Raw genomic sequence first — 230,686 nt, 5'->3', positions numbered from 1 at the left:
TCCTGGGTGAAGCCGCTCAGCCGCATGACGGGGCCGTTGTAGTCGACAAGGCCGTCCCTGGCGAAGGGGTTCTCACGCAGACGGGACCTGAGGGCCTCGTAGGAGTACAGGCCGCGGTGTTCGTCGGTGAGGAAGTCCAGCGTACCGCCGAACAGGAAACCGAGGTGGGGAGCCTGCCCCTGCTGGGTGTCGTTGACGATGTTGAGGATCTGCTCGTAGTTGGCGGTCCGGGAGCCCTTGTGCGAGAGCTTGTAGAGGTTGACCAGCTCGTCCAGGCAGACCAGCAGGCCCTTGTACCCGGCCATGGTGACGAACACGGCCATGAGCTTGAGGTAGTCGAAGACCGTGCGGTCCTCGATGATCTCCCGGACGCCCAGGAGCGTACGCGCCTCGGTCTTGACCGCGTACTCGGCCTGCAGCCAGCGCAGGGCGGCCTCACGGACCTCCTCATCACCCTGTTCGTGTGCGCTCCAGTAGGCCTCGACGACCTTGGCGAACGTGGGCCCGCCGGAGTGCGCCCCCAGGGCCTGGAGACGCTCGCGCAGTACGGTGAGGACCGGTCGGCCCGCTGACTCCGCCTCGGCCTTGACCGTCGTGACGAACTTCTCCACCACGGTGGCCAGGGCCTTCTCGGGCTTTCCCTTGACCGCCATGCTCGTGATGAGCGCGGAGTAGAGCCTGCGGGCCCGGTGCTGGGTGCCCTGGAGCCGCCGATCGGGGGTCAGGTCGGCCTTCACGGTGACCAGTTTCTTCTCCTGGGCCATCTGGCAGACCAGGTGCAGGAAGAAGGTCTTGCCCGAGCCGTAGTCGCCGATGACGAACCGTGTGGTGCCCTCGCCCGCGCGGATCTGGCCGATGCTGTAGGCGAGTGCCTCGATCTCCTCCGCCCGGCCCACCTGGATGAGACGCGATCCCTTCAGGGGTACGACTCCGGAGCGCAGGGCGTCCATGAGCGGGTCCCTCTCCTTGGAGAAGATCCTCGGGGAGGGTGGGGAGGACGGGGTCTGGGTCACGCGGTCATCTCCTCTGCTCGTTCGGTGTGCACCACGATGGTGTCGCCCTGCTCATCGAGTACGTCTGCCTTGGCCAGGCTCTTGGCCGCCCTGTTGAGGTTGTGGACGGCTTCGATCTTGCTCACTCCGTACCAGGCGGCCAGGCGGGAGAAGTCGGCGCCGTCCCACTCCGGGCGGGTACGCGTATCGGCCAGCAGCCGGGCGTAGGTGTCGGGAAGGCTCCTGACATTGCGGAGTGGTGCCTCCCTGTGCCGGGTGGACCGTTGAGGATCCCGTGTGGCGCCGAAGGCGCCGGGGTCGGAGGGAGCGGGAGCGATCCCCCGGTAGCTCAACCGCAGTCGGAGGACGGCTTCGAGGCCCAGCCCCTGGTGAACCGCGAGCAGGAACTCCACCTGGTCCGGAGAGGGGGGACCACCGGCGTCCAGCACGTCCAGGAGGAAGTCTCCGGCCCGCTCGCGCCGGCGCAGGCTCAGGCCCACGAGAGCCTGGACCAGAGCGGCCGGTTCCCGGCCCTGCTCCCTCTCCATGGCGTGTACTCCCAGAATCCGCTGTCCGTAAAGATCGAGTCCGGCCAGTTCCTCGGTGCCGCGCATAATCGCGAGGCGGTGATCAGCGGTGACCTCACCGGAGTGGCGCGCGGTCTCCAGCGCCAGACGCGCCCAGGCCAGGGCGTGTGCGTTCGAGGGTTGGGATTCCTGCCTGCGCTGAGGAGCCCTCGGTGTCTCTGCGCTGGAGGGGACGGGCTGCTGTCGTCGGGCGGGCTCTGCGGCCAGACCACGTACCCGGTCGAGGAGTGCGTCGGGCGGAGCGACACCGGCGAGGTCCTTGACCCCCCGCAGTGGCACCTCCACCTTTTCCAGGCCCGGGCATCCGGGCTGGTAGGGCAGAACCAGCTCAGGCAAGCTGTCGGGAACCACGAGGTCCATGCGCCGAGGCAGGGATGTCCTGGCCAGGCGTGCTCGGGCATGTTCCCGGAACGCTTCCGGATTCTGCGGCCGCAGGTGGTGCGCGATCCACTCCAGGGCCCACTCGGCGGGAAGCGGCGCCTTGTCCCTGACCATGGTGCCCAGACCGCGAAGGAACTCGAACGATGGTTTCCCGACGCCGTCGCGGTACCGGGGAGGAGGTCCGGAGACCGGCTTCGCCTTCCCCATAGCCCCTCGGGCCAGACTGAGGAGACCACGTACGTATCCGGTGAACTCCGAGGAATCGCCGAAGGTGACGAGAAGCCGTTCCAACTCCTCCAGTAGGAGGTCCGTGATGTGGGCACGACCGTTTTCGGCGTTCCTGACCAGCTCGACGATGCGACGCTCGATGCCCTGCACGAACAGCCGGGGAAAGGCGAGGGGGATCGACTCCTTCTGACTCCGGTCCTGGAGCCAGAGGAGATAGCGCCCCCGCTGCTCGGGCGTGAGGTCCGGATAACCGGTGACAGGGCCGGATATCTTGCACTGGGGCGTGGTGACCGAGTGCTGAACCTCAAGACTGAGGTCAATGGCCGAAGCATCCTGGAAGTCAGACCCGACGTTCCGAGGAACGGTTCCGTATCCGACGTAGAGCATACCTCCGTGAACGACGGCGGCTCCTACGGCGGTCTGGGTCCCCGGAGCCCTCCAGGTGGACCAGCGGCGCACCGGGGGCTCGTTGGTCGTGGGAACGCTCGTGGCGGTGGAGGCCTCGGAGACAGGAGCGCGCTTCTGGATGGTGGGTACGCGCTCGGGAACCGGGAGGGGTGTGCGCTTCGAAGCCGTCGGTGAGGCGACCGTCTTCGTCGCGGGGGTTTTCGCGTTCCCACCGTCCTTCTGTGTGACGGTGGCACGTGAGCGAGCGGCGGCGCAGTCGGCTGCTGCGGCCTGCGTGAGCTGTTGAAGCGCTTTCAGCGCGGGAAGATGCCCACAGACGTCCTTGGCACCTGCGGTAGGCACAATAAACTCAGGGAAATCCGGATTGGAAGGCTTGTATCTCCACCGCAGTTCCGGCAGGCTTTCCGGCATCCGCATTCCTGAGGGGAAGTGGTTATAGAAGTGTTCCCTGAAAGCAGCATGGAACTTCTCGGAAAAACGCAATCCCAACTCAGGACGAATGCGAGAGTCGTGCACTGCCCAAGCCAGTGCCCAATTGACCGTTATGGGGCGATTTCCAGTGAACCGCCCAAGCCCCAGGAAGAGCGTATCCAGAAGGCGAGGAAGGGACTCACTCACAGAGGGAGGAGCCAGTTTATCCTTCTTATCCATGGCCGACCATTCGAGGACAGACTGAAATACGAGTGCCTTGGCATGGAACCTGCGTACGTAGACGTAGTCCTTGACCAACCTGCGAACCTCAACGAGAATCTCTCGTAGATCTTCCTCATTGCCGCTCCCCTTGCGGAGATCAACCAGAAATCTGCGTTCCATACCTCGCATAAAAAGGAACAGGGAGTTCTCCTGAACCGAGGAAGACCTCCGACTACCAGCCAGCCAATCTAGGAAGTCCGCGCGGCCGTCCGGTGAGAGGTCCGCATAGTTCTTGATCTCTTCCGACGTGCTGACCTTTTTCCCACCAGCCTCCCCCACCGTCAGCAAGGGATTGATTGCCTCTCCCCACCCCGCTCTTTCTCCCGGATTACCGTAGTAGAACATGCCGCCGGAAAGGGAGCGCCCGTGCACACGGATGACCTCAACCCTGCTGACCCAGCGTGGTGCTTGCGTCTTGGCTGTACGTGCGGGAGCAGGAGGTTCTGACCTGTTTTCTGCGGGCGTGACAGGCGAAGGAGGCTGTGTCGGCTGCGGCTTCCTCTCAGCCGGAGGCAGGAATGAGAGATCCAGTTCCTCCAGGACCTCGGAGTCGATGGTGAGAAGGTCGTCCTCCGCCTCAACGAGCTCTGTGTCGCACTGCTCGACGGCGAACTCGTTGATCGCGGCCAATGCGGCGTCAAGCATCAGTCCCCGGACACGGGCCCTGTCCTTGGCCTCGCTACGGGGCCACGTTCGACGCTTGACGAGTTCGGCCAGCAGCGCGGCCACCGCTGGCTCCAGCACAGAGGACTCCTCCGCGTCGCCCTGGTCGTCCTCCTCGGGTTGAGTCAGGGCGGAGGCGGGGATTGCGGTGTGCTCCTCGGACTCGTCACCGTCCCAGAAGGCGGCGAGCAATCTGTCAGCCGCCTGGCTGTCAGCCTGGACCTTGGCCAACCGTTCCCGGTCCAGGAAGTCATCACCAGGCGCGGGCGCGGCAGAGGTCGGGGGAACCGGATCCGCAGGAGGGGAGGGAGGACGTGTGGGCACCGTTTTCGTAGCAGGGGGAAGAAACGTGGGCACTGGGGCCACCGCTGGTTCTGTCTTCTCAGGCGGTGGGACCGAAACAGATCCGTAGTGCACCGGAGCCCAGTCAGGGTTGACCGGGTGGTACGTCTTCTGACCCGCCCCCGCTTCTCCACCGATCTTCCACGGCTCCGACTTACCGGCGGAGAGGTGGTCGACCAAGGACAGGAACCGTACGGCCCGCTCGGCGAAGAACTTCAGGAAACCGTAACGGTTCGCCAGTCTGTGAACCTCCGCGCGGATGACTCGGAGTTCCTCGATCTGGCCCGTCGTTCCGTCCGCCAGCCGGAGCGCCCTCCGTTCCAGACCGGACAGGTAGATGAGGACAAAGGTGGGTTCGACGTCCCGATCGCTCCTGCCGTTGGCCAACCAGTGCAGGTACGCGGCTCGGGCTCCCCAGTTGAGCCGACGGTAGGCAACAGGTTTGTCCAACGGAAGCTTCATCCCGGCCGTGGACTTCTGGAGCGTACCGATGTGGAGATCGCGATCGATCAGGGACACCTCGGTGTCGCCGGACGTCTTGCTGTCTCCGACATAGATCAGTCCGCCCCGGATCCGTACCCCCTGGACCTCGACGAGGGCCATGGGAGGGCACCACAGAATCCCGCTGGCCCCTCCCTCGCGGATCGGTGATCGAGTGTCCCAGCTTGAGGACGTGACCCTGGACGAGGAAGAACGCACCCGACCCCCAACACACTTGTACACATGGAATGACGTGCAGACGCCCCTGAGGGGCCCGAGCAGTCTGCTTCTGCCTCTGGAGGTCTCGGAGGAAGGAACTCACGAAGTACCAGCAGGTCTGACCGTTATCTCTTCACCGTGAACACGAGAAGGCGCTCCACGAGGGGACGAAGAGCACTTACGGAAAGTTTACATAGGCGCGTCGATCACCCTGGCCGGAGGGGTTTCAGGAGGGTATCGTCTCCGCGTGCTCCGCATCCACGGTCAGCACGATCCCGAGTTCCGCATTGATCCGGTCGACCAGGCTCTCCCACTCCCCCACTGACATCACCGCGACGGGGCGCCCCCCGACCTCGACGCTTCGCCCACCCGAGAACACGACCCTGAGTGATCGCTGCTCCACGTCGTAGGAGTACTTCGCTCCGACTGCCGCGAACGTCTCGTGCCTCCTCCGCGCGATCCTCTGTCTTCTACGTCTTCTGCGCTCCTGCCTGAACCGGGATGGCACGCCTGCCTTCACCTGGGCGTACGTGCGCTCCCTGTGGCTGGTTCGGTAGTCCACGACGGTGAGCAGATCGGGGCTCACCACGAGAAGGAATCCGGCTTTGGCAAGGCGCACCCACCCGTCCTCGTTGGACGACCACCGACGCTCGTTCACCAGATCCTCGGCAAGAGTACGGATCTGTGCCTCGGCCTGGGCCCCGCCTGTGCCGTGTGCCGCCAGGAACCTGTCGAGGGCCCTGTGTGACACATCGATGGTAGAGGCGTCATAGGAGTCGAGTGGGCACGGAGCGGGATTGACCGGGCAGGAATAGTTGTACGTCCTCTCCACCCCCTCTCCTCGGGAGGGCCTAGCGAAGCCAGGGCAACCGTCCTGACGGCACCATCCGTCGGCGTGGTTCGTGGTGTTGGTGCACCGGGACCCGTCTTCGCCGTAGCGGGCGCAGGCAGGGCGCGGTCGGGCGCCCATGTGCAGGGGGCTTGGCATGTTCACTCCTGGCTCCGGTCGACCTCACCAAGGCCGCGCACACCGCTCTCACTCAACGATGACGTGGCCACCACCTCTCTGGTCACCACCAGAGACATTTCACTTAGGTAATGTTATCATCCAAACCTGCATATCGTGAACTATACCAACCACCTCACCACATCTCCTAAAGGTCATCTTGACTTGAAATAGCCACTCCATTATGGTCCGTGTGACCCTAAAAGGACGAGGCAGGGAATGTATGAGCACGCTCCACGTCCCCCCGACTCGACAAGCCCCTGAGGCTCCGACCGGGGCCACACGCCATCTCTGCGCGGGCGTCTACGTCAACGAGACGTTCCGCGACCTCGTCATCGGCAAGGTGTGCACGGCCCCCTACCGCAGAGCCGCGCCCTCCTACGGCTTCGACCTGGTGCCCGTCATGCGCCATGCCTGGTGGGCGGCCCATCTGGCCGCGCTCCCCCGGCTGACGATCATCGCGGCGTTCGTCCTGCCACTCCTGCTGGGCCACACCGTGGCGTCCGCTCTCGTAGGCTGCGGCATCACGCTCCTGTGGTTACTCCACCGCGCCATCGTCCTGTCCTCCGAGATCGCCCGTTCCGACGACCTCGGGATCAGGAGGAAGGCGAAACAGACGAGGCAGCTTCTCCCCTGGCGTGACTGGAGACGGAGGGAAGAGACCCGGAGGCTCAAACGCATCGGCGTGTTCGCACTGGTCATCACCCTTCTTCTCGCGGCTATGGTCAACGTCTCGCCCGGGCAGGCTCTCATCGCGGCGTATCTGGGCAGCACGGTCGTGGCCACGTCGCTGATCGTGGGAATCGTGCGCCAGCTGAGGATCAACGGAATCCGTACAGCGCCACAGCTACGGCCGGAGCAGCTGTCCCGTCGGGAGTCGGTGGTGGCGGAACAGCAGGAACATCCCTGTGTGGTCTACCGACGGACGGCGCACAAGGGCAACGACGACGAGGAGGCCACCACATTCACACTCTTCGGTGAGGAGTCTCCCTTCATCGGCGCGGGAGAGCTCATCCACCAGTGGAACCCACCCATGAGCATCCAGCTTCTCCGGCCCGGCAGCGATGACCAGCCGCTACACCACCGGGAGCACCACCACCCGACCTTCAAACCCCATGAGCTGGTGGACCACCTCCGGAAGGCCGTCAAGCAACTCCAGACGGATGAGGAGGACGTCCGGCTCCCCGTGGATGTGCGGGATCGCGTGTACATCGCGGAAACGGACGCGTCGATCGACCGAACCCTTCTGAGAGGACCGGTCGGCGACACCGAGATACGCCGGATCGTCAACGGCCAGGACTCCACCCGGCACCACTTCCTCGAGGTGAGCGTTCCCGACGCGGGTTCGGAGTTGGTGGCCACCGTTCTCCTCCAGGTCGACCTGCGGGGTCGCACCCTGATCCTGTCGTTCGCCGCCTGCGCCCTCACGCGCAACCCGGACGGGTTTCGGCAGGTGGAGGAGTTCGGCCAGCACGGCAAGCGCGCCGTCGTGTGGTCGGCGCTCGGAGAGCTGGCCTCTCTCGTCCACGGAACCACGACGATCTGGCGGGTTGTCCGCTACCCCTACCACCTCGTCAAAGCCCTCCTGCTTCCGAAGGACCTCACACTCACCCCGATCCGCAATGTTCGGATCGGGACACACGTCAGCGTCCGCCAGGAGCAGACCCAGGAGTGGAGCAAGGTCCAGCTCGACAAGACCCGCATCCTCGGCCACATGAAGAACGTCGAGCGGCGCCTGCTCACGGCCACGAGCGATTTCCTCCGCTCACGAGATGTCGACGTCTCCGACTTCGACAAGCGCGCCCACACGATCATCAACAGCGGCATCGTCAACCTGGGCGGCAACAACGAGGTCAACAACTCCTCCGTTGGCGACCGGGCCCAGACACACAACACCGGCACTCAGCAGCCTCCCGGCGGAGCCTCACAGAACGGAAGTCCGACATGACTCATGGCAGCCTCCCGTCCACGAACAACGGCATCATCAACATGGGCGGCAACAACCAGACGAGTGGCAACGCGGTCGGGTACGGAGCCTCGGTCGTCAACCACACACCCGCTCCCCAGCGTTCTCCCCGTGGGAAGGCATCCACCGACGAGGGGCCCTCCTGGGATGTCGGTGTGGTCACCATCCTGACCGGGGAGATGAGGGCGGTCATCGACCAGCTTGGACTGGACCAGGCGCGCAAAACAGACGGTCTGCGCTACCACACGAGAGAGGTGGAGGCTGAGGGCGGCCCCTTCAACGTCGTGGCCGCTCGTACCCTCCACCCCGGCCAGCGGTCGGTGATGTCGGCGCTGGAACACATGCGTCGCCATTTCGACCCCGGAGTGTTGGTTCTGGTCGGCATCGGCGGAAGCATCCATCCCCGCTGCGGACGGATCGGCGACGTCGTCGTGTCCACCCGGGTGGTCTACTACGAGTCACGCAAACTCGAGGAAGGCGGGCACGTCCAGTACAGGACCGAGGAGCGGGAGGCGCCGGCCCGCGGACAACGCGCCCTTGACGCCTACTTCATCGACCACGGTGAGCCGGCGATGATCCGGGGACAGGCGGACGGACACCGCAAGCGCACCTTCGAGGTCCACACGGGCCCGATCGCCTCGGGGGAGGCGGTGATCGCCGACCACGGCAGCGAGGTGCGGCACCACTTGAAGGCCGTCAACGACAAGATCCTGGCTGTGGACATGGAGGCGGGTGGTCTCAGCCAGTTCTGGCAGGAGAACTCGGCGGGCTCAGGACACAACCCCGACTGGGTGGTGGTGCGGGGCGTCTCAGACAACGCCGACCGGACCAAGGGGGACGAGGGGCACGGCCTCGCCGCCCACAACGCGGCATTCGTCGTCAGGCAGCTCCTGCCCTATCTGTGCTGACCGGCTCGGGTTCGCTGCCGCACCGGACCGGCGGGGCGGCGGTCCTTCTCCCACTCCGGTGTACTTTCCCCGCTTTCCCGCCCTCCCCTCGGGGCCGCCCACCGCGGGCCGGACCGACCGGATCGCCGCCCTGGGCCGGGGTGCGGTAGCGTCGGGCGCAAAGCCAGCGGGCGGGAGAGCGGGGAGTATGACCGGGGCGCACGGCGGACGTCTCCTGGACGGGCGCTACCAACTCGGCGCGGCGCCGCTCGCGCGCGGCGGAATGGGCCAGGTCTGGGTCGGGCACGACACCCGCCTGGACCGGGAGGTCGCGGTCAAGTTCCTCCGCTTCCCCGACGGCGTGGAGGACACCGACATGGTGCGGCGCTTCCACCGGGAGGCGCGCATCACCGCCGGGCTCCAGCACCCCGGGGTCCCCGCGGTGTTCGACACCGGCACCGAGGACGACCTCCCCTACCTGGTGATGCAGCGCGTCCACGGCATCGGTGTGCACGACCTGGTCGCCGAACAGGAACAGCTCTCGGTGGGATGGGCCTCGTGCGTCGCGGCGCAGGTGTGCTCGGTACTCAGCGTCGCCCACCGGGCCCGACTGGTGCACCGCGACCTGAAGCCGGGCAACCTGATCCTGGAACCCGACGGCGGTGTCAAGGTCCTGGACTTCGGGCTGGCCGTCGCGCTGGGACGGCCCGACATGTCGCAGATCACCCGGACCGGCCACACCCCCGGCACCCCCGCGTACATGGCGCCCGAACAGCTGCTGAGCGGAGAGAGCACGGCGCACAGCGACCTGTACGCGCTCGGATGCGTGCTGCACGAGATGCTCACCGGGCGTCGGGTGTTCTCCGCCTCCACCTCCTTCGGTCTGGCCTCCAAGCAGGTCAACGAGGCTCCCCTGGGTGTGCGGGCGCTGCGCCCGGACGTCCCCCCGGAGGTGTCCGAGGTGGTCGCCGCGCTGTTGGAGAAGAGGCCCGAGGACCGTCCGCGTGACGCCAACGAGGTGTACGGGCGCCTGATCGGCTTCGTCGCCGACCTCGAACCGCTGCCCGGGACGCTGCACCCGCCGTCGCTGCCCAGCCCGCACCGGATGTACGGCACCGCGCTGGGTCGGGTCTTCGGATAGCCGACACACCTCCCCGGCGCCTTGAATCTGGATAACGAGTGGGCAACCCGGGCGCCGTGTGCCCTACCTCCGCGGCGGGATGGGCTTAGGTTGGGAGAAGCACGTACTGGTCCCGGCAGCCTCCCGCTCCGGCTCCCCCCGCACCCGAGGACGCACTTCTCCCATGTCCCGTGGAGTCGCCACGCCCCGGGCCTGTGACAGGCCCTCCTCCTCGCGTGCGCCCAGGTCCCCGACGAGCCGTCCGCCGCCCCGAACCATCACAGCTTCCCCTCAGGCTCCCCCGACGCTAGGACACCAGCCGTGCCCCGACTCGCCCTTCACCGCGACTTCCTCCACGAGTTCGCCAAGCTCGAAAAGCCCGTACAGAACCGGGTGAGCGAGGTGTTCGCCAAGTTCGAACAAGCCACCCACACGGGTCTGCACCTGGAGAAGGTCTCCCAGGCGCGCGACGACCGCTTCCGCACCATCCGCATCGACCAGTTCTGGCGCGGAGTGGTGCTGGCCCCCGCCAGCGGCGACACCTACACCCTGCTGCGGGTGCTGCCCCACGACGACGCCTACGACTGGGCCAAGCGGCGCAGGGCGTCGGTGAACACCGCCACCGGCGGAATCGAGATCCGCGACGTGGCAGCCATCGACGCGAGCCTGCCCCACATGAAACGCATGGCCCGGAGCGCGCCGACACGGCTCTTCGAGCACGTCAAGGACGCCGACATGGAGAGGCTGGGCGTGGACGAGCAGACCCTGACGTTCGCGCGCACGCTCACGGCCTCCTTCCAGCTGGAGGCGGCCCGCGGGCTACTACCCCCTGTGCAGTGGGACGTGCTGTACGGGCTGGCCGCCGGGATGAGCCCGGAGGAGGTCTGGGACGAACTGGGTTCTGCGATCACCGGGGAGATCGACCCCGACGACCTGGACGCGGCGGTCCAGCGCAGTTCCGACCGGGTGCTGCTGGTCGAGGGCCCCGAGGAGCTGATGGCAGCCCTGGAACACCCGTTCGACCTGTGGCGGATCTACCTGCACCCGGTCCAGCGTGCGGTGGTGGAGGCCTCCCACCGGGGTCCGGCCCGGGTCAGCGGCGGCCCGGGGACAGGCAAGACCGTCGTTGCCGTCCACCGCGCCCACCGGCTGGCGCGGGCGGGCGGCCGTGTCCTGCTGACCACCTTCACCTCCACCCTGGCCGAGGCCCTGGAATCCAGCGTGCGCCTGCTCGCCGAGGCCGACGGCGCGGGCGACGCCGAGGAGGTGCTGGGGCGGATCCGGGTGGAGCACGTGGACCGCTTCGCCCACCGCGTGTTCCGGGAGGCGCACGGCCAGCCCGGCCTGCTCGACGCCCAGCGTGAGCGCCAGTTGTGGGAGCAGATGGCCGGTGATCTGGGTCTGGACCTGTCCCCGGCCTTCCTGTCCGAGGAGTGGCGCCAGGTTGTGCTGGCCCGACGGGTGACCACGGCCGAGGAGTACCTGGCGGCCAAGCGCACCGGGCGGGGCCGGGGGCTCAGCTCCACGCACAAGGCGCGGGTGTGGCAGGCGGTCACGGCGTTCGTCGAACTGCTGGCCGAACGCGGCCTGTGGACCCACGAGACCGTCGCGGCTGAGGCCGCCCGGCTGCTCGGCGAGCGCGGAGAACGTCCCTTCGACCACGTGGTGGTGGACGAGGCGCAGGACCTGCACCCGGGCCAGTGGCGGCTGCTGCGCGCGGCGGCGGCCGAGGGCCCCGACGACATGTTCATCGCCGGGGACACCCACCAGCGCATCTACGGTCCCCGGGTGAGCCTGGCGGAGGTGGGTGTCAACATCCGCGGCCGGTCGTCGAAGCTACGGCTCAACTACCGCACCACCGCGCAGATCCTGGGCTGGAGCCTGGGCCTGATGCGCGGGCAGACCGTGGATGACATGGAGGACGGCCTGGACTCGGTGGCCGGGTGCCGCTCGGAGATGCGTGGGGACGAACCCGTGCTGTCGGGGTTCACCACCTGGGAGAAGGAACTGCACCACCTGGCGGAGACCGTGCGGGGTTGGACCGAGGCGGGGGTGCTGCCCGCGGAGATCGGTGTGGCCGCGCGCTCCAACCGGGCTGTGGAGCAGGCGGTGTCGGCGTTGGAGGCTGCCGGACTACCCGCCCGCGCCCTGACCAAAGGTTCCGTCGACGGTGACGCAGTGTCGGTGGGCACGATGCACCGGATGAAGGGTCTGGAGTTCCGCTGTCTGTCCGTGGTGGGCGCCGGTGGTCAGCAGTTGCCCGCACCCCGCAGCGTCACCCCCGAGGACGAGGACCCCGGAGCGCACGCCCGCGATCTGCTGCGGGAGCGCAGCTTGCTGTTCGTGGCGTGCACGCGGGCTCGCGAGCAGCTGAACGTGAGCTGGCACCAGGCGCCCAGCCCGTTCATCGAGGCCCTCCTGGCCTCCTGACAAGACGCGTTCCCCGCTCACGCTCCCCGACGTACGCGACGAGAAAGACAGACCATGGCGAAACTCTCCATGCTGCTCGACCAGATCGACAACGGGACGATCCTGCTGCCGGAGTTCCAGCGCGGCTACGTATGGAACCGCGACCAGGTACGCGACCTCATGCGGTCGGTCTACCTGGGCCATCCGGTGGGCAGCCTGCTGATGTGGGAGACCACCAAGGCCGAGGAGGCTGTGCAGGGTGTGGCGGCCGGTGCGGGTGCGCGCTTGCTGCTGCTGGACGGCCAGCAGCGGATGACCACGCTGTACGGGGTGGTCCGGGGTGGGGCTCCGGCGTTCTTCCAGGGCAACCCCCAGGCGTTCACGGGCCTGCACTTCAACGTGGAGACCGAGGCGTTCGAGTTCTACCGGCCGAACAAGATGCAGGGCGACCCCTTGTGGGTGAACGTCAGCGAACTGTTCCGGCAGGGACCGGTCCCCTACCTGACCCGGTTCGCCGACGACCCGCAGAAGGCCGACCGGTACCTGAACCGGCTCAACACGTTGCGCCAGGTCGTGGACAGGGAGTTCCACTACGAGAGCATCACCGGACAGCAGTGGACCGTGGACGGCGTGGTGGAGGTCTTCAACCGGGTGAACTCGGGCGGCACCAAGCTCTCCAAGGGCGACCTGGCGCTGGCCCGGCGTTGTGCGGTGCAGCCGGGGATCCGCGCGACCATGCGCGAGAACATCGCCGCGTGGGAGGAGAGCGGTTTCTCCTTCACCATGGACTGGCTGCTGCGCAACGCGACGGCGGTCGCCACCGGCCGGGCCCTGTTCAGCGCCCTGGAGCACGTGGGGCCCGACGAGTTCAGCGCGGCCCTGAAGAGTTCGGTCGACCACGTGGGGACCTTCCTGGACGCGGTGTCGGGGCGGCTCGGACTCGACCACAACCAGGTACTGATGGGCCGGTACGCGGTTCCGGTGGTCTCGCGCCTGCTGGAACTCAACGGCGGCCGGTTCAGCGACGCGGCGCACCGCGACAGGGTGCTGTACTGGTACGTACACAGCTCTCTGTGGGGTCGTTACGCGGGTTCGACAGAGGCCTACCTCCAGACCGACTACGACACGGCGGCCGAGTCGGGTGTGGACGGGCTGATCAGGACGCTGGAGCGCATCCGCGGCGGAAGCCTGGAGGTGCGCCCGGAGGACTTCGAGGTGGCGACGCGGGGGTCGCGGTTCTACCCGCTGCTGTACATGCTCACCCGGGTACACGGGGCCCGCGACTTCGGCAGCGGGCTGGAGTTGAAGGCGGAGATGCTGGGCAAGCTGTCCTCGCTCCAGGTGCACCACGTCTTCCCCAGGAGCGTGCTGAAGGCGGCGGGCTACGACAACCGCCAGGTGAACGCGATCGCCAACTTCTGCTTCCTCACCCAGGACACCAACCTGCAGATCTCCGACCGCAGTCCGCTGGAGTACTTCCCCGAGGTGGAGGAGCGCCACCCCGGGGCGCTGGCCTCGCAGTGGATCCCGATGGACCCGGAGCTGTGGAAGGTGGAGAACTACCCCGACTTCCTGACGGCGCGGCGGGAACTGCTGGCCGGGGCGGCGCAGGACTTCCTGACCGGGCTGGTGTCCGGGGAGGCCGCGTGGGCGGGGACCTCCGAGGAACCGCTGCGGCCGGTGCGGGTGGTCAGCTCCGGGCCCGACGACGCGCGATCGGTGCAGATCCAGGAGATGGTGGACGCGCTGCGGCGCCTGGGGTTCGCCGAGCCGCAGCTGGACACGGAGATCAACGACCCGGAGCGGGGCACGGTGATCGCTGAGGCGGAGGCGTTCTGGCCGGACGGGCTCCAGCACGGGATGGGCAAGCCGGTGGTGCTGGAGTTGGACCCGGACCAGGCCGACCTGCGCAGGCTCCAGGAACTGGGCTACGAGGTGTTCACCTCGGTGGATTCGCTGCTGGGCTTCGTGGACCGGCTTGGACGGGACACGGCGGAGGAGGTCAGCCAGGAGACCAAAGGGGAGGAGGCGCCCGTCTCCGGGCCCCAGACCGCGGACTTCGGTCAGGCGATGCGGTCGGTCTACACGCGTGCCAGGGACGAGGTCGACTACAACGCCACCTTTTTCCTGGGAATGCTCTCGGAACTGGGACCGCTGGGCACCGCGCGCAAACTGCTCCACGCCCCGGCGGTTTCGGACGGATTCGTCAAACTGTTGGAACGGGACCGCCTGGACCTGACGGTGGAGGCGCTGGTGCTGCGTCCGGAGTTCTCCCCGCTGTTCACCGAGGAGGAGCTGAGCCGGGCCCGCAGCCGCCTGGAGCAGTTCGGCTACGAGCTCCCGGGCGCCGTCTGAACCGTGCGGGGCGCCGGACGTACGGGCGAGGCGGTGCCGGGCCCGCCCGGCACCGCCCCCTGGCGGGTCACAGGGCCCGCAGCACCACCAGGTTGCAGGTGATGTTCTCCTTGACGTGGTAGACGCTCTGCGGGGTGGTCTCCTCCAGGCGCGCGGCCCCGGCCTCCCGCAGTGCCTCGACCCTGGCCTCGTACCCGGAGGGCTCCCAGATCCGGTCCAGGACGGTGACCACGACCGGTGCGCCCGGGCAGGCCACCCGCACCAGCTCGTCGAGCGCTTCGGGACCCACATGTCCCTCGGTCAGGGTGCCGACGCAGACCACCGCGTCGTAGGAGGCGTCCTCGATGGGCAGGCGCCGGGTCAGGTCGGCCTTGGCGAGGTCGCGGTAGATGCCTTTGGCACGTGCGTGCTCCAGCATCGCCGAGGACAGGTCGACCCCGTCGATGGCCTCCAGGCCGTGTCCGGCCAGCGCGGCGCCGACCAGTCCGGTCCCGCAGCCGGCGTCGAGCACCTCGGCCCGTGGCCGACCGGACAACAGGCGGCTCAGGCGCTCGGCGGCGTGCGAGGGGGCCGCGTACCCCATGCCCTGGGTGGTGTCGTGCTCGTAGGTCGTGGCCCACTCGTCGTAGGCGCTCTCGCACTCGGCGGGGCTCTTCAGGGCGTACACACGGTCCAACAGACTTCGATGTTCGCTCATACTCGGCCTTTCCTCGTGATCGCTGTCCGGCCGTCGGTGCTCCTGCGGTTTCCGATGGAAGGGGCAGAAAGCCTCAGGGCAGACCGTACAAGGCGGGGTGACGGGGTGACCGTGTTCGGGTGCCGCTTCCCCGACGTCGACCGAGCCGTTCGGGGCTGAGCGGGCCCTTCCCTGCCGTCGGCCGCCCCGGGACGTGGAGGCGGTCCGGCCCAAGGGGTGCGGTGTCCCCCTCAGCACGGCTCCGAACCCGGTCCGGCACGGGGACGTCTGAGAGGGTGACCGCCGAAGGGCGCCGGCGACGGGGAGGGGCGCTTGGACGGGAAGAGGCCGAGGAGGCTCCGGCCGTGTGGGTGCGAGCCATGGACACCCCAGGTGGCGTTGTGCGCGCACCGGCGGGGGGAGAAGCAAGTGCGTGGGCACCTTCCGCCCCGAGGAGGACGGGGCCGCGCGGACCGACGTCCACGCCCACCTGTCCGAGCCCCGCGAGGAGGGGCGCGTCGGGCGGGCGCGCTTCGCTCCCGGTGGGGGCACCTGGTTGACGGCCACCGGCCACGGCCGCGCCTACGTGGACGCGGGGCGGGGGGGTGACGTGGTGGGGCGCGGTCAGTCGTAGTGGCAGCGGGGTCGGGGGACGGCCCCCCGCGGGAACCTGGGGGTACGCGGGCAGGGAACACGGTCGCGGCGCGCTCCCCGGCGCGGGGCGGTATCCCGCTCCTCGGTGGAGGCGGTGACGGACGCGGCGTGCGGGGCGGAGGCACGGGGCGCCAAGAGGACGTGGGAACCGCTCAGGGCCACGGTGAGGGCGAGCGCGAGGAGTCCGGAGCTGGAGCGTGAGAACGGGCTGCGATGCTCTGGCATGGCTACCAGCCTGGCACGCCTCACCCTGTGTTGTGTATCGATCACGAAAAGAAGGATGTCCGGTTCGGGCCAGAGGCGGCGCGCATGAACCCGCTTTCGCCGGGGTATCCGGTTCCGCTCGTGGCGGCCCGCCACCCGGGTGACCGGCTCCGGGCGGCGGGTCGTGATCAGCGGGGTGAGTCCTCCGGGGCGGGCTCGGCGGGGGCGTCCTCGGGGGCGCGACGGGCCCAGTAGGTGGCGATGAGCGCACCGGAGACGTTGTGCCAGACGGAGAACAGGGCGCCGGGCAGGGCGGCGAGCGGCGCGAAGTGCGCGGTCGCCAGGGCGGCGGCGAGGCCGGAGTTCTGCATGCCCACCTCGATGCTGGCCGCGCGCCGGGCGGCCTCGGGCAGTTTGACGGCCACACCGACCAGGTAGCCGAGCCCCAGGCCCAGGCAGTTGTGCAGCACCACGGCCAGGGCCACGAGGAGGCCGGTGGAGAGCACGGCGTCGGCGTTGGCGCCGACCACGCCGGCGACCACGACGACGATGCCGGTGACGGAGACCAGCGGCATCGCGGGCAGGATCCGCTCCACGAACCGGTTGGCGGCCATGCGCAGCAGCAGGCCCGCGGCGACCGGGAACAGGACGACCTGGAGGATCGAGACGAACAGGTCCCCGGCGGGCACGGGCAGGGTCGAACCGGCCAGGGCCAGGACCAGCAGCGGGGTCGCCAGAGGGGCGAGCAGGGTGGAGACCGAGGTCATCGCCACCGACAGGGCCACGTCGCCGCGGGCGAGGTAGACGATGACGTTGGAGGCGGTACCGCCGGGGGACGCGCCCACCAGGACCATGCCGACGACCAGCAGCGGCGGCAGGCCGAGCGCCTGGGCGATCGCCCAGCCCATGAGCGGCATGACCGTGTACTGGGCCAGGACGCCGAGTATGACGGCCCTGGGGTGTTTGGCGACGACGGTGAAGTCCACCGGGCGCATCGTCAGCCCCATGCCGAACATGATCACACCCAGGAGCAGGGAGATGTGCGGGGCGACGAGGGAGGCCTGTTCGGGTGCGAGGAGGCCCACGAGCCCTCCGGCGAGGACCAGCGGGGCGAACCACCTGCCGACGAAGTCGGCGATGTTCTTGATGAGGGTCATGGCTGCTACTTCCCGTGTGTGCCCCGGGGCGGCGGGGCACCGGTCCCCGGGCGGTCGCCGCCGCGAGGGGGTCGACACCGCGCGGTCATGGTAGCCCCCGGGCTCCTCGTGTGTCGTGTCCGGGGCGCTGCGGGCCGGGCGGCCCGGGCACGGAGGCCGTGCCGATCGGCGGTGGCGGTGGCGGTGGCGGGTTCAATGTGCCTTTCCGGCGAAGGTGACGCTCGGGTAGCGAAACTCCCCGGTCCTGTCCTCGAAGGAGAGCGTGTAGAGGTACCACCTCCCCGAGTCGGGCGCGGGGCAGGACTCCGACCAGTTGAAGGACTGGCGGGCGGGCACCTCGAAGACCTCCTCGTGGGTGACCGGGGCTCCCGGGACTCCGACCTCGTGCGGCGGGAGCACGTGGCGGCAGGTGGCGGAGGGGACCAGTTCGAGGTCCGCGTCCGTCGGGTTGCGCACGTTGACCCCCCAGGTGACGTGGTCCTCTCCCTCCACGTGCTCCGTGCGGATACTGAGCAGCTGGACGGCGACGCCGTTGTCGAACTCGAACTTGCGGTTCGCCGGAACGAGGGGGGAGACACGAAGCAGGGTGAGCACCAGGAGGAGGGCGACGACGAACGCGATGAGGATCGGGGCCCTCCTCCTGAACCTCCCTGCGGTTTCGGAGGGCATCAGGTGCTCGGGCGGGGTCGGGCGGAGCTCGTCCGGGGGGTCATGGTGATCCACCGTAGACGCCGCCGGTGACAGCGGGGTGCTCGAGTCCCGGCCCGGAAAACGGCGCGGCGCCGTGGCGATCCCCACAGGGCCGCGTTGGGGAGGGCCCGTGACGATCCGCGCGCGTGGGGAAGGTGCCACCTATGGCGAACACCTCCTCCGGCAGTGGGACGAACGCGAGACCCAGGGAGTGGCGGTTCGTGTGGCGTCACCGGCACGCCCTCGTCCTGGCCCTGGTCGTGGCGGTGATGGTCGGCACATGGGTGGCGCTGAGCGCTGCGCGACCGCTGCTGTGGGTCGCGGCCGCGGTGGCGGTGGCCGCCCTGGCGTGGTGGTTCCGGGTGCGGGTGCGCCTGGCCCGGGAGGGGCGGGCGCTCGCGCTGGTCGACCTGTCCGAGGTCGACCGCATGTCCGGCACGGAGTTCGAGGAGCACGTCGCCCGGTTGATGCGGGTGCACGGCTACACGGCGGTGACCGTGGTCGGCGGGGCCGAGGACGGAGGGGTGGACGTGCTGGGCCGGGCGCCGGACGGGCAGCCTGTGGCGGTGCAGTGCAAGAGGTGGAACCACCCCGTGCCCCCGAACGAGGTCCGTGCCCTCATCGGTGTCCTGAGCACCAGCCACCAGGGCTACCAGGGGGTGTTCGTGGCCTCCAACGGCTTCACCGTGGCCGCGGCCCGCGAGGGCGAGGGCCACATGGTCCTGGTGGACAGGGACGGGCTGACGCGGTGGATGGGCGGCACCGACGTGCCGGAGCCGCCGGGGTCGTGACCACGGCGGCTTCCGGGGCGCCCGTGCTGCTCAGGAGGCGAGTTGGCGGATGCGCTGGTCCAGCTCCTCCTGGTAGAAGGCGATGAAACCGTCGGGGTCCGGGCCGGCGTTCTGCATGACCAGGCGGTCGAAGCCCGCGTCCACGTATCCCCGGGCGGCCTCGACGTAGCGCTGCGGGTCCGGGCCGCAGGCGAAGTGGCCCAGGACGTCCTCCTCCCGGACCGTGGTGGTGGCGGCCTCGAAGTTGACCGGGTTGGGCAGCTCGCTCATGACCTTCCAGCCGGTCAGCGCCCATCGGGAGGTCTCCAGGGCGGCCCGGGCGGCGGTGTGCTCGTCCTCGGCCCAGGCCATGGGCACCTCGGCGTAGCCCGGGCCGTCGCCTCCGGCGTCGCGGAAGTCCTGCACGATCTGCGGTTTGGGCTCGGTGGCGAACAGCCCGCCGCCGAGTTCGGCGGCGAGCCGGGCCGACTCGGCGCCGCTGGCGGCGACGGCGATCAGCGGCGCCTCCTCGGGCAGGTCGAACACCCTGGCGTCCTCCAGGCGCAGGTAGTCGCCCTCGTAGGACTGGTAGCCGCCGTTCCACAGGCGTCGGATGATCTCCAGTGCCTCGCGCAGCATGTCGTGGCGTACGTGGACCGAGTCGGGGAACTCCTGGCCCACGACGTGCTCGTTGAGCCGCTCCCCCGAGCCGACCCCGAGGACGAAGCGCCCTCCCGAGACCAGGGCCAGGGTCGCCGCGGCCTGGGCGATGATCGCCGGGTGGTAGCGCACGGTGGGGCAGGTCACCCCGGTCACCAGCCCGATGTGCTCGGTTCTGGCCGCGATGGCGCCGAGCACGGTCCAGGTGAAGGGCGAGTGGCCCTGGTTGTCCAGCCAGGGGTGGAAGTGGTCGCTGATCTCCACGAAGTCGAATCCGGCGCGCTCGGCCAGTACCGACTGGCGAATGAGCTCCTCGGGACCGAAGGCCTCGGTCGCCAGCTTGTATCCGATCTGCATCCGCGCTCTCCCGCTCGGTGGTTCGGTCCCGCTCCCGTGGGCTCCGCGTACCACGGACCGCCCGCATCAGACCCTCCATAACTACCTTGTGTGACGATAGGATCGTTACCGCACACGCCGGGTGATCACTCCAAAGGTCCTCGACGCCGTTCCACTCGGCTGGCCGGCGCCCGTCCGGAGCCCGGGCCTGCTCCCTCTGGGAGATCACGCTGTCCGGCGCCTCCAGTTCGTCGGGGACGCGGTGCAGGCCGGTGACGGCGGTTCCCGCGGCATCGTCCCCTTCCCCGGTGACCAGGGGCCGGGGAACGGCCGCAGGTCCCCCCGGCGCTATCCGCACATCGACTCGACATGGCACTGCTGCACCCCTGCGGCACGAGGCTGCCCGGCGGGACCGTGGTGGCCATGGGCGGCGGGCAGGGCGCCGGGATGGCCGACCTGAGGGTGCCCCGGGCCGTCGGGCCACCCGCGAGAGTGGTGTGCCCGGCGTTGAATTCGGCCTTTACGGAGAAGGCCGTGTCCCTTCACGCCATCACCGTCAACAGAACGTAGCGTTGTGGTCACTTTGTCTACGGGAGGACGCCGTGTCCCAACCTTCGCAGCAGCAGACCCCGCCCGGCCGCACCGACGCCATGGACCCGAGGCCCGACCACGGCGAGGAGTCCTACCGGGGGTCGGGGCGGCTCACCGGCAAGGCGACCGTCATCACCGGCGCCGACAGCGGCATCGGGCGAGCGGTGGCCATCGCGTTCGCCCGCGAGGGCGCCGACGTGCTCATCGGCTACCTGGACGAGCACGATGACGCGCAGGAGACCGCGGGACTGGTGCGCGAGGCCGGCCGGAAGGCCGTCCTGTTTCCCGGAGACGTGTCGGACCCGTCCCACTGCCGGGCCCTCGTCGCGAAGGCGGTGGAGGAGTTCGACCGGGTGGACGTGCTGGTCAACAACGCCGCCTTCCAGATGACCCACGAGTCGCTCGAGGAGATCCCCGACGAGGAGTGGGACCACACCCTGGCGACCAACCTCAGCGCGTTCTTCCACCTCGCCAAGGCCGCCGTGCCGCACATGCGGCCCGGATCGTCGATCATCGGGACGACGTCGGTCAACTCCGACACCCCGCCTCCCACCCTGCTGCCCTACAACGTCACCAAGGCCGGCATCGCCAACATGGCCGCCACGCTGGCCCAGATGCTGGCCCCCGAGGGCATCCGGGCCAACTCCGTGGCACCGGGGCCGATCTGGACCCCGTTGATCCCCTCGACCATGCCGCCCGAACAGGTGGAGAGCTTCGGCTCCGAGGTACCGCTGGCCCGTGCCGGGGAGCCGGCCGAACTGGCCCCGGTGTACGTGATGCTGGCCTCGGACGAGGCCAGCTATGTCTCCGGTGCCCGCATCGCGGTCACCGGCGGAAAGCCGATCCTGTGACGGGGACGACCACGGGCTGGCACCCGCTGCGGGTGAGCGCCCCGGCCCGGCAGCTGGTGTTCGGTGGCCACGCCATCGCCCGCCACCTGGGCAAGGAGGGGCTGCCCGACTGGGCCGTCGGGGAGACCTGGGAGGTCAGCGACGTCAGTGGCAGGGGCAGCACGGTACTCGACGGTCCCCTGGCCGGCCTGTCCATGCGCGAACTCGTCGCGGAGTACCCGGAGGAGTTGATGGGCCGGGGCTGGTCCGGGGAGTTCTTCCCGGTACTGACCAAGTTCATCGACGCCTCCGGAACGCTGCCGGTGCACCTGCACGCCGACGACGACGCCGCCCAACGCCTGGAGGGCCAGGCCAACGGCAAGACCGAAGCCTGGCACATCCTCGACGCGCCTCCCGGGGCCACCGCTCTGTGCGGGGTCAGGAACGGGGTGACGAGGGAGGAGCTCCACCAGGCACTGCTCGACCAGGATTTCGACGCCGTGCTGCGCCGACTGCCGGTGCGGCCCGGGGAGACGATCTACGTCCCGGGCGGCACACTGCACAGCTTCGGCCCCGAGACCCTGGTCTATGAGATCGAGCAGACCTCCGACGTCCAACAGCACGCGATGCGCTGGAACATGGATGACGGCTCACCGGTACCGGACGAGCAGTGGCACGCGAACCTGGAGGCACTGCTGGCCGAGGTCCGTCCGGAGTCCAGGCCGGACTTCCACACCGGGTTGAGGATCAGGGCCGGCGACGGCGTGGAGCGGGTGTTCTGCTGCGCCGGACCGTACTTCGCACTCGAACGCTGGCACGCCGGCACCGCCGAACCCCTGCGTCACTCGTTCGCCACCGCGCAGATCCTCACCAATGTCGGGGCTCCCGTCGAGGTGCGCTTCGGGAACCGGAGCGAGGAACTGGGCCGGGCCCAGACCCTGCTGCTGCCGGCCGCGATGGGTGGGGTGGAGATCCCGGGCCCGGCCGACGTGCTGTTGGGCTACCTGCCCGACCTGGCCCGCGACGTGGTCGCCCCTCTGGCCGACGCCGGCTACCCTCCCGAGGTCATCGCCACCCTCGGTGAGGGGCTGTGAGCCGACGGACGGGCCCGTCCTGGACCGTCCCGAACGTCCTGACCGCTGGGAACGCCATGACCGGTCATGAGGTGACGCGGGACTCCGGCCTACGGTCGCCGGTGGCCGAACCGCTGGACCCCGGTGTGCGCCACCACCGCGCGGCGGGTGTTATGTCGAAGGCGCCGAGCGCCAACAGGCACTCGACACACGTCCGTTCCGGATGCGGCTGGTAGTTCGAGATCCCCGGTGCGGGTCGGACGCGTAGGGCGGCGGCCACCGTCTCCGTACCACGTGCGTTCTCCGGGTAGCAGACCGTGTCCGAGGGCACGACCGCCCCCACCAGCACGCGGACCGGGCACGTCGCCCGCACCCCCTCCGCCCGGGCGCGGCCCTCGTGGCCGTCGAAGGGCCGTCAGAGTGGGGCGAGGCGGGCCTTGAGCAGACAGAACTCGTTGCCTTCGGGGTCGGCGAGGACGTGCCAGGACTCCTCCCCGGTCTGACCGATGTCGACGGGTTCGGCCCCGGCGGCCAGAAGGCGTTCGAACTCGGCTTCCTGATCGCGGTCGGTGGCGTTGACGTCGATGTGCAGCCGGAGTTTCCCGTTCCCCGGCTCGTCGTCGCGGCTGAGGATGATCGTCGGCTGCGGGCCGCCGAACCCCTCGCGCGGCCCTATCTCGATGTCTTCCTGATCGCGGTCGAGCACGATGAAGTCCAGGACCTCGCACCAGAACCGCGCCAGCACCTCGGGGTCCTGGCAACCGAGCACGAGCTCACTGATACGGCATGCCATTGGCGAGACCTACTCTCAGTGTGGGAACTGCCGGGGTGGCCGCGCACGGATCTCATGGGCTCCCCGCAGCGAGAACACCCTCCTGACCATACCGGGCGAGGCGAGCGGGGGCGGGGTGTTTTCAGGCCCTCGCCCGGCCAGGCCGCCAGGCGAGGGCCGTAGGTCGTGCGGCAGGGAAGCTGGCTGCCGTCGCCGCCTGGTGGTGGAAAGCCGTGACCGGTCCATCCCCCGGTCCGGAGAAGGCGGGCAGGAGGTGGCCGCCAGGTGCGAGTACCCACCAGTACCGCGTCCCGGAAAACGGGTTGCGGGTGCGGAGCGGGCCGTGGAAGCCTGCCGGGGCGCTGCCGCTGAGCGGGGCGCGTCCGGCGGAATCCACGTGGAGAGCGGTCTTGGGCTACATCGACGTCAACCAGGTCAGCCACACCCTGCCCGACGGCCGGGTCCTGCTGGACGCGGTGTCGTTCCGGGTGGGCGAGGGCTCCATGACCGCGCTGGTGGGGGCCAACGGCTCGGGCAAGAGCACCCTGCTGCGGATCGTGCGCGGCGAGCAGCGCCCCCAGAGCGGCGCGGTCACCCTGGACGGTGAGCTGGGCGTGATGCCGCAGTTCATCGGGCACGTGCGCGATGAGACCACCGTGCACGAGCTGCTGGTGTCGGCCTCACCCGCGGCGGTACGCGAGGCGCACGCCGACCTGGAGGCGGCCGAGACCGCGATGATGGTCGACGACGGTGAGAAGACGCAGATGCGCTACGCCGAGGCGGTCGCCCGCTACGGCGACGCGGGGGGATACGACGCCGAGGTGGTCTGGGACCAGTGCTGTGTGGCGGCGCTGGGCTCGCCCTACGAGCGCTGCCGGTGGCGCCAGGTGAACACCCTGTCCGGCGGCGAGCAGAAGCGCCTGGTCATCGAGGCGCTGCTGCGGGGGCCGGCGCCGGTGCTGCTGCTGGACGAGCCGGACAACTACCTGGACGTGCCGGGCAAGCTCTGGCTGGAGGAGGCGCTGCGGGCCACCCCGAAGACGGTCCTGTTCGTCTCCCACGACCGTGAGCTGCTCAGCCGGGTCCCGGACCGGATCGTCACGGTCGAGCTGGGCGCGGCGGGTAACACGGCGTGGGTGCACGGCGGTGCGTTCGGCACCTACCACGAAGCCCGCCGGGAGCGGTTCGCGCGGCTGGATGAACTGCGGCGGCGCTGGGACGACGAGCACGCCAAGCTCAGGGCCCTGGTGGTCACCTACAAGCAGAAAGCCGCCTACAACTCGGACATGGCCTCGCGCTACCAGTCGGCCCGGACCCGGCTTCGGCGGTTCGAGGAGGCGGGCCCGCCGGAGGGGCTGCCCCGGGAGCAGAACCTGAGGATGCGGCTGCGGGGCGGTCGGACGGGCAAGCGCGCCGCGGTGTGCGGGGGCCTGGAGCTGACCGGGCTGATGCGCCCGTTCGACCTGGAGGTCTGGTACGGCGAGCGGGTGGCGGTGCTGGGCTCCAACGGTTCGGGCAAGTCGCACTTCCTGCGGCTGCTGGCCGGGGGCGGCAGCGACCCGGAGTCGTCGGTGCTGCCGTCGGAGGAACGGGTGAAGGTGCCCCCGGTGGAGCACACGGGCACGGCCCGGCTGGGCGCTCGGGTGCTCCCCGGCTGGTTCGCGCAGACCCACGAGCACCCCGAGTTCGCGGGGCGCACACTGTTGGGCATCCTGCACCACGGCGAGGGCACTCGCAGGGGCGTGCCCCGCGACGAGGCGGGGCGGGCGCTGGACCGCTACGAGCTGGCGCAGGCCGCGGAGCAGACCTTCGACACGCTCTCGGGCGGGCAGCAGGCACGGTTCCAGATCCTGCTGCTGGAGCTGTCGGGGGCGACGATGCTGCTGCTGGACGAGCCGACGGACAACCTGGACGTGGTGTCGGCGGAGGCGCTGGAGTCGGCGCTGGAGGTCTACGAGGGCACGATCTTGGCGGTGACGCACGACCGCTGGTTCGCGCGCGGGTTCGACCGGTTCGTGGTCTTCGGCACTGGTGGCGGCGTGTACGAGGCGCCGGAGCCGGTGTGGGACGAGGGGCGGGTGCGCCGGGCGAGGTAGAGCCTTCTTCCAGGACCAAACAGGAGGAGCGATATCCTGGCAAAGCTCACATAAGCCTCGGAAAGCTATTGATGCGACATCCCCCATTGCTCGCTCGTTTCCTGACCCTGACCGGCCTCCTGACCGTCCTCCTGGCAGCCCCCGCCACGTCCCACGCCTCACCGGACTACGGCACCTCCTCCGCCGGGGCCGGGGCGTTCTACGCCCAGATGCTGGAGGAGCACGACGGCGTCTTCGTGGAGGAGGAGCTCGCCGGTGTCCTGGACCGGCAGGCGACCGCAGACGAACTGCGCGTTCTGCTCGACGAGTACCACGTCACCGTCGACGTGGTGGTCATGGCGGGCCGGAGCGAGCACCTGGCCGCGCGGGACCTGGCCCCAGCCGTCCACGAACACAGCGGCCGCCCCCTCCTGGTACTGCCCGTGGACAGCCTCTACATCGGCCACGCCGACCTGCGGACCGCGGGGATCCCGGTGAGCGCCGTGGAGTACGCGGGCCTCACCGGCGGCTGGCACGAGCAACCCGGCGACAAGCTCGAACGCGTGCTGCGAACCTCTGACAGGTCCGACGTGGAGGAGCTGGCGGAGCAGGCCCGGAGCGAGTTCCATTCACGGACGGACGTGGAGGTCTCCGAGGCCGACCGGGTAGCGGCCGAGTCGTCCAACGCCGTCCTGACCTGGCGCGAGTACGGGTGGGTGACGTTCGCGGGCGGGGCCACGGGCGCCGTCCTGTTCTACGCCGCGGTCGTCACGGCCCTGCGCTGGTACCGGTTCCGACCGCGGGCCGGAGGGAGGCGGTGAGCTCCGTACGCGTGCGGCGCGCCCTTCTGGCCGCGGCCCTCTCCCTTGGCGTGTGCACACCGTCCTCCCCCGCGTGGGCGGCCGACTCCGTCCCGGAGATCACCGACCTGACCCGGGTGGAGCGGATCGCCGGAGAGCTGGAGGACGGTTCCCTGTACATCCACCACGACCTGCGCGACCGGTGGACGGACGGCAGCCGGGAGGATCTGGAGGAGCGCCTGGCCTCCGAACCGCTGGCGGACCTGTCGGTCCGCGTCGTGGTCTACCCGTCGGTACCCGACGACGAGACCGGAGGCCGGCCCACACTGTTCCTGCACGCCCTGCACGAGGTGTCCGGACACGACGGGGTGTACGTGGCGGTCACCGGCGACCGCCGAGTGGCCCTCGCTGCCTTCGACAGCCCCGTCCGACTCCCCGATGTGGACACGGACGACCTCAGCAACGCCCACAGCTCACGCACTGAGCAGGTCCTGGACCTGGTGGCGCGGGCTCCGCGCGGTTCGACGGCCTCCAGCGGGCTCGTCCCGGACGCCCCTCCCAGCGACCGCGACGCGGTCCGGCGCCCGCGCGGTGACGCTGAACGGTTCTGGTCCGCGGCGCTGTTCCCCGGCGCCCTCATCGGCCTGGTCCTCGTGGCCGTACGAGTGAGGTACGGCAGGTTCCCGACGCGGCCTCCCCGGTGGTGGCCGTTTCCGGGACCGGGAGCCCAGCCCAGCTCCGCCGAGTCCTCCTCCCGACAGGAAAGGACGCCCGTCCGGGCGCGGCGCTGGTGGCTGCGCCCCACGCTGCGCCGCGAACTGCGCGTGCTCCGGCGCCGGATCGAGCGGACCCCGCCGGAGCACCCCGGGATGGGCGGTGCCAGGCAGGCCTACGACGCGGCGGGCCTGATCGCCCGGTCCGCCGGACTGCCCGTCACCGCACTGGTCTGCGCGATCGTCCTGGTTCGCTACGGCGAGCAGTTCCTGGACGCTCCGGATGCGTCTCCGGTCATTCCCTGCGAGGCCAACCCGCTGCACGGGACCGCGACCGTAAAACGCAGGGCGCACCTGGCCCTCCGGGAAGACGCGTGGATGCTGTGCGCGCGTTGCGCGGAGGCGGTCGGAAGCAGCGACCGGTATCCCGGTGTCCTGATCGTGGCCGGATCGGACGGGAGCCGCGACCTGTACCGCCACATCGGTGACTTCTGGGCGCGTACCGCCTACCTGCCCCGGGACGCCTTTCGCCGGGTCCGCGACGAGATCGGAGTATGAGTGTGTTGAGGATCCTCGTGGCGCTGGCGGCCGTGCTCGCCCTGGGAGCACCCGCCACGGTGGCGGCCGACGAGACACCCCGGCAGCGGTCTGCGCGGTCCGCCGCTCCCGCCGACGGCCTGGCCAGCGACCCTCTGTTCGCCCTCGCTTCGGTGCCTTCAGAGCACACCGACGACACCTGGCGCTACGACGAGGCCGCCTCGGTCCGCGGGCGCGCCGCGCTGAACGATCCCCTCTACGTCGGCCCCACCCACCGGTCGGACATGGGCACGGTGGCCGAGGACACGCTGCGGAGGCGCCTGGAGGGATCGGAGGTTCCGGTCTACGTGGTGCTGGTCGCCCAGCGGACCAAACTGGAGGACTACCCGGCCAAGCTGGCGAACTACGCGGACTCGCGCGGGTACTTCTTCGCCGTCGGCCGGGACGGGGAGACGATCCACGGAACCCGGTACGGCATGGACGACACCGTGGTCGACGGAATGGACACGGCGCAACTGGCCGCGGCGGCGGTCAACACCGACCCCGAACTGGCGGAGGCATCCCTGGCCGAGCGGCTGCACCGGGTCGTGGACCTGGTGGAGGAGGGCGAGGCCCTGGACGCCTACCGGGACCTTCGGGGCGGCACCGGCCCGCCCTGGAACCTCCTGGCCGTGGTCGGCGGCGCCGTGGGCACGGTCGCGGCGCTCTGGTTCGGGGTGCGCTGGTGGTCGCGCCGCCCGATCCACGTGGTGCCGCTGTCGGAGACGGTGGCCGACACCGTCGGGCGGACCCGGCGGGAGGAGTACCGCGCCCGGCTCGGCGAACGCCTCACCGGGTGCGGGCGCCGGGTGTCCTCACGCCGGGACTCCACGGAGGAGGTCCGTGCCGCGCTGGAGGCCTACACCGCGGCGGCCAAGGTGCTCGACTCCGCCGCCGACAAGTCCGACCTGGTGGGCGTACACGTGCTGCTGGACATGTGCGAGGCGGCTCTGGATAACCGGACCAGCCCGGCGCACTGCTTCTTCGACCCCCGCCACGACGGAGGCAAGACACTGGTCCGGTGGCGCTCCCCCGCCTCGTTCAGCTCGGTCCGGGTCCTGGCCTGCCGCGAGTGCCGCAAGGCAGTCCGGCAGCACCGCGCCCCCTCCGCGGTCATGGACTCCACCGGGGAGCGCCCGCTGCCCTACTACGCCGTGCCGCCGGAGCACAGCGTGTGGTCGGCGACCGGGTACGGCACCGTGGCCTCGGACCTGCCCGCGCGGATCATGCGCGGCGAGCACCGGCGGTAGGGGAAGCCCCGGCGGACGCCTGACGATGTGACCGGGCGGCAACACATCCGGTGGACGTATGTAATACGGACATAGTTGCCTGCGGACCACACCAGCACCGACGATGTCGGAGAAACAGTGCGGTCCGCGACGGCGCGACGGCCCGTACCCCAGCTCCGGCATGTCGCACAGACGAACCGAAGGGCCCGCATGAAGCCTTCCAAGCACACCGGAGAAGCCGCGCCCGGCGCTTCGGAATCCCCGCCGCCCCGGCCCGAGGACGAGCGCCCGCCCGCGCGGCTGATGGTCCTCTACGGCCTCCAGCACATCCTCGCGATGTACGCGGGCGTGATCACCCCGCCCCTGATCGTCGGGGGCGCGGTCGGCCTCTCCGCGACGGAGATGGGCGTGCTCATCAGTGCGGCCCTGCTGGTCAGCGGCCTGGCGACGCTGGTGCAGACCCTGGGCGTGTGGCGGTTCGGCGCCCGCCTGCCCCTGGTCATCGGCACCTCGTTCGTCCCCGTCACCGCCATGGTGGGCATCGCGGGCGACGGCGGCCTGCCCGCGGTGTTCGGCGCCTCCCTCGCCGCGGGCCTGTTCGGCCTGCTGATCGCGCCGTTCTTCGCCTCGCTCATCCGCTTCTTCCCCCCGGTGGTGACCGGGAGCGTGATCACGGTGATCGGCCTCAGCCTCGTTCCGGTGGCGGTGGGCTGGATCACCGAGAACAACGAGTCCGGCGTTCCCACGCCAGCCGGGCTCGGGCTGGCCGCGGCCACCCTCGCCGTGATCCTGGTGCTGTCCAAGGTGCTGCCGGGGGTATGGAACAGGATGTCGATCCTGCTGGGCCTGGTGATAGGCACCCTGCTGGCCGCGGCGTTGGGCCGGGTGGACTTCTCCTCCGTCTCGGAGGGGGCCGTGTTCTCCCTGGGGCAGCCGCTGCGCTTTGGCCCTCCGGAGTTCCAGGTCGCGGCCGTCATCACGATGTGCCTGGTCATGCTGGTCATCCTCACCGAGGGGGTGGCGGACACACTCGCGGCGGGCGAGGTGGTGGGCACCCCTGTGGACGGCAGGAGGCTGGGCGACGCCCTGCGCGCCGACGCGCTCAGCTCGGTCGTGGGACCGCTGCTGAACTCCTTCCCCGGCAGTACCTTCAGCCAGAACGTCGGCCTGATCGCCCTCAACAAGGTCCGGAGCCGCTACGTGGTGGCGGTCGGCGGCCTGATCCTGGTCGCCATGGGCCTGTTCCCCGTCCTGGGCCGCCTGGTGGCGATGATCCCCTCGCCGGTCCTGGGCGGCGCCGGGCTGGTGCTGTTCGGATCGGTGGCGGCCGCGGGTGTCCGCAGCCTGTCCCGGGTGGAGTACGAGGGCAACCACAACCTCGTCGTGGTGGCCGTGTCGTTGGCCTTCGGGCTGGTCCCCGTGGCCGCCCCGGCCTTCTACGACGGTTTCCCGTCCTGGGCGGCTATGATCCTGCACTCGGGGATCGTGGCGGCGGCGGTGTCGGCCCTGCTTCTGAACGCGTTCTTCAACCTGTTGGGGTCACCGAAGGATCCCGCTTCCGAGACCTCGGGTGAGGAACCGGGAGAAACCCCGGGCGGGGAACCGCCCAGCGGGGAACCGTCGGCCGGGGAACAGAGGAACCGCGTTCCGGAGTAAGCGCCCGGAAGGGCGCGGAAGGTCTCCGACCTCTTCGGTCGGGGACCTTCCGGCTATTCGACGGGCAGTTCGATGTCGACCAGGGACGAGCACTCCTCCAGGCAGCCGCCCACCCTGAGCGTGCCGCCGGGGGTGGCGCCGGGGAAGGAGAACGCCGCGTGGGCGGCCGAGTCGGCGTCGAGCTCGTAGCGCCCCACCGCCTCCTGCGCCCGCTCGCTGACGTCTCCGCGCTCGTAGGAGGCCTGGGGGATGTCGATGCTGGCGTTGTCGGCGGTGGTGAACTCGACCGTCACCACCAGGGACTTGTCGGTGGCGGACTGGTAGTAGGTCAGCAGGGTGGCGCGCACCCCCTCGGACTCGTCCTCCGCCCCCTCGGCGGCGAGCAGGCTGGGGCCGGGGTCGCGGCCGTCCACGAGCAGGCCGGTGAGCAGGGCCCCCCGTGAGGTGAAGCCGGTGTAGGAGACACAGGGCGGATCGCCCGCGGGGCACAGTTCGTAGCCGTCCCCGATGTGCCTCACCTCGGCGTCCGGGGCGCCGCCGCCCCCGTCCGCCCTGGCCTGGGCGACCGCGGTCTGGTGTGTGAGGTAGTCGTGCGCGGTGGAGTCCTCTGCGGCCTGCGCCAGCCCCTCGCGCATCCGTTCGGGCTCCCCGGCGCGGGCGAGGGCCGCCACGTACGCGGCCACGGTCTCCTCGGGTGCGCTCTCCCTACCCGTTTCCCGGCCGGCGGGCTGCTGCGTGGAGGATGCGCCGGAGGGCTTCGGCTCCGGGGCGCCGGGCTCCTCGGGGGCGGGGCCGGGCCCGCCGGAGCCTGGTGCCCGGGGCCGCGGCCCAGGCCGGTCGGTGGGTGCGGGCGCCCGTTCGGTCTGCTCCGCGCCACTGGTCAGGGTCGCCTCCCGCTCCGGTCCGCATCCGGTGGCGACGAGGAGGGCCAGGGTCGCGGTGGCGGCCAGCCGGGTCGGCGTCATGCCCGTTTTCTCCCCTCATGAGAAACCGTGACCAGGCGAGCCTACGGTCCCGGGCCGTCAACACGGGGGCTGCGCAACGTAAGGAGTTCTTGGTGCGGCCCGGGGCAGGCTCCGGGCGTGCCCTCCTCGCGCTCGCGTCCTCAAGGGGCGGAAGCGACCAAGCGGTACCGGCGGGCCTCCTCCGCGCACTGGAGCGGCCCGGCCAGGCCCGGGGCGTTCCAGCGCGCGGCCGTGTTACGCCCGGGGGCGCAGCACGACCGGGAAGTCCCTGAGGCTGGTGACCGAGAGCGCGGCCTGAACCTGGAGCTCCCCGTCCGGGACGGCCAGCTTCAGGTCGGGGAAGCGCTCGAAGAGCATCGGCAGGATGACGCGGGCCTCCAGGCGCGAGAGCGGGGCCCCGGGGCAGATGTGCGGGCCGTACCCGAAGGAGATGTGGCGCCCCCTGGTCCGCGACGGGTCGAAGACGGCCGGGTGCGGGTCCTCCCCGAACTCCTCACGGTCCCGGGTCGCCGCGCCGTAGTGCGTCATCAGGGCCTCGCCCTTGCGGATGGTCTCACCGCCGACCTCGACGTCCTCGGTGGCGAAGCGGAACATCATGACGTTGTTCGGGGGGTCGTAGCGCAGCGTCTCCTCGATCACCGCCTCCCACGTGGTCTCGCCGCTCCTGAGCAGGTCGAACTGGTCCGGGTGGGCGAGCAGGGCGCGTACCACGTTGTTGAGCAGGTTGACGGTGGTCTCGTGCCCGGCCGCCACCACGGTCAGCAGGGTGATGGTGACCTCGGCGTCGCTGAGGGAGTCGCCGTCCTCTCCCGCCCTGAGCAGGTCGGTGGTGAAGTCGTCGTGCTCGTCGATGCCGGCGCGCTTGCGGGCGACCATCTCGGAGAAGAACTGGAACAGGGAGGAGTAGATCCGGAGGTGCTCGCCCTCCTCCGTGGTTCCGGAGAAGAGCTTGGCGTACATCTCGCCGAGCTGGGCGTACTCGGACTCGGCCACCCCGTACAGCTCTCCGATCACCTCTATGGGCACCTTGAAGGTGAACTCCGACTTCAGGTCCAGCGGCTCCTCGGAGCGCGGCTCCAGGGCGTCGAGCGCCCTGGCGGTGATCTCCTCGATGCGCGGGCGCAAGCGCTCCACCCGGCGCGCCGAGAACGGGCTGGCGATGAGCCGGCGCATCCGCCGGTGGGCGGCCCCGTCCAGGGCCAGCATGTTGGTGTCGTCGGTGGGGATCGTGCCCATCAGCGGCCAGCCCTCGGGGACCCGTCCGCTCTGGTAGTCGTCCCAGTGGTCGACGCTCTTGACGAGTCGGGGGTCGTTGAGGGTGGCGCGGCTGGCCTCGTGGTGGGTGGTGGCCCAGGCTCGGACGCCGCCGGGGAGTTCCACCCGGGTGAGGGGACCGGCCTGGTAGAGGCGTTCGCGGTCGGCCTGCACATCGTCGGGGACGGCGTGGACGAGTGGGACTCCGTCGGCGGTGTGCTGCATGGGGCAGGACATCAGTGTGCTCCTTGCGGGGGCGTGGGGGCGAAGGTGACCGGTAGCGACACGACTCCCCTGACCCAGGGAGAGGGCCGCCACTGGACCTGTTCGGCGGGGATGGCCAGTTCGACGTCGGGGAGACGGTCCAGCAGTACCTCGACGGCCGTGGCGGCCATGGTCTCGGCGATCCCCCGAGCGGCGTGGGGGCAGCCGTGCTCGCCGTGGGAGAAGGACAGGTGGGCGTGGTTGCCCCGGACGGCTTCGGCGTGCTCCCCGGTGCGCAGGCGGGGGTCCTTGTTGGCCGCGGCGAAGCCCAACAGGACGAGGTCGCCCTCGCGGATGAGCCTGCCGTCGAGCTCCACGTCGTGGGCGGCGAAGCGTCCGGCGTTCATCTGGGAGGGGGAGTCCTCCCACAGGACCTCGGCCAGGGCCTCCCCCACGCTGCTGCGCGCTCCCGCCATGGAGGCGGAGAAGCGGTCGTCGGTGAGCATCAGGCGCAGCGCGTTGCCGATCCACTCCGAGGTGGTCTGGTGGGCCCCGCCCAGGATCGCGATCAGTTCGGCGACCAGGTCGTCGTCGCCATAGCCCGCGGGGTGGGCGATCATGCGCGAGACCACGTCCGGCCCGGGCTCGGCCCGGCGCGCGGCGACGAGCCCGGTGAACTCCGCGACGATCTCGGCGTGGGCTCTGACGGAGTCGGGCCCCGCGTCGAACAGGGTGCCCATGAGGGTGGTGACCGCCTCACCCCGGTCGTCGTCCAGGCCGTACATCCAGCACAGCAGCAGGGAGGGGAGCCGCTGGGCGTACTGGGTGCGCAGATCGGTGCTGGTGGAGGCGCAGAAGCCGTCGACGAGGCGGTCGGCGATCCGGGTGGTGACCGTGCGCAGCTCGTGGGGATCGGTTCCGTCGAGGGCGTCGTTGACCGCGGCCGTGCGGCGCCGGTGCTCCTCGCCCTCGGCGGACAGCAGGTTGGGCAGGGGCACCAGGACCGGTAACAGCGGCCAGTCCTCGGGCACCCGGTCCCAGGCGTTCCAGCGGCGCGGGCTGCGCGCGAACACGTCGGGGCTGCTCAGGACGTGGTGGAGTTCGCGGTAGCCGATGACCAGCCAGGCGGGAACGCCGCCCTCCATGAGCACGGGCACCACCGACCCGTGCTCGGCGCGCATCCGCTGGTAGAAGCCCTGGGGGTCGGTGTTGAAGCGGTCGTCGTACAGCCGGACGGGTTCACCCATCGCGGGCCTTCCGTTGGCGGGGGTGGCGGGGGATCAGGGGGTACCGTGCGCCCGCGGCCGTCCCGGCCTCGGGGACGGCCGCGGGCGCGGTCTGCCTAGGGGCGCAGTAGTACGGGGAGCTCCTGGAGGCTGTTGACGATGATCGAGTGGTGGTTCCTCAACTCCTCGTCGGGCACGGCCAGCCGCAGGTCCGGGTAGCGCTCGAAGAGCATCGGCAGGGCGATCCGGCCCTCCATGCGGGCCAGGGTGGCGCCGGGGCACACGTGCGGCCCGTACCCGAAGGAGATGTGGCGGCCCCGCGCACGGGTCAGGTCGAAGGTGTCGGGGTGGGGGTCCTCGCCGTGTTCGGCGCGGTCACGGCTGACAGCCCCGTAGGAGACCATGAGTGCCTCGCCCTTGCGGATGGTCTCACCGCCGGCCTCGACGTCCTCGGTCGCGAAGCGGAAGACCATGTTGGAGGTGGGTGGGTCATAGCGCAGGGTCTCCTCCACGACCGCCTCCCAGCTCACCCGGCCCTCCTTGACCAGGGCGAACTGGTCGGGGTGGGCGAGCAGGGCGCGCACGGCGTTGCACAGCAGGTTGACGGTGGTCTCGTGCCCGGCGGCCACGGTGACCTGGAGGGTGCCGCGCACCTCCAGGTCGGTCAGGGCGTCGCCGTTCTCCCCCGCCTGGAGGAGCTCGGTGGTCAGGTCGTCGCCGGGCTCGGCGCGCCTGGCGGCGATCATGTCGTCGTAGTAGCGCTCCAGGGCGGCGTAGACCTCCATGAACTCCTCGGGTCCGGTGACCGAGGAGAAGAACTTGACGTACATGTCGCGCAGGTAGCCGAACTCGCCGCGGTCCACCCCGTACAGTTCGCCGATCACGTTCATCGGCAGCTGGAAGGCGAACTCCGACTTCAGGTCCAGGGGCTGGTCGGCCTTGGGCTCCATGGCTTCGAGCAGTTCGTCGGTGAGCTCGTGGACGCGGGGGCGCAGGCGCTCGACGCTGCGCGCGGAGAAGGCCCTGGCGGTGAGCAGGCGCAGGCGCCGGTGCTCGGCTCCGTCGGTGCCCAGGAGGTTGGTGGGTGTGCGCGGGATCGTACTCAGCACAGGCCAGCTCTCGGGGACGCGACCGCTCTGGAAGTCGTCCCAGTGCGCGACGTCCTTGACCAGGCGGGGGTCGGTGAGCAGCTCGCGGGCGGCCTCGTGGTGGGTGACCGCCCACGCGGTCACGCCGTCCGGCAGTTCCACCCGGGTGAGCGGTCCGGCCGCGTGCAGGACCTCGCGTTCGGTGCGCAGGTCGGTGACGTAGGGGTCCAGGACCACTGTTCCGTCGGAGCCGTGCTGAACGGGGCAGGACATCAGATCTCTCCCAGGGGTGGTACGGGGGTGAAGGTGACAGGCAGGGAGGCCACGCCCCGCACCCAGGGGGAGGGGCGCCAGCGCAGTTCCTCGGGGGCGACCGCCAGTTCGAGGTCGGGCAGCCGGTCCATCAGGACTTCGACTCCGGTCACCGCGATGATCTCGGCGATCTCCTGGGCCGGATAGGGGCAGCAGTGCTCTCCGTGGGAGAAGGACAGGTGGGCGTGGTTGCCCCGGTCGCCCGGTGCACCGGCTCCCGGATGCACGCCCGGGTCGGTGTTGGCCCCCGCGAGCCCGAGCAGCACCAGGTCGCCCTCGCGGATGAGCTGTCCGCCCAACTCCACGTCGTGTACGGCGTAGCGGCCCGCGTGGACCTGGGTGGGGGTGTCCGCCCACAGGACCTCGTTGAGGGCCTCCTGGGCACTGCGGCGGGCGCCCGCGATGGAGGCGGCGAAGCGGTCGTCGGTGAGCATCAGGCGCAGCGCGTTGCCCAGCCACTCGCCGGTGGGCTGGTTGCCGCCGCCGAGGAGGATGATCAGTTCGGGGACGGCCTCCTCGTCGGTGTAGCCCGCCGGGTGGGCGAGCAGCCGGGAGACCACGTCGGGCCCGGGGTCGGCGCGCCGCCGGCCGACGATCCCGGCCATGGCGGCCATGAGGGCGCGCTGGGCGTCCATGGCCTCAGGGCCGCCGTCGATCATGGTGGACATGAGGGAGGCGGTGTGGTCTCCGCGCTCGTCGTCCAGGCCGTAGAGCCAGCTCAGCACCAGGGCGGGCAGGCGTGCGGTGTAGGCCTGGCGCAGGTCCGCGCGGGTGGAGGCGCAGAACTCGTCGACGAGGCGGTCGGCCATGCGTGTGGTGACCGTGCGCAGCTCGTGGGGGTCGGCTCCGGCCAGGGCGTCGCTGACCGCGCCCGCGCGCCTTCGGTGCTCCTCCCCCTCTGAGTGCAGGATCGAGGGCCGCCGCATCACCATGGGCAGCAGCGGCCAGTCCTCGGGCACCCGGTCCCAGGCGTTCCAGCGGCGCGAGGAGCGGGCGAACACGTCGGGGCTGCTCAGGACGTGGTGGAGTTCGCGGTAGCCGATGACCAGCCAGGCGGGAACGTCTCCCTCCATGAGCACGGGCACCACCGACCCGTGCTCGGCGCGCATCCGCTGGTAGAGGCCCCCGGGATCGGTACGGAAGTCGGAGCCGTGGAGGCGGACGGGGCAGGTGCCGGGGTCGCTCACCGGGAACCCCCCGTGACGAGGGAGCGGACATGCCGTACCAGGGCGATGAGGACCTGTTTGGCCGAGGAGCGCACACGCGCGTCGCAGCGCACCAGGGGGACGCCGGGGTCCAGGTCGAGGGCGGCGCGCACCTGCTCCAGGGTGTGGTCGGTGTCGCCGAAGTCGTTGTGGGCGACGATGAAGGGGGTGCCCTGGGCCTCCAGCCGGTCGATGGCGTACCAGGAGTCCGCCAGGCGGCGGGTGTCGACCAGGACGACCGCGCCCAGGGAACCGGAGAACAGGCGGTCCCACAGGAACCAGAACCGCTCCTGGCCGGGGGCCCCGAAGACGTAGAGGACCGAGGTGGCGTCCAGGGTGATGCGGCCGAAGTCGAAGGCGACGGTGGTTGAGCGCTTGGCCTCCACGCCGTCGGTGTCGTCGACCCCGTCCCCGGCGCGGGTCATGGTCTCCTCGGTGCTGAGCGGACGGATCTCGCTGACCGAGCGGACCAGGGTGGTCTTTCCGACCCCGAAGCCGCCGACGACGGCGATCTTGAGTGCCTGTTCGGCGGTGGCGGGGAGCGGGGGGCGGGCACTGCCGGGAGCGGGCCGCGCGGAGCCGGGGGGATACCCGGCTCCGGACGTGGGCTCGGGTGGTTCGGAGCCGGAGGGGGATTCCGGCGCGACGGGCTCAGAGGTCGTGGAGTGCAACGAGCACCTTCTCCAACACGTCCGGGGAGGCGAGGGGGCGGGCCGGCGAGGGTGCCGGTCTGGGGTGGCGCGCGGTGATACGGCCGGTGTCGAGCAGATCGGTGAGCAGGATGCGCACGATCGCCACGGGCAGGCTCAGGTGGGCGGAGACCTCCACCACCGCCATCGGGCTGCGGCACAGCCGCAGGATCCGGGCGTGCTCGGACTGCATGCCGGGGGCGGGCTCGCTCTCGGCCACGATGAGTGTCACCGCGTCCAGGGACTCGTCGGCCCCGCTGCTGCGGCCCGAGGTGATGACGTAGAGGCGGTCGGGCCCCTCCCGCCGGTGGGAGCGGGTCATGCCGTACCGGTGGCAGCGCGGACCGGGGTGGACAGGTGCTCGCCCATCTGCTCGACCAGCTCGTTCATGTTGTGCCCGACCAGGCCCGGTTCGGCCTCCTCGGAGGTGATGACGGCCAGGTGGGCGCCGTGTCCGGCCTCGACGATGAACAGCAGACCGCCGTAGAACTCGGTCATGGCCTGGCGGACCCCGCCCGCCCCGCTGCCGAACTCCACCGAAGCGCTGTGCGCCAGGCTCTGCACACCGGCGGCGATCGCGGCGAGGTGGTCGGCGCTGTCCGCGCGCAGGCCGGCGCTGTGGCACAGCTTGAGCCCGTCGCGGGAGAGCACGATGGCGTGGCGGGTACCGGGCGTGCGTTCCAGCAGGCCTTCGAGCAGCCAGGTCAACTTGTCCAGGTCCATTATGCGTCCTTGTCCGGTCGGTCCTGGCCGCGCACCGCGGAGCGGAAGGTACCGAACCCCCTCGCCGAGGTGGCGGGACCGCTCTTGGGGGGAGCGGTCCCGTTTCGCTCGGCAGCCGCGAGGGTCTGGCCGCGGCGGCGCTGGGGAAGCCCGTTGGTGTCCGTGGTGGCGGCGTCCGCGGCGGTGGAGGGGGCCGCGGCGGGAAGAGGGATGGTGTCGGCGTCGGGGTCTGCGGCGGACGGCGAGGCGGGCGCGGACGCCTTCGCCGCGAAGTCGGGTACCGGGGGCGCGGGGAGGGGTTTGACGAGTTTCCGGGGCAGGAGCAGGACCACCGCGGTGCCTCCACGCGAGGAGGAGCGAAAGGACACCGACAGGTCGTAGCGGTGGGCGATCTGCCCGACGACCGACAGGCCGAGGCGGGTTCCGGAGATGGTGGCCAGGTCCAGTCCGTTCCCGACGGTGCGGCGTGCGCGGCGCAGGGCCTCCTCGCCCATGACCAGGCCGCCGTCCTCGATCATGACCGCGATCCCGGCTTGGACCTCCTCCACGTGGACGTGGACCTCGGCCGTGGGAGGGGAGAACTTGGCGGCGTTGTCCAGGAGCTCGGCCAGGGCGTGGATGACGCCCTCGGCGGCGAATCCGGCGATCGCCTGGGTGGACACGTTGTGGACGCGGACGCGCTGGTAGGCGCCGATCCGGGCCATGGCGCCGCGCACGACGCTCTCCAGGGCGATGGCGCGGCCCCAGCGGCGGCCGGAGCGGGCGCCGGTGAGGACGGCGATGCTGTCGGCGATGCGTCCTGCCTGGGCGGTGCTGTGGTCCAGGTGCATGAGGTCGCCCAGGACGTCGGCGCCCGCCTCGCCGTCGCCGTGGTGCTCCTGCATCCGGCGCAGGTCGGCGAGCATCGTGGTGGTCAGGGCCTGGACGCGCCCGGCGGCGGTGGCGCAGGCGACCATGGCGGCGGAGCGCCGGCGTTCGGCGGCGGCGATCTCGGTGGCCACGGTCCGAAGGAGGGCGCGTCCGCCGCGGTCCTCGGGCGCGGGCAGGCGGCGCAGGGCGGTGTCGGCGGAGTCACCCGCGCGCAGGCGTTCGGCCAGGCGGGGCAGGTGGTCGTCGGCCAGGGCTGCGGTGTCGGCGCGCAGGGTGTCGAGCTGGGTGCGCAGTTCGCGCGTTCGGCGGTCGCGGCGGTTGAGCAGCAGCGCGAGAGCCGCCAGCAGGAGAAGGGGGATCGCGGAGGCGGCCAGGAGGGGCAGGGCGCGTGCGCCGGGTACGGCCCACGGAGTCACGGCCCACAGGGGCAGTGCCCCGAGCGGCAGGAGGAGCCAGCGCGGGGCGGCCGGCCACGACGGCACGGCTCCGCGCAGGTGGGGGATGTTCCAAGCAGTCATCGGGCTCCACGTTCAGCCGCGTTGTCACTTCTGGTCGAGCACGGGAGGGGGCGCGCCGGGAAGTTGTTTCCGCGCACACCGGGGCACCGGAAGTGAAGAGGGAAATTGCCTCGACCCGCACTTTTCAGCACACAGCGAGTCAACATACCAGTAGACGCCACAAGCGGCCATGTCAGGATAATGATCTCTTTATCGCGCATGCGGAGCGGAGGTGGCGGGTCCTACGCATGTGGGATTCCGGAGAGTGGTGTCCGGTTTCCATCACGTACCGGGAATTTCCGGTGGGCCATTGCCCGTGAAGCCGCCTTCCCCAGCCGTGAACTGCGAAGACGGTGCGCAAGGGGGCTCGGTGGAAGACCTGGGCCACGCGGACGCGGTGCGGCGGGATTCCTGGGGGGACGTACGCACAGCGACCGGGAGGAGACCGCCCGCCGCCGCGGCGGGGAGCGGTTTCGAGGCGCCTCGCACCGGCGCGGCCGGACACTCCGCCTTCCCGCCTTCGGGCGGTGATAACGGCGACGGTGCGGCGGATGTGACGGGGTGGTATTCGGCTCCGCCCGGGAACCGCCGCCCCGCTTACCTGGGAAGAAGAACCGCGGCGAGCCGGATGAGGAAATAGGGGGATGTTTTCTTCCCTCTGCGACCGGAATAGGGACACACCCAAAAAGGCGCCATACTGTGCCCTAGGTCACATGTGTCAGACTCGGCGCACCGGACGATGTTTCGGGGGACGGGGTGGTCCCCGGGGCACCCGAGGTGGTTCGACCTCAGGTGAGCGGGGAATCTTGACGTGGACCGACGCGTTATACACCCCGCGAGACTGCACAAGCGCCTGGAGGCACCCACACGATGGCCGAGCGAGCACTTCGCGGCACCCGGCTCGGAGCGACGAGCTATGAGAACGACCGCAACACCGACCTGGCTCCGCGGCAGGAGGTCACCTACGACTGCACCCGGGGCCACCGCTTCTCGGTCACCTTCGCGACCGAGGCTGAGATCCCCATCGAATGGGAGTGCCGTTTCTGCGGCGACCGCGCTCTTCGCCGGGACGGCAACGGCGAGGAGCCGAAGAACGCCAAGCCGGTACGCACCCATTGGGACATGCTGCTGGAGCGCCGGAGCATGGAGGACCTCGAGGAGGTCCTCGCCGAGCGGCTGGCTCTGCTGCGCGCACGCCGCCGCGAGGAGGCGGCGAAGGTGGAGGAGATCGCCAAGCAGCGGCAGAGCGCCTGACGACGGGGCGCCCGGCCACCCGGCGACGAACGGGGGCGGTGGACACTGGTCCGCCGCCCCCGTTCCGCTGTCCGGGTGTGCCGGGCTACTCCTGGCCGAGCTGGTCGAAGGGATCGCGGGTGGCGCCCACCAGCTCCTTCACCGACTCGATCACCCGGGTGGGGCGGTAGGGGAACTCCTCGGCGGTCTCGCGCCCGGAGATGCCCGAGAGCACCAGGACGGTTTGCAGACCCGCCTCCAGCCCGCTGAGCACGTCGGTGTCCATGCGGTCGCCGACCATCAGCGTGTTCTCCGAGTGCGCGCCGATCCGGCGCAGCGCCGAACGCATCATCAGCGGATTGGGCTTGCCCACGAAATAGGGGCGCCGGCCCGTGGCCTTCTCGATCAGCGCGGCGACCGCGCCCGTGGCGGGCAGCGGCCCCTCGGCGCTGGGGCCGGTCTCGTCCGGGTTCGTGGCGATGAACCGGGCACCGGCGCGAACCAGGCGGATCGCGCGGGTGATGGCCTCGAAACTGTAGGTACGGGTCTCGCCGAGCACCACGTAGTCAGGATCGCGCTCGGTCATCACGTAGCCGACGTTGTGCAGGGCCGTGGTCAGGCCGGACTCGCCGACGACGTAGGCCGAGCCGCCCGGACGCTGTGTCTGGAGGAACTGGGCGGTGGCCAGAGCCGAAGTCCATATGGACTCCTCGGGGATGTCCAGTCCCGTGTTGAGCAAACGCGCACGCAGATCACGCGGGGTGTAGATGGAGTTGTTGGTCAGCACCATGAACGGGATCCCGTTCTCGCGTAGCTCCGCGATGAGCGCGTCAGCGCCGGGAATGAGGTGCTCCTCGCGTACGAGCACGCCGTCCATGTCGAAAAGATAGTTCCACTGGTTGCTCACGTGCCCCATTGTGCCGTCACAGGCGACGGGCACGCCATCGCTACGTCCCGGTAGATGAGACACCTCACACGGCCCCGGCCCCGGAACGGCCCCGGTCTCCCGGGGTCAGATCGGCGGCCAGGGCACCGCGGGCCAGTCCGGCGCCGGGTAGGGGTGAATGCCGTGCTCGACGAGCAGCTCCACCCGGCTGCGCACCGCGTAGGCCTCCGGGGCCGACAGGTGCAGGGCCAGCTCCCGGGACAGAACGCTCGCGGGTTCCTTGAGCTGGACGCGCACCGATGACAGCGCCTCCAGGGCGTCCTCGGTCAGCGGCTGCCCCTGCCACTGCCACAGCACGGTGCGCAGCTTGTAGTCCTCGGCGAAGGAGACACCGTGGTCACAGCCGTACAGGTGACCGCCGGAGGTGGGCAGCAGGTGACCGATCTTGCGGTCGGAGTTGTTGATGACCGTGTCGAAGACCGCCATGCGGCGCAGGTCGACGTTGTCGGCCTGCCGTGACAGGGCGACCAGGTCGACGGTGGTGTCGCCGTGCACCCACAGCTGCACCATCCCCTCGCCGAACGGGCCGTCGCGGTGGACCGTGGGCGGGACCACCGCCCAGCCCAGGGCCTCGGAGACGGCGTAGGCGCTGACCTCGCGCCCGGCCAGGGTCCCGTCGGGAAAGTCCCACAGCGGGCGCTCCCCCGCCACCGGCTTGTACACGCAGGCGGCGGAGCGGACGCCGTCGGAGACGGTGCAGTACAGGGTGGCGTTGGAGGCGGTGGTCAGCCGCCCCTCCACGGTGAGCTCGCCGGTGCGGAGCAGGTCGAGCCCAACGGCCGGGCTGAGGCCGTCGAAGGCGTCGGCGGTGTCCTTCATCGTGGGCCCCCGGATCTGCGTGCCTGGCGGCCCGCCTGTGGTGTCGTCATCCCCGGCCTCAGACGAGGCGGTCCGGACGGTAGCCGTTCTGGCGCGGGCAGACGTGGCCGTTGGGGTCGAGCGGACGTCCGCACAACGGGCAGTCGGGCCGTCCGGCGGCGACCACCTTCAGGGCACGTCCGGCGAAGGCACGGGCGCCGCCGGGGGTGAGGTAGACACGCAGGACGTCGCGGTGGGCGGGTGCCTCCTCGGCGAAGACCTCCAGCTCCTCCTCGTCGTCCTCGACCATCTCCTCAGCGGCGGTCTCGTCGATCTCCTGGGCCTCGATGATGACGCGGGCCGCCTCGGCGTCCCAGGCCAGGGCGAGCGTACCGACCCGGAAGTCCTGGTCGATGGGCTGCTCCAGCGGGTCTTCGTCCTCGGGTTCGACGATGTCGTCCGGCGGGGAGCCGAAGCGCCGGTGCACCTCTTCCAGTAGTTCCTCGATGCGGGTGGCGAGCGCTTCGACCTGCGCCTTCTCCAACACCACGCTGGTGATGCGCCCCTCGCCCACGGCTTGGAGGAAGAAGGTGCGGTCTCCCGGCTGGCCCACGGTTCCGACGACGAACCGCTCCGGCGGATTGAACTGAAAGACGGGCATGCAAAGAACCTTACGGGATACGTGTACTCCGGCGCCAAACCCCTCGGAGGCGCTGCTGAGCCGAGGCACGGAGGGCAGTGCCCCCTCCCAGGGGGCACCGGCGCCAACGTTCGTCGAGGTCGCTGGGTGGTTTTCGCGAACCGCACCGCTCCGGCGGCTCCCATGTCCTCAGCGGGTGTCAGCCTCGTCCTGCTGAGAGCCCGCGCCACCGCCGACGACCGCGTCTCCACCGGCCTCGGCCGGGGTGGGCAGGCTCGCGGGCAGGCTCTCACCGGTGTCGTTGAGCTTGTTGAGGAAGGGACGGGTGCGCGTGTAGGTGATGGAGGTGACCGAACAGGGGTCCACACGCAGGCGCTGGAAGAGGTCCAGGTGGATACCTAGGGCATCGGCGACGATCGACTTGATGATGTCGCCGTGGCTGCACACCACGTACACGGGTGGCGGCGGCGAGGCGGCGCCGGCGGCCGGACCGGAGTCGGGCGGGGCCAGGAGCAGGCGGCTGTTCCAGTCGCGGACGGCCTCGACCGCACGGGCCGAAGCGGTGGCCAGGGCCTCGCCCCCGGGAAAGCGGACGGCACTGGGATGGTCCTGCACGACCCGCCACAGGGGTTCGTCGGACAGTTCGGCGATGCCGCGGCCGGTCCAGGAGCCGTAGTCGCACTCGATGAAGCGCTCGTCGGTGGTGACGGGGACGCCGAGCTGCTTCGCGACGGCCCCGGCGGTCTCCTGGCAGCGTTCGAGCGGACTGGAGACCAGGGCCGCCGGGCTCAGTCCGTCCAGGCGGGCGGCCAGGTCGGCGGCTTGGTCCCGGCCGGTGCCGTTGAGGTGAACGCCCTCGGCGCGCCCGGCCAGGCGGGGGCCGGTGACGTCGGTCATTCCGTGCCGCACGAGGATGAGGGTGACCGCCTCGGGAGCGGGCGGGGTGTCCTGGGATGCTTCGGATGTCGCCATGGGCACCAGGGTAGGCCCGCTCCCGGCGCCGGGAGCGGCAGGGCGGGCGCCCGGACAGGCGTGGGCGCCGCCGGAAGCCGGGGGCAGGGGCGGGGCCTACGCCCGACCGGCCCCCTGCTGGTGGCGGTTCCCGGCCGGGCGCCCCGGCCCGATCAGTCGACCCCGGCGCCGCCCACCGGGGAGAGCACACCGGAGAGGACCAGGACGAGGACGAGGACGCCCAGGACGATCCGGTAGGCGACGAACGGCATGAAACTGTGCGTGGAGATGAACCGCATCAACCAGGCGATCACCGCGTAGCCGACCACGAACGCCACCAGGGTGCCGACGATGGTGGCCCCCCAGCCCGCGTACTCGTTACCGCCGATGTCGAGCATCTTGTACAGGCCGGAGGCGAACACGGCGGGCATCGCGATGAGGAACGCGAACTCGGCGGCGGCCGGGCGGGTGAAGCCCAGCAGCCGGCCACCGGTGATGGTCGCGCCGGAACGGGACACGCCGGGCACCAGCGCCAGGGTCTGGAAGAGGCCGAAGGTCAGGCCGCGCCCGAGGGTGAGGTCCTCCAGCCCGTTCTGGCGGCGCGCGAGGTGGTCGACGGCGCCCAGGATGACTCCGAAGACGATCAGGGTGAGCGCGATCAGCCGCAGGTCGCGAAAGACGCCGTCGATCCGCTCCTCCAGCAGCAGGCCCAGGACCCCGATGGGGATGGTCGCGAGGATGATGTACCAGCCCATACGGGCGTTGATGTCACCGCGCAGGCCGCGGTCGGCCAGGGAGCGGCACCACACGGAGACGACCGCCCAGATGCGCCGGCGGAAGTAGAGCACCACCGCCAGCTCGGTGCCGATCTGACTGACGGCGGTGAAGGCCGCTCCGGGATCGGGCCAGTCGAAGAAGGCGGCGAACACGCGCAGGTGGGCGCTGGAGGACACGGGCAGGAACTCGGTGAGCCCTTGGATGAGGCCGAGAACGATCGCCTCGAAGATGGACACTCGGTTTTCAGGCTTTCGTGACTGTCCGATGCCCGGGAGAGCACCGGAGCACTGCTGGGATGGGGATGCTGACCAGTACACGGATGCGGGCCACCAGGTCCGGGCCACCGCCCCCGGGCCGCGATCACGGAGAACACCCTGGTCGGGACTGCGCCGAGGATACGCAGCGAGAGTGTACTCAGGGACGACTTCGGGTGAACACGGTACTCTCCGCCGCATGGAACAGCGACAGGTGGGCAGATCAGGGCTCTGGGTCTCTCGTACCGCTCTCGGCACGATGACCTGGGGAAAGGACACCTCCGAGGAGGAGGCCGAGCAACAGCTCACCGCGTTCGTCGACGCGGGCGGCACGCTCGTGGACACCGCGGACATCTACACGGGCGGACAGAGCGAGCGGGTCCTGGGGCGGCTGCTGCGCTCCTCGGTGCGCCGCGAGGACGTGGTGGTGGCCACCAAGACCGGCCACACACCCGAGGGGTACCGGCCGGTGGACGCCTCCCGACGGCACCTGCTGGCCTCCCTGGACGCCTCGCTGCGGCGCTTGCAGACCGACTACGTGGACCTGTGGCAGCTGCACGTGTTCGACCCGGCCACCCCGGCGGAGGAGTCGCTGGCCGCGATGGAGGCGGCCGTGGCGGCGGGCAAGGCCCGCTACGTGGGCACCGGCGACCTGGAGGCGTGGCAGTTCGCGGCCCTGGCCACCTGGCAGCGCGCGCGGCCCGGGCGCGTGCCGCTGGTGAGCGTGGGCACCGAGTACTCGCTGCTCAACCGCGGCGCCGACCACGGGTTGCGCCCCGCCGCGACGGCGGTCGAGGCGCACGTGATCGCGTGGTCGCCGCTGGGCCGCGGAGTGCTCAGCGCCAAGTACCGCAACGGGACACCGCCTGACTCCCGGGCGGCGTTCCCGCACATGGCGCCGTATGTGGAGCCCTACCTGGACGACCGCAGCCGCCGGGTGGTGGAGTCGGTGTGCACTGCGGCCGAAGGGCTGGGCGTGCCGCCGCTGGCGGTGGCGTTGAGCTGGGCACGCGACCAGAAGGGCGTGGCCGCGGCGGTGGTCGGACCGCGCACCCTTCCCCAGTTGGAGGAGATCCTGGGGGTGGAGAGCGTGGAGCTGCCGCCCAAGATCCGCGACGCCCTCGACGACGCCACGGCACGCCCCGAGCGCTGACGCGTGCCCGCCCGGGACGATCTTGCTCCCAGTGGCGCTGTGGAGCGCCGACATCGCTGCCAAGGGCAAGATCACCAGCGAAGGAACCGCACACGTCACACCAGCGACGTTTCCAGCCAGCGCGCCGAGGAGTGCTCCTCGGATGCTGGTGATTCGGAAAACAGAGCCTAGACGCGGGCGGGCGGGATCGGGAAGTTCTTGTCGAACACGTTGTGCGGGTCGTACTCGGCCTTGAGGGCGCGCAGCCTGCCGAGAGCGGGCTCGGGGAAGGCCTGGGCGAGGACCTCGGGACCGGTGCGGGTGTCGAAGCTCAGGTACATACCCTCCAGGTGCTCCTCCAGGGCCGCCCAGTGGGCGTCCAACCCGGCGGCGCGCCGGGTCGCCGTCATCGCCGCCAGTGAGAAGTTCTGCGTCCGGTGGGCGTAGGCGGTGGCGTCGGCCGCGACATCGTTGACCGCGCCGCCCGCCTGACGCAGCTGCATGAACATCACATCGCCGGAGGCGAGCATCTCCCCCAGCCCCTTGGCGACCTGCGGGGTGATGTGGCGCAGCAGGCCCGAGCGCGACTCGGGCAGTCCACGGCCCTGGTGCGGCCCGTCCGCACCGACCAGGATCGCGGCGTAGGGGGCGATCTGAGCCCTCTGGTCCAGAACCGGTCCCGCTTCGAGGAAGGGCTCCAGAGCACGGACGGCGGGATCGGGGTCCTCACCGGCGTAGACCACCATCGCCTGGGCGACGGGGCCGTCGCCGCCGCGCGCCGGACCCATGGTGAGGAAGGCGGTGACCTCGCGCGGGGCGGCCTCGGCGATCTCACCCCAGGCCTGGAGGAAGGCGGCCGTGTCGGTGGCGTCGTAGGCGAACTGGCCCAGGACGACGTCCCGCACGGGCGCGGCCGTGGCCTCGACCGCGGTGAGCACACCGAAGTTGGCGCCCGCGCCGCGCATCGCCCAGAACAGGTCGGGGTGGTGCTCGGCGTCGGTGCGCAGGATTCGGCCCTCGGCGGTGACCACCTCGGCCGCGGTGACGTTGTCGACGGTCAGGCCGTGGGCGCGGGCCAGGTAGCCCAGGCCGCCCGTGGTGGCCAGCCCCCCGACACCGACACCGCCGTGGTCACCCGAACTGATCGCCATGCCGTACGGGGCGAGGGTGTGGGCGACGTCGCCCCAGCGGGCGCCGGCGCCGAGCCGGACCAGGCCGGTGTCGGCGTCCAGGACCTCGACCCCGTCCATCCTGGCCAGGTCGACGATGACGCCGCCGTCGCCGGTGGAACGGCCGCTGATGCCGTGGCCGCCGCTGCGCACGTGCAGGTCGGCCTCCTGTGCGCGGGCGTAGGCGAGGGCCTCGGCGACCTGCTCGGCGGAGCCGGGCCGCAGGACCAGGCCCGGGGAGCCCTGCTTCAGGTAGCCGTGTCGAACCTTGGCGTAGGCGCGGTCCCCGGGTTCGACGGCGTGGTCGCGCAGGCCCTCGGGGACGGAGCCGTAGTCGATGCCGGGGCGGCGCGCGGCCAGGGAGGCGGCGGCCCGGGCCGGACCGGTGGCGGTGCCCGCGTCGGCCCGCTCGCGCGCGACGGCCTCCCTCAGGGCGGGGACGACCTCGGCGCCGAAGGTCTGGATGGTGCGCGGGTCGTCGGTGGCCACGAGGAAGGTGGAGTAGCCGTGTTCGAGGACCAGGGGCAGTAGGTCGTCGACCCACTGCTCGGGCGGTCCTTGCAGGAAGTCCTTGCCGGTGGGCAGGAAGGCGCTCTGGGCGAGGTTGAGCATCCTGCGGACCTGTCGGGGGTCGCGTCCGGCGGCCAGGGCGGCCTCGTCGATGGTGCGGTTGGACCCGGCCATGTCCTCGGGCTGGAGGTAGCCGAGGCTGGGCAGCCAGCCGTCGGCCTTGGTTCCGACCAGGCGGAGCATGCGGGGCTTGTAGGCGCCCAGGCTGATACCGATGTCGTGGGCGGGCTCGGGGCCGCGTTTCATGCCGCGCACGGTGTGGTGGACGCCGTCGACGCGGACGCCGCCGCGGGTGTCGGTGTCCCAGACGGCGCGGATGACGTCGATGCCCTCGCTGAGCGCGTCGACGGCCTGGCCCGGAGTGAGGCGCTCCACGCCCATGGCCGCGATGCCGTCCCAGAAGGCCCCGGCGCCCAGGGCGAGTTCGAGGCGGCCGCGGGAGAGAAGGTCCAGGGTGGCCGCTGAGCGGGCGAGCATCGCGGGCGGGCGCAGGGGGAGGTTGAGCACGTTGGCCGACACCCGCAGGCTGGTGGTGCGCGCGGCGACCCAGCTGAGCAGGGTCCAGGTATCGAGGAAGCCGGGGTTGTAGGGGTGGTCCTGGTAGGTGGCCAGATCCAGTCCCGCGGCCTCGGTGAGTTCGGCGAGCGTGACGGCCCGGTCGGGGTTTTGCGCCGTGGGGGTGATGAATGTGCCGAACTGCAACGGATGTCCGTAGTCGGGCATGTGTGCTCTCCTCGAGGGCGCGGAAAATAGTTTGTTGAGCAAACGGTATTGCCAACAACTTATCTTGGAGACCACCTATTCCTGGTAGTCTCGGACCATGGCATCCACCACCCCCGAGCCCGCACGGCCCCCGGGCACCAGCCCGGGACCGGACACGAACCTGGGGTGGTCGCTGGCCGTGGTCCTGCGCCACTGGCACGAGCGGGTGGAGTCGGTACTGGCCGGCGTCCCGCACGGCAGCCGGGGCTACCACGTACTCACCGCCGTCTCACACGGCGAACCCCCCACGCAGGCGGCGCTGGCCGAACGGCTGCTCATCGACCGCAGCGTGATGACCTACCTGCTCGACGACCTGGAGGAGGCCGACCTGGTACGGCGCCGGGTCGACCCCGGCGACCGGCGGGTACGGAGGGTGTGCGCCACCGAGCACGGCCGGGAGGTCCTGAGCGGGGTCCGCGAACAGGTCGAGCACGCGGAGGAGCAGGTACTGGCGGGGCTGGACGCGCCCGCACGGGAGCTGTTCCGGGACACCGTCCAGCGCACGGCCGCGGCCATTCAGCGGTCCTCCCCCGACACCGACCCGTGCGCGGCCGTGCGACAGGTGGTCGGCGACGGCTCCGAGCCCCCGGCGGGCGCGGAGGACCAGCGGAGGCGGCGGGCGGGCCGCGGAACCAGGAGCTGAACGTCGCCGCGAGTCGGTAGGCTCCCAGAGTCCGTGAACCGCATGACGAGGGGAACCGCCCGAGGTGTCCGAGGCTGTCGAACAGGTCTGTGCCGTCCTTGACCGGATGAGCGCCCCGCGCGCCCTGGCGCCCCGGCTGCTGGCCGCGTTGGGCGCTGATGCCGCCGCACGGCTGGACGCGAACCCGTGGCTGCTGCTGCACCTGCCGCAGGTGACCGTGGAGCAGGCCGACTTCTGTGCCCGCAAACACCTGGGCGAGGGGGCCCGGCCCGACGATCCCCGGCGGCTGGCGGCGTTCACCACGCACGTGCTGCGGATGTCCGCGGCCCGGGGGCACACCGTCGTGGAGGAGAAGCGGCTGGCCACGGTGGTCGGCAAACTGGGGATCGCCGACCCCGCAGCCGCGCTGGAGGCGGCCGCGGCCGAGGAGAGCGCGGTGGTGCTGGAGAGCACCGACGAGGGCGACGACGACTTCGACTTCGAAGAGGGCGGAGTACCGGAACTGCCCGACCCGGACCGCTTCTACGCGCTGCCCGACGTGGGACGCGCCGAACAGCGGTTGGGCGACCAGCTCGTGCGGCTGATCGGGGGCAACGACCCGATCATGGACCTGGCGACCGCCGCCGAAACGGTGGACGAGGCCACCGGGAGCGGCGGGTTCACGGTCTCGGAGCAGACACGCGAGGCCCTGGTGACGGTGGCCCTGCGCCCGGTGACGGTGCTGCGGCACGGCCCGGGCGACGCCGCGGAGGTGGCGCGCGCGCTGGTGTGCATGGACGCGATCGCCACCGAAAGCCAGGTGGGGATCGCGGTGGCGGCGCCGACCGCGCAGGCCGCGGCCGAGGTCAACGCCGACCTGGCGAGGATCCGCGGCAGCAACGGGGGTTCCGGGGAAGCCGAGGGCGGCGAGGAGAACGAGAAGGAGGGGCCCGAGAGCGACCGGGGTCCCGGGAACGCGCGGGAAGCCGTGAATCCCCCCGTACGCGCGGTGTCGCTGGCCGCGCTTTTGGCCGGTGCTCCGGTGGAGGCCGGGCTGGTGGTGCTGTGCGAGGCGATGGCGGTGGGTGCCGGACGCGCCGCCGAGCTGGCGTCGGTGTGCGCGGACGGCGCCCACCTGGTGCTGTTGGCCGATCCGGGCCAGGCACCGTCGGCGACGCCGGGCCAGGTGGTACTGGACGTGGCCGCGTCGCGGACGGCGCACGTGGCCGGACTGGCCGCCCCGGACGATCCGGGGCCGATCGCGGAGCTGGCGGCGGCCGTGGCCGGGGGCGGGGTCCCCGAGGTGGAGGCGCCCGGGCGCGAGGTGGTCCGGGTACCCGCGGCGTCGGCCGAGGAGGCGGCGCACCGGGTGGTGCAGCTGGTGACGGACTCGATTCCGCGCGCGCTGGGGATCGGTGTCGAGCACGTGCAGGTGGTGACAGCGCGCGAGGACGGGCCGACGGGCGCGCGGGCGCTCAACGCCGCGTGCAAGGAGCGGTTGAACCCGGGCCCGGGCACGCACGGCGGGTTCGACGTGGGCGACCGGGTACTGATCACCGCGGACGGACCGGGCCACGGGCCGGGCGACACGGGCTACCTGCGCGAGGTGGCCGGGGGCGCCGTGGTGGAACTGGCCGGCGGCGTGCGGGTGAGGGTCGCGGACCCGTCGGCGCTGCGCCTGGGCTGGGCGGTGACGGTGGCCGCCGCGCACGGGGGCCGGTGGCCCGCCGTGGTCGCGGTGTTCCCGCCGGAGGCGCCGGTGTCGCGCCCGCAGGTGTACACGGCGCTGACCCGGGCGACGCGGCACGTGTCACTGGTGGACGCCACGGGCGGAGGACTGGAGACGGGTGTGCGGGAGAACGCGGCGAAGGAGCGGACGACCCGCCTGGTGCGCATTCTCCGAGAGGGATAGGATGGCGTCCGTGACGAATCGGGAGCCGGCGCCGCGCCAGGTGGCCACCGGGAACATGGTCCCGATCCCCGCCGGGAGCATCCTTCTGCGGGACGAGGGCGCGAGGACGAACTGGCGGGTCGGGGTCGGTGCCTTCCGGATGGCGTCCCACCCCGTGACCCGCGAGCTGTACCGCGCCGTGCGGGGTGATGTGCCGGAGGGTTCGGCCGGGCCGCGTACCCCGGTGACCGAGGTCTCCTGGTTGGACGCCGTCCGGTTCTGCAATCTGCTCTCGCGCGCGGAGGGGCTCCGGGCCTGTTACTCGACGGGCGAGGACCCCGACGCGTTGGACGTGGCCTGCGATTGGGCGGCCGACGGCTACCGCCTCCCCTCGGAGGCGGAGTGGGAGTACGCGTGCAGGGCCGGAACCTCCGGCGTCCGCTACGCCGAGCTGGACGAGATCGCCTGGTACCGCGCCAACTCCGGCGGGGCGGTCCGCGACGTCGCGACCAGGGCGCCGAACTCCTGGGGACTCCACGACATGATCGGCAACGTGTGGGAGTGGTGCTGGGACGTCTACGATCCCAAGGTCTACGGGCCCTACCGCGTGTTCCGCGGCGGGGGATGGCAGGACCACCCCCGGGGCTGCCGGGCCTCGTGCCGCCGCAAGAGCCACCCGACCCTGCACGTGGACGACCTCGGCTTCCGCCTGGCCCGGTCTCTGTGAAGCGGGGGCACGTTCCGGTGGGACTTCACGAACACGAGTGGACTGACAGATTCTTCACCTTGACGATGTAGATCACTGACACCCCTCGTGGGGAACAGGTGTCAGCGGCCGTACTGGCGGCACTCGCCGGTGAACACAGTGGCCAGTTCGGCGCGTAGCACGGCCCGGGCCCGATCGGCGGCGCCGGGCGCGCCCCGGTGGACCTGGGTGGCCAGGCCCTCTGCCATGGCGGCGATGCGGGCGGCGGCCGTGTCGGCGTCCACGTCCGGTTCCACCTCACCGCACTCCACACCGTTGCCCACCGCCCGGGCGATCTCCGCGTGCAGGGCGGCGGCGGTGCGCGCGTCCACCTCCGCCAGGGCCGGGTTGTCCAGGGCCCGTCCGGCGAAGACACGCGTGACGCGAAACTCCGCGCTTCGGGCCCCGTCCAGGGGCAGGTGCTCGGCCAGGGCGGCCAGCAGCACCTCGGCGATGGACCTCTCGTGGCGGGTCCCCTCGCTGGCGATGTCGGCGACGCGGGCGGCGACGGAGGCGCTGACCCGTTCGAAGGCGTGCAGCAGCATGTCGTCCTTGGAGGGGAAGTAGTGCTGCACGAGGCCCACGGAGATCCCGGCACGGGAGGCCGTGCGGGCCACGGTCACGGCGTCCAGCCCCCTCTCAGCGATCAGCTCGCACACCGCGTCGGTGATCTGCGTACGCCTTTGGGCATGGTCTGCGGTTCTTGGCACCGGATAACCATATCAGCGTATGATAATAGCCATATGGGTATATGATTATCGGAAGGATCCGTCATGCACCAGGCCCTCGCCGCCCTGCTCGCCCTCACCCCCGTGGCCCCCGCCGAACCCCCTGGCCTGGACTCCTACGCCCTGGAACGGATGGAGGCCACCGGCACCCCGGGGATGGCCTACGCCGTACTCGGCCCGGAGGGCACCGAGCACCAGGGGTTCCTCGGCGTGGACGGCGACGGCTCACCGGTCGACGCGCACACCCCGTTCCTGTGGGGGTCGGTGGCCAAGCCCGTGACCGCCACCGCCGCACTGGTCCTGGCAGAGGACGGGCGTCTGGACCTGGACGCACCGGTCGAGCGGTACCTGCCCGCCTTCGGGGAGTTCGGTGCCGACCCCGCGGTGCGCGACCTGCTCACCCAGACCTCGGGCATCACCTCCGACACCGCGTTCCCCACCAGCGACCTCTACGGCGAGGGTGCGGCGGACCTCGATACGCGGGTGGCACGGGTCGCGGCCTCGGAACCGGGTACCCCGGGCACGCACGAGTACAGCAGCGCCAACTACCTGGTGCTGGGCGCTGTCATGGAGGAGGTGACCGGGGACTTCGGCATCCACCTGCGCGAGGCCGTCCTGGACCCGCTGGGGATGGACGGCGCCTTCGTCGGCGCCCAGGAGGCCCGGGAGGCGGGGCTGGCCCCCGGGCACCGCACGCTGTGGGGAGTCCCGGTGGCGAACGCGGACGGCGTGGACGACGCCGGTGTGTCCTACGGCTACCTGGGCGGGGACCTCGCCGCCCTGTCCGCGTTCGCCGGAGCCCAGCTCGACGGGGACCCGCCCGTACTGGACGCCGGCGCCCTGGCCCGGGCCCGTACCGGGACGGTTCCGGTCCCCGGTTCGGCACAGGAGTACGGACTGGGCTGGCGCGAGACCGCCCCGGCCGGCCTCGGCGAACCCATGGTCTTCCACGGCGGCGCGACCCCGGGACACGCGGCGATGGTGGTGCTGCTGCCCAGCCGCGAGCGCGCGGTGGTGGTCCTACAGAACGCCTACGACGTACTGCGCGACGGGCAGATTCAGGCGGTCGCCCTCGGACTGGCCCGCCTCGTCGCGGGCGGCGGCTCCCCCGGCTCCCCCGGCGCCGACCCGCTGCACCTGGTCGCGGTGTGGGGGCCGACCACCGTCGCGGCGGCGCTCGGGGCGGGCGTCGTCGCGGCCGCGCGAACCCGGCGTCCCCGCCCCTGGGTGACCGCCCTCTGGACGGTGCCCGGACTCGTCTCGGCTGGCGCGGCGGTGTGGCTGGTGGCGGGCTTCGGGCTGCGGCCGGCGCTGACGTGGCTGCCCGACGTGGCGGTGGCGGTACTGGCGGCGGGTCTGCTCGGCACCGCCGTCACCGCCCTGCGGCTCCGGGCCCATCACCGTTCCGGTGTCCGGCCGCGTACCTGAGCCCAACATCAGATCTGGTCGAGGAACCCGCCGTCGACCACCAGATTCTGCCCGGTGACGAACGCGGCCGCCGGTCCGGCGAGGAAGGCCACCGCCCGGGCGACCTCCTCGGGACGGCCGAGGCGGCCGTAGGGGATGCGCTCTCGGATGGACTCGTAGAACCGCGGGTCGTTCTCACGACGGCGCGCCCATCCCCCGCCGGGGAACTCGATCGGTCCGGGCGAGACGGTGTTGACCCGCACACCCTCGCCCGCCCAGGCACGGGCCAGCGAGGACGCGTGGTGGTTGAGCGCGGCCTTGACCGCGCCGTAGGCACGCGGACCGGCGGGCGCGGTGGCGTGCAGCGCCGAGGTGCTGGAGATCAGTACCACCGAGCCGCCGCGTTCGGAGCCCAGCAGGTACGGGCTGGCGGCCTCGGTCAGGCGCACGAACGGCATCACGTCGGTCGCGAAGCCGCGCTCCCACTGGTCCGGTGTGGGCGCGCTTCCGCCGGAGACGTTGGAGACCAGCACGTCCAGGCCGCCGAGGTCCTCGGCCGCGTCGTCCACGAAGGAGGGCAGCGCGTCGTGGTCGGTGACGTCCAGGGCGCGCGAGAACACCCTCGTGCCGGACGCCTCCAGTTCCCGGGCGGCCTCGGCCAGCGGCTCTGGTGTGCGTGCGCAGATCGCCAGGTCGGCGCCCTCCCCGGCGAACACCTGAGCGATGGCAAGGCCGATCCCCCTGCTGGCTCCGGTTACCGCGACCCGTGCTCCCGCCAGTCCCAGATCCATACCGTCTTCCGCCCTTCGACGCGCTCCATCGGCTCTCACAGCCGCCTGCCAGGGTCACACGGTCCGCAGCGGACACACGGGTGCACACGCCGTACCGGCCTCGCGTGACAACAGACGGGCGGGGCGCCCCCGAGGGGCGGCCCCGCCCGCGTCAACCTACCGCACACGCCTCCGGTGGGTTCAGGCTCCGGTGGAGTGGAAACCGCCGTCGACGTGGACGGTCTCGCCGGTGGTGGCCGGGAACCAGTCGGACAGCAGGGCCGTGACCGCCTTGGCGGCGGGCTCGGGGTCGGTGACGTCCCAGCCCAGCGGGGCGCGCTCGGGCCAGTGCTTGGCCAGGTCGGCGAACCCGGGGATGCTTCGGGCGGCCATCGTGCTCAGCGGCCCGGCGGAGACCAGGTTGACCCTGATGTCCTGCTCGCCGACGTAACGCGCCAGGTAGCGGGCGGTGGAGGTGAGCGCGGACTTGGCCACGCCCATCCAGTCGTAGATGGGGTAGGAGACGCTGTTGTCGAAGTCCAGGGCCACGACCGAACCGCCGTTCTTCATCAGCGGCGTCAGAGAGGTGGTCAGCGACTTCAGGGAGAAGGTGGACGTGTGCATGGCGGTGGCCACGTCCGACCACTCGGTGTTGAGGAAGTTGCCGCCCAGGGCCTCCTGCGGCGTGAAACCGATGGAGTGCACGATGCCGTCCAAGCCGTCGACGTGCTCACCGACGCGCTCGGCCAGGCTGGCGAGCTGCTCGTCGTCGGTGACGTCCAGCTCCAGGACCGGGGGCGTCTCGGGCAGGCGCTTGGCGATGCGCTCCACCAGGCTCAGGCGGCCGTAGCCGGTGAGGACGACCGTGGCCCCCTGCTCCTGGGCCAGTCGGGCCACGTGGAAGGCGATGGAGGCGTCGGTGAGCACCCCGGTGATGAGGATGCGCTTACCTTCGAGGATTCCCATGGTTCGGGTTGTCCGTCCTGTCTTTGGTCAGTTCCGGAGGGGCTGTCCTCCGGGAAGTGGAAGAGGGTGCGGGGCGCGTGTCAGTGGCCCATGCCCAGGCCGCCGTCGACGGGGATGACGGCGCCGGTGATGTAGGAGCCGCCGGGCCCGGTGAGGAAGGCCACCGTTCTGGCGACGTCCTCGGTGGCGCCGAGACGGCCCAGGGGGACGTTCTTCTTGATCTCGGCCTGGCGCTCCTCGGGCAGCGCCGCGGTCATCTCGGTCTCGACGAAACCGGGGGACACGACGTTGACGGTGATGTTGCGCGAACCGAGCTCGCGGGCCAGGGAGCGGCCGAAACCGACGAGACCGGCCTTGGAGGCGGCGTAGTTGGCCTGCCCGCCGGAGCCGAGAAGGCCGACCACGGAGGAGATGAGGACCACGCGGCCCGAGCGCTTGCGCATCATGCCGCGCACGGCGCGCTTGGTGACGCGGAAGGAGCCGGTGAGGTTGGTGTCCAGGACGGAGGAGAAGTCGTCCTCGCTCATCAGGGCGAGGAGCTGGTCCTTGGTGATCCCGGCGTTGGCGACGAGCACCTCGACGGGACCCTGTGCCTCCTCGACCTCCTTGAAGGCGGCGTCGACCTGGGCGGAGTCGGTGATGTCGCAGCGGACGCCCAGCAGACCCTCCGGGGGTTCGCCGGAACGGTAGGTCACCGCGACGTCGTCTCCGCCCTCGGCCAGCTCACGGGCGATGGCCAGGCCGATTCCGCGGTTGCCGCCGGTGACCAGTACCGAGCGCGACATAAGGGCTCCTCTTCTCCTGCGGCTGCTGTGAACAGCCACGACGTGACGTTCCAAGGGGGTGGGATCGCCTTGCAGCGTATCGAGCTACCCGGCGGTAAACGCAACCGAGGTGAGGAACGGTCCTCCTCCCCGGTCCATGGGCCCTTCCGGACGTCCGGAAGGGCTCCCCGAGCCCGCGGGGCCGAGGTGAAGTGTGTCACCCGAAGCACGGGGCGGGGCGTCCGTGCGGCACGGCGCACCGCCGTCCACGGGTTCGACGAGCGTTCCCGGGCGTCCGCGCGCGGCGCGGAGCCCGTACTCAGGCCCAGCCCGCGTCGTGGGCCAGGATGGCGGCCTGCACCCGGTTGGACATGTTCAGCTTGGACAGGATCCGGCTGACGTGCGCCTTGACCGTGGCCTCGCGCATGCCCAGGTCGCGCCCGGCCTCGGCGTTGGACATGCCCCGGGCCACCGCTATGAGCACGGAGCGCTCCCGCTCGCTGAGCACCGACAGGCGGCTCTCGGCCTCGGTGCGGCCCGCGGCCGAGTCGGCGGGCGCCGGGGAGGAGAAGCGTTCGAGCATGCGCTTGGTGACGCTGGGGGCGAGCATGGCGTTTCCCTCATCGACGGTGCGTACCGCGCCGATGAGGTCGCGCGGCGGGGTGTCCTTGAGCAGGAAGCCCACCGCCCCGGCGCGCAGCGCGCTGTGCACGTACTCGTCCAGGTCGAAGGTGGTCAGCAGGACCACGCGGGGCGGCTCGGGCAGGCCGGTGAGCAGGGAGGCGGCGGTGATCCCGTCGGTGCCCGGCATACGGATGTCGAGCAGCACCACGTCCGGTAGGAGTTCCCGGGCCAGACGCACGGCCTCGTCACCGTCACCGCCCTCCCCCACCACCTCGATGTCGGGGGCGGAGTCCAGGATCATCCGCAGGCCGGATCTGACCAGGATTTCGTCATCGACCAGGAGCGTGCGGATCACCGTCGTGGACCTCTTCCGTGCCGGGTGGGTTGTCGGTTCGCAAGATAGCGCGCAACCGCCATCCGCCGTCGTGGCACACCCCGGCGCTGAGGCTGCCGCCCGCCAGCACGACGCGTTCGTGCAGGCCGGTCAGCCCGAATCCGCTGCGGGGCATGGGGGTGGCCGGAGCCAGTGCGGGCGCGTTGGCCACCTCCAACTCCAACTGGTGGGCACCGTAGTGCAGGCGCAGGGTGACGGCGGCGCCGGGTGCGTGCTTGGCGGCGTTGGTCAGCCCCTCCTGGACGATCCGGTAGGCGGTGCGCTGGACGCCCGCCGGGAGCGGACGCACCATTCCGGTGTCCTCCCGGTGGATCGGCATCCCGGCCGCGCTCCACTCCCCCACCAACCGTTCCAGGTCGGCCAGGACCGGCTGCGGCGCGGTCGGCGCCGCGGTGGTCTCGTCGCGCAGGACACCGAGGACGCCGCGCAGTTCGGAGAGGGCCTCCCGGCCGGTGGTGCGGATGAGTCCGGCGGCCTCGATGGTACGCGGGTCCTCGGAGGAGACCTCCAGCCCGCCCGCGTGCAGCACCATGAGGCTGACCCGGTGCGCGACCACGTCGTGCATCTCCCGGGCGATGCGGGTGCGTTCGGCGGTGATGGCCTGCTCGGCCATCATGTGCTGTTCGCGTTCGAGGCGTTCGGCACGCTCGTGGAGCCGGTCGATGAGCTGGCGGCGTGTGCCCACCCACAGGCCGACGGTCATGGGCACGACCAGCAGCATCCCGATCAGGAACACCTGCCCGAAGAGGGTGGCCTCCTGGTAGGCGAGGGTCACGGCCAGGGCGTACAGGGCGAACCAGCCCACCAGCAGGCGCCGGTTGGAGTGGTACACCGCGTACGAGTACAGGGCGATCGCCGCTGGGACGAAGTTGGCGAAGATCAGCAGCATCACGAACCCGGTAACGAGAAGCCACTGCGGGGCGGTTCGCCGCAGGAGCACCGTCACCCCGGCCCACAGGACCGGGATCACGTAGAAGGCGAACCCGACGACCAAGGCGGCCAGGACACTGAAGGAGGAAAGGGCGGCGGGGATACTGGCGATGAGACCGCCGTACAGGCCGATCCCGCCGCCGGCTCCGGCGCCGAACTGGATGAGCCCGCTGAAGGGGAGGGGCAGCACGGCGTAGAGCCAGTCGGCGATACCCAGGCGGCGCTGCCACCACCACCCGCGGTTCTTGTTCCACAGGGCACCGAAGGCTCTGCCTCGCTCGTTGACCCAGCTCGTCATGGTGGGGAGTCTACGGTGGCCTCTCCAACGGCCTCGGGGGACGCGCACGGGGGCCCACCCCCGTGGTCCGATCGTCGATTCGCCGCGTCAAAGCAGGTCACGGCCTTCTTGCTCCCTGCCTATCACGCAGGGTGAGAATCCAAGTCCCGACGAAAGTCGGTGCGCCGACCCGACTAAGGCGTCGCGAACCCGCCTGGCCCCGTCCCTTTGGCCCCCTCCAGGATCGGTCCCACGGTGGACGCCTCGACGGAGTGCGCGGGTCTAGCGTGGTGACATGCCGTGGCGGAGAGTCCGTCCGGCCTTCACACCATCCCCGTTTTCCTGGAGCTGTCTGCCGTGACCGAGTCCACAGTGAAGCCCGACCCTCCGGCCACCGAGCCGCCGGTGGTGGTCGCCAGGGGCCTCACCAAGACCTACGACACCGGTGACAACCAGGTCCACGCCCTGGCCGGGGTGGACGTGGAGTTCCACCGGGGCGCCTTCACCGCGATCATGGGCCCCTCCGGGTCCGGCAAGTCCACCCTGATGCACTGCCTGGCCGGGCTGGACATGGCCACCTCCGGCACCGTGCACCTGGGCCGTACCGAGATCACCGGGCTGCGCGACGCCGAGCTGACCCTGCTGCGCCGCGACCGGATCGGGTTCATCTTCCAGTCGTTCAACCTGCTGCCGATGCTGACCGCGGAGCAGAACATCCTGCTGCCCTCGCAGATCGCCCGGCGCGGGGTCGACAAGCAGCGGTTCGACCACATCGTCGACGTGGTGGGGCTGCGCGACCGCCTGAACCACCTGCCCGCCAAGCTCTCCGGCGGCCAGCAGCAGCGTGTGGCCGTGGCCCGCGCCCTGCTCAACGCTCCCGAGGTCGTCTACGCCGACGAGCCCACCGGCAACCTGGACTCGCGTTCGGGCTCCGAGGTGCTGCGGTTCCTGCGTGAGTCGGCCCGCGACCTGCACCAGACCATCGTCATGGTCACCCACGACCCCGTCGCCGCCTCCTACGCCGACCGCGTGGTCTTCCTGCGCGACGGCCGCCTGGTGGACGAGGTCACCGACCCCACCGCCGAGCTGGTCTCCGCGCGGCTGCTGAAGCTGGAAGAGGCCTGAGGGACATGCTGCGCACCACACTCGCCGGACTGCGGCTGCACAAGTCCCGGTACGTCACCACCGTGCTGGCGATCCTGTTGGGGGTCATGTTCGTCTCGGGGACCATGGTCTTCGCCGACACCCTGAACGCCAACTACGAGGAGTCCGTGATGGGCTCCGCGACCAGCGTCGACGCCATCGCCGCCCCAACCACCGAGGAGGTGGAGAACCCCGAGGACTACCAGGAGCCGGTCCCCTTCACCCAGGAGCAGCTCGACGAGGTCCGGGCGCTGCCCGAGGTCGCCGAGGCGGGCGGACTCCTGGGGGGCCAGGCCGTGCTCCTGGACGCCGACGGGCGCGCGATCGGAGCCGTGCCGCCCGCCGCGGTCGCGTTGGACGGGGTCAGCCGTTTCTCCGCCGACGAGGGCGAACTCCCCGAAAACGGGGACGAGATCGCCCTGGCCACCTCCACCGCCGAACAGACCGGTTTCGCGGTCGGCGACACGGTGACCGCGCTCGACTCCGAGGAGAACAAGCGCGAGTTCACCGTCACCGGTCTGGTCGACTTCGGCGTGGAACCTGTCTACAGCAGGGCGGGCGCCCTCGTCTTCGACCCGGACACCATCGGGGAGATGACCGGCGTCACGGACTACGACGAGATCGACGCGCTCGCGGCCGAGGGGTACACCCCCGAGGAGGTGGCCGACGCCGTGGCCGTGGCACTCGGCTCCGGAGCCGAGGCCCAGACCGGCGAGGAGTACGGCCTGGAGCTGGCCGAGAACGTGGGCGGCCAGACCGAGATGATACGCACCGCGTTGCTGCTGTTCGCGTTCATCGCGATGTTCGTGGCCGGGATCGTCATCTACAACACCTTCGCCATCCTCATCGCCCAGCGCCAGCGTGAACTGGCCCTGCTGCGGTGCGTGGGCGCCAAGCGCGGCCAGGTCTTCCGGTCGATGCTGGCCGAGTCGCTGGTCGTGGGCCTGGTCGGCTCCGCCCTGGGCGTGCTGGCCGGTGTGGGCGTCGGCATGGCCGGTGCGGCCTTCGGCGGACCGCTCCTGGGTACCGAGACCTCCTTGCCTCTGGTGATCACGCCGACGGCGGTCCTGGTCGGCCTGGCGGTCGGCACCGTGGTGACCGTGTTCTCCGCCCTGATCCCGGCCACGCGCGCCACCCGGGTGGCGCCGCTGGCGGCGCTGCGCACCAGCGCCACCGCCACCGGACTGGAGAAGGGCACGGGCCGGGTCCGCGTCGTCTTCGGACTGTTGACCTTCGCGGCCTCGGCCGGTCTGGTCGCCCTGGCCCTGAGCATGGAAGACCCCGGCATGGTCGTGATGAGCATGGTCCTCGCGACCGGCGCCGCCCTGATCGCGTTCGTGGGCGTGGTCGTGCTGGGCCCGCTGTTGGTGCGCGGCATCGTGCGCCTGGTCGGCGTCCCCCTGCGGAAGGTGGGTGTGCCGAGCATGCTGGCGGTGGACAACTCCACCCGCAGCCCGCGCCGTGCCGCCACCGCGATGATCGCCCTGACCGTGGGCGCCACGCTCATCACCGGGTACTCGGTCATCAGCGCCTCCACCGAGGCCACCATGACCAGCATGCTCGAAGAGCGGTTCCCGGTGGACTACCAGATCTCCCCGCAGTTCGCCATGGACGAGACGGGGAGCGAAAGCGAGGAGACCGAGGGTACCGAAGGCACCGACGGTGCCGAGGGCGCTGAGGGAACCCAGGGCCCGGCCGACGGTGCCGAGGAACCCGCCGAGCCCGGAGAGGGCGCCGAGGGCGCCGAGGGCGCTGAGGGCGCGTCCACCGGAGAGGGTCCCGTCGAGGAGGGCACCACCGGGGACACCGGTGGCGAGTCCACCGAGCAGGAAAGCGGAGCCGACGAGGCACCGGACGCGTTCACCGTCCCCACCATCCCTGACGAGGTCCAGGCGGCGTTGGAGAGCCAGGACGCCCTGGGTCAGGTCTTCGGCCAAAGCAGCGCCTACATCGAGCAGGAAGAAGGCTGGTTTTCCAGCGTCGACACCTACCCGGGCGCCGAGATCGGCGTCGACATCACCAGTGACCTCGTCGCGGGCGAGCTGACCGGCTTCGAACCGGGCGAGGTCGCGATACCGCAGGACGACGCCGACGAAGCCGGGGTCGGGCTCGGTGACACGTACACCATCCCGTCGGAGAACGGGGAGGACCTGTCCCTGGAGGTCGTCGCGGTGGTGGCGGACCTGCAGGTGCTCTCCAGCGTGACCATCGCCGAGGAGGACTTCAACCGGGCCTTCCCCGAGGTGGACGAGGCCGAGATGCTCTTCGTCCCCGCGGCGGAGGGCGCCGACCCCGCCGAGGTGCGCGACGCGGTCCACACGGCGCTGGAGGACTACCCGACCCTGCAGATCGGGTCGGCCGCCGAGATGAAGAACCAGTTCACCCAGGTCCTGGACATCGCCTTCTACACCATCGCGGCCATGCTGGGCCTGGCGATCATCATCGCGGTGTTCGGCATCTCCAACACGATGGCCCTGTCGGTACTGGAGCGCACCCGCGAGTCCGCACTGCTGCGGGCGATGGGTCTGGCCCGAGGGCAGCTGCGCCGGATGCTGAGCGTGGAGGCCGTGCTGCTGTGCCTGATCGGCGCCGGTATCGGTATCGCTCTGGGAGTGGTGTTCGGCTGGGCCGCCGGTGCCGCGGCCCTGCCGGACATGGTCTTCTCCTTCCCGGGCACCCAGATCGCGGTGTTCATCGCGATCGCGATCCTGGCCGGGCTGCTGGCGTCGGTGCTGCCCGCGCGTAAGGCGGCGTCCACCTCGATCACCGGGGCGCTGGCCAGCGAGTAGACCGTGCCCTCTTTGGGGCTCCGGACAGAACGCATGGGCCCTCCTCCGCCTCCGGGCGGGGGAGGGCCCGCGTCGTGCCGTTGGACCGGGGAAAGGCACTGTGGAAGGGCACCTCCCCGAAAACGGCCCCGGTGGCCCGGAGGGTCCGCGGCGGCCGAACCGCCGGTCACCCCGCCCGGGCCACCGGGAGGGGATCAGGTGTCCGGTGTGCCGGGCTCCCAGCCACCGGGATCCGAGACACGGGTGTCCTGTTTCTCCCCCATTCATCACGTAGGGTGAGAATTCCGACCCCGACGAAAGTCGGTGGTCGGGTCCGACGAAGGAGTCCCGAACCCGGCCGTCACCGTCCCTTTGGCTGACTCCAGGATCGGTCCCGCGGTGGACGCCCGGACGCGTGGCGCGGTCTTAGCGTGGTGGAGTACCGAGTCGGAGCCTCCGCCCGGCCCGTAGCACCATCCCTTTCCCGACTCCTGGAGCTGTCTGTCGTGACCGAGTCCACTGTGAAGCCCGTTCCTCCGGTCACCGAGCCGCCGGTGGTGGTCGCCAGGGGCCTCACCAAGACCTATGACACCGGTGACAACCAGGTCCACGCCCTGGCCGGGGTGGACGTGGAGTTCCACCGGGGCGCCTTCACCGCGATCATGGGCCCCTCCGGGTCCGGCAAGTCCACCCTGATGCACTGCCTGGCCGGGCTGGACATGGCCACCTCCGGCACCGTGCACCTGGGCCGTACCGAGATCACCGGGCTGCGCGACGCCGAGCTGACCCTGCTGCGCCGCGACCGGATCGGGTTCATCTTCCAGTCGTTCAACCTGCTGCCGATGCTGACCGCGGAGCAGAACATCCTGCTGCCCTCGCAGATCGCCCGGCGCGGGGTCGACAAGCAGCGGTTCGACCACATCGTCGACGTGGTGGGGCTGCGCGACCGCCTGAACCACCTGCCCGCCAAGCTCTCCGGCGGCCAGCAGCAGCGTGTGGCCGTGGCCCGCGCCCTGCTCAACGCTCCCGAGGTCGTCTACGCCGACGAGCCCACCGGCAACCTGGACTCGCGTTCGGGCTCCGAGGTACTGGCCTTCCTGCGTGAGTCGGCCCGCGACCTGAACCAGACCATCGTCATGGTCACCCACGACCCCGTCGCCGCCTCCTACGCCGACCGCGTGGTCTTCCTGCGCGACGGGCGCCTGGTGGACGAGGTCACCGAACCCACCGCCGAGCTGGTCTCCGCGCGACTGCTGAAGCTGGAAGAGGCCTAGAGGACATGCTGCGCACCACACTCGCCGGGCTACGTCTGCACAAGTCCCGGTACGTCACCACCGTGCTGGCGATCCTGCTCGGGGTCATGTTCGTCTCGGGCACCATGGTCTTCGCCGACACCCTGAACGCCAACTACGAGGAGTCCGTGATGGGCTCCGCGACCAACGTCGACACCATCGCCGTCCCGGCGGAGGAGGAGCCGGCGGGCAACCCCGAGGAGGTCCAGGAGCCGGAGCCGCTGACCGACGAGCAGCTCGACGACGTCCGGGCGCTCCCGGAGGTCGACGAGGCCGGCGGCCTGCTCCAGGGCAGTGCCGTGCTCCTGGACAAGGAGGGCCGCGCGTCCGGTTTCACACCGCCCGCGGCCCTCTCGCTGGGCGAGGTCAGCCGCTTCTCCGCCGACGAGGGCACTCTGCCCGAGAGCGGAGACGAGATCGCCCTGGCCACCTCCACCGCCGACCAGACCGACTACGCGGTCGGCGACACGGTGACCGTGCTCGACCCCGAGGGGGACAAGCGCGACTTCACCGTCACCGGTCTGGTCGAGTTCGGCGTGGACCCGAGCTACAGCTACGGGGGCGCCGTCGTCTTCGCCGACGACACGGCCCGTGAGATGACCGGCGTGGAGGACTACGTCGAGATCGACGTACTCGCCGCCGAGGGCCACACCGACGAGCAGGTCTCCGAGGCCGTCGCCGCCCTGCTGGGTACCGGAACCGACGTACAGACCGGTGAGGACTTCGGCCTGGCCATGGCCGAGGAGGCCGGTGGCGACACCGAGATGATGCGGATGGCGCTGCTGCTGTTCGCCTTCATCGCGATGTTCGTGGCCGGGATCGTCATCTACAACACCTTCGCCATCCTCATCGCCCAGCGCCAGCGGGAGATGGCCCTGCTGCGCTGCGTGGGGGCCAAGCGCTCCCAGGTCTTCTCCTCGGTTCTGGCCGAGTCGGTGGCCGTGGGCCTGATCGCGTCCGCCCTGGGCGTCCTGGCGGGTGTGGGCATCGGCATGGCCGGTGCGGCCTTCGGCGGCCCCCTCCTGGGCACCGGTTCCTCCGTACCCGTGGTGATCACGCCGCTCGCGGTGGGTGTGGGCATGGTCGTCGGCACCGTGGTGACCGTGTTCTCGGCACTGATCCCGGCCACGCGCGCCACCCGGGTGTCGCCGCTGGCGGCGCTGCGCACCAGCGCGTCCGCCGGTGGCCTGGAGAAGGGCACGGGCTGGTTCCGCGCCGCCTTCGGTCTGCTGGCCTTCCTGGTCTCGGCCGCCCTGGTGGCCCTGACCTACTTCTCCGAACCGGACCAGACGGGCCTGGTCATCGTGACCGCCGCCGCGCTGATCGCGTTCGTGGGCGTGGTCGTGCTGGGCCCGCTGCTGGTGCGGGGCATCGTGCGCGTGGTCGGTGTGCCGCTGCGCAAGATGGGCGTACCGAGCATGCTGGCGGTGGACAACTCCACCCGCAGCCCGCGCCGCGCGGCCACCGCGATGATCGCGTTGACCGTGGGAGCCACTCTCATCACCGGTTACTCGGTGGTCAGCGCGTCCCTGGAGACGACCATGACCGGGATGCTGGAGGAGCAGTTCCCGGTGGACTACCAGATCTCGCCGCAGTTCTCCATGGAGGAGACCGGCGCCGAGGACGAGGACACCGCCGCTGAGGGCTCCGAGGAGGCTCCGGAGGGGGAGGAGACCCCCGCGGAGGGCCAGACCGGCGAAGGGCAGGCCGGTGAAGAGCAGGCCGGTGAAGAGCAGGCCGGCGAGGGCGCCGAGGGCGGTTCGGCCGAGTCCGCGCCGGAGACCGAGGACTCCACGGACACGGCCCCGGTCCCCGCGCTCCCCACGGTCCCGGACGAGGTGTGGGACACGCTGGAGGCCCAGGAGGTCCTGGGGAGCGTCTTCGGCCAGCGCGGCGCCTTCGTGGAGGTCGCGGACGACGGTTCCATGTTCTCCGTCCGCTCCTACGCCGGCGCCGACATCGGCGTCGACCTCACCAGTGACACCGTCGAGGGCGACCTGGACGACTTCGGCCCCGGCACGGCCGTGGTGGAGGACGGCCGCGTCGACGGAGTCGGCGTGGGCGACACCCTCACCGTCCCGTCCGAGGACGGACAGGACCTCTCCCTGGAGGTCGTCGCGGTGGTGGAGCAGATGCAGGTGCTGTCGGGAGTGACCATCTCCGAGGAGGACTTCGACGCCGCGTTCCCCGAGCGCGACGGGCAGGAGATGCTCCTCGTCGGCGCGGCCGAGGGAGCCGACGCCGCCGAGGTGCGCGACGCCGTCTACTCCGCGGTGGAGGAGTACCCGACCATGCAGGTCATGTCGGCCGCCGAGATGAAGAACCAGTTCACGGAGATGTTGAACATCGCCTTCTACACCATCGCGGCGATGCTGGGACTGGCGATCATCATCGCGGTGTTCGGTATCTCCAACACCATGGCCCTGTCGGTGCTGGAGCGCACCCGCGAGTCGGCCCTGCTGCGGGCGCTCGGGCTGGCCAGGGGCCAGCTGCGCCGGATGCTGAGCGTGGAGGCCGTACTGCTGTGCCTGATCGGCGCCGGTATCGGCATCGTGCTGGGCGTGGTGTTCGGCTGGGCCGCCGCCAACGCGACCCTGCCGGACATGGTGTTCACGGCTCCCGCCGGGCAGATCGCGGTGTTCATCGCCGTGGCCGTCCTGGCCGGGCTCCTGGCCTCGGTGCTGCCCGGTCGGCGGGCAGCCGGGACCTCGATCACCGGAGCGCTGGCCAGCGAGTAGGCACTCCGGCCTCCGTGGCACGGAACGGAACACGCGGACCCTCTTCGCCCACGGGCGGAGAGGGTCCGCGTCGTACTGTGTGGGTCGGGGGTGCACAGTGGGTGGTTCTGCTTCGGTACCGGTCCCGGCGGGCGGGGTGGCGTGGGGAACGCCCACGGCCCGATGGGCGCTCACGGCCACGGTCCTCGGCTCGGGGATGGCCTTCCTGGACTCGACGGTGGTGACGGTGGCGCTGCCCGCCGTCCGGGGCGACCTGGGCACCGGGCTCTCGGGTTTGCAGTGGATCGTCAACGGCTACATGGTGACGCTGTCCGCGCTGATCCTGCTCAGCGGTTCGCTGTCGGACCGGTTCGGCCGGGTGCGCCTGTTCATGGCCGGAGTGGCGGTGTTCGCGCTGGCTTCGGCGCTGTGCACGTTCGCGCCGACCCTGGAGTGGCTGGTGGCGGGACGTGTGGTGCAGGGCGTGGGCGGAGCGCTGCTGACCCCGGGGAGCCTGGCGATCCTCCAGGCCGGGTTTCGCGAGCAGGACCGGGCGCGGGCGATCGGGGCGTGGTCGGGACTGACGGGCGTGGCCGCGGCGGTGGGGCCCTTCGTGGGCGGCTGGCTCGTGCAGCTCGGCGACTGGCGACTGATCTTCCTCATCAACCTGCCCATCGCGGCGGTGGTGCTGTTGATCGCCTGGTTCCGGGTGCCCGAGTCGCGCGACGTCGAGGCCCCCCGGTACCTGGACTATCCGGGGGCACTGCTGGGCGTGGTCGCGCTGGGCGGAACCACCTACGCACTGATCCAGTGGGGCGCGGTGGGCACCGCCCCGACCGTGTGGACCGCGGCGGCGCTGGGTGTGCTGGCTCTGGCGGGGTTCCTGCTGGCGGAGGCGCGAAGCCGGAACCCGATGCTGCCGCTGGGGATCTTCTCCTCGACCGCCTTCAGCGCGACCAACGCCGCGACGGTGCTGATCTACGGCTCTCTGGGGCCACTGCTGTTCCTGCTGGTGATCCACCTGCAAGAGGTGGGCGGATACCCACCCGTGGCTGCGGGTGCGGCCTCACTGCCGATCACGCTCATGATGCTGGCGCTCTCGGCGAGGTCGGGCAAGCTCGCCGCCCGCATCGGCCCCAGGACACAGCTGCTCGTGGGTCCGCTGCTGCTGGCCGCGGGGTTCGTACTGCTGTCGCGCCTGGAGCCGGAGGCTCCCTACCTGACGGGGGTGCTGCCGGGCGTGCTGCTGGTGGCGCTGGGGCTGGCGGCGACGGTGGCGCCGCTGACGGCGACCGTGCTGGCGTCGGCGCCCGAGCGGCACGCGGGGCTGGCCTCGGGGGTGAACAACACCTTCGCACGCGGTGCCCAGCTGATCGGGGTGGCCGCGGTCCCGGTGCTCGCCGGAATCAGCGGGATCGGCGGCGAGGGCGCGGGGGCGGACGGGGACCCGGCGGCGCTCGCACAGGGCTTCGGTCCGGCGATGCTGATACTGGCGGGGCTGTGCGTTCTGGCCGCGCTGTGCGCCCTGGCGCTGCCGCGCGGACGGATGCCGGCGGCGGCCGAGGCGGAGGAGCCGCCCGTCGCGGAGCCGACCTCGCGGTTCTGCGGGGTCTCTGGGACACCGCTGCGCTCGTGCCCGGGCTCCAGTGCCGGAACGGCGCAGGACGGGGACGGTACGCAGGGCTGACCGGCGCGCCCGTGGCGAGGACCGGTGCCGGGACGAGCGGTCCCGGCGGCTCCGGGAGGTCCGCGGCGGCCGGGCCGCCGGTCACCCGGCCGGAGCCGCCGGGGCAGGGATCAGGTGTCCGAAGTGCCGGGGTCCGGGGCACGGGTGTCCTTCGGAGCCCCGGTGTCCGGGGTGCCGGTGTCCCTCGGGTCCTCGGCGTCCGGAACGTAGGCGGACGTGTCGGTGGTCCGGTCGCGCTCGTCGTCCCGGTCGCCGTGGGGAGTGTCCGCCGGGTGCTCGTACGGCCTGTCGGGGTGTTCGCTCCTGACGGCCGCCCCCTCGCCGGTGTCGGGCGCGCTCCCGTCGTCGACCTCGTGGACGGCCTCCTGCTCCGCGCTTCGGGTCTCCCCTCCCCAGTTCTCGCGCGGATAGAGGTCGCTGCGCTCGGAGCGCACCGCCTCGTCGATGCCCCGGGGCCCCGAGCTGTCGGTCCCCGGCATCTCGGGATCCTCGAAGTCGTACTCCTGGATGCCGTAGTCCGGTTCGATCCGTCGTTCCCTCGCGACGGCCTTGCTCAGCTCGGGGTCGTCACCCATGTCGGTGTCCACGTCATAGGGCTCCTCAGTGTCACCCGAGCCGGTTCTCGCGTCATAGGGCTCTTCAGTCACTGTCTCCCCCCCTTCCCTCGTTAGTCCGATGCCCCCAAACCGTCCCGCGTATGTCAGTTTTCCGGGCCGGAAAGCACGGGTTCACGGAAAAAGGGGTCCGGTCCCGGGCGGGGCGGCTGGCGGCTAACGGCGGGCGCGCTCGGCTCGACGCAGGCGCAGGGGGCGCAGGGCGGCCTCCAGGGCGACGGCCCCGTCGAGCTTGCTCTGGCCGATGACGCGGTCCTCGAAGTGGATGGGGATCTCCATCATCTTCTGGCCGCGCCGGTAGGCCCGGTAGTGCATCTCCACCTGGAAGGTGTAGCCGGTGCTCTCGATGCTGGACAGGTCCAAGGTGCGCAAGGCCGAGGCCCGCCAGACCTTGAAACCCGCGGTGACGTCGCGCACGGGCATGGACAGCACGGCCTTGACGTAGGCGTTGGCCCAGCCGCTGAGGATGCGGCGGCTCAGCCCCCACTGCTCGGACAGGCTGCCGCCGGGCACGTACCTGCTGCCGATCACCACGCCCGCGTTGGTGGAGTGCAGGGTGCCGAGCAGCTGGGGAAGGTAGCCCACGGGGTGGCTGAGGTCGGCGTCCATCTGCGCCACGTAGTCGGCGCCCTCCTCCAGGGCTCGGGTCATGCCCGCGACGTAGGCGCGGCCCAAGCCGTCCTTGCTGGTGCGGTGGATGACCCCGACGCGTCCGGCGTACTCGACGGCGAGCTTGTCGGCGACCTCTCCGGTGCCGTCCGGGGAGTTGTCGTCCACGACCACGACCCGGAGGTGGGGCAGGTCCAGAGCCATGAGCTGTCTCACCAGCGCGGGCAGGTTGCCTGCCTCGTCGTAGGTGGGCACGACCACCGTGAGCCGGGAGCCCGCCCAGGGCTGGGGGAGCACCACGGGTTCTGGGGTGACGCGTACCGGCTCGGACGGCGAGTGCTGAGGCGTCGGCTGGGAGGGCATGCGCGGCGGCTCCTGGGACGGGGCGGACGGAACGGGTCGGGCGGCTCGCTCGGGCGCGCCCCCGGGGTACGTGGCGGACGCCGGCCCCGGGGCGGGCGTGAACGGTAGGGTACGCGGTCCTCGCCCCCGTTTGGGGGGAGACCTCCCCCAGCGGCCCTCACTGCCCCCGCTCACCGACGACCACGGCGACGTGGACGAGGGCTCCCGTCTCCTCCAGGGTCATGAGTACCTCGGGATCGGCGCTGCTGTCGGTGACCAGGTGGGCGATCTCCTCGGGGGCGACGGTGGGCACCATGGTGTCGGCGCCGATCTTGGTGTGGTCGGCCAGGACGATGGTCTCCTCGGCGCAGGCGGCCAGGGCCCGGTCCACGCTGGCCACGGCCGGGTTGGGGGTGCTCAGGCCCCGGTCGGCGCTGACCCCGTTGCCGGAGAGGAAGGCCCGGTTGACGCGCAGTCCGGCCAGGCTCTGTTCCGCGGCGACCCCGACCAGTGCCCTGACGGGCCCGTGCAGGGTCCCGCCGGTCACGACCACCTCGACGCCGACGGCACCTGTCAGGACGTCGGCGACGCCCAGGGAGTTGGTGACCACGGTCAGGTCGGTGTGCGTCAGGAGCTCGCGGGCGAAGGCCTCGGCGGTGCTGCCGGGGCCGATGGTGACGGCGTCGCCGGAACGGACCAGGCGGGCCGCGGCCGAGGCGATGGCGGCCTTCTCCGCGGCGCACTGGCCGCTCTTTCCGGAGTAGCTCTGTTCGTGGCCGATCCGCCCCGGGAGGGCGACCCCTCCCCGGCGGCGGTCGACGAGCCCCTCGGCCTCCAGCGCGCGCACGTCGCGGCGGATGGTGACCTCCGAGGCGCGGACCTTCGAGGCGATGTCGCGCAGGGACATGGTGCCGTTGGCGCGCACGAGTTCGAGAATGCGCTCCCGACGCTCGGCGGCGAACGCCGGACGGCTCTCCTCGGACATGCGACCCACTTCCGTGCTCTGTTCCCGGCACGGGCGGCGGTCCCGCGCGGTTCCTAGATTACGGACCCGTCCCCGGACATCGCCCGCTCGGGCCCGGAACCGTCCGCGGCGGTTCCCGGTCTCTCCATGAGGAGGGTGACGATGACGACCGCCGTGAGCGCCACCAGGCCGATGAGTGCTCCCGCTCCGAACAGCACCACGACAGACATCTGAGCCTCCCAGGGGACGGGCTGACCTGCCAATCACCAAATTCCCGGTTTGGGTTGGCCTCACACCACCGAACGCGGGGAAGATCGCGTCACAATGGGGATATGAAGCTCGATCCGGCACCCCTGTCCACCGAGGTCTGGTGGGCGCACACCTCCGCAGCCGACGACCGCCTGCTACGCCTCATGGACGAGGAGGACCTCGCCCGCAACGCCCGCTTCCGCCACCAGGCCGACCGCGACCGGCACCTGCTGGGCCGGGCCATGGCCCGGCTACTGCTGGCCGAGCGCGCCGACTGCCCGCCCGAGAAGGTGACCTTTGCCTTGCGCTGCCGTTCCTGTGAGGAGAAGGAGCGCACGGGCGCCAGCGACGGCGCGGGCTCCGACCAGGGGCCCCACGGCAAGCCCCATCCCACCGGTCCCGCCGAGGGATGGGAGATCTCCGTCAGCCACTCGGGCGCATGGGTCGTGCTCGCCCTGGCCCCCGACGTACCCGTGGGAGTGGACGTCGAGCGCGTCTCCGCTACTCGCGACCTGGAGGGCCTGGTGGGCTACACCCTGGGCGGCTCGGAGAGCCGGGCCTGGGAGCGCCTCTCCCCCGCCGACCGGGTCGGCGGGTTCTTCCGTTACTGGGCTCGCAAGGAGGCCCTGCTCAAGGCGACCGGCCTGGGGCTGTCCGGCGGCCTGCGCCGGGTCCTGGTGAGCCCGGCGGACGCCGCCCCCGAGCTGCTGGGCTGGTCCGGTGACGGCGGCCCGGAGGCAGCGACGCTGCTGGACCTGGAACGGGGTGAGGAGTACCGGTCGGCGCTGGCCGTCCTGACCGACCGCCCGGTGGAACTCGCGGTGCACCCCCACGAGGAGACCGTCAGGACGCTGCGTTCCCGGCCAGGTGGCGGCTGATGACCATGCGCTGCACCTGGTTGGTGCCCTCCACGATCTGGAGCACCTTGGCCTCGCGCATGTAGCGCTCGACGGGGAAGTCCCGGGTGTAGCCGTAGCCGCCGAAGACCTGCACGGCGTCGGTGGTGACCCTCATGGCGGTGTCGGTGGCCAGGAGCTTGGCCATGGCGGCCTGCTTGCCGAAGGGGCGCCCGGCGTCGCGCAGGCGTGCGGCGGCCAGGTAGAGCTCGCGGGAGGCGGCGACCTGGGTGGCCATGTCGGCGAGCATGAAGCCCAGGCCCTGGAAGTCGCCGATGGCCCTGCCGAACTGGTGGCGTTCGCGGGAGTAGGCGACGGCGGCGTCCAGGGCGGCCTGGGCGAGGCCGACGGCGCAGGCGGCGATGCCCAGGCGCCCCGAGTCGAGGGCGGCCAGGGCGATGCCGAACCCCCTGCCCTCCTCACCGACCAGGGCGCCGGCGCCGAGCAGGACGTCGTCGAAGAGCACCCCGGCCGTGGGCGAGGAGTTCATGCCCATCTTGCGCTCGGGCGCGGCCGAGGCCAGACCGGGGGCGCTGGCGGGGACGTGGAGGCAGCTGATGCCGTGGGAGCCGGAGTCGGGGGCACCGGTGCGTGCGAAGAGCGTGTAGTAGTCGGCCCGGCCGCCGTGGGTGGTCCAGGCTTTGGCCCCGTTGACCCGGTAGCCGTCCTCGACACGCTCGGCCCGGGTGGTCAGGGCCGCGGCGTCGGAGCCGGAGGCCGCCTCGGACAAGCAGTAGGCGCCCAGGAGGCCGCCGCCGAGCATGTCGGGCAGGAGCGCGGCCTTCTGGTCCTCGGAGCCGAAAGCGGCCACGGGGTAGCAGGACAGGGTGTGGACGCTGACGCCCAGGCCGACCGCCAGCCAGCCGCGGGCCAGTTCCTCCACCACCTGTAGGTACACCTCGTAGGGCTGGTCGCCGCCGCCGTACTCACCGGGGTAGGGCAGTCCGAGCAGTCCCGACCCGCCGAGCACACGGAAGACCTCGCGCGGGAAGAGGCCGCCCTCCTCGTCGTGGGACGCGCGCGGAGTGAGCTCCTTGTCCGCGATCTCCCGGGTCAGTTCCAGGAGTTGCTCCGCCTCGGGGGTGTGCAGCGTGCGTTCGACCGTCATGGGTTTCTCCCGCGCTTTCGGACTGTCCAGCATGCGGACGTAGTAGGGCGTCCAACTATATGGTGACGCAGGGCACCTTACCCCACAAGCCGATATGTCCGGCGGCCCGACCTTTGACAAGCCGGGTCACAGGCCGTCGCCCCGTTGGACGGCACGGCTGGCTCCGGCCACGGGGACGACCCGTCTGTACACGGGGGCCCTCCCCGTCCTAGATTCCACGCATGGACCTCGAACTCCGCCACCTGCGCACCATCTGCCTCCTGGCCGACACCGGCAGTGTGACCAGGGCGGCCGCCGCGCTCTCCACGTCCCAGCCCGCGCTGACCACCCAGCTCCAGCGGATCGAGCGCGAGGTCGGCGGACCGCTGTTCCACCGCGGCCGCTCCGGCGTCCATCCCACCGAACTGGGGGAGTTCGTACTGGTCCGCGCCCGCTCGGTCCTGCTGTCCATGGACGACCTGCTCCACGACATCACCGCGCGCGGCGCCTCGCCCACCACACTGCGCCTGGGCGGGGTGGGGCCGCTGACCATAGAGCTGTCGGCCCGCCTACCCGAGGTCTTCCCCGGGGTGCCCGTCCACGTGCGCACGGAGTACTCCCCCAAACTGGTCACCGACCTGGTACGCGCGGGCCGTCTGGACCTGGGGACCACGATCGACTACGTGGACCGCGACCTGTCCACGGACGGCCTCCTGTCCTGGGCGATGCTCTCGGTGGAGCCGCTGCACGTGGCGTTGTGGGCCGACCACCCCCAGGCGGACAGACCGCTGGTTCGCCTGGGCGACCTGGCCGACGCCCCGTGGGCACTCACCCCGCCGGACGGCACCGGCTGGCCCGAGTGCTTCTATCTGGCCTGCCAGCGGGCCGGGTTCACCCCCGAGGTGCCCTACCGGCTCTACGACCGCTCCGAGATACGCGACCTCATCGCCGGCCGCCGGGCGGTCGCGCCGTGCCAGCCGGGTTTCGACACCGGCGAGGGCGTGGTGGTCCGCCCCTTCGAGGGAGCGCCCATACAGCTGCGCCACCTGCTGGCCTGGCGGCGCGACAGCCCGATCCACCAGGCCTCCGACAGCATCGCCCGACTGGCCCGCGAGATCCTGCACGACTCGTCCCACTCCCCCGGCCCCGCGCCGGCCGGTGCCGCCACGGCCGACGCCGTCGAGGCGCTGAGGGGCCACCGCAACGGCCACGCGCCTGACGCGCTCAACGGCTGACCCGGCCGCGCGCCGCCCCAGCGTCCGGCCGCACACCGTTCCAGCTTGCAGAATTCCCGGGGCCCGGAAAGCAACGCGAGAGGCCTCGCCCCTCTTTCGCGTGCCGAAAAGCGGACGTGACCGCCGTCATTCGCGCCGTCCCCCCACTCAGCCGAATCCTCTAGCTGACAGGGCCCGTGACCCACACCACGGCCAATGCTTATAACGACGTGAAGCCCTACGTTTTCGCTTTTACGGACTCAAGTCCATTTATTCCGACCTACCAGTCGGTTTGCAATAGCTCTTGACACGCGTACAGTCTCTACTCACAAGTAACGTACTGGTGAGTAGACACAGACCCCCGCCGTCCGCTCCGTACCACGTACCTCCCCGGGTGCCCCCACGCCCGCCCCGAGAAGGCACGACTGAGTCCAGGACACCATCATGCGAACACTGAGAATCCTCGCCTCGACACTGGTAGTCACGGTTCTCCTCACCTCCTGCTCCGACAGCCAGGGCACGGACGGCGCCGGCGGAGCCGACACCCGCGGGGTCTCCGACGATGCCGTCGTCATCGGCACGCACCAGCCGCTCACCGGAGCCGCCTCCCCCGGCTTTCGCCATGTCTCCACCGGCGCCCGGGCCATGTTCGACTACATCAACGACAACGGCGGCATCCACGGACGCCGGATCGAGTACCAGGTCCAGGACGACTCGTTCGACCCCGCGCAGACCATCGAGGCCACCGACAACCTGCTCAACGAGCACGAGATCTTCGCCATGCTCGGCGGTCTGGGCACCCCCACCCACGAGGCCGTGATCGACGACCTCAACGAGAGGGGCGTCCCCGACCTCTTCGTCTCCTCCGGTGCCCTGGCCTGGGACCAGCCCGAGGTCTACCCCTACAGCTACGGCTTCCAGGTCGACTACACCAGGGAGGCCAAGGTCCAGGGCCAGTTCCTCGCCGAGGAGTTCCCCGGCGACAAGGTGGGCCTGCTCTACCAGAACGACGACGTGGGCCCCTCCTCCCACGCGGGGATCGAGCAGTACCTCACCGAGGAGATCGTGGCATGGGAGTCCTACGATCCCGGCGTCCCCGAGCTCGCCGGACAGATCGAGGCCCTCGAGGAGTCCGGCGCCGACGTCGCCGTCTGCTACTGCATTCCCGCCTTCCTCGGGCTGGCCATCCTGGAGGCCACCGCCATCGGCTACACGCCGCAGTGGGTGGCGCCCAGCTTCGGCGGCGACGTGGAGGTCGCCACCGCCCTCATCGAGGAGTACGCACAGGGCACCTCCGCCGAGGAGATACCGCCGGAGTCCTTCCTCGACGGCCTCATCATCACCGCGTTCCTGCCGATGGTCGCCCAGCGCGAGGACCCCTGGACCGAGTTCTTCCTGGAGATCCACGAGGAGTACAACTCCGGCACGCCCTTCACCGACACCACCGTCTACGGCATGGTGCAGGCGACCCTGCTCGCCCAGGCCCTGATGAAGGTCGGCCCCGACCTGACCCGCCAGAACCTGCTCGACACCCTGCACTCCCACGAGTGGCCGGGGCCGGGCCTGGTCCCGTTCACGGCCACCGAGGACGACCACAGCGGCTACTCCGGGGTCATGGTGGTACAGCACAACGCCGGTGAGAGACCCAAGGTCCTCCAGGAGCCCATGGTCACCGACAGCGACGGCGGGGAGATCCTCCCCCTCGACTTCGAACGCCCCTCCCCCGACGAGGTCGACCTGTTCGGCGACGGCACCGGCGAGTAACGGTGTCGCCCGGTGCCGGAGGGGCCCGCGCGTGTCCCGTCTCCCCTCCGGCACCGGCGGCCCCGGGCTTCCCCGGCAGGTCGGGGCACGGCTACCCGGCGCGCCCGTCCGCTTCGGCGTCCTCGGAACGCTCGGGAACGCGGAGGGTGAAAGCCGCTCCGCCGAGCAGCTCGCTGTGCCCCGCCACGAGGCTGCCCCCGAAGCTGCGTACGATCTCCCGCGAGATCGCCAGGCCCAGGCCGCTGCCGCCGGGATCGCGCTCCTTCGACTCCCGCAGCCGCGCGAAGCGCTCGAAGATCCGTTCACGCTCTCCCTCGGGGATGCCCGCTCCGTCGTCGTGCACCTCCACCACGGCGCGGCCCCCCTCGTGGCGGACGATGACGTCGATGCGGGACCTGGCGTGCCGTCGCGCGTTGGCGATCAGGTTGGTGAGGACCCGGACCACGCGCAGCCGATTGACGTCCGCGTAGACCGGGCCCGGTGAGTGCACCGTCAGGCGGGGGTGGCGGTGCCTGTCCACGAACTCCTCCTCGACCAGCGCGGACAGGTCCAGCCTCTCCCGTTCCACGGCTGTGCGGGCGTCCAGGCGGGCCAGTTCGAGCAGGTCGTTGACGATGTTCTCCAGCCGCTCGGTGTCCGAGAGCAGTCCGGTGAGCAGCAGTTCGCGCATCCGGGGATCCGGTTCGGGATCGGAGAGCTCCACCTCCAGCTTGGTCCGCATCCCGGCGATGGGGTTGCGCAATTCGTGGGAGGCGTCGGAGACGAACCGCCGCTGCCTGGTGACGGCCTCCTCCAGCCGCTCCAGGGTGGCGTTGGCGATGCGGGCCAGACTGGCGATCTCGTCCTGGCTCCTGGGCACGGGGAGCCTGCGGTTCAGGTCGCTGGCGGAGAGGGTGTCCAGCTGCGCACTGATCTCCTCCACGGGGCGCAGCGCGCGGCCGACCCCGTACCAGATGGCGATCCCGGTGGCGAGGAGCAGGGCACAGGACATCCCCACCAGTAGGGCCTCCAGCGTGCGGGTGGCCAGGATCTGGGGTGTCCTGACCCCGGAGAAGACCATGACGTCTCCGTAGGCCGTGTCGTCGACGGCGTATCCCACCACCAGCAGACAGGTGCTGGACTCCTGTCCGCAGACGATGGTCTCCACCCGGTCCTCGCCGGGGGCGGGGCGCTCCCCGGTCAGCTGCGGCTGGCCCTCCAGGACGATGCTGGAGGCGAGGACCTCACCGCTGCCGCGCTCGACGACCTGGAACCGCAGGATGTTGTTGCCCTCCGGGATGAGGCCCGGGTAGCGCTCGTCGGCGATGTGCTCGGAGACCCCGCGCGCCTCCTCCGAGGCCAGAACGCTGACCTGTGTCAGAACCGTCTCGCGGATGAGGAAGCTGGTCAGGGCCAGGTCCAGACCGGTGAACACCGCCAGCGCCAGAGCCGCGCCGACAGTGACACGGGCGCGGATCGACCGGGGACGTATCCGACGCCACGCCCTCCTGAACCCATCCCGCCATCCTGACACCCGCCCATTGTCACCCGGGAGGTTCGACATTCGGCGAAACGTCGGCGGTGTGGCGGACAGCCGACCCGGCAGGCACACGTGTCGTCACCGCGTAAATCCGGGACAGGGCCTGCCGGTCGGCTCCACTCGCTACTCGTAGGGGTCCGGCGGGTCGGTGACCTCCTCCATCTCCCGGACCTCGAACCCGTGCTCGCTGACCTCGGAGATCTCCCCCTCAGGCTCGACCCAGGTACCACGCACCGTCCACCAGGTGTCGGCCTCGGGCGCGGGCTCGTTGGAGACGCGCACCTTGTTGACGACCGCGTCGGCGGCGCAGCAGGCCATCTGTAGGCGCGCCAGGTACCAGCCCCCACCGGAGTCGGGCACCGCGAACCCGGTCAGTTCGACCTCGCGTCCGGCCAGCAGGCGCTCCTCGTCGATCCAGGCGCGCATCACGAACTGGCGGATGTCCATGGAGACGGCCTCACCCGGCTCCGCCTCGGCCAGACCGTCGTCGAACCGGCCCGAGCGGGGCTGGTCCGACGGCGGCGGGCTGGAGGAGTCAGAGGTGCTCTCCACGGTGTAGGCACCCAACGCGGGAGGAGCGACGACGAAGACGGCGAGCACGGGCAGCAGGAGCAGCCAGGCCACCCCGGGCGCACGGGAGTGGTCGTGCCCCTGGTGGTCCCCCGCGGCCCCGTCCCCGGTGTCGGCGGCCTCTGCCACGGCCACGTCCGCCTCCCGCTCCGTCCTCTCCCCGCGCAGCTCGGCCACGATGACGAGCACGCCGAGCACCACCATGACCACGCCAGCGGCGATGAGGAAGGGGCCAAAGCCCGACTTGACCCAGTTCAGGTACAGGTCGGTGGCCACCGTGCTGGTCAGCGCGGCCGCGCCGAGCAGCACGAGGGTGAGCCCCTGAGCAATGCGGTTCACAGGACCAAGCCTCCGATCAGGAACGTGCTGAGCAGGCCGACCAGCAGGCACAGCGGCGCGAAGCGCACCGCGAAGCGCCAGCCGAACACACCCGCCTGCATCGCGATGAGTTTGAGGTCGACGATCGGGCCGATCACCATGAACGCGAGCTTGGCGGTGGGCGAGAACTCGGTGAGGCTGATCGCCACGAACGCGTCGGCCTCGGAGCAGATGGACAACAGGATGGCGAGTACGGAGAGTACGAGCACCGAGATCACCGGAGCCTCGGCCACCGTCAGCAGCCACTCGCGCGGCACCATGACGTTGAGGGTGGCGGCTGCCAGGCCGCCGACCACCAGGTAGCCGCCCGCGTGCATCATGTCGTGCAGCATCGACTCCCGAAAGACCTTCCACCGGGGCTCGCCGGGGCTGTGGGGGCGGGCGGGCAGGCGCAGCCAGTCGGCTCGGCCGAAACGCACCCAGATCCACCCGATGGCCACCGAGGCCAGCAGCGAGGCCGCGAACCGGGCCAGCACCATCTCGGGCTGTCCGGCGAAGGCCACCGCGGTGGCGATCATGACGATCGGGTTGATGGAGGGTGCGGCCAGCAGGAAGGTGAGCGCGGCGGCGGGCGCCACCCCGCCCTTGATCAGGCTTCCGGCGATGGGGACCGAGGCGCACTCGCAGCCGGGCAGCAGCGCTCCCGATGCCCCGGCCACCGGCACCGCGCGGCTGGGGCTGGAAGGGATGAAGCGCTGGTAGGCCGAGGCCGGGACGAACGCGGTGAGCGCGGCCGACAGCGCCACCCCGAAGACCAGGAAGGGGATCGCCTGAAAGCTGATCGCGGTGAAGATGGTGGCCCACGCGAGGAAGGCCTGGCTGGTCAGCTGGTCGGACAGCCAGGCGTGTCCCATCGCCATCATGGTGATGAAGAGGGCGAACAGCCAGACCGTCCCGGTTCTGCGTTGTCCCCCACGGCGCCCCCAGTCCTCTGGGGGTAGCTCGTCGACCCGGTCGTCCCATCCCCCGGCGAGCGTGTCGCCAAGGGAGTTGGATGCGGCGGGGTCGGGTACGGCGGGCGTCGTCCGGTCGGGCACGGTGGTCACTCCGCAGTGGTCGGGCGGGAACTTCAGGCATAGTACCGAAAATCATTTTCGCCCGTGAACGTTCCACTCGAGCCTGTGGACAACCGAGGTGCCCGGAGTCAGCCGAGGTACCCCATCCCGGACAGGAACATCACCCTCTGCGCTCCCCACACACCCACGTACCACACCAGGCCCGCGGGCACCATCGCGGCGAGCGCACGTGGCCGGTCCCCCGGCACGCGGGCCACCACCAGGATGAGCATAACGCCCAACAGCGCGACGACTCCGGACTGGACGAACATGGGGACCGGGGACCCGAACGGGGGCACCTCCGGCATCGTGATCCGGAAGTGCGCCCAGTCCAGCACCGGGAGCAGCGCCTCGGCGAGGAAGACCCCGCCCAGCAGGCCGAGCCCCACGAGGCGGCGCGACCGCCGTTCGTGGCGGATCCACGCCCCGGCCCCGGTCAGCACAGGACCGGCCACGCACGCGGCCAGCAGCCACAGCCAGGCCGGGAGCAACCATCCCACCGGGTTCAGGAGGTAGCCCGGTCCGCCGGTGAGTACCGCCCCCGCTGCGTAGTAGCACACCACGGCGCTGAGCAGGGCCACGGCTCCGGAGACCGGCACCTGCCAGGGGCGCAGCCGGGTACTCGCCCACATGCCCAGCAGGACCACGACGGCGCACCAGCCTGAGGACAGGTCGGTGAACAGCGTCCGGATCCACCCGGGCAGCAGGACCGCCCCGAGGATGCTCAGTGCGCCCAGGGCGGGTCCGGCCAGTGCGGCCAGGAGGAGCACGGCGGGAGAGGGGGAGCGGGAGGAGGCGGATACCTTCTGCATACCTTCGCTATCGCTTCGCGCGGGGTCCCCGGTTCCCCTGCCCCGGGGGGCCTCTAACGCTCCTGCGGCCCCTCCTCCCCCGGGTCGCCGCCCCCGTCGGTCCGCTCCCCGGCCTCCCCGTCCGTTCCGTCGGGCTCCTCCGCGGTTCGCTCCCGTTCGTCCGCGTCCAGGCCCGGGTCGGGGGGCGCCTCGCCCTCGGCACGCTGGACGTCGTCGGGCAGGGCACCGGAGGCCGGACCCCAGCATTCCACGTTCTGTAGGTCGGGCATCTTGGAGAGCGTGAACTGGGGGTCCAGCCCGTTGCGCAGCTGGCGGCTGTAGTCGGCCAGCAGCCGGAAGGCGGTCGCCGACAGCGGTGCCAGCGCCAGCAGGTTGACGACGGCCATGACGCCCATGGAGACGTCGGCGATGTTCCACACCAGGGTCAGCGGGGCCACCGAACCGAGGAACACCGCGGCCAGGACCGCGTAGCGGAAGTAGGTCATGTGCCTGGGGCTGCTGTCCAGGAACATCAGGTTGGTCTCGCCGTAGTAGTAGTTGCCCAGTACCGATGTGAAGGCCAGCAGGAACAGGATGACCGTGAGCGCGTGGAGCGCCCACTCCCCCAGGCTGGCCTCCAGCGCGCCCTGGGTGACCTGGATGCCCGCCTCGCCCCCGAAGTCGGGATCGCCGACCAGGACGATGAAGGCCGTCACCGAACACACCAGCCAGGTGTCGAAGTACACGCCCAGGGTCTGCACCAGCCCCTGCTTGGCCGGGTGGGAGACGGAGGCGGTGGCGCCGGCGTTGGGGGCCGATCCCAGGCCCGCCTCGTTGGAGAACATGCCGCGCCGCATGCCCTGGACGATCGCCGTGCCCACGCCTCCGGCGACGAACTCGCGCGCACCGAAGGCCGAGGTGAAGATGTCGCTGACGACCCGGGGCACTTCGCCTATGTTGACGATCACCACGTACAGGCCGATCAGGATGTAGAGGGTCGCCATCAGCGGGACCAGGCTCTGGGCCACGTGGGCGATACGCCGGATGCCGCCGAAGATGACCAGGGCGGTCAGGCCCGCCAGGAGCAGGCCGACCACGGTCGACAGCAAGAGCCCGGGTGACCCGCCGAGGACGCCCGCGGAGGTGGAGATGGCGGAGGCGATGCTGTTGGCCTGCACCGTGTTGAACACCAGGCTGAAGGTCACGGTGATGACGACGGCGAACAGTACGCCCATCCACCGGCTGCCCAGCCCGTACCGCATGTAGTAGGCGGGACCGCCCCGGAACCCGGTGGTGGTGCGTACCTTGTACAACTGGGCGAGGGTGGACTCCACGAACGCCGCCGCGCCCAGCAGCGCGGCCATCGCCCACATCCAGAACACCGCGCCGGGGCCGCCGAGGACGATCGCGGTGGCCACGCCGACGATGTTGCCGGTCCCCACCCGGGAGGCGGCCGAGACGGCGAAGGCCTGGAAGGAGGAGATCTCCCTCCTGCCGTCGGGGGCGATCCCGGGGGCGCTACGGATGACACGGAACATCTCCGGGAGCAGGCGTAGCTGCACGATCCCCGAACGCACCGTGAAGTAGGCGGCCAGGATGATCAGGAGCGGAATGAGGAAGTAGCTCCAGAAGAAGTCGTTGACGGCAACGATGGCGTCGTTGATGACGTTCACGCGCTCCCCTTCAGGCGGCCAGACGGCCCCGGACGGATCAAGGCCACCCCGTAACCTTGCACGTCACCCGCTGTGGGACCCAGGTGGACACGCGAAGGGAAAGCAAAGGACCGTAACGGGTCAACAATCCGCCACGGACACATGATCACGCCCCGGCCTGTGGCGGAAGCAGCCATGGTCAGCCCCGCGGGCGCTCCCTACCGTTCCGGTCATGGAACAGAACTCCTCCCCAGCACCGCCCTCCGACCGGCGGAGGGCGCCGTTCCTCCGTGTGGTCACCGCCAGCCTCGTAGGCACGACCATCGAGTGGTACGACTTCTTCCTCTACGGCTCCGCCGCCGCCCTGGTCTTCAACCGGGTCTTCTTCCCCGAGTCCGAGCCGCTGGTCGGCACCATGCTGGCGTTCACGACCTACGCCGTGGGGTTCGTCGCGCGCCCGCTGGGCGGCCTGGTCTTCGGCCACTTCGGAGACCGGGTCGGCCGAAAACAGCTGCTCATCATCAGCCTGCTGATGATGGGGGGCGCCACGTTCGCGATCGGCCTGCTGCCGACCTACGCGGCGGTCGGTGTGGCCGCGCCACTGCTGCTGACCCTGCTACGGGTGGTCCAGGGCTTCGCCCTGGGCGGCGAGTGGGGCGGCGCGGTCCTGCTCGTCGCCGAGCACGGCAGACCTCAGCACCGCGGTTTCTGGGCGTCCTGGCCACAGGCGGGCGCACCGGGCGGCAACCTGCTGGCCACCGCCGTACTGGCGGTCCTGGCCGTGGCGATGAGCGACGAGGCCTTCCTCGACTGGGGCTGGCGTATCCCGTTCCTGCTCTCGGGCGTGCTGGTGCTCCTCGGCCTGTGGATCCGCCTGGCGGTGAGCGAGTCCCCGGTCTTTCGCGACGCACGCGAGCGGGCCGCCTCCTCGGCCGAGCCCGAGCGCGCCCCCATCCTGGGCGTGCTGCGAGACCACTGGCGCGAGGCGCTGGTGGCCATGGGCGTGCGCATGGCCGAGAACGTCTCCTACTACGTCGTCACCGCGTTCATCCTGGTCTACGCCACCCAGCAGGCCCAGATGCCCAACGGTCAGGTCCTCAACGCGGTGCTCATCGCCTCCGCGGTGCATCTGGTGACCATCCCCGCCTGGGGCGCCCTGTCGGACCGGATCGGGCGGCGGCCGGTGACGGCCGTCGGCGCCGCGGGCATGGCGGTCTGGGCGTTCGTGTTCTTCCCGCTGGTCGACGCGGGCACCTTCGGCTCGGTGACGCTGGCCGCGACGGTGGGACTGATCCTGCACGGTGCCATGTACGGCCCCCAGGCCGCCTTCTTCTCCGAGCTGTTCAGCACCCGGGTGCGCTACTCGGGCGCGTCGGTGGGCTACCAGCTGGCGTCGATCGTGGCAGGTGGCCTGGCACCGCTGATCGCGACCATGCTGCTGGCCTCGTTCGGCAGCAGCACGCCGATCGCGTTGTACGTGGCGGCGATGGGGGCGGTCACCCTGGTCGCCGTCGCGGTCTCCCGCGAGACCCGGGGCAGCGACCTGCGTCGGGTGACGGTGTCCGAGAGGAGTAGGTGACCCCGGAAAAGCCAGAGTCCGGCAGGTGCCACCTGCCGGACTCTGGTCCGTTCACGTTCCGGTACTACCTGGGGTATCCGCGGACGCGCACCCCGCTGAGCGAGGGCGGCGCCCGCAGCACGACCTAGCGGGGAGCGGAGTCGTAACGGTCGCCCCGGCGCGGGCCGCCGCGGCGGTCACCCCGGTAGCCGCCGCGGTTGTCGCCGCCGCGGTAGCCCCCGCCACCACGGCGGTCGCCGCGGTGGCCGCCCTCGCCGTCACGGGAACCGCCTTCACCGCGCTCACCGCGGGAACGGTCGCCCCGGTAGCCGCCGCGGTACCCGCCACCGCTGCGGTCGCCGCGGGGACCCCCGCGGTAGCCGCCGCGACGGGGACCGCCACGGCCACGGCGCTCACGCACGGGCTCCGGCGGCTCGATCCACGGCTCCCAGGAGGGCTCCTTGGCACCGGTCACCTCGGAGAGCAGCTCGTCGCCGGGGTTGACCAGGTGCTGCTTGGCGTCGACACCGGCGTCGCTGAGCAGGCGGCGGGCCATACGGCGCTGGTTGGGCGCCACCAGGGACACCACGGAGCCCGAGGAGCCCGCGCGGGCGGTGCGGCCGCCGCGGTGCAGGTAGTCCTTGTGGCCGGTGGGCAGGTCGACGTTGACGACCATGTCGATGCCGTCGACGTGGATGCCGCGGGCGGCGACGTCGGTGGCGACCAGGGTCTGGATGCGGCCCTCACGGAACTTGGCCAGGGTGCGGGTGCGCACGCTCTGGGTCTTGCCGCCGTGCAGGGAAGCACTGGGGACACCGGCCTGGGCCAGCTGCTCGCTGATGGTGTCGGCGCGGTACTTGCTGCGCACGAACAGGAGGGTACGCCCGTCGCGCGCGGCGATCAGGGTGACGATCTTGTTCTTGTCACGGGGCAGCACCTTGAGCAGGTGGTGCTCCATGGTGGCGACCTGCGATACCGGCGGGTCCACGGAGTGGGTGCGCGGCTCGTTCATGTACCTGCGGACCAGCTTGTCGACGTCGCCGTCGAGCGTGGCCGAGAACAGCAGGGTCTGTCCCCCGGGGCGCACCTGGTCCAGGAGCTGGGTGACCTGCGGCATGAAGCCCATGTCACACATCTGGTCGGCTTCGTCGAGCACCGAGACCTCCACGTCGCCCAGGTCGCAGACGCCCTGGTCGATGAGGTCGGTGAGGCGGCCGGGGGTGGCGACCAGAACGTCGACACCGCGGCGCAGCTCGTTGATCTGGCGGGTGTAGGAGCTGCCGCCGACGACGTCGCCCACGCGGGCGCCCACGATGCGGGCGTAGGTGCGCAGGGCGTCGCGGGCCTGGTGGGCCAGCTCGCGGGTGGGCACCAGGATCAGGGCCCGGGGACGGTTGGCGGCGGCGCGGCGCTCGGCGGCGCGCACGAGGACCGGCAGGCCGAAGGCCAGGGTCTTACCCGATCCGGTACGGCCGCAGCCGAGGACGTCTCGGCCGTCGAGGGCGTCCGGAATGGTGGCGGCCTGGATCGGGAACGGGGTGGTCACACCGTTCTTGGCCAGCTCTCCAACGATGTCCTGGGGAAGTCCCAGCGTGTCGAAAGCAGGCATTACGGCAGTGTCCGTCGTCAAGTGACGTGTACCTTCCTCATCGTTTGGCAGCGTTTCGAGGAAGGCTCCACACGGCCGGGCCAGCGAAGAAATCACACAAACGCGCCTGATCACACGCGGAAGCGGGCCCCTGCGTAGTGCGGGGCTCCTAAGCTCGCGAGTTCCTCACGGGTGTGGGGGACGAGCGACTCTTCGGGTCAAGAGTGGCACCGACCGGGTCGGCACGCTCTCCGCGTCTTGCGCGGCCTGGGCGCGCTCGGATGCGCGCGGCATGTCACGACCGCTCAAAGAAGCTTACTAGAAATCGTCTCACGGCGGGAACGGAGCAGAGGTTTTTCCCGGTGATCCGGGTCTCCTCCGCTGTTTCCGGGCTCGCTGGAGGCCCCGCCCCCGTAAGCGGGGGCCCGCCCGTGCACGCGGGATCCGTCCGTGCGCACGGGCGGTGACGGGCTACTGGTCAGCCGTCCCCCGGGCCAGGGCGGCGAGCCGGCCCGTCTGAGCCTTGCGCTCGGCCTCGGCCTGCTGGGACAACGTGTTGCCCGCGGCCTGCTGGAGCAGGGCCTTGGTGGCGGTGGCGGCCTCGCGGTCGGTGGCGAGGAGCGCGGCGACGACGTCGTCCACAGCGCCGGAGAGTTCGTCGGGGGCGACGACGAGCTCGGCCAGGCCCAGGTCCCGCGCCTCCGGGGCACCGACCCGGCGGGCGGTCAGGCAGATCTCGACGGCGCGGTGGACCCCGACGATGTCGACCAGGGGCTTGGTGCCGGTGAGGTCGGGGACCAGACCGAGTGCGGGCTCCTTCATGCACAGCTGGGCGTCGTCGGCCAGGATCCGCAGATCACAGGACAGGGCCAGCTGGAAGCCCGCGCCGATGGCGTGGCCGCGCACGGCGGCGACGGTGACCAGGTCGGGGCGGCGCAGCCAGAGGAAGCCCTCCTGCAGGCCGGTGATGTAGTCCTGGACCTCGGCGTCGGTGGAGGTGCCGTCGGCCAGTCCCGCGACCATGGAGCGCTCGCCGTCGACGCCCTCAGGGCTGAACATGCCGAGGTCGATGCCGGCGGAGAAGATGTCGCCCTCCCCGGCGATCACCACGATTCGGACATCCTCGGGAAGGGTCTGGCCGATGTGGGCCAGCGTGCTCCAGGTGCGTCCGGTCATCGCGTTGCGGCGCCCGGGGTCGCTGATGGTGACGCGGGCGACCGGGCCCTCCACCGCCAGCCGGAGCCGGGCCCGGGAGAGCTCCTCCTCGGTGGGTGGCAGCGCGGGGCCGTTCGACGCCTGTGTCATGGGTTCCTCCGTCGTGTTCGGTGTCACCCCAGATATTACTCAGCGGTAACCGATGGAGGCGCGCACGGGCCCAAAGCCCGTGCGCGACAGGTTCACGCCTTGCGCGTGGCGCCGCCTCGGCCCCGCAGGTCCACCTCAGCCTCACTCAGCAGCCGGTGGACGAAACCGTAGGAGCGTCCGGTGGCCGCTGCCAGCATGCGGATGCTCTCCCCCGCGTCGTAGCGGCGCTTGAGTTGGGCGGCGAGTTCGGAGCGGTCTGGCCCCACCAGCCGTCTGCCCTTTCCCGGCACGTCGTTCACAGGTCACTCCTCCGAGTCATTCGATCACCCTCAGCGGGAACCCCTCAATGATCAGGCATGCCGATCACGTTCCGCCACATCTTCCGGGCGCCACGCGGGGCACTGCGTTCCGAAACGAGGTTCCGGAACGCAGTAATCACCGACCGAAAAGGGAGGGAGTGAACCTCCCAGCGCTCTGGGCGTCCAGAGCGACCCGTTCGCGGATCCGCCGCCTCAGGCCAGGGCGATGAGGTCCTCGAACTCGGCGTTCCACACGTCCTCCACGCCGTCGGGCAACATGATGACCCGCTCGGGCTGGAGCGCCTCCACCGCGCCCTCGTCGTGGGTGACCAGCACGATCGCGCCCTTGTAGCTGCGCAACGCGCCCAGGATCTCCTCGCGGCTGGCCGGGTCCAGGTTGTTGGTGGGCTCGTCGAGCAGCAGCACGTTGGCGCTGGAGACCACCAGCGTGGCGAGGGCCAGCCGGGTCTTCTCCCCGCCGGAGAGCACGCTCGCGGGCTTGGTGACGTCGTCACCGGTGAACAGGAACGACCCGAGTGTGCGCCGCGCCTCCACCTCCGGCAGGTCCGGAGCCGCGCTCATCATGTTCTCCAGGACGGTCCGGTTCACGTCCAGGGTCTCGTGCTCCTGCGCGTAGTAGCCGAGCTTGAGCCCGTGGCCGGGCAGGACCCGGCCGGTGTCGGGCTTCTCGACGTCGCCCAGCAGTCGCAGCAGGGTGGTCTTGCCCGCGCCGTTGAGGCCCAGGATGACCACGCGGCTACCGCGGTCGATGGCCAGGTCCACCCCGGTGAAGATCTCCAGGGAGCCGTAGGACTTGGACAGTCCCTCGGCCATGAGCGGCGTGCGGCCGCTGGGCGCCGGGTCGGGGAAGCGCAGTTTGGCGACCTTGTCGGACTTGCGTACCCCCTGCACGCCGTCCATGAGGCGGTCGGCCCGGTTGAGCATCTGCTGGGCGGCGCGTGCCTTGGTGGCCTTGGACCGGAACTTGTCCGCCTGCTTGCGCAGGGTGTCGGCCTGCTTCTCGGCGTTGGCGAGCTCGCGCTTGCGCCGCCGCTCGTCGGCCTCACGCTGGTCCTGGTACAGCTTCCAGCCCATGTTGTACATGTCGAGGACGCTGCGGTTGGCGTCCAGGTAGAACACCTTGTTCACCACCTGCTCGACCAGCTCCACGTCGTGGCTGATCACGATGAGCCCGCCCTGGTGGGACTTGAGGAAGTCACGCAGCCAGACGATGGAATCGGCGTCCAGGTGGTTGGTGGGCTCGTCCAGCAGCAGCGTGTCCGCTCCGCTGAACAGGATGCGCGCCAACTCGATCCGGCGGCGCTGCCCGCCGGAGAGCGTGTGCAGCGGCTGGGAGAGCACCTTCTCAGGCAGGCCCAGGCTGGAGGCGATGGCGGAGGCCTCGGCCTCGGCGGAGTACCCGCCCAGCACGTGCAGCCGCTCCTCCCAGCGCGAATAGGCGCGCACGCCCTTGTTGCGGGTCTTGGTGTCCGTGCTGGCCATCTTCTGCTCGGCCTCGCGCATCCCGTTGAGGGCTTCGTCGATGCCGCGCGCGGACAGCACCCGGTCCCGGGCGATCACTTCCAGGTCGCCGGTCCGGGGGTCCTGGGGCAGGTAGCCGATGCTGCCGGAGGAGGTGACCGTGCCTCCGGTGGGCTGGGCCTCACCCGCCAGCACCTTGGTCATGGTGGTCTTGCCCGCACCGTTGCGGCCGACCAGTCCGATCCGGTCCCCGGGGGCGACGCGGAAGGTGGTCGGCTCCAACAGGAGTCGAGGACCGACGCGCAGTTCGAGGTCGGTGGCGATCAGCATGGTGAGCTTCCTACGAGAGTGGTGAGACGGTTCGGCGCGGCCGGGCACGTAGCGGGGGGCATGGCCTTCCAGCGGCGGGCGATCTCGGGCCGACCGACCCAGACTAACGGCACCGGTGGGGGGGTGGTGTGCGGCGTTTCCTTCCCGACAGGACGAGGGCGCGCTCCCCACGGGGCCAACGGGACGGGGGCGCCGCGCATTCCCCGGACGGAGTAAGGGGAGGGGTCGGTGCCGGTCGACCGGCACCGACCCCTCCCCTTCCCTGTCTACTCGGCGGGGTCGGCGGAGGCACCCCCGCCGTCCTTCGCGCTCTCCCCGTCGGCTCTGACCACGACCGTGTCCGCCTCCACACCGGCGGCATCGCCGGGTTCGTCCGGCGGCTCGTCACCGCTGGCGGTCGGGGGACGGTTGCGCAGCAGCGCGGCCAGAACGGCGACCACCGGGGTGGCCAGGAACATACCCGGCACCCCGCCGACGACGGCGCCGACGGAAATCGCGATGAGCACGATGGGCGAGGGCAGGTCGAGGGACGCTCCGTAGATACGCGGCGCGAAGACGTTGCTTTCCAGCTGCTGGACCAGGACCACGATGCCGACCACGATCAGGGCGGTGACCCAGCCCTCGGTCACGAAGGCCACCAGGGCGGCGAGCAACCCGGTGAGGAAGGCCCCGATGATCGGCAGGAACGCCCCGACGAAGGTCAGCACGATCAGCGGGATGGCCAGGTTGGTGTCGATCAGGAAGATGAGGAAGACGCCGATTCCGAAGGCGTCGAAGAAGCCGACCGCGGCCACTCCGCGCACGTAACGGCCCATCACCTCGTAGGCGACGGTGCCCGCGTGGTGCAGGCCCGGACGGGAGCGAGGCGGCAGCAGGGTGAGGAACCAGTTCATGAGCTGGTCGCCCGAGTGCACGAAGTACACGGTCAGGGCGATGATCAGGACGATGCCGACCAGGACCGAGATCACCGCGGAGGTCGCCGTCCAGGCGCCGCTGAGCAGCTGGTCCTGGTTCTCGGTGATCATGCCCTGGATCTGGCCCCAGGCGTCGTCGATCATTTCGGTGAACAGCGCCGGGTCGAGCCCGAAGGGCACCTCCAGGTTCTGGAGCTCGCCCACCGCGCTGGTGACGCTGTCCACGAGGGGCCCGAACCCCTGGACGGCGGGCGTGACGATCAGCGATATCACGCCGCCGAACACGATGAGTGCGACCAGCAGGGCGATGGCGGTCGAACTGCCCCGGCCCAGCCCCTTACGGCGCAGCCAGTCGGCGACCGGCATGAGCAGGGCGGTGATGAACACCGCCAGGATCACGGGCAGGGTGACGACCGACAGGTAGACGAGCACGTAGATGAGCAGGCCCGCCACCACACCGATCAGCAGGACCCTCCAGGCCACGTCGCTGATCGACCGCAGGAGGTCGTCGTCGCCGGACTGCCGCGACTCGGCCGGGCCCTCGTCCGGGCTCTGGGACTCGGACTTGGAGTGCTCGTTCTCCGCCTCCAGCCTGGCGAGGCGCTCTGCGCGGGCTCTGCGGGCGGAGAGCCACTTGTTCAGGAGCGCCCACACTCCCGGCCGCTGGGCTTGCACATGGACTCCATTCTCCAGATGTTGCGCGGTGGACGCCCGGGGTTCGGCGACCACGTAGGGGCGGTGTTGCGGGGGATGCGCGAATGGGACCCCTGGTTCTCCCAGGTCCGGGAGGTCAACGCTGTCAGAACTGCCAGGGTTCCCGGGGACGGCCGCTGCGGACGATCTCGTTACCGAAGGGCGCGAGGGCCACGGGGATCATCTTCAGCGAGGCCCAGGCCATGGGGATACCGATGATAGTGATCGCGAGGCCGATCGCGGTGGCGATGTGGCCGATGGTCAGCCACCATCCGGCGACGATCACCCAGATGACGTTGAGGACGGTGCTTCCGCCGCCCGATCCGGGCCTGCGGACCAGATCCCGGCCGAAGGGCCAGATGGCGTAGCTGGCCATGCGGAAGGAGGCGACACCGAACGGGATCGTGACGATCAGGATGCAGCAGATGAGTCCGGCGATGACGTAGCCGACCGCCAGCCAGAATCCGGCGACGAAGAGCCAGATGATGTTCAGGATGAGCCGCAAGAGGGCCACAGTGCCTCGTCCTCCTTGGATTGATCCCGTGTCGGGAGCGCGCGGCCGAGAGCGGGCCGCACCGGTTGCTTTCTATCGTCTGGGACGCGCACGCACCACGACCTGTTCCGAGATCGCCCCCTGGCCCTTCCCCTAGGGGTGGGCCCCACCGCATGTGAGAAGGGGTGCGGGGAACCGTTCCGCCCCCGGGGCGGCGTGTCGCGAAGAGGGGGCGCGGAGCGCTCCGGCGGGGCGGGAGGAGGGGTCTGGGGCCTTCCCGGCAGCAACGACGGAGGGTGAGGACATACGGTCATGCCCGAACTTGGGACTCTGCACAGACCACAATGTGATCGGTACATCAGAAGGAGCCCCTAGGCAGGAGGGACATCGCACCATACGATGTGCTGTGTCCTTCGCAAGACGTCAATCCTGCGAAGTGCGACAAACTCGGACAAACGACCGAGGATCGGTCAGCAGTCATCAGATTTCGGTAACGGTTGTGCGAGTAATTTCCCTACCCCCCGTGCATGAGCGGGACTAGGGATGGCATGATTACGTACCGGCTCGGACGGAGGCCGTCACCGCCTCCGCAGCCGTTCGCGTGAGAGCACTCCGTCATCGGCGGATCAGTGCCACAAGGCTTGCTTCTCGTGGTCTCAGCCACACCGGGGAACATCGCTGGCACCCCTCGGCGTTTGCGTCGTGCGGGGTGGCTCACGCCGTGTGACCAACTTTTGGTGATTGAAGCTCTTTCCGACAGCTTACTAGTGATTTCAGTAGAGGTGGTTCAAGCATGTCTCAGGTACGTCGGCAGGCCGCGCTGCGCCCCCGCCCGAGCTGGGGGTGGCAGGATGCCGCCGCGTGCCGGGGCGAGGACCTTGTGCTCTTCTTCGGCCCGGACGGCGAACGCCAGCCGGAGCGGGAGATTCGCGAGCGCAAGGCCAAGGAGATCTGTTCGGCCTGCCCGGTCCGAAACGACTGCCTGGACTATGCGATCTCGCGTCCGGAGAAGTACGGCACCTGGGGCGGCCTGAACGAGGACGAGCGCGCTTCTGAGCGCCGTCGTCGTATGCGCCGCGCCAACGCCGCCTAACCGAGGTTTCTGCGCACAACGGATCTCCCCCGGTGGCCCCGGCCCCCGAGTAAACCCGCGGCGCCCCGACGACGATCGTCGAGGGCGCCGCGGGTTTTCTCATGCCCCCCACCTCGCTGGTCCCGGCCCGTACCGCCCGCGAACGGGAACGGCCCCGTGCCCGGCTCACCGGACGCCCCCGCCCAGGTGCAGGTCGAACCAGTCCAGTGCCTCCGAGGCCACCCGGCGCCACTCGCGAGGGTCCCCGAGCAGCTGTTCGGTGCCCGCCGTGACTCGCAGGTCGGTGGGTCCGCCCATCCTGCCGCGTGCCCACTCGCCGAGTTCGCGCACGAAGGAGTCGTCGCCCTCCAGCAGCACCAGGACCGGTGCCCGCACGCCCGGCAAGCTGTCCTCGGCCAGGTCGATCCGGCCTCCGTGCACCACCACCGCGGCCACGTCCCGGGGCTGTTCGGCAGCGGTGAACAACGCGGCCGCCGCGGCCTGGCCCGAGGCCAGCACGCCCAAGGGCTCGTTGGCCACGTCGGCGGCCCGGCGCAGCCAGGTGACCGCGGCGCCCAACCGTTCACCGAGCACGTCGGCTCCGACGCCGCCGGCGCTGGAGGAACGCTCCTGGTCGGTCAACGGGTCCAGGAGCAGGGTGGCGTATCCGGCCCGCCGTAGGACCGCGGCGACCGACCGCCACTGCTGGTCGCCGCGCCCCTCCTCCGAGGCCATGACCACCGCGCCGCGTAGGTCGGTGGGCATGGTGAGGTCTCCGTCGAGGTAGACCTGCCCTGCGCGCACCCGCACGCCCCGGGCCTCGCCGGGCCGCGGCCGCGGACGCGCGCGCTCGGCCAGGATCTCGGTGACGCGGCCGTCGGAGAGCTGACCGAAGTCGCGGTACCACTGCCCCACCGCACGGAAGTTGTCCGGCGCGCTGAGCACCACCAGGGCGTCGGCCTCCTCACGCAGCAGTTCGACCGCCTCCGGTGAGGCGACTGGCACGGCCAGGACCAGTTGGGCGGGTCCGGCCTGGCGGACCATCCGCAGCGCGGCGCGTGCGGTGCCGCCGGTGGCGACGCCGTCGTCCACGACCACGCAGTCGCGCCCGGCGATCCTCGGTGCCGGACGCTCACCGCGGTAGACGCGGCGTCGGCGGTCGAGCTCGTCGCGCTCGGTGGCGACGGTGCCGGACAGGGCCTGGCGGGGCACGTGCATCCGGGCCAGGGCGAGGTCGTCGTAGAGGACTCGCCCGTCCTCGGCCATGGCCCCGACCCCCAGCTCGGGTCGTCCGGGCAGGCCGATCTTGCGGACCATGAGTACGTCGAAGTCGGCGTCGAGCCGTTGGGCGAGCTCCGCACCGACCGGTACTCCGCCTCGGGGCAGGGCCAGCACGAGTGGATCGTTGACCGCGAAGGGGCGCACCCGCTCCGCGAGGCGGCGTCCCGCCTCCGTCCGGTCGGCGAAGGGCAGTGAAACGGGTACTGGGTTCATGTCCTCACCGGTCCGGGACCCGGGCCCCGGTACCGCTCCTCTCGGCTGTGTGGAGTGAGCCGCTGGAAAGTGGTACCGAGATACCCCCCGACACGGTGGTTGCAACCCCGGGCCCGAACAAAACCCGGCCGTCAGGTGCGACGGAAGCCGTTCCTGAGCACGGCCATCAGCAGAGCGTCGTGACGGCGTCCCTCCCACAGAAGGGAGTCGCGCAGCCGGCCTTCCACGGAGAACCCGCAGGAGCGGTAGACGGCGATGGCCCTCATGTTGAAGGCGTAGACGTACAGCCAGACGCGGTGCAGGCCGATGTGCTCGAAGGCGTACTCCAGCACGAGCTGGGTGGCTTCCCAGCCCAGGCCCTGACCGGTGAACTCGATCGCGGACAGGGCGATGCGGTATCCGGCGCTCTCGTTCTCGGGCGCGACGGCGTATATGGACAGCTCACCCAGGTAGCGCGCGTCCTTGGGCGCGATGATGGCCAGGTCCAGACGGTCGGCGCGGCCCGCGCGGGTCTCACACCACTCCCTGGCCTCCGCGTAGGTGAGGTGTCGGTGGGTGCCGGTGAGCCTGCGGACCTCCTCGTCGAGGCTGGCGGTGAAGTAGGCGTCGGTGTGCTCCGGGACCAGGGGCACCAGGCGTACGCTTTTCCCGGTGAGTGTGGGCTTCTCTCGCAGCGCGCTCGTGTTGATCATGGGATCTTCCGGTTCCGTCCGGGCCGTGCGGACACGGTGCCCGGCGCGAGGGAGTCGGCGGACAGCAGGCTGGATGCCCTTGTGCGGGAGCGGGTCGCTGGGCGGGGCCGGGGGTCGGGGCGGGCGGGGGTCGTTTGGTTACGGATCGGGGCCTCTATGTAAATCGGGACCGAGTCCTAAGGCAAGCCCACCGCGGCGGGTCGCGAAAAAGGTCTGCCGTCCGATGATCGGACTGGATAGCATCTGCGCGCACCGAAACCACTGTGGGAGCCGCTGTGAACACCCAGACCAGATCCGCGTCCCCGCCTCCGGAGACCCGCCGGGCCAGGGGCGCGGTCTCCACCCTCTTCTTCGTCAACGGCTTCACGTACACCAACGCCGTGCCGTGGCTCCCGGTGATCAAGGCCCAACTGGGACTGAGCAACGCGGATCTGGGGCTGGCGATCGCGGCGATGCCCACCGGGGCGATCCTGACCGGGATGCTGGCAGGCCCGATGATCCACTGGTTCGGCAGCGGCCGAACGGCGGTGGGCACCAGCCTGATCTCTCTGGGAGCGCTTCCATTCATCGCGCTGGCGCAGAGCTGGTGGATGCTGGCGGCGGCACTCTTCGTACTGGGCAGCGCGGACGCCTGGACCGACTCGGCGCAGAACTCGCACGGCCTACGCGTCCAGCGACGCTACAAACGCACCATCATCAACACCTTCCACGCGGTGTGGAGCCTGGCCGCGGTCTCCGGTGGTCTGCTGGGCGCGGCCATGGCCGGTACGGGAGTGCCGATCCTGTGGCACTTCGGCGGCGTAACCGTGCTGTTGGTGTGCGTGAACCTGCTGGTGAGCCGGATGCTGTTGCCGGGACCGGACAACAGCGAGCGCGAGGATGGGACCGACGTTGAGAACGGGCGACGGCTGCGCGTCCCCGGGCGTGCGGTGCTGCTCCTGCTGGTGCTCGGTGTGCTGTTGATGTTCGCCGGGGGTATCGAGGACTCGGCTGCCTCCTGGGGGGCGGTGTACATGACCTCGGAACTGGAGGCCCCGCTGTTCCTGGCGGCGATGCCGTTCGTCGCCTGCCAGGCGATGATGACGCTGGGCCGCCTGGTCGGCGACCGGGTGACCGACCGCTTCGGCGCGGCCGCGGTGGGGCGCGCCTGCGGACTCCTGGCGGGCGGTGGGATCGCGTTCGCCCTGCTGCTGCCGCACCCGGTGACCACGGTGATCGGCTTCGGGGTGATGGGGCTGGGCGTGTCCACGCTGTTCCCGCTGACGTTGGCAGCGGCGGGAAGCGTGCCGGGGGTGCGTACAGGGGACGGGATCACCATCGTCGGCTGGCTGGGACGCGCGGGTTTCCTGGCGTTCCCGCCGCTGGTGGGCTTTCTGGCCGACTCCTCCAGCCTGGGAACCGCACTGTGGGTGATCGCGGGGGCCGGTGTGGGCGCCTTCCTGTTGTCGTTCGCGCTGCGCCCGCGCGAGTGATTCCGTCCGGGGAAGTCCCGGAAAAGGGAAAGGAAGGGCCCCGGCGTCGGGGACGACCGGGGCCCTGTGCGTACACGGCCCAAAGGACCCTGTGGTCCGGAAGACCGTGTGCCGCGGGGTACCGCTAGGCGATCGGAGCCGGACGGCGGGCGCTGACCCACAGGGCCAGAGCACCGATACCCGTCACGACGGCACCGCCGAGCACGAAGCCCTGCATGTCGACGCCGGTGGTGGCGAGGGTGTCGTCATCACCGGTGCTGAGCGGAGCCTCGGGAGCGGCACCATCGAGGATGGTGGCGCCGGGCGCCTGGCTCTGGTCACCGCCGTCGGTGTCCGGGCCGGTGCCGTTGTCCGGGGGGTTACCGCCGTTGTTCGGGGGGTTACCGCCGCCGTCACCGCCGCCGTCACCGTCACCGTCACCGGGAGGGTTACCGCCGTCGTCGCCGCCGTCACCGCCGCCGTCACCGTCACCGTCACCGTCACCGGGAGGGTTACCGCCGTCGTCGCCGCCGTCACCGTCACCGGGAGGGTTACCGCCGTCGTCGCCGGGGTCACCACCGTCACCGGGGTCACCACCGTCACCGGGGTCACCACCATCGCCGGGGTCACCACCGTCACCGGGGTCACCACCGTCACCGGGGTCACCACCGTCACCGGGGTCACCACCGTCACCGGGGTCACCACCATCGCCGGGGTCACCACCATCGCCGGGGTCACCACCATCGCCGGGGTCACCACCATCGCCGGGGTCACCACCGTCACCGGGGTCACCACCGTTACCAGGGTTCGAGTCATCATCCGAGGAGGCGTCGAAAGTCACGTCAGCAATGGTCTCGACAGCGCTCTCGACCTCTTCGACGGGAAGGACGTCGACCGTGTCCTCGGTCACCTGGGGGGCGGCCTCGGGTGCGGCCTGGTCCAAGGTGTCAGCGAACGCCGGACCCGCGGAGAACCCGGCCATGAACAGGCCGGCCGCGGTCACGGTGAAAACCCGCTTCTTGGGGGACATCCCACTCCTTTCTTCTCTTGTGGACTGATCTATTCAGAGGGGATGGCATAAAGGTGGTCCTCATGGACCACGATGGCCCGCTCACCGAGCAGGCCGTTGGGTTGGACGGAGCCGTCCTCGGCCTCCTCGACCTCTCCCTCGGCGTCGACGGCCACCAGGGCGCCGTCGAGCTGGCCGAAGACGAGGGAGCCGACCGTGATGTCGGGCTCGAAGCCGGGAACCACGGCGGACCGGCCGTTCTCCAGGTCCAGCACCGCGGGTCCGTAGGAGACCAGGCTGGTACCGATGGGGCCGGAGCGATGGCGCACGTCCTCCAGGTCGGCGGGGTCGACCTCGACGCTGCCGACGACGCTGCCGTCCCGGCTGTCGTGGAAGGCCAGGACCGCGCCCTCCCCCCGGAGGGGCTCCCAGCGGACGATGACGTACTCGCGCAGAGCGGTGACCACCGACTCCATACCGCCCCCGGTCTCGGGGCGCTGGGCGTTGACCTCCACGGGGTCGCCGTCGGGGCTGACCCAGGTCCACGGGCCGTTGAGGACGGCGGTGAGGACGTCCTCACCATCGGCCAGCATGGGCGCGGATCCGTCGGGAACCTCTGCCGACCGGAGTTCCTCCCCGACCGGAACGAAGGCCTCCTCGTCGTTGCGGACGAGAACGGATTCCCCCACGTACTGGGCGGAGGTGTCCTCGGGCAGTTCCACACTGCTGGGGGCGCCTCCCTCGGTGGGCCAGAACCACAGGGTGCCCGCGGTCTCCATGACGATGGCGGTCTCGTCCCCGTACTCCACGAAGCGGGGGGCACCGAGGAACTCACCGGACTCCACGGGCAGGTCCACCGCCCACTGGCGCTCACCGTCGGCGTCGAACAGGTTGAGGCGCTCCTGGGGGTCGATGTAGGCGAGCAGGTCGCCCTCGCGGCTGACGCCCGGCTGGCTGCCCGGGGCGAGTTCCTGGCTGAAGTCGACGGTTTCCGCGAAATGCGGAGGCGGCGGATGGTTCAGGGTGGTCACGTCCGCGGTGGCCTCGGGCCCGGGTTCGGCTTCGGAGCCGGGCAGGGAGCGCCAGACGACGGTGCCCGCGCCGGCGATCAGCACCAGGGCGAACACGGCCGCCCCCACGATGACCAGTGCCCGTTTCCTCCTGGAGGGGCCCTCCTCGCGGAGGCCGGCCGGAGGCGCCGGTGCCGGAGCGTGCTCGGGCACGGCTTGGTCGGCGGCCTGTACCACCCCGTCGGGTGTGGCGACCAGGTGCCAGTAGCCGTTGGCGTCACGGGCGTCGACGAGGACCGGCTGTCCGATCCTGGCGGCGTAGCCGGTGGCGACGTCCAGCGCCGCGCGCCGCGTCTCCCGGGGAGCCTGGCCGGTGACGACCTGACGGTGTCCCTCGATGAGGATCTCGGCTCTGCGTTCGTCGGGCGCGATGACGATGACGGCGGTGGGCCGGGACTGCCCGGGTCGGGACGCCCGGCTCATGGTGCCTCCGAAGGCATGGGGAACGTGGACCTGTTCGTGTACGGGGACCTCTGTCAGCGACGACAGTGAGGCGCGGCCTGGGGGTTACCGAGCGACGGCGCTGGCACACGCGTAGTCAGTGCTGCACGAGATGATACTGATCGTCGCCCGCTACGCCTATTCCGGCCATGCGCCAACGTAGCGGACACCGCTCACCACGCCCGTGGCCGCCGTTCCGGCTTCCCTCTCCTGACCTGGAGAATCACCCGGACATGGGATTCAGACCACACCACTCGTGCCTGCCCGACGGTGGAACGGACACCTGTGGAAGACATTAGGTTCACACCGAAAATGGCCGGATCCGGCCACAGAACTCCCCGACCTCGCCCGTAGCAAGGTCACCAGCCACAGGCCGGTCCCGGCTCACCGATGCCCTCACCGCTTCCACCACCAGTCACGCACGTAGGCCTCCACGCCGAGGAGGAGGGGAACGAGGACGGCCCCCTGGAGCACGGCCACGGGCCAGAGAAAGGGAAGGACAGGAGGGCGGTGAATCCTATGAGAGCCACCGCCCCGTTGGCGGCCCACATCGAGAACAGGGAGAGGTTCTCCATTCGCGACGACCGGTGGGGCAGCCGCCGCTCAGTGGCCATCCGAGCCGGAAGGCGCAGGGGCAGAAGGGGGTAGAGGGCTAAGAGGCACACGAGACAGACCAGGGCTCCCAAGGAAAAGGTCCCGCCGTACCTCGCGTAGTCGCCCAACAAGAACGCCACCATGGCCAGGGACAGGCCGTACATGGCGTAGACACGGGGCTTCGCACTGACCACGACCGTCTCTGCGGCTCCGGGTGCGGGGTCCGGGGTGTCCTCGCCCGGCGGGGGAACAGCCATGGGGGCGACCTCTCACTGCGGACCGTCCGAACTCGGGGGCGGCGGGATCGCGACCCGCCCGCCGGACGGCACGGCGACACTACCGACAGGCCGGGGCCATCCGGAAAACCCGGGCACACGGGGCCGCGACCGACCGGGGCCGGTCAGCGACCGTCGTCCTCCGTGACCGTGTCGATGACCGCCTGTGCCCGGCGCTGGGCGAGGCGGTTGGCCCGATCGAAGCTCCGGTTGGCGATCTCCGCGCGGGCCGCGGCGGTACGCGGGGTCGGCCACATGGCGTCGATCTCGGAGTTGAAGGACGACCCCACCAGCACGGCGATCGCCATCACGTACAACCAGGCCAGGATGGCGATCGGCGCCGACAGCGAACCGTAGATACTCACCTGGCCCAGGGAGGTGTCCAGGTAGGTGCGCAGCGCGACGGAGCCGGCGATCAGCACCAGGGTGGCCAGCAGCGCTCCTGGCAGGTGGCGCCACAGCGGGGTGCGCACCGGCACGCTCAGCGCGTACAGCAGGGTGACCGCGGCGGTGACCAGTAGCGCGACGGTCGGCCAGTAGAACAGGTTGAGCCGCCCCACGGTGCTCGGCAGGAGGCTGTTGAGCAGGTCCGGCCCGGCCACCAGGACCGGCAGCAGCAGGAGGGAGAACAGCAGTCCGCCCAGGTAGGCCACGAAGGCCAGGACGCGCTGGCGCACCCAGCCGCGCAGCTCGTCCAGGCCGTAGGAGATCGTGATCGAGCGGATGAAGACGTTCATCGCCCGCGACCCCGACCACAGCGACAACAGGAAGGTCAACGACAGCAGCCCGCCCTGGGCGCTGCCCAGGAAGTCGTCGACGAGTGGTTCGACCACGCTCTCCACCGTGTCCGGGGTCAGTACCCGCGCGGCCAGGTCCAGTATCCACAGCCGGGTCTCCTCGACGAAGCCCTCGCCGAGTACGGCGGTCATCGGACCAAGCGCGCCCAGGAGGCAGAGCATGAGCGCGGGCAGGGAGATCAGCGTGAAGAACGCCGACTCGGCGGCCAGTCCGACGACCCTGTCGCGGGAGAACGCGCGGATGGTGCGCAGGACGAGAAGCATCCCGCTGTGCACACGGCGGTGCCGCCCCAGCCACGCGTTGAGCGTGAACCACAGTCCCTCCCAGAAACCCACCACGGAGGAAACGTTAGTGGTCCGCGCCGACCGCGCCGCACCCTGGCGCCCCGCCGGGTGACGTGACTCACGTCGAGGCCGCGCGAGGGCGCCTGGACAAAGCCGCGGCCCCCGTGACATTCTCATTGCATGATCGCTGCTCTGGACCCCATGCTCTGCGTGCGCCGCCACGTGGACTTCCTTCGGGTCCGCAGCGCCATCTGTTGCAGCGTCGGTTAATCTCGCCGCCTTTTGACGCACCCCAGGGGTGCGCGCGGCACCGGCGCTCTTCCTCTTCTTCGTTCCCACACGCGGATTCCACCCGTTCTCCAGCACGATGATGTGCGCGGTACGGGTGTTGCGGTGCGGGCGCCGGGGTCGTGAGCACTCCGCGACACCCAACGGAGTCACCCGCGATGCCTCCCTCTTCCGAGCAGCCCGGCAAGACAGCGGCCGCGACCAAGCCGCGCCGCCGCCGTGGCGAGGGCCAGTGGGCCCTCGGCTACCACGAGCCGCTGAACAAGAACGAGGAGAACAAGAAGAACGACGACGGGCTCAACGTCCGCGACCGGATCATCAACATCTACTCCAAGCGCGGGTTCGACTCGATCGACCCCGCCGACCTTCGCGGACGTTTCCGCTGGTTCGGCCTGTACACCCAGCGGGCCCCGGGCATCGACGGCGGCAAGACGGCCGTCCTGGAGCCCGAGGAGCTCGACGACCGCTACTTCATGTTGCGCGTGCGCATCGACGGCGGTCAGCTGTCGGTGGCCCAGCTGCGCGCGATCGGGGAGATCTCCCGCGACCACGGACGCGACACCGCCGACATCACCGATCGCCAGAACGTCCAGTTCCACTGGATCCAGGTGGAGGACGTCCCGGCGATCTGGGAGAAGCTGGAGTCGGTGGGCTTGTCATCCACCGAGGCCTGCGGCGACACCCCGCGCGTCATCCTGGGCTGTCCGCTGGCCGGGGTCGCCGAGGACGAGGTCATCGACGCCTCCCCCGCGATCAGCCAGGTCTACGAGGACCACATCGGCAGCCCTCTGTACTCCAACCTGCCGCGCAAGTTCAAGACGTCCATTTCCGGATGCACCTCGCACTGCGTCAACCACGAGATCAACGACGTCGCGTTCGTGGGCGTGCGCGACGAGGCGGGCGAGGCGGGTTATGACCTGTTCGTCGGCGGCGGCCTGTCCACCAACCCGATGTTCGCCCAGCGCCTGGGCGCGTTCGTGCGCCCGGACCAGGTGAGCGAGGTGTGGGCGGGGGTCTGCGCGGTCTTCCGTGACTACGGCTACCGGCGCCTGCGCACCCGTGCCCGGATCAAGTTCCTCATCAAGGACTGGGGTGCGGAGAAGTTCCGCGAGGTGCTGGAGGAAAAGTACCTGGGCTACGCCCTCCCCGACGGCCCCGGCCCGGAGCTGGACCCCGGCGTGGAGCGCGACCACGTGGGCGTGCACCGGCAGAACGACGGAAACTTCTACGTGGGCTTCGCGCCGAAGGTCGGCCGGGTCTCGGGCACCAAGCTGCTGCGTATCGCCGACATCGCCGAGGAGCACGGCTCGGACCGCATCCGTACCACCGCCGACCAGAAGCTGGTCGTTCTGGACGTGGAGGAGGGGCGGGTCTCCTCGATCACCTCCGACCTGGAGTCGGAGGGGTTGCAGGTCAATCCCAGCGTGTTCCGCCGCCAGACGATGGCCTGCACCGGCATCGAGTTCTGCAAGCTGGCGATCGTGGAGACCAAGGACCGCGCGGCCTCCCTGATCGACGAGCTGGAGAAGCGGCTGCCGGACTTCGACGAGTCGCTGACCATCAACGTCAACGGCTGCCCGAACTCGTGCGCGCGCATCCAGGTCGCCGACATCGGGCTCAAGGGCCAGCTGATGCTGAACGCCGAGGGTGAACAGGTGGAGGGCTACCAGATCCACCTGGGCGGCGGCATGGGACTGACCCAGTCCTTCGGCAAGAAGATCCGCGGCCTGAAGGCCACCGCCGACGAGCTGCCCGACTACGTCGAGCGGGTGCTGCGCCGTTTCCAGGAGCAGAAGAAGGACGGTGAGACGTTCGCGTCCTGGGCCGGCCGGGCCGAGGACGCCGACCTGAAGTAGCCGGGACCAGAGCACGCCGGCCTGAAGCAGTGTAGCCGTGGGCCCGGGGACGGCCCCGTGCGCGGCGCCGCCCCGGGCCCACGGCCGGAAACGACCTGAGAACCCGAACAAGAGGAGGTGCGCCATGTCCGAGAGGGCCGCGCCCCACTACTGCCCCTACTGCGGCGACGAGGACCTGGTGCCCGAGGAGGGCGCCACCGTCAAGGGCGAGGGCTACCCCTGGGCCTGCCTGTCCTGTGTCCGGGTGTTCCGGGTCAAGTACGTCGGGTTGCGCTCCGCGTCGTTCTCCGCGGGAAGCGCCCCCTCCAGACCGACGGAAGGGAACTCATGAACTCCACCATCACCCCCGTGGGCGGTCCCGAGCTCGCGGAGCGGGCCGCGCGCGAGTTGGCGGAGGCCTCCACCCGGGAGATCATCTCCTGGGCGTCCGAGACCTTCGGTGACCAGCTGTGCATGACCTCCTCCATGGCCGACGCCCTCATGGTCGACCTGGTCTCCAGGGCGGTGCCGGGCATCGACGTCATCTTCCTGGACACCGGCTACCACTTCCCCGAGACCATCGGCACCCGCGACGCCGTGGCCTCGGTGTACGACATCAACCTGATCAACGTCGAACCCGTCCGCACGGTGGCCGAGCAGGACCTGGCCCTGGGCCCGCGCCTGCACGGGCGCGACCCCGGTATCTGCTGCCACCTGCGCAAGGTGGAGCCCCTCCAGAGGGCGCTGGAGCCCTACGCCGCGTGGTTGACCGGTCTGCGCCGGGACGACTCGGCGACCCGACGGGACACCCCCGTCGTGCAGTGGGACAAGCGGCGGCGGATGACCAAGGTGAACCCGATCGCCCGGTGGACCCAGGAGGAGGTGGACGCCTACATGACCGAGAACGGGGTGATCGTGAACCCGCTCCAGTACGACGGCTACCCCTCGATCGGTTGCGAGCCGTGCACGCGGCGGGTGGCACCGGGCGAGGACCCGCGCAGCGGCCGGTGGGCCGGGACGGGCAAGACCGAGTGCGGCATCCACATGTAGGTGCGCTCCGCGGGCGGGCCGGCGGGCCCGCCCGCGGTACTACGCGGGTGCGTGTGCGAGGGGACGAGGCGAGGTGACCAATGACAGCGGACAGGACCGGGGCGCCGCACGGCGGACCGTCAGAGGGGGACGTACCCCTGCTTGCGGTGGCGCACGGAAGCGCGGATCCGAGGTCGTCGGCGGCCGTGTCCGCGGTGTTCGAGCGGGTGCGGTCACTGCGGCCGGGGCTGGACGTGCGCGTGTCCTATCTGGACCACGTGGCGCCCGGCGCGGAGGAGGCGCTGGAGGAGCTGGCCGCCCGCGGGACGGGTGAGGCCGTGGTGCTGCCGACGCTGCTGACGTCGGCCTACCACAGCAAGGTGGACCTGCCGAAGGTACTGGCGAGCGCACGCGAGCGCAGTCCTTGGCTACGCGTGCACTACGCCCGCACCCTGGGCCCGCACCCGCTGCTTCCGGACGCGGTGGAGCGGCGTCTGTCGGAGGCCGGGGCGCGGCCCGGGCCGGACACGGCCCTGGTGCTGGCGTCGGCCGGTTCCAGCGACCCGGGGGCGAACGCGACCGTGGCCGCGATGGCGGCGGAGCTGGCCGGCCGAGGCCCCTGGCGGGAGGTCGTGGCGGCGTACGCGTCCGCTGCGGCGCCCGGCCCCGGGGAGGCGGTGGCCGCCCTGCGGGAGCGGGGCGCGTCGCGGGTGGCCGTGGCGACCTACCTGTTGGCGCCGGGTTTCTTCGCCGACCGGGTACGTGCCCAGTCGCTGGAGGCGGGTGCGTGGTCGGTCTCGGAAGCGTTGGGCGACGTGCCCGAGCTGGCCCGGGTGGTGCTGGACCGCTACGACTCCGCCGTGGCCGCGAGGCACGCCGCAAGAACCGGCTGAGGACCCGCGGAAGACGGCGGTCCGCGCCTCCGCCCCACTCCTTCACGACTTTTCCACAGCCCCGGGAGACGCCTTGCCCGGGACGCCGCGGCCCAGAAGAATCGGGGTGTGGTGCTCCGGACGGACGCCACTGGTCCGCAAGCCGTGGAGGTGGCCGTTGTCAGAGGAGCGAAGGTCGGTACGGGGCGGTATCCGCGACCTGTTGCGGGGCCTGCCGGTGTTCTCCGGGGAGATGCCGGGGTTCGACCCGGGGACGGCGCCCGAGGACCCGGCGGATCTGTTCCTGGAGTGGTTCACCGCCGCGTTCCGCGACCGGGTGCCCGAGCCGCACGCGATGACGGTCACCACCGTGGACGGGGACGGGGCACCGTCGGCACGGGTGCTGATCATGAAGGACTTCACCCCCGAGGGCTGGTGGTTCGCCACCACGACCACCTCGCGCAAGGGGCGGGAACTGGCCGCGAACCCCAACACCGCGCTGGTCTTCTACTGGGGCGGGCAGGGGCGCCAGGTGCGGGTGCGCGGCCAGGCGGAACTGGCCGGTCCGGAGCAGTGCGCCGCCGACTACCTGGCACGGCCGCTGGAGTCCCGGGTGGCCGGCCTGCACGGGAGGCAGAGCGAGCCCCTGGCTGACCCGGCCGACATCGACCGGACGGCCGACGAGAGCCGGCGGAGACTGGAACGCGACCCGGAACTGGTGCCAGGGGACTGGGGTCTGTACCTGGTCCGCCCCACGGAGGTGGAGTTCTGGCAGGCCGACCCCGACCGGCGCCACACGCGGCTGCGCTATACCCGCGCGAGCGCGGACGCTCCCTGGGAGCGCGGTCTGCTCTGGCCTTGAACCGCCGGTCGGTACCGTCCTCGTGCCGCCGGGGCCCCTGCCCCGCGGCGGTGCTCCTCCGCCCGGGACGGGTGCACGCGCCTTGGCCGGGCGGTCCCGCCCCCGCTCCTTCGCGGACCGGGTACGTCCGGCGCCGGCGTCGGGCCGGTATGACCGAACCGGGTTCGGTTCAGCTCCCCGCCCGGGGTAGGATTCCCGCACTCCGGCCGCCCGCGACCAGCAACGGAAAGGTAGCCGCCATGCCCCCCACACACGAGGTGTTCAACCAGTCGACGCCGCTCGGCGACTACGGCGCCGCGGACGATCCCGCGCTCCTGGACGGGCTGCGGCGCGAGGGCGCCGGGTGGGCCGAGGCGGAGGTGCGCGAGGTCGGCGACGCGGCGGGCTCGGAGCGGGTACGCACCTGGGGCGAGTCCGCCAACACCTACACACCCGTCCTGCGCACCCACGACCGCTACGGCCACCGGGTGGACGAGGTCGACTACCAGCCCGCCTACCACGTGCTCATGGACCAGGCGGTGGAGCACGGCATGCACGCCGCGCCGTGGGCGGATGGGCGCGCGGGCGCGCACGTGGCCCGCGCCGCCAAGTTCTTCCTGTGGTCCCAGCCCGAGGCCGGTCACGGATGCCCCGTCTCGATGACCTACGCGGCCGTCCCGGCGCTGCGCCACTCCCCGGAGCTGGCGCGGCGGTACGAGCCGCTGCTCACCGCGCGCACCTACGACTTCGGACTGCGTGCGCCGCACACCAAGCGCGGGCTCATCGCGGGCATGTCGATGACCGAGAAGCAGGGCGGCTCGGACGTGCGCGCCAACACGACGCGCGCGGTTCCCACGGCGGAGGGGCACCACCTGCTCACCGGGCACAAGTGGTTCACCTCAGCGCCGATGAGCGACCTCTTCCTCACCCTGGCCCAGACGCCGGAGGGGCTGACCTGCTTCCTGGTGCCCCGGGTGCTGGAGGACGGCGGCCGCAACGCGCTGTACATCCAGCGGCTCAAGGACAAGCTGGGCAACAGGTCCAACGCGTCGGCGGAGCTGGAGTACGACGGCGCCGTCGCCCACCTGGTCGGCGAGCCCGGCCGGGGTGTGCCCACGATCATCGAGATGGTCAACTCCACCCGGCTGGACTGCGTGATCGGTTCGGCGGCGGGCATGCGGGCCGCGGTGGTGCACGCCCTGCACCACGCCGAACACCGCAGGGCGTTCGGCGCGGCGCTGATCGACCAGCCGCTGATGCGCAACGTGCTCGCCGACCTGGCCCTGGAGTCGGAGGCGGCGACCGCGCTGATGACCCGCCTGGCCGGTGCCGTGGACCGCGCGGTACGCGGCGACGGGGGTGAGGCGGCCTTCCGCCGCCTGGGCGTGGCCGTGGGCAAGTTCTGGGTGACCAAGCGCCAGCCCGCGCACGCGGCCGAGGCGTTGGAGTGCCTGGGCGGCAACGGGTACGTGGAGGAGTCGGGAATGCCGCGGCTGTTCCGGGACTCCCCGCTCAACTCCGTCTGGGAGGGCTCAGGCAACGTGGCGGCGCTGGACGTGCTGCGGGCCATGGGCCGCAGCCCCGAGGCGCTGGAGGCCTTCCTCACCGAACTGGGCACCGCCAGGGGTGTGGACGACCACTACGACACGGCGGTCAAGCGGCTGGAGCAGTCCCTGGGCGACATGGACGAGGCCCAGTACCGGGCGCGCTCGGTGGTGGAGTTGATGGCCCTGACCCTCCAGGCGTCAGTGCTGCTGCGGCACGCGCCCACCCCGGTCGCCGAGGCGTTCACCGCCTCGCGCCTGGGAGGCGAGTGGGGGCACGTGTTCGGGACACTGCCGCGGGGTGTGGACACCGGTCTGATCCTGGACCGGGCGCGCCCGCGCCGGTGACCGGTTCCGGGACGAGACCGGGCGGCGCGCGGGCCGGCGTGCACCGCGACCGTCCCGCCGCGGCCTCCACAGGCGTACCGGGGCCCGAAGACTTCGGGGGGCCGAGCGCGGCCCCCTCCCCCGGCTGGCCGCCCCGTACGGCGGTGTGCGCGGTCCGAATCCCCGTCCCACACGTGGATCCGGACCGCGCCGGGAGCACGCGGACAGAATTCCAGAACTTCACTAATCACGGTTACCGCCCTGAACCCTGATAATTCCAGCAACAAATCCCAAATAGGGACAGCCGGTGAATGATCATCGACCGGATCGGCATACTTCGGCGGTTGGAGCGGAAGAAAGAAGTCGTCACAAACACGACCGCACGCTTTCGGACGGAGAGCCGGACCGTGGGAACCCTCCCGGACGGGAAGGGTACGCGGCCCTGACCTAACCTTACGAAGGCCCTGACTCCAAGAGACTGACGACGCCTATGGTGGAAGTCTGGCCAGGTAGTTCCTATCCGCTCGGTGCGACCTACGACGGGTCCGGCACCAATTTCTCCCTGTTCTCCGAAGCCGCCGAACGGGTGGACCTTTGTCTGTTCGACGACGACGGCAAGGAGACACGCATACCGCTGACCGAATACGACGGATTCGTCTGGCACGGCTACCTTCCCGGTATCGGACCGGGACAGCAGTACGGGTACCGGGTCCACGGCCCCTACGCGCCCGAGCACGGCCTGCGATGCAATCCGAACAAACTACTCACCGATCCGTACGCCAAGGCCCTGAACGGCAACCTCGCCTGGCACGAATCCCTGTTCAGCTACCACTTCGCCGCTCCGGAGCGCAAGAACACCAAGGACAGCGCGCCCTACGTGCCCAAGTGCGTGGTGGTCAGCCCGTTCTTCGACTGGGGCAACGAGTCCAGGCCCCGCACCCCCTACCACCGCACGGTGATCTACGAGACGCACGTACGCGGCCTGACCATGCGCCACCCGAGTATCCCCGAGCACCAGCGGGGAACCTACTCGGGGCTCGCGCACCCGGCGGTGATCGACTACCTCACCTCGTTGGGGGTGACGGCGGTCGAGCTCATGCCCGTGCACCACTTCGTGCCCGAGCACGCCATGGTGGCCAGAGGGCTGACCAACTACTGGGGATACAACACCCTGGCCTTCCTCGCCCCGCACAGCGGGTACGCGGCACGCGGCTCACGCGGACAGCAGGTCCAGGAGTTCAAGGCGATGGTGAAGTCGCTGCACGAGGCGGGCATCGAGGTACTGCTCGACGTGGTGTACAACCACACCGCCGAGGGCGACCACATGGGGCCCACGCTGTCACTGCGCGGCATAGACAACCTCAGCTACTACCGGGTCAGCGACGAGGACCAGCGCTACTACCTCGACTACACCGGTTGCGGCAACAGCCTGAACGTGCGCCACCCGCACTCGTTGCAGCTGATCATGGACTCACTGCGGTACTGGGTCCTGGAGATGCACGTGGACGGGTTCCGGTTCGACCTGGCCTCGGCGCTGGCCCGGGAGTTCCACGACGTGGACCGGCTGAGCACGTTCTTCGACATCGTCCAACAGGACCCGGTGATCTCACAGGTCAAGCTGATCGCCGAGCCCTGGGACGTGGGCCCGGGCGGCTACCAGGTGGGCAACTTCCCACCGCTGTGGACCGAGTGGAACGGCAAGTACCGCGACACCGTGCGCGACTACTGGAGGGGCCAGCCCGTGATGGGTGAGCTGGCCTCGCGCCTGGCCGGGTCCAGCGACCTGTACCAGGACGACGGACGCCGGCCGGTGGCCTCCATCAACTTCATCACCTGCCACGACGGCTTCACCATGGCCGACCTGGTGTCCTACAACCACAAGCACAACGAGGCCAACGGCGAGGACAACCGAGACGGTACCGACGACAACCGGTCCTGGAACCACGGCGCGGAGGGCCCGACCGAGAACCCGGAGATCATCACGCTGCGCCGCCGCCAGGTGCGCAACTTCCTCACCACCCTGTACCTGTCGCAGGGGGTGGTGATGCTGTCCCACGGTGACGAGGTGGGACGCACCCAGGGGGGCAACAACAACGCCTACTGCCAGGACAACGAGATCGCCTGGATCGACTGGAGGGGCGCTGGGCTCGTCGAGGACGAGGACCCCGACAACGATCTGCTGGACTACGTGCGCGAACTGGCCCGGCTGCGCCGTGACCATCCCGTGTTCCGGCGGCGCCGGTTCTTCCGGGGCAGCCCGGTGGGGGGTGCCAAGTCCGGGAAGAAGGGCCTGCCCGACATCATGTGGCTGCGACCGGACGGCGAGGTGATGTCCGGGGGCGACTGGGACTCCACCAACCAGGCCCTGGGCGTGTTCCTCAACGGGGACGCCATCACCGAACCCGACCTGCGCGGCCGCCGTATCCGGGACAGTTCGTTCCTGCTGCTGCTCAACAGCGGTGCCGACGCGGTGGAGTTCACCGTGCCGGGCACCGAGTACGGGATGGCGTGGGAGACGGTCCTGGACACGGCCGAACCCGACGTGGACGGCCGACCGTTCGTGGCCGCGTCCGATCCGGTGAAGGTGATCGACCGGGCGCTACTGCTGCTGCGCCGGGTGCCGCACAAGCACGCGCGGGCCCTCCGCCCCTGAGGAGGCCAACCGGGGCTCGCGCCCGGCCGTCCCCGCGGCGGGGACGGCCGGGCGCCCCGGCCCGGGGCCGGGTGCGACGGAGCGGAACCGAGACACCGGGGGAGAAGGACCGGAACGAGGCTCGCGTCCCTACTCGGAACGGCCCCCCACCGCCTACGCTGTGTGACCATGTCGAGCACACACACCGGCGGCGCGGACACCTCCGCCGCTCCCATCGCCTTCCGTGAACTGCTGCCCTCGCCGGGCGGCACGGACGTGGACCTGGCCACGGCCTACGCCTACCCCGAGTTCCTGAACCAGCCCTGGGTACGCGCCAACATGGTGGCCAGCGCGGACGGTGGCGCCATCGGTCCCTCCGGGCGCAGCAAGGACCTGTCCTCCTCGCCCGACCGCAAGGTGATGGGCGTACTGCGCGGCCTGTGCGACGTGGTGCTGGTGGGCGCGGCCACGGTGCGTCTGGAGGGGTACGGTCCGGTCCGCGCCCGCAGGACGTGGGAGGGCCTACGCACCGGACGTCCGCGGACTCCGGCCGTGGCGGTGGTCTCCCGCTCGCTCGGACTACCCGAGCAGCTGCTGACCGAGGCGCCCGAGGACGCTCGTACCGTGGTGTTCACCACGACCGACTCCCCCGAACAACGCCGCCGTGAGGTGGCCGAGCACGCCGACGTCGTGGTGGTCGACGGGGCTTCGGTGACGCCCGCGCACGTGGTGAACGGCCTGGCCGAGCGTGGGCTGTACCGGGTGCTGACCGAGGGCGGCCCACACCTGCTGGCGGAATTCGTGGCTGCGGGACTGCTGGACGATCTGTGCCTCACCCTGAGTCCGCACCTGCTGGGGTCGGGCGCGCCGCGCATCGTCGCGGGGGGCCCCGGCGCCCCGGGGGCGCCGGACCACACCTCCGTGCAGAGCACGCCCGTGCGGATGGCCCACCTACTGGAGGCCGAGGGAAACCTGTTCGCGCGTTACCTCAGGGAATAGGGCGTAGGTGAGGGACTCGGCGGTAACTGGTTGGTTTCGGCCGCCCCACAACCACGCATGAACCATCCCGCAACCGGACATACCCGAGGTGTGTCATCCACTGGAAACACCGCCACTGGACACAGTGCACACCGTATTAACGGGGCTTACCGGCTTGGCCCCCCGGCCGAGAGGATGAACGTGGTGCCGACCGAAAACGGATCCCCTCCGGTCTATCGCGAGATAGCCGAGGGACTGCGCGGACAGATCCGCTCCGGACGGTACGCCGACGGCGACCGCCTGCCCGGGGAGAACGCCCTCATGGAACGCCACGGCGTCGCACGGGCGACCGCGAGGCAGGCGCTCTCCGTACTGATCAACGAGGGCCTGGCCGTGGCCGTGCGCGGCTCGGGCATCTACGTGCGCCGGTTCCGGCCCGTGCGAAGACACGGGGCCCGCCGCCTGTCCAAGGAGCTGTGGGGCAACGGGCGCGCGATCTGGCAGACCGACAGCGAGGACCGGGAGTACGAGGTGGACCGCCTGCGCGTGGACGAGGCCGTGCCCGAGGAGCATGTGGCACGCGCGCTGGAACTGACCGAGGAGGCCGGTGTGCTGCGGCGCTCACGCCGCTACCTGGTGGACGGGCGGCCGGTTCAGAACGCGGTATCGCACCTGCCCCTGGCCGTCCTGGAGAGTGGTGGTGGGCGGTCCGCGGCGGCCCTGCGCCTCCGGGAGCACGACAGCGGCCCGGGAGGGATCTACGCGCGCCTGGCCGAACTGGGACAGGCACCGGCCCACTTCACCGAGGAGATCCGGGTACGCATGCCCACCCCCGAGGAGAGCCAGGAACTGGAGCTGGCGCCCGGGACCCCCGTACTGGAGATGGCGCGCACAGCGCTGAACGCCGAACACCGGCCGGTGGAGTTCAACGAGATCACCATGGACGGCTCAGCGTACGTACTGAGCTACGACTTCGACGCCTGAGGCGGAACGCCGCCGACGCGCGCAGCAAGGCTCCCCGACGCGCGGCGGACGGCCGAGACGGCGGGAGGGGTGCTTCCTGGCACCCCTCCCGCCTCGGACCGACTCAGTGATGGCCTCGCCTTGAGGCGAACACCAGGTACGCCAACGGCAGGAGCACGAGTCCCACCACCAGCGCACCCGCGGCGGCGAAGGGCAGGAAGTCCGGCTTGGTCATCGCCCACCGCGCCATGCCGAACCCCAGGAGAAGCGCGACCGCCAACGCGCACACGGCGAACACCGTGGCGAAGAACAGCAGTTTGCGGTCACTCCAGGGAGAGGGCCTGGCATGGCCGATCTGCGAGACCGTGGCACGGACGCTGAGTTCGGCGACCCAGCGCAGCTCGCGGACCGCCGCGGCCGGTCCGCCCGCCACGGCTCGCACCCGCGACCGTGCACCCGTGGTGATCTGATCGATCCACCACAGTCCGTATCGAATCCTGCCCACGCGCAGCGGTCGTCTGCCTACCCCGAGTGCCTGTTGAGCTGTAACGGCCATGTCACACCTACCTCAAGTGCACCGTTCGACCACTGACCCTGGTTAAGCCGTACCCTCCGCTTCCATTACCGAACGTCATTCCAGGCGAAGTTAGGGGTATATGACCACTAAGGAGGATTCCGCTACCCCGCACGCCATATGAGATGTTCCGCCACGGGAGATATCGAGGCGGCATTCAGACCCGATTCGGGGTAGCGTCGTGCCATGGCTGACTCAGCGGACCAGGCCCCGAACACCGGCGACGGGGCCGAGGGCATTCCCCAGACCGACCAGGAGTGGCGCGAACGGCTCAACGCCCAGGAGTACTCGGTGCTGCGCCAGGCGGCCACCGAGCAACCCTGGACCGGCGCCTACGTCGACACCAAGACCACCGGGGTCTACCGTTGCCGGGGCTGCGACACCGAACTGTTCCGCTCCGATGAGAAGTTCGACTCCCACTGCGGGTGGCCCAGCTTCTACGACCCGGCCGAGTCCGACGCCGTCGTCCTGCACGAGGACCGTTCCATGGGCATGGTGCGCACCGAGGTGCAGTGCGCCACCTGTGGCTCCCACCTGGGCCATGTCTTCTACGGCGAGGGGTACGACACCCCCACCGACGCCCGCTACTGCATCAACTCCGTGGCCCTCACCCTGGAGCCGAAGGAGTAGGTGTCATACGATCCTGGTGCCGGACGCGCGCCCGCGGGCGGCGTACCATCGTGCGACCGTGACCCGCCCGCGGCGGTATCAGGGATAATCACATCCAGCGCGCCAACGGCCGGCCCAGCGTCGGTCCGCGGGGCGCGGCGCGGAAAGTACCGGACCACCGGGGTTTTCCCGCCCACTATCCGACCCGGAGCCCCGGGCCGACCCTCACAGCGGCAACCGGTGTGCGGGCGAACCGACAGACCCGCGACGAAAGCGCTCGATGACCGACGACTCACCTTCCTCATCCGTTTCCCACCGGCCCGCGGCACGGCCCCGCTGGGGCATGGCCCAGGGTTCGGCCCCGTGGCTGCTGCCCGCCCTCGGGGCCACCGGAGCCGCCGTGCTGGCCGCCCGGGGCTCCCGGGCCCGTACGGCGCTCGCCGCTTCGGCAGTCGCCCTGACGGCGGGGATGACCTGGTTCTTCCGCGACCCCGAGCGGGGCCCGGCGACCGGGCGGGTGCTGTCGGCGGCTGACGGCGTCGTCCAGAGCATCGAGCCCCAACCCGACGGGCGCATCCGGGTCGCGGTGTTCATGAACCCCCTCAACGTGCACGTCAACCGTGCCCCACTCGCCGGCGTGGTGACAGGCGTCGAGCACCGCCCGGGCGGTTTCCGCCCCGCATTCGACAAGGACAGCGAGCGTAATGAGCGCGTCATCTGGACCCTTGAAACCGAGATCGGTGCGATCACGGTCGTTCAAATCGCCGGCGCGATGGTCAGGCGTATCGTCCCGTATCTCGCTGCGGGGCAGAAGGTCGAGCAAGGCGAGAGGATCGGGCTCATCCGGTTCGGGTCCAGGGTCGACACCTACCTTCCGTCCGGGATCGCCCCGGCGGTGGAGGTCGGCCAGAAGGTCCGTGCCGGAGAAACCCGCCTTGACGCCGACTGACGGGGCCCTGGCGGCCGGACGCGCCGCCTCCGCCCCCGAGGAGGAGGTTCCCAGGCTCCGCCTGGGGCCGGCTGACTACCTGACGCTCGGCAACGCCCTGTGCGGCTTCCTCGCTGTGTGGGCGCTCGTGGCCGCCCAGTCCGCGCACGCGGCCTCCGGGGCCACCGGGCCGCTGCCGCGCACGGCCATGGCCACGGTGGTGGGCCTGATGCTGGTCGCGGCGGCACTGGACGTGCTCGACGGCCGGGTGGCCCGCAGGCTGGGCGGCAGCGGCATGGGCGCGGAGCTGGACAACCTGGCCGACGTGATCAGCTTCGGGTTCGCCCCGGCGTTCTTCTTCGTCGTGTGGAGCATGCAGGCCGAGGGCGCCGGTGCGCTGCCGGTGGCGGCGGGCGGCGCCGTGCTGCTGGCGGTCATCGTGCGGCTGGCCCGGTTCTCCTGCCAGGCGCCGGGCGCGAACTACTTCACCGGTCTGCCCTGCCCCTTCGGCGCCATGGCCGTGGTGACGGTGGTCCTGCTCGACCCGCCGCTGGTAGCGGGCGTGGCGGCGGTGCTGCTCATCTCCTGGCTGATGGTGAGCCGGATGGAGTACCCCAAACCGCGGGGGCGCAAGGCCTACGCGGTGCTGGGCTTCCTGGCGGTCGGGGTCGCCCTGATGGCCGCCTGGGGCATGGGCCTGCCCGCGGGCCAGACGCTCATCTACCTGATGAGCGCCGCCGTCCTGGGCTTCATCATCACCCTTCCGTTCTACGTCCTGGCCACCCGGCGGGCCACCGCGGGACAGGACTGACACACGGTCCGCATGACGAGCGCCCCGGAGGACGTTCCTCCGGGGCGCTCGTCATGATGCGCTGTGGGCGCCTGGGCAACGGGGGACCGCGCCGCGGACGCCCGTCGAGGGTGGCGGGGGCGACGGGCGGGCGAAGCGGGGTGGAACCCCGGAAGGCGCCGTCCGCCGTCTAAGGCAGGGAGTCGACCAGCTCGGCGACGCTCTTGCGGCGACCCGTGTAGAAGGGCACCTCCTCGCGGGTGTGCAGGCGGGCCTTGGCACCGCGCAGGTGACGCATCAGGTCCACGATGCGGTGCAGGTCGTCGGCCTCGAAGGCGAGCAGCCACTCGTAGTCGTTGAGGCCGAAGGAGGACACCGTGTTGGCGCGCACGTCCGGGTAGGGAGCGGCCATGCGGCCGTGCTCGGCGAGCATCGCGCGACGCTCGTCGTCGGGCAGCAGGTACCACTCGTAGGAGCGCACGAACGGGTACACGCACAGGTGCTCGCGCGGCTCCTCCCCGGCCATGAAGGCGGGAACGTGGCCGCGGTTGAACTCGGCGGGGCGGTGCAGGCCCACGACCGACCACACCGGGGTGCTGGCCCGGCCGATCCGGGTACGGCGGAAGGACGTGTACATGTCCTGGACCTGCTCGGGGGATTCGCCCACCCACCAGAACATGATGTCGGCGTCGGCCCGGAAGCCCTGGACGTCGTAGCTGCCCCGGGTGAGGACCCCCTGCTCGGCGGCCTTGTCGAAGAGCGTGCTCAGCTCGTCGGCCGCGGCGGCGCGGTCGACCCCGTCGAGTCCCTCGACCCTGAAAACCGACCACATGGTGTAGCGGATGAGTGAGTTGAGGTCGGTGCCGTCCTGACCGACGGCTTCGTTCTGCTGGCCCGTCACGGGTTGACTCCTTGCTGGTTCGTTCCGGCGGCCTCGTCGCCGCCGCTGGTGGGACTGTTCGTCCTGAGAGCACCGACCAGGCGCTCGGCCTCCTGGCCGGCGTCGGCGACGCACGCGGGGATCCCCACGCCACCGTAGGCCGCACCGCACACCCCGAGGCCCGGGCTGCGGGCGACGTCGGCACGGGCGCGCCCGACGAGGTCCGCGTGGCCGACGGAGTACTGCGGCAGCCCGTCGGCCCACCGGGTGACCCGGCTCTCCAGGGGCGTCCCGGCCATACCCGTGACCGTGGCCAGATCCCGTACGGCGGCCTGGGTCAGCTCCTCGTCGGAGCGCTCCAACACCTTCTCGTCGCCGAACCTGCCGATGGAGCAGCGCAGCACCACCAGGTCCTCTCCGGGGTTGGCCCGGGCCAGCTCATCGGCCAGCCAGGGCCACTTGTTACTGGAGAAGGTGGCGGCCTTGATCGTGAGCCCCTCCCCCGCCGGAACGAGGAAGCCGGTGCCGGTGGACGGCTCGGGGAAGGCCGAGGCGGGCAGTGCCAGGGTCACCAGGGCCATGCTGGCGTACTCGACGCCGCGCAGGTCCCGCGCGGCGCCGGGCGCGTGCTCGGTGAGCAGGCGGGAGGCCTCCGGGGCGGGGCAGGCCAGCAGGACGGCGTCGCAGGAGACGCGCTCGCTGCTGTCCAGGTGGACCCGCCAGCCCTCGGAGAGCTGCTGTAGGGCACGGACCTTGGAGCCCACGCGCAGGCTGTCGGAGTAGCGCTCAGCGAGCGCGCCGACGAGCCCGGCCACGCCCCCGCGCAGGGAGGCGAAGACGGGACCGGGCTTGGTGGGCGCCGCTCCCCTGCCCCGGAGGCTGGTGTGCACGGCGCGCATCAGGGAGCGGTCGTGGCGGGCCATGGGTGCGATCTGCGGCAGTGTGGAGTCCAGGGAGAGCCGGTCGGCCCGGCCCGCGTACACGCCGCCCAGGAGGGGTTCGACGAGGCGGTCGACGACCTCGGGACCCATCCGGGTGCCCACGTAGTCGGCGACGGACACGTCACCGCGCACCGGGGTGCGGGGCCGCACCAGGTCGAGCCCGGCGCGCAGGTTGCCACCCCAGGAGAGCACCCCGCTGCGGGCGAGCGCACGCAGATCGCCGGGCACGCCCATGAGCTGTCCCTTGGGCAGGGAACGCATCCGCCCGCGGCTGTAGATGGCGGCGGATCCTGGGCCAGGGTGCACGACGCGCTCGTCCAGGCCCAGTTCGGAGAAGAGGTCGAGCGCCTCGGGGCGTCTGGCGAGCACCGCTTCGGCGCCCGCGTCGACGGACACCCCGGCCACCGGCGAGGCGCGCAGTTTGCCCCCCGGGGCGTCGGCGGCCTCCAACACGGTTACGGAGGCGCCCAGGCCGGTGAGGCGGTGCGCGGCGGTGAGTCCGGAGACCCCGCCTCCGACCACGACGACGTGCGGTGCTTCAGGCATACCCCAAGCTTCCCAGATGATGTGGGCCACCGGGATTCGCCATCCCCTTCGACGTCCGGTGATCTGGGTCGCGCCCACGGCGGATGCCCGGCCAGTCCGCTGTTGTCCGGTCGTTACCCCCACGGCGGAAACGGTCCTGGGCCGGGAAACGTCGAAGGGGCATGGTTACTTCAGCGTTCCCCCCGACGCGCAGGATCGTCGGAACGGTGTTCTCCGCGGCCATGGCCGTCCTGATGGCCACGGCCTGCGGCGGTTCCGGCGCCGGATCCGCCGATGAGTCCGCCGCCCTCGCCCCGGCGGAGTCCGAGGACTTCGCGGGCGCCGCCCCGGAGGAGGCCGATGCGCGCGGCGGCGGGGGGCAGGCCGCCGAGGAGGGCGACGGCTCGCACGTCGGCTCTGACGTGGAGGTCGGCGACCGGCGGCTGGTCCACACCGCCGACCTGACGGTACGGGTCGACGACGTGTCCGAGGCGGTCGAGGGCGCCAAGGAGCTGACCCTGGAAACGGGCGGCTACATCGCTTCCGAGAACGTCTCCACACCTCAGGGCAGCGCTCCCGAGGGCTCCCTGACGCTGCGCATCCCGGGCGACGACTACGAAGGGGCGCTGGACCGCCTGGCGGAGCTGGGCGACCGGTCCAGCCTGGAGCGCTCGGTGGAGGACGTCACCGAGGAGGTGGCCGACGTCGAGAGCCGCATCGAGTCCTCCGAGGCGGCCCTGGAGACGCTGCGCGGCTACTTGGAGGAAGCGGAGGACGTCGACGACCTGCTGCGGGTGGAGAACGAGATCCAGACACGCCAGTCGGAACTGGAGGCGTTCCAGGCGCGTCTGGAGACGCTGCGCAACCAGACGGCGTACTCGACGGTGAACCTGGCCCTGAGGCCCCCGAAGACCTACCTGGAGGAGCCGTCCGAGGATTCCATCGGTTTCCTTGGCGGCCTGGACCGCGGCTGGCGCGCGCTGGTCTCGTTCGGCCAGAGCGTCGCCGTGGTCGTGGGATGGCTGCTGCCCTTCCTGGTGGTCGCCGCCGTACTGGGCGCGGGGCCGCTGTGGTGGTACCGCTCGCGCCGAGGCGGCGGTTCCACGGCTGTGGCGACCACTGGCGAGGACGGCGCCTCCGGGGAGGGCGCGCCCGGGGGCGGGGCCCCGGAGGGCTCGGGCTCCGAGGCCGAACAGGGGTCCGGCGGCCCCGGGAAGGAGCCTCCGGAGGAGTAGGACGTGTTTTCGGGCCGCTCCGACTCCGCGGATACCGGCGAAAGCGCTCAGAGGCACCCCAGTACACGCAGCGGCGCCCGGTCCCTCGGAAGGGGCCGGGCGCCGTCGGTGTCAGGGGCCCGGGCATACCAGGACGCGGGGGCGGAGTAAGAGCTGTGCGCGGGTGCGCGGGGCCCGACTCAGGCGGAGGTCTCCTCGTGCACGAACTCGGTGAGCCGCTGAAGCACGTCCGGGTCGGTACTGGGCAGCACCCCGTGTCCCAGGTTGAAGACGTGGCCGTCCGCGGCCCGCCCCCGGGACAGGATGTCGCGGGTGCGCTCGGCGACGACCTCCCACGGCGCGAACAGGGTCGCCGGGTCCAGGTTGCCCTGGAGCGCGGTGCCCGGCTGGACGCGCTGGGCCGCCTTGTCCAGCGGCACGCGCCAGTCCACGCCCACGACGTCGGCACCGGCCTCGCTGAGCAGACCGAGCAACTCGCCCGTACCCACCCCGAAGTGGATGCGCGGCACCTCGTACTGGCTGAGCTGGCCGAAGATCCACGAGGTGTAGGGCAGCACCGAGGCACGGTAGTCCTCGGCGCTCAGGGCGCCCACCCAGGAGTCGAAGAGCTGCACGGCGCTGGCACCCGCCTCGATCTGGGTGCGCAGGAAGCCCAGTGTGATGGTGGCCAGGCGGCGCATCATCTCGTCCCACAACTCGGGCTCGCCGTACATGAGCGCCTTGGTGTGCTCGTGGTTCTTGGACGGTCCGCCCTCGATGAGGTAGGAGGCCAGGGTGAACGGGGCTCCCGCGAAGCCGATGAGGGGCTTGTCGCCCAGCTCACCGACCAGTTGGCCCACCGCCTCGGTCACATAGGGCAGGTCCTGGGGCTCGATCTCACGCAGCCGCTTGATGCCGGTCGCGTCCCGGATCGGATCGGCGACCACGGGACCGACCCCGGGCTTGATGTCCAGGTCGATGCCGATGGCCTTGAGCGGGACGACGATGTCGCTGAAGAAGATCGCGGCATCGACGTCGTAGCGGCGCACCGGCTGCATGGTGATCTCGGTGATCATGTCGGGGCGCGCGCACGCCTCAAGCATCGGTACGTCGGCGCGGACCCGTCGGTACTCGGGCAGGGAACGCCCGGCCTGGCGCATGAACCACACCGGTGTATGGGACACAGGAAGGCGCCGGCAGGCACGGAGGAATGGAGATTCTTGCAGCGTCACTCCTCGATCGTGCCATGCCCTCTCCGGTGCTCCCACTCGGATCGCCGAATCCGGGCCGCCGCTTCCCCGCGGCAGATCTGGCGCAAACCGGCGCGCCTGGCGGCGGGCTGGTCCCAAGATCATCACAAAACACCGACACGCCGGGCGAACTCCGACTCGCGGCCCGTGACTCGTGCCACGGTCTTTGACGTGCCCACCATCTTGCCTGTGGCGGGGAGGTCGGAGCATGTCCAGACGACCCCCCGCCGAGACGTGACCACCCCAGAATGAAGGCTGACGTTTCCACCATGCCCGATGTCGGTAACGCCGAGGACGAACACGAGACGTTCCGGCGAGCGGTCGAGGCCTTGCGCTCACCCCTACTGCGCCCCGAGATCACCGTCCGGGAGATCCCCGCCCCCCAGCGGCTGGCACCCCACTCCGCCGCCGTTTCGGCCGAGGTGACCGTGCACGGCGAAGAGGTCGCCTGGGGACGGCTCATCGTGCTCTACGACCCCGAGAACACCCGCGACTGGCCCGGACCGTTCCGGGTGGTCTGCCAGGTCAACTCCGAACTCGAATCGGAGATCGCGACCGATCCGCTGCTCGGACCGGTCGCCTGGAGCTGGCTGACCGACGCCCTGGACGCCGGCGGCACCACACACCACACACTCAGCGGCACGGTCACCCGGGCCACCACCGAGGGCTTCGGTACGAAGGCGGACCAGGGCGCCACCACCGAGGTGGAGATGCGAGCCTCGTGGACACCGGAGTCCGACGACCTCTCGGGACACGTCAACGCGTGGTTGGCGCTGCTGGCCTCCGCCGCGGGGCTGCCCCCGCTGGACGTCACCGACATCGCCAGACAGCGCTCCCGGCCCTGACCGGGCCGCCCGAACGGCCCGAATCCGCGTCCAGTAGCGACAGCGCATACCGTAGTGGTGTGGCGAACGCGTTGAACTCCAAGACAGAACCCCGGGAACCAGGCAACGACGACGCTGAAAGGGCGCCCCTGCTGCGGGAACCGCGCGAGGGCCTACCCGAGGTCACCTCCGACGCCGACGCGCTGGCCGGTGTGGTCGCGGCGCTCTCCGCCGGAACCGGTCCCGTGGCGGTGGACGCCGAACGGGCCTCCGGCTACCGGTACGGGCAGCGGGCCTACCTGGTACAGCTGCGCCGCGAGGGGGCGGGGTCGGCGCTGATCGACCCCATCGCCTGCCCGGACCTGGGCAAGCTGAGCGATGCCGTGGGCGACGCCGAGGTGGTGCTGCACGCGGCGCACCAGGACCTGCCCTGCCTGACCGAGGTCAACCTGCGTCCCCAGCTGCTGTTCGACACCGAGCTGGCCGGGCGGCTGCTGGGATACCAGAGGGTCGGCCTGGGCTTCATGGTGGAGCGGATACTGCATGTCCGGCTGGCCAAGGAGCATTCGGCCGTGGACTGGTCGCAGCGTCCGCTGCCGGAGGACTGGCTACGGTACGCGGCGTTGGACGTGGAGATCCTCATCGAGCTGCGGGACGCCCTGGAGTCGGAGCTGGAGGAGACCGGGAAGCTGGAATGGGCCCGCGAGGAGTTCGCCTCGGTCCTGGCCGCTCCGCCCAAGGAGCCGCGCCCCGACCCCTGGCGGCGTACCTCGGGCATCCACCGCGTGCGCAACCAGCGCGCTCTGGCCGCCGTGCGCGAGCTGTGGTACGAGCGTGACCGCATCGCCCAGGAGCGGGACATCTCGCCCGGGCGGGTGCTGCCGGACGCGGCGATCGTGGAGGCGGCGACGGCCATGCCGCGCACCACGGCGGAGCTGGCCGACATCCGGCAGTTCGGGATCAAGCTGGCGCGGCGCTACCTGACCACGTGGATCAAGGCGGTCAACCGGACCCGGGACATGGCGCAGACCGAACTGCCCCGGCCCAACGCCCCGGGTGACGGCCCGCCGCCGGTGAACCGGTGGGCGGACCGGGCACCGGAGGCGGCACGCCGGTTGGAGGCCGCCCGGGCCACGGTCACGGGGATCGCGGAGGACGTCGTGATGCCGACCGAGAACCTGCTGTTGCCCGACACGGTCCGCCGTCTGGCGTGGGCGCCGCCACAGACTGTGGACCCCGACACGGTGGGGGCTTTCCTGCGTGAGCGGGGGGCCCGGGAATGGCAGGTCGGACTGACCTCGGAGCCCCTGGCCACAGCGCTGCGCGGTGCCGAGGAGGCGTAGCCCGCGGCGTCGAGAAGGATCGACTTTTACCCCCTTTTCATCCGATCAACACCAGAGGTGACTGAACTCACCGCCCCATAGAAGCGGTTGATGCCTGTTCCATAGCCTCCTGTCCGATTAAGTTATAGAAATGTGCCTTGTGATACCAAGGCGTTATCCGACGGGAGTCACACCGCAGGCCGCGAGCCTCGGTGCGCGAGCAGGGGAAAGTGGTGAGTGTGCTGACGTTCTGGCGTGCGTTGCTGCGCGAGACCGGGCTGACGGGTGCGTCCAGGACCCGTTCAGCCGATACCAGCGCGCCCACGCGCGAGGAGCAGCCCGTGGAGCGGCCGACCGCGGTGTCCGTACCGAGCCCGGCCTCGGTGGGAGCGCCCACCGAGTCGCTGCCCCTGTCCGAGGAACGGGAGAAGGCACCGGCCGCGAAGGAGCCGGACGCCGAGGCGTCCGGGGCGGACAGCGCACCCGTTCCCGCGCCCACCGCCGGGATGCGGGCCGCCTCCCTGGAGCGAACGCTGCGTTCGTTGGTGGAGCGGCTGGGCACCGAGCATCCGGACACGATCACCGCACGCAACAACCTGGCGACCAAGTACGCGCAGATGGGGCGTCGTCAGGCGGCCGTGCAGCAGTTCGAGCTGGCGCTGGCCGAGGCGGTGGAGGTCTTCGGCGACGAGCACCCGCGTACCGAGATCATCCGGGAGAACCTGGCCTGGGCCTACGAGGACGCCGGTCGACCCGCGGACGCCTCGGGACAGTGGGAGACGCTGCTGCGCGAACGCGAGCGCCAGTTCGGTTCCGGGGACGAGGACACGGTGGAGGCGCGTATGCGCCTGGCGGTCTGCTACCGGCGCAGCGGGCGTCTGGACGCGGCCGTGGTGCACTATGAGCGTGCCATCGAGGACGTGACCCTGACCGAGCGCCGCGAGGAGCTGCGGCTGGGGCTGAGCGCGGCGCAGAGCATGTCCGGGCGCTACGATGACGCGATCACACAGCTGCGGATGGTGCTGGCCGGGCGGCGCCGCCGGATGGGAAAAGGCCATCTGGACACCCTGACGGTGCACCACCGGCTGGGCCGCGCCTACACCCAGGCGGGCCGTGCCGACGAGGCGGCGGAGGTACTGCGCGAGGCCTACCGGGTGGCGCTGAACTCCTCCGGCGACCCGGATGTGCGGCGGCTGACCCTGCGGCTGCGCCGCGACCTGGCCGGTGCCTACAACGCCGCCGGCCGTCACCGCGAGGCCAAGGCGCTGCTGTAGGACGTGGTCGGGGACCAGAGCTCGGGGCCGGGGGTCGACCTCCGGCCCCGAGGCGTGTCAGGGGGCGTCGTCGGGCACGGCGGTGAGGAGCTGTCCGGCGGCGAGTTCCCGGTAGAGCCCGTCGACGGCCACCAGTTCCTCGTGGGTGCCCACGGCGCGGACCCGCCCGGTGTCCATGACCACGATCCGGTCGGCGCTGGTGACCGTGGACAGCCGGTGCGCCACCACGACGACGTTGGTGTGGCGGGCGGCCTCCAGCATGACCTCCTTCAGGGCGCCCTCGTTGGCCGCGTCCAGTTGGGAGGTGGCCTCGTCCAGCAGCAGCAGCCGGGGCTGGCGCAGCAGGGCACGGGCGATGGCCACCCGTTGGCGTTCCCCACCGGAGATCGTCACGCCCCGGTGCCCGATGGCGTGGTCCAGGCCCTCGGGCAGGCGGGAGACCAGATCGGTCAGACGGGCGCGGTGCACGGTCCGGGTCAGGTCCTCGTCGGTGGCGCCCGGGGCGGCCATGAGCAGGTTCTCACGCAGGGTGCCGTCCAGGACCGGCGCGTCCTGCTCGACGTAGCCGGCCTGGGCGCGCAGAGCCTGCAAGGGCCACTCGCGCACGTCGGTACCGTCCAGGCGCACGCTGCCGGAGGTGGCGTCGTAGAACCGCTCCACCAGGGAGAACACGGTGGTCTTACCCGCTCCGGAGGGACCGACCAGGGCGGTGAGCCCGGCCCCGGCCGCCTCGAAGCTCACCCCATGGTGCACCAGCGGCAGGTCGGGGTGGTAGCGGAAGGTGACGTCGTCGAAGACGAGCGAGGCGGGACGGTCCCCCGCCACGGCGGGCGCGGCGCCGGCACGGGTGTCCTCCCGCTCCAGGTCGGAGACCTCGTCCACGCGGTGTACGGCGGCCAGGCCGGTCTGAAGCTCGGTCGCCGAGCTCACCAGGGTGCTGATCGGCTCCATGAGGTAGAAGAGCAGTAGCAGGAAGGCGATGAGGGAGGAGACGGGCAGCTCTCCGGCGGCCACACGGCCCCCTCCGACGGCGAGGATGGCCAGGAAGGCGACGTTGACCGCCAGCCAGGCCGTGGTGCCCGACACGGCCGTCCACCCGGCCACCGCCACGCCCTTGCGCCAGGACTCCACGGCGGCGGCGTCCAGACGGGCGGTCTCGGCCTCCTCGGCGGAGGATGCCTTGACGGTACGAAAGGCTCCGAAGACACGTTCCAGGTGCGACCCCATCTCGCCGAGCGCGGCCTGGGCGGCCTGTGTCGCGGCACCGATCCTGGGCAGGACCACGCCCATGAGCAGTCCGACCACGACGACCATCCCGGCGGCGACAAGGAACAGGAACCAGTCGAGCACCGCCATGACCACGATGCCGCCGACCAGCAGCACGGCGCTGGTGAACAGGTTGGTGATGCCGCTGGTGGCGACGGTGCGCAGCAGCGTGGTGTCCGCGGTCAGACGGGCGACGAGGTCGCCGGGCCTGAGGCGGTCGACCTCGGCCACGCGCAGCCGCACCAGGCTGCCCACGAGGCTGCGGCGCACCCCGAGTACGACGCTCTGACCGGTGCGCTCCAGCAGGAAGGCGCCCAGGGCACCGATGACCGCGCCGCTGAGGATGACGGCGGACAGGACCAGGACCGGGCCGAGGATGGGCTCGTCCGCGCCGAGGGCGTCGATGACGTACTTGGCCACGAGGGGCTGGGCCAGGCTGGTGGCGCCGCCCAGAAAGGTGAGCGCCCCGCCCAGGAGGAGCACGCGCCAGTGCGGCCGGGCGTGCTCCCACAGTCGGCGCAGGGGTGCCCTGGGCGCGGTGCGGAGCATCGCCGAGTGGCGCGTGTTCGGTCTGTCCGTATCTGCCACGGATCTCCCCCGGTGTCGTTTTCCTCATGAAATCCGCGCCAAGCCAACCGCGCACCGGGAGTACGGGGCAACCGCCGATAGTGGTGGATCCACCCTGACTTCCATCCCTGGCCGAAGTTCCGGCCGCGTCGCTCGCACAAGTTGTTACTGGCGAGTAGCATGGACGGAACAGTCCACTCACCCCTTGGAGAAGGAGGGGCAATCGTGCCGCGAACTGCCCGCGATGTCGTGTTTGTCGATGGGGTCCGTACCCCGTTCGGCAAGTCTGGCAAGGGCCTCTACGCCGAGACACGTGCCGACGACCTGGTCGTACGTGTGATCCGCGAACTGATGCGCCGCAACCCGGGCCTGCCCGCGGAGCGCGTCGACGAGGTCGCCATCGCCGCCACCACCCAGATCGGCGACCAGGGCCTGACGATCGGGCGCAGCGCCGCGATCCTCGCCGGACTCCCCAGCAGCGTCCCCGGCTACGCCATCGACCGCATGTGCGCCGGTGCGCTCACCGCCGTCACCACCTCCGGCGCAGGCATCTCCTTCGGTGCCTACGACGTGGTTATCGCAGGCGGTGTCGAGCACATGGGACGCCACCCCATGGGAGAGGGGGTCGACCCCAACCCGCGCTTCCTGTCCGAGAAGCTCGTGGACCCGTCCGCGCTGGTCATGGGCAACACCGCCGAGAACCTGCACGACCGGTTCCCGTCCATCACCAAGGAGCGCGCCGACACCTACGCGGTGCGCAGCCAGGAGAAGACCGCCAAGGCCTACGCCGACGGCAAGCTCCAGGACGACCTGGTCGAGGTCCTGGTCCGCTCCCTGGAGCAGGGCTACGGACTGGCCACCCAGGACGAGCCCCCGCGGCCCGGCACCACCATGGAGTCGCTGGCGAGCCTGAAGACCCCGTTCCGCGCGCACGGCAACGTGACGCCCGGCAACGCCGCCGGCCTCAACGACGGCGCCACCGGTGCCCTCCTGGCCGCCGAGGACGTGGCCGAGGACCTGGGGCTGGACGCCAGGATGCGCCTGGTGGACTTCTCCTTCGCCGGTGTGGACCCCGAGGTCATGGGCGTGGGCCCGGTCCCGGCCACCGAGAAGCTGTTCGCCCGCCAGGGCATCTCGATGGACGAGATCGGCCTCATCGAGATCAACGAGGCCTTCGCCGTGCAGGTGCTGGCCTTCCTGGAGCACTTCGGCCTCGCCGACGACGACGCCCGCGTCAACCCGTGGGGCGGCGCCATCGCCGTGGGCCACCCGCTGGCCTCCTCGGGCGTGCGCCTGATGATGCAGCTCGCGCGCCAGTTCGCCGAGCGCCCCGACGTCCGCTACGGCCTGACCACCATGTGCGTCGGCATGGGCATGGGCGGAACCATCCTGTGGGAGAACACCAACTACGAGGGGGGCAAGTGAGCATGCCGATCGAGGAATCCCGCCCGTCACCCGCCACCACCCTCAACGGAGACGCTTCGCGTCACAGTTCTCTTTCAGAGCTCTTCAGCGACGAGGTCGTCACCAAAGCGCTCTCCCGTGACGTCGAACTCCCCTACGGTGCGGGCACCGCGGTCCTGATCACGCTGGACAACGGGCACGACCACACCAAGCCCAACACCTTCGGCCCCGGTGGGCTGCTGAGCCTGGACGCGGCGATCGAGGCCGCCAAGGCACGCACCGACATCGTGGCCGTGGCCGTCACCGGCAAGCCGTTCATCTTCGCCGTGGGCGCGGACCTGACCGGCGTCCCGGCGCTCCAGAACCGCGAGCAGGCACACGCCATCGGCAAGCTGGGACACGACGTGTTCCGCAAGCTCGGCGAACTGGACGTGCCGACCTTCGCACTGGTCAACGGCGCGGCCATGGGCGGCGGCGTGGAGGTGGCGCTGCACTGCACCTACCGCACCATCTCCTCGGGCGTTCCCGCGGTCGCGCTGCCCGAGGCCTTCCTGGGCCTGGTCCCCGGCTGGGGCGGCACCTACCTGCTGCCGAACCTGATCGGCGCCGAGAAGGCCCTCAAGGTCATCGTCGACAACCCGCTCGCCCAGAACAAGATGACCAAGGGCGAGCAGGCCTTCGAGATGGGCATCGCCGACGCGATGTTCGAGCCCGCCGACTTCGTGGAGGAGTCGCTGCGCTGGGCGGCCAAGGTCGTCAAGGGCGACGTCGTGGTCGAGCGCCCCGAGGTGGACAAGGGCGAGGCCTGGGACAACGCGGTCAACATGGCCCGGTTCACCGTCGAGGGCAAGCTGCACGGCGCCGCTCCGGCCCCGGTCCGCGCGGTCGAGCTGGTCGCCGAGGCGAAGACCCGCACGCGCGACGAGGGCTTCGCCGCCGAGGACGACGCGCTGGCCGACCTGATCATGAGCGACGAGCTCAAGGCCGGGCTGTACGCGTTCGACCTGGTACAGAAGCGCGCCAAGCGCCCCGCGGGCGCCCCGGACAAGTCGCTGGCCCGCAAGGTCACCAAGGCCGGCGTGGTCGGCGCCGGCCTGATGGCCGGTCAGCTGGCGCTGCTGTTCGCCCGCCGCCTGGACGTACCGGTCGTCATGACCGACCTGGACCAGGAGCGCCTGGACAAGGGCGTGGCCTACGTGCACGGCGAGATCGACAAGCTCCTGGACAAGGGCCGGATCAACGGCGACAAGGCCAACCGCCTCAAGGCCCTGGTGACCGGCTCGCTGACCAAGGACGCCTTCTCCGACGCCGACTTCGTCATCGAGGCCGTGTTCGAGAAGCTGGAGGTCAAGAAGCAGGTGTTCGCCGAGGTGGAGGCCGTGGTCTCCCCCGAGGCGGTCCTGGCCACCAACACCTCCTCGCTGTCGATCACCGAGATGGCCGCCGATCTGAAGCACCCCGAGCGGGTCGTGGGCTTCCACTTCTTCAACCCGGTCGCGGTCCTGCCGCTGCTGGAGCTCGTCCGCGGTGAGGAGACGGACGAGGCGACCCTGGCCACGGCCTTCGCCACCGCCAAGACGCTGAAGAAGACCGCGGTGCTGTGCAAGGACGCCCCGGCGTTCGTGGTCAACCGCCTGCTCACCCTGTTCATGGGTGAGGTCCTGGCCGCCGTCAGCGAGGGCACCGAGCCCGAGGCCGCCGATCGCGCCGTCGCGCCCCTGGGCCTGCCGATGTCGCCGCTGATGCTGCTGCAGCTGGTGGGTCCGGCGGTCGCGCTGCACGTGTCCGAGACCCTGCACGAGGCGTTCCCGGACCGCTTCGCGGTCTCCGCCGAACTGGCCGAGATCGTCAAGGCGGGCAAGACGGAGATCTTCGCCCCGGACCTCACGATCGACCCCGAGGTGAAGAAGCTCCTCAGCGGCGGCGACAAGCCGTCCGAGGAGAGCGAGATCCTGGACCGGGCGCTGCGCGCGCTGGCCCGGGAGATCCGGATCATGCTGGACGAGGGTGTCGTGACCGAGGCCGCCGACATCGACCTGTGCCTGCTCACCGGTGCGGGCTGGCCGTTCCACACCGGCGGCATCACCCCGTACCTGGACAAGGCCGGGGTGTCCGAGGCCGTGAACGGCAAGCGGTTCCACGAGGGCGACCCGAAGGCGTTCTAGTCCTTCCCGGCCCGCCGTCTCGTGTCCCGGTCAGAAGTCCTGGGAGGACTCCCCTCCGGCCGGGCCCCGGCCGGAGGAGCGGACTCTCCGGATGTGGAACTGTCTGAACAGCCGGATCATCGGGCGGATCAGCAGCTCGACGCTGCCGACGAGGAAGCACCAGGTGCCCGCCGTGGTCCAGGCCTCGGAGGAGAACATGATGCTCTTCCGGCGATGAACCACAGGGCGATCAGGATGTCGTTGACGATGCTCTCGGCCTCGTAGCGGCGCCGGACGACGAGCTCGTCGCCCCCCACGTGCAGGACCAGCGGTCTGCTCTGCTGCCTGGACATGTTCGGCCCTCCTGGCGACTCTGTGTAATGTCCGGCTCGTGGCAATCTCCGCTGAACACCAGGTCTACGCCGAGCTGTTCGCCGAGGCTCCCGAGATAGCCGTCGGCTTCCTGCGAGACCTCGGGGTGGTCGCACCCGACTACGGCAGAAGCGCGGTCACCTCGTGCGACCTCGGCCACGTGGACCCCGTCGAGCGCCGCTCCGACGTCGCGGTCATGCTGCGCGGCCCCGGCCCGACCGACCCCCTCGACAAGCTGATGGGTGTCGTCGTGGAGGTCCAGCGCGACGAGAAGGAGCGCAAACACTTCACCTGGCCGAAGTACGTGGCCGACTGGTACGCCGGGCCGATCCCCCTCGGCCACCCCGGTTTCGTGCTGCGTCCCCTGGTGGTGGGACCGTCCGGAATCCCGGTCATCACCGATCCCGAGGAGGTCGGGCGGCACCCGTTCCTGGGCGTGCTGTCCGCCGCCGCACACGGCGGTCAGGATATGGACGTGCTGAAAGCCCCGCACACGGCCTGGATTCGATCGACCAGGAGAGGGCCACGAAGTACATCGGATTCACCCTGAACCTGCTCGCGAGGACCGAGGGACAGATGGCACTGGAGGAACTCATGATGACTGACACGTACGAGTACAGCAGCGCCTGGACCGAGAGCCTGGAAGCCAGGGGAGAGGCCAAGGCCATTCTTCGCTTCCTCTCCGCACGCGGTATCGACGTACCCGAGGAAGCGCACAAGCGCGTCAGCGAATGCCGCGCTCATGAGGAACTCGACACCTGGCTCGACCGAGTCGCCACCATCTCCCACATCGACCAGCTCTTCGACGCGTGACCCGGGCCCGCCCGGGGGTCCGGGGGCCCGGTAACGGAGGAGCGGTCACACCCCGGCATGCTCCCGCCGCCTCTCCCCCGCGTCGTGCGCGGCCGCGGGGGCCCCGTCGGTGTCGCCGCCCTCGGAGATGCCGATCCGGTCGTGCAGCCAGCGCAGGGGCCGGGGCAGCCACCAGTTGGCGCTGCCGAGCAGGCGCATCGTGGCGGGCACCATCACCGCGCGGACCAGGGTGGCGTCCACGAGCACCGCGATGGCCAGGCCGATGCCGATGATCTTCAGGAAGAGCAGGCCCGAGGTGCCCATCGCCAGGAGCACGACCATCAGCAGGATCGCCGCGCTGGTGATGATCCGCCCGGTGTGCTGGAGCCCCGCCGCCACCGAGCGGGTGTTGTCCCCGGTGCGCAGGTACTCCTCACGCACGCGGCTGAGCAGGAACAGCTCGTAGTCCATCGCCAGGCCGAACGCCACGATGGTGATCAGCACCAGGTAGGTGGGGTCGATCGTGCCCACGGCGTCGAAGCCGAGCAGTTCGGCGAAGGCGCCCTCCTGGAAGCCCCAGACCACCACGCCCAGGGACGCACCCAGGGAAAGCGCGCCCATGAGCACCGCCTTGACGGGCAGGACCACCGACCCGAAGGCCAGGAACAGCAGGAGCAGGGTCGCCACGGCGATGAATCCCACGGTCATGGGCGCCGCGTCGACGATCGCCGCCACGTTGTCCTGTTGCATGGCGGCCACGCCGCCGACCAGGCTCTCCCGCGCGCCCTCGGGAAGCGGTTCGTCGCGTACGCCGCTCACCAGCCGGCTGACCTCCGGGGAGTCGGAGTCGCCCTCGTAGGCGACCATGACGTGGGCGATGCCGTCGCCGGTGCGCTCCACGCTGGCGAGGGAGGCCCCGGGCAGGTCGCCCAGGCGCCCGGCGTACTCCTCCAGGGCCCCACCGGTGGTCTCTCCGAGCACGGCGACGTTGAGCCTGCCCAGACCGCCCGCGGGGAAGTCCTCCGACACCGACTCGGTGGCGATCCGGGTTCCGGCGTCGGAGGGAAGGTAGCGCTGGTCGGTGGAGCCGAGCTCGGTGGAGAACAGGCCGGAGCTGAAGACCAGCAGGATGCCGCCGACCGCGACCAGGGACACCGCGGGACCGCGCATGACGGTGCGTGCCAGACGCCACCAGGCCCCGGCGCTCTCGTGCACGGTGCCGGTGACGGTGCGGCGGGGCAGCGGCAGTCTGAGGCTGTCGATCCGGTGGCCGACCACGGCCATCAGCGCGGGCAGGAAGACGAGCGCGGCCAGGAGGTCGAACACCACGACGGCGATACCGCCCCAGCCGATCGACTTGAGGATGGGCTGGGGGAAGAACAGCAGTCCCGCGAAGGCGATGCCGACGGTGACGCCGGAGAAGGCCACGGTGCGCCCGGCGGTGTCGACGGTGCGGCGCACGGCGTCGGCCGTACCCCGGCCCCGGCCCAGCTCCTCGCGGAAGCGGCTGACCATGAACAGCCCGTAGTCGATGGCCAGCCCCAGACCCAGGATGGTGGAGACGTTGATCGCGAACACCGACACGTCGGTGACGTGGGTCAGGGCCCGCAGGAGGGTCAGTGAGCCGAGGATGGCCAGACCTCCCACCGCGAGTGGGACCAGGCCCGCGATCAGGCCGCCGAAGATCACGATGAGCAGGACCAGCAGGATCGGCAGGGTGATGAGTTCGGCGCGGACGACGTCGCTCTCGGCGGTCTCCGACAGCTCGTGCTCGATGGCGACCGAACCGCCCAGGTAGGTCTCCAGGTTGCTGGAGGACAGGTGTTCGGCGACCTCCTCGTACTGGTGGAGGCGGTCGGCGTGGGACTGGCCGCTGAGGGTCACGGGGATGTAGACGGCGTGCATGTCCTCGGCCACGAGCATGCCGCGCTCGGTCTCGCCGAGCTCCTCGTCGAGGTAGAGGTCGAAGTCGTCGACCGCGTCCTCGGGCATACCGTCGGCGATGCGCTGGACGGCCGCGGCGAAGGTGGGGTTGTCAGCCTTCAGCTCGTCGCTGCGGTAGACGGCGACGATGTCGACGTCGTCGTGCCCCAGTTCCTCCTCCAGGACGCGGGTGGCCCGCGCGGACTCGGAGTCGGGATCCTCGAACCCGCTCTCGCTGACGTCGGAGAAGACCCCCGAGCCCCAGACGGCGGCGAAGACGGCGAAGAGCGCGGTGGCGACCAGGACCGCCCAGCGGAAGCGGTGGGCCCCCAGCCCGATCCGCCCGAAAAACCCCGTACGTGTCGGCATACGCCGCCCCTTCAGGAAACGGGCCTCACACCCGTTAACGGTGTTTGCTAACGGTGTTCACTAAAACGTGCGGGCATTACGATGTCAATATCGTCGACGAGGACCACGGCGCCCTGACCCGGCGCCTGAGACGGGGTGTACCGCAGCAGATGACGAAACCGCAGCTGGGCCTGGGTGCCGGGAAGCCGAGCCGCCGCGAGCGTGTGCGCGAGGCCACACTCGCGGAGATCAAGGGGATCGCCCGCCAGCACCTGGTCGAGCACGGAGCCGCCGGGGTGTCCCTGCGCGCCATCGCCCGGGAGATGGGCATGACCGCCCCGGGGCTGTACCGCTACGTCTCGGGCATCGACTCGCTGCTGGTCCTCATCACCGCGGACATGTTCGGGGAGCTGGCCGGCGCGGTGGCCGCCGCCGACGCCAGCGTGCCCGCCGAGGACACCGACCTGCGCATCCTCACCTCGCTGCGAGCCTTCCGGTCCTGGGCCGTCACGCACCGGGCCGAGTTCGCCACCATGTTCGGCCCTCGCGTGCGCCTGGCCCCCGAGACCGACATCACACCGGCACTGGAGGCCGGGCGGCGCTTCGGCGCGACCTTCTACACGCTCTTCGACCGACTGCTGACCGAGGAGCGTTTCCCGCTGCCCGACGGGGACCGCATCACGCCCGAGTTGGCCCGCGAGCTACGCGCCTTCGCCGACACCTGCGGCTTCTCGGCCCCGCACATCCCGGTGGAGGCGGTCATGGTGCTCAGCACGTGCTGGGTGCGGCTGTACGGGGTCGTGTGCATGGAGGTGTTCGAACATCTGAACTTCGTGATGCGCGCCATGGAACCACTCTTCGAGTCCGAGCTTCAGAACGTACTGACAGGCCTCGGGGTGCGCTATCAACCTCCGGAAAGTAGTAGTTCGGTTACCATAAGTCCGCCTGATTAAGCCCCATACTGGAGGTCTGTGACTCTTGCCGGATTCGCCCCAGGCGGATGCGGCCCAGCCCGGCGTGCTGCGGCACGATAGCGAGGATGGACCCCGTGGAGAACCGACCCGGCGGTGAGTGGCCCGGGGGCGAGGCCCCCCGTCCCGAACAGCCCGACCCCGGAGACCCCCGACCCGTCGGCGGCCCTGACGGAACCAGTGGCGACGGAACCAGTGGGCCTGGTGGCCCGCCGTACGACCAGCGCCCCACAGAACACCAGCGCCCTCCCCACCCGCAGACGGCGCGGCCTCCGGTCCGGGGAGGGGCCCCGGCCCCCGGCCCGGGCCAGGGCGCCCAGCCCGGCCCGTACGGTCAGGCCGGCCAGTACGGGCGGCCTGGTTACGGGGCGCCCGGCCCTCAGCACTCCCCCGGCGCCCCTGGATCCCCCGGCGCGTACGGCGTGCGGGCGACGGGGACACCCGTGCCCCACAACGCCGTCCCCCAAGCACCGCCCTTCACCGGCCCCCGCCCCGTCCAGCCCGGCGCGCATCCGGGAGCCGGGTGGCAGCAGCCGGGCCAGCCGTGGGGCCAGCCCTACGCGGCGGCGCGGCCGCGCCGCCGCGGCCTGGGTGTCATGATCGGCTCTTCCGTGGCCGCCGTGATCTCCCTCGTCGCACTGGCCGCGAGCATCCTCATGGTCGTCACCACCCCCCGCGAGGAGCCCCAACCCAACGGCACCGACCTGTCCGAGCTCTACGACGACCGGCTGGCCGCGCGGCCGAACGAGGTGGAGGTCGACCTGGTCGGCCATCCTCTCTACGACGCGGCCAGGCCGGAAGCGGTCGACTGCCAGGTCCCAGAGCTGGACATGGGCTCGGACGAATCCTGGGAGGAGTTCGCGACCGCCGCCGGAGTCTGTCTGGACGAGTTGTGGGCACCGACGATGGAGGAGATGGGCCTGTCCGGCGAGACCCCCGAGTTCACCGTCACCCGGGACTCCCCCGACGCTGACACCGAGGAGGGCTACACGCTCGCCTACTACGAGAGCGACCTGGCCCGTATCACCGTCGTACTGCCCAGCGTGCGCCACATGGGCGCCCAGATCCCCTCCCAGCACCGCGAGGACGTCTGGCTCGCCCTGATGGGGCACGAGTACGGCCACCACGTGCAGCACGTCACCGGCATCCTCAACATCTCACACGAACTGCGCTGGAGCGCCGAGAGCGAGAACGACGAACTGGACACGATCCGCCGGACCGAGCTCCAGGCCGAGTGCATGGCCGGGGTGGGCCTGCGCGGGCTCACCGGCGCGGACGAGAACGCGCTGGAGGCCGTCAACGCCAACCTCAACAACGGCGGGGACCTCGACACACACGGCAGCGCCGGCAACCGGGCGTTCTGGCTGGACCAGGGCTGGTCGGAACCGACCATGGGCGGCTGCAACACCTACGACGCCGACCCCGACCAGGTCACCTGAGCACCCTGCGGTAGGCCTCCCAGCCGTGAAGCTTGACCCGTTCCCCCCGGTCCAGTTCCACGGCCTGATCGGCCTCGGCGGTGTCGATGCGCAACCAGTCCTCGTAGCCGCTGTACGCGAGCCCGCGCTCGTCCAGCACCGTCTCAAGCGGCACCAGGTCCGGGGCGGCCGCACGCAGTGTCTCAGCGTCCTCCAGCAGGGAGCGGACCGTCCCGGCGGCATCGGACTTGTTGGTGCCGATCACCCCGGTTGCGCCCCGCTTGATCCACCCGGCGACGTAGTCGCCCCGGACCACGCGGCCGTCGGTGTCCAGGACCCGGCCCTGCTCCTGCGGGACGGTACGCCCCTCGGGATCGAAGGGGACCCCGGGCAGCGGGACGCCCGCGTACCCCACTGAGCGCAGCACCATCCCGGCGGGCAGATCGGTGGTCCCGCCGGTTCCCCTCAGACGCCCGTCGTCGTCCAGGCGTGTGGCCTCCACGCGCACACCGGTCACACGGTCCTCGCCGAGGAACTCCTGTGGTCGGGCCCAGAAGTGCAGTTGAACGGCGCGGGGCCGCCCCTGGGGCCGGCGCTGCGCGTGCTCCCGCAGGAGCCTGAGGTTGGTGCGCGCGGCACGGGAGACATCACGCAGCTCGGGAGCCCCGGTACCCACGGCGGTGGGGTCCATGTCGACTTGGTCGGCGCGCACGACCACGTCCGCGCCGGGAAGGGCGAGCAGGTCGCGCAGCTCGGGCGCGGTGAACTTGGCCTGGAGCGGGCCCCGGCGGGACAGCAGGTGCACGGTGCGCACGCGGCTGGCGGCGAGCGCGTCCAGGACCGGCTGCGGGATGTCGGTGTGGCGCAGCTCGTCGGCCGTCTTGGCGAGGATGCGGGCCACGTCCAGGGCGACGTTGCCCGCCCCGACCACGACGACCTCCTCGGCGTCGAGCACGAACCGTTCCAGCTCGGTGTCGGGATGGCCGCAGTACCAGTTGACGAAGTCGGTGGCGGCGACGCTGCCGGGCAGGTCCTCCCCCGGCACCCCCAGGCGTCGGTCCACGCTGGCTCCGGTGGCGTAGACGACGCTGTGGTGGGTCCTGGCCAGGTCGGCGCGGGTGAGGTCGGTGCCGAACTCGATCCCGCCGACGAAGCGCACGTGGGGGTGTTCCAGAACCCCGCGCAGTGCCCGGGCCACGCCCTTGATCTTGGTGTGGTCGGGCGCGACGCCGTAGCGCACCAGCCCGTAGGGGGTGGGCAGGCGGTCCATGACGTCGACCCGGACGGGCACGCGCTGCTGCCGGGTGAGGGCGTCGGCGGTGTAGACGCCGGCCGGACCGGAACCGATCACGGCCACGCGGAGCGGTTCGACGTCCTCGGTGGGCTGCTGCTCAGGTTCGCGAGAGGCCATGTACCCATTCTGGCAGCCCGGGGCCCTCCCGGGCTGCCGGTGTCGGCCGGCGGCCGCGTGGCCGGTGTCCGCTCAGGCGGTCTCGTCGGCCAACTCGTCGGTGGTCGCGTCAGTACGGCGGGAGACGGTCTCGGTGAGCTTGCGGGACAGCTCCTGGGACGTCAGTCCCTGCTCACGCAGGATGTCGTCACGCTTGGCGTGGTCCAGGAACTCCTGTGCGATGCCGAACGTGCGCACCGGCACGTCGACGTCGTGGTCGCGCAGCAACCGGGCCACAGCGTCGCCGACGGCGCCCGTGCGGCCGTTGTCCTCGATGACCGCCACGACGCTGTGCTCGACGGCCTCGGCGACCAGGGCCTCGTCCAGCGGCTTGACCCACAGGGGATCGACGACGGTGACGCCGAGGCCCTGGGCGGCCATCCGGTCCGCGACCTCGCAGGCGACCTGGGCCATGGAGCCCACGCCCACGATGAGCAGGTCCTTGGAGTGGCCGTTGTCGCCGGCGCGGCGCAGCAGGTCCATGGAGCCGACCTTGCCGACCGCGTCCACCTGCTCGGCGACCGCGCCCTTGGGGTAGCGCACGACGGTGGGGGCGTCCTCGACGGCCACGGCCTCGCGCAGCAGGGTACGCAGGCGCTCGGCGTCGCGGGGCGCGGCCAGGCGGAGTCCGGGGACCACCTGGAGGATGGACATGTCCCACATGCCGTTGTGGCTGGCGCCGTCGTTACCGGTGACTCCGGCGCGGTCCAGGCAGAACGTGACGCCCTGGCGGTGCAGGGCGGCGTCCATGAGTACCTGGTCGAAACAGCGGTTGAGGAACGTGGCGTAGACGGCCACGACCGGGTGCAGGCCGTTCATGGCCATGCCGGTGGCGGCGGTGGCGGCGTGCTGCTCGGCGATTCCCACGTCGAAGGTGCGGTCCGGGTAGGACTCGGCGAACTTGTTGAGACCGGTGGGGTGGAGCATGGCCGCGGTGATGGCCACCACGTCCTGGCGCTCGGCGCCGAGCTCCACCATGGTGTCGGCGAAGACGGAGGTCCACTTGACGACCTTGGGCCCGGGCTTGGCCTGGCCGGTGGCCACGTCGAAGGGGCCGGGGGCGTGGAACTGGTCCTCGTCGTGGTTCTCGGCCGGGGCGTAGCCCTTGCCCTTCTGGGTGAGGCAGTGCACGATCACCGGGCCGCCGAAGTCGCGGGCACGACGCAGCGCCCTCTCCAGGGTCTGCTCGTCGTGGCCGTCGATGGGTCCGAGGTACTTCAGGCCCAGGTCCTCGAACATCATCTGGGGCTGGATGGCGTCCTTGAGGCCCTTCTTGAGGCCGTGCAACGCCTCGTAGATGGGCTGGCCGACCACGGGGGTGCGGTTGAGGGTGGTCTTGGCCAGGTCCAGAGCCTGCTCGTAGCCGGGGGCCATGCGCAGGGAGGCCAGGTGGTCGGCGAGTCCACCCATCGTGGGCGAGTAGGAGCGGCCGTTGTCGTTGACCACGATGACCAGGCGGCGGTCCTTGCGCGCGGCGATGTTGTTGAGGGCCTCCCAGGACATGCCGCCGGTGAGGGCGCCGTCGCCGATGACCGCGACCACGGTGCGGTCCTTGTGGCCCCGAACCTCGTTGGCCTTGGCCATGCCGTCGGCGTAGGACAGGGAGGTGGAGGCGTGGGAGTTCTCGACGAAGTCGTGCTCGGACTCGGAGCGCGAGGGATAGCCGGACAGGCCGCCCTCGGACTTGAGGTTGGTGAAGTCGTGGCGGCCGGTGAGGACCTTGTGCACGTAGGCCTGGTGGCCGGTGTCGAAGAGGATGGGGTCCTTCGGTGAGTCGAAGACCCGGTGCAGCGCTATGGTCAGCTCGACGACGCCGAGGCTGGGGCCGAGGTGCCCGCCGGTCTGGGAGCAGGAGTCGACCAGGAAGTCCCGGATCTCCTGTGCCAGCGCAGGGAGCTGACCGGCCGGGAGCTTCTTGAGCGCTTCCGGATTGTGCATCGACTCGAACAGTGCCACTGTCTCGTCAGTCCCCTCGTCCAGCGTGTCCGTTGAGTTTGCCTCCCCGGGCCCCTGACGTGGGCCGGGTTTGGCTACCGGCAGGTATACATACCCGAGTTTATGGGCGTACGTCCACGGGTCCTACCCAGCCCCGCCCGGACTGTGGAATCCGTGTCAGGCCACTCTGGGCGGCCCTTCCGCCCGATGACCGTCACAGCTCCGGATTCCGCCCGGGTTTTCGCGTACATTACTCGGTTTCGCAAGCAGTTTGTCCGGGTGAGGCGGCTTATCCGAGGACCGCTTGGCCAAGCAGGCCGAGCGCCGAGGCGGACACCACACACAGCATGGCGATGCGCAGCCATGTGGCGTCGATCCGTCGTCGCAGCACGTTGCCGACGAGGAATCCGGCACCGACGAAGGGGATCGCGGAGGCACCGACAACGGCGGTCCGGATGTCCATCTGGCCTCCCAGGGTCAGTCCGGCCAGGGAGACCGCGCCGCCGAAGAGGAAGAACGCGGCCAGGGTGGCGCGGACCCTGGCAGGCTCCTCGTACTGGTAGAGCAGGGCCATGGGAGGGCCGCCGATCGAGGTGGCGGTACCCGCGAAGCCGGACAGGGTCCCCGCCGCCACGAGCGAGACCGGGGTGATGCGTACCCGCAGTGACCAGATCGACAGGGCCACGGCCACGAGCACCATACCCCCGACCGCTCCGGCCAGGGCCCGGGGTTCCAGGACCGCGACCACCCACACTCCCAGGACGGTCCCGGGCAGCCGCGCCGGCAGTCCCCAGGCGATGCCGCGCCAGTCCACGTGGCGCCGCTCCTGTAGGAGGGTGAGCATCGGGAGGATGATCACCGCGACGAGCAGCGCCCCCGGCATGAGAGTGGGGTCGAGGAGGGAGATGACGGGGGCGGCGACCAGTCCGAGGCCGAGGCCGACGGTGCTCTGCACAGCGGCGCCGGCGACGACCGCGAGCACGGTGACGAGGACGAACGTCCACAGGTCGCCCTCGCCGAGCACCCCGTGGCCGGTGGGGGAGAAGAGCTCCGCGAGGTCCGGGGCGGAGGCGAGGGCGGGGAGGGCGGTGGTTTGTGAGGGCACAGCCCACGACGCTATATCCCGACCATCCCGACCGGAATCAGAAGATAGGAAGGTGGGATGGCTCGGGCAGCGTGCCTCTCCTCCGGTCCGGCGGCGCTGACCAAGTGTCACCTCAGAGCCCTCGGCCAGCAGACCGGGGGCGAGCTGAAGTCCCGGCTGTCCGGCTCCTGCCACGAGGGCCTTGCGCGTGTCTCTCCGTTCGGACTCCGCCCGCCGCCTCTCGGGGGATCGCGGGTGCGAACGGACCCGGCCCGGCGCCTGGGGCGCCGGACCGGGTGGGAGCGGACGGGGACGGTGGGGAGTGAGGCACCGTCGGCCGCCCCGGGGTGGGTCGTATCCGCCCGTCAGGCGCCTCCCCTGGCGTGGGTCTTGCGACCGCGCCGGGAGACGGCGTCCAGGATGACGGCGATCAGCAGGACGGCGGCGGTGATCATGAACCGGACCGAGGTGTCCATCTGGAGCAGCAGCAGGCCGGAGGTGATCGCGCCGAGGACCAGACCGCCCAGGAGGGCGGAGTAGGCGTTGCCGCGGCCGCCGAAGAGGCTGGTGCCGCCGATGACCGCCGCCGCGATGGCCATCATCAGTTCCTCGCCGCCGCCGGTGGACACGCTCGCCGCGAAGTTGCGCGAGGTGAGCATGATCCCGCCCAGTGCGGCGAGGGCGGAGGCGATGCCGAACACCGAGATGCGGATCAGGTCCACGTTGATGCCGGCGCGCCGGGCGGCCTCGGCGTTACCGCCGACGGCGTAGACCATGCGGCCGTAGCGGGTCTTGCGCAGGACCAGGTCGAGCATGACGACGAAGCCGACGAAGATCAGCAGGGCCAGCGGAACGCCCTTGTACTGGTTGAGCACCCACACGCCGCCGAGGACCGGTACGGCGAGCAGGACGGCCCGGAAGGCGACCTCGAACGGGGGCTTGTAGGGCAGGCCCGCCTGGTGGCGGCGCCGTTCCACCAGGACCACCGAGAGAACGTACATCCCCAGGGCCACCGCCGCGATCGCCCAGCCCATGAACGACACGAAGTAGGTCTGGGTCAGGAGCGCGATCGGCCCGCTCGGGCTGGTGTTGATGGTGCCGTCGGCACCCATCAGGTTCAGGTGCAGGCCCTGCCATCCCAGCAAGCCCGCGAGGGTGACCACGAAGGCCGGCACCCCCAGCTTCGCGAAGACGAAGCCGTGCACCAGTCCCACCAGGAGGCCGACGGCGAGGGCGATCCCGATCGCCGCCCACTCCGAGATACCCTGTTTGACCGCCAGGACGGCCAGGACCGCGGCGGCGAGTCCGGCGACGGAGCCGATGGACAGGTCGATCTCGCCGAGCAGCAGGACCATGATCACGCCGGTGGTCATCAGGCCGATGGCGGCGATCTGCACGGTCAGGTTGGACAGGTTCTGCGGTGACAGGAACCGGTCGTTGGCCGACTGGAAGACGACCGCGATCAGGAACAGGCCGATGATCACCGGGATCGGCCCCAACTCGCCGCCGCGCAGGTTGCGCTTGAGGGCCTCGAGCCAGCCCCTGGGCGAGGCCGCGGTGGTCAGCAGCCGCGGGTCGGACTTGGGCTCGGCCGCTTCGGCCCCGCCCTGCGCGGGCACCTTGGAGACAGGGGTCTGCTGGGTCATCACTTGTCCTCCGTGGCCAGGGCCGAGGCGCCGGTGCGCTCGGAACGGCGGCTGACCGGGTTGTCGGCGGCACCGGTGATGGCGGCCACGATCTCCTCGTAGCTGGTCTCCGCGATGGGGAAGTCTCCGGCGTTGCGGCCCAGCCGCAGCACCACGGCCCGGTCGGCCACCGCCCGCACGTCGGCCATGTTGTGGCTGATCAGCAGCACGCCCAAGCCCTGGTCCCGCAGGCGCTCGATGAGGTCGAGCACCTGGGCCGTCTGGGCGACGCCCAGGGCCGCTGTGGGCTCGTCGAGCATCACCACGCGCGGCTTGCCCAGGAGCGAGCGGGCGATGGCGATGATCTGGCGCTGGCCGCCGGAGAGGGAGGCGACCGGAACACGCAGGCTGGGGATCCGCACGGACAGGGAGTCCAGCAGCTCCCTGGCCTTGCTCTCCATCTCGACCTCGTCGAGGGTTCCGGGGAAGTGCAGCTTCTCGTTGCCCAGGAAGAGGTTGCCGACGATGTCCAGGTTGTCGCACAGGGCGAGGTCCTGGTAGATAGTGGCGATTCCGAGGCGTTGGGCGTCGGCGGGGGCCCCGATGCTGACCGGCTTGCCGTCCCACGTGATGACACCGCCGCTGTCCGCGGGGTGGGCTCCGGAGATCACCTTGACCAGGGTGGACTTTCCGGCGCCGTTGTCACCGAGCAGAGCGACGACCTCGCCCTCACCGACATGGAAGTCGACGTCGCTCAGGGCGCGGACCGCGCCGAAGGTCTTGGAGATCCCGGACAGTTCCAGGACTGGTGTGCTCATGCGTTCGTTTCTCTTCTCTCGTCCCGGTCCGGGGCGGGCGGACAGCGGGTGCCCGCCCGTCCCGGACCGGGCCGTCGCACCGGTTCCTAGAGGGCTTCCTGGCAGAAGTCGGTGTCGGCGTAGTCGTCAGTGCAGATCTCTTCGATGCTGTAGATCCCGTCCGAGACCACGGTGTCGCCGACGTTGCCCTCGGTGACCGCGACAGGCTCCAGCAGGACAGACGGAACCACGTCGCCGGCGGCGTCCTCGACGTCGGTGAGCTTGTGCTCGCCCAGCTGCGGGTCCTCGCCGGTGGCCAGGGAGACCGCCATGGCGGCGGCGATCTGGGCCTCGGGCTGGATGGCCTTGTAGACGGTCATGTACTGCTCACCGGCGATGATGCGCTGGATGCCCGCCAACTCGGCGTCCTGGCCGGTCACCGGCGGCAGGTCCTCGACCGTCACGCCCGCGCTGCGCAGGGCGGAGATGATGCCGGAGGCCATGCCGTCGTTGGCGGAGTAGACACCGGTGATCTCGTCCAGGCCCAGGGAGGTGATGGCGCCCTCCATCTGGGCGTTGGCCTCGTCGGGCGACCAGTCCGGGGTGTCGAACTCCTGGCCGATCTCGATCTGTTCGTCGAAGATCTCGTGGGCGCCGGCCTTGAAGTCGGCGGCGTTGGGGTCACTGGGAGAACCGTTGATCATGACGATCGAACCCTTTCCCGTGGTGCCCTCCGCCTCCAGGGCCTCCAGCAGGGACTGGGCCTGGACCTGACCGACGCGCTGGTTGTCGAAGGAGACGTACATGTCGACGCCGCCCTCGGCGAGGCGGTCGTAGGCGACCACCGGCACACCCTGGGACTTGGCCTCGCTGACGGTCCCGGCCGCCGCGGCCGAGTCGACGGCGTCCAGGACCAGGACGTCCACGCCGTCGGTCAGCATGGCCTGGGCCTGGGTCTGCTGCTCGTCCACGTCCTGGTCGGCGTTGGCGTAGGACATCTCGCAGTTCGGGCAGAGCTCTGCGAGCTCCTCCTCGAAGAAGGGCTTGTCGAAGGCCTCGTAGCGTGCGGTCTGCAACTCGGGCAGGAGCAGGCCGACGTGGAAGCCCTCCTCGATGGTGTGGGTCTCGCGATCGGCGTCGTCACCGCTGTTGGTGAGCGAACCGCAGCCGGAGACGAGAAGGGCGAGAGCGGCGCCGACGGCGGCGAAACCGCCGGCGGCCGTGCGGCTCGGTGTGAAGCGTCGTGCGTTCAAGGCTGGGCCTCTCATGACGGGGGATACGAACGGTGAAACTCGCGAGTGGTGAAGTGAAGTCAAACCCCGCCGCTACCTTGTCGTCAACTACTGAACACATAACCGAAACATCACAAGAATTGCGTTCACTCCATGAAGGCAGCGGAACCCCAGGCCACAGCGGCGATCCTGGCATGTGAGCTCGTGTGAGGGTGTCCCGATTTTTTACCGAACCCGGTCCCGCTCCGGCGCTGACCTGGCGTTCGTCGCCCTGTCAGCCTACGTGCGGACACCGACCGGTGGTGGCCCGGCCACCGTCGGATCCGGCCCGGACCTCAGGACCGGCGCGGGACACCGCGGTCAGCGGTGGCGCGTGAGGCGGAACCCGGGCCGTCCGGATTCAGTCCGCGTGCTGCGCGGCCATACGCAGCGCGCCGTACAGCGCCGCGTCCCGGCCCAGCGCGCTCGGCACCAGGTCGAGCCGTTCCAGGGCGCTGCCCAGCGAACCCAGCTCCATCGCCCGGCGCATCGGGTCCAGCAACAGCTCCCCCGCCTCGGCCAGCTCTCCGCCCACGATCACCCGGTCCGGGTTGAACAGGTTCGCCATGATCGCGGTGCCCTGCCCCAGTGCGGTGCCCGCCTCGGCGATGACGCGGCGGCTGCTCGGGTCGCCCTCCAGCGCCGCCGACACCATGTCTGGGACACGGACAGGGGCGGGGCCGCTGGCCACGCCGTTGTTCTGCGGCAGCATGTCCAACAGGTAGTTGGCTCCCACGAAGGTCTCCAGGCAGCCGCGGTTACCGCACCGGCACACCTGTCCGCGCGGGTCCAGCGCGATATGCCCGATCTCCCCCGCCGTGCCGCCCGCACCTCGGAAGAGCCGTCCGGACATCATGATGCCCGCGCCCACACCCTCGCTGAGGACCAGGTTGATCACGTGTTCGGCCCTCGCGCCCGCTCCCTGGTACTGCTCGGCCAGGACCGAGAGGTTGGCGTCGTTCTCGGCCAGGACCTCCAGGCCCAGCCGCTCGCCCAGAGCCTTGGCCGGGCGGACGCCCGCCCAGCGGGGCACACAGGAGATGTGGCTGACCTCGCCGGTGCCGGGGTCGACCGGGCCGGGAACGGAGACCACCACCGTGGACACGGTGCCCAGGTCGATCCGGGAGCGGATCAGCGTGGTCTCGGTCAGCCAGGCGGCGCGCCGCATCCCGCGCTCGGCGTCGGAGGCCACGTCGTAGTCGATCTCCTCGCGGGCCAGCATGTCGCCGTCGCTGCTCCCGATCGCGACGCGGATGCGGTCGACGGTGAAGTCGATGGCCACGACGGTCCCGGGCGGGCGCAACAGGGTGACCGCCCGGGCCCTGCGGCCGTTGGAGGAGGTGTCGCGCACCGAGACCGCCCCGGCGACGCGCAGGCCGCGGACGATGTTGGAGACGCTGGCCGCGGACAGGCCGGTGCTCCGGGACAGCTCGGCCTGGGTACAGGTCCCGTCACGGCGCAGCACGTCCACGACCCGCCGTTCGTTGGCCTGGCGCAGGGCGGACTGGGATCCCGGCGTCACCGTGGCCTCGGTCACCAGCTTGCCCCTTTGTGTCGGTGGTCTCTCAGCGCATCAGCGCTGTTGCGAGGAATGCTACAAGCATTGAACGCGGGCCGAAACTTCGCGCCCATGGCGTTAGGGTCCGAACGTGACCAGACCACGCATCAGCACCGCCGAACGCGGATGGCCGGACCTCCTGGCTCAGGCGGTGCCCTCCACCGGCGCGGACCGCGCCCGCGTCGTGGCCGTCGAGGGGCGCTCGGGCGCGGGCAAGAGCACGGTGGCCGAAGAGCTGTGCGCGGCGCTGGCCGCGCGGAGCGAGGCGGTCCGTGTGCTGACCATGGAGGACCTCTATCCCGGGTGGGAGGGCCTGGCCGAGGCGCCGGGGCTGCTGCGGGGCTGGGTCCTGGAACCGCTCGCGCGCGGGGAGCGGGCGGCGTGGCGGCGCTACGACTGGGAACGGTACGCGTTCGCGCCGGAGTGGACCGCCCTGCCCGACGACGTGGCCGCGGGCGGGGTCCTCGTCGTGGAGGGGTCCGGATCAGGCGCCGCCGCCGTGCGCGGCCTCCTGGACCTGCTGGTGTGGGTGGCCGCGCCCGACGACGAGCGCTCGTCGCGGTTGGACGCCCGGTGGGACTCGGCCGTCTACGCCCCCCACCGGCGCACCTGGGCGGAGCAGGAGGAGGCCTTCCACCGCGAGGACCATCCCCTGGGGCACGCCGACGTGGTGGTCGACAACCCTGGCGGGTGAGCGGTATCCGGATCATTCGGTTCCGCGCCCGCGCCGCACGTTCCTCAGTCCGGGTGCCGCGGCGGCCCGGCACAGATCTTCCTGGCCTTCCCCAGGTCGGTGTACATGACCCGCAGCCCGGCGCTCAGTGCCGGGAACATCCTCGGCAGCTCCTGGAGCCGGGCGACCCGGCGCGCACGCATGACGCTGTCGCCGTGCTGGTTCGCGTCGGTGATGAACAGGGCCACGAACGCCGCACCGCGGAGGAAGGCCAGGGTCCGGGTCACGAAAAGGAGCTCGTGGAGATCCGTGTTCCCCAACCCGGGACCGAGCAGGAAAAACACTCCCCCGTGATGCCCGACCCCCCTCTTCCAGGTCCGGTACGTCTTCTGTACCTGTACCGTCGATGTACTCCGTGGCGGTCCACGGCTCCTCGGCCTCGGGATCGGCGTCCAGGATCGCCGCGATACAGAAGCCGCTCACCCGCCCAGCCGGCGTGCAGCACCTTCAAGGCGGCGCGACCGCCGCCGGAGGGCTCACCGAGGAAGACCTCACCGAAACCGCCCCGCCCCAACGAACGCGTCAGCCGGTAGCCGCCTACGGTACGACCAAGGTCGTCCACGGTCGTCCCTCTCCAGTTGTGCGTTGCCCGCGGGTCAGAGCCCGCAGATCTCCCGGGCCCTGCGCAGGTCGCCATGGATACGGCTGACGCCCGTCGTCAACTGCGGCAACTGCGACGCCACTCCGTTCAGCTCCCCGTAGCGCAGGTTGCGCCGAGCCGGTCCGCCGGAGACGATCCGCACGGTGATCTCCATCAGGATGGCTCCGCCGAGGCCGAGCACGCCGACGACGAGCAGCAGGCCGGTGACCTCCTCCATGTCGCCGTTCATCGCCATGCCCGTCACGAGCCCGATGGGGATACCGAGGATGGCGAACCGGCAGATCCTCAGGGCGAGCACCAACCGTTCCTGGAGCCGCACCCGCCGCCGTAGGGAGTCGTGCTTGGCGCTGACCTCGCTGTGGCGCTTCTCCCAGTGCCGCCGCTGTTCGGCCAGCGCCTGCATGGTCGGCAGCGTGCCGTAGACCACCGCCGCGTATCCGGCGTTGACGGGTGCGGGCGCGCGCTGGACGCGGCTCCAGAGGATGTCCACCCACTCCCCCACACCCGCGTCACCGCCGTCACCGGGCGGTACCAAACGCTCCGGGTGCAGCAGGAAGGCCAGGATGAGGGCGGTGTTGACGTTGACGCGCGCCGTGCGCCATCCCTCCAGCTCGCCGGTCAGCTGCTCCTGGAAGTCGTTGGCGGCGCGCTCGGCCTCCTCCAGCTGCTCGGCGAGCCGCGTCATCTCGCCGGAGTCGTCACCGTGGTGGGCGCCCATGACCCGGAGCACGCTCGGGCGGGCCATCAGGAACATCTCGTTGGCCAGGGGCGCGCCGGTGAGCAGCGGACGCGGGTCGGTGAACATCTCGCCCAGTTCGGCCACGGTGGCGCCCCGGCCACGAAAGACGGGCGGCAGGTCGGGGCGCAGCTGGGAGACGAAGGAGGCCACCGCCAGGTTGGCGTCACTGCTGGCGTGCCCTCGAAACAGGGACCGGTCCAGGACGGTGTCGCCGAGGTCGTTGATGAACCAGGCGCCCAGGGCGGCCCGCTCGGCGGGGTCGTTGAAGACCTGGACGGCGGCGCTCCAGTCCTGCTGCATCGCCGCGGCCAGGTCGCGCGGGTCGGTGAACCGGACGCCCTGGAAGTGGTACGGAGGCACACCGGCCTGGTGTGGCGACAGCGCGCCGGGGCCTTCGTTCACCGGCCCCGACACGGGTGGCGGGGAGTAGCGCGGCGGCGCACCGGAAGCCCCAGAGGGCGGAGAGTACGGCGGAGGCGTACCAGGAGCACTGGAAGGCGGGGAGTACGGCGGAGGCGTACCAGGAGCGCCGGAAGGCGGGGAGTAGGGCGGCGGCGCACCGGAAGCCCCAGAGGGCGGAGAGTACGGCGGAGGGGTGTGGGGCGGCGCCAGACCGGCGGAAGGGCTGGCCGCGGGGGGAGCGGAGGAAGAGGTGCCTCCGGACGCCATTCGCGTGTAGGCGCGGGTCGGGTCCACCTGGACCTGGGGGTCCGCCACACGGGTGGGGGCCACCTGCGCGGGTGTGTCGGAGGCGACCCGGGTCGGGTCCGTACCCACCCGGGTGCGCGCGTCGGGCGCGCTCTCGGCGGGCCCCGTGCCCGGGGAGGCCGCCTCCGTGGCCGCGGCTGAAGCACGGGTGCCGCCGTCGGCGGGCGCGCTGATCAGCTGGTTGAGCAGGGTGGTGGCGTCGGGACGGCGGTCGGGATCCTTGTCCAGGCAGGTCCGGAGGATCCCGGCCAGCGGCTCGGTGAGGGCGCCGAGGTCGGGTTCTCCTCCCAGGATACGGGCGATACGGGAGGCCTGGGTGGGACCAGGGAAGGCCTCCTGACCAGTGGCGGCGAACACCATCACCGAACCCCAGGAGAAGATGTCCACCGCCGAACTCAGCCGCATACCCTCCAACTGCTCGGGCGCCATGTACCCGATGGTGCCCACCACACCACTGGCGGTCACCGAAGTCGACTCCACCGCCTTCGCGATCCCGAAATCGATCACCCGCGGACCATCGGAGGCGAGCATGATGTTGTCCGGCTTGAGATCACGGTGCACGACCCCCGCGGAATGAATCGCGGCCAGCGCGGTGGCGGTGGAGACGGCCAGCCTGTGCAGTTCGGCTCCGGCCCGGGGCCCGCCCTTGGCCACCGCGTCTTGCAGGGTGGGACCGTCGATGTACTCCGTGGCGATCCACGGCTCCTCGGCCTCGGGATCGGCGTCCAGGATCGCCGCGATACAGAAGCCGCTCACCCGCCGGGCCTGCTCCACCTCGGTGGTGAACCGGCGGCGCATCTCGGGATCACCCGCCCAGCTGGCGTGCAGCACCTTCACGGCGGCCCGGTCGCCGTCGGGGGTCTCACCGAGGAAGACCTCACCGAAACCGCCCCGCCCCAGGGATCGCACCAGCTGGTAGTCCCCCGCCGTTCGACCCGAGGGCCGACCCGCCTCGCCGGTACCGCCCTGGCCGTCCAGGTCCTCCACCGGTTCACCCCGTATCCATCATCATCGCTTCCCCCGGACCCCGTTACGGGCCCGTGGGAACTATAGCCACGTTTCGGCCAACCCGAACCCGGGGACATGGGCGGGCACCGAAGTTCCGCTCCGTGTGGACAGATGATGGCCCCGGGACCGAATGTTCTCCCACGCGCACATCCGATACCGCCCCGTTACGGCGACCGTGTCCTCAGCTGCGGCTGCCCGGCGGGCGCCGCGGCCGGGGCAGGGAAAGGGCCGGCGGGACCAGGCGAGGGAAAGTCGACACGGGAAGCCGATGACACCGGGCATAGCAGAGGTTTACGGACATTCGTCGACGTGGAAGCGGTTACGGAGCCGCTCGCACGGACACCGGGGCGCACCGGACGGCCACGACACCCCTGGATCCCACGCGGGACCAGCACGGCGGCTCCGGTGCCGGGCGCAAGCTCCCACGCACACTATTGTGCACAATGTCCCGATTTTGGAGTTTGCACAGCTTCCCAGTGTTCCTTCTTGGCCTCCCCCAGTACCAGGCTGGGAAGCGGGAACGATCCCGAAGCGCACGAAGGGAAGCCCACTGCCATGCAGAAGAAGACCCTGTACCGAGTCGCACTCACCGCCGTCGCCGCGCCCGTTCTGGCGTTCGGCGCTCCGGCCGTGGCCGCGGCGGACGCCTACTACTCGTCACAGACCAGCGTGGCCGGTCACGGTGGGGCCTACCACCACGAGGTCACCTCGTACGCCGGCCACGGCGGGTCCTGGTACGAGGCGTCCTGGAGCTACGCCAGCCACCACGGCGCCCACTCCCACAGTGTCAAGAGCGGCGCCTACTGACACCTTCCGACCAGAGGACGGAATCCCGGTACCACGCGACGGTGCCGGGAGTCCGCGTGTGGGAGCTCCGCCCGGGGAGGCGCCCGCAACGGTGCGGCCTCGCACATGGCTCCGGCCGCCGTGCCGCCTGGCGGCACGAGGGCCGGCAAAGCCCGAATCCGGGAGACCTCACGAGGAGCGGACGGCCTCCGCGGGCTCGACGAAGGTCTTGAAACGCTTCATGTCGCCCTTGGCCCGAGCCTGGACCAGCCCGAGCTTGTCGCCGAGCTGTTCGACCACGCCCTCCGGGACGGTCCTGAGCTGGAGGGTGACCCTGCTGCTCGTGTCCGACAGGTGGTGGAAGGTCACCACACCCGCATGGGTCACGCCGTCCGTGGTCTTCCAGGCGATCCGCTCACCGGAGACCTGTTCGGTGACCACGGCTTCGAAGTCCCTCTTCTGACCACCGATCTCGATGGTCCAGACCATGTGCCCGTCACCGGAGCGGACGACCTTGTCCACCCCTTCCATGAAGGCCGGGAACTCCTCGAACCTCGTCCACTGCGCGTAGGCGGCGGTGACCGGAACGTCGACTTCCACTGCCTCGATGATCTCTGACATTGAGCCGGCTCCTTCGTCATCGCTTGCGTTTCGTCCTCGTCGAGGCCGCTACCCGACGCCCTCCGAGGCCAATCACCATTTCGAGATCTTTCCGTGACCTTCCGTTGGACGACGTGAGGGCTCCGCACGGCGAAGGGCCGCCACCGTCATCCGACGGTGGCGGCCCCGAGTGCGTCGCGTCTGACGCGGAACCGGCCTACTCGGCGATCAGCTGGCGCAGCACGTACTGCAGGATGCCGCCGTTGCGGTAGTAGCCGGCCTCGCCCGGTGTGTCGATGCGCACCACGGCGTCGAACTCCACACCGGTGTCGGTGCTGACCTTCACCGTGGCGGGGACGCGGCCCTCGTTCAGCTCGGTCACGCCGGTGATGGAGAAGGACTCCTCACCGGTCAGGCCGAGGGAGTCGGCGGACTGGCCCTCGGGGAACTGAAGGGGCAGGACGCCCATCCCGATCAGGTTGGAGCGGTGGATGCGCTCGTAGGACTCGGTGATGACCACGCGCACACCCAGCAGGGCGGTGCCCTTGGCCGCCCAGTCGCGCGAGGAGCCCGAACCGTACTCCTTACCGCCCAGGACGACCAGCGGGGTGCCCTGCTCGGCGTAGTTCTGCGCGGCGTCGTAGATGAACGACACAGGCGCCTCGGGCTGGGTGAAGTCGCGGGTGTAGCCGCCCTCCGTGCCCGGCGCGAGCTGGTTGCGCAGGCGGATGTTGGCGAACGTGCCGCGGATCATCACCTCGTGGTTGCCCCGCCGGGAACCGTAGGAGTTGAAGTCGCGGCGCTCCACACCGTGGGCCTTGAGGTAGTCGGCAGCCGGGGTCCCCGGCTTGATGGCGCTGGCCGGGGAGATGTGGTCGGTGGTGACCGAGTCGCCCAGCTTGGCCAGGACGCGGGCACCGGTGATGTCGGTGACCGGTTCCGGGGTGGCGCCCATGCCCTCGAAGTAGGGGGGCTTGCGGACGTAGGTGGACTCGTCCGCCCACTCGAAGGTGTTGCCGGTGGGCGTGGGCAGCGAGCGCCAGCGCTCGTCGCCGGCGAACACGTCCGAGTACGCGGACTCGTACATGTCCGAGGCGATCGCGGAGTCCATGACCTCCTGGATCTCCTCGGCGCTCGGCCAGATGTCGGCCAGGAAGACGGGCTCACCGTCCTGGCCGACGCCCAGGGGCTCGGTGGTGATGTCCACGTCGAGCGACCCGGCCAGCGCGTAGGCGACCACCAGCGGCGGCGAGGCCAGGTAGTTCATCTTCACGTCCGGGTTGATCCGGCCCTCGAAGTTGCGGTTGCCGGACAGGACCGCGGAGACCGCGAGGTCGTTGTCCTGGACGGCCTTGGAGATCTCCTCCGGCAGCGGACCGGAGTTGCCGATGCAGGTGGTGCAGCCGTAGCCGACCAGGTTGAAGCCCAGCTTGTCCAGGTACGGGGTCAGGCCGGAGCGCTCGTAGTAGTCGGTGACGACCTTGGAACCGGGGGCCATGGAGGTCTTGACCCACGGCTTGCGGGACAGGCCCTTCTCCACCGCCTTCTTGGCCAGCAGGGCGGCGCCCAGCATGACCGAGGGGTTGGAGGTGTTGGTGCAGGAGGTGATCGCGGCGATCACCACGGCGCCGTGGTCGACCTCGGTCTCGGTGCCGTCGGCCATGGTGACCTGGACCGGGCGGTGCGGGCGCTCGCCCCCGGGCTTGGCCATGTGCGCCGGGGAGTCGGAGGCCGGGAAGGACTCCTCGCTCGCCTCGTCCACCTCGTCGTCGACGTAGTTGTGCACGTCGTGGCGCCAGGTGCTCTTGGCCTCCGACAGCGCGATGCGGTCCTGCGGGCGCTTGGGGCCGGCGATGGAGGGGACCACGTCGGCCAGGTCGAGCTCGATGTACTCGGAGAACTCGGGCTCGACGGCCGGGTCGTGCCAGAAGCCGTTGGCCTTGGCGTAGGCCTCGGTCAGGGCGACCTGCTGCTCGGAGCGGCCGGTCAGCCTCATGTAGCGGATGGTCTCGTCGTCGACCGGGAAGATCGCGGCGGTGGAGCCGAACTCCGGGCTCATATTGCCGATGGTGGCGCGGTTGGCCAGCGGCACGGACGCGACGCCCTCGCCGTAGAACTCGACGAACTTGCCGACCACGCCGTGCTCGCGCAGCATCTCGGTGATGGTGAGCACCAGGTCGGTGGCGGTGGTGCCGGGCTTGAGCGCGCCCTTCAGCTTGAAGCCGAGCACGCGCGGGATGAGCATGGAGATCGGCTGGCCGAGCATGGCGGCCTCGGCCTCGATACCGCCCACGCCCCAGCCCAGGATGCCCAGGCCGTTCTGCATGGTGGTGTGGGAGTCGGTGCCCACGCAGGTGTCGGGGTAGGCCTGACCGCCCCGGCTCATGGTGACGCGCGCCAGGTGCTCGATGTTGGCCTGGTGCACGATGCCGGTGCCGGGCGGAACGACCTTGAACTCGTCGAAGGCGGTCTGGCCCCAGCGCAGGAACTTGTAGCGCTCGTAGTTGCGCTCGTACTCGATCTCGACGTTGCGCTCGAAGGCGTCGGGGCTGCCGAAGAGGTCGACGACGACGGAGTGGTCGATCACCAGCTCGGCGGGGGCGAGCGGGTTGATCTTGTCGGGGTCGCCGCCCATGTCGCGTACGGCCTCGCGCATGGTGGCGAGGTCGACGACGCAGGGGACGCCGGTGAAGTCCTGCATGATCACCCGCGCGGGGGTGAACTGGATCTCCTGGTTGGGCTGGGCGCTGGGGTCCCAGTTGCCCAGGGCCCTGATGTGCTCGGGGGTGACATTCGCACCGTCCTCGGTGCGCAGAAGGTTCTCCAGCAGTACCTTCAGGCTGTAGGGAAGCCGATTGGAGCCCTCAACGGCCTCCAGACGGAAGATCTCATACGACTCGTCGCCAACGCGCAACGTGTCACGGGCGCCGAAGCTGTTCGCGGACACGGTGTCTGCCTCCTGATCTCGCCACTTTGCTCCCAGCATCCTGCCTCATGGGACGGGTGCGGGACCTACTGAGGCCGCCCTGACCGGGTGCCGGGGGCGGAGGGCCGCGGGGGTGGCCTCCGCCTGCCTTCCGGCCTCCATCAGGACCGCCGTGACCTGTGGCGACACCATTCGCCACCGGCCGGGCGGTCCGCTGGTCGCGGGCGCCCACGATGTTCGGGTCCGGGCGCCGTCAAGCGGTCAACTTCACACGCCCGAACCGGGAGCAGGCCGGGGGAAGCCCCACTCTTATCTTGATATCAAGCTACCTAACTTGTATCTCGATATCAAGTTATCGGACGGGCGCCACCCGCGCACGGCCGCCCCCCCTGACAGTGCCTCCTTGGGGTTCCGCTTCGCCCCGTGTTCGGGCGCCCCCCAAAGGCGGGCACCTCCGGTGAGACGACCCGTACCCACGCCGTCGCCCGCCACAGCCCTCAGCGGTCGGCCTCCGGCCGCAGTACCCGTCGCCTCGCCTTCACCCCCTCCAGAACCCCGCCGACGCCCGGACAACCCCTGTGGGACTCGGCTCAGTCCAGCTGCGACGCGACCTGCGACGCGACCAGTTCCAGATGGTCCAGATCGGACATGTCCAGCACCTGTAGGTACATGCACTCCGCGCCCGCGGCGGCGAACCGGCCGATCCTGTCCACCAGCTCGTCCGGGGTACCCGCCAGCCCGTTCTCCCGCAGTTCCGGCACCTCACGGCCGATCCGCTCGGCCCGCCGGGCCACCTCCTCCTCGTTCTTGCCGGCGCACAGCACCTGTGCGGCCGAGTAGGCCATCGGGGCGCCGCGCCCCGAGGCCCTGACCGCGGCGCGGGTCCGCTCGAAGGCGGCCGAGGTGTCCTCGACCGAGGCGAACGGCACGTTGTACTCGTCGGCGTACTTGGCGGCCAGGCGCGGCGTGCGCTTGGGCCCGGTCCCGCCGATCAGCACCGGCGGCCGCGGACCCTGCCACGGCTTGGGCAGCGCGGGCCCCTCCGACAGACGGTAGTGCTTGCCCTCGTAGCGGAAGGTCTCGCCCACCGGGGTGGACCACAGCCCGGTGATGATGTCCAACTGCTCCTCGTAGCGGTCGAAGCGCTCTCGGGCGGTGGCCGGGAAGGGGATCCCGTAGACCGTGTGCTCCTCCTCGAACCAGCCCGCGCCGAAGCCGAACTCCACCCGGCCGCCGCTCATGCGGTCGACCTGGGCCACGGAGATGGCGAGAGGGCCCGGGTAGCGGAAGGTCGCAGCACTCATCAGCGTGCCCAGGCGGATACGGGTGGTGTCCCGGGCCAGCCCTGCCAGGGTGATCCAGGCGTCGGTGGGCCCGGGAAGACCGCTGACGTGGTCCCCCATACGCAGGTAGTGGTCGGAACGAAACAGGGCGTCGAACCCCAGGTCCTCCGCGGCCCTGGCGACGGCGAGCTGGTCCTCGTAGGTGGCCCCCTGCTGGGGCTCAAGGAAGATCCTCAGGCGCATAAGCCCCATTTTCTCCCACAGCGGGAACCAGACCGAAACCGCCGCGCGGATACCGTGGAAAAGACGCGACAGCGCCCTCCCCCGTAGAACCGAACCATACCCCTACCGCGATAGCCCTCCACGTGAAGCTGCTCCGCCGTGCGCGCCGCCGCACCCCCGACTACGGTCCCGACAGCACCGACCCGGTGCTGCTGGCAGCCGTCGCCGCAGGTGAGACCCGTGCCCTGGAGATCCTGCACCGCAGACACGCGACCTGGCTGCGCGCGCGGCTGCGCTACCGCTGCTCCGACCACGACCAACTCGACGCAGCCCTCCAGGAGACCTTCCTGGCCGTGTGGAAGAACGCGGGCTCCTTCACCCCCCGTCCCGGCGACACGGACGCCGGGGCCTGGCTGTGGACCATCGCGATCCGGCAGCTCATCTCCCAGCTGCGCAAGCGCGCCAACCGTTGGATCGCCGACAGCGACACCGACTACGAGACCATCGGCGACGCGTCCGCGGAGGACACCGTGCTGCTCAACATCGAGCACGGCCCCCTGGGCGCCGCCCTGCACTCCCTCTCGCCCGAGCTGCGTTCGGCCATCCAGGCCACCGTGCTCGACGGACTCACGGTCCGGGAGGCCGCGCAGATTCTCCAGATCCCCGAGGGAACCGTGAAAACACGGGTCATGCGCGCCAAGGCGCGGCTACGGGAGGCACTGACATGAGCTGGCACCTGACCCCTGCCCAAGCACACGCATACGCCCACCACCAGTCCGACGACGTCACCGCCATGTCCGTGGAGACACACATCACCCGTTGCGCACCCTGCCGTGACCTACTGCCCGTTGACGAGACCTGGCTCGCGGAGAGCTGGGCGGGTCTGCGCGACGTGGTGGACCGCCCCCGACGCGGTCCGGTCGAGGCGCTGCTGTCCTCGCTGGGATTGGGAGAGGGGCCCGCCAAACTGCTCGCCGCCACCCCCAGCCTGTACCGGGCCTGGCTGTTGGCCACGATCGCGGTGCTGGCCGCCGCCCTGCTGGCCGCCCACCACCTGCCGCGCGGATCGCTGATGTTCACCTTCACCGCACCGGTCGTGCCGCTGGTGGGCGTGGCCCTGGCCTACGGGCGCGGCGTGGACCCCGCCCACACCCTGACATCGGTCACCCCGCTGGCCGGGCAGCGCCTGCTGTTCCTGCGCACCTGCGCGGTACTGGTTCCCGCGCTGGCCCTGTGCACGGTGGCCGCGCTGCTGCTGCCCTCCGCGCACACGCTCTGGGCGTCGGCGTTCTGGCTGCTGCCCGCGCTCACCCTCGTGGCCGGTTCGCTCGTGCTCAGCCGCTGGCTGCCCCTGGGCACGGCCAGCACCGTCGTGGGGCTGCTGTGGCTGCTCTCCCTGGGCGTCCTGGTCACCTCTGAGGACGCCACACCGCTGCAACTGCTCACCCCCCAGGCCCAGATGTGGTGGGCGGGCGCGCTCGCCGCCCTGCTCCTCACCATCCTGTGGCGGGTGAGGGAGGCGTGAACACCACGACCACGACGACCGCCCCCGTCCACCTGCGCGGACTGGTGCGTCGCTACGGCACCCGGACCGCCCTGAACGGCGTCGACCTGGACCTGGGGCCCGGGGTGACCGGGCTTCTGGGACGCAACGGCGCGGGCAAGACCACCCTGCTGCGCTGCCTGGCCACCGACCTGGAGGCCACCGGCGGAGAGGTCCGCGTACTCGGGCGCGACCCCGAACGCGCGACCGAGCGGGTCGAGATCCGGCGCCGCCTCGGCTACCTGCCGCAGACCCCCGAGTTCTACCCGTACTTCACCGCGTTCGGGCTGTTGGACTACATGGCGGTGCTCAAGGAGCTGGGTGGACGCCGGTCCCGCCACGACGAGGTGCGCCGCGGCCTGGAGCGGGTCGGCCTCCTCGACCGTCGGCACAGCCGGATCCGCCGCCTGTCCGGTGGTATGCGCCAGCGCCTGGGGCTGGCCGCGGCCATGCTCGGCGATCCCGATGTGCTGCTGCTGGACGAGCCGACCATCGGCCTGGACCCCGAGCAGCGCATCCGGTTCCGCGGCCTGGTCTCGGAACTGGCCGTGCGCAGCACCGTGGTGCTGTCCACCCACCAGATCGAGGACGTGGCCGCGCTGTGCCAGCGCGTGGTGTGCCTGGAAGCGGGCCGGGTGGCCTTCGACGGCACCCCGGGAGAGCTGGTGGACCGGGCGCGCGGGCACGTGTGGGAACACCACGGCCACCCCGGCGAGGGATACACCGCCTGGCGGCTGGCCGACGGGCGCTACCGGGTGCTCACCCCCGCCGGCACGGCCGAGGGGACGCGCACCGCGCCCGGGCACGCCCTGGAACCCGTCGAGCCCACCCTGGAGGACGCCTACCTGCTGCTGACCGGCATGGAACAGGGCCCCCGGTGAGCTGGACGCGGCCCACCACGTTCGCCCGGCTGACATGGTTCAACACCGTGCGCCTGTTCCTGAGCCCGCTCGCCGTCCCGGGCACCGCGTTGGGCGCCGGCCTGATCCTGGGCACGGGCTGGACCGGGGGGCTGTACACGATGGAGAACTGGTACAGCGGGGTCGACACCCTCGCGTTGGCCGTGGGCTCGGTGATGTTCGCCGTGGTTGCCTTCCCCGCCATGCGTGAGGCCCGTTACTCCGCTGCGCTGGTGCCCTCCCTGGGCCGGAACGGCCGCCTCCTGTCGCTGATGGCGGCGTCCGTCCTGGTGACCACGGTGTTCATGGCGGCCCTGGCCTGGCTGTGCTACCGGCTGTCCGCGTCTCCCCTGCCGGGCACGCTGAGCCCGACCGCCTACCCGGCCCCCTTCCTCCTGGCGGCCGCGGGACCACTGCTGTCGGTCGCCCTGGTGGCGTGGACGCGCTCGTACCTTCCGCTGGTCGTGTCCGCACTGGCCGTGCCCGCCTACTGGCTGTACGGCATCGTGTTGTCGGGAACCGGTCCGCAGAACGCCGTGTCCCAGATGGAGTGGGCTGTCCGCGTCACCATGCACCCGTTCAACGTGCGTGCGCCCTCCGTCACGGAGGTGGCCGCCCTCTACCTGGTCTACGCGGTCCTGGTCGTGGCCCTGCTGGTGTTCCTGGCCCTGGCCGCGCGGGGGCGCCGCACCCTCCGCGCGGTCTGCCTGGGGACGGTCACCCTGCTGCTGGCCGGTGCCGTGGGAACCGTCGCCCACGGCCGCGGCGCCCATTCCATGGAAACCCCCGTCCCCGACAGCAAGGTGTACGGCGCGCACGGACCCTCCTGCCAGACCAGGGAGCGCGTCACCTACTGCCCGCTGCCCGGCTTCGAGCCGTGGGTGGACCACTGGCAAGAGGCCCTGGCCCCGGCTATGGCGCTGCTGCCCGAGGTCCCGGAGGACCGTATGCCCGTGGTGTGGCAGGCCAGCTCTTCCTACCGACGCGACCTGGAGGTTCCCCCGGACCGGGACGTGGTGGTCTATGGCCGTATGGGAATGGATCGCGACTACTGGCGGTCCGACCTGGTGAGCAGGGTGAGCCGGGTCGCCCTGGACCTGCCCTCACCCTACGAGCAGCACCGGTGCCAGGCCACCGGCCAGGCGCGCATGGTGCTGTCGGCCTGGCTGAGCGGTACCGGGAAGGGGCTGTCCCACTATGAGGAACTGGATTTCATCGCCATGCACCTGTTCCCCTACCGGCCGTCTCCGGTGGACCTGGAGGTGTCCCGTGAGCTGGCCGGGATCCCCGAGGAGCGGGTGAGCCGGGTCCTGGCGCAGAACTGGGAGAGGCTGTCCGCGCCCCGTGGAAGCACCCTCGACCTGGCGGAGCTGCTGGGGCTACGCCTCCAGGAGACCTCCACCGGGCCCGCGGTGTCCGAGGACTGGGACAGGCTGTACCCCGAGCTCGGCTACGGAGAGTCCATGGTCGACATGAGTTCGCAGGACTCCGTGTGCGCCTGAGGCCGCGCCGCCCTGCCACGGGCCCCGGCGTACCCGCGTGTCCGCTCCGTCGGGCACCCGCGGATCCCAGCACATATGTCCGGTCATAGGATGGAAGGCATGAAGAACCCGTACTGGCACGTCGTGCTTCCCCCGCTGTGCGCCTGACCGGGCGCACCCTCCCCTCTCCCTGAAGGGCCAGGCAGCGGCCTGCCGGCCTCATCCGCCGGGCCGCCTGTCGTCGTGCGCCCGTTTCGCCATGTCCCGAAACACACGACGACGAAGGATCCACGACCGTGTCAGAACACTCCCTTCCCGCGTCCGGCTCCCGGACCTCCACCGTCACCGCCCTGGCTCGGGGCCCGCTGCCGATCCTGGCCGCGGCCGTGCTGTGGGGGACCACGGGCACCGCCAGCTCCCTGGCTCCCGCGAGTGCACCGGCGGCCGCCATCGGCTCCGCGGGCCTGGTCCTGGGCGGCCTGCTGTTGTTCCTCACCGGACGAGGCTCATCGACCCTGGTCGTTCGGAGCGACGCGCCCACCCGGTGGGTACTCGGCCTGGGCACCCTGGCGGTCGCCGGATACCCGCTGTCCTTCTATCCGGCCGTGGCACAGGCGGGCGTCGCGGTCGCCACGGTGATCACGCTGGGCAGCGCACCGGTCTTCGCCGGGCTCCTGGCCTGGATGACCGGACAGGCCAGGCCCACGGCACGCTGGGCCGCGGCCACCCTGGCCGCGGTACTGGGCTGTGCCGTGCTCGTGCTGGGCTCGGAGTTCACCGGCGGTGAGTCCGCGGTACGTCCCGCCGGAGTACTCCTGGCCCTGCTCGCCGGGCTGTCCTACTCCGCCTACACGCTCGTCGCCGAGCGGCTCATCCAGCGGGGCCACCCCTCGGGCGCCGTGATGGGCACGATGTTCGCGGGCGGCGGGCTCGCCGTGCTCCCGGTGGTACTGGCCACGGGGACTGCCTGGCTGGCCACGGTCGGGGGCTCCCTGGTGGCCCTGCACCTGGCGGTGTTCACCGTGTTCCTGGCCTACCGGCTGTTCGGGAACGGGCTGCGGCACACCTCCGCGTCAGTGGCCACCACGCTGACCCTGGCCGAACCGGCCGTGGCCGCGCTGCTGGGCGTGGTGGTGGTCGGTGAGCACCTGCCCGCCGTGTCGTGGGCGGGGCTTGCCGTGCTCGCTCTGGGACTGGCGATCCTGCGGGTCCCGGGCGCGCGCCCGGCCCGCCGATAGCACGGTGCGGGCCCGAAGGCCCTGCTCCCGGTGGCACTGCCGGTGCGCCACAGTGCCGCCGGGGGGCAGGATCGTTCCGGGGTCGGGTCAGTCGCGGTGGCGGCGAGCCGGGTGGACGGGCTCCAGCACCGCCAGGCACTCCACGTGGTGGGTCATCGGGAAGGCGTCGAAAGCGCGAAGGTCCACCAGCCGGTAGCCGGCCCGCTCGAACGTGGCCAGGTCGCGGGCGAGCGTGGCGGGGTCGCAGGAGACGTAAGCCACCCTGCGGGGGCGCGTCCCGGTCAGGGAACGCACCACCTCGGCGCCCGTACCGGCCCGGGGCGGGTCCAGGGTGACCACGTCGGCGCGTACGTCCGCCCACTCGCGCAGCTGGGCGGCCACGTCACCCTCCTCGATGCGCACCTGCTCCATGTCCTTGAGGTTGTACCGGGCATCGCTCACGGCCTGGGTACCGCTCTCCACACCCATGGTGCGCCCCTCGGGGCCCACCGCTTCGGCCAGCGCGCCGGTGAACAGGCCCGCACCGCAGTACAGGTCCAGGGCGGTCTCGCCCGGCTTGGGCTCCAGGGCGTCCATCACCGCGGTGGTGAGGACCTCCGCGGCGGCAGGGTGCACCTGCCAGAAACTGCCCGCGCTGACGCGGTACTCGCGGCCGTTCGCGTTCTCGCGCACGCCCCGGCGCCCACGCACCGACTGGACCCGGCCGCCCTTGAACCGGCGCAGCACCGCGCTGGAGGCGCCCAGTTCGGGAAGGGCGCCCATCCTGGCCCCGGTGGGGGTGACGACGACGGCGCGGTCGGCACAGCTGGCCGAGGCCACCGCCTCCACGTCCTTGGCGCCCTCCCAGCTCACGTCGGTCACACCGAGCTCGGTCACGCCGGGGTGGGCGATCAGGCAGCGGTCAATGGGTTCGACCTCATGGGAGCGGTGACGGTGCAGCCCGGCGTGACCGTCGGAGTCCACGGTGAAGCGCACGCGGGTGCGCCAGCCCAGACCGTCGGGGGTTCCCGGAAGCTCTTCCACCACGACCTCGCGGTCGATCCCGGCGATGCGGCGCAACTGGTCGGCGACGACCCTGGCCTTGAGGGCGCGCTGGGCCTCCAGCGAGGCGTGCTGCCAGTCGCAGCCGCCGCACTTACCCGGCCCGGCGAAGGGGCAGGGGGCCTCGACCCGGTCCGGGGAGGCGGTGAGGATCTCGACGGCGTCGCCCCGCAGGAAACGGGAGGTCCTCTCGGTGACGCGGACGCGGACCCGCTCCCCGGGCAGGGCGTGGCGCACGAAGACCACCTGGTCGTCGTGGCGCCCCACGCACCAGCCTCCGTGTGCGACGTCGTCAACGGTAAGTTCGAATTCCTGGCCGGTCATGGCGGTGTCCTCAGGGGTGGTCGGGTCGCGCTTACGGGTGACCCTGCACGCACAGCCACCAACCATTCCCAATCTAGCGGCACTGACACACCGCCTGTGTTCTCCTTGGACGGTCCGGGGTCCGGCACACACGCCGGACACGTCTGTGCCAAGGTGGGAGCAGGTACGCGCGGCATGCGCGGCGGCGGCTATCTCGACGGGAGTGCGGGCGAGGTGCACATCGTGATCATGGGGTGCGGCCGCGTGGGTTCCACGCTGGCGCACACTCTGGTGGACCTGGGGCACACGGTGGCGGTGATCGACCACGACCCCGAGGCGTTCCGGCGCCTGCGCGGCTCCGTGGCCAAGCACGCGATCAGGGGCGCGGGCCACGACCGGGAGGTCCTGCTCTCGGCCGGGATCGACCGGGCGGGGGCGTTCGCGGCGGTCAGCAACGGTGACAACTCCAACATCATCTCCGCGCGGGTCGCGCGCGAGGCGTTCGGGGTCGAGCACGTGGTCGCACGGATCTACGATCCCCGCCGCGCCGAGGTCTACCAGAGCCTGGGCATCCCCACCGTGGCGACGGTGCGGTGGACGGCCGACGCGGTCCTGCGCCGCATGGTGCCGGGCGACGGGCAGCTCACCGTGGGCCCGGAGTGGCAGGACGCGTCCGGGACCCTGGCGATGAACGAGCTGACCCTGCCGCCGGGATGGGCGGGACGCCGCGTCGCCGACCTGGAGGAGCGGGCTCCGATACGGGTGGTCTACCTGACCCGCCTGGGGCGGATCGTCCTCGCCCGCTCCGATGATTCCCTGGAGGAGGGCGACGTCCTGCACGTGGTCGCCCGCGGCAGGGACCTGGACGAGCTGTCCGAGCGGCTGCACGACGACGAGACGGGGCGTGGGTGAGATGCGGATCGCCATCGCGGGCGCCGGGAGCGTGGGCCGCTCCATCGCCACGGAACTGGCGGGCAGCGGCCACGACGTGCTGCTGATCGACCGGGACACACGAGCCATCGGGGTGGACGACCTTCCCCAGGTGGAGTGGCTGCTGGCCGACGCCTGCGAGCTGGCCACCCTGGAGGACGCCAACCTGGGCGGCTTCGACGTGGTGGTCGCGGCCAGCAGCGACGACAAGGTCAACCTGGTGGTGTCCCTGCTGGCCAAGACCGAGTTCGAGGTGGACCGGGTGATCGCCCGCATCAACGACCCCGACAACGAGTGGCTGTTCAACGAGTCCTGGGGTGTGGACCTGGCGGTCTCCCCGCCGCGGCTGATCGCCGACCTGGTCGAGGGCGCTCCGGAGGAGGACATGGCCCAGGAGGGGACCCTGCCTCCGCTACCGGGTGCGGAGATCGCCGAGTCGGTACTGCACGCCGAGAGCCCGTTCGCGGGCGAATCGGAGAGCGGGCTGACGGGGGCCCTGCCCGAGGGCGTGGCCCTGGTGGCGGTGGTCGGCCCCGGCGGGGTACGCCCTCCCGACCCCGGCAGGACCCTGTCAGTGGGCAACACCGTGGTGTTCCTGGCCGACCCCGCGGCGCTGAACACCCTGGAGGCCCTGATGGCGCCACCGGACGAGGAGCTCTAGCCCGCGGGCTGGGAGCCGTCGTCCGCCCGGGCGGCGGCTTCCTCCTCGCGCTCGGCCAGGGGGGTGCGGCCCCGGGCCAGCACCCACACCATCGCGGCGAACGCGGCGACCTGGAGCGGCCACCCCATCGCGATCTTGGAGAGGCCGAGCAGACCGAAGGTGTCGGCCCAACCGTAGGTCTCGGCCATCCACAGCGGGTACTGCACGAGCACGCGGATCACGCAGGGCAGCACCAGCAGCCAGGTCAGACGTGAGGCCAGGGAGACCACGGCCGGGTTGGACCGCCAGGAGGTGAAGTCCTCCTTGTTGCCGATGAACGGACCGATCATCAGCCCGATCGCGGGCCAGCGCACCAGTACCGACAGGCTCAGCACCACGGCGTAGACCGCGTTGTAGACGATGCCGGGCAGGAAGGCGTCGGCGGCGTTGCCACTGCGCATGGCGAAGACGGCGGCGATGCCGATGCCGAACAGGCTGGTGACCACGTACTGCACCGAGGAACGCTGTAGGAGCCGGATTCCCCCCAGGAACAGGGCCGCGGCCACACCGAGGCCGATCGAGAGCCTCAGTTCCGAGGTGAGGATGTAGGAGACGGTGAAGGCCAGGGTGGGCATGGCCGCTTCGACCATGCCGCGCTTGCCGCCCAGCGCCTTGGACAGCTGGGAGCGCACGAGTTCCTCGACCGTGTCCTCGGTGACCACCGGCGTGTCCCCGGCGCCCTCTCGCCCGGGTTCCCGTTCCGGCTCGGGGGCCTCGCCCCGGGGAGCGGAGCCGTCCGACGCCGCGGGTACCTCGGACCGGCCGTCCGCCTCGGCCTTCGAGGCGGCTTCCTCCGCTGCCCGCTGCTTCTCAGTCATCTGTTCGTTGGGCGTGAAATCCCGAGCCTCAGGCCGAGGAGGAAACGCCCGTCTCCTTCCCGGTGGTGTAGGCACAGCCGTCCGAACGCTGGAGCGGGCGGATATGTTCGTGCCCGATGCCTTGGACTGTTCCGTAGGCGGTTGTGACGTTGAAGCTTCCGGTGGCGCGCACCGCGACACGGCCTGTGTGGGTACCCGTGTACCTGCCTCTGCGCACCACGGCGCGGACCAGGTCGCCGGTGGTGAAGCCGAAGAAGCCCTTGGTACGCGGCGGACGCAGACGCGGAAACCCGTGTTTGCCGGGACGGGTGCAGGCATAGGACCCGCGTCCGGTACAACCTGTGACCAGGACGGCACCCATGGTTCGGGCGATGGTCTCGACCTTGCCGACGGCCAAGGCGTCCAGCGTGTGGGACCTGGGCGACCGGTTGCGGGGTCGGTTCCACTTCGTGCGCCCAGCGCTACCGACGTGCGCGGGTGCACGGTCATCGAGGGCGCGCCACAGCGCCCATCGGGTCGAGTCGACCGCTGCCGTATCCCGCAACGGCGCTTGGGCCTGCGCCAGGATCCGGAGGCTGGTCGCGAACCCCTCCACCTGCCGGCTTCCCTTGGCCTGACTGCGCCGCACGCAGGCCAGGGCCGGGTTGGACACCCGGTTCGTGCCGCCCCGTGAGCGGGGACGAATGTGATCGGTGTCCAGTGGCACGTTCGTAACGCCGCAGTGAGCACAGGTACGTTCCCACTTGGTGAGCGGGTACTCGCGCACCTCGTAACCATGCGGGGTGCCGTACTGGTACTCCACGCCCTCCGGGGGCATATCCGCGGGAACGGCGCGGGTGCCGAAGGCGGTGCGGTCCTTCAGCCGCATCATGAGCGGCGTATGGCGTGTGACGACGGCACGTCCCTTCGCCAGGAGGGCGCGTGCTCTGGCCGGGTGGCGGGACTGCAACGGTATGCCGTGCCTATCGACTACGAGCACATACGAGTCAATCGTTCGGACGGTGGTGTGGGCCTCACGCCCCTCCTCCCCGACCTCGGGGGTGGGGGTGACGCCGTCGGCGACAGGTGCGCTGCCAGCGGTCTCCCCTCGACCATGTTCCGCACCGGGTACCGTGTCGCGGCCTCCGAGCCCCGTTTCGCCCTTGGCCCCGAGGGTGCCTGCTGGTTCGAATTCGAGAGCGGACTGCTGAGGAAGCACAGCCCGGTCGGTCTGCTGTCCTGTACGGAACGTAGCCATCAAGGTCACCTCCTGGTGATGGCTGGGTCTGGTAACGACGGATTCAGCCATGAGGGCTGGAAGCCCCGCCCTCAGGCGGCAGGTCCCGTTACCCTGCTTCCGGTTTGGTTCGGTCGTGGGGTCGCTCTCGGCCGTCGCCGCGCGGGCCTCCCCCGCGGGTCCGCCCGCCATGATGCCCCAGACTATGCGACCTGTCACCAACTCAGGGACACGAACGGTGTCCGGTTGAACACCCTCCGCCCTCCTTTGTCCCCTCCGGCCCGTCGTGTCACGTGCGGCTTCTCACGCGGTGGCGCTCCCTGGCGGTCCTTCGACGGACTCCGTACGCTGGCGGCCAGAGCCGCCGGAGCCGAGAGCGAGCGAGGAACCCATGCAGCCGAACACGTCCCCGCGACGGGACCACCTGGAGTTCGCCGCCGCCCTGGACCGGCCCCTGTCCCGGGCCGGTGAGTCCCATGTGTGGTCTCCCCACTCGGTGGGCACGGTGCTCGGGCTGCTGACCACCGGGGCCGCGGGCCGCACCCTGGCCGAGTTGGAGGCGCTGTTGGGAACGGACACCAAGGGCCAGCTGGAAGCCCTGGACGCGGCCGTGGCCGCCGGTTCCCGACCCGGTCTGGCCACCCTGAACGGGTTGTACGTACCGGTCGGCCTGGAGGTCCTGCCGGAGTTCGAGGCGCGGGTACGCGAACGCGCCGGCGCCGAGATCGAGCACGCCGACTTCGAGCATGACTCCGAGGGGGTCCGCTCCCGGGTCAACGGCAAGGTGGCGGACGTGACCCGCGGCCTGATCGAGGAGCTGCTGCCACCGGGCGGTGTCCATCCCGGTCTGAGGCTGCTGCTGGTCAACGCGCTGTGGGTGAAGGTGGTCTGGCCCGATCCCTTCGACCCCGCACGGACCCGCGACAGGCCCTTCCACACCCCGTCCGGACGGCGCCGGGCCCCCACCATGCACAGGTCGGCCCGCCTACCCCACGCACGGGCACGGGGATGGAGCATGGTGAGTCTGGAAGGCGAGCACGAACTGACCCTGGACGTGCTGCTGCCCGACGAGCGGACCACCGCTCCCGCTCCGGTGTCGGCGAAGGTGCTCGCGGACCTGTACCGCAGGCGCTCCTCCCAACAGGTCGAACTGGCCCTGCCGCGTTTCCGGGTGGAGACCGACACCTCCCTGCTCGCACCGCTGGCGGCCGTGGGCGTGTACCGGATGGCCACGGACGAGGCCCGCTTCGACGGGATCAGCCCGGAGCCGCTCAGGGCCGACGAGATCCTGCACCAGTCAGTCCTGAGGGTCGACGAGAAGGGCGCGGAGGGGGCCGCCGCCACCGCCGCGATGATGCTCATGTCCGCGGCCGCACCCGCCAGACCGGTCCGGTTCACGGTGGACCGGCCGTTCGTGTTCGTGCTGCGCCGCCGCGAGGCGGTCCTGTTCCTGGGCCGCGTCACCGACCCGGTGGATCCGGGCCCGGCCCCCTGAGGCCGGTCGGGGCGCGCCCCCTCTCCCCGGCCTTCCGGGACCTCAGGCCTCGAACACCTCGAAGGCGGTGGCGAGCGGGACACCGGCCCACTCCCCGGCCTGGGCGGCGGCCCGGGGCAGGAAGGCCTTCTGGTCGAATCCGGCCAGGTTGGACAGGTAGACCTCATGGGCGTCCAGCGAGGCCACGCCCGCGGCCAGGTCGGCCTCGTCCAACTCCACGTAGTGGGAGGCCCTGGGCGAGGCGCCGAAGGCTACGAGGCGCACACCCGACCAGGGACGCAGGCCATCGTCGAGCTGCTCACGGAACACCCACCGGTTGGCGGCGTCGCGGACCGCGTCCAGCAGGGCCGGTCCGAGAACCCGGTGGTCGGCGTGGTTGAACCCGCCTCCGCCCCCGAAGTGCTCGCGGAAGTTGATGGAGACGATCACCTCGGGCCGGTGGCGCCGGATCGCGGCGGCGAGTGCGGCGCGCAGCGGCAACCCGTACTCCAGGGTGCCGTCGGGAAAGTCCAGGAACTCGACGGTGGCGGCGCCCACGGCCGCTGCCGAGGCGCGCTGCTCGGCCATGCGCAGCGGCGCGCACTCCTCGGGAGCCATGCTGTCGATCCCCGCCTCGCCCTTGGTGACCAGTAGCTCCACCACGTCCTTGCCCTGCCCGGTCCACCGGGCGATCGCGGACGAGCTGCCGAACTCCAGGTCGTCGGGATGGGCCACCACCGCCAGGGCGCGTTCCCAGTCCTCCGGGAGTGGCCGGGGCACGCTGTTTCGCGTCGTCTGTGTCATGAGGCACAGACTACGGAAGAGGGCGCGTGCCCCCGGCACATTCCCGGCGGGGCGGGGCTCAGGAGTCCCCGGAGCCGGAACCGTTCGAGGTACTGCCGGTCTGGCCGCCGGGCGCTGCCCCGTTGGGCGAGCTGCCCGCGTTGCCGCGCTGGGCCGCCTCCTGGGCGGCGCGCTTCTTGGCCGCCTCGGCCATCTGCTCCTGGACCTGCTTGGGCACGGTGATCGGCAGCAGCTCGTTCGGGGGCGCCGGCTGGTCTCCGCGCACCACCACGATGTTGGCGAAGAGCTGCTCGACCTCGGACATCACCTCGGGCTTGGAGGCTCCCTCTCCGCGGATCACGCCGCGCAGCACCCAGCGCGGGCCGTCCACGCCGATGAACCGCACCCGCTGGGCGAGCTGCTTGCCGTCCTCGGTCTTGCGGCCCTTGACCGGTACCAGGGCCCTGAGCTCGGGGCCGAAGGTGCCGTCGTGGTCCTCGACCTTGCCGCCCTGCTTGACGACCTGCTCGCGCAGCTCCTCGCGCATCTCGTCCCACAGGCCGGAGGACTTGGGCGCGGCGAAGGGCTGCACCTGCAACGCGCTCTTGCCCAGCGCCAGGGTCACGCCGATGATCTTCTGCTTGTTCTGGGCGTCCTGGGCGACGTTGACCTGGATCTCGGTGCCCTGTTCCATGGGCAGGCGCATACTGCCCAGGTCCATCCGCTTGGCCTCGGGGGCGTCCTCGGTGGAGTCCCACGGCCCGGTGGCGCGGTAGCGGTCAGCCTCCTTGTCCGGCTGTTCCAAGGGGCCCTCCGGCACGATCTCGTTGCCGAAGGAGACCGCTCCGGCGGCGCCCGTCTGTCTTGGCTCGGCCTCCGTCCCCGGTCCCTCAGTCTTCTCGTCCCGCTTCTTGCGGCGGCGTCCGAACACGCCTTCACCTCTTCGCTTTACGTTGGTCCCGGGATGGCACCGGGGATTCGGGGCGCCGTCACCTCTGCGCGGCGTGGCCCCCGGTCGAACCGAAACCGCCCGTTCCCCGGGACGACTCCGGCAGGGAGTCCGCCTCGACGAACACCGCACGTTCCACGCGCTGGATGACCAGCTGCGCGATCCGGTCCCCCCGGGCCAGCTTCACCGGGGTGTCCCTGTCGGTGTTGAGCAGGGTCACCTTGATCTCGCCCCGGTATCCGGCGTCGACCGTGCCCGGCGCGTTGACGATCGTGAGTCCGCTGCGCGCGGCCAGGCCCGAGCGCGGATGCACGAAAGCCGCGTACCCCTCTGGGAGGGCGATCGCCAGACCGGTCGGGACCGTGACCCGCCCGCCGGGGTCCAGTACGGCGTCGACGGCGGTGTGCAGGTCCGCTCCCGCGTCGTCGGAATGGGCGTACGCGGGCAGGGGGAGGCCGGGGTCCAGGCGGTGGACCGTGACAGGGATCCGTCCGCCTTCCAAGGATGTGGTACTCACATTGGCCGAGCCTATCGCTCCCCGGGCGCTGGACCGGTGTCCAGCGCCACCGGAACGCGACGACGGGGGCGGGCCGGATCGTCTCCGGCACCGCCCCCGCGCGGCCCTCCTGGTTCGGGCGCCTGAACGGCACCCCCAGGAGTGAGCAGGCACCGTCAGACAGGCTCTACTCCCCCGCGGCCTCTGGCAGGGTCACCTCGACGGTGAGATCGGCGTCGTCGGCGGCATGGAAGTCGACCCCTGCGGCGCGGCCGGCGGCGACGATGTCACCGCTGGCGGCACGGGCGGCGTCGGCCTGCTTGCCCGACACCCTGACGTGCTCGACCTCGGCCCGCATGGACAACTTGGCCTCGGACTTGGCCTTGCGCACGGCGCGCAGCACCTCAGCGGTCGCTGCCAGGACGGCCGGGTCACCGCCGGCGGCCGCGGAGCGGTACTCGGCGGCCTCGGGCCAGCCCTGGGCATGGACCGAGCCCTCCTGCCACCAGCTCCAGACCTCCTCGGCCACGAAGGGCACGAAGGGCGCGAAGAGCTTGTGCAGGGCGCCCAGGGCGATGAGCAACGCGCTGCGGGCAGAGGCGCCCTCGGCGGACTCGGTGTCGTAGGCGCGGGTCTTGACCAGCTCAAGGTAGTCGTCGCAGAAGTCCCAGAAGAAGCGCTCGGTGCGCTCCAGGGCCCGGGTGTGGTCGTAGGCCTGGAAGGCGGCGGTGGCGTCATCCACGACGTCGGCCAGCGCGGCCAGCATCGCCCGGTCCACCGGCTGGGTGACCCGGACGGGGTCGGCCGTGGTGCCCTCGCCGGCCACGGACATGACGAACTTGCTGGCGTTGAGGATCTTGATGGACAGCCTGCGGCCGACCTTCATCTGGCCCTCGTCCATGGCGGTGTCGGTGCCCAGCCGTCCGCTTGCCGCCCAGTAGCGGATCGCGTCGGAACTGTACTTCTCCAACAGAGCCAACGGCGTGACGACGTTGCCCTTGGACTTGGACATCTTCTTGCGGTCCGGGTCCAGGATCCAGCCGGAGATGCCGGTGGTGCTCCAGGGCAGGGTGCCGTTCTCGAAGTGGGCCCGGACCACGGTGGAGAACAGCCAGGTGCGGATGATGTCCTGGCCCTGCGGCCGGTAGTCCATGGGAAAGACCCGCGCGTACAGGTCCGGGTCGCGCTCCCAGCCGGAGGCGATCTGCGGGGACAGCGAGGAGGTCGCCCAGGTGTCCATGACGTCGGGGTCGCCCATGAACCCGTTCGCCTGCCAGCGCTGCTCCTCGGTGTAGCCCTCGGGCACCTGCGAGCTGGGGTCGACGGGCAGCTGGTCCTCCGTCGGCAGGAGCGGCTCGTCGTAGCGCGGGTTGCCGTCGGCGTCCAGCGGATACCAGACGGGGAAGGGAACCCCGAAGAAGCGCTGCCGGCTGACCAACCAGTCGCCGTTGAGGCCCTCGACCCAGTTCTCGTAGCGGGAACGCATGTGCTCGGGGTGCCAGGTGAGCTCGCGGCCGCGCTGGACGAGCCGCTGGCGCAGGCCCTCGTCCCGCCCGCCGTTGCGGATGTACCACTGGCGGGTGGTGACGATCTCCAGGGGCTTGTCGCCCTTCTCGTAGAACTTCACCGGATGGGTGATCGGCGTGGGCTCACCGACCAGGTCGCCGCTCTCGCGCAGCAGGTCCACTGTGCGCTCACGTGCGGTGTGGACGGTGGCGCCGACGAGCGTGTCGTAGGCCTCGCGGCCGGGACCGCTCTCCAGCCCCTTGGGCGGATCGGCGATGATGCGTCCGTCCCAGCCGATGACGGGGCGGGTCTCCAGCTGGAGCTCGCGCCACCAGGTGACGTCGTTGGTGTCGCCGAAGGTGCAGATCATGGCGATGCCCGACCCCTTCTCAGGGTCGGCGAGGCGGTGGGCCCTGACCGGGACGTCGACACCGAAGACCGGGGTGCGCACGGTGGTGTCGAACAGGTCCTGGTAGCGCTCGTCGTCGGGGTGGGCGACCAGGGCGACACATGCGGCCAGCAGCTCGGGGCGGGTGGTCTCGATGTGGACCGGGGCACCGTCGGGCTTGTGGAAGGCGATCTTGTGGTAGGCGCTGGGTCGCTCGCGGTCCTCCAGCTCGGCCTGGGCGACGGCGGTGCGGAAGGTGACGTCCCACAGGGTGGGCGCCTCGGACATGTAGGCCTCACCGCGGGCCAGATTGCGCAGGAAGGCCCGCTGGGCCGCGGTACGGGAGTTGTCGTCGATGGTGGCGTACGTGTGGCGCCAGTCCACGCTCAGGCCCAGTCGGCGCCAGATGGACTCGAAGACCTTCTCGTCCTCGGCGGTGAGTGTGTCGCACAGCTCGATGAAGTTGCGCCGGGAGACGGGGACCTGCCGCTTGGGGTTGGGCTTGTCGGGCGGCTGGAAGTCCGGGTCGTAGGGGACCGAGGGGTCGCAGCGCACGCCGTAGTAGTTCTGGACGCGGCGCTCGGTGGGCAGACCGTTGTCGTCCCAGCCCATGGGGTAGAAGACGGCCTTGCCGTTCATGCGCTGGAAGCGTGCGACGGTGTCGGTGTGCGTGTAGGAGAACACATGGCCGATGTGCAGCGAACCCGAGACCGTGGGCGGCGGGGTGTCGATGGAGTAGACGTCCTCGCGGCTGCGGGTGCGGTCGAAGTGGTAGACGCCGGACTCATCCCATACGTCGACCCACTTCGCCTCGATACCGTCCAGCGAAGGCTTGTCGGGCATGCGGAAGGAATGAGAGCGGTTGGTCATGGGGGCAATGGTAATGCTCTTCGGACCATGATCGCTCCTGGTTTCGGGACCTCGCCCGAGGAGGCGAACGCCCTTACCGGGCGCGCTGGCACGCCCTGATCGGCCCCGCGTCCGAAGAGCTGGCATGAAAGGATCTCCCCGTACCTACGGGAGGGTGTGCGCCGAGCGCGCATCCCCCACACCCAACGGAAACGGTGAAGGATTCGATGGCTAAGAAGGACGGCGGTGACATCGGCCCGGCGCTCGCTGGTCTCGTGGCCGGGTTCGCGGCGCAGTACGTCATGCGCAAGGCACTCAACTTTACCTGGGCCCGTGTGACGGGTGAGGAGCCGCCCACGGACGTGGACTCCCCTGACATCAGCCTCGGCCAGGCGCTGAGCTGGGCCGTGATGGCCGGTGTCGGCACGGAGGTGGCCCGGGTGCTGGCCGTGCGCGCCGCCCGCGCGAAGATGGTCGGCGCCGGCCCCAGGGAACTGGACGTCTGAGGCCGGGGCACACCGCACTCATGACGACGGCGGGCGGCCGACCGCACCGAGGGTGTGGTCGGCCGTCCGCCGTCGTTTCCGCGGGGCTCCAGGGTGGTGAGCCCGCGGACAGAGGCGCGGTTGTCCGCCCGCGCGGGCGAGAGCCGTCGGGACGGGACGGATCAGGGGCCGTCCCGTCCGCTCAGGCGCACTCCTTGCAGACCAGCTGACCGGCGCGCTGCTCGGCGAGCTGGCTGCGGTGGTGCACCAGGAAGCAGCGCGAGCAGGTGAACTCGTCGGCCTGACGCGGGAGTACGCGCACCGCGAGTTCCTCGCCCGACAGGTCGGCACCGGGCAGTTCCATGCCCTCAGCGACCTCGTCGGGGTCGACGTCGATCGTGCCGGTTCCCTTGTCCACGCGCCGCGCTTGCAGCTCCTGGAGGCTGTCCTCGTTGATGTCCTCGTCAGTCTTGCGCGGGCTGTCGTAGTCGGTGGCCATCTCTGCTAACTCCATCCCCCTCGTTCAGTGCCTCGTCGCGCGGGTGTAACGCTTGAGAGACCTTCGTTGTGCCCGATTCGGCCGATGAGTTTTCCCGATGTCGGCGGACTGTGTCCCCTCCCGGGCCACTGTCCACAGGTCAGCAGTACTTTCACGGAGTCGTGACCGAAGGCGGCCACGCGCGGTCGCCACCCAAAGGCCGGTTCCCTGTGTACTACCCAACGCCGGGCGCCTCGTAGACCTTGGCAAACTTGTTTCCGCCCATTCCGGACAAAACGCGGAGCGCTCCCCCACGTGTGGGCGAAAACCAAGACATGCCCACGTCAGGAGGCATTCCCTCCGTGTCCACGCCCGGGGAAGCATACCCACCCGAGTTCGGCACCCGTGACACGGGTGGGCGTGTCTTCGGACACGTATAGATACCACGAAGTGTGGTTGTATGCAGCTTGGCCCGGTGAAACTACTTCGGTACGGGAAGGCAGACAGTGACGACCAGGCCGCCCCCGGCACGCGGCCAGGCGGTCACCACGCCCTCGTGCGCGCGCACCACCGACCGGACGATGGACAGGCCCAGACCAGAGCTGCGGCCCGAGCCGATCCGGTCGCCGGAGCCGCGGCGGAACGGCTCGAAGAGACCCTCGATCTCGTAGGCGGGGATGACCTTGCCGGAGTTCTCCACCTGGACGGCGGGCGTGCCCTCGTACATGCCGCTGCGGACGGTGAGCTCGCCGCCCTCGACGTTGTACTTGACGGCGTTCTCCACCAGGTTGCCCACGAGCCGCTCCAACAGGACGGGGTCTCCGACCACGGGGGCGGGGCGCAGGTCGCGGTGCAGGTTCAGACCGGACCCGGACAGTTCGCCGTCCAGCTGGCTGAGCACCGTCCCGGCGACCTCACCCAGGTCGACCCTGGCACGGACCTCCAGTTCGCGGTCGCTCCTGGCGAGAAAGAGCAGGCCGTCGATGAGGCGCTCGTGGCGGGCGTTGGTCTCCAACAGGGTCTGCCCGACGCTCTTGAGGTCGGAGGAGACGTCGGGGGCGCTGAGCGCCACCTCCAGCAGGGTGCGGTTGATCGCCAGCGGTGTGCGCAACTCGTGCGAGGCGTTGGCCACGAAGCGGCGCTGACCGTCGAAGGCACGGTCCAGGCGCTCCAGCATGCCGTCGAAGGTGTCAGCGAGCTCGCGTATCTCGTCATCCGGCCCCGAGAGGGCGATGCGCTCATGCAGGGATCGCTCCGACAGACGGCGGGCGATGCGGGTGATCTTCTGCAACGGGGACAGCGCCCTTCCGGCCACCGCGTAGCCGAGGGCCACCGCCAACAGGCCCACCAGGAACAGCGCGAGCAGCGAGAACCTCGTGACGTGGGTGAGGACCTCGTCGATGAGGTAGCGGTGGGTGATCAGTTCCGAGGCGCTGTCCTCGTCCAGGAGCGCGTTGAGCAGGACCGCGACGATCAGGTAGTTGACCAGGACCAGGACCGATCCCGCCGCGAAGAACAGCATCCCGTAGATGAGGGTGAGCCGCGCGCGCAGGCTGAGGTTGTCCGTGAAGCGGTAGACCCGGGCGGCCGCCGCGGAGCGCCCTCCGTCTTCGGGAGCGGCGGCGTTCAGGCTCCGCCACGTGCCGGTCTCACCGGGACGGGCGGGCTCCAGCTGTCCCGGTTCGGGGCGGTCCGCCCGTCTCACAGCCGGTACCCCGCGCCGGAGACCGTCTGGATGACGGGTGGGTCACCGAGCTTCTTGCGCAGGGTCATGACGGTGACCCGGACGACGTTGGTGAAGGGGTCGGCGTTCTCGTCCCAGGCCTTTTCCAGCAGCCCCTCGGCGCTGACCACGGTGCCCTGGGCGCGCATGAGCACTTGCAGGACGGCGAACTCCTTCGGCGTGAGGGAGATCTCGCGATCGTCGCGGCGTACACGGTGGTTGGCCGGGTCCAGGATGATGCCGTGGCGCTCAAGGACGGGGGGCAGCGGGGGCGCCGACCGGCGCCCCAGGGCGTGCACCCGGGCGATGAGCTCGGCGAAGGCGAAGGGTTTGGCCAGGTAGTCGTCGGCGCCGATGGTCAGGCCCTCGACCTTGTCCTGGACCCCGTCAGAGGCGGTGAGCATCAGGATGCGGCCGTTGTAGCTGTCCCGGACGAGGGCTCGGGCGACGTCGTCGCCGTGGACGCCGGGCAGGTCGCGGTCGAGCACGATCACGTCGTAGTCGTTGACCGTGATGTGCTCCATGGCGGTGTCCCCGTCATAGACCACGTCCACGGCCATCGCCTCACGTCGCAACCCGACAGCCACGGCGTCAGCCAGGACTCGTTCGTCTTCGACCACGAGTACGCGCACGTTGTCCTTCTCAAGCGTTGGTGCGGGAGAGGGAAAGGGGGCCGCTGCCGGCGCATCCCCCAACACACCGGCAGCGGCGTTCTTGGTCCCGGCCGCGTCATCCGTTGTCTCACATCCGGGGTAAGGAGACGGTAAACCCGTCGCAGCGGTTTCGCGAACCGACTGCCCTCCTCGCCCCGTGCGGGCACGGGCGCTGGACCGGGAGCTCCACCACTCCCCTGCGCGCGGGGAGCCGCCGCCGGCGAATCCCCCAACCGCCGGCAGCGACTTAACCCCGCACATCTCAAATCTGACACATCAAGAATAAGAAACAAGTAAGCACAAGCCCTCATGCGCAAATGTGTCGTGAGACACCCTTGTCCGACGGTTGGCGCGGCGCGGACTGTCGGTACCCGCGCTCTTCCGCACACGCCCCGCGAGAGGGGCCCTCCCATCCCGCGGAAGGCGGCTCCGACCACGGGGGGGAGTCACGCCAAGGAGGTGGTGGTTTGAGACGGATCACAGTGCGGTAGAGATAGAAGATGCGCGCGTGGACACCGGCTGAGGCCGGACCGCGACGCGCACGCATGTCACAGGGACGTGACTACTTCGATCGTGCGGACGCTGCGGCGTGCGCGAACGGATTCCGCACCGGTACACGGCCGTGTTCCGGTGCCAACCCCTGGAAGAGGTGCAATGGGCGAGTTCCTCGCGGAGATCAAGGTCCGTATCAACGAGACCTATCGGTCGTTCCAGGCTGCTCAGGCCGACGGAGACGACTTCCTCGCCGACACTCATGCGTCGGAACTAGAGGATCTTTACCGCATTGCGGCTCGCAACGGCGTCGACACCTGTGCCTAGCTGACCGGGGGGCGCGGTGGGAGATGACCTCCCACCGCGCCCTCCGTGCGTCCGGGCCCGTACACCTCAGCCGTCGGTGTCGGCTCCCAGCGGCTCCAGGAGCGCCTCCAGGGCCTCATAGATCTCCGGGCTGCCAGCGATGACCATGTCCTCGCTCGGCGGCCCTCCACGCAGTCCTCCCACACGTGCTCCCGCCTCGCTGGCGACCAGGCCGGGGGCGGCCCAGTCCCAGGCGTGGAGTCCGCGCTCGTAGTAGGCGTTGAAGCGGCCCACAGCCAACCCGGTCAGGTCCACCGCGGCCGATCCTCCGCGCCGGATGTCGCGGATGTGCGGAATCACTTCCAGCAGGACCTTGGCCTGTTGGACGCGGCGCTCGGGGAAGTACCCGAAGCCGGTGGCGACCAGGGCCTGGTCCAGCGGTACCGCGGGCAGGACCTGGAGGGGGTGGCCGTCGCGGCGCGCTCCGCCGCCGAGCACCGCCTCGTACATCTCGCCGCGCCGGGGGACGTTCACCGCGGCGGCCACGACCACGCCGTCCACCTCGGCCGCGATGGACACGGCCCAGTCGGGACCGCCGTAGAGATAGTTGACGGTGCCGTCGATGGGGTCGACGACCCAGCGCACGCCGCTGGTGCCGCCCTCGTCACCGCCCTCCTCACCCAGGATGGCGTCGTCGGGGCGTTCGGCGAGCAGCCGGGCCCGGATGAGGTCCTCGGCGGCCCGGTCCATTTTGGTGACGACGTCGGTGGGGCTCGACTTGGTGTCGAGCACGGTGATGCCCGCCTGCCCCTCCGCGGCGAGCTCCCCCGCCTCCGCTGCCACCCTCACGGCGAGGTCGCGCAGGCTCTGCCGGTCGGGTGCGGCGTCGGTGGTACTCACTGGGTGTCCTCCAGGTCGTGGCGTGGTGTCGTGTGCGGGGGTGCGTCCCCCGCTCTGGTCCGGCCGGAGCCGCGGGCGGCACCCGGCCGGTTCACGGGCGGATCAGAGCAGCTCGGGCTTGCTCCATTCCTTTCCGTGCACGTGGTGGTCGAGGAAGGCGAAGACCGTCTCGTACCAGATCCGGGCGTTGCCGGGGGAGAGGATCCAGTGGTTCTCGTCCGGGAAGTACAAGAACTTGGCGTCCACCTCGTGCAGCAGCAGGTCGCGCCACAGGCGCAGCCCTTCGGAGATGGGCACCCGGTAGTCCTTGTCCCCGTGGATGACGAGCATCGGGGTACGGATGCTGTCCGCGTGCAGGTGCGGCGAGTTCAGGGTGTAGCGCTCGGGACGCTCCGTCGGCGTACCGAACTCGCGCTCCCACACCGGCGGGTAGTCGGTGGTGCCGCTGAAGGCGTCCAGGCCCCACAAGGAGGCGTGGGAGACGATGGCCCGGAACCGGTCGGTGTGTCCGGCGATCCAGTTGGCCATGTAGCCGCCGAAGGAGCCGCCCATCATGGCGGTGCGCTCGGCGTCGATGTCCTCACGCGCCTCGGCGGCGTCGGTGATGGCCATGACGTCGGCGAAGGTACGCGGCCCCCACTTGCCCCAGGCACGGCGGAGCATGTCCTGCCCGTAGCCGGTGGACAGGGCGGGATCGGGCAGCAGGACGGCATAGCCGCGTGCGGCGAGCAGCCACGGGTTCCAGCGCCAGGACCAGCCGTTGAAGCTCGAGTAGGGGCCGCCGTGGACCCAGAGCATGAGCGGGGCGGGAGAGTCGGCGGAGACCTCCTCGGGAAGCACCAGCCAGGAGCGGACGCGGGTGCCGTCGTCCGCGGTGGTCTCGACTTCGGTGAGGGTGCCGGGCATGGTCAGCTCGGACCCGGGCGTGCGCAGGTACTCGGGCTGGCCGTCGGCGGTGTCGGCGGACATGCGCACGGGCGCGGGCGGGGCGTCCCACGCATCGCGCAGCGCGTACACGTACCGGCCGTCGGGGGACGGGTTGAGGTTGCTGTAGGCACCATGGCCGCCGGTGAGGCGGGTGACCGCGCCGCCCTCCAGGTCGATCCGGAAGACGGGACGACGGCCGTTCTCGTCGGCGACGACGAACACGGCGCGGGAGTCGGCGGCCCAGGAGAGTTCGCTCGGCCACAGTTCGTGGCCGGGGAGCAGGTCGCGCCCCTGGCCGGTGGCCAGATCGACGAGCCAGGCGGTCTGGTCGCGGGGCTCGCCGTCGTAGTCGCCTTCGAAATCGCGAGTGAGCAGGACGTGGCGGCCGTCCGGGGAGACGAGCGGTCCATTGAACCCGTGGTCGGGGTCGGAGGCCAGGGTACGGCGTCCACCGGTGGCGGTGTCGATGGCCACGATGCTGGAGCGCTGGGCGCCCCGGCCGGTGGGCACCTGCCACTCGGTGATCAGCTCGGCGCCGTCGGGGGTCAGCGCGCCGCCCGCGCCCAGCAGGGCCATCCCGGCGTCGGGGGTCAGGTCTCTGAGGTCGCCGAGGCGGGAGTCGTCGTCGGCCGGCGGCGACGCGACGAGGTAGCGGGGGTGGCCGGGGCCGATGTCGCTGTCCCAGGAGCGGATGGGCAGCGCCTCGTGGAGGATGGCGGTGACTCCGGCCTCCTCCCGTGCCTTGCGGGCCTCCTTGTCCGCCTCCTCGTCCTCACTGCGCGGGAGGGTCTCGGAGGTGAGGGCGACCAGCCCGGAGTCGCGGGCGACGGTGAAGGAACCGATGCCACCGGGCCGGGAGGCGACCTGGCGGGCCTCGCCGCCGTCGGCGGGCAGCAGCCACAGGGAGGCCCCGGCCCTGTCCTCCGGCCCGGCCTCGGGGTCGGGCCGTCCGGTGGTGAACAGGACCGAGCCGTCCGGGAGGAAGCCGACGCCGCTCTCGCCCTTGGCGGAGCGGGTGAGGCGCCGGGGGGCGCGCCCGCCCTCGGCCTCGGGGACGACGTCGATCTCCCACAGGGCGCTGCGGAAGGACTTGGAGTCGGGGGCGATGCCGCTGACGGGCGCCACCAGACGGGTTCCGTCCGGCGAGAGGCGTAGTCCGTTGACACGGCGGAGTCGGACGTATTCCGGCAGTTCATACCAGGAACGAACCAAGACACATACTCCTGAACGTCGACTTGTGATCTGGGCAGACCCTATCGGGCGGCCCCTCGGGCAACCGGCTTCCCCGCCCGCTCCCGGGCGGTGTCAGCAGTGTTTACCCACCTTCCCACATGTCGACGCGGTGTGCCCTGCCCCACCTTCGGCAGGGCAGCTCCGGGTCGGTCCCGCCCATTCCAGGATGGGCCGTTCCACGCCGAAGTGGAAACCCCCTCCCCGAAGCCGTGGAGAACCCGTGCCGGACCTCGCTGCGGCCGGGGAGGCCCGGCCGCGGTCACCGCCTCAGGCCGGGCACGAGCAGTCGGTGCAGCGGGAGAGGGAGCTCAGGCGCCGGGGCCCGGTCCGGTCCGTGTACTCGCGGACCAGGTCGGTCACCATGGACACGAACGCGGGGTGCGTGCCCGGGCTGAGCGCGCGCTCATAGGCGATGCCGAGTTTCCTGGCGGTCTCGCGGGCCTCCACGTCGAGGTCGAACCTGACCTCCATGTGGTCGGAGACGAAGCCGTGGGGGATCACGACCACGGCGGGCACGTCCTCGGCGGCCAACTCCTCCATGCGGTCGTTGACGTCCGGCTCCAACCAGGGCTGGCTGGGCGGACCGCTACGGCTCTGGTAGACGAGCTCGTAGGGGTAGTCACGGTCAAGACGCTCCACCACCAGGCGCGCCACCTCGGCCAGCTGGGCACCGTAGGCGCCCTCGGGCCCGAAGCCGTGGCCGGGGCCGCCGCTGGCCTCGGCCATCGAGGTGGGGATGGAGTGCGCGGAGAAGAGCAGGCGCACGCCCTCGCGCTGCTCGGAGGTCAGGGCGTCCAGGGAGGCACGAGTGTGCTCGACCAGCGGCTCGACGAACCCGGGGTGGTCGTAGAAGGGCCGGATGAGGTCCACCTCAGGAGCGTCCTCGCCCAAAGCGGCGCGGGCCCTGGCGATGTCCTCCTCGTAGGCGGTGCGGCTCGACCAGTTGCAGTACGCGGAGGTGGGCAGCGCCAGGATCCGGCGCACACCGTCCTCCTTCATCCGGGAGAGGGTGTCGGTGAGCATCGGGGCCCAGAACCGGTTGCCCCAGTAGATCGGCAGGTCGATCCCGTTTTCGGCGAAATCGTCGGTGACCGCGGCGATCAGGTCGCGGCACTGCTGGTTGATCGGGCTCACCCCGCCGAAGAGGAAGTAGTGCTCGCCGACCTCGGCGAGCCGCTCCCGGGGGATGTTGCGTCCGCGGGTGACGTTCTCCAGGAACGGGATGACCTCGTCCTCGCCCTCCGGCCCACCGAAGGAGATCAGCAAAAACGCGTCGTAGTAGCTCATGCGCCCTATAAAACCAGCTCTCTCGCACCCGCTCGCGCGGCCTCCCGGAACCGCCTCCTGTGGTCTTGGACTCCTTCTCCTACCGGACCGCGCGCTCGATCCCCGCCTCTGGCCACACAAGTGACTGGTCGGTAATGTCACCGCATGGCAAATGTGTTGTGGCACACATGGGCGGACACCTATCGGGCCCGCCCCAGGCGTACGGCGACCCCGGGAAGCACGGAGGAGGTCGCCGCGGCGGTCTCCTCGGCCTCAGCCGGGGACCTGCGGGTCCGCATGGTCGGTACGGGACACTCCTTCACCGACGTGGCCGTCACCGACGGCCTGCTCCTGTCCCCCACCTCCCTCACCCGGGTCCGCTCGGTCGACCCGGGGGCGGGAACCGCGACCGTCGAGGCGGGCCTTCCCCTGTGCGACTTCAACGACGTGCTGGCCGGGCACGGCGCGGCCCTGACCAACATGGGCGACATCGCCGCGCAGACCATGGCGGGTGCGGTGCAGACGGGCACCCACGGCACCGGCCGGGACGCGGGCGGCCTGGCCAGCCAGGTGGTCGGTATGGAGATGGTGCTCGCCGACGGCTCGGTGGTCGAGTGCTCGGCGGAACACGAACCGGACCTGTTCCACGCGGCGCGGGTGGGCCTGGGCGCGTTCGGCGTGGTCACCGCACTGACCATGGCGGTGCGCCCGGCGTTTCGGCTGCACGCCCGGGAGGAGCCGATGCGGCTGGACGAGGTGTTGGAACGCCTGCCCGAGCTGCGCGCGGACAACGACCATTTCGAGTTCTTCTGGTTCCCGCACACCGACAACACCAACACCAAGCGCAACAACATCAGCACGGGTCCGGCCCGGCCGCTGTCGCCCTTCCGAGCGTGGCTGGACGACGAGTTCCTGTCCAACACACTCTTCGAGGGGGTCAACCGGGTGTGCCGGCGCTTCCCGGGAGCGGTACCCACGGTGAACCGAATCAGCTCGCGGGCACTGTCGGCACGCGACTACACCGACGCCTCGCACAAGGTGTTCGCCTCGGTACGCGACGTACGGTTCGTGGAGATGGAGTACGCGGTACCCGCCGAGCACCTGGTGGACGTGCTGCGCGAAGTGCGGTCCATCGTGGACGGGGGCGGGCACCGGGTGAGCTTTCCGGTGGAGGTGCGCTTCGCCCCGGCCGACGACGTATGGCTGTCCACCGCCTACGGCCGCGACACCGCCTACGTGGCGGTGCACATGTACCAGGGGACCCCGTACGAGGCCTACTTCGCCGATCTGGAGGCGGTGTTCACCTCCGTGGGAGGACGTCCGCACTGGGGCAAGATGCACACCCGCGACCGCTCCTACCTGGAAGAGGTCTATCCGAGGCTGGGCGAGGCCCTGGCGGTGCGGGACCGGGTGGACCCCGGACGCAGGTTCGGCAACGCCTACTTGGAGCGTGTCCTGGACTGACCGGTTCCTTCACGGCGGGGCGGAGCGGGGCATGCTCCCTCCGCCGGGTCGGCGGGTCCCGCGCGGGCGGGACCCGGCTCACTCCTGCGGAGGCGCGGGAGCCTCGGGCTCTGGGACGTCCCCCTCCGCCTCCTGTCCGCCGCTCCCGGGGTCGGGTGCCTGCTCACCGGAGTCCTCGGGGGCCTCGACGCCGTCGTCAGGCGGTTCGGCGGGATCGGGGGGCACCTCGGCGCCGCCGTCCTCCGTACCGTCGCCCTCCTCCGTACCGTCGCCCTCCTCCGTGGCGTCGCCGTCCTCGGGGACCTCTGTTCCGGGCGTGGGGTCGGGCCGCTGGTCGGCACCGGAAGTTCCGGAGGTACCGCCCTCCTCCTGCCGGACACCCTCCTCGAGGACGACGGGATCCTCGGACTCGCCTTCCTGGGCCGGGGGCGCGGAGGTGGTGCCACCGAACAGGGTCGGTGCGGTCGCCTCGTCCGTGCCCTGGGTCCAGGAGGTCAGCGAACGCCCGGTGAACAGTTCGAAGACCAGGATCACCAGCATGACCAGGACGAACACCGCGATGGCCGGAACAGCCAAGGAACGCCAGCCGCGACGTCCGCTTCCCCTCCGCGTACCGGACTCCGCGTCCGGACCGGCCACGGGCATGCGCACGGTACCGCCGAGGACACGGGACGCGTCGGTCCGCGTGGCGTCGGGGTCCTCGGGAAGGCTCCCGGTGCCGGTGACCTCCCGCAGCAGCGCGGTCTCGGAGATCCCCTCGGGAGCCGGGGCGACCGGCGCCCCCGGGGCGTGCGGGACCCGTGCCCCGGTGCGGCCGGCGGCTTTTCCGGCCAGTTGCCGGGCCTGCTCCCCGCTACGTGAGAACCAGTGCTGCAGCAGCGGGCTGACGAGGGTGCTGAGCGCGGCCATACCGGCGGCGCCGATGACCGTGCCGTACACGTTCAGGAAGGAGGCGGCGGTGGCCGCGGCCAGTGTCGCGGCACCAGCACCGACGACCTGGGAGGCGCTCAGGTCGATCCGCTTCCTGTCGCTCACCTCCTCCCCTTCCTCGCGGTCGTCGTGGTGTTCGGTCCGACCCATCCGGTCGTCCCCCTTCTTCGGGCGCGCACGGGCGCGACACGGGTGCCAAGAGCGGGATGGGCGTGTGGTGGTGCAGACAGCCCCACGAACCCCAGAAATCACATGTCGCCTATATGTGGACAACCAAGGCTAAGGGCGACAGGCTCCCGATAACGCCACCAAACAAGATGTATAACTCTCTGGCACACACCGGGGTGTCGATTTGCGCACTGGGGGCTCAATGTGCTTCGAGGGCAGTCCGAGATCGGAGTTTTTCCCAGGCCTGGGGTGATTCGAGGTGAGCGGGATACCATCGCAGCAGAGCCTTCGTGCGGGATCGGCGACATTCCCCCGCGATCGCTCCCGGTCGCCGAAGGGTCAGCGTGTCAAGATTGGCAGCGAAGCGACCGTGAGGGCTCCGGGTACCACCCGGGGCATCTCCCACCGTGGCACGCGCCGCGGACCGGGAGGCGGGCACACAGTTCGGACATGCCGGGCGCGGTACTGGCCGAACAGTTGTCGGCCGACCAGACTTGGAGAACACGGGGAGTGGTCGTGGGACCTATCCTCGACGGGACGCGAAAGGGAGGGCGATGCACGAGCTTCGCCTCGTGGCCGTGAGCGAGGACGGCACCTACCTGGTGCTCGCCAGCGCCGGCCGTGGAACCCGTTTCATGCTGCCCGTCGACGACCGCCTCCGCGCCGCAGTACGCGGCCAGTTCTCCCGGCTCGGCCAGTACGAGATCGAAGTGGAGAATCCGTTGCGCCCCAAGGAAATCCAGGCCCGCATCCGGTCCGGCGAGACCGCGGAGGCCATCTCCGAGATCTCCGGTATACCGATCGAGCGGGTCCGATGGTTCGAAGGTCCCGTCCTCCAGGAGCGCGAGTACATCGCCCAGCAGGCCCAGCGCGCCAGCGTGCGCGCGTACGGCGATGCCGTTCCCGGGCCCTCCCTGGAGGAACTGGTCACCAAGCGGATCGGCGCGCACCAACTGGAGACCGGTGACGCGGTGTGGGACTCGTGGAAGCGCGAGGACCGCTCGTGGCAGCTCAAGCTCGTTTTCCTGTACCGCGGTGAGGAGCGCGTCGCCCACTGGCTGTACGAGCCCAGACACAACAGCGTGGCCCCCGCCGACGAGGAGGCCGCCCAGTTCTCCTCACCCGACCCCGAACCCGTGCCCTCCCCCGGCGCCAACGTGACGCCCTTCGCCCCGCGCCGCGCCGAAGCCGCCACCGACCTGCCCCGTCTCGACGCGCAGTCAGCCGCCGAGCGCCGCCCCGGCCACGCCGCTCCACGGCGCCCGTCCTTCGACACCCCCTCGAACGAACCGCTGCGTTCGGCGCCGGTGTCGCGCACCGAGACCGACCGGTTCGACGGGGCTGGCCCCGCACCCGCCGAACACCGCTCACCGGAGCGGGAACGGCTCACCGAACCGCCAATGGAGCGGGAGCGGCGCGCCGAACCGCCAATGGAGCGCACCACCGAGCGTCCGGCGCCCCGGCCCGAGCCCGCCGACCAGCGCCGCCAGCGCCCCGAGCCCGAGCGGCGGCCCGACCCCATGGAGCGGCCTCGCCGCCCCGAGTACCGTTCCGCACCGGACTGGCCGGTGGAGGCCCGTCCCGCGCGGCCCGCGGAACCCGAAGCCGCACCGCCCGCCGCCGAGGGCCCGGCACAACCGCGTCCAGCGCCCCGCCGACGGGCCACCATCGACCTCAATGACACCGGCACCCCGCGCCGTGCCGCCGACCAGCCGCCCGCGGCCGCGGTTCCGGCCGCCGCCAACGGGGGCCCCGACCACTCCGCGCCCAAGCGCAAGGGCCGCGGCCGCCGCGCCTCGGTGCCCTCTTGGGACGAGATCATGTTCGGTTCCAAGAAGGACGACTAGGACGAACAGGGAGTGTTCCACGGAGCATGCCCGACTCGAGGAGGGGCGGGCGCCCCCCGGGGGGGCCCCCCCCCCTTCCGTGTGTCAGCCCTGCTTCGGGCCTCGGTCCTTCGGTGTGGACGGCTCTGCGTCGGCCAGGAACGGGCGCACCATCTCGGGGGTGACACGCGCGGCGAAGGCCACCGATCCCGCCAGCGAGGCATCCTGTGCGGTGTAGCCGCCCGTACCCGCGCCGACCGTGACCTGGAGGTCGGCCAGGGACGAGCGGCGCTGGAAGAGCGTCTGCGTCCAGGACCAGCCGATCACCGCCGAGCGCTCCACCGTCGCCTGGCTCCGGCGCAGGGAGCCCGAGCGCACGCTCACAAGCTCACCGTCGTAGCCGTGGCCCAGGGAGCGGTACCGGTCCACACCCAGAACGGCGCCCAGCGCGGCCAGGACCCCGGCCACCCAGGCCAGCCACACCACGTCCATGGCCAGGGCGGCTCCCAGGACCAGTACGAACGGCCCCACGGAACGTGTCAGGCGGCGGTACAGGGCAGCGCGCGGATGACGGTCCAAACGCCCCTGGTACAGGGTCAGCGCCCGGTCCACGACCGCCTCGACCCTCGCCCGGCGGCCGATCGGCAGCAGTACCGCGCGGTTGGCGGTGTCGCCCAGCCCGGTGACGATGGCACGCAGCCGTACCGCGCCGCGCGTGCGTTCGAGCGGATTGTCCAGGAGCTCGTACCCGCGGACGCGGCGCTTCTCCAGCGTCACGCTGCGGCGCGTGAACAGACCCCGTTCGGCGACCAGGGAGCCGTCGCGCCCCTTGAGGGTGAAGCCCCAGTGGGTGAGGGAGTAGGAGACCACGGCGAACACCGGCATCAGCAGCACCAGTGCGCCGGCGAAGGTCACCCCGGCGATCATCAGGAACCCGCGGTCGGAGCCGGTCACCCAGTCCATGAAGTAGTCGGCGGCCAGTTCACCCGCCGCCTGCTGGACCATGCCGAAGAGGGTGGCCAGGACCGCGAAGGGCGTGAGCAGATAGCCCAGGCTCAACACCCCGTACAGGTACCACGAGCGCGGCATGGTGAAGTAGGTGGCGGTGTCGTCCTGCGGGGCCTCCCTCGGGGCGCCTCCGTGCCCCTCTTCGGCGCCCGTTCCCGTGTCCTCCTCGGAGGGCGCCTCAGCCGTCCCACGGCTCTCACCGGTGAGCACCGCCCTGCGGTGCAGCAGCACCCGCCGCAGACGCTCCGCCTCAGCCGTGTCCACGGCGTCGAGTTTGCCGTCCTCGGTGGCGCCCGCCGACCCCGCGGCGGCCTCGATGCGGACCACGGCCACGCCCAGCAGCCGGTGCAGCAGGGAGCTGGTGACGTCCACACCGCGTACCCGCTCCAGCGGGATGGTGCGCTGGGAGCGGCGAACGAGTCCCCGGCGGATCTCCAACCGGTCCCCGGCGACCTCGTAGCGGGTCGTCTTCCAAGCGACGAGACCGCCCACGAGCAGGGCCACGACGGTCGCGCCCGTGGCGGCCAGCACCCAGGCGTTGAACCCGCCGAGCACCAGGCCCACGGCGATCGGCAGCAGGAGGCCCTTGAGCTGGTTGACGGGTCCGACGACCAGGCTGCGGGGGCTGAGCCGACGGGCGCGTTCGGTTCCCGAAAGGGTGGCACCGCCCTGCTCCGGACCACCCGCCTCCTGTACGCCCCACCAGTCGCGGGGTGGGCCGGACCGCTCGCCCGTGTCCATCGGCGCCTCGGGCCGCGGGCCCTCCTCCGCGGGGGCACGGTCCGGTGTCCCGTGGGCGTTACCGGGCGCGACCCAGCCGCCGGGGCCTGGGCTGTCCGGACGTTCGTGGTTCTCGTCGTGTCCGTTCATCAGGTCGCGTCGTCCCGCAGTGCTCCGGCGCGCACGGCCAGCTCCTCGCTCAGGCGGCGGGCCTCCTCCGCGCCCAGGCCCTCGATCGTGGACGATCCGGCGTAGGAGGCGGTCTGCACCTCCAGCGTCGCCACGCCGAACACGCGTTCAAGCCACCCCTGTGTGTGGTCGACCGTCTGCAACCGGTTGACCGGGACCAGCTGCCAGGAGCGGTTGATCCAACCCGCCCGGGTGTAGATGACGTCGTCGGCCACCTCCCAGCGGTGTACCCGGTAGCGCCAGGAGGGCACGATCGCCACCTTGAGCAGGGCGTACACCGTGTAGGCGACCGGCAGCAACCACGCGTTGTCCCGCGCCCACGCCGGGACCCACGCCCAGCCCAGCGACGAGGCTCCCCAGGCGATCACGAGGAACAGGACAAGGGTGAACACGCTGGCGAACAGCAGCCGGACGGTCCACACTCCGATCGCGCGTCCGCTCACGCGGCGCAGCGGCGGGCGTAGTCGTGCGCTCCTCCCCGTACCGGGTCCGGGTGGTTCCGGCGCCCCTCCGGGGGTGGGGGCGGCGTCGTGCGGCGGGGTGTTCATCACCCACCCGAGTCTAGGGCGTTGGCCCTCGAAAATCTTTCCACGGGATCGGGGAGCGTTCCGTACCAGTGCACAAGGTTTTGTCAGCGTTCTGTCAGACCGGTTCGTCACACTTGATGACAGACGTTGAAATCATGGAGGGCTGATGACTGACGCCATACGCGCGGAGGGTCTGGTCAAACAGTTCAAGGGCAACCGAGCCCTGGACGGCGTGGACCTGACCGCCAGGGCGGGGGCTGTACTGGGCGTCCTGGGACCCAACGGATCCGGGAAGACCACGACGGTTCGCATCCTGGCAACCCTGCTGCGCCCCGACCAGGGGCGCGCCGAGGTCGGCGGGTTCGACGTGGTGCGTCAGCCCCACGAGGTGCGCCGCCTGATCGGACTGACCGGGCAGTACGCGGCGGTCGACGCGGACCTGACCGGAACCCAGAACCTGGTGCTCATCGCCCGGCTGCTGGGGTTCGACCGGTCCGGCGCCCGGGCCCGCTCCGCGGAGCTGTTGGAGCGCTTCGACCTCACCGACGCCGCCGACCGCCCCGCCAAGACCTACTCGGGGGGTATGCGCCGACGGCTGGACCTGGCCGCGAGCCTGGTCGGCCGCCCGGCACTGCTCTACCTGGACGAGCCGACCACCGGCCTGGACCCGCACAGCCGCAACGGCCTGTGGGACGTGGTACGCGGGCTGGCCGAGGACGGGGTGACCGTCCTGCTCACCACCCAGTACCTGGAGGAGGCCGACCAGCTGGCCGACGACCTCATGGTCCTCGACCACGGCCGGGTGATCAGCAAGGGCACACCCGAGGAGCTGAAGAACCAGGCGGGCGACCATGTGCTGGAGATGCGCACCGTCGATGCCGGGCAGCTGTCGCTGGCCACCAGGATCATCGAGGCGGTCACCAGTACGCCTGCCTCCTCCGACGGCCTGCTCGCCAGCGTCCCGGTCACCGACTCGGGGGTCCTGCCGGAGGTGGTGCGCCGCCTGGACGAGCAGGGTGTGGCGGTCGCCGAGCTGTCACTGCGCAAACCCAGCCTGGACGAGGTGTTCCTCGCCCTGACCGGGCACACCGCCGAGGAGGAGAGCACGGACAAGACCGCGAAGGAGGAAACCCGGGCATGAGCACCGTAACGACACGGACAGCGTCGGTCCACTCGGGGAAGGCATCCGTGACTCCTGAGCGGATCAGTCCGCTGAACACCGCGCGGAACGGTCTACAGCTGGCCTGGCGCAGCATCCTGAAGATCAAGGCCAACCCCGAAGAGGTCCTGGGGTTGATGTTGCAGCCGGTCATGTTCGTGACCCTGTTCGTCTTCGTCTTCGGACAGGCGATGATGGGCGACTGGCAGACCTACCGGGACTTCCTGATGCCCGGAATCATCGCCCAGTCGGTCATCTTCGCCACGCTGGGCACGGGCTTCTCCCTGAGCCAGGACGTGGAGAAGGGCATCTTCGACCGGTTCCGGTCACTGCCCATCGCCCGTTCGGCCCCGCTGACAGGTGCGATCCTCGGCGACCTGGCCCGGTACACGATCACCGTGGTGATGGTGCTGCTGGTGGGTATGGTCATCGGCTTCCGCCCCGAGGGCGGCGTGGTCGGCGTGGTCGTGGCCGCCGCCCTGGTGCTGCTGTTCGCCTTCGCGCTCTGCTGGATGTCGGCATTCGTCGGCATGATCGTTCGCACCCCGATGGCGGTGCAGGCGTTCGGGATGATCCTGATGTTCCCGCTCACCTTCAGCAGTTCGGCGTTCGTCGCTCCGGAGGACATGCCCAGCTGGCTACAGGCGGTGGCCTCGAACAACCCGGTCACCCACGTCGTGGACGCCATGCGCGCCCTGATGCTGGGCACGGGTGAGGCCGCCGGTCCGGTGGTGTGGACCGTGGTGTGGGCCGCGATCATCACCGCGATCTTCTTCCCACTGGCCGTGTGGGCCTACCGGCGCCGTACCTGAGCCGGTCGGCGGACCGCCGGCACCGCGCCGCCCCGGGCTCCCGCCTGAGGCGGCGCGGTCGTCCGCGTCCGCGCACGCCAAAGACCGCGGAAGCGACGTCCCGGACGCTCCTTCGGCTCAGAGGCGCCAGTTCTCCCTGCGGGGCTCGGTGTCAGGGACGATCGGTGCCAACCACTCGTCCACGAGCCGGCAGGCCTGGTCGACGCCGTTGGCCCGCGCCCCGGCGACCAGGCGGGTGTACTTCTCCTCACCCAGTTCGCGGCACGCGCGCTCCCGAGCCCGCACCACGAACGGGGTGGCGGTGTCGGGCACGCCGCGGAGCGTCTCGGAGTAGCCCAGCAGCAGGGCCGTCCGGCGCGGTTCCCGCTCTGCCAGCATCGCGGCGAACACGTCCAGGATCTCGGCGCGCATCGGGCCCAGCCCGTTGACGGCCAGCCACCACGCGTGCCCGGCCTCCCGCCACGCCTTCTCCGTGTCGCCGGACATCCAGAAGACGGTCGCGTACATCACCCGCCAGGCCGCCTCGATATAGGCCGGGGAGAACCCGCCCAGACCAGCCAGGTCGGCCCCGGCCCGGTCCAGGACCTCGCGGGCTTCTTCCAGTTCGCCCGCCTCGCGCAGCCACTGGGCCTCGCTCAGCCGCAGCAGCACCATGTGTTCCCTCTCGACCGGCCATCCGAAGTCGAACAGCTCGTGCAGGTCGCGACGGGCCGCCTCCAGCTCGCCGAGGTCGATGAGGACCTGGGCGCGACGGACCCGGAACATCGCCGCCATCCCGCGCAGCGCCGCTTCCTCGGCCATGCGCACCCCCTCGGTGAGGAGCTCGCGGCAGCGCTTGAGGTCGCCGAACCGGTGCACGTCCACCGCCTGGGCGAGCGCCTGGCACTCACCCCAGGTGTCACCGCACGCACGGAACTCCTCCAGAGCGGCGGTCACCCTCTCCATGGACCGCCCGATGCGCCCGGAGACGGTGTCGAGCAGGGACAGGAGCAGCTGCACCATGGCGCGCATCCACGGATCCGGTTGGTCCGTCGCCGTGACGAGACGGTCGTAGGTGGCACCCGTCCTGCCCTCGACCAGTGCCCTGTAGACCAGGCCGTACACCATCATGTGGTGCTCCTCGGCCCACTCCCCCGACTCCTCCAGGACGCTCTCGATCCGGTGCATGCCCTCCAGCACATCCGTCTGGTTGGTGGTCCTGTCGGCGGACCGGTGGAACAGGCAGCTGGCGTAGGCGACGGCGCGCCCCTCCGGCACCTCGTCGCCGACCATGTCCAGGACGGCCTCGGACCAACGGCTGATCTGGCGCCAGGTCCCGCCCAGGGTCCAGTACCACTGGGTGTACTCGACCAGGTCCAGGCCGAGCGCGGTGTCACGGCGGTCGACGGCCCAGCGCACGGCCGCGCCACAGTTGTCGGCCTCGGCGTCCAGGCGAGCGAGCAGCTCCCGCTGTCGTGGACCGCGCAGCAGCGGATCGGCCCACCGCCACAGGTCGCGGACGTGACGGGCGTGCGCGTCGCGGACGCGGTCCTCCTCCCCGCTGCGCTCCAGGCGCTCGGCGGCGTAGGCGCGCACGGTCTCCAGCTGCCGGTAGCGGGGCGGCATGTCGTCCCGGGGCGGGTTCTCGGCGATCACCAGGGACTTGTCGACCAGGGCGAACAGGACCGCCCACGCGTCGTGTCCGCCGATCTCGCCCTCGGTGCCGGGGTCGGCGCAGACGCGTTCGACGGCCTCCAGGGTGGCACCTTTGACGAAGACCGACAGGCGGCGCAGCAGACGGCGCTCGGGTTCGTCGAGCAGGTCCCAGCTCCAGTCGACGACGGCGCGCAGAGTGCGGTGACGCGGCAGCGCCAAGCGGGTGCCGCCGGTGAGGAGGCGGAAGCGGTCGCAGAGCCGTTCGGCGAGCTGGCCGGCGCTCATGGAGCGCAGGCGAGCGGCGGCCAGTTCCAGGGCCAGCGGCATGCCGTCCAGCTCACGTGTGAGGCGCACGACGTGGGCGACGTTGTCGGGGGTGACGTGAAAGCCCGGCCGGACGGCGGCGGCGCGTTCGACGAACAGGGTGACCGAAGGATAGGTGGCGGCCCGCTCGGCGGTGGCGCCCTCCGGCGGCAGGGCCAGGGAGGGAACGGTCATGAGCTGCTCACCGGGCACGCCCAAGGGCTCGCGCGAGGTGGCCAGGATCCGCAGGCGCGGGCACTGGGCGAGCAGCGGGGCCACAGCGCGGGCGACGTCCTCCACGAGGTGCTCGCAGTTGTCCAGGACGATGAGGGCGGGGTGGCCGCCGACGAAGGAGACGACTCGCTCCAGGGGCGGGGCGGGGGCGGCACTGGTGGAGCGCGTCTGGATCATGGCGTGCTCGCGCAGCCCCAGCGCGTCGGCCAGGGCCTGGGAGATGTCCGCCGCCGTCCTGGTGGCGAGTTCGACGAACCATCCGCCGCGGGTGAGCAGGTGCGGTGCGCGGGCGGCCAGGGCGGAGGCGCTCTCGATCGCCAGCCGGGTCTTGCCCGCCCCACCGGGACCCAGCAGAGTGACCAGGCGCCCGCGGGTGAGCAGGTCCACGGCGGCGTCCACCTCGGCTTCACGCGCCACGAAGCTGGTCAGGGTGTCGGGCAGCCGCAGGGGCGGGAGCTGGGTGGACGTGCCGGTGGAACCGGTGGAACCGGTCTTCCCCGGAGAGGGCGGCGCACCGGCCTGGGGGGACGGCTCCCCGGAGTGGGGGGCATCGAGTTCACCGCGCAACAGCCTCAAGTGCAGGTCCCGCAACCGGGGTGAGGGGTCCAGGCCCAGTTCGTCGGCGAGATGGGCCCGGAAGCGGTCGTAGGCGGCCAGCGCGTCGGCGGTACGACCGGTGGCGGCGAGGGCCCGCATGAGGAGCCCCAGAGGGCGCTCGCGGTGCGGGTCACGTCTGGCCAGGGCCTCTGCCTCGGGCAGGACCTCGGTGTACCGTCCCAGATCGTTCAGGGCCCACAGGTGGTCCTCCAGGGCAGCGCGGCGGGTTTCCGACAGACGCAGCGCGGTGTCCTCCGCCAGACCGTGCGCGGTCAGATCGGACAGGGCCGGCCCCCGCCACAGGGCGAGTGCCTCTTCCAGGTCTCTGGCGGCGTCGGCGGGCCTCCCCGCGGTGAGACGGGTCCGTCCCCGTCTGGCCAGGGTCTCGAACCGGACCAGGTCCACCTGGCCAGGGGCGACGGTCAGCCGGTATCCGGAGGCGTCGCCGTCGATCACGGCCTCCCCGCCCAGTGCGCGGCGCAGGCGGGAGACCAGGGCCTGCAAGGCGTTGCCCGCGGCCAGGGGAGGGTTGTCCCCCCAGATGGCGTCGGTGAGCTCCTCGGTGGTGACACGCTGGCCGGGACGGAGCAGGAGGAGGGAGAGCAGGGTGCGCAGGCGCGCGCCGCCGATGGTGACGGGCCGCCCGGTCGCGTCGTGGACCAGAAGGGGCCCCAGGATGGAGAACCGCACCATCCCATGATTACCGATCGTACGAACGAACGCTCGTGGTTAAACGTCCCCTGGCTCCCGCTTCTCTCCCGGCTGAACAGAGCGGGGTGCCTCGCGGAGGCCCGCGAAGCGGAGACGGCAGACCGAACGCTCGCCTGGCCACAGTAGGGTTCGCTCTGGAACGTGTTGACGGCGCCCGTGGCGGTGCCCGCGCGTTCCTCCGCCGAACCCAGCGCCGGGTGTCCCCCGAGCGCCGCGTCGGTGTCACAGCGAGTTGCGCCTCCACGGCCCGAAAGTCCAGCAGGAGTCCCATTGTTCCCGGCCCTCACCTTCCCCCGGATCACCGGTGCGCCGCGTACGGCCCACATGTCCCCCGGTACACGCGCGGGCGCGGTGGCGGCGGGGGCCGCACTGGTCCTGACCACGGGCTGCGGCATCCTCTCCCCCGGCCAGAACGGTGACATGCCCGACGACATCAACGTCACCAGCCCGCTGATGCAGGAGGGCCAGCCGCTTCCCGCCGCCTATGCCTGCGACGGCGCCAGCGAGGAGGCGGAGAACGGCGACAGCGGTGAGACGGGCGATGGCGGCGGGCAGGAGGGAACCGGCGGGGATGGCGGGGACGGTGCCGAGGACGGCGAAGGGGATCAGAAGGCGTACTCACCGCCGCTGAGCTGGTCGGGGCTGCCCGACGAGGCGGGATCGATCGCGCTGGTGGTGGACGAGCCGCAGGAGGCTCAGGTGTTCTGGATGGTCTACGACCTGGACCCGCAGCTGGTCGAACTGCGCCAGAACACCGTTCCCGCCGACGCCAAGCAGGGCCAGAACAGCGCCGGAGAGCCCACCTACAGCGCGCCCTGCCCTGAGCCCGAGCAGACCTACGAGTACCGGTTCACCGTGTACGCGCTCGAGAGCCCGCTGGGTCTGCCGGAGGGCGCCTCGCTGAGCGCGTCCCTGGAGGCGATCGCCGACCAGGCCGTCGCCAGGGGAACCCTGGTCACAAACAACAGGTGAAATAGGTCATAATTAGCTTTTCACCTCGACCAGAACCAGGATGATCCGACGACTCCGGGGTCACGGGGATTCTCCGAGGAAGCTCCCTTCTCCCTCTGCACACAGCGCATGACAACGCATACAGTGGGCTTGTGCCCTTCGCCCCCGTTTCAGATGACCGATATCCGTCCACTCGCCGCGCGGCGCCCTGACCCGGAACCGCACCGGCCCGCCTGCGACCCCCCGCCAACGCAGGCCGGACACGCCGGACTACCGCGGAACCAGGCGGTCACCGCCTCCCTCCGGCCGGTCCCCGCCAGGCCGGTCCGCCGGTGCGATCCGGGCGCGGCTGACCTCCCCAAGGTAGTGCGTACAACATGACCGTAACCGTCATCATCATCATCGCCGTCATCGTCGTCCTCGCCGTGCTCCTGCTCCTGTTGCTGGGTATGCGCGCACTGAGTATCGGCTCCCGTGAGGACGACTACGACGACGAGTACGAGGACTACGACGAGGGCGCCGACGAGCAGCCACGGGGCCGTGGCCGTGATCGGGGCGACGAGGAACCGGCGCCTCGGGGGCGCGCCCGCCGTGCGCGCCCGAGCGGTGGCGGCAGAGCGGAACGGCGCCCCATGGGCAGGCGCAAACGCGAAGAGGACTGGGACGACGACCACGACTCCCTGTCCGACAACGACTTCTGGTCCAGCCTGAGCGAGGACGGGCCGGCACAGCGCTCCTCGGGCCCCCCGGAGGAGCGCGGGGGGAGGACCCCCGACGTCACCGACTACGAGTACGAGGACGACTACGACGACGGGGGGTACGAGGACTACGACGACGAGGAGTCGGGACCGCCCGGAACCACCACGATCATGCCCGCGGCCAGGGGCGGAGGCACCGGGCCCTCCGCAGACCTGGCGATGCTGGCCAGCCTCGGCCAGAACAGCCCCCCTCCTGCCCCCGAGGAGCAGGAGCGCCAGGCGCCCGAGCCGGGACGCCACGGGCAGGGCTCCTATGGTGGGCACGCCCTGCCCCCGAAGCAGGAGGAGCACTCCGAACGCCCCGCTCCGGCCCCGACCCAGCAGGCCCCGCCCACGCACGGGCTCCCTCAGTCGCCGCAGCCCGCCGCACCGGCGGCCTCGGCCCTCGACGACCCCCTTGGTTCGGCTTCGTGGTCGCCCGGCTCCTCCCACTCTCCCCCGCACAGCGACCCGCTGGGGGCACCTTCCGGCTCACACGGCCCGTTCGGCGGCCGCTCGCCCCACGAGAGCGGGGCGATGAGCCGCTCGGACTACCCGGGGCTCCCGGGCGGGCCGGAGCGCCCTTCCGCCAACGATCCCCTCGCCCCCGACTTTCGTCCCTCGACGCCGGCACCGGAGGCGAATGTGGACTCGCCGATATGGTCCAGCCTGGACACCGGCGCGCACCAGCGCTCGGACCTGGGCTTCGGCGGCGGGCAGAGCAGCCTGGGCGCAGCACCGGGCTCCGGCACGGGCGGTTCGCTCCCACGCCCCTACGGTGAGGCCTCCGATCCGTTGACCGGGGGTTACCGGTCGTTCTCGGAGCCCTCCTACGACCCCGGCACATACCAGCGCTCCCCCTACGACAGCAGCACCCACACCCGAGGAGACCTCGGTACACCAGGACCGGGACGGCCGGAATTCGACACCGGCAACCACACCCGACCGGCCTACAACACCGACTCCTTCAACCGCAACGACTACGACCCCGGCACATACCAGCGCTCCCCCTACGACAGCAGCACCCACACCCGAGGGGCCTACCAGGACCCCGACCCGCCGCTGTGGGGCGGCCAGGAGAGCGGCGGAGCGTTCGGGGCACCCGGTGGCCCCGGTGGGATGAGCGGACCCAACACCCCGGTGACCGGTGTGCCCTCACCGTTCAACCAGGGGCCCGTGGACCGGTCCGGCCCCCCGTACTCCCCCGGTGGGCCCGCGTTCCCCGGTGAGGCGCAGAGCCCTCCGTACGGCTCCTATCCCCCGGACGGCTATCCCGCCGCGCAGGCCCGCGGGAACGTGCCCCCGGGCTACGGCGGCTACCCGGGTCCGAGTGACCGCTTCGGACCCCCGGCTGCCGGACCCGGCGACGGTTACTCCGACGTCCTGGGCGGCTACCCGTCCAATGTCCAACCGCAGCGGCCCGAGTACGGCGGCTACCCCGGTGAGGGCTGGCGGCCCGCTGACGAGGGCCTCCGCCCCGACGTCCCGCAGGCCCCTGGGCAGTACCCGACCGAGCCCTACGACCAGCGCGGATACGACCAGGAGTACTACGAGGGCGGCTACAAGGACGGCCGCTTCTTGTGACCGTTCCAGACATTTGTAACGCACGGTAGTGAGCTTCCCCGGGCGCACCCCGAGGGAGGTCACCACTTCACACCCCTGAGGCGATGAGAGAAACCCATCACCTCAGGGGTTTCTTCTGTCCAGGTTTGCCCTGGAGACCCGTGAAAACAGGAAAATGGTTACCAAAACCACAACAGTCTGTAACACTGCACGCTCAGGATTCACTACAATAAGTGACTGGGAAGGCACCCTCGGAGATCCCCCGCCTTCTTGCGCCTCCACGCACATCCCCCGGCCCGAACACCGTCGTCCCCGTGCGCCCACGCATCACCTGCCTGGTCCAACCCGAACGGAGTAACCATGCGCAACGACGCCCAGGGATTCACACCCGAGAGGCCGCCCGCCAGCGCGGCCGCACCCGGGGCCCGTATCGACCGCAGAGGGGTCGCCGCCGACGTCGGCGCCTCACTCGTGGTCTTCCTGGTCGCCGTCCCCCTGTCCCTGGGGATCGCCGTCGCCTCAGGCGCCCCGCTCATCGCCGGAATCATCGCCGCCGTCGTCGGCGGCATCGTCGCAGGACTCTTCGGTGGGTCGATGGTCCAGGTCAGCGGTCCCGCCGCCGGTCTGACCATCATCGTCGCCGACCTGATCATGACCCACGGCTGGCGGGTCACCTGCCTGATCACCCTGCTGGCCGGACTGGTCCAGCTCGCTCTGGGCGCCTTCCGCATCGCCCGGGCCGCCCTGGCCGTCTCCCCCGCGGTCGTGCACGGAATGCTCGCCGGGGTCGGGGTCACCATCGCCCTGGCCCAGCTGCACGTGGTCCTGGGAGGGGAACCGCAGAGCTCGGCACTGGCCAACATCACCGACCTGCCCAACCAGATCGCGCACAACCACACCCCGGCGGCCGCGGTCGGTGTCATCACCATCGCGATCATGTTCGCCTGGAACAAGCTGCCCTCCCTGGGACGGCTGCGGCCCTCCACGGTGCCCGCCGCGCTGGTGGCGGTGGGCACCGCGACCGTCATCGCCACCATGAGCGGCTGGCAGATGGAGACCGTCGCCCTGCCAAACTCCTTCGCCGACGCCTGGAACGGCCCGATGCTGCCCGAGACCGGACAGTGGCACGACGTGGCCCTGGGCGTGGCCGCCGTGGCCATGGTCGCCAGCGTCGAGTCACTGCTCGCCGCGATCGCCGTGGACCGGATGCACAGCGGACGCCGGGTCATGCTCAACCGTGAGCTGTGCGGGCAGGGCGCGGCCAACACCGTCAGCGGCGCACTGGGCGGGCTGCCGGTGGCCGGCGTGATCGTGCGCAGCACCGCCAACGTGCGCGCGGGGGGCCGTACCCCGGCCTCGACCGTCCTGCACGGGGTATGGATCCTGCTGTTCGTCGCGCTGTTCGCGAACGTGGTCGAACTGATCCCGATGCCCGTGCTGGCCGCGCTGTTGGTGTTCATCGGCGTGCAGATGGTCTCGGTCGCCCGCCTGCGCGACCTGCGCCGCCACCACGAGGGCAGCGTCTACCTGGTAACCCTGCTCGGCGTGGTCTTCCTGGGCCTGCTGGAAGGGGTGTCCATCGGTTTCGCGCTGGCCATGATCGTGTCCCTGCGCAGGCTCACCAAGTTGACGGTGACCACCGAGGAGCGCGCGGACCGCGTGCACATCACCGTGCACGGTTCACTCACCTTCCTGGGCGTGCCCCGGCTCGCGCACGTGCTGCGCACCGTCCCCGGGGGCGCGCAGGTCGACCTGGACCTGCACGTGGACTTCATGGACCACGCCGCCTTCGAGGCCATCCACGCCTGGCGTGTGGACCACGAGCGCACCGGCGGCAGCGTCGACATCGACGAGGTGCACGAGAAGTGGTACGCACGCAGCTCCACGCGTTCGGCGCCCGCGGCCAAGACCGCGCCCGGAGGGCTGGCCCGCGGGTGGGCCCCGTGGGACATGCGCGGCGACGCCGGCCGGGAGGTCAACCCGTTGGGTCTGCTGGCCGCCGGCGCCCGTGAATACCACTCCAGCACAGCCGACAGGATGCGGTCGGTGATGAGCCGCCTGTCGCATGGCCAGTACCCGACCGCACTGTTCATCACCTGCGCCGACTCACGGGTGGTGCCGAACCTGATCACCGCGAGTGGGCCAGGCGACCTGTTCACCATGCGCAACCTCGGCAACCTCGTACCGCCGCGGGGAGCCCCGGGCGACGGGTCGGTGGGCGCGGCGATCGAGTACGCGGTGAACGTCCTACGGGTGCCGTCGATCGTGGTGTGCGGCCACTCGCACTGCGGGGCGATGAAGGCGCTGCTGGAGAAGGCTCACCTGGAGTCGGGTGAGGCGGGGACCTCGCACATGTGCCGGTGGCTGGCCAACGGCTCGGGGAGCCTGGTACGCGCGGGTGAGGAGACCGGCGCTCTGGCGGGACTGCCCGCCGCCGAGGCGCTGCGCCGCCTGGCCCAGGCCAACGTGGAGGAGCAGATCGGCAACCTCATGGGCTACCCGGTGGTGCGCGAACGGGTGGAGTCGGGCGAGCTGGAGCTGTCAGGGATGTACTACGACCTGGAGACGGCGAGGGTGCACCTTCTGGACGCCGAGACGGGTGAGTTCGCGCCCGTGCAGGGCGTCCAGGACGTGGACGAGCCGGTGCCCCACCCGAGGCCGGATGCGGGCGACGCGGGTCAGCTACTGAACGAGTCGTCGTCGGGCGCGTCGTCACGCCCGTCCTGCTGAACACCTGATGCCTGGTAGGAGGCGAGCAGGATGATCACCACGATGGCCAGGAGCGGCAGGCCGAAGAGAGCCACCCAGAAGGCGGTGGAGTCGAACAAGAGTCACCCATTCCCGTGAACGCGGACACCCCCGTGGGCCGGCGACCCCGGACGTCGGCCCACGGGCGTACACGCTCCGGAACTCGCCCGGGGTAGGGAGCGCAGGAGCCAATCTATCGGTGCACGAGGGCAGGAAGCCATCACCGCCGGGCTGTAGGAACGTAGCCCCGGGGTGTGCCGCGTCCCGGGGCCGTGCCCGCCCGACCGTGTGCTCGACGGGTCTTCCCGGAAGGGGCGTCCCGGTCTGGAGTCCGCCCCCGGCCACGGGGAGGACCGGTAAGGCCCGTTCCCCGACGACGAGGACATCGGGTACGGAGCGAGCGACGTGCTCCTGTGCTCGGGCTGATCCGCCGGAGCAAACAGGGAACGAACACGGCCGGGTCTCGCTCGCCGCATCGCAGGTCAAAGGCTTGGAGGAGGGGGAGTCGGCCGATAAGCCGGATTATGTCGATCCCGAGGGACCGGGCGATCATCCATCTGGGACCGCCGTTGCCGACGGCCTCGGTGCGGTCTACCCGCGGACTCGGGCGGGCCGCCCTCGAACATCCGCGCAGGAACCCTGAGGCTCCCTTTTTGACCTTGCTCCGGGTGGGGTTTACCAAGCCGGCCGGATCACTCCGGCCGCTGGTGGTCTCTTACACCACCGTTTCACCCTTACCACCGCAAGCGGTGGCGGTCTGCTTTCTGTGGCACTGTCCCGCGGGTCGCCCCGGGTCGGTGTTACCGACCACCCTGCCCTGTGGAGTCCGGACTTTCCTCGAACCCGCGCACCTGGCGCGGTCCGCGACCGCCTGGCCGACTCCCCTCATTCCCCATACTACGCCCTCGCGGGCGCCCTGATTCCCTTCGGGAACCCTCAGCCCAGGTGGGCGGTGTCGTTGAGGGAACGCACCACCATGGGCCCGTCGGCGAACACGTCCACCTCGTTCAGACACGCGGTGTCCAGGTGCATCCGGTACAACGCCTCCAGCGGAGCGAGCACGGCCTGCTGCACCACCACCTTGATGGGGGTCACGTGCGACACCACCAGGACGGTGCGTCCCCGGTGCCGCTCGACCAGGGCGTCCCGAGCGGCGACCACCCGCCGGGCCACCTCGTCGAAGCTCTCCCCGCCGGGCGGGGCCGTCCTCGGGTCCGCCAGCCACCGGTCCACCTCCACCGGTGCGTCGGCCCTGGCCTCGGCGAACGTCATCCCCTCCCAGACGCCGAAGTCGGTCTCGACGAACCCCTCGTCGATCTCGACCGACAGCCCGAGCACCTCGGCGGCGTGGGCGGCGGTGGCCCTGGTCCGCAGCAGCGGCGAGGAGACCACCGCGTCGATCGACCGCGAGGCCAGGCGGCATGCGGCCGCCTTGGCCTGCGCGTGCCCGTCCTCGGTCAACGGGATGTCGCCCCGCCCCGCGAAGCGGCGTTCCACCGACAGCGGTGTCTGCCCGTGCCGCAGCAGGATGAGACGGGTCGGCGTGGTGTCGTGCGCACCCCAGCCAGTGCTCACTGCTCCGCCTGGCCGCCCAGGCCCGACTCCTCGGTGCGGACCAGGATGCGGCGGCAGTCCTCACAGCGCACGACCTCGTCGGCGGCGGTGGCCTTGATCTCGTTGAGCTCGACGGTGCTCAGGGACAGCTTGCAGCCCCCGCAGCGGCCGTAGCGCAGCGGCGCCGCGGCCACACCGTCGTACTGGTCCCGAAGCTTGTCGTAGAGGGCCAGCAGATCGGCTGGGACGTCCTCAGCCACGCGGGCGCGGTTCTCGGTCGCGCGGGAGCGGTCCCACTGGATCTCGGCGGCGGCGGTGTCGCGGCGGGCGACCACCTCGGTGTGCTTGGCCACGGTCTGCTCGCGCTCGGAGGTCAGGCGGGCCACCTCGGCGTTGAACTCCTCGGCGCGCTCCATCACCTCCAGGACGACGTCCTCTAGCTCGGCCTGGCGGCGGCTCAGGGAGTCGATCTCCGACTGTAGGTTCTGCAACTCCTTGGCGCTGGTGATCTGTCCCGAATCAAGGCGTTTGGCGTCCCGGTCGGCGCGGGCACGCACCTGCTCGACGTCGCTCTCAGCCTTGCGCTGCTGGCGTTCGACGTCGGAGACCCGGGTCTGGGCGGTGATCAGTTCACTGTCGAGCTGGTCCACCTGCTCCCTGAGCCTGGCCGCCTCGGCGACCTCCGGCAGGGTCCGCGCGCGGTGGTCCAGGCGCTGGAGCTCGGTGTCCAACTCCTGGAGGTCGAGCAGTCTGGCCTGTGCGGCGGGTTCGGCTTTCACGTGTGACGTCTCCTGAGGTGGCTGGGGAAGGCGAGTATGCCGCCCGCGCCCTGAACTCTGTGCAGTTGGTCGGTCCGCCCCGCGGGGCGGCGGGCTCTCAGACGTGTGAGACGGCCTGCGACCAGGCGTCCGTCACCGTCGTCGAAACGCGGATCTCCACGTTAGCCCCATCGGGACCGACAGCGCGCCCGAGCGCCTCAGCCAGGTGTTCCGCGCCGTCGGCCAGCCAGGGCCACTCACTGGCGAAGTGGGCGGTGTCGATCAGGGCGGGACCGCCAGGGTCCTCCACGAACTCCGAGGCGGGATGGTGGCGCAGGTCGGAGGTGAGGAAGACGTCCACGCCGGCGGCCCGGGCGACGCCGAGCAGGGATTCGCCCGCGCCCCCGGACACCGCGACGTTGGTCACGAGGCGGTCCGGGTCCCCGGCGACGCGGATCCCGGCTGCGGTGTCGGGCAGTCCCCGCGCGGCCTGCTCGGCGAACTCGCGTAGGACCGCCGGCCGCTCCAGGGCACCGATCCTGCCGATGCCGCGGTGCCCCTCGGGGTCGGTGGCGTCGGGGTCCAGCGGCCGCAGCGGCCCGGTGAGGCCGACGGCGCGGGCCAGCGCGTCTGACACCCCCGGCGCGGCGGTGTCGGCGTTGGTGTGCGCGGTGTACAGGGCGGTCCCGGAACGGATGAGGCGGTGCACGATCCGCCCCTTGGACGTGTTGGCGGCCACGCTGGTGACGCCGCGCAGCATCAGCGGATGGTGGGTGATGACCAGGTCGGCGCCCCAGGTGAGAGCCTCGTCGATGACCGCGCCTACCGGATCGACGGCGAACAGGATCCGCGCGACCGGCTGGACGGGGTCCCCCGCCACGAGCCCGACCGCGTCCCAGGACGCGGCCCACGCGGGCGGGTAGACCTGTTCGAAGGCGGTGGTCACGTCGGACAGTGTGGGGTACGCGGTCTCGGTGTTCACGGCCACGAGACTAGCGTTCCCCGGCCCCGTCGGCGACGTGTTCCCGCTTCCCGGCCAGACCTGAGCCGAGGGTGCGCAGGCGCTCCGTGATCTCGGGCGGGGCCTCCAACGTGAAGGGGGTTGGTAGAGCCTCCAGCAGACCCCGACCAGGCACCGGTAGGGCCCGGGCTGACGAACAACCACGCACCCGTAGGGCCCGGGCTGGCGCGTCACCACAGTTTTGGTTACTCGCCGTTGGATGCTCTACGGGTGCGTGGTTGTGGCCGTTGCATGCTCTACCCAACCCCCTTCGGCGAAGCGCCGCTGGGTGCTCTACCAAAGCCCCCTGTGGCGGAGCGCCGCCTGAATGCTCTGCACCCTGCTTGTCCCCGCACGGCGCGCGCCCAAGCTAGGGGCTTCCCGGTGACCGGCGTCCTATATTCGTGTACCCCCGTCTCCAGGCGGTGCAGGACCCGCTCCCGGGAGCGCTACCCCCGCACATGGCGGGCGGGCCCAGGAGCGGACGCCCAGCTTTCCCCACCACTCCTACGGTGACCGGGGCCAGGGATCTCCCTCAGTTGAGTTCGCCAGACGAACTCGCCCTCGGTCGGTCCCACCCCCCTGGGGTCCAGGAAGCCGCCAGAAAACCCCGCTCCCCCACCCCCCTACGGCGAAGCACCGCTGCCAGCCCTACGGGTGCATGGTCGGGGTCTGCTGCGCGCTCTACCCAACCCCCCTGGAGCGGGCCACCGCTGCACACTCCACCAACCCCCTGCGGCGGAGCGCCGCTGGAAGCCCTACCCCCCGGGGGGGGGCGCACGGCCGGGGTCTCCTAGAGGCCCTACCCAAACCCCCTGGGGCGAAGCGCCGCGGTGTGAGCACCGGCACGGACCGACCGCTCCCCGCGGCCTCTAGGCTTGGCTGGCGATGAAGAACAGCGAGCAGCAGCGCCCCCTGTCCCCTGTCGGCGCCCACGTCCCGGTCGCGGGCGGCATGGCCACCAAGGGGCTGGCCTACGCCGAGGAGATCGGCGCCGAGACCGTCCAGGTGTTCGTGTCCAACCCGCGCGGGTGGGCCACCAACGGAGGCGATCCCGAACAGGACACGCGGATGCGCGAGCGCACCGACCTGCCCGTGTTCGTGCACGCCCCCTACCTGATCAACCTGGGCACCCCCAGCGAGGAGACCGCGCAGAAGTCGGTGCGCTCCCTGGAGCACGCGCTGCGCCGTTCGGCCGAGATCGGCGCGCTGGGCGCGGTGGTGCACACCGGTTCGGCCGTCTCGGGCGGGCGCGAGACCGGCCTGGCGCGCACCCGTGAGCGGCTGATGCCGCTGCTGGAGGAGCTGGGCGAGGACGTTCCCCCGGTGCTGCTGGAGCCGATGGCCGGTCAGGGCCAGGTGCTGTGCGCGACCATCGACGACCTGGCCGCCTACCTGGAGGCGCTGGAGTGGCACCCGCGCCTGGGTGTGTGCCTGGACACCGCGCACATGTTCGCCGCCGGACACGACATCTCCACGGCGCGGGGTATGCGCGAGGCCCTGGACCGCTTCGGCGAGGTGGTCGGCGCCGACCGGCTGAAGGTCGTGCACTGCAATGACTCCAAGGCCGAGTGCGGCAGCTGCAAGGACCGGCACGAGAACATCGGCGCCGGGTACATCGGCGCTGAACCGTTCGGGGAGTTGTTCCGGCACCCGGTGAGCGCCGGGATACCGCTCGTCCTGGAGACCCCGGGCCCGGCCGGTCCGCACGCCGCCGACGTGGCCGCGATGAAGAAGCTGCGCGGGGCCTGAGCCCCGGCCGCCCGGGTGCCGGGCCGGGTCAGTCCTCTTCGGAAGCGGTCCCGCCGGTCCTGCCCTCGGCCTCGGGCAGGACGGGGAAGAGGTTGACCTGGAGCTCGACGCTCTCGGTGTCGGGGCGGGTCTCGGGGGTCCGGTCCCGGAAGCGCTCGCCCCAGGGCCGAAGAAAGTCGAGGAGCGCCTCGGCGAACTCCACGGTCTCCTCCGGGGTGATCCGGACGTGGCTGGTGGAGTCGGTGGCGGCGCCCCTCCAGCGTTGCACCGCGGGCAGATCGGGCTTGTCCAGGACCAGCGTGACCCAGTCATCGAACCGTTCCCGCCTCTGCTGGTGTAAGCGGTCGAGAACGGTCCGGGCGACGAGCCGGGTCTGCGGATCGCTGAGGAACTCGTGCCCACGCATGCTCCAGCCGCCGGGCCGGACCCGCCACCAGCGCTCGCGTCCGCCCGTGTGCCCGGGGTCGTTGTCGATGAACCCGTAACGGGAGAGCTGGCGCAGGTGGTAGCTGGTGGCGCCGCTGCTCTCCCCCAGGCGCTGGCCCAGGATGGTGGCCGTGGCGGGGCCGTTGCGCCCGAGCTCGTCCAGGAGGCGGGCACGCAGCGGGTGGGCCAGGCCCCGCAGGGCCTGGGCGTCTACCTGTAGCTGTTCCGGGTGCTCGGGGACCGCGTCGGAGTGGTCGTCGCTCATGGCATCACCGTAATGCGGCGCCTCCTCTACCAACAGACCGTTGCAAAGTTCTCTTGGCATCGTTGGCGCACCCATACTCCTTCGACGGTGTCCATGCGCGTAGCAGCGCTGCCCACCGCGGCACCACCTGGCTTCGAACTCCGCTTCCCTGGTGAGGACGGTCGCGGACAACGCGCACCGCTCGACCAGGCCCGCACCTACGGTTTCGGGGGTGTGCGACCGATCCGGCCGCTTCCCTCCTCGCGCGGCCAGCGCGACAACACCGCTGGGGGCGAAGGATCCACGCGGGGTTGGGGTCGTGGCCGGAGCGCGACCACGTCATCGCGATGGGCTTCGGCCCGCCGGTGGAGGGTGAGACGACCGTCTCCTACCCGTCCCGTCTGGCCACGGCCAACGGTGTGGAACGCCGTGCCGTACTCAACCACATCGCCGAGCGCACGGCACCCGCCACCACCAAAGACTCGGCCCCGGACTGGACAGCTACGACCTAGCGCTCGGCAACGCAGCGAAACGCCGCCTGGCCGCCACCGCGTCAGTTCCGCCTGCGGCTTTGGACCGCACACTGTGGCAGAGGAACCTCATCGCTTTCTCACCCCGCGCCCCGCACGTCCCCTCCGTACAATTCCACCGCGTGGCCAAGTACCACGGCGAGGAACGTCTTCCGTTGGCGGGCCGCCCACGATGCGCGCATGTGCACGGGTCTTCCTCGCGCCCTCAGACCTACATGAGCGGTGACCGGGTGGCATGTGTCCGGCACCGGCTCTGGTTGGCTGGCCACCCGACCGGCCACCCCATGGAGCTGCGCCCCTACCCTGAACTGCTGGACTCGGTGCGGCGTCGTCGCCGCTTGCGCCGACGGGGGCGCCGTGAAGCACGTGGGGCGTTCGACCTTCCACTATTGGATGAACCGGCTGATCACCGCATGTCATACGATCGCTTCCGGTACGCTCCGGCGGGACAGAGGAAGGTTTGCCTCGTTCAGGCGTTGCACCGGTGCGGCGATGATTTTACGCTGGGTTCCAGAGTGCTCGGCAAAGAAAATGCGTTATGCATTTCTCTCGCCCTACGATGGAAGTACACAAGTCCAATTAATCGGCGCCATCGTGCCCATACATGAGAGACCGCGATGCCCAGCGTGACTGTAAGCAGCAGCAAGGCGGCTGCCTATGGAGCTTTCGCGGCGAACGGAGCGATGTACGCGGCACTTGTGAGTCGCGTGCCAGCCTTGGGAGCGGAGCTGAGCCTGTCTACGGCAGAACTCGGGCTGCTTCTGTTATGGCTGTCCGCCGGGGCCGTGTCCGGGCTCCCCGCGGCAGGCCTCCTGGTCCAACGTCTCGGTGGGAGCCGGGGAATCACCGCCGGTATCTCTCTGGCGGCGACAGGACTACTGCTGCTCGCCATCGGCCTGGGAGTCGCCTCGTGGCCTATCACAGCGGCCGCACTCTTTTCCATCGGGTTGGGAATGGGGCTGTGGGAAGTCAGCATGAACGTTGTTGGCTCACGTATAGCACACCTCACCGGCAGCGAGAACCTGTTACCGCGACTTCACGCCGCACTCAGCCTAGGAACCGTGGCCGGAGCTCTTCTTGGTGCATTTCTAGCGAGCATGTCGGTGCCTCTGCCGAGTCAGAACTTGGGCATAGTAGGCCTGCTGGTGCTGATAACTTTTCCGCTCAGGCGGGTTGCACAAGGCGCGGATACGCGTGACACAGGCGATGTCACGCGTGCGCCCGGAAGCGTACTGTTAGCCTCCTGGCGTGAACGTCGGACCCTTCTTATCGGAATATGCGTCCTGGGATTCGCCTTCACCGAAGGCACGGCCAACGAATGGATCGCGTATGTTCTGGTCGACGGTTATGGTGCCGCCGAGCACACGGGAGCTCTTGCGTTTGCCGCCTTCGTGACAACAATGACAGCGGGGCGCCTCACCGGAGGTGCTCTCGTTGCTCGCGTCGGCCGCGCTAGCGTCCTTCGCGTCTCAGTCGGGCTGGCCCTTTGCGGCGTACTTGTCGTGGCTTTCAGCAACGCGGTTGCATGGGCTCTCGTGGGAGCGCTTCTGTGGGGGTTGGGAGCCGCGATGGGATTCCCGGTCGGAATTGCGGCGGCTGCGGACGATCCCGAAAGAGCCGCAGCGAGGGTGTCTGTAATCAGTTCGCTGGGCTATGCGGCCTTCCTTGGGGGCCCGCCATTGCTGGGGTTGCTCGGAGGGCTCTACGGCATCCAGCAGGCAATACTGATTGTCTGTGCGGCGCTTTTGCTGGCCTTCCTCGCGGCGGGGTTCACTCGGCAGATCACCACCGTCGGGGATAGGGGGAATCATATCGGACCTCGGTAGGAAGACCGTTGCAGGAATTACTCGGCCTTCGCTTTGGCACCCGAGCCCGGAAAGGACAGACGCGATACCGGTAGGTCCATGAAAAACAAGCGTCCTGCGAAGGAGAAGGTCGGAACCATTCCCGGTCGCAACCGTTTTCAGCTAGTTTCGTTGGTTCCCCCAGTCCACGAGAAGTGCCAGATGAGATGACCATCGCGCTGCCGGGTTCGGACAGGTCATCTCTCCCGGACCTGGTCGAGGCGTTATCGCAGGGTCGGGCCGAATGACCTCGGACAGACGGCGCGGCAGGCCGGGGATCAGCGTGCGTGGCCAGCGGCCAACTCCGCGGCGGCCGCGTCCGAGAGCCGGGCGCACTCGGCGACGGCCCCGCGAAAGACCAGGGGCGTGACGACGGCGATCAGGCCGCCGACCAGGAAGGGCAGGGCCAGGTCGATCCGGCCCAACAGGCCGCCCAGGAGCGCGCCGACCGGGGCCAGGCCCCAGCCGAGCATGCGGCTGGCGGAGCTGGCGCGCCCGCGCAGGCGGGAGGGGACCACGGTCTGGAAGAACAGCGAACCGGCGACGTTGGAGACCGTCATGCACAGGCCCAGCAGGCCCCACAGCGCGGCGGCGAGCCAGGCGCTGGGCAGCAGGCCGACCGCGACCAGGCACAAGCCCACCCCCGTGTAACCGCCCATCATGACCGCCCTGCGGCCGACGCCCGCGATGAGCCGGGAGACGGACACCGACCCCAGGAGGCCACCGACGGCGACCGAGGAGACGAAGAGTCCGTACAGGGCCGCGGGAACGCCCAGCACGTCCTGGGCGTAGAGGACCAGGACGGCGGTGGCCGTCTGCATACCGATCATGAGGCCGGCGTTGTTGAACACCAGGCCGCGCATCAGCGGCTGGCCGAAGACGTAGCCGAAGCCCTCGCGGAGCGAGCGCAGGACCCCCTGGTCCGGTTCGGCCTCACCCCCGTCCTCGGACGCGGCGGCCGGGGAGGGGGTGCGCCGCAGCATCACGACGACGGTCACCACGAGCACGGAGCACAGGCCGTAGGACACCGCCGTCCCGGCCACGGGCAGGACCGCGGCGACGGCGAAGAGCACACCGGCCACGGGAGCGGACAGACACTCCTGGGCGACCAGGCGACCGCCCTCCAGCCTGCTGTTGGCCCGGTCGAGCAGACGGCCCGGCACGATGCGGGAGACGGTGATCCGAGTGACCGGGTCGGTGACCGTCTCGCAGCAGATCACCACGAACAGCGTCGCGTACATGGCCCAGATCGTGGCGTGGCCGGTGGCGACCGCCAGGGCGAGGACGGCCACGGCGGCCGCGGCGACCGTGCTGGAGACCGTCATGGCGCGCAGGCGGTCGACCCTGTCGAGCAGCACGCCCGTGAGGGGAGCCACGAGCAGCCAGGGCAGGAAGCGTGACACCGCCAGGCCCGCGACGGCGAGGGGGTCGTGGGTGAGGGTGGCGGCGATCAGCGGCAGCCCGGTGGCGAGCATGCCGTCTCCGAGGTTGGTGAGGGTTCCGGCCGCCCAGAAGCGGTGGAAGGCCCTGCCGAGGCGTTCTTCACGCGGTGGCGCGGTGGTGGGGGCGGAGGGTTCGGTCGCCATCTCGGTCTCCTGGTGTCGGGGAGGTGGCACCACCGTATTCCAAAGCTTCCTTTGCAAAGTTTCCCGTGCAAAAATTTCTTTGCATCACCCGAGGTAGTGGATGCGTATCCCCGTGTGACGGGGGCGTGCATCCTCCTCCGTCCCACGGCCGGGATTCCGGAATGGGTGACAATGGGGGCAAGCCCCGGGATCCGGGGCGGGTCGCGGATCAAGGAATGAGGTGTCGCCGGATGGATCCGGTCTCCATGGTCTTCGGAGCCACGATCGCGCTCGGCGGGTTCCTGGTCGGACGTTTGGCGACCAAACGCCAGAGTCGGGAAGCCCTCGAACAGCAGCGGAAGCAGGAACAGGCCAGAGCCCTGGGCACCCCGCAGAACCCCCAGCCGCTCTGCGGATGCGGCCACCACCTGGTCTTCCACGACCAGAAGACCAAGAGGTGCCAGACCCAGGTGGTCATCCCCGGACGGTGGACCGGGCAGGCCAGCTCCACCTACCGCCAGTGCATGTGCCAGGGCTACCGGGGCCCGCTCCCCCTCGACGAGTACTACGCCCCCGACTACCTGAACGAGACCGACGGCTGACCCGGGACCCGTCAGTTCCGTCCGCGAGCGCGAAGGGCCGCCGCGCGGTTGTCCACAGGGGCTACCGCCGACCGGTCCCTTCCGCTTTCCTGGAACGAGGGGTCCGGGGCGCCGACCGTCCCCGGCCCTCCTCCCCCGAGGCCGCTCAACCGCAAAACCCCGCCCTCCGCACGAGGGCACCGCACCGGCCGTCTTTGCGGGATCCCCTTTCCGGCCCGGGCCCGCTCGTCGGCGCGGAGCGCTCGTGGCACCGTCCCGACGGAACCCGTGCACGAGCAACGCCACAGTGCGGGAACCTGGGACACGGGATCCCGCCGGGATGACAATGTCCTCCCCCGGCACCAGAATGTCCCCGCACCGAACAGCCAGAGAGTGGACGTTGAACCAGTGACGACCCCTGCGACACCCACGATCGACCAACGCATCGCCGAGGAGCTCGGCGTGGGCGCACACCAGGTCACCGCCGCCGTCGAGCTCCTCGACAGCGGATCGACCGTGCCCTTCATCGCCCGTTACCGCAAGGAGGCCACCGGCGCGCTGGACGACATCCAGCTGCGCGCCCTGGAGGAACGCCTGCGCTACCTGCGTGAGCTGGCCGAACGCCGCACCGCGATCCTGGAGTCGATCCGCTCCCAGGGCAAGCTGGACGAGGAGCTGGAGGCCCGCGTCAACGCGGCCGACTCCAAGGCCCGGCTGGAGGACATCTACCTCCCCTACAAGCCCAAGCGACGCACCAAGGCCCAGATCGCACGCGAGGCCGGGCTCGAACCCCTGGCCGAGACCCTGCTGGCCGACCCCGCCCAGGACCCGCAGGAGACCGCCGCCGCCTACGTCGACCCCTCCGGGGACGTGGCCGACACCAAGGCCGCCCTGGACGGGGCCCGTGCCATCCTGGTGGAGCGTTTCGCCGAGGACGCCGACCTCACCGGCCTCCTTCGCGAGCGCCTGTGGGAGAAGGGCCGCCTGGGCTCGACCGTCCGCGAGGGCAAGGAGGAGGCGGGCGCCAAGTTCGCCGACTACTTCGACTTCTCCGAGTCCCTCACCAACCTCCCCTCCCACCGCGTCCTGGCCATGTACCGGGGCGAGAAGGAGGAGGTCCTCACCCTCACCCTGGAGCCGGAGGAGGCCCCCGCCCAGAACCCCGACGGCACCACGCCCCGCAGCACCTACGAGAACGCCATCGCCCACCACTTCGAGATCGTGGACCGTGGGCGGCCCGCCGACCGCTGGCTCCAGGACACCGTGCGCTGGGCCTGGCGCACCCGCATCCTGGTGCGGTTGGACATCGACGTGCGCATGCGGCTGTGGCAGCGCTCCGAGGACGACGGCGTGAACGTGTTCGCCGCCAACCTGCGCGACCTGCTGCTGGCCGCCCCCGCCGGAAGCCGGGCCACCCTCGGCCTGGATCCCGGCCTGCGCACCGGCGTCAAGGTCGCCGTCACCGACACGACCGGCAAGGTCGTGGCCACCGACACGGTCTTCCCACACGCGCCCCGCCGCGACTGGGACGGCTCCATCGACAGCCTGGCCCGGCTGTGCGCCGCCCACGCGGTGGAACTGGTCGCCATCGGCAACGGCACCGCGTCCCGCGAGACCGACAAGCTCGCCGCCGACCTGATCAAACGCCACCCCGAGCTCAAGCTCACCAAGGTGATGGTGTCGGAGGCGGGCGCGTCGGTGTACTCGGCCTCGGCCTACGCCTCCGAGGAACTGCCGGACATGGACGTGTCGCTGCGCGGTGCCGCCTCCATCGCCCGCCGCTTGCAGGACCCGCTGGCCGAGCTGGTCAAGATCGACCCCAAGTCGATCGGTGTGGGCCAGTACCAGCACGACCTGGCCGAGGCCAAGCTGTCGCGCTCGCTGGACGCCGTCGTCGAGGATTGCGTGAACGGCGTGGGCGTGGACGTCAACACCGCGTCGGTGCCGCTGCTGACCCGGGTCTCGGGCGTGACCTCCACCCTGGCGCGCAACATCGTCTCGCATCGCGACGCCAACGGCCCGTTCCGCACCCGCAAGGAGCTGCGCTCGGTACCGCGCCTGGGCCCCAAGGCCTTCGAGCAGTGCGCGGGCTTCCTGCGCGTGCCCGGTGGCGACGATCCGCTGGACGCCTCGGCGGTGCACCCGGAGGCCTACCCCGTGGTACGGCGCATCCTGGACCGGGTGGGGGCCGACCTGCCCTCGCTCATCGGCAACAAGGACGCGTTGTCGCGGGTGCGCCCCGAGGAGTTCGTGGACGACACCTTTGGTCTGCCGACGGTCAACGACATCCTCGCCGAGCTGGACAAGCCCGGCCGCGACCCGCGCCCGGCCTTCACCACCGCCACCTTCAAGGAGGGTGTGGAGAAGCTGTCGGACCTGGAACAGGGCATGATCCTGGAGGGCGTGGTCACCAACGTGGCCGCCTTCGGCGCGTTCGTGGACGTGGGTGTGCACCAGGACGGCCTGGTCCACGTCTCGGCGCTCTCGCACAAGTTCGTGGAGGACCCGCGCGATGTGGTCAAGCCCGGCGACATCGTCAAGGTCAAGGTCCAGGACGTCGACATCCCGCGCAAGCGCGTCTCACTGACCATGCGCCTGGACGACGAGGCCCCTTCCGGCGGCGGCCGGGGCGGCCGTGAGGAGCGCGGCGGCCGGGGTGGCGGCGGTGGCGACCGCCGCCGGGGCGGCGACAACGGCCGCCGGGGCAACGGCGGCGGACGCGGCCGGAACAACGGTGGCGGTGCCGCACCGCAGGGTTCGATGGCCGACGCGTTGCGCCGCGCGGGCCTGGGCGGGTAGACCCCGCCCGTCCCGTTCCCGCCCGGGCCCCGGACGCGTTTCGCGACCGGGGCCCGTTTCCCGTCACCGCCCGGGTCCGCTCCACAGCGCTCGGGACGCCCTCAGCGGACACCACCCGGCCCCGCGGCACCGGGTGCCGGTGGCCCCAGCCGGCCTCAGACACAGTCCCGCGAGATCACCGAGGTGTAGATCTTCGTGGCCACACGCCTCGTGCCCTCGTAGGCGTCGATCGTCGCGTGCAGGTGGAAGTCGGTCGCCGTGGACGTGAGCACCGTGCGGGTCCTGGTCTGCACCGACCAGTCTCCGCGGGCGAAACCCATCGTCCAGGCCGCCTCGCCCCGGACCGAGTCGTAGTCGTCGCCGACCCGGCTGTAGTGCTCCTCCGCGCGCCGGGTCACCTCCAGTCCGATGTCGTCGAAGCACACCGTCCCCAGGTCCTTGACCACGTTCAGCGAGGCCTGGTAGTTCACGAGGTTCTGGGCCAGGTCCCACCGCTCCTCGCCCGGCTCGATCCGGCTCGTCGTGATGGGGGCGGTGCCCTCGGGCTCGCCGAAGGGTGCCACCTGCCGCTCGTCTCCGGCGCCTTCGGCGGGGCGCACCGGAAGATGCACGCGGGTGTGCTCCCCCTGGAACACGGTGAGGGTCACCGGCTCGGGAGAGGGCCACACGAGCGGCCAGTAGGAGGTGGAGACCGAGATCCTCACCCGGTGTCCGGGCGGGAACGCCTGTGCCACACCGTTGAGGGGGGGCCGAGACGCGGTACCTGCGCCCGGGCACCAGCTTCTCCGGCCTCTCGTGACCGCTGACGTGGGTGAGGTTCAACAGCCCGTAGGTCACACGCGTGGCATGCCCCTCGGGGGCGACGTCGCACAGCCGCACAGCGACCATCGCGTCGGGCCGGTCCACGGCGAGTTCGAGGTCGACCATCACGGAGCCGAGGATCTCCAACCGTTCGGCGAGCGGCACGCTGTCGAAGACGATCGACCCGCCGTCGTCCTCGCGCTGGTCGTAGGGCAGGTCCGGAGGAGCGTTGTAGGAACACCACTTGCCCGCGTGCTGTCCGGTGGACAGCGGGGAGGACAGGGTCAGGGCGTCCTCCCTCCTCTCTGGCTCCCCCTCTCCGAGCACACGGCCGGATCCCAGCGAGCGCGACTCGAACACGATGTTCGGCGACGGCCACTCCCGCTCACCGACCCAGCGCCCCGGCCGGTCCTCGTACGCGGTGGAGGGCATCACGCTCTCCTGTAGCCAGGCCCGCAGGACGGGTGCGTCCATCACGTCGTTGTCGATGCCCTTGAGCCAGCGGTCCCACCAGCGCACCATCTCCTGGAGGAAGCCGATGGCGGGGCCGGGCTGGCCCAGGTGCGGGTACTTGTGCGACCAGGGTCCCAGCAGCCCGAGACGGGGAACCCTCAGTCCCCGCAGCAGCCGAAAGACCGAGTTGGAGTAACCGTCGGCCCAACCGCTGACGGCCATGACGGGCACCTGGATCGCGTCCATGTCCTCGGCCACCGAACCGTGCTTCCAGTACTCGTCCCGGTGCTGGTGCCGCAGCCAGGTGTCGAGCCACAGGCCGCTGTGCTCCAACCGCTCATGCCACATCTTCCGCCACTGCCCGCCGACCAGGTCCGGATCGGGCGGACAGGAGTTGTAGGCGAACATCGTGGAGGCCCAGGACAGGTTGTCCCCCAGCAGGCACCCGCCCATGAAGTGCACGTCGTCGGAGTACCGGTCGTCGGTGGAGCAGGCCGTCACGATCGCGCGCAGGCTCTCGGGCTGCCGTGCGGCGACCTGTAGGGCGTTGAACCCGCCCCAGGAGATACCCATCATGGCGGTACGGCCGTCGCACCAGGGCTGGTCGGCGAGCCAGGCGAGCACCTCCTCGGCGTCCAGGAGCTCGCGTTCCAGGTACTCGTCTGTGAGCACCCCCTCGGAGTCGCCGCTGCCGCGCAGGTCCACGCGGGCGCACACGTACCCGTGCCCGGCCATGTAGGGATGGTGTATCGAGTCGCGTTGCGCCGTCAGGTCGCGCCTGCGGTACGGGATGAACTCCAGGATCGCCGGTACCGGGTCCTCCTCGCTCCCCACCGGGCGCCAGATCCGTGCGGCCAGCCGGACGCCGTCACTGAGCGGGATCTGGACGTACTCGTCCTCGCGGACTTCGTTCGGCAGCTCGCTGACGGTTCTCATCGTCACCGGCTCCTCTCTGTACTCAGTCCTCTTCGTCGGTGTCTCGGATCGTGAAGGGCAGCTCCTCCACGCAGGCCTGGTACTTGCGCTCGCACTCCGCGGAGTCCCGGGCGCCCACGAACACGTGGGCCAGGTCGAAGCTGTAGCTGTCCTGGATGGGAAGGTCGGAGAGCCACTGGCCCTTGGGCGCGACGACCTCCACCTTCGTGCCCGGTGCCCTCTCCTCCGCGCGCGCGATGTCCTCCTCGGTGGGCACCGCCGAGACGAAGCCGTCGCGGAAACGGCGCAGGAACCACTTGGAGGCCACCTCGTACCCTCCGCCGCGTTCCAGCTCGGGCTCCTCCCCCAGGGCGACCCTCAGGCAGATCTCGTGGTTGGACACCCCGCGCACGAGCTCGAACAGCCTGGCGTGTGACTGGGAGTGCCGCGGATTGATCTCCAGGAGCCTGATGGCGCCGCTCCGCGGATCGTAGAAGTACTCGATGTTGAAGGTCACGTTGTCCAGCCCGACCCGGGAGATCGCGCGCCCGGACAGCTCGGCCAGGCGGTCGCCGACCTCTTCGGACACCTGGGACGGGTACTCGTAGCGCAGGAAACTCGACATGCCCGGATAGCGGTGGGAGTCCACGATCCCGTAGACGTGTGGAGCTCCGTTGCGGACGTAGCCCTCGACGGTGAGCTGGTCACCCGTGGCCTCCTCCTCGGCCACCACGGCCGTGCCCCCCGGCCTCGGCGACGTCGGAAGGCAGCCGTATCCGGTCCATCACCCACTGGAAGGACTCGCCGAGGCGTCCGGCACCCGCGCTGATCTCCTCCATCGCCTCGCGGAACTCGGTGTCGTCGGTGGTTCGGAAGGCCAGTTCGGAGGAGAACGACTTCACCGGTTTGACCCACAGCGGATAGGACAGCCCCTCCGGTTTGTCCGTTTCGCCGAGGTCGACCTCGGCGAAACGGGAGACGGCCTCGGGGATGACGGCCCGCTGCTCCAGACGGCTCCAGTACTTGTGCTCGCACTGGACGACGGATTCCAGGGACGCGCACGGCAATCCCCGTTCCCCGCAGAGCAGCGGCACCAGCTAGCTGACCGGAAAGTCCCAGAAGCCGATGATCGCGTCGACCGTGCCCTCGAAGGAGTCCAGCCTCTCGGTCGCCAGGGCGAGCAGGCCGGGCATGTCCACTTCCCGGTCCTGGCCGAGCTCGTCGAGTCCCAGCAGCGGGAGGAAGCGGTAGTCGCGGTCGGCGGGCAGTGCGAGCAGGATCTCGTGGTTCTGCTCGTCGAGTCCCAGGACGAAGACGTTCGTGGTCATCGCTCACCTCCAGTGGGATGGTGCTCGCCGGTGACCGCGCCCTTCCCCTGGCAGACCGCCCCTTCGGAGCGCCCCGAAGAACCGGCGCCATCCGTTCCTACCTGTGAGGGTGCCCATCTCATCCGTCAGGTCAGGTCCGAGCCTGGATATTTCTCGATTTTTTACTCTCGCCGTCAGGTCCGGTGAGAACACCGGGGTAGGTCGGCGCCGACGTACCGGCCCGTGCCTCACCAGACGGGGCGCGGCGGGGGCGGGTCCCCGCCCGCCAGCCCTCGGACGAGCTCGGCGGATTCGGTGCGCGTGGTCCCCGGGGCCGCGCGCCTACTTGGGGGCGATAGCCACCTTGGCCCACAGGGCGCGCACGGGCGAGGGGTCGCTGGCGTGCAGCAGGTCATCGGTGTTCCACACCTTGACCGCGGTGGCCTCGGCGGTCACGGCGGGCCATCCCGGGTCGCCGGTGGCGGCGAAGTCGCGCCAGGCCGCGACCATACGCCGCGACAGCGCCCTGTGGTCCTCACCGGGCTCGCCGTCGAGCAGGAACCTCCCGAAGTCGGTGTCCAGGTTGCCGAACGCGAACGGCAGGTCGAAGGCGTGGCAGGCACCCAGCCGCCCCTGCATGGCGAGGCTCTCCGCGGCCAGCCGGAAGAAGTGGGCCCGGCCCCCGGCCGCGGCGTGTGCCTCGGCGAAGCGCGCGGTGTACTCGCAGAACAGGGCGTCCCCCTGAATCGCGGCGTACAGCTCGCGCAGGGTGGCCCCCGGGTGCACCTCACGGTAGGCGGCCACCGCGTCCTCGCCCAGGCCGAGCCGGGAGGCGCTCACCGCCAGGTCGGACTCTCCGTCGATCTCCACGCTCTGGCCCAGCTCGGTGAACAGCCGGTACTCGTGGGCGTTGTGGCCGATGAGCAGGTCCACCCCGGAGGCGTCACCGCGCGCGACCGCCTCCAGTGGGGCCTCGGGCAGCTCGGGTCCGCCGACCACGGGCGCGAAGCAGGTGAAGGGCTGGGTGCGCACTCCCCCGGACTCCTTCGACGAGGAGTGGGCCAGCACGAAGTCGATGGCCTCCAGCAGCTTCTCCGGCGGCAGCGCGGCCAGGGCTTCGGCCTCCATCGGTACCCCGGCGGCCTCGGCGATCCGCTCGGAGACGGACCGTGCCGTGTCCGTGGTGAGCATGTCGCCGGGGACACTGTGCGCGATCGCCCGCCTGAAGAGCCCCCGGGCCTGTGGGGAGGCCATCAGGGACACCACCGATCCGGCACCGGCGGACTCCCCCGCCACCGTCACGTTGCCGGGGTCGCCACCGAAGGAGGCGATGTTCTCCCGCACCCAGCGCAGGGCGGCGGCCTGGTCGAGCAGACCGCGGTTGTCGGGACGGCCGGGCACGTGGCCGAAGCCTTCGAAGCCCAGCCGGTAGTTGATCCCGACCACGACGAGCCCGCTCTCGGCCAGCCTGGTGCTGTCGTAGGTGGCTTCGGAGGCGGCACCGACGATGTAGGCGCCACCGTGGATCCACACGAGCACGGGCGCCCGGTCGCCCTCACGGGCGGCGGTCCACACGTTGAGGGACAAGCAGTCCAGGGACGTCTCCGGGTTCCAGGGCGCGGCGCCGAGGAGCTGGTTGCCCTGCGGGGGCGGTGGCCCGAAAGAGGTGCACTCGCGGACGCCGTCCCAGGCAGGGGCGGGTGCCGGGGCGGCGAAGCGGTGCCCGCCGAAGGGAGCGGCGGCGTAGGGGATGCCCCGGTAGACGGTGACCCCGCCGTTCTCCGAGCGTGGCGAGGCTGTGCCCCGGACCCGTCCGGCCGTTGTCTTCACTGCGCTTTCGGCGTCCACGTGCGTCCTCCCCATCGGTTCGCGACACCCCCACCTAACAATGTTAGGTAAATGTGCGCAAGACCCCGGATCCCTCACCTCCGCGACGCTCCCGGGAGCCGCACTTCCAGCTCCACCGGTTTCTGGCCGGTAACATACCATCCGGTCGGTTTGAACGTACGAACGAAAGGTCGCCATGCGCGCCATCCAGATCACCGAGTTCGGCGGACCCGAGGTCCTCACCCCAGCCGAACTGCCCGACCCCGAGCCGGGCCCCGGCGAGGTTCTCGTCGACGTCACCCGCGCCGGCATCAACTTCGCCGACACGCACCAGGCGGAGAACAGCTACCTGTCCCCCGCCTCCCTGCCCCTGGTCCCCGGCATGGAGATCGCCGGGCGCACCTCCGACGGCCGCCGCGTCGTCGCCCTGGCCTCCAGCGGCGGCTACGCCGAGAAGGCCACCGCCGACCCCAACATGTGCTTCGACATCCCCGACGGGGCTTCGGACGAGGACGCCCTCGCCCTGGTGGTGCAGGGCGCCACCGCCTGGGTGCTGCTGCGCAAGTCCGTGCGCATGGACCCGGGCGAGTCGGTCGTGGTGCACGCGGCGGGCGGCGGCGTGGGCACCCTCGCCGTCCAGCTGGCCAAGCGGTTCGGCGCGGGACGGGTCATCGCCGTGGCCAGCAGTGAGGAAAAGCGCGCGTTGGCCCTGGAACTGGGCGCGGACACCGCAGTGGACTCCTCCGCGCCCGACATGACCGAGGCGCTGGTGGAGGCCAACGGCGGCCAGCGCGTGGACGCCGTCCTGGACATGGTCGGCGGCCGGGTCACCGACCAGAGCGTGCGGGCCCTGGCCCCGTTCGGCCGCCTGGCCTTCTACGGGATGGCCTCGCGCGAGGCGCCCAGCCCGGTGCAGCTTCCCAACCTCATGCGCTTCTCCACCACGGTGGGGGGCATGTGGCTGCCGCACGTGTGGACGCTGCCGGGCAACGTGATGGGCCAGGCGATGGCCGAGCTGTTCACACTGGTGGCCGAGGGACACCTCAGGACGGTCCTGGGCGGGTCGTACCCCCTCGCGGAGGCCGCCCGAGCACACGAGGCGCTCCGGTCACGGGGAACCATCGGCAAGCTGACCCTTGACACCACCGTCTGACCTGTTGTCTGAATAAGCGCCACCTTGACGATGTAGATTCACATATGTCCGACTTTGGGGAGTTCAGCCGCGCTCGCGGCGCACCGCCTCACGGACCGCCGGCGCCACCTCGGCTGCGAACCGCTCCACCTGCCGGACCGGGTCCTCGGCCGGACCGAACACGAAGGTGTCCATCCCGTACACCAGCACCAGTTCGGTCAGCTGCTCCACCCACTGCTCGACGGGGCCCCGCAGGAAACCCGTGGACGCGCCGTCGGTGACGGTACCCATCACGTTGTACAGGCGGCGGATCGACGCGGGGTCCCGGTCGGCCTCGGCCGCACCCGCGTCGATCAGGGCCTGCATGTCGCTGAGCTTGGCGGGATCGGCGTAGCCGCTGGAGGGGATCCAGCCGTCGGCGTCGCGCCCCAGGGCCCGCAGCAGCCGGGGACCGTACACGCCGAGCCAGATTCCGATGTCGTGTGCGGGGGTCGGCCCGGGCTTGACCCCGGCCAACCGGTAGTGCTCACCCTCGAAGCGCACGGAGCGCTGGTCCGACCACAGCAGCCGGATCACCTCCACCGCCTCGACGAGTGCGTCGGCGGCCTCGCGCGGACTGCGCCGCTCGCCGCCCATGGCGGCCACGGCCTCCCAGAAGGCCCCGGCCCCCAGGCCCAGCTCGAAGCGTCCGCCGGAGAGCACGTCCAGGCTGGCCGCGGACTTGGCGATGATCGCCGGGGAGCGCAGGGGAAGGTTGGCCACGTCGGGGAAGAACCGCAGCCGCTCGGTGCGGGCCAGGGCCGTGGCCATCAGGCTCCAGGTGTCCAGGTGCCGGCGCTGGTAGGGATGGTCCTGGATGCCAACGAACCTCAGCCCGCCGTGCTCGGCGGCGGACAGCAGGGCCCACAGGTCCCGCAGGGACCCGGCCTCGGGGGAGGCGAAGACACCGAAGTCCACCTCGCGTCCGTAGTCGGTGCCCAACAGATCCCTCCTCGGTCTCGGTCCGCCGGTCGGCCTACTCGTTCGGAGCTTGGTAGACCAGATCGGCGTAGTCGGGGTGACGCTGGATCCAGCCCTTGACGAAGGGGCACAGCGGGAGTACCTCCAGGCCCCGTGATCGGACGTCGTCCAGAGCCTCGCGGACCAGCGTCCCGCCCAGGCCCTTCCCCTCATGGGCAGGATCGATCTCGGTGTGGGTGAAGGTGATGAGCTCTCCGGTGAGGATGTACTCGGCGAACCCGGCCGGCTCCTCCCCGTCCTTGATCTCGTAGCGTCTCTGATCCGGTACGTCGACCACTTCGGTTGTCATGGCAACCCTCATTCGTCGGTCCGTGGCGTGACATCGTCGGTCCCCGCCGCCATTGTCGCGCTTCAGCACACCTTTCGCCCCTTGCGGCACGCACCTTCCGGGACATAGAGTCACCCTGGCATACCGACTAGTCGGTTTAAGGAGAGCAGAATGACTTCCCGGTTCGGCGGCCGGACCGCCATCGTCACCGGTGCGAGCCGGGGCATCGGCCTGGCTATCGCCCAGCGACTCGTGAACGAGGGCGCGCGCGTGTGCGTCACGGCACGCAAGCCCGAGCCCCTGCAAGAGGCCGTGGAGGCCCTGGGCGGACCCGAGCACGCTATCGGGGTCCCCGGCCGGGCTGACGACCCCGAGCACCAGGACGCGGCGATCGCCGCCACCCTGGAGGCCTTCGGCAGCATCGACATGTTCGTCAACAACACCGGCATCAACCCGGTCTATGGTCGGATGATCGATCTGGACCTGGACGCGGCCCGCAAGATCTTCGAGGTCAACACCCTCTCCGCGGTCTCGTGGACGCAGAAGGCCTACCGGGCCTGGATGTCCGAGCACGGTGGCACCGTCGTCAACGTCTCCTCCGTGGCCGGCACCAAGCCCTCCCCCGGGCTCGGCTTCTACGGCGCCAGCAAGGCGATGCTCATCCACATCACCGAGGAGCTGGCCGTCGAACTGGGCCCGGGCATCCGCGTGAACGGCGTCGCTCCGGCCGTGGTCAAGACCAGGTTCGCCTCCGCCCTGTATGAGGGCCGCGAGGAGAAGGTCGCCGCCCAGTACCCCATGGGCCGCCTGGGCGTGCCCGAGGACGTCGCTGGGGCGGTCTCCTTCCTGCTTTCCGACGACGCCTCGTGGATCACCGGCCGCACGCTCGTCCTGGACGGCGGCGTCACCCTGACCGGAGGTGTGTGACATGGAGCTGACCGACACCGGGGCCGTCGTCACCGGCGCGGGCAACGGCATCGGCGCCGCGCTCGCACGCAGGCTGGCCGAGGCTGGGGCGCGCGTGGTGGTCAACGACCTCGACGCGGGTGCCGCCGAGGCCGTGGCCGCCGAGATCGGCGGGGTGGCCGTCCCCGGCGACGCCGCCAGCGAGGCGGGCGTCACCGCGCTCGTGGCCGAGGCCGGAGCCCACCTGGGCGGCATCGACCTGTACGTGGCCAACGCGGGCGTGGGCGTGGGCGGCGGCCCCGAGGCCTCCGAAGACGACTGGGACCTGGCCTGGCAGGTCAACGTGATGGCGCACGTACGCGCCGCCCGCGAGCTGGTACCCGGCTGGCTGGAGCGCGGCCGCGGCCGCTTCCTGACCACCGTGTCGGCGGCGGGCCTGCTCACGATGCTGGGCAGCGCGCCGTACTCGGTGACCAAGCACGCCGCGCTGTCCTTCGGTGAGTGGATGGCGGCCACCTACGGGGACCGCGGGATCACCGTGCAGTGCATCTGCCCGCTGGGCGTGCGCACCAACCTGCTGGAGAGCAGCGGCGAGACCGGACAGGCCATCCTGGCCCCGGAGGCGATCACCCCCGAGGAGGTCGCCGACGCGGTGATGGTCGGCCTGGACGACGGGCGCTTCCTGATCCTGCCGCATCCGCAGGTCGCCGACTACTACGCGGCCCGGGCCACCGACACCGACCGCTGGCTGGCGGGGATGCGCCGCCTACAGGCCAAGGTCTTCGAGGAGAACACGTGAGCGAACAACATCCGGAGCTCCCGGGCCTGGACCTGGAACGCCTGCGCACGTACCTGGACGAGGCCGTGCCCGGCCTGGTCTCGGGGACGTTGGAGGGCCGCGTGGTCGCGGGCGGGAAGTCCAACCTGACCTACGTGGTCACCGACGGCACCGGTAGCTGGGTGGTGCGCCGCCCGCCGCTGGGCCACGTGCTGGCGACCGCGCACGACATGCCTCGCGAGTACCGGGTGATGAGCGCGCTGCGCGACACCGCCGTGCCCGTCCCCCGCACTCATGTGCTGTGCGAGGACACCGAGGTGCTGGGCGCGCCGTTCTACGTCATGGAGTACGTGGAGGGCACCCCCTTCCGCACCCGTGAAGAGATCGCCCCGCTGGGCCCGGAGACCATCCGCGGGGTGGCCGAGGCGCTGATCACCACCCTGGGCGACCTGCACGCGGTGGCACCCGAGCAGGTCGGGCTGGGCGGCTTCGGCCGCCCGGAGGGCTTCCTGGAGCGCCAGGTCCGCCGCTGGCGCAAGCAGCTGGACGCCTCCCGCAGCCGGGACATCCCCGGTATCGACGAACTGCACGAGAAGCTCGCCGCCACGATGCCCGAGCAGTCGGCACCCGCGATCGTGCACGGCGACTACCGGCTGGACAACGTACTGCTCACCCCAGAGGGGCGCATCAACGCGGTCCTGGACTGGGAGATGGCCACGCTCGGCGACCCGCTCGTGGACCTGGGCCTGATGCTCGTCTACCAGAACCAGCCCGTGGGCACGGGGGAGGCACCCGCCACCTCCGCCGAGGGATACCCCTCCCCGGAGGAGCTGGTGGGCATGTACGCCGCCGCGACCGGCCGTGACGTGTCCCGGCTGGGCTGGTACGTGGCTCTGGGCTGTTTCAAGCTCGCGGTGATCGCCGAGGGCATCCATCTCCGGCACAGCCAGGGGCTGACCGTCGGGGCGGGCTTCGACCGGGTCGGCGACATGGTCGCCCCGCTGGTGGAACGCGCGCACACCATGCTCAAGGAGGACTGAATGGACTTCGCCCACGACAAGGAGACCGAGGAGCTGCGCGAGCGGCTGCTGGCCTTCATGGACGAGCACGTCTACCCGGCCGAGTCGGTGTTCGCGGAACAGCTGGCCGAGCGCGACGACCACTGGTCGACGGCACCGGTGGTTCGCGAGCTACAGGCCGAGGCCCGCAAGCGCGGCCTGTGGAACCTGTTCCTGGCCGGTCACCCCGAGCACGGCGGCCTGCCCAACCTACGGTACGCGCCGCTGGCGGAGATCACCGGGCGCAGCCCCCGCCTGGCCCCGAGCGCGCTCAACTGCGCCGCGCCCGACACCGGGAACATGGAGGTGCTGACGATGTTCGGCACCCCCGAACAGCGCGAACGCTGGTTGGAACCGCTGCTGAACGCCGAGATCCGCTCGGCCTTCGCCATGACCGAGCCCGCGGTGGCCTCCTCCGACGCCACCAACATCACCACCAGCATCGTCCGCGACGGCGACGAGTACGTCGTCAACGGGCGCAAGTGGTACATCACCGGGGCGCTCAACCCCGAGTGCGCGGTCTTCATCGTGATGGGCAAGACCGACCCCGGCGCCGAGCGGCACAAGCAGCAGAGCATGGTGCTCGTGCCGCGCGACACCCCCGGGCTGACGGTGCGACGCGGCATGACGGTGTACGGCTATGACGACAGCGACCACGGCGGCCACGCCGAGGTGCTGTTCGAGGACGTGCGGGTGCCCGCGGGCAACCTCGTCGGCGGCGAGGGCGAGGGATTCGCCATCGCCCAGGCCAGGCTGGGCCCCGGACGCATCCATCACTGCATGCGCAGCATCGGTATGGCCGAGCGGGCCCTGGAGCTGACCTGCCGCCGGGTGCTGGACCGTGTGGCCTTCGGTCGGCCGCTGGCCGAGCAGGGCGTGCTGCGCGAGTGGATCGCCGAGGCGCGCGTGGCCATCGAGCAGCTGCGGCTGCTGGTGCTCAAGACCGCGTACCTGATGGACACGGTCGGCAACAGGGGCGCGCACACCGAGATCCAGTCGATCAAGATCGCCACCCCGCGCACGGTGGAGTGGATCCTGGACAAGGCCATCCAGGCGCACGGCGCCGCCGGGGTCAGCCAGGACCTGCCGCTGGCCGGTTGGCTGGCGGGCGTGCGGTCGCTGAGGCTGGCCGACGGGCCCGACGAGGTGCACCTGCGCTCGCTGGGCCGGGCGGAGCTGCGCAAGTACCGCTAGATCGTGTTTGTCGTGTTTTTTGGGGGCTCCGCTTTGCCCCTGTGTTCGGCCGCCCCATAGGCGGGAACCTTCGGTGTCTCCGGTGTGACGGCTCGTTCCTCGCAGTCCCACCTCCACCACCTCCAGAACCCCGCCGACGCCCGAACCACACCCCCTGGGGCCCGGGCAGACACTCATCGCACAGGCTCCGGAAGCACGGAGGAGGGCCGGGGACACGGTGTCCCCGGCCCTCCTTCCGGTGTGCCCTCAGGCCTCTGGGCGCAGCCCGGCCACGAGCAGGTCGGCGAAGTGGCGGCCCACCTCGTCACCGGTGAGCGCGCCGCCCGGGTGGTACCAGGTGCTCAGGTGATGTACTGAGCCGAAGAAGTAGTTGACCACCAGGTCGGCGGACACGTCGGCGCGGAAGACCCCCTCGCTCTGCCCCTGAGCGACCATGTCCCGGAAGGTCTCGTGGTAGCGGCGCCTCTCGGCACGCACGGCGCGCTGCTTCTCCCCGCTCAGCTGGTGCATGGAGCGGAAGAAGATGACGGTGTCGTCCAGGTTGGCGATGCTGGTGACGATGACGTCGGCCGCGGCTGCGTGCACGCGGTCGGCCACCGGCGCGTCCCGGGAGGAGATCCGCACCAGGTTCTCGGTCTGCATGCGCAGCACCCGCGCGTAGACCTCGTAGAGCAGATCGTCCTTGGAGCCGAAGTAGTGGTACATGGCACCCTTGGTCACCCCCGCGGCGACGACGACCTCCTGCACGGAGGTACTCTCATAGCCGCGTTCGGCGAACAGCCGGGTCGCCGCCCCGAGCAGGCGCTCGGGGACGGATCTGTTCGCCGTGTCAGTGCCGACCGCCTGCTGTGCTCGCGCCATTCCTGCCCCACCTCGTGCCCCGTCGTTTACCAGCCGGGACAGCATACCGACCGGCTGGTACCCCGTGCGTCCGGAAACGGCGCGTCCTGACCGGATTCCGATGGCCACGGCCCTGGGATCGGCCCCGCGCCCGTCGGGGCCGGTGAGCACGCGGACGAACCGGGGGCTGGATCGCGACGTCTACGTCCGGAGGTCCTCCGCGTACCGGTGAGCCACAGACCGCCTCAGGCACGCTCGTGCGGGATGACCAGGGGCGTGCGGGTGCGCGGGTCGGGCACCACGTCGCAGGCCAGCCCGAACACCTCCTCCACCATGTGCGCGGTCACCACCTGCTCCGGGGTGCCGTCGGCGACCACCCGGCCCCGGTCCATCAGCACCAGGCGGGTCGCGAACCGGGCGGCCTGGGCCAGGTCGTGCAGGACCGCGACCACCGTGCGCCCCTGCCGGTGCAGGTCGGCGAACAGTTCCAGCAGATCGTACTGGTGGGCGATGTCCAGGTAGGTCGTGGGCTCGTCCAACAGGAGGATGCCGGTGTCCTGGGCCAGGACCATCGCCACCCACGCGCGCTGACGCTGCCCTCCCGAGAGTGAGCCCACCTGGACGTCGGCCAGGTCGGCCAGTCCGGTGAGCTCCAGCGCGCGATGGATCGCCGTCTCGTCCTGCGGGCTCCACTGCCGCACCAGCGTGTGGTGGGGAAAGCGGCCGCGCGCGGCCAGTGCCCGCACGGTGATGCCCTCGGGAGCGGCGGGGCCCTGCGGCAGCAGCGCCAACTGGCGGGCGACCGCCTTGGCGCGCTGGCCGCGTACGTCACGGCCGTGCAGGAGCACCCGGCCCGACATGGGCTTGTTCACCCGGCCCAGAGCCTTGAGCAGCGTGGACTTGCCGCACCCGTTGGGGCCGACGATGACGGTGAACTCGCCGTCGCCCACCTCCAGACGCAGGTCTCGTACGACCGGTTCGGCCCCGTACCCCAGGGTCAGGTCCTCCGCGGACAGCACCGGACTCACAGCACACCCCTTCGCCATTCACGAACCAGCAGATAACCCAGGTACACGCCGCCGAGCGCCATGGTGAAGATCCCGACCGGCAGCCCCTCGCCGACCGGGGACTGCTGTACGGCCAGGTCGGCGGCCACCAGCAGCAGTGCTCCGACCAGCGCCGACAGGGCGAGGTTGGGGCCCGGCGCGGTGGAGAGCCTGCGGGCGATCTGCGGCGCGGTCAGGGACACGAACGCGATCGGGCCGGCCACGCTCACCGCGGCGGCGGAGAGCACCACCGACAGGGAGACGGCGGCGGTGCGGGTGGGGGTCGCCCGCGCGCCCAGGGCCTCGGCGAGTTCATCGCCCATCTCGTTGACGGAGACCGGCCCGGCCAGCGCCACCACGAAGGGCAGTGCCAGGAACAGGACCGCCCAGATGGTGGTGGCGTGCTCCCAGGAGCGGGCGCCCAGGCTGCCGTTGACGTAGGCGGACAGGACACTGGCCTGGTCGCGGGCCATCATCGAGACCACGAAGTGGGTGAAGGCCTGCGCCATGGCCGCCACGCCGATGCCGGCGACGATCAGGCGGCCGGGGTGGCGCAGTCCGGTTCCCGTCACCGTGGTCACGACGACCATGGCCAGGGCGGCGCCGGCCAGGGCGCCCAGCGGCACGGGCACGACACCGGGTAGGACGAGGGCGGCGAAGGCCGCTCCCGCTCCGGCACCGGCGCCCAGACCGATGACGTCGGGGCTGCCCAGGGGGTTGCGGGTGACGGACTGAAAGAGCGCGCCCGCCAGGCCCAGAGCCGCGCCGGTGCCCGCGGCCACCGTCAGGCGGGGTCCGCGCAGCCGTTCGAGGACGAAGGTCTCGGTGGCCTCGCCCGCCCCGGCCATGACGGCCGGCAGGCGGGTGAGGGGGATACCGAGGCCGCCCAGGGAGAGGGTGGCGGCCGCCGCGGCGGCCAGGAGCAGCAGGAGCACGGCCGCCCACAGCAGCGAGCGCGGATGCACCGGAATCGCGGCCGGGCCCATCCTCAGCACGGGCCGGGAGGGGGCGGCCGCCTCGGGTGCCCGCGCGGCCGGGGAGCGCGGGTCCGTCTCGGGGACGGACGAAGTGATTCGCGTCATGAGGTACTCCGCATCCTGCGGACCGCGTACAGCAGTACGGGAGCGCCGACGAAGGCGGTGACCACGCCGACCATGAGCTCGGTGGGCCGCACGATCGTGCGGCCGACGACATCGGCGACCAGCAGCAGGGCCGGGCCCACGAGCAGGGAGAAGGGCACCTGCACGCGGAAGTCGACGCCGACCACGGCGCGGACCACGTGGGGCACGGCCAGTCCGACAAAGGCGATGGGGCCGGCCGCCGCGGTGGCACCGGCGGCGAGCATGGTGCCCGCGACCAGTCCGGCGGAGCGGGTCCACACGGTGTTGGCCCCGGTGGCGGTCGCGGCCTCCTCCCCCAGGGCCAGAGCGTTGAGGCCGCCGCAGATCAGCAGGGCCAGCAGGCCCCCCGCGCCGATGACGGGCAGCACGGCCCAGACGACGTCGTATCCGCGGCCGGCCAGGGAGCCGACCACCCAGTAACGGTAGCCGTCGAAGGTCTCGGGCAGACTCAGTGCCACGGCCTGGACGTAGGCGGTGAGCACGGCGGAGACCACCGCGCCCGCCAGGACCAGGCGGACCATGCCGCCGTCGCCGCCCCTGCTGCCCACCGTGTAGGCGGCCAGCCCCGCGAGCAGGGCCCCGGGCAGCGCCCACCAGACCGTGCCCGTGACCGAGGTGGGGCCGAACAGGGCGGTGGCGGTGACCACCGCGGCGGCGGCGCCGACGTTGACCCCCAGCAGGCCGGGGTCGGCGAGGGGGTTGCGGGTGACGCCCTGCATGAGGGTGCCCGCCAGGGCCAGGGCGGCCCCGACGACCACGCCCAGGAGTGTGCGCGGGTAGCGGCTCTCCACCACGGTGACGATGAAGGGGTCCGCCCCGCCGGTGAACACCGCCCACACCTCCGAGAGCGGGGTGGGCCTGCTACCCATGACGAGGCTGAGGAGGACCGCGCCGGCCAGGGCCGCGGCGCCCGCGCCGAGCATGAGCGCGGCGCGGGCGGGGCCCGTCCGGGGCGGTGCCGTGCGTGTCTTCGCCCTGACCATGGAAGGGTCAGTTCTCGACGTTCGCGGCGGCCTCTTCGATCATGGGCACGTAGCGCTCGATGACCCAGGGCACGGTCAACGGGTTGATGATCGAGGAGGCGGTGACGAAGGAGTTGTCCTCGGAGGCGACCACGGCCCCGCTCTCGATGGCGGGGATGGAGGAGTACAGCTCCTGGGCCTCGATCTCGGCACGGGTCTCGGCGTCGCTGTAGAACGTGAAGACCAGGTCGCTCTCGGAGAGCTGGTCGGCGTTCTCCAGTCCGATGAGGGCCGAGTCGGTGCCCTCGGTCTCGGGGAGGGTCTCCACGACCGGGTCGACGGTCAGGCCCAGGCCGCGGACCATGGCGACGCGCTGCTCGTCGGGCAGGAACACCCCGAGGGTGCCCGGACCGTCGGTGTAGACGTAGGAGAAGGACAGGTCGGCGAACTCCTCGTTGGCCGCGCTCGCTTCCTCGAACCGGTCCTCGATGCCCTCGGCGAGGCCCCGGGCGTCCTCGGGCAGGCCCAGCGCCTCGCCGATGATCTCGATCTGCTGGTCCCAGTCAGTGCTCCAGGGCAGCTCGGGGTAGGCGACCGTGGGGGCGATGTCGCTCAGGATGTCGTACTGCTCCTGGGTGAGGCCCGACCAGGGGGCGAGGATGACGTCGGGCCCCAGCTCGATGATCGCCTCGAAGTCGATGTCCTCGGCACCGGCGAACTGGGTGGGCAGCTCCTCGTCCGCTTCGGTCACGGCCTCGTGGATCCACGGCAGGTAACCGGTGTCGTCGCTGCCCCACTCGTAGCTCTCGACGCCCACGGGCACGACGCCCAGGGCGATGGAGGTCTCCGCCGAACCCTGGCCGAGAGTGACCACGCGCTCGGGCCGCTCGGGGATCTCGGCGGTGCCGAGCGCGTTCTCGATGCTGACCGGGAACTCGCCGTCAGCGGTACCGCCTCCGCTCCCGCCGGTGCCCTCCTCCGCGCCGCCGCAAGCGGTGAGGCCGAGGGCGAGGAGGGTCGGGAGTCCGATGTCGCTGACGCGGTGAAGGGTGGAGGCCATGCTCACACTGCTTTCTTCGTTACGGGGAGAGGCCGCGTCGTACCCGACCGGCCGTTTCCGCGCAGGGGGAATCCCGAGGGAGACACGGAGGACGAAATGGAAGAATTCCGACAGAACCAAGGTTAGACTAACCTAACCTTGGCTGGATTTCAAAAAGTTCCGGCCTCCGCCACGGAGTGCCACGCACCGCCCAACCCCTCCCTGCCACAGCTTTGACCTGCCATGGAGCTTCCCCGTGCCCGTCCCCGGGCAGTGGCCGTAGGAACATCCCGACCGCTACCGCGAGGAGCAACATGATCGCCAAACTGTCCAAGATGGGCGTCACGTCCGAGATGGCTTACGGGGCCGGAGTCGCCTCCGTCGGACTCAGTTTCCTGAGTTGGCTCGCCTCCCTGAAGAAGGAGGATGCCGGGCTGGACCGCGCCGACCGGTGGGGGCTCTTCATCGGAGAGTGGGCACCGACGTTCTTCGCGGTCGGCCTCGCCCTGCGGCTGGAGGAGAACAAGAGTTAACGTCCTCCTCGGGGGGACTCCGGGGATTCCCACAGTCCCACGGCGCCGTGGTTGCCCGGAGGGTTTCCCGGCATCCGTGGACAGCCAGCTCACACGCCCGGCCGGATGGTCTCCGGCCGGGCGCTTCGTGTTCCCGGCTCAGGGGCGGCCGGGGACGGGACGCACGGGGTCAGCCGCCCAGGTGGACACGGGCCTCCCAGGGCCGCAGCGGCGCGAAGGCGCCCTCGTCGGGGTAGTTGCCGATCAGCCGTACGGGATCGTGCCCGGCGGCGGAGGGTGCCAGATCCAGCGGTACCGTGTCCGCGCTCCAGTTCGCCACCACTAACAGCACCCGGCCGTCGAGGGTGCGCGTGTAGGCGTACACCGCCGGGTCCTCCTCCAGCAGGGGCTCGAACCGTCCGTGCACGATGACCGGGTGTTCCCTACGCAGAGCGATCAGGCGCCGGTAGTAGTGGAACACCGAGTCCCGGTCGGCGACGGCGGCCTCGGCGTTGATCTCGGTGTGGTTGGGGTTGACCCCGATCCACGGGGTGCCCGTGGTGAAACCGGCGCCCGGTGAGGCGTCCCACTGCATGGGCGTGCGCGCGTTGTCCCTGCTCATACGTGCGATGGCCGCCATGGCGGTCCCCGCGTCCGCCTTTCCCGTCCGCATCATGGCGCGGTGGTAGTTGAGGGTCTCCACGTCCCGGTAGTCGGTGATGTCGTCCAGGTGGGCGTTGGTCATGCCCAGTTCCTCGCCCTGGTAGACGTACGGAGTCCCCTTCATCATGTGCAGTGTCGTGGCCAGCGCTTTGGCCGACTCCACGCGGTGGCCCTCGTCGCCGAAGCGGGACACCGCACGGGGCTGGTCGTGGTTGTTCCAGTACAGGCTGTTCCACCCTCGGCTCCCCATCCCCGTCTGCCACCGGTTGAGGGACCGCTTGAGGCGGCGCAGGTCCAGGGGCCGGGGGTCGAACTTGCCGCCGGGGCCGTGGTCGAGGTCCACGTGTTCGAACTGGAACACCATGCTCAGCTCGCGCCGCTCGGGCATGGTGTGCAGCAGGGCCTGCTCCACGTCGACCCCGGGCATCTCACCGACGGTGAGCACGTCGCGGCCCGCGAACACCTCCTGGTGCATCTCGTGCAGGAACTCGTGCAGGCGGGGGCCGTTGATGGCGTGGTCAGCGAAGATCCCGTGGTCGCCCGCCAGCGGACCGTCGGGCATCTCGGGGGTCTTGGAGACGAAGTTGATCACGTCCATGCGGAAACCGTCCGCGCCCCGGTCCAGCCACCAGCGCGCCACGTGGTGCACGGCCGCCCGCACCCGGGGGTTCTCCCAGTTCAGGTCGGGCTGGCGGCGGGTGAACAGGTGCAGGTAGTACTCGCCCGCGGCCTCGTCACGGGTCCAGGCGGGGCCGGAGAAGACCGAGCCCCAGTTGTTGGGCGGGCCCCCGTCGCGGCCGGGCCGCCAGAAGTAGAAATCCCTCCTGTCCGAGTCCTTCGAGGCGCGGGACTCGGTGAACCAGGGATGCTCGTCGCTGGTGTGGTTGACCACCAGGTCCATCACCAGGCGCATACCGCGCTCGTGCAGCCCCTCGAGCAACCGGTCCCAGTCGGCCAGGGTGCCGAACCGCGGGTGGATATCCAGATAGTCGCTGATGTCGTATCCGTTGTCGTCCCAGGGCGAGGGATAGACCGGTGACAGCCACACCACGTCCACGCCGAGCAGCTTGAGGTAGTCGAGCCGCTCGATGACGCCGGGCAGGTCACCCACCCCGTCGCCGTCACTGTCGTTGAAGCTGCTCGGATAGATCTGGTAGACGACGCTGGACTTCCACCATTCGGCACTGCGCTCCAGGGGCATGGACGTCCTCGTGCTGGTAGGGGCGGGAGGGGCGGGTACGCCGGGAACCGGAGCCGCCGACGGACCCCGTACCGGCAGTACCCGGCGCCGTGACGGTCGACACAGGCGTACGAGGACAGGTTGCGCGGCCCCGGCGGCCGGGCATACGGGAAGGGACACACAACACGAAAGGGCCCCATGTGCCTGCACGGAACCGGTGAGACCGTCCGCTCGCGTACCGGCCACGCCACGTCGGCCCCCGCCGAGCCGCCCGGTGCGTCGCCCAGCCCCCGCCCATGGCCGAGGGGATTTCGGCGGGTGGCCGACCTCAGCCACGTGCTGTCGCCGTCGATGCCCTCCTGGGACGAGGAGAAGCCCCGCAGGGAGAGCCTCAGCGGTCCCGCGCCCGAGGGAGAGTTCGGCTTCTACCTACAGCGGTGGACGCTCACCGAGCACTCGGGCACGCACCTGGACGCGCCGGGGCACGTGATCGGCGGTGGACGCCTGGTTCCTGACATCCAGCCCCACGAGCTGGTCGCCCCGGCCGTGGTGATCGACATCCGTGCCCGGGCCGCCGAGAACCCCGACACCACCGTGACGGTCGACGACGTCCTGGCCTTCGAGCGGGCACACGGCCGTGTGCCCGAGGGCGCCGCGGTGCTGATGCGCTCGGGGTGGAGCGCACGCTGGGCCGAGGGTGACGAGGCGGTACGCGGAGTGGCCGAGGACGGCTCCTGGCACTTTCCGGGGTTCGGCCCCGAGGCATGCGAGTTCCTGACAGGGCAGCGCGGTGTCGCCGGAGTGGGCGTGGACACGCTGAGCACCGATCCGGGGAACTCCACCGACTTCCCCGCACACGAGGCGGTGGGGCGCGCCGACCGCTGGGGCTTGGAGGCGCTGACCGGGCTGGAGCAGCTGCCGCCGAGCGGGGCGCTGCTCAGCGTCGGGGTCATGCCGGGCCTGGACGCCTCCGGCGGACCGAGCCGGGTACTGGCCATGTGGTGACCCGTCGGGCGGCGTCGGCGTCCGTGCCGGTGCCGCGGGGCCCGGTCCACGGACAGGCGGGATCGAGGCGATGGCGGAGCCCCGCGAGGGGCCCGGGCCCGAAAGTGCTCAGCCGTGCCGGGGATGGGGCACGTCGTCGCCGTCGGGGGACCACTCCAGCAGCATGATGGTGGCGTCGTCGGTGAAGTTGCCGTGCTGGTGGTCGTGGATGGCGTGGATCAGGCGCCTCAGGGTCTCGGGGGCGGGTTCGTCGGCGGCGGTGGCCCGGATGACGAAGTCGGCGAACCGCTCGGGGCCGAACATCCGCCCCTCGCCGTCGTGCGCCTCGGTCACCCCGTCGGTGTAGAGCAGGACCCGGTCACCGGGTTCGAGCTGGACCCGGTGCACGGTACGCGGTTCGGCGTCCAGGACCCCGCCGAGCCCGAGCGGCACCTCGGGTGAGCGTTCCAGGGCGTCGTCCAACAGGCGGTTGCGCCGCAGGAGCAGGGGCGTGGGGTGGGCGCAGTTGACCCAGGAGAACTCGCCGGTGGACAGGTTCAAGGTGGTGAAGACAGCTGTGCAGAACCGTTCGGGCAGCCAGGTGATGAGCGCCTTCTCGACGCTGGTGGTCAGAGCTGCGAGGTCCGCCCCGTTGCGCCGGGCGCTGCGGGACCCGGCCATGGCCACCGATGCGGTCAGTCCGGAGGCCAGGTCGTGGCCCATCGCGTCGAGGATGGCGGCGTGCAGGACGTCCTTGGTGATCGAGTGGTCGAAGGCGTCACCACCCAGCTCGTACGCGGGTTCGAGCACGGCGGTGGACACCCCGCGCGAGGTGCCGAGCGTGCGCGGGGGAAGGAAGGCCCGCAGCATCTCGGTGCGCAGCTCCACCGGCCGGGTTCGGGTGTGGCGGACGTAGGTGTCGCTGTAGTCGCGTTTGGAGGTGACGACCAGGGACAGCAGCGAGGCGAGTGCCTGGCAGCGGCGCAGGGTGGGCTCGTCCAGCAATGGTGCCTTGATGTGCAGTACGCCCATACGGTCGGCGCCGTCGCGCATGGGCAGCCACAGGCTCAGTTCTCCGTCGCCGCCCTCGATCAGCCGCAGTGTCTCCGAGCGGTAGGCCTCCCCTGCCACGGTGGTGTCGATATTCAGCACCGGACCCCCGGTCAGGGGGACGAGGAGGCGCTGTTGCAGGTCGACCAGGTACAGGGTGATGCGGCTGAGCCCGATGCGCTCGCCATAGCGGTCCGCGACCTCCAGGACCTCGATCGGGGCACATTCGTGCACCGACCTGACCAGGTCCTCCAACAGCAGCTCGTTCTCACTGACCCGCGACGTGTCGTCCATATGCCTGCCTCCCCTCGGCAGTCTCACACCGTGAGCGCGGAACGAGGGGGTGCGTCGGGCCGTGTGTCCCGCAGCCGACCCGGGTCCTCACACTGGTCAGGCCGACTGGTCGCGGCGCTCCCGGTTCCGGCGGATCCGGGGCACGATGGTGGGGTTGACGTGCTCCTGCACCGACTCACGAGTGATGATGACCTGCCCCACGTCCTCACGACTGGGCAC

187 protein-coding genes, 1 other RNA gene and 3 pseudogenes (1 of these 191 cut by a window edge) are annotated in these 230,686 nt (G+C 70.8%); 85 read left to right on the top strand and 106 right to left on the bottom strand.

All coding sequences use genetic code 11. The features are described 5' to 3' along the window. The 3 genes from AC0T5L_RS05580 to AC0T5L_RS05570 form a co-directional block, all read right to left on the bottom strand. On the bottom strand, positions 1-1,013 hold the 5' portion of the coding sequence (locus AC0T5L_RS05580; RefSeq protein ID WP_476164279.1) for an ATP-binding protein. The gene continues 325 nt to the left of window position 1, outside the view; the window shows 1,013 of its 1,338 coding nt (coding positions 1-1,013); the start codon lies at positions 1,011-1,013; the stop codon falls past the left edge of the window. After that, positions 1,010-4,897 carry a TerB N-terminal domain-containing protein gene (locus AC0T5L_RS05575; protein WP_476164278.1) on the bottom strand — a complete coding sequence of 1,296 codons (3,888 nt, stop codon included), beginning with the start codon at positions 4,895-4,897 and terminating at the stop codon, positions 1,010-1,012. Before AC0T5L_RS05575 ends, AC0T5L_RS05580 begins: the two co-directional genes overlap by 4 nt. Before the next feature lie 322 nt (positions 4,898-5,219). After that, a complete protein-coding gene (locus tag AC0T5L_RS05570) occupies positions 5,220-5,825 on the bottom strand; it encodes a hypothetical protein (RefSeq protein ID WP_476164277.1) in 606 nt (201 codons plus the stop codon). A gap of 397 nt (positions 5,826-6,222) precedes the next feature. Between AC0T5L_RS05570 and AC0T5L_RS05565 the strand changes: the two genes are divergently transcribed. From AC0T5L_RS05565 to AC0T5L_RS05545, 5 genes are all read left to right on the top strand, one after another. Then, positions 6,223-7,947, top strand: coding sequence for a hypothetical protein (locus AC0T5L_RS05565; RefSeq protein ID WP_476164276.1), 1,725 nt, complete (start codon positions 6,223-6,225; stop codon positions 7,945-7,947). Then, positions 7,944-8,873 carry a 5'-methylthioadenosine/S-adenosylhomocysteine nucleosidase family protein gene (locus AC0T5L_RS05560; RefSeq protein WP_476164275.1) on the top strand — a complete coding sequence of 310 codons (930 nt, stop codon included), beginning with the start codon at positions 7,944-7,946 and terminating at the stop codon, positions 8,871-8,873. The genes AC0T5L_RS05565 and AC0T5L_RS05560 overlap by 4 nt, the downstream gene beginning before the upstream one ends. A 187-nt stretch (positions 8,874-9,060) precedes the next feature. Next, positions 9,061-9,993, top strand: coding sequence for a serine/threonine-protein kinase (locus AC0T5L_RS05555; RefSeq protein WP_476164274.1), 933 nt, complete (start codon positions 9,061-9,063; stop codon positions 9,991-9,993). A 300-nt stretch (positions 9,994-10,293) separates the two neighbouring features. Then, positions 10,294-12,402 (top strand): UvrD-helicase domain-containing protein, encoded by a 2,109-nt coding sequence (locus AC0T5L_RS05550; RefSeq protein ID WP_476164273.1) that lies wholly within the window; start codon positions 10,294-10,296, stop codon positions 12,400-12,402. A 54-nt stretch (positions 12,403-12,456) separates the two neighbouring features. Further along, positions 12,457-14,736, top strand: a complete 2,280-nt coding sequence (locus AC0T5L_RS05545; RefSeq protein WP_476164272.1) for a GmrSD restriction endonuclease domain-containing protein — start codon at positions 12,457-12,459, stop codon at positions 14,734-14,736. A 67-nt stretch (positions 14,737-14,803) separates the two neighbouring features. Here the strand turns inward: AC0T5L_RS05545 and AC0T5L_RS05540 are convergent, their stop codons facing one another. Beyond that, entirely contained in the window at positions 14,804-15,433 is a 630-nt protein-coding gene (locus AC0T5L_RS05540; RefSeq protein ID WP_476164271.1) for a class I SAM-dependent DNA methyltransferase, read from the bottom strand. 412 nt (positions 15,434-15,845) lie between these two features. On the opposite strand from AC0T5L_RS05540, the gene AC0T5L_RS05535 reads away from it, so the two are divergent. Continuing rightward, positions 15,846-16,046 carry a hypothetical protein gene (locus AC0T5L_RS05535; protein ID WP_476164270.1) on the top strand — a complete coding sequence of 67 codons (201 nt, stop codon included), beginning with the start codon at positions 15,846-15,848 and terminating at the stop codon, positions 16,044-16,046. On the opposite strand, the gene AC0T5L_RS05530 is transcribed toward AC0T5L_RS05535, so the two are convergent. The 3 genes from AC0T5L_RS05530 to AC0T5L_RS05520 form a co-directional block, all read right to left on the bottom strand. After that, on the bottom strand, positions 16,037-16,291 hold the full coding sequence (locus AC0T5L_RS05530) for a hypothetical protein (RefSeq protein ID WP_476164269.1): 255 nt from the start codon (positions 16,289-16,291) through the stop codon (positions 16,037-16,039). The two genes, AC0T5L_RS05535 and AC0T5L_RS05530, sit on opposite strands and share 10 nt — an antisense overlap. Before the next feature lie 167 nt (positions 16,292-16,458). Further along, positions 16,459-17,427, bottom strand: coding sequence for a bile acid:sodium symporter family protein (locus AC0T5L_RS05525; RefSeq protein ID WP_476164268.1), 969 nt, complete (start codon positions 17,425-17,427; stop codon positions 16,459-16,461). A gap of 192 nt (positions 17,428-17,619) precedes the next feature. Continuing rightward, the gene (locus tag AC0T5L_RS05520; RefSeq protein WP_476164267.1) at positions 17,620-18,096 is read right to left on the bottom strand and encodes a hypothetical protein; all 477 of its coding nucleotides are present in this window, start codon (positions 18,094-18,096) and stop codon (positions 17,620-17,622) included. 185 nt (positions 18,097-18,281) lie between these two features. Here AC0T5L_RS05520 and AC0T5L_RS05515 point away from each other — a divergent pair, with 185 nt between their 5' ends. After that, positions 18,282-18,908, top strand: a complete 627-nt coding sequence (locus tag AC0T5L_RS05515; RefSeq protein ID WP_476164266.1) for a restriction endonuclease — start codon at positions 18,282-18,284, stop codon at positions 18,906-18,908. Positions 18,909-18,938: 30 nt separating this feature from the next. Here the strand turns inward: AC0T5L_RS05515 and AC0T5L_RS05510 are convergent, their stop codons facing one another. Then, positions 18,939-19,904, bottom strand: coding sequence for a TIGR03557 family F420-dependent LLM class oxidoreductase (locus tag AC0T5L_RS05510; protein ID WP_476164265.1), 966 nt, complete (start codon positions 19,902-19,904; stop codon positions 18,939-18,941). A 348-nt stretch (positions 19,905-20,252) separates the two neighbouring features. Here AC0T5L_RS05510 and AC0T5L_RS05505 point away from each other — a divergent pair, with 348 nt between their 5' ends. The 3 genes from AC0T5L_RS05505 to AC0T5L_RS05495 are packed head-to-tail and all read left to right on the top strand — an operon-like array spanning position 20,253 to position 22,398. Further along, the gene (locus tag AC0T5L_RS05505; protein WP_476164264.1) at positions 20,253-20,453 is read left to right on the top strand and encodes a hypothetical protein; all 201 of its coding nucleotides are present in this window, start codon (positions 20,253-20,255) and stop codon (positions 20,451-20,453) included. A gap of 32 nt (positions 20,454-20,485) precedes the next feature. Beyond that, positions 20,486-21,325: an SDR family oxidoreductase gene (locus AC0T5L_RS05500; RefSeq protein WP_476164263.1), complete on the top strand. Its 840-nt coding sequence runs from the start codon at positions 20,486-20,488 to the stop codon at positions 21,323-21,325. Next, positions 21,322-22,398, top strand: a complete 1,077-nt coding sequence (locus AC0T5L_RS05495; RefSeq protein ID WP_476164262.1) for a class I mannose-6-phosphate isomerase — start codon at positions 21,322-21,324, stop codon at positions 22,396-22,398. Before AC0T5L_RS05500 ends, AC0T5L_RS05495 begins: the two co-directional genes overlap by 4 nt. A gap of 394 nt (positions 22,399-22,792) precedes the next feature. On the opposite strand, the gene AC0T5L_RS05490 is transcribed toward AC0T5L_RS05495, so the two are convergent. Further along, on the bottom strand, positions 22,793-23,170 hold the full coding sequence (locus AC0T5L_RS05490; protein WP_476164261.1) for a VOC family protein: 378 nt from the start codon (positions 23,168-23,170) through the stop codon (positions 22,793-22,795). A gap of 389 nt (positions 23,171-23,559) precedes the next feature. Between AC0T5L_RS05490 and AC0T5L_RS05485 the strand changes: the two genes are divergently transcribed. The 5 genes from AC0T5L_RS05485 to AC0T5L_RS05465 all read left to right on the top strand — a co-directional run bounded on the left by AC0T5L_RS05485 (position 23,560) and on the right by AC0T5L_RS05465 (position 30,198). Next, positions 23,560-25,245, top strand: coding sequence for an ABC-F family ATP-binding cassette domain-containing protein (locus tag AC0T5L_RS05485; RefSeq protein WP_476164260.1), 1,686 nt, complete (start codon positions 23,560-23,562; stop codon positions 25,243-25,245). 71 nt (positions 25,246-25,316) lie between these two features. Continuing rightward, positions 25,317-26,045, top strand: coding sequence for a hypothetical protein (locus AC0T5L_RS05480; protein WP_476164259.1), 729 nt, complete (start codon positions 25,317-25,319; stop codon positions 26,043-26,045). Further along, positions 26,042-27,295, top strand: coding sequence for a hypothetical protein (locus AC0T5L_RS05475; protein ID WP_476164258.1), 1,254 nt, complete (start codon positions 26,042-26,044; stop codon positions 27,293-27,295). The genes AC0T5L_RS05480 and AC0T5L_RS05475 overlap by 4 nt, the downstream gene beginning before the upstream one ends. Further along, positions 27,292-28,563 carry a hypothetical protein gene (locus AC0T5L_RS05470; protein ID WP_476164257.1) on the top strand — a complete coding sequence of 424 codons (1,272 nt, stop codon included), beginning with the start codon at positions 27,292-27,294 and terminating at the stop codon, positions 28,561-28,563. The genes AC0T5L_RS05475 and AC0T5L_RS05470 overlap by 4 nt, the downstream gene beginning before the upstream one ends. A 189-nt stretch (positions 28,564-28,752) precedes the next feature. Continuing rightward, entirely contained in the window at positions 28,753-30,198 is a 1,446-nt protein-coding gene (locus AC0T5L_RS05465) for a nucleobase:cation symporter-2 family protein (protein ID WP_476164256.1), read from the top strand. Between the two features lie 53 nt (positions 30,199-30,251). Here AC0T5L_RS05465 and AC0T5L_RS05460 read toward each other — a convergent pair whose 3' ends face one another. From AC0T5L_RS05460 to AC0T5L_RS05420, 9 genes are all read right to left on the bottom strand, one after another. Next, positions 30,252-31,163, bottom strand: coding sequence for a hypothetical protein (locus tag AC0T5L_RS05460; protein ID WP_476164255.1), 912 nt, complete (start codon positions 31,161-31,163; stop codon positions 30,252-30,254). A gap of 234 nt (positions 31,164-31,397) precedes the next feature. After that, positions 31,398-32,654, bottom strand: coding sequence for a cytochrome P450 family protein (locus tag AC0T5L_RS05455; RefSeq protein ID WP_476164254.1), 1,257 nt, complete (start codon positions 32,652-32,654; stop codon positions 31,398-31,400). Then, positions 32,654-33,868, bottom strand: a complete 1,215-nt coding sequence (locus tag AC0T5L_RS05450; protein WP_476164253.1) for a cytochrome P450 — start codon at positions 33,866-33,868, stop codon at positions 32,654-32,656. The genes AC0T5L_RS05455 and AC0T5L_RS05450 overlap by 1 nt, the downstream gene beginning before the upstream one ends. 95 nt (positions 33,869-33,963) lie before the next feature. Next, positions 33,964-35,208 carry a cytochrome P450 family protein gene (locus AC0T5L_RS05445; RefSeq protein WP_476164252.1) on the bottom strand — a complete coding sequence of 415 codons (1,245 nt, stop codon included), beginning with the start codon at positions 35,206-35,208 and terminating at the stop codon, positions 33,964-33,966. After that, on the bottom strand, positions 35,208-36,434 hold the full coding sequence (locus tag AC0T5L_RS05440; RefSeq protein ID WP_476164251.1) for a cytochrome P450: 1,227 nt from the start codon (positions 36,432-36,434) through the stop codon (positions 35,208-35,210). Before AC0T5L_RS05440 ends, AC0T5L_RS05445 begins: the two co-directional genes overlap by 1 nt. Beyond that, positions 36,431-37,123, bottom strand: a complete 693-nt coding sequence (locus AC0T5L_RS05435; protein WP_476164250.1) for a GTP-binding protein — start codon at positions 37,121-37,123, stop codon at positions 36,431-36,433. Before AC0T5L_RS05435 ends, AC0T5L_RS05440 begins: the two co-directional genes overlap by 4 nt. Then, the gene (locus AC0T5L_RS05430; RefSeq protein ID WP_476164249.1) at positions 37,104-37,463 is read right to left on the bottom strand and encodes a DUF742 domain-containing protein; all 360 of its coding nucleotides are present in this window, start codon (positions 37,461-37,463) and stop codon (positions 37,104-37,106) included. Before AC0T5L_RS05430 ends, AC0T5L_RS05435 begins: the two co-directional genes overlap by 20 nt. Beyond that, positions 37,460-37,864, bottom strand: a complete 405-nt coding sequence (locus AC0T5L_RS05425; protein WP_476164248.1) for a roadblock/LC7 domain-containing protein — start codon at positions 37,862-37,864, stop codon at positions 37,460-37,462. The genes AC0T5L_RS05430 and AC0T5L_RS05425 overlap by 4 nt, the downstream gene beginning before the upstream one ends. Then, the gene (locus AC0T5L_RS05420; RefSeq protein ID WP_476164247.1) at positions 37,864-39,252 is read right to left on the bottom strand and encodes an ATP-binding protein; all 1,389 of its coding nucleotides are present in this window, start codon (positions 39,250-39,252) and stop codon (positions 37,864-37,866) included. Before AC0T5L_RS05420 ends, AC0T5L_RS05425 begins: the two co-directional genes overlap by 1 nt. 849 nt (positions 39,253-40,101) lie before the next feature. Here AC0T5L_RS05420 and AC0T5L_RS05415 point away from each other — a divergent pair. Further along, positions 40,102-40,485, top strand: coding sequence for an RNA polymerase-binding protein RbpA (locus AC0T5L_RS05415; protein WP_476164246.1), 384 nt, complete (start codon positions 40,102-40,104; stop codon positions 40,483-40,485). A gap of 85 nt (positions 40,486-40,570) precedes the next feature. Here the strand turns inward: AC0T5L_RS05415 and AC0T5L_RS05410 are convergent, their stop codons facing one another. The 5 genes from AC0T5L_RS05410 to AC0T5L_RS05390 form a co-directional block, all read right to left on the bottom strand. Further along, positions 40,571-41,380, bottom strand: coding sequence for an HAD-IIA family hydrolase (locus AC0T5L_RS05410; RefSeq protein ID WP_476164245.1), 810 nt, complete (start codon positions 41,378-41,380; stop codon positions 40,571-40,573). 96 nt (positions 41,381-41,476) lie between these two features. Further along, on the bottom strand, positions 41,477-42,229 hold the full coding sequence (locus AC0T5L_RS05405) for an SCO1664 family protein (protein WP_476164244.1): 753 nt from the start codon (positions 42,227-42,229) through the stop codon (positions 41,477-41,479). A gap of 58 nt (positions 42,230-42,287) precedes the next feature. Then, positions 42,288-42,869, bottom strand: a complete 582-nt coding sequence (locus AC0T5L_RS05400) for a DUF3090 domain-containing protein (protein WP_476164243.1) — start codon at positions 42,867-42,869, stop codon at positions 42,288-42,290. A gap of 168 nt (positions 42,870-43,037) precedes the next feature. Continuing rightward, positions 43,038-43,820: an MSMEG_4193 family putative phosphomutase gene (locus AC0T5L_RS05395; RefSeq protein WP_476164242.1), complete on the bottom strand. Its 783-nt coding sequence runs from the start codon at positions 43,818-43,820 to the stop codon at positions 43,038-43,040. 152 nt (positions 43,821-43,972) lie between these two features. Next, the gene (locus tag AC0T5L_RS05390) at positions 43,973-44,812 is read right to left on the bottom strand and encodes an undecaprenyl-diphosphate phosphatase (RefSeq protein ID WP_476164241.1); all 840 of its coding nucleotides are present in this window, start codon (positions 44,810-44,812) and stop codon (positions 43,973-43,975) included. Between the two features lie 217 nt (positions 44,813-45,029). Between AC0T5L_RS05390 and AC0T5L_RS05385 the strand changes: the two genes are divergently transcribed. After that, a complete protein-coding gene (locus AC0T5L_RS05385; RefSeq protein ID WP_476164240.1) occupies positions 45,030-45,983 on the top strand; it encodes an aldo/keto reductase in 954 nt (317 codons plus the stop codon). Between the two features lie 167 nt (positions 45,984-46,150). Here the strand turns inward: AC0T5L_RS05385 and AC0T5L_RS05380 are convergent, their stop codons facing one another. Further along, positions 46,151-48,424 carry an LLM class flavin-dependent oxidoreductase gene (locus AC0T5L_RS05380; RefSeq protein WP_476164239.1) on the bottom strand — a complete coding sequence of 758 codons (2,274 nt, stop codon included), beginning with the start codon at positions 48,422-48,424 and terminating at the stop codon, positions 46,151-46,153. Between the two features lie 97 nt (positions 48,425-48,521). Here AC0T5L_RS05380 and AC0T5L_RS05375 point away from each other — a divergent pair, with 97 nt between their 5' ends. The 3 genes from AC0T5L_RS05375 to AC0T5L_RS05365 all read left to right on the top strand — a co-directional run bounded on the left by AC0T5L_RS05375 (position 48,522) and on the right by AC0T5L_RS05365 (position 51,703). Continuing rightward, positions 48,522-49,106 (top strand): MarR family winged helix-turn-helix transcriptional regulator, encoded by a 585-nt coding sequence (locus tag AC0T5L_RS05375; RefSeq protein ID WP_476164238.1) that lies wholly within the window; start codon positions 48,522-48,524, stop codon positions 49,104-49,106. A 64-nt stretch (positions 49,107-49,170) separates the two neighbouring features. Continuing rightward, on the top strand, positions 49,171-50,997 hold the full coding sequence (locus tag AC0T5L_RS05370; protein ID WP_476164237.1) for an ATP-dependent DNA helicase: 1,827 nt from the start codon (positions 49,171-49,173) through the stop codon (positions 50,995-50,997). A 55-nt stretch (positions 50,998-51,052) separates the two neighbouring features. Beyond that, the gene (locus tag AC0T5L_RS05365; protein ID WP_476164337.1) at positions 51,053-51,703 is read left to right on the top strand and encodes a formylglycine-generating enzyme family protein; all 651 of its coding nucleotides are present in this window, start codon (positions 51,053-51,055) and stop codon (positions 51,701-51,703) included. Between the two features lie 101 nt (positions 51,704-51,804). Here AC0T5L_RS05365 and AC0T5L_RS05360 read toward each other — a convergent pair whose 3' ends face one another. Further along, positions 51,805-52,431 (bottom strand): TetR/AcrR family transcriptional regulator, encoded by a 627-nt coding sequence (locus AC0T5L_RS05360; RefSeq protein WP_476164236.1) that lies wholly within the window; start codon positions 52,429-52,431, stop codon positions 51,805-51,807. A 63-nt stretch (positions 52,432-52,494) separates the two neighbouring features. Between AC0T5L_RS05360 and AC0T5L_RS05355 the strand changes: the two genes are divergently transcribed. Continuing rightward, positions 52,495-53,877, top strand: coding sequence for a serine hydrolase domain-containing protein (locus AC0T5L_RS05355; protein ID WP_476164235.1), 1,383 nt, complete (start codon positions 52,495-52,497; stop codon positions 53,875-53,877). Positions 53,878-53,885: 8 nt separating this feature from the next. On the opposite strand, the gene AC0T5L_RS05350 is transcribed toward AC0T5L_RS05355, so the two are convergent. The 5 genes from AC0T5L_RS05350 to AC0T5L_RS05330 all read right to left on the bottom strand — a co-directional run bounded on the left by AC0T5L_RS05350 (position 53,886) and on the right by AC0T5L_RS05330 (position 58,602). Next, complete coding sequence (locus AC0T5L_RS05350) at positions 53,886-54,647, bottom strand: SDR family NAD(P)-dependent oxidoreductase (RefSeq protein WP_476164234.1); 762 nt, start codon at positions 54,645-54,647, stop codon at positions 53,886-53,888. Positions 54,648-54,827: 180 nt separating this feature from the next. Continuing rightward, positions 54,828-55,592, bottom strand: coding sequence for an enoyl-ACP reductase FabI (gene fabI, locus AC0T5L_RS05345; protein WP_476164233.1), 765 nt, complete (start codon positions 55,590-55,592; stop codon positions 54,828-54,830). Positions 55,593-55,672: 80 nt separating this feature from the next. Next, entirely contained in the window at positions 55,673-56,377 is a 705-nt protein-coding gene (fabG, locus tag AC0T5L_RS05340; RefSeq protein ID WP_476164232.1) for a 3-oxoacyl-ACP reductase FabG, read from the bottom strand. Between the two features lie 298 nt (positions 56,378-56,675). Next, positions 56,676-57,335, bottom strand: a complete 660-nt coding sequence (locus AC0T5L_RS05335; RefSeq protein ID WP_476164231.1) for a response regulator — start codon at positions 57,333-57,335, stop codon at positions 56,676-56,678. Next, a complete protein-coding gene (locus AC0T5L_RS05330) occupies positions 57,310-58,602 on the bottom strand; it encodes a sensor histidine kinase (protein WP_476164230.1) in 1,293 nt (430 codons plus the stop codon). The genes AC0T5L_RS05335 and AC0T5L_RS05330 overlap by 26 nt, the downstream gene beginning before the upstream one ends. Before the next feature lie 336 nt (positions 58,603-58,938). Between AC0T5L_RS05330 and AC0T5L_RS05325 the strand changes: the two genes are divergently transcribed. The 5 genes from AC0T5L_RS05325 to AC0T5L_RS05305 all read left to right on the top strand — a co-directional run bounded on the left by AC0T5L_RS05325 (position 58,939) and on the right by AC0T5L_RS05305 (position 68,188). After that, positions 58,939-59,706 (top strand): ABC transporter ATP-binding protein, encoded by a 768-nt coding sequence (locus tag AC0T5L_RS05325; protein ID WP_476164229.1) that lies wholly within the window; start codon positions 58,939-58,941, stop codon positions 59,704-59,706. A gap of 5 nt (positions 59,707-59,711) precedes the next feature. After that, positions 59,712-62,513 carry an ABC transporter permease gene (locus AC0T5L_RS05320; protein WP_476164228.1) on the top strand — a complete coding sequence of 934 codons (2,802 nt, stop codon included), beginning with the start codon at positions 59,712-59,714 and terminating at the stop codon, positions 62,511-62,513. 485 nt (positions 62,514-62,998) lie between these two features. Continuing rightward, complete coding sequence (locus AC0T5L_RS05315; RefSeq protein ID WP_476164227.1) at positions 62,999-63,766, top strand: ABC transporter ATP-binding protein; 768 nt, start codon at positions 62,999-63,001, stop codon at positions 63,764-63,766. A 5-nt stretch (positions 63,767-63,771) separates the two neighbouring features. Beyond that, positions 63,772-66,522 carry an ABC transporter permease gene (locus AC0T5L_RS05310; protein ID WP_476164226.1) on the top strand — a complete coding sequence of 917 codons (2,751 nt, stop codon included), beginning with the start codon at positions 63,772-63,774 and terminating at the stop codon, positions 66,520-66,522. A gap of 97 nt (positions 66,523-66,619) precedes the next feature. Then, positions 66,620-68,188, top strand: a complete 1,569-nt coding sequence (locus AC0T5L_RS05305) for an MFS transporter (RefSeq protein WP_476164225.1) — start codon at positions 66,620-66,622, stop codon at positions 68,186-68,188. Positions 68,189-68,298: 110 nt separating this feature from the next. On the opposite strand, the gene AC0T5L_RS05300 is transcribed toward AC0T5L_RS05305, so the two are convergent. The 4 genes from AC0T5L_RS05300 to AC0T5L_RS05285 form a co-directional block, all read right to left on the bottom strand. Continuing rightward, a complete protein-coding gene (locus AC0T5L_RS05300; RefSeq protein ID WP_476164224.1) occupies positions 68,299-68,835 on the bottom strand; it encodes a hypothetical protein in 537 nt (178 codons plus the stop codon). A gap of 123 nt (positions 68,836-68,958) precedes the next feature. Continuing rightward, on the bottom strand, positions 68,959-69,774 hold the full coding sequence (locus AC0T5L_RS05295; protein ID WP_476164223.1) for a polyprenol monophosphomannose synthase: 816 nt from the start codon (positions 69,772-69,774) through the stop codon (positions 68,959-68,961). 157 nt (positions 69,775-69,931) lie between these two features. Then, positions 69,932-70,738 (bottom strand): DeoR/GlpR family DNA-binding transcription regulator, encoded by an 807-nt coding sequence (locus AC0T5L_RS05290; RefSeq protein WP_476164222.1) that lies wholly within the window; start codon positions 70,736-70,738, stop codon positions 69,932-69,934. Between the two features lie 53 nt (positions 70,739-70,791). After that, positions 70,792-70,947 carry a hypothetical protein gene (locus AC0T5L_RS05285; RefSeq protein ID WP_476164221.1) on the bottom strand — a complete coding sequence of 52 codons (156 nt, stop codon included), beginning with the start codon at positions 70,945-70,947 and terminating at the stop codon, positions 70,792-70,794. Between the two features lie 102 nt (positions 70,948-71,049). Here AC0T5L_RS05285 and AC0T5L_RS05280 point away from each other — a divergent pair, with 102 nt between their 5' ends. After that, entirely contained in the window at positions 71,050-71,844 is a 795-nt protein-coding gene (locus AC0T5L_RS05280) for a 4'-phosphopantetheinyl transferase family protein (RefSeq protein ID WP_476164220.1), read from the top strand. Here AC0T5L_RS05280 and AC0T5L_RS05275 read toward each other — a convergent pair. Then, positions 71,810-72,970, bottom strand: a complete 1,161-nt coding sequence (locus AC0T5L_RS05275; protein WP_476164219.1) for an acyl-CoA dehydrogenase family protein — start codon at positions 72,968-72,970, stop codon at positions 71,810-71,812. The genes AC0T5L_RS05280 and AC0T5L_RS05275 overlap by 35 nt on opposite strands. Positions 72,971-73,191: 221 nt before the next feature. Between AC0T5L_RS05275 and AC0T5L_RS05270 the strand changes: the two genes are divergently transcribed. Continuing rightward, positions 73,192-74,184, top strand: coding sequence for a LysR family transcriptional regulator (locus AC0T5L_RS05270; RefSeq protein ID WP_476164218.1), 993 nt, complete (start codon positions 73,192-73,194; stop codon positions 74,182-74,184). Between the two features lie 423 nt (positions 74,185-74,607). Further along, positions 74,608-75,927: an ABC transporter substrate-binding protein gene (locus AC0T5L_RS05265; RefSeq protein ID WP_476164217.1), complete on the top strand. Its 1,320-nt coding sequence runs from the start codon at positions 74,608-74,610 to the stop codon at positions 75,925-75,927. A gap of 91 nt (positions 75,928-76,018) precedes the next feature. Here the strand turns inward: AC0T5L_RS05265 and AC0T5L_RS05260 are convergent, their stop codons facing one another. The 5 genes from AC0T5L_RS05260 to AC0T5L_RS05240 all read right to left on the bottom strand — a co-directional run bounded on the left by AC0T5L_RS05260 (position 76,019) and on the right by AC0T5L_RS05240 (position 81,913). Beyond that, positions 76,019-77,440, bottom strand: coding sequence for a sensor histidine kinase (locus tag AC0T5L_RS05260; protein WP_476164216.1), 1,422 nt, complete (start codon positions 77,438-77,440; stop codon positions 76,019-76,021). A 129-nt stretch (positions 77,441-77,569) separates the two neighbouring features. Then, entirely contained in the window at positions 77,570-78,355 is a 786-nt protein-coding gene (locus AC0T5L_RS05255) for a TIGR03943 family putative permease subunit (protein ID WP_476164215.1), read from the bottom strand. Continuing rightward, positions 78,352-79,431, bottom strand: a complete 1,080-nt coding sequence (locus AC0T5L_RS05250) for a permease (RefSeq protein WP_476164214.1) — start codon at positions 79,429-79,431, stop codon at positions 78,352-78,354. The genes AC0T5L_RS05255 and AC0T5L_RS05250 overlap by 4 nt, the downstream gene beginning before the upstream one ends. A 107-nt stretch (positions 79,432-79,538) precedes the next feature. Further along, positions 79,539-80,261 carry a DUF6518 family protein gene (locus tag AC0T5L_RS05245; RefSeq protein WP_476164213.1) on the bottom strand — a complete coding sequence of 241 codons (723 nt, stop codon included), beginning with the start codon at positions 80,259-80,261 and terminating at the stop codon, positions 79,539-79,541. 53 nt (positions 80,262-80,314) lie between these two features. Then, complete coding sequence (locus AC0T5L_RS05240; protein ID WP_476164212.1) at positions 80,315-81,913, bottom strand: alanine/glycine:cation symporter family protein; 1,599 nt, start codon at positions 81,911-81,913, stop codon at positions 80,315-80,317. 211 nt (positions 81,914-82,124) lie between these two features. Between AC0T5L_RS05240 and AC0T5L_RS05235 the strand changes: the two genes are divergently transcribed. After that, positions 82,125-83,471: an MFS transporter gene (locus AC0T5L_RS05235; protein ID WP_476164211.1), complete on the top strand. Its 1,347-nt coding sequence runs from the start codon at positions 82,125-82,127 to the stop codon at positions 83,469-83,471. A gap of 124 nt (positions 83,472-83,595) precedes the next feature. On the opposite strand, the gene AC0T5L_RS05230 is transcribed toward AC0T5L_RS05235, so the two are convergent. From AC0T5L_RS05230 to AC0T5L_RS05205, 6 genes are all read right to left on the bottom strand, one after another. Further along, complete coding sequence (locus tag AC0T5L_RS05230; protein WP_476164210.1) at positions 83,596-85,059, bottom strand: DEAD/DEAH box helicase; 1,464 nt, start codon at positions 85,057-85,059, stop codon at positions 83,596-83,598. A 450-nt stretch (positions 85,060-85,509) separates the two neighbouring features. After that, positions 85,510-86,343 carry an enoyl-CoA hydratase/isomerase family protein gene (locus AC0T5L_RS05225; protein ID WP_476164209.1) on the bottom strand — a complete coding sequence of 278 codons (834 nt, stop codon included), beginning with the start codon at positions 86,341-86,343 and terminating at the stop codon, positions 85,510-85,512. 92 nt (positions 86,344-86,435) lie between these two features. After that, positions 86,436-86,642: a helix-turn-helix domain-containing protein gene (locus AC0T5L_RS05220; protein ID WP_476164208.1), complete on the bottom strand. Its 207-nt coding sequence runs from the start codon at positions 86,640-86,642 to the stop codon at positions 86,436-86,438. A gap of 213 nt (positions 86,643-86,855) precedes the next feature. Beyond that, positions 86,856-88,454, bottom strand: a complete 1,599-nt coding sequence (locus AC0T5L_RS05215) for an ABC-F family ATP-binding cassette domain-containing protein (RefSeq protein WP_476164207.1) — start codon at positions 88,452-88,454, stop codon at positions 86,856-86,858. Positions 88,455-88,720: 266 nt separating this feature from the next. After that, positions 88,721-90,043: an AI-2E family transporter gene (locus tag AC0T5L_RS05210; protein ID WP_476164206.1), complete on the bottom strand. Its 1,323-nt coding sequence runs from the start codon at positions 90,041-90,043 to the stop codon at positions 88,721-88,723. 124 nt (positions 90,044-90,167) lie between these two features. Further along, the gene (locus AC0T5L_RS05205) at positions 90,168-90,575 is read right to left on the bottom strand and encodes a YccF domain-containing protein (RefSeq protein ID WP_476164205.1); all 408 of its coding nucleotides are present in this window, start codon (positions 90,573-90,575) and stop codon (positions 90,168-90,170) included. A gap of 772 nt (positions 90,576-91,347) precedes the next feature. On the opposite strand from AC0T5L_RS05205, the gene AC0T5L_RS05200 reads away from it, so the two are divergent. Next, positions 91,348-91,647: a WhiB family transcriptional regulator gene (locus AC0T5L_RS05200; protein WP_275040894.1), complete on the top strand. Its 300-nt coding sequence runs from the start codon at positions 91,348-91,350 to the stop codon at positions 91,645-91,647. 165 nt (positions 91,648-91,812) lie between these two features. Here AC0T5L_RS05200 and AC0T5L_RS05195 read toward each other — a convergent pair whose 3' ends face one another. Then, positions 91,813-93,120 carry a phosphoribosyltransferase family protein gene (locus AC0T5L_RS05195; RefSeq protein ID WP_476164204.1) on the bottom strand — a complete coding sequence of 436 codons (1,308 nt, stop codon included), beginning with the start codon at positions 93,118-93,120 and terminating at the stop codon, positions 91,813-91,815. 131 nt (positions 93,121-93,251) lie between these two features. Beyond that, positions 93,252-93,812: a GNAT family N-acetyltransferase gene (locus AC0T5L_RS05190; RefSeq protein WP_476164203.1), complete on the bottom strand. Its 561-nt coding sequence runs from the start codon at positions 93,810-93,812 to the stop codon at positions 93,252-93,254. A gap of 275 nt (positions 93,813-94,087) precedes the next feature. Between AC0T5L_RS05190 and AC0T5L_RS05185 the strand changes: the two genes are divergently transcribed. Then, positions 94,088-95,284: an MFS transporter gene (locus AC0T5L_RS05185; protein WP_476164202.1), complete on the top strand. Its 1,197-nt coding sequence runs from the start codon at positions 94,088-94,090 to the stop codon at positions 95,282-95,284. Between the two features lie 124 nt (positions 95,285-95,408). Here AC0T5L_RS05185 and AC0T5L_RS05180 read toward each other — a convergent pair whose 3' ends face one another. The 3 genes from AC0T5L_RS05180 to AC0T5L_RS05170 all read right to left on the bottom strand — a co-directional run bounded on the left by AC0T5L_RS05180 (position 95,409) and on the right by AC0T5L_RS05170 (position 99,788). Then, a complete protein-coding gene (locus AC0T5L_RS05180; protein ID WP_476164201.1) occupies positions 95,409-96,293 on the bottom strand; it encodes a hypothetical protein in 885 nt (294 codons plus the stop codon). 29 nt (positions 96,294-96,322) lie between these two features. After that, positions 96,323-97,765, bottom strand: coding sequence for a hypothetical protein (locus AC0T5L_RS05175; protein ID WP_476164200.1), 1,443 nt, complete (start codon positions 97,763-97,765; stop codon positions 96,323-96,325). Positions 97,766-98,777: 1,012 nt separating this feature from the next. After that, complete coding sequence (locus tag AC0T5L_RS05170; RefSeq protein ID WP_476164199.1) at positions 98,778-99,788, bottom strand: YihY/virulence factor BrkB family protein; 1,011 nt, start codon at positions 99,786-99,788, stop codon at positions 98,778-98,780. A gap of 392 nt (positions 99,789-100,180) precedes the next feature. Here AC0T5L_RS05170 and AC0T5L_RS05165 point away from each other — a divergent pair, with 392 nt between their 5' ends. The 9 genes from AC0T5L_RS05165 to AC0T5L_RS05125 all read left to right on the top strand — a co-directional run bounded on the left by AC0T5L_RS05165 (position 100,181) and on the right by AC0T5L_RS05125 (position 111,064). After that, positions 100,181-101,878, top strand: coding sequence for a nitrite/sulfite reductase (locus AC0T5L_RS05165; RefSeq protein WP_476164198.1), 1,698 nt, complete (start codon positions 100,181-100,183; stop codon positions 101,876-101,878). Between the two features lie 124 nt (positions 101,879-102,002). Continuing rightward, positions 102,003-102,209: a hypothetical protein gene (locus AC0T5L_RS05160; RefSeq protein ID WP_476164197.1), complete on the top strand. Its 207-nt coding sequence runs from the start codon at positions 102,003-102,005 to the stop codon at positions 102,207-102,209. Further along, on the top strand, positions 102,206-102,907 hold the full coding sequence (locus AC0T5L_RS05155) for a phosphoadenylyl-sulfate reductase (RefSeq protein ID WP_476164196.1): 702 nt from the start codon (positions 102,206-102,208) through the stop codon (positions 102,905-102,907). Before AC0T5L_RS05160 ends, AC0T5L_RS05155 begins: the two co-directional genes overlap by 4 nt. An 80-nt stretch (positions 102,908-102,987) precedes the next feature. Next, positions 102,988-103,779, top strand: coding sequence for a sirohydrochlorin chelatase (locus AC0T5L_RS05150; RefSeq protein WP_476164195.1), 792 nt, complete (start codon positions 102,988-102,990; stop codon positions 103,777-103,779). 232 nt (positions 103,780-104,011) lie between these two features. Then, positions 104,012-104,620, top strand: coding sequence for a pyridoxine/pyridoxamine 5'-phosphate oxidase (locus tag AC0T5L_RS05145; protein WP_476164336.1), 609 nt, complete (start codon positions 104,012-104,014; stop codon positions 104,618-104,620). 239 nt (positions 104,621-104,859) lie between these two features. Then, positions 104,860-106,491: an acyl-CoA dehydrogenase family protein gene (locus AC0T5L_RS05140; RefSeq protein ID WP_476164194.1), complete on the top strand. Its 1,632-nt coding sequence runs from the start codon at positions 104,860-104,862 to the stop codon at positions 106,489-106,491. Between the two features lie 469 nt (positions 106,492-106,960). Continuing rightward, positions 106,961-109,123 (top strand): glycogen debranching protein GlgX, encoded by a 2,163-nt coding sequence (gene glgX, locus AC0T5L_RS05135; RefSeq protein WP_476164193.1) that lies wholly within the window; start codon positions 106,961-106,963, stop codon positions 109,121-109,123. A 168-nt stretch (positions 109,124-109,291) separates the two neighbouring features. Next, entirely contained in the window at positions 109,292-110,101 is an 810-nt protein-coding gene (locus AC0T5L_RS05130; protein ID WP_476164192.1) for a pyrimidine reductase family protein, read from the top strand. 174 nt (positions 110,102-110,275) lie between these two features. Further along, a complete protein-coding gene (locus AC0T5L_RS05125) occupies positions 110,276-111,064 on the top strand; it encodes a GntR family transcriptional regulator (protein WP_476164191.1) in 789 nt (262 codons plus the stop codon). A 103-nt stretch (positions 111,065-111,167) separates the two neighbouring features. Here AC0T5L_RS05125 and AC0T5L_RS05120 read toward each other — a convergent pair whose 3' ends face one another. Then, a complete protein-coding gene (locus AC0T5L_RS05120; RefSeq protein ID WP_476164190.1) occupies positions 111,168-111,599 on the bottom strand; it encodes a hypothetical protein in 432 nt (143 codons plus the stop codon). Between the two features lie 204 nt (positions 111,600-111,803). On the opposite strand from AC0T5L_RS05120, the gene msrB reads away from it, so the two are divergent. The 3 genes from msrB to AC0T5L_RS05105 all read left to right on the top strand — a co-directional run bounded on the left by msrB (position 111,804) and on the right by AC0T5L_RS05105 (position 113,965). Beyond that, a complete protein-coding gene (gene msrB / locus AC0T5L_RS05115) occupies positions 111,804-112,247 on the top strand; it encodes a peptide-methionine (R)-S-oxide reductase MsrB (protein ID WP_476164189.1) in 444 nt (147 codons plus the stop codon). A gap of 259 nt (positions 112,248-112,506) precedes the next feature. Beyond that, positions 112,507-113,175 carry a phosphatidylserine decarboxylase gene (locus AC0T5L_RS05110; protein ID WP_476164188.1) on the top strand — a complete coding sequence of 223 codons (669 nt, stop codon included), beginning with the start codon at positions 112,507-112,509 and terminating at the stop codon, positions 113,173-113,175. Continuing rightward, entirely contained in the window at positions 113,162-113,965 is an 804-nt protein-coding gene (locus AC0T5L_RS05105; RefSeq protein WP_476164187.1) for a CDP-alcohol phosphatidyltransferase family protein, read from the top strand. Before AC0T5L_RS05110 ends, AC0T5L_RS05105 begins: the two co-directional genes overlap by 14 nt. A 169-nt stretch (positions 113,966-114,134) precedes the next feature. Here the strand turns inward: AC0T5L_RS05105 and hemQ are convergent, their stop codons facing one another. Continuing rightward, a complete protein-coding gene (gene hemQ / locus AC0T5L_RS05100) occupies positions 114,135-114,845 on the bottom strand; it encodes a hydrogen peroxide-dependent heme synthase (protein ID WP_476164186.1) in 711 nt (236 codons plus the stop codon). After that, positions 114,842-116,311: a protoporphyrinogen oxidase gene (gene hemG, locus AC0T5L_RS05095; RefSeq protein ID WP_476164185.1), complete on the bottom strand. Its 1,470-nt coding sequence runs from the start codon at positions 116,309-116,311 to the stop codon at positions 114,842-114,844. The genes hemQ and hemG overlap by 4 nt, the downstream gene beginning before the upstream one ends. 161 nt (positions 116,312-116,472) lie before the next feature. On the opposite strand from hemG, the gene AC0T5L_RS05090 reads away from it, so the two are divergent. Continuing rightward, positions 116,473-117,525, top strand: a complete 1,053-nt coding sequence (locus tag AC0T5L_RS05090) for a DUF4349 domain-containing protein (protein ID WP_476164184.1) — start codon at positions 116,473-116,475, stop codon at positions 117,523-117,525. A 179-nt stretch (positions 117,526-117,704) separates the two neighbouring features. Here AC0T5L_RS05090 and hemE read toward each other — a convergent pair whose 3' ends face one another. After that, positions 117,705-118,730 (bottom strand): uroporphyrinogen decarboxylase, encoded by a 1,026-nt coding sequence (gene hemE / locus AC0T5L_RS05085; RefSeq protein ID WP_476164335.1) that lies wholly within the window; start codon positions 118,728-118,730, stop codon positions 117,705-117,707. 293 nt (positions 118,731-119,023) lie between these two features. Between hemE and AC0T5L_RS05080 the strand changes: the two genes are divergently transcribed. From AC0T5L_RS05080 to AC0T5L_RS05070, 3 genes are all read left to right on the top strand, one after another. Beyond that, positions 119,024-119,599 (top strand): DUF3000 domain-containing protein, encoded by a 576-nt coding sequence (locus AC0T5L_RS05080; RefSeq protein WP_476164183.1) that lies wholly within the window; start codon positions 119,024-119,026, stop codon positions 119,597-119,599. Positions 119,600-119,658: 59 nt separating this feature from the next. Next, positions 119,659-120,921: an HRDC domain-containing protein gene (locus AC0T5L_RS05075; protein WP_476164182.1), complete on the top strand. Its 1,263-nt coding sequence runs from the start codon at positions 119,659-119,661 to the stop codon at positions 120,919-120,921. Between the two features lie 221 nt (positions 120,922-121,142). Next, entirely contained in the window at positions 121,143-122,174 is a 1,032-nt protein-coding gene (locus AC0T5L_RS05070; protein WP_476164334.1) for a tetratricopeptide repeat protein, read from the top strand. Between the two features lie 57 nt (positions 122,175-122,231). On the opposite strand, the gene AC0T5L_RS05065 is transcribed toward AC0T5L_RS05070, so the two are convergent. Next, complete coding sequence (locus AC0T5L_RS05065) at positions 122,232-123,989, bottom strand: ABC transporter ATP-binding protein (protein ID WP_476164333.1); 1,758 nt, start codon at positions 123,987-123,989, stop codon at positions 122,232-122,234. A 243-nt stretch (positions 123,990-124,232) separates the two neighbouring features. Here AC0T5L_RS05065 and AC0T5L_RS05060 point away from each other — a divergent pair, with 243 nt between their 5' ends. Both AC0T5L_RS05060 and AC0T5L_RS05055 read left to right on the top strand, forming a co-directional pair. After that, positions 124,233-125,432: a thiolase family protein gene (locus AC0T5L_RS05060; RefSeq protein WP_476164181.1), complete on the top strand. Its 1,200-nt coding sequence runs from the start codon at positions 124,233-124,235 to the stop codon at positions 125,430-125,432. Next, a complete protein-coding gene (locus AC0T5L_RS05055; protein ID WP_476164180.1) occupies positions 125,429-127,576 on the top strand; it encodes a 3-hydroxyacyl-CoA dehydrogenase NAD-binding domain-containing protein in 2,148 nt (715 codons plus the stop codon). The genes AC0T5L_RS05060 and AC0T5L_RS05055 overlap by 4 nt, the downstream gene beginning before the upstream one ends. Positions 127,577-127,606: 30 nt before the next feature. Here the strand turns inward: AC0T5L_RS05055 and AC0T5L_RS05050 are convergent. Then, positions 127,607-127,908 (bottom strand): annotated as a pseudogene (locus AC0T5L_RS05050) (YrhK family protein). 38 nt (positions 127,909-127,946) lie between these two features. On the opposite strand from AC0T5L_RS05050, the gene AC0T5L_RS05045 reads away from it, so the two are divergent. Further along, positions 127,947-128,477, top strand: a complete 531-nt coding sequence (locus AC0T5L_RS05045) for a hypothetical protein (RefSeq protein WP_476164179.1) — start codon at positions 127,947-127,949, stop codon at positions 128,475-128,477. Between the two features lie 47 nt (positions 128,478-128,524). Beyond that, a complete protein-coding gene (locus tag AC0T5L_RS05040) occupies positions 128,525-128,740 on the top strand; it encodes a hypothetical protein (protein ID WP_476164178.1) in 216 nt (71 codons plus the stop codon). Positions 128,741-128,785: 45 nt separating this feature from the next. Here the strand turns inward: AC0T5L_RS05040 and AC0T5L_RS05035 are convergent, their stop codons facing one another. Further along, positions 128,786-131,011: an MMPL family transporter gene (locus tag AC0T5L_RS05035; RefSeq protein WP_476164177.1), complete on the bottom strand. Its 2,226-nt coding sequence runs from the start codon at positions 131,009-131,011 to the stop codon at positions 128,786-128,788. A 149-nt stretch (positions 131,012-131,160) separates the two neighbouring features. Here AC0T5L_RS05035 and AC0T5L_RS05030 point away from each other — a divergent pair, with 149 nt between their 5' ends. Together AC0T5L_RS05030 and AC0T5L_RS05025 are read left to right on the top strand one after the other, a co-directional pair. Continuing rightward, on the top strand, positions 131,161-131,943 hold the full coding sequence (locus AC0T5L_RS05030; protein ID WP_476164176.1) for a TetR/AcrR family transcriptional regulator: 783 nt from the start codon (positions 131,161-131,163) through the stop codon (positions 131,941-131,943). A 461-nt stretch (positions 131,944-132,404) separates the two neighbouring features. Continuing rightward, positions 132,405-133,400 carry a neutral zinc metallopeptidase gene (locus AC0T5L_RS05025; RefSeq protein ID WP_476164175.1) on the top strand — a complete coding sequence of 332 codons (996 nt, stop codon included), beginning with the start codon at positions 132,405-132,407 and terminating at the stop codon, positions 133,398-133,400. Here AC0T5L_RS05025 and AC0T5L_RS05020 read toward each other — a convergent pair. The 7 genes from AC0T5L_RS05020 to AC0T5L_RS04990 form a co-directional block, all read right to left on the bottom strand. Beyond that, on the bottom strand, positions 133,393-134,790 hold the full coding sequence (locus AC0T5L_RS05020) for an FAD-dependent oxidoreductase (RefSeq protein WP_476164174.1): 1,398 nt from the start codon (positions 134,788-134,790) through the stop codon (positions 133,393-133,395). The two genes, AC0T5L_RS05025 and AC0T5L_RS05020, sit on opposite strands and share 8 nt — an antisense overlap. A 72-nt stretch (positions 134,791-134,862) precedes the next feature. After that, the gene (gene dxs, locus AC0T5L_RS05015; protein WP_476164173.1) at positions 134,863-136,785 is read right to left on the bottom strand and encodes a 1-deoxy-D-xylulose-5-phosphate synthase; all 1,923 of its coding nucleotides are present in this window, start codon (positions 136,783-136,785) and stop codon (positions 134,863-134,865) included. Positions 136,786-137,053: 268 nt separating this feature from the next. Beyond that, positions 137,054-137,788: a sulfite exporter TauE/SafE family protein gene (locus tag AC0T5L_RS05010; RefSeq protein WP_476164332.1), complete on the bottom strand. Its 735-nt coding sequence runs from the start codon at positions 137,786-137,788 to the stop codon at positions 137,054-137,056. Positions 137,789-138,213: 425 nt separating this feature from the next. Next, complete coding sequence (locus AC0T5L_RS05005; protein ID WP_476164172.1) at positions 138,214-139,494, bottom strand: sugar ABC transporter permease; 1,281 nt, start codon at positions 139,492-139,494, stop codon at positions 138,214-138,216. Beyond that, a complete protein-coding gene (locus tag AC0T5L_RS05000) occupies positions 139,494-140,291 on the bottom strand; it encodes an ATP-binding cassette domain-containing protein (RefSeq protein WP_476164171.1) in 798 nt (265 codons plus the stop codon). Before AC0T5L_RS05000 ends, AC0T5L_RS05005 begins: the two co-directional genes overlap by 1 nt. An 86-nt stretch (positions 140,292-140,377) precedes the next feature. Next, complete coding sequence (locus AC0T5L_RS04995) at positions 140,378-141,523, bottom strand: ABC transporter substrate-binding protein (protein ID WP_476164170.1); 1,146 nt, start codon at positions 141,521-141,523, stop codon at positions 140,378-140,380. A gap of 379 nt (positions 141,524-141,902) precedes the next feature. After that, complete coding sequence (locus tag AC0T5L_RS04990; protein ID WP_476164169.1) at positions 141,903-143,078, bottom strand: ROK family transcriptional regulator; 1,176 nt, start codon at positions 143,076-143,078, stop codon at positions 141,903-141,905. Positions 143,079-143,190: 112 nt separating this feature from the next. Between AC0T5L_RS04990 and AC0T5L_RS04985 the strand changes: the two genes are divergently transcribed. Beyond that, positions 143,191-143,793, top strand: coding sequence for a uridine kinase family protein (locus tag AC0T5L_RS04985; RefSeq protein WP_476164168.1), 603 nt, complete (start codon positions 143,191-143,193; stop codon positions 143,791-143,793). 44 nt (positions 143,794-143,837) lie between these two features. On the opposite strand, the gene AC0T5L_RS04980 is transcribed toward AC0T5L_RS04985, so the two are convergent. After that, entirely contained in the window at positions 143,838-144,059 is a 222-nt protein-coding gene (locus AC0T5L_RS04980) for a hypothetical protein (RefSeq protein ID WP_476164167.1), read from the bottom strand. A 369-nt stretch (positions 144,060-144,428) separates the two neighbouring features. Next, positions 144,429-146,867, bottom strand: coding sequence for a serine/threonine protein kinase (locus AC0T5L_RS04975; protein ID WP_476164166.1), 2,439 nt, complete (start codon positions 146,865-146,867; stop codon positions 144,429-144,431). A gap of 576 nt (positions 146,868-147,443) precedes the next feature. Between AC0T5L_RS04975 and AC0T5L_RS04970 the strand changes: the two genes are divergently transcribed. Continuing rightward, a complete protein-coding gene (locus tag AC0T5L_RS04970) occupies positions 147,444-147,695 on the top strand; it encodes a hypothetical protein (RefSeq protein ID WP_476164165.1) in 252 nt (83 codons plus the stop codon). A gap of 168 nt (positions 147,696-147,863) precedes the next feature. Here the strand turns inward: AC0T5L_RS04970 and AC0T5L_RS04965 are convergent, their stop codons facing one another. The 3 genes from AC0T5L_RS04965 to AC0T5L_RS04955 form a co-directional block, all read right to left on the bottom strand. Beyond that, on the bottom strand, positions 147,864-148,295 hold the full coding sequence (locus tag AC0T5L_RS04965) for an SRPBCC family protein (RefSeq protein WP_476164164.1): 432 nt from the start codon (positions 148,293-148,295) through the stop codon (positions 147,864-147,866). Positions 148,296-148,491: 196 nt separating this feature from the next. Beyond that, positions 148,492-151,221, bottom strand: a complete 2,730-nt coding sequence (gene acnA, locus AC0T5L_RS04960) for an aconitate hydratase AcnA (RefSeq protein ID WP_476164163.1) — start codon at positions 151,219-151,221, stop codon at positions 148,492-148,494. 569 nt (positions 151,222-151,790) lie between these two features. After that, entirely contained in the window at positions 151,791-152,726 is a 936-nt protein-coding gene (locus tag AC0T5L_RS04955) for an LLM class F420-dependent oxidoreductase (RefSeq protein ID WP_476164162.1), read from the bottom strand. A 122-nt stretch (positions 152,727-152,848) separates the two neighbouring features. On the opposite strand from AC0T5L_RS04955, the gene AC0T5L_RS04950 reads away from it, so the two are divergent. The 5 genes from AC0T5L_RS04950 to AC0T5L_RS04930 all read left to right on the top strand — a co-directional run bounded on the left by AC0T5L_RS04950 (position 152,849) and on the right by AC0T5L_RS04930 (position 157,866). Further along, positions 152,849-153,433 (top strand): RNA polymerase sigma factor, encoded by a 585-nt coding sequence (locus AC0T5L_RS04950; RefSeq protein ID WP_476164161.1) that lies wholly within the window; start codon positions 152,849-152,851, stop codon positions 153,431-153,433. Continuing rightward, positions 153,430-154,230: a zf-HC2 domain-containing protein gene (locus AC0T5L_RS04945; protein WP_476164160.1), complete on the top strand. Its 801-nt coding sequence runs from the start codon at positions 153,430-153,432 to the stop codon at positions 154,228-154,230. Before AC0T5L_RS04950 ends, AC0T5L_RS04945 begins: the two co-directional genes overlap by 4 nt. Beyond that, positions 154,227-155,129: an ATP-binding cassette domain-containing protein gene (locus tag AC0T5L_RS04940; RefSeq protein ID WP_476164159.1), complete on the top strand. Its 903-nt coding sequence runs from the start codon at positions 154,227-154,229 to the stop codon at positions 155,127-155,129. The genes AC0T5L_RS04945 and AC0T5L_RS04940 overlap by 4 nt, the downstream gene beginning before the upstream one ends. Then, positions 155,126-156,649: a hypothetical protein gene (locus AC0T5L_RS04935; protein ID WP_476164158.1), complete on the top strand. Its 1,524-nt coding sequence runs from the start codon at positions 155,126-155,128 to the stop codon at positions 156,647-156,649. The genes AC0T5L_RS04940 and AC0T5L_RS04935 overlap by 4 nt, the downstream gene beginning before the upstream one ends. 275 nt (positions 156,650-156,924) lie before the next feature. Continuing rightward, positions 156,925-157,866 (top strand): EamA family transporter, encoded by a 942-nt coding sequence (locus tag AC0T5L_RS04930; protein ID WP_476164157.1) that lies wholly within the window; start codon positions 156,925-156,927, stop codon positions 157,864-157,866. Between the two features lie 87 nt (positions 157,867-157,953). Here AC0T5L_RS04930 and AC0T5L_RS04925 read toward each other — a convergent pair whose 3' ends face one another. Continuing rightward, complete coding sequence (locus AC0T5L_RS04925; RefSeq protein WP_476164156.1) at positions 157,954-159,231, bottom strand: class I SAM-dependent RNA methyltransferase; 1,278 nt, start codon at positions 159,229-159,231, stop codon at positions 157,954-157,956. A gap of 213 nt (positions 159,232-159,444) precedes the next feature. Between AC0T5L_RS04925 and AC0T5L_RS04920 the strand changes: the two genes are divergently transcribed. After that, the gene (locus AC0T5L_RS04920) at positions 159,445-160,122 is read left to right on the top strand and encodes a potassium channel family protein (protein ID WP_476164331.1); all 678 of its coding nucleotides are present in this window, start codon (positions 159,445-159,447) and stop codon (positions 160,120-160,122) included. Continuing rightward, positions 160,115-160,801 carry a potassium channel family protein gene (locus AC0T5L_RS04915; RefSeq protein WP_476164155.1) on the top strand — a complete coding sequence of 229 codons (687 nt, stop codon included), beginning with the start codon at positions 160,115-160,117 and terminating at the stop codon, positions 160,799-160,801. The genes AC0T5L_RS04920 and AC0T5L_RS04915 overlap by 8 nt, the downstream gene beginning before the upstream one ends. Here AC0T5L_RS04915 and AC0T5L_RS04910 read toward each other — a convergent pair. After that, positions 160,798-161,658, bottom strand: a complete 861-nt coding sequence (locus AC0T5L_RS04910) for a DUF3159 domain-containing protein (RefSeq protein WP_476164154.1) — start codon at positions 161,656-161,658, stop codon at positions 160,798-160,800. The genes AC0T5L_RS04915 and AC0T5L_RS04910 overlap by 4 nt on opposite strands. A 28-nt stretch (positions 161,659-161,686) precedes the next feature. Then, positions 161,687-162,637, bottom strand: coding sequence for an RRXRR domain-containing protein (locus AC0T5L_RS04905; protein WP_476164153.1), 951 nt, complete (start codon positions 162,635-162,637; stop codon positions 161,687-161,689). 628 nt (positions 162,638-163,265) lie between these two features. Between AC0T5L_RS04905 and AC0T5L_RS04900 the strand changes: the two genes are divergently transcribed. After that, positions 163,266-164,369, top strand: a complete 1,104-nt coding sequence (locus AC0T5L_RS04900) for a serpin family protein (protein WP_476164152.1) — start codon at positions 163,266-163,268, stop codon at positions 164,367-164,369. Between the two features lie 42 nt (positions 164,370-164,411). Here AC0T5L_RS04900 and AC0T5L_RS04895 read toward each other — a convergent pair whose 3' ends face one another. The 4 genes from AC0T5L_RS04895 to valS form a co-directional block, all read right to left on the bottom strand. Then, positions 164,412-165,152, bottom strand: a complete 741-nt coding sequence (locus AC0T5L_RS04895) for a PIG-L deacetylase family protein (RefSeq protein WP_476164151.1) — start codon at positions 165,150-165,152, stop codon at positions 164,412-164,414. A gap of 58 nt (positions 165,153-165,210) precedes the next feature. After that, complete coding sequence (locus AC0T5L_RS04890) at positions 165,211-166,062, bottom strand: DUF3710 domain-containing protein (protein ID WP_476164150.1); 852 nt, start codon at positions 166,060-166,062, stop codon at positions 165,211-165,213. 58 nt (positions 166,063-166,120) lie between these two features. Further along, positions 166,121-166,597, bottom strand: coding sequence for a dUTP diphosphatase (gene dut, locus AC0T5L_RS04885; RefSeq protein WP_476164149.1), 477 nt, complete (start codon positions 166,595-166,597; stop codon positions 166,121-166,123). 166 nt (positions 166,598-166,763) lie between these two features. Further along, on the bottom strand, positions 166,764-169,340 hold the full coding sequence (gene valS / locus AC0T5L_RS04880) for a valine--tRNA ligase (protein WP_476164148.1): 2,577 nt from the start codon (positions 169,338-169,340) through the stop codon (positions 166,764-166,766). A 206-nt stretch (positions 169,341-169,546) separates the two neighbouring features. Between valS and AC0T5L_RS04875 the strand changes: the two genes are divergently transcribed. After that, positions 169,547-169,825 carry a DUF4235 domain-containing protein gene (locus AC0T5L_RS04875; protein WP_476164147.1) on the top strand — a complete coding sequence of 93 codons (279 nt, stop codon included), beginning with the start codon at positions 169,547-169,549 and terminating at the stop codon, positions 169,823-169,825. A gap of 181 nt (positions 169,826-170,006) precedes the next feature. On the opposite strand, the gene AC0T5L_RS04870 is transcribed toward AC0T5L_RS04875, so the two are convergent. The 3 genes from AC0T5L_RS04870 to AC0T5L_RS04860 all read right to left on the bottom strand — a co-directional run bounded on the left by AC0T5L_RS04870 (position 170,007) and on the right by AC0T5L_RS04860 (position 172,637). After that, positions 170,007-170,303 carry a DUF4193 domain-containing protein gene (locus tag AC0T5L_RS04870; protein ID WP_013153901.1) on the bottom strand — a complete coding sequence of 99 codons (297 nt, stop codon included), beginning with the start codon at positions 170,301-170,303 and terminating at the stop codon, positions 170,007-170,009. A gap of 460 nt (positions 170,304-170,763) precedes the next feature. Continuing rightward, the gene (locus tag AC0T5L_RS04865; RefSeq protein ID WP_476164146.1) at positions 170,764-171,987 is read right to left on the bottom strand and encodes a sensor histidine kinase; all 1,224 of its coding nucleotides are present in this window, start codon (positions 171,985-171,987) and stop codon (positions 170,764-170,766) included. Continuing rightward, a complete protein-coding gene (locus AC0T5L_RS04860) occupies positions 171,984-172,637 on the bottom strand; it encodes a response regulator transcription factor (protein ID WP_476164145.1) in 654 nt (217 codons plus the stop codon). Before AC0T5L_RS04860 ends, AC0T5L_RS04865 begins: the two co-directional genes overlap by 4 nt. 675 nt (positions 172,638-173,312) lie before the next feature. Between AC0T5L_RS04860 and AC0T5L_RS04855 the strand changes: the two genes are divergently transcribed. Next, positions 173,313-173,477, top strand: a complete 165-nt coding sequence (locus AC0T5L_RS04855) for a hypothetical protein (protein WP_476164144.1) — start codon at positions 173,313-173,315, stop codon at positions 173,475-173,477. A gap of 66 nt (positions 173,478-173,543) precedes the next feature. Here AC0T5L_RS04855 and AC0T5L_RS04850 read toward each other — a convergent pair whose 3' ends face one another. From AC0T5L_RS04850 to AC0T5L_RS04840, 3 genes are all read right to left on the bottom strand, one after another. Beyond that, positions 173,544-174,356 (bottom strand): inositol monophosphatase family protein, encoded by an 813-nt coding sequence (locus AC0T5L_RS04850; protein ID WP_476164143.1) that lies wholly within the window; start codon positions 174,354-174,356, stop codon positions 173,544-173,546. Between the two features lie 102 nt (positions 174,357-174,458). After that, positions 174,459-176,495 carry a S9 family peptidase gene (locus AC0T5L_RS04845; RefSeq protein WP_476164142.1) on the bottom strand — a complete coding sequence of 679 codons (2,037 nt, stop codon included), beginning with the start codon at positions 176,493-176,495 and terminating at the stop codon, positions 174,459-174,461. A 288-nt stretch (positions 176,496-176,783) separates the two neighbouring features. Then, entirely contained in the window at positions 176,784-177,803 is a 1,020-nt protein-coding gene (locus AC0T5L_RS04840; protein ID WP_476164141.1) for a ferrochelatase, read from the bottom strand. 144 nt (positions 177,804-177,947) lie between these two features. Between AC0T5L_RS04840 and AC0T5L_RS04835 the strand changes: the two genes are divergently transcribed. Then, positions 177,948-179,246, top strand: a complete 1,299-nt coding sequence (locus AC0T5L_RS04835; protein ID WP_476164140.1) for a D-arabinono-1,4-lactone oxidase — start codon at positions 177,948-177,950, stop codon at positions 179,244-179,246. Between the two features lie 78 nt (positions 179,247-179,324). Here AC0T5L_RS04835 and AC0T5L_RS04830 read toward each other — a convergent pair whose 3' ends face one another. After that, positions 179,325-180,326: a hypothetical protein gene (locus tag AC0T5L_RS04830; protein ID WP_476164139.1), complete on the bottom strand. Its 1,002-nt coding sequence runs from the start codon at positions 180,324-180,326 to the stop codon at positions 179,325-179,327. Between the two features lie 572 nt (positions 180,327-180,898). Between AC0T5L_RS04830 and sepH the strand changes: the two genes are divergently transcribed. Beyond that, a complete protein-coding gene (gene sepH / locus AC0T5L_RS04825; protein ID WP_476164138.1) occupies positions 180,899-182,191 on the top strand; it encodes a septation protein SepH in 1,293 nt (430 codons plus the stop codon). Between the two features lie 84 nt (positions 182,192-182,275). On the opposite strand, the gene AC0T5L_RS04820 is transcribed toward sepH, so the two are convergent. Next, positions 182,276-184,048 carry a PH domain-containing protein gene (locus AC0T5L_RS04820; protein WP_476164137.1) on the bottom strand — a complete coding sequence of 591 codons (1,773 nt, stop codon included), beginning with the start codon at positions 184,046-184,048 and terminating at the stop codon, positions 182,276-182,278. Continuing rightward, positions 184,048-184,635 (bottom strand): PH domain-containing protein, encoded by a 588-nt coding sequence (locus tag AC0T5L_RS04815; RefSeq protein WP_476164330.1) that lies wholly within the window; start codon positions 184,633-184,635, stop codon positions 184,048-184,050. Before AC0T5L_RS04815 ends, AC0T5L_RS04820 begins: the two co-directional genes overlap by 1 nt. A 145-nt stretch (positions 184,636-184,780) precedes the next feature. Between AC0T5L_RS04815 and AC0T5L_RS04810 the strand changes: the two genes are divergently transcribed. Together AC0T5L_RS04810 and AC0T5L_RS04805 are read left to right on the top strand one after the other, a co-directional pair. Next, positions 184,781-185,755 (top strand): ATP-binding cassette domain-containing protein, encoded by a 975-nt coding sequence (locus AC0T5L_RS04810; RefSeq protein ID WP_476164136.1) that lies wholly within the window; start codon positions 184,781-184,783, stop codon positions 185,753-185,755. Next, positions 185,752-186,585: an ABC transporter permease gene (locus AC0T5L_RS04805; RefSeq protein ID WP_476164135.1), complete on the top strand. Its 834-nt coding sequence runs from the start codon at positions 185,752-185,754 to the stop codon at positions 186,583-186,585. The genes AC0T5L_RS04810 and AC0T5L_RS04805 overlap by 4 nt, the downstream gene beginning before the upstream one ends. Before the next feature lie 117 nt (positions 186,586-186,702). Here AC0T5L_RS04805 and AC0T5L_RS04800 read toward each other — a convergent pair whose 3' ends face one another. Beyond that, a complete protein-coding gene (locus AC0T5L_RS04800) occupies positions 186,703-190,044 on the bottom strand; it encodes an AfsR/SARP family transcriptional regulator (RefSeq protein WP_476164134.1) in 3,342 nt (1,113 codons plus the stop codon). A gap of 291 nt (positions 190,045-190,335) precedes the next feature. Between AC0T5L_RS04800 and AC0T5L_RS04795 the strand changes: the two genes are divergently transcribed. The 3 genes from AC0T5L_RS04795 (at position 190,336) to AC0T5L_RS04785 (ending at position 196,046) form a co-directional block, all read left to right on the top strand. Next, positions 190,336-191,037 carry a YbhB/YbcL family Raf kinase inhibitor-like protein gene (locus AC0T5L_RS04795; RefSeq protein WP_476164133.1) on the top strand — a complete coding sequence of 234 codons (702 nt, stop codon included), beginning with the start codon at positions 190,336-190,338 and terminating at the stop codon, positions 191,035-191,037. 356 nt (positions 191,038-191,393) lie between these two features. After that, entirely contained in the window at positions 191,394-193,337 is a 1,944-nt protein-coding gene (locus tag AC0T5L_RS04790; protein WP_476164132.1) for a hypothetical protein, read from the top strand. Positions 193,338-193,676: 339 nt separating this feature from the next. Next, entirely contained in the window at positions 193,677-196,046 is a 2,370-nt protein-coding gene (locus AC0T5L_RS04785; RefSeq protein WP_476164131.1) for a bifunctional SulP family inorganic anion transporter/carbonic anhydrase, read from the top strand. On the opposite strand, the gene AC0T5L_RS04780 is transcribed toward AC0T5L_RS04785, so the two are convergent. From AC0T5L_RS04780 to AC0T5L_RS04760, 5 genes are all read right to left on the bottom strand, one after another. Further along, positions 195,995-196,144, bottom strand: coding sequence for a hypothetical protein (locus AC0T5L_RS04780; RefSeq protein WP_476164130.1), 150 nt, complete (start codon positions 196,142-196,144; stop codon positions 195,995-195,997). The two genes, AC0T5L_RS04785 and AC0T5L_RS04780, sit on opposite strands and share 52 nt — an antisense overlap. 417 nt (positions 196,145-196,561) lie before the next feature. Continuing rightward, positions 196,562-196,947: RNase P RNA component class A (rnpB, locus tag AC0T5L_RS04775), an RNA gene on the bottom strand. Between the two features lie 53 nt (positions 196,948-197,000). Then, entirely contained in the window at positions 197,001-197,639 is a 639-nt protein-coding gene (locus AC0T5L_RS04770; RefSeq protein WP_476164129.1) for a histidine phosphatase family protein, read from the bottom strand. Continuing rightward, the gene (locus AC0T5L_RS04765; RefSeq protein WP_476164128.1) at positions 197,636-198,397 is read right to left on the bottom strand and encodes a zinc ribbon domain-containing protein; all 762 of its coding nucleotides are present in this window, start codon (positions 198,395-198,397) and stop codon (positions 197,636-197,638) included. Before AC0T5L_RS04765 ends, AC0T5L_RS04770 begins: the two co-directional genes overlap by 4 nt. A gap of 97 nt (positions 198,398-198,494) precedes the next feature. Then, positions 198,495-199,364 (bottom strand): Nif3-like dinuclear metal center hexameric protein, encoded by an 870-nt coding sequence (locus AC0T5L_RS04760; protein ID WP_476164127.1) that lies wholly within the window; start codon positions 199,362-199,364, stop codon positions 198,495-198,497. Between the two features lie 900 nt (positions 199,365-200,264). On the opposite strand from AC0T5L_RS04760, the gene AC0T5L_RS04755 reads away from it, so the two are divergent. After that, positions 200,265-201,128 (top strand): deoxyribonuclease IV, encoded by an 864-nt coding sequence (locus tag AC0T5L_RS04755; RefSeq protein WP_476164126.1) that lies wholly within the window; start codon positions 200,265-200,267, stop codon positions 201,126-201,128. A gap of 28 nt (positions 201,129-201,156) precedes the next feature. Here AC0T5L_RS04755 and AC0T5L_RS04750 read toward each other — a convergent pair whose 3' ends face one another. Beyond that, positions 201,157-201,819: a winged helix-turn-helix domain-containing protein gene (locus AC0T5L_RS04750; RefSeq protein ID WP_476164125.1), complete on the bottom strand. Its 663-nt coding sequence runs from the start codon at positions 201,817-201,819 to the stop codon at positions 201,157-201,159. A gap of 290 nt (positions 201,820-202,109) precedes the next feature. On the opposite strand from AC0T5L_RS04750, the gene AC0T5L_RS04745 reads away from it, so the two are divergent. Both AC0T5L_RS04745 and AC0T5L_RS04740 read left to right on the top strand, forming a co-directional pair. Next, positions 202,110-202,310: a hypothetical protein gene (locus AC0T5L_RS04745; protein ID WP_476164124.1), complete on the top strand. Its 201-nt coding sequence runs from the start codon at positions 202,110-202,112 to the stop codon at positions 202,308-202,310. A gap of 635 nt (positions 202,311-202,945) precedes the next feature. After that, on the top strand, positions 202,946-204,154 hold the full coding sequence (locus AC0T5L_RS04740) for an MFS transporter (RefSeq protein ID WP_476164123.1): 1,209 nt from the start codon (positions 202,946-202,948) through the stop codon (positions 204,152-204,154). A gap of 296 nt (positions 204,155-204,450) precedes the next feature. Here the strand turns inward: AC0T5L_RS04740 and AC0T5L_RS04735 are convergent, their stop codons facing one another. Beyond that, the gene (locus tag AC0T5L_RS04735) at positions 204,451-205,758 is read right to left on the bottom strand and encodes an MFS transporter (RefSeq protein ID WP_476164122.1); all 1,308 of its coding nucleotides are present in this window, start codon (positions 205,756-205,758) and stop codon (positions 204,451-204,453) included. Between the two features lie 230 nt (positions 205,759-205,988). On the opposite strand from AC0T5L_RS04735, the gene AC0T5L_RS04730 reads away from it, so the two are divergent. Together AC0T5L_RS04730 and AC0T5L_RS04725 are read left to right on the top strand one after the other, a co-directional pair. Continuing rightward, positions 205,989-206,339: a hypothetical protein gene (locus AC0T5L_RS04730; RefSeq protein ID WP_476164121.1), complete on the top strand. Its 351-nt coding sequence runs from the start codon at positions 205,989-205,991 to the stop codon at positions 206,337-206,339. A gap of 387 nt (positions 206,340-206,726) precedes the next feature. Beyond that, complete coding sequence (locus AC0T5L_RS04725) at positions 206,727-209,117, top strand: Tex family protein (RefSeq protein ID WP_476164120.1); 2,391 nt, start codon at positions 206,727-206,729, stop codon at positions 209,115-209,117. A 155-nt stretch (positions 209,118-209,272) separates the two neighbouring features. Here AC0T5L_RS04725 and AC0T5L_RS04720 read toward each other — a convergent pair. The 3 genes and pseudogenes from AC0T5L_RS04720 to AC0T5L_RS04710 all read right to left on the bottom strand — a co-directional run bounded on the left by AC0T5L_RS04720 (position 209,273) and on the right by AC0T5L_RS04710 (position 214,441). Further along, positions 209,273-211,307, bottom strand: a pseudogene (locus AC0T5L_RS04720) (CocE/NonD family hydrolase). Positions 211,308-211,329: 22 nt separating this feature from the next. Beyond that, a pseudogene (locus AC0T5L_RS04715) lies at positions 211,330-212,614 on the bottom strand (ATP-grasp domain-containing protein). A gap of 321 nt (positions 212,615-212,935) precedes the next feature. After that, the gene (locus AC0T5L_RS04710) at positions 212,936-214,441 is read right to left on the bottom strand and encodes a carboxylesterase/lipase family protein (protein WP_476164119.1); all 1,506 of its coding nucleotides are present in this window, start codon (positions 214,439-214,441) and stop codon (positions 212,936-212,938) included. A 175-nt stretch (positions 214,442-214,616) separates the two neighbouring features. On the opposite strand from AC0T5L_RS04710, the gene AC0T5L_RS04705 reads away from it, so the two are divergent. Next, the gene (locus AC0T5L_RS04705; RefSeq protein WP_476164118.1) at positions 214,617-215,573 is read left to right on the top strand and encodes a quinone oxidoreductase family protein; all 957 of its coding nucleotides are present in this window, start codon (positions 214,617-214,619) and stop codon (positions 215,571-215,573) included. Between the two features lie 63 nt (positions 215,574-215,636). On the opposite strand, the gene AC0T5L_RS04700 is transcribed toward AC0T5L_RS04705, so the two are convergent. Together AC0T5L_RS04700 and AC0T5L_RS04695 are read right to left on the bottom strand one after the other, a co-directional pair. Further along, positions 215,637-216,533: an LLM class flavin-dependent oxidoreductase gene (locus tag AC0T5L_RS04700; RefSeq protein WP_476164117.1), complete on the bottom strand. Its 897-nt coding sequence runs from the start codon at positions 216,531-216,533 to the stop codon at positions 215,637-215,639. A gap of 34 nt (positions 216,534-216,567) precedes the next feature. Beyond that, positions 216,568-216,861 (bottom strand): GNAT family N-acetyltransferase, encoded by a 294-nt coding sequence (locus AC0T5L_RS04695; protein ID WP_476164116.1) that lies wholly within the window; start codon positions 216,859-216,861, stop codon positions 216,568-216,570. Between the two features lie 150 nt (positions 216,862-217,011). Here AC0T5L_RS04695 and AC0T5L_RS04690 point away from each other — a divergent pair, with 150 nt between their 5' ends. The 4 genes from AC0T5L_RS04690 to AC0T5L_RS04675 are packed head-to-tail and all read left to right on the top strand — an operon-like array spanning position 217,012 to position 220,776. Then, a complete protein-coding gene (locus AC0T5L_RS04690) occupies positions 217,012-217,767 on the top strand; it encodes an SDR family oxidoreductase (RefSeq protein ID WP_476164115.1) in 756 nt (251 codons plus the stop codon). 1 nt (position 217,768) lies between these two features. After that, positions 217,769-218,545, top strand: coding sequence for an SDR family oxidoreductase (locus AC0T5L_RS04685; protein ID WP_476164114.1), 777 nt, complete (start codon positions 217,769-217,771; stop codon positions 218,543-218,545). After that, complete coding sequence (locus tag AC0T5L_RS04680) at positions 218,542-219,564, top strand: phosphotransferase family protein (RefSeq protein ID WP_476164113.1); 1,023 nt, start codon at positions 218,542-218,544, stop codon at positions 219,562-219,564. Before AC0T5L_RS04685 ends, AC0T5L_RS04680 begins: the two co-directional genes overlap by 4 nt. Further along, positions 219,565-220,776: an acyl-CoA dehydrogenase family protein gene (locus tag AC0T5L_RS04675; RefSeq protein ID WP_476164112.1), complete on the top strand. Its 1,212-nt coding sequence runs from the start codon at positions 219,565-219,567 to the stop codon at positions 220,774-220,776. 246 nt (positions 220,777-221,022) lie between these two features. Here the strand turns inward: AC0T5L_RS04675 and AC0T5L_RS04670 are convergent, their stop codons facing one another. The 5 genes from AC0T5L_RS04670 to AC0T5L_RS04650 form a co-directional block, all read right to left on the bottom strand. Further along, positions 221,023-221,637: a TetR/AcrR family transcriptional regulator gene (locus AC0T5L_RS04670; protein ID WP_476164111.1), complete on the bottom strand. Its 615-nt coding sequence runs from the start codon at positions 221,635-221,637 to the stop codon at positions 221,023-221,025. Positions 221,638-221,861: 224 nt separating this feature from the next. Next, on the bottom strand, positions 221,862-222,644 hold the full coding sequence (locus tag AC0T5L_RS04665; protein WP_476164110.1) for an ABC transporter ATP-binding protein: 783 nt from the start codon (positions 222,642-222,644) through the stop codon (positions 221,862-221,864). Continuing rightward, a complete protein-coding gene (locus AC0T5L_RS04660) occupies positions 222,641-223,744 on the bottom strand; it encodes a FecCD family ABC transporter permease (RefSeq protein WP_476164109.1) in 1,104 nt (367 codons plus the stop codon). Before AC0T5L_RS04660 ends, AC0T5L_RS04665 begins: the two co-directional genes overlap by 4 nt. Continuing rightward, on the bottom strand, positions 223,741-224,766 hold the full coding sequence (locus AC0T5L_RS04655) for a FecCD family ABC transporter permease (protein ID WP_476164108.1): 1,026 nt from the start codon (positions 224,764-224,766) through the stop codon (positions 223,741-223,743). The genes AC0T5L_RS04660 and AC0T5L_RS04655 overlap by 4 nt, the downstream gene beginning before the upstream one ends. A 7-nt stretch (positions 224,767-224,773) precedes the next feature. Continuing rightward, positions 224,774-225,805 (bottom strand): iron-siderophore ABC transporter substrate-binding protein, encoded by a 1,032-nt coding sequence (locus AC0T5L_RS04650; protein WP_476164107.1) that lies wholly within the window; start codon positions 225,803-225,805, stop codon positions 224,774-224,776. Positions 225,806-226,098: 293 nt separating this feature from the next. Between AC0T5L_RS04650 and AC0T5L_RS04645 the strand changes: the two genes are divergently transcribed. Then, positions 226,099-226,317 (top strand): hypothetical protein, encoded by a 219-nt coding sequence (locus tag AC0T5L_RS04645; RefSeq protein ID WP_476164106.1) that lies wholly within the window; start codon positions 226,099-226,101, stop codon positions 226,315-226,317. 169 nt (positions 226,318-226,486) lie between these two features. On the opposite strand, the gene AC0T5L_RS04640 is transcribed toward AC0T5L_RS04645, so the two are convergent. Continuing rightward, positions 226,487-228,160 carry a glycoside hydrolase family 13 protein gene (locus AC0T5L_RS04640; protein WP_476164105.1) on the bottom strand — a complete coding sequence of 558 codons (1,674 nt, stop codon included), beginning with the start codon at positions 228,158-228,160 and terminating at the stop codon, positions 226,487-226,489. A 177-nt stretch (positions 228,161-228,337) separates the two neighbouring features. On the opposite strand from AC0T5L_RS04640, the gene AC0T5L_RS04635 reads away from it, so the two are divergent. Further along, positions 228,338-229,144 (top strand): cyclase family protein, encoded by an 807-nt coding sequence (locus AC0T5L_RS04635; protein WP_476164104.1) that lies wholly within the window; start codon positions 228,338-228,340, stop codon positions 229,142-229,144. Positions 229,145-229,252: 108 nt separating this feature from the next. Here AC0T5L_RS04635 and AC0T5L_RS04630 read toward each other — a convergent pair whose 3' ends face one another. Further along, complete coding sequence (locus tag AC0T5L_RS04630) at positions 229,253-230,467, bottom strand: PP2C family protein-serine/threonine phosphatase (RefSeq protein ID WP_476164103.1); 1,215 nt, start codon at positions 230,465-230,467, stop codon at positions 229,253-229,255. Between the last annotated feature and the right edge of the window lie 219 nt (positions 230,468-230,686).

Source organism: Nocardiopsis sp. TRM 82005, from assembly GCF_056312425.1.
This window is presented reverse-complemented; position numbering and strand designations above follow the sequence as displayed.

Bases quoted from the DNA above. Each gene is read 5' to 3' on its own strand.
- AC0T5L_RS05575 (WP_476164278.1), bottom strand. From the start codon at position 4,897: ATGGCCCTCGTCGAGGTCCAGGGGGTACGGATCCGGGGCGGACTGATC.
- AC0T5L_RS05565 (WP_476164276.1), top strand. From the start codon at position 6,223: ATGAGCACGCTCCACGTCCCCCCGACTCGACAAGCCCCTGAGGCTCCG.
- AC0T5L_RS05560 (WP_476164275.1), top strand. From the start codon at position 7,944: ATGACTCATGGCAGCCTCCCGTCCACGAACAACGGCATCATCAACATG.
- AC0T5L_RS05555 (WP_476164274.1), top strand. From the start codon at position 9,061: ATGACCGGGGCGCACGGCGGACGTCTCCTGGACGGGCGCTACCAACTC.
- AC0T5L_RS05545 (WP_476164272.1), top strand. From the start codon at position 12,457: ATGGCGAAACTCTCCATGCTGCTCGACCAGATCGACAACGGGACGATC.
- AC0T5L_RS05540 (WP_476164271.1), bottom strand. From the start codon at position 15,433: ATGAGCGAACATCGAAGTCTGTTGGACCGTGTGTACGCCCTGAAGAGC.
- AC0T5L_RS05530 (WP_476164269.1), bottom strand. From the start codon at position 16,291: ATGCCAGAGCATCGCAGCCCGTTCTCACGCTCCAGCTCCGGACTCCTC.
- AC0T5L_RS05525 (WP_476164268.1), bottom strand. From the start codon at position 17,427: ATGACCCTCATCAAGAACATCGCCGACTTCGTCGGCAGGTGGTTCGCC.
- AC0T5L_RS05520 (WP_476164267.1), bottom strand. From the start codon at position 18,096: ATGCCCTCCGAAACCGCAGGGAGGTTCAGGAGGAGGGCCCCGATCCTC.
- AC0T5L_RS05515 (WP_476164266.1), top strand. From the start codon at position 18,282: ATGGCGAACACCTCCTCCGGCAGTGGGACGAACGCGAGACCCAGGGAG.
- AC0T5L_RS05510 (WP_476164265.1), bottom strand. From the start codon at position 19,904: ATGCAGATCGGATACAAGCTGGCGACCGAGGCCTTCGGTCCCGAGGAG.
- AC0T5L_RS05505 (WP_476164264.1), top strand. From the start codon at position 20,253: ATGGCACTGCTGCACCCCTGCGGCACGAGGCTGCCCGGCGGGACCGTG.
- AC0T5L_RS05490 (WP_476164261.1), bottom strand. From the start codon at position 23,170: ATGGCATGCCGTATCAGTGAGCTCGTGCTCGGTTGCCAGGACCCCGAG.
- AC0T5L_RS05480 (WP_476164259.1), top strand. From the start codon at position 25,317: ATGCGACATCCCCCATTGCTCGCTCGTTTCCTGACCCTGACCGGCCTC.
- AC0T5L_RS05470 (WP_476164257.1), top strand. From the start codon at position 27,292: ATGAGTGTGTTGAGGATCCTCGTGGCGCTGGCGGCCGTGCTCGCCCTG.
- AC0T5L_RS05465 (WP_476164256.1), top strand. From the start codon at position 28,753: ATGAAGCCTTCCAAGCACACCGGAGAAGCCGCGCCCGGCGCTTCGGAA.
- AC0T5L_RS05460 (WP_476164255.1), bottom strand. From the start codon at position 31,163: ATGACGCCGACCCGGCTGGCCGCCACCGCGACCCTGGCCCTCCTCGTC.
- AC0T5L_RS05455 (WP_476164254.1), bottom strand. From the start codon at position 32,654: ATGTCCTGCCCCATGCAGCACACCGCCGACGGAGTCCCACTCGTCCAC.
- AC0T5L_RS05450 (WP_476164253.1), bottom strand. From the start codon at position 33,868: ATGGGTGAACCCGTCCGGCTGTACGACGACCGCTTCAACACCGACCCC.
- AC0T5L_RS05445 (WP_476164252.1), bottom strand. From the start codon at position 35,208: ATGTCCTGCCCCGTTCAGCACGGCTCCGACGGAACAGTGGTCCTGGAC.
- AC0T5L_RS05430 (WP_476164249.1), bottom strand. From the start codon at position 37,463: ATGACCCGCTCCCACCGGCGGGAGGGGCCCGACCGCCTCTACGTCATC.
- AC0T5L_RS05425 (WP_476164248.1), bottom strand. From the start codon at position 37,864: ATGGACCTGGACAAGTTGACCTGGCTGCTCGAAGGCCTGCTGGAACGC.
- AC0T5L_RS05420 (WP_476164247.1), bottom strand. From the start codon at position 39,252: ATGACTGCTTGGAACATCCCCCACCTGCGCGGAGCCGTGCCGTCGTGG.
- AC0T5L_RS05415 (WP_476164246.1), top strand. From the start codon at position 40,102: ATGGCCGAGCGAGCACTTCGCGGCACCCGGCTCGGAGCGACGAGCTAT.
- AC0T5L_RS05410 (WP_476164245.1), bottom strand. From the start codon at position 41,380: ATGGGGCACGTGAGCAACCAGTGGAACTATCTTTTCGACATGGACGGC.
- AC0T5L_RS05405 (WP_476164244.1), bottom strand. From the start codon at position 42,229: ATGAAGGACACCGCCGACGCCTTCGACGGCCTCAGCCCGGCCGTTGGG.
- AC0T5L_RS05400 (WP_476164243.1), bottom strand. From the start codon at position 42,869: ATGCCCGTCTTTCAGTTCAATCCGCCGGAGCGGTTCGTCGTCGGAACC.
- AC0T5L_RS05395 (WP_476164242.1), bottom strand. From the start codon at position 43,820: ATGGCGACATCCGAAGCATCCCAGGACACCCCGCCCGCTCCCGAGGCG.
- AC0T5L_RS05385 (WP_476164240.1), top strand. From the start codon at position 45,030: ATGGAACAGCGACAGGTGGGCAGATCAGGGCTCTGGGTCTCTCGTACC.
- AC0T5L_RS05380 (WP_476164239.1), bottom strand. From the start codon at position 48,424: ATGCCCGACTACGGACATCCGTTGCAGTTCGGCACATTCATCACCCCC.
- AC0T5L_RS05375 (WP_476164238.1), top strand. From the start codon at position 48,522: ATGGCATCCACCACCCCCGAGCCCGCACGGCCCCCGGGCACCAGCCCG.
- AC0T5L_RS05365 (WP_476164337.1), top strand. From the start codon at position 51,053: ATGGTCCCGATCCCCGCCGGGAGCATCCTTCTGCGGGACGAGGGCGCG.
- AC0T5L_RS05355 (WP_476164235.1), top strand. From the start codon at position 52,495: ATGCACCAGGCCCTCGCCGCCCTGCTCGCCCTCACCCCCGTGGCCCCC.
- AC0T5L_RS05350 (WP_476164234.1), bottom strand. From the start codon at position 54,647: ATGGATCTGGGACTGGCGGGAGCACGGGTCGCGGTAACCGGAGCCAGC.
- fabI (WP_476164233.1), bottom strand. From the start codon at position 55,592: ATGGGAATCCTCGAAGGTAAGCGCATCCTCATCACCGGGGTGCTCACC.
- fabG (WP_476164232.1), bottom strand. From the start codon at position 56,377: ATGTCGCGCTCGGTACTGGTCACCGGCGGCAACCGCGGAATCGGCCTG.
- AC0T5L_RS05330 (WP_476164230.1), bottom strand. From the start codon at position 58,602: ATGACGAGCTGGGTCAACGAGCGAGGCAGAGCCTTCGGTGCCCTGTGG.
- AC0T5L_RS05320 (WP_476164228.1), top strand. From the start codon at position 59,712: ATGCTGCGCACCACACTCGCCGGACTGCGGCTGCACAAGTCCCGGTAC.
- AC0T5L_RS05310 (WP_476164226.1), top strand. From the start codon at position 63,772: ATGCTGCGCACCACACTCGCCGGGCTACGTCTGCACAAGTCCCGGTAC.
- AC0T5L_RS05295 (WP_476164223.1), bottom strand. From the start codon at position 69,774: ATGCCCTCCCAGCCGACGCCTCAGCACTCGCCGTCCGAGCCGGTACGC.
- AC0T5L_RS05290 (WP_476164222.1), bottom strand. From the start codon at position 70,738: ATGTCCGAGGAGAGCCGTCCGGCGTTCGCCGCCGAGCGTCGGGAGCGC.
- AC0T5L_RS05285 (WP_476164221.1), bottom strand. From the start codon at position 70,947: ATGTCTGTCGTGGTGCTGTTCGGAGCGGGAGCACTCATCGGCCTGGTG.
- AC0T5L_RS05280 (WP_476164220.1), top strand. From the start codon at position 71,050: ATGAAGCTCGATCCGGCACCCCTGTCCACCGAGGTCTGGTGGGCGCAC.
- AC0T5L_RS05275 (WP_476164219.1), bottom strand. From the start codon at position 72,970: ATGACGGTCGAACGCACGCTGCACACCCCCGAGGCGGAGCAACTCCTG.
- AC0T5L_RS05270 (WP_476164218.1), top strand. From the start codon at position 73,192: ATGGACCTCGAACTCCGCCACCTGCGCACCATCTGCCTCCTGGCCGAC.
- AC0T5L_RS05265 (WP_476164217.1), top strand. From the start codon at position 74,608: ATGCGAACACTGAGAATCCTCGCCTCGACACTGGTAGTCACGGTTCTC.
- AC0T5L_RS05245 (WP_476164213.1), bottom strand. From the start codon at position 80,261: ATGCAGAAGGTATCCGCCTCCTCCCGCTCCCCCTCTCCCGCCGTGCTC.
- AC0T5L_RS05235 (WP_476164211.1), top strand. From the start codon at position 82,125: ATGGAACAGAACTCCTCCCCAGCACCGCCCTCCGACCGGCGGAGGGCG.
- AC0T5L_RS05230 (WP_476164210.1), bottom strand. From the start codon at position 85,059: ATGCCTGCTTTCGACACGCTGGGACTTCCCCAGGACATCGTTGGAGAG.
- AC0T5L_RS05225 (WP_476164209.1), bottom strand. From the start codon at position 86,343: ATGACACAGGCGTCGAACGGCCCCGCGCTGCCACCCACCGAGGAGGAG.
- AC0T5L_RS05215 (WP_476164207.1), bottom strand. From the start codon at position 88,454: ATGCTGATCGCCACCGACCTCGAACTGCGCGTCGGTCCTCGACTCCTG.
- AC0T5L_RS05200 (WP_275040894.1), top strand. From the start codon at position 91,348: ATGTCTCAGGTACGTCGGCAGGCCGCGCTGCGCCCCCGCCCGAGCTGG.
- AC0T5L_RS05195 (WP_476164204.1), bottom strand. From the start codon at position 93,120: ATGAACCCAGTACCCGTTTCACTGCCCTTCGCCGACCGGACGGAGGCG.
- AC0T5L_RS05190 (WP_476164203.1), bottom strand. From the start codon at position 93,812: ATGATCAACACGAGCGCGCTGCGAGAGAAGCCCACACTCACCGGGAAA.
- AC0T5L_RS05180 (WP_476164201.1), bottom strand. From the start codon at position 96,293: ATGTCCCCCAAGAAGCGGGTTTTCACCGTGACCGCGGCCGGCCTGTTC.
- AC0T5L_RS05175 (WP_476164200.1), bottom strand. From the start codon at position 97,765: ATGAGCCGGGCGTCCCGACCCGGGCAGTCCCGGCCCACCGCCGTCATC.
- AC0T5L_RS05165 (WP_476164198.1), top strand. From the start codon at position 100,181: ATGCCTCCCTCTTCCGAGCAGCCCGGCAAGACAGCGGCCGCGACCAAG.
- AC0T5L_RS05160 (WP_476164197.1), top strand. From the start codon at position 102,003: ATGTCCGAGAGGGCCGCGCCCCACTACTGCCCCTACTGCGGCGACGAG.
- AC0T5L_RS05155 (WP_476164196.1), top strand. From the start codon at position 102,206: ATGAACTCCACCATCACCCCCGTGGGCGGTCCCGAGCTCGCGGAGCGG.
- AC0T5L_RS05150 (WP_476164195.1), top strand. From the start codon at position 102,988: ATGACAGCGGACAGGACCGGGGCGCCGCACGGCGGACCGTCAGAGGGG.
- AC0T5L_RS05145 (WP_476164336.1), top strand. From the start codon at position 104,012: ATGCCGGGGTTCGACCCGGGGACGGCGCCCGAGGACCCGGCGGATCTG.
- AC0T5L_RS05140 (WP_476164194.1), top strand. From the start codon at position 104,860: ATGCCCCCCACACACGAGGTGTTCAACCAGTCGACGCCGCTCGGCGAC.
- glgX (WP_476164193.1), top strand. From the start codon at position 106,961: ATGGTGGAAGTCTGGCCAGGTAGTTCCTATCCGCTCGGTGCGACCTAC.
- AC0T5L_RS05130 (WP_476164192.1), top strand. From the start codon at position 109,292: ATGTCGAGCACACACACCGGCGGCGCGGACACCTCCGCCGCTCCCATC.
- AC0T5L_RS05125 (WP_476164191.1), top strand. From the start codon at position 110,276: ATGAACGTGGTGCCGACCGAAAACGGATCCCCTCCGGTCTATCGCGAG.
- AC0T5L_RS05120 (WP_476164190.1), bottom strand. From the start codon at position 111,599: ATGGCCGTTACAGCTCAACAGGCACTCGGGGTAGGCAGACGACCGCTG.
- msrB (WP_476164189.1), top strand. From the start codon at position 111,804: ATGGCTGACTCAGCGGACCAGGCCCCGAACACCGGCGACGGGGCCGAG.
- AC0T5L_RS05110 (WP_476164188.1), top strand. From the start codon at position 112,507: ATGACCGACGACTCACCTTCCTCATCCGTTTCCCACCGGCCCGCGGCA.
- hemG (WP_476164185.1), bottom strand. From the start codon at position 116,311: ATGCCTGAAGCACCGCACGTCGTCGTGGTCGGAGGCGGGGTCTCCGGA.
- AC0T5L_RS05090 (WP_476164184.1), top strand. From the start codon at position 116,473: ATGGTTACTTCAGCGTTCCCCCCGACGCGCAGGATCGTCGGAACGGTG.
- AC0T5L_RS05080 (WP_476164183.1), top strand. From the start codon at position 119,024: ATGCCCGATGTCGGTAACGCCGAGGACGAACACGAGACGTTCCGGCGA.
- AC0T5L_RS05065 (WP_476164333.1), bottom strand. From the start codon at position 123,989: ATGCTCCGCACCGCGCCCAGGGCACCCCTGCGCCGACTGTGGGAGCAC.
- AC0T5L_RS05040 (WP_476164178.1), top strand. From the start codon at position 128,525: ATGACTGACACGTACGAGTACAGCAGCGCCTGGACCGAGAGCCTGGAA.
- AC0T5L_RS05035 (WP_476164177.1), bottom strand. From the start codon at position 131,011: ATGCCGACACGTACGGGGTTTTTCGGGCGGATCGGGCTGGGGGCCCAC.
- AC0T5L_RS05030 (WP_476164176.1), top strand. From the start codon at position 131,161: ATGACGAAACCGCAGCTGGGCCTGGGTGCCGGGAAGCCGAGCCGCCGC.
- AC0T5L_RS05020 (WP_476164174.1), bottom strand. From the start codon at position 134,790: ATGGCCTCTCGCGAACCTGAGCAGCAGCCCACCGAGGACGTCGAACCG.
- AC0T5L_RS05005 (WP_476164172.1), bottom strand. From the start codon at position 139,494: ATGACCCAGCAGACCCCTGTCTCCAAGGTGCCCGCGCAGGGCGGGGCC.
- AC0T5L_RS05000 (WP_476164171.1), bottom strand. From the start codon at position 140,291: ATGAGCACACCAGTCCTGGAACTGTCCGGGATCTCCAAGACCTTCGGC.
- AC0T5L_RS04970 (WP_476164165.1), top strand. From the start codon at position 147,444: ATGCAGAAGAAGACCCTGTACCGAGTCGCACTCACCGCCGTCGCCGCG.
- AC0T5L_RS04965 (WP_476164164.1), bottom strand. From the start codon at position 148,295: ATGTCAGAGATCATCGAGGCAGTGGAAGTCGACGTTCCGGTCACCGCC.
- AC0T5L_RS04955 (WP_476164162.1), bottom strand. From the start codon at position 152,726: ATGCGCCTGAGGATCTTCCTTGAGCCCCAGCAGGGGGCCACCTACGAG.
- AC0T5L_RS04945 (WP_476164160.1), top strand. From the start codon at position 153,430: ATGAGCTGGCACCTGACCCCTGCCCAAGCACACGCATACGCCCACCAC.
- AC0T5L_RS04925 (WP_476164156.1), bottom strand. From the start codon at position 159,231: ATGACCGGCCAGGAATTCGAACTTACCGTTGACGACGTCGCACACGGA.
- AC0T5L_RS04910 (WP_476164154.1), bottom strand. From the start codon at position 161,658: ATGACTGAGAAGCAGCGGGCAGCGGAGGAAGCCGCCTCGAAGGCCGAG.
- AC0T5L_RS04900 (WP_476164152.1), top strand. From the start codon at position 163,266: ATGCAGCCGAACACGTCCCCGCGACGGGACCACCTGGAGTTCGCCGCC.
- AC0T5L_RS04895 (WP_476164151.1), bottom strand. From the start codon at position 165,152: ATGACACAGACGACGCGAAACAGCGTGCCCCGGCCACTCCCGGAGGAC.
- valS (WP_476164148.1), bottom strand. From the start codon at position 169,340: ATGACCAACCGCTCTCATTCCTTCCGCATGCCCGACAAGCCTTCGCTG.
- AC0T5L_RS04875 (WP_476164147.1), top strand. From the start codon at position 169,547: ATGGCTAAGAAGGACGGCGGTGACATCGGCCCGGCGCTCGCTGGTCTC.
- AC0T5L_RS04870 (WP_013153901.1), bottom strand. From the start codon at position 170,303: ATGGCCACCGACTACGACAGCCCGCGCAAGACTGACGAGGACATCAAC.
- AC0T5L_RS04855 (WP_476164144.1), top strand. From the start codon at position 173,313: ATGGGCGAGTTCCTCGCGGAGATCAAGGTCCGTATCAACGAGACCTAT.
- AC0T5L_RS04840 (WP_476164141.1), bottom strand. From the start codon at position 177,803: ATGAGCTACTACGACGCGTTTTTGCTGATCTCCTTCGGTGGGCCGGAG.
- AC0T5L_RS04835 (WP_476164140.1), top strand. From the start codon at position 177,948: ATGGCAAATGTGTTGTGGCACACATGGGCGGACACCTATCGGGCCCGC.
- AC0T5L_RS04830 (WP_476164139.1), bottom strand. From the start codon at position 180,326: ATGGGTCGGACCGAACACCACGACGACCGCGAGGAAGGGGAGGAGGTG.
- sepH (WP_476164138.1), top strand. From the start codon at position 180,899: ATGCACGAGCTTCGCCTCGTGGCCGTGAGCGAGGACGGCACCTACCTG.
- AC0T5L_RS04820 (WP_476164137.1), bottom strand. From the start codon at position 184,048: ATGAACGGACACGACGAGAACCACGAACGTCCGGACAGCCCAGGCCCC.
- AC0T5L_RS04815 (WP_476164330.1), bottom strand. From the start codon at position 184,635: ATGAACACCCCGCCGCACGACGCCGCCCCCACCCCCGGAGGGGCGCCG.
- AC0T5L_RS04810 (WP_476164136.1), top strand. From the start codon at position 184,781: ATGACTGACGCCATACGCGCGGAGGGTCTGGTCAAACAGTTCAAGGGC.
- AC0T5L_RS04805 (WP_476164135.1), top strand. From the start codon at position 185,752: ATGAGCACCGTAACGACACGGACAGCGTCGGTCCACTCGGGGAAGGCA.
- AC0T5L_RS04790 (WP_476164132.1), top strand. From the start codon at position 191,394: ATGACCGTAACCGTCATCATCATCATCGCCGTCATCGTCGTCCTCGCC.
- AC0T5L_RS04785 (WP_476164131.1), top strand. From the start codon at position 193,677: ATGCGCAACGACGCCCAGGGATTCACACCCGAGAGGCCGCCCGCCAGC.
- AC0T5L_RS04755 (WP_476164126.1), top strand. From the start codon at position 200,265: ATGAAGAACAGCGAGCAGCAGCGCCCCCTGTCCCCTGTCGGCGCCCAC.
- AC0T5L_RS04750 (WP_476164125.1), bottom strand. From the start codon at position 201,819: ATGAGCGACGACCACTCCGACGCGGTCCCCGAGCACCCGGAACAGCTA.
- AC0T5L_RS04740 (WP_476164123.1), top strand. From the start codon at position 202,946: ATGCCCAGCGTGACTGTAAGCAGCAGCAAGGCGGCTGCCTATGGAGCT.
- AC0T5L_RS04735 (WP_476164122.1), bottom strand. From the start codon at position 205,758: ATGGCGACCGAACCCTCCGCCCCCACCACCGCGCCACCGCGTGAAGAA.
- AC0T5L_RS04730 (WP_476164121.1), top strand. From the start codon at position 205,989: ATGGATCCGGTCTCCATGGTCTTCGGAGCCACGATCGCGCTCGGCGGG.
- AC0T5L_RS04705 (WP_476164118.1), top strand. From the start codon at position 214,617: ATGCGCGCCATCCAGATCACCGAGTTCGGCGGACCCGAGGTCCTCACC.
- AC0T5L_RS04695 (WP_476164116.1), bottom strand. From the start codon at position 216,861: ATGACAACCGAAGTGGTCGACGTACCGGATCAGAGACGCTACGAGATC.
- AC0T5L_RS04690 (WP_476164115.1), top strand. From the start codon at position 217,012: ATGACTTCCCGGTTCGGCGGCCGGACCGCCATCGTCACCGGTGCGAGC.
- AC0T5L_RS04685 (WP_476164114.1), top strand. From the start codon at position 217,769: ATGGAGCTGACCGACACCGGGGCCGTCGTCACCGGCGCGGGCAACGGC.
- AC0T5L_RS04675 (WP_476164112.1), top strand. From the start codon at position 219,565: ATGGACTTCGCCCACGACAAGGAGACCGAGGAGCTGCGCGAGCGGCTG.
- AC0T5L_RS04670 (WP_476164111.1), bottom strand. From the start codon at position 221,637: ATGGCGCGAGCACAGCAGGCGGTCGGCACTGACACGGCGAACAGATCC.
- AC0T5L_RS04660 (WP_476164109.1), bottom strand. From the start codon at position 223,744: ATGACGCGAATCACTTCGTCCGTCCCCGAGACGGACCCGCGCTCCCCG.
- AC0T5L_RS04655 (WP_476164108.1), bottom strand. From the start codon at position 224,766: ATGGTCAGGGCGAAGACACGCACGGCACCGCCCCGGACGGGCCCCGCC.
- AC0T5L_RS04650 (WP_476164107.1), bottom strand. From the start codon at position 225,805: ATGGCCTCCACCCTTCACCGCGTCAGCGACATCGGACTCCCGACCCTC.
- AC0T5L_RS04645 (WP_476164106.1), top strand. From the start codon at position 226,099: ATGATCGCCAAACTGTCCAAGATGGGCGTCACGTCCGAGATGGCTTAC.
- AC0T5L_RS04640 (WP_476164105.1), bottom strand. From the start codon at position 228,160: ATGCCCCTGGAGCGCAGTGCCGAATGGTGGAAGTCCAGCGTCGTCTAC.
- AC0T5L_RS04635 (WP_476164104.1), top strand. From the start codon at position 228,338: ATGTGCCTGCACGGAACCGGTGAGACCGTCCGCTCGCGTACCGGCCAC.
- AC0T5L_RS04630 (WP_476164103.1), bottom strand. From the start codon at position 230,467: ATGGACGACACGTCGCGGGTCAGTGAGAACGAGCTGCTGTTGGAGGAC.